This window comes from Bacillus sp. DC4300-2b2 (assembly GCF_049895685.1).
GTDB lineage: Bacteria > Bacillota > Bacilli > Bacillales > Bacillaceae > Bacillus > Bacillus safensis.
The window spans coordinates 56466-287151 of sequence record NZ_JAFCSW010000001.1 but is presented as its reverse complement, the minus strand read 5'-3'; the positions used below and the strand labels follow the sequence as shown (position 1 = coordinate 287151).

Annotated in this window: 241 protein-coding genes, 1 other RNA gene, 2 pseudogenes and 2 riboswitches (2 of these 246 only partly in view); of the genes and pseudogenes, 167 read left to right on the top strand and 77 right to left on the bottom strand. The window is 41.8% G+C overall.

Going from position 1 to position 230686, the window contains the following annotated elements; all coding sequences use genetic code 11:
* The 8 genes from tpiA to ACP69X_RS01545 all read left to right on the top strand — a co-directional run.
* Nucleotides 1-582, top strand: partial view of a triose-phosphate isomerase gene (gene tpiA / locus ACP69X_RS01580; RefSeq protein WP_017359213.1) — the 3' portion only. 180 nt of this gene lie to the left of the window's left edge; 582 of the gene's 762 nt are visible here — the last part of the coding sequence; the start codon falls outside the window, past its left edge; its stop codon occupies nucleotides 580-582.
* Nucleotides 575-2110, top strand: a complete 1536-nt coding sequence (gpmI, locus tag ACP69X_RS01575; RefSeq protein ID WP_073979002.1) for a 2,3-bisphosphoglycerate-independent phosphoglycerate mutase — start codon at nucleotides 575-577, stop codon at nucleotides 2108-2110. The genes tpiA and gpmI overlap by 8 nt, the downstream gene beginning before the upstream one ends.
* A gap of 30 nt (nucleotides 2111-2140) precedes the next feature.
* Nucleotides 2141-3433, top strand: a complete 1293-nt coding sequence (gene eno / locus ACP69X_RS01570) for a phosphopyruvate hydratase (protein WP_003212752.1) — start codon at nucleotides 2141-2143, stop codon at nucleotides 3431-3433.
* Between the two features lie 255 nt (nucleotides 3434-3688).
* Nucleotides 3689-3958 carry a hypothetical protein gene (locus ACP69X_RS01565; RefSeq protein ID WP_039181508.1) on the top strand — a complete coding sequence of 90 codons (270 nt, stop codon included), beginning with the start codon at nucleotides 3689-3691 and terminating at the stop codon, nucleotides 3956-3958.
* A 59-nt stretch (nucleotides 3959-4017) separates the two neighbouring features.
* Nucleotides 4018-4785, top strand: a complete 768-nt coding sequence (locus tag ACP69X_RS01560) for an ATP-binding cassette domain-containing protein (RefSeq protein ID WP_305960612.1) — start codon at nucleotides 4018-4020, stop codon at nucleotides 4783-4785.
* Nucleotides 4757-6154 carry a hypothetical protein gene (locus ACP69X_RS01555; RefSeq protein WP_426052356.1) on the top strand — a complete coding sequence of 466 codons (1398 nt, stop codon included), beginning with the start codon at nucleotides 4757-4759 and terminating at the stop codon, nucleotides 6152-6154. The genes ACP69X_RS01560 and ACP69X_RS01555 overlap by 29 nt, the downstream gene beginning before the upstream one ends.
* Nucleotides 6151-6519 carry a hypothetical protein gene (locus tag ACP69X_RS01550; protein WP_305960614.1) on the top strand — a complete coding sequence of 123 codons (369 nt, stop codon included), beginning with the start codon at nucleotides 6151-6153 and terminating at the stop codon, nucleotides 6517-6519. Before ACP69X_RS01555 ends, ACP69X_RS01550 begins: the two co-directional genes overlap by 4 nt.
* Nucleotides 6516-6797, top strand: a complete 282-nt coding sequence (locus tag ACP69X_RS01545; protein WP_048237467.1) for a hypothetical protein — start codon at nucleotides 6516-6518, stop codon at nucleotides 6795-6797. Before ACP69X_RS01550 ends, ACP69X_RS01545 begins: the two co-directional genes overlap by 4 nt.
* A gap of 22 nt (nucleotides 6798-6819) precedes the next feature.
* Here the strand turns inward: ACP69X_RS01545 and ACP69X_RS01540 are convergent, their stop codons facing one another.
* Both ACP69X_RS01540 and ACP69X_RS01535 read right to left on the bottom strand, forming a co-directional pair.
* Nucleotides 6820-7290, bottom strand: a complete 471-nt coding sequence (locus ACP69X_RS01540; protein WP_426052355.1) for a GNAT family N-acetyltransferase — start codon at nucleotides 7288-7290, stop codon at nucleotides 6820-6822.
* A gap of 14 nt (nucleotides 7291-7304) precedes the next feature.
* Complete coding sequence (locus ACP69X_RS01535) at nucleotides 7305-7769, bottom strand: hypothetical protein (RefSeq protein ID WP_426052354.1); 465 nt, start codon at nucleotides 7767-7769, stop codon at nucleotides 7305-7307.
* A 118-nt stretch (nucleotides 7770-7887) separates the two neighbouring features.
* On the opposite strand from ACP69X_RS01535, the gene ACP69X_RS01530 reads away from it, so the two are divergent.
* Entirely contained in the window at nucleotides 7888-8520 is a 633-nt protein-coding gene (locus ACP69X_RS01530; protein ID WP_047202979.1) for a MarC family protein, read from the top strand.
* Nucleotides 8521-8574: 54 nt separating this feature from the next.
* Here the strand turns inward: ACP69X_RS01530 and ACP69X_RS01525 are convergent, their stop codons facing one another.
* A complete protein-coding gene (locus tag ACP69X_RS01525; RefSeq protein ID WP_024426065.1) occupies nucleotides 8575-9111 on the bottom strand; it encodes a GbsR/MarR family transcriptional regulator in 537 nt (178 codons plus the stop codon).
* Nucleotides 9112-9380: 269 nt separating this feature from the next.
* On the opposite strand from ACP69X_RS01525, the gene ACP69X_RS01520 reads away from it, so the two are divergent.
* From ACP69X_RS01520 to ACP69X_RS01505, 4 genes are read left to right on the top strand one after another with little or no spacing between them, the layout of a single operon-like run.
* On the top strand, nucleotides 9381-10529 hold the full coding sequence (locus ACP69X_RS01520) for a betaine/proline/choline family ABC transporter ATP-binding protein (RefSeq protein WP_039181485.1): 1149 nt from the start codon (nucleotides 9381-9383) through the stop codon (nucleotides 10527-10529).
* Between the two features lie 13 nt (nucleotides 10530-10542).
* Nucleotides 10543-11196 carry an ABC transporter permease gene (locus ACP69X_RS01515; RefSeq protein ID WP_041088230.1) on the top strand — a complete coding sequence of 218 codons (654 nt, stop codon included), beginning with the start codon at nucleotides 10543-10545 and terminating at the stop codon, nucleotides 11194-11196.
* Nucleotides 11197-11209: 13 nt separating this feature from the next.
* On the top strand, nucleotides 11210-12127 hold the full coding sequence (locus ACP69X_RS01510; RefSeq protein WP_041088231.1) for an osmoprotectant ABC transporter substrate-binding protein: 918 nt from the start codon (nucleotides 11210-11212) through the stop codon (nucleotides 12125-12127).
* Between the two features lie 21 nt (nucleotides 12128-12148).
* On the top strand, nucleotides 12149-12838 hold the full coding sequence (locus tag ACP69X_RS01505) for an ABC transporter permease (RefSeq protein WP_034280931.1): 690 nt from the start codon (nucleotides 12149-12151) through the stop codon (nucleotides 12836-12838).
* A gap of 80 nt (nucleotides 12839-12918) precedes the next feature.
* Here ACP69X_RS01505 and ACP69X_RS01500 read toward each other — a convergent pair whose 3' ends face one another.
* The 3 genes from ACP69X_RS01500 to ACP69X_RS01490 form a co-directional block, all read right to left on the bottom strand.
* Nucleotides 12919-13239 carry a winged helix-turn-helix transcriptional regulator gene (locus ACP69X_RS01500; protein WP_024423485.1) on the bottom strand — a complete coding sequence of 107 codons (321 nt, stop codon included), beginning with the start codon at nucleotides 13237-13239 and terminating at the stop codon, nucleotides 12919-12921.
* Nucleotides 13240-13320: 81 nt separating this feature from the next.
* The gene (locus ACP69X_RS01495; protein ID WP_041088232.1) at nucleotides 13321-13722 is read right to left on the bottom strand and encodes a helix-turn-helix domain-containing protein; all 402 of its coding nucleotides are present in this window, start codon (nucleotides 13720-13722) and stop codon (nucleotides 13321-13323) included.
* Nucleotides 13723-13852: 130 nt separating this feature from the next.
* Entirely contained in the window at nucleotides 13853-14257 is a 405-nt protein-coding gene (locus ACP69X_RS01490; protein ID WP_034660010.1) for a helix-turn-helix domain-containing protein, read from the bottom strand.
* Nucleotides 14258-14410: 153 nt separating this feature from the next.
* On the opposite strand from ACP69X_RS01490, the gene ACP69X_RS01485 reads away from it, so the two are divergent.
* The 8 genes from ACP69X_RS01485 (at nucleotide 14411) to ACP69X_RS01450 (ending at nucleotide 21000) form a co-directional block, all read left to right on the top strand.
* Complete coding sequence (locus ACP69X_RS01485; RefSeq protein WP_024719830.1) at nucleotides 14411-14644, top strand: helix-turn-helix domain-containing protein; 234 nt, start codon at nucleotides 14411-14413, stop codon at nucleotides 14642-14644.
* Nucleotides 14645-14673: 29 nt separating this feature from the next.
* A complete protein-coding gene (locus ACP69X_RS01480; protein WP_039181465.1) occupies nucleotides 14674-14964 on the top strand; it encodes an AbrB/MazE/SpoVT family DNA-binding domain-containing protein in 291 nt (96 codons plus the stop codon).
* Nucleotides 14965-15150: 186 nt separating this feature from the next.
* Nucleotides 15151-15384: a preprotein translocase subunit SecG gene (gene secG, locus ACP69X_RS01475; protein WP_003212746.1), complete on the top strand. Its 234-nt coding sequence runs from the start codon at nucleotides 15151-15153 to the stop codon at nucleotides 15382-15384.
* A gap of 127 nt (nucleotides 15385-15511) precedes the next feature.
* On the top strand, nucleotides 15512-16258 hold the full coding sequence (locus tag ACP69X_RS01470; RefSeq protein ID WP_039181462.1) for an alpha/beta hydrolase: 747 nt from the start codon (nucleotides 15512-15514) through the stop codon (nucleotides 16256-16258).
* Nucleotides 16259-16277: 19 nt separating this feature from the next.
* Nucleotides 16278-18620, top strand: coding sequence for a ribonuclease R (gene rnr / locus ACP69X_RS01465; RefSeq protein ID WP_073979009.1), 2343 nt, complete (start codon nucleotides 16278-16280; stop codon nucleotides 18618-18620).
* 139 nt (nucleotides 18621-18759) lie between these two features.
* The gene (gene smpB / locus ACP69X_RS01460) at nucleotides 18760-19230 is read left to right on the top strand and encodes an SsrA-binding protein SmpB (protein WP_012011279.1); all 471 of its coding nucleotides are present in this window, start codon (nucleotides 18760-18762) and stop codon (nucleotides 19228-19230) included.
* A 175-nt stretch (nucleotides 19231-19405) separates the two neighbouring features.
* Nucleotides 19406-19769, top strand: a transfer-messenger RNA (tmRNA) gene (gene ssrA / locus ACP69X_RS01455).
* Nucleotides 19770-20517: 748 nt separating this feature from the next.
* Nucleotides 20518-21000 carry a hypothetical protein gene (locus ACP69X_RS01450; RefSeq protein ID WP_426052353.1) on the top strand — a complete coding sequence of 161 codons (483 nt, stop codon included), beginning with the start codon at nucleotides 20518-20520 and terminating at the stop codon, nucleotides 20998-21000.
* Between the two features lie 368 nt (nucleotides 21001-21368).
* On the opposite strand, the gene ACP69X_RS01445 is transcribed toward ACP69X_RS01450, so the two are convergent.
* Nucleotides 21369-21608 (bottom strand): hypothetical protein, encoded by a 240-nt coding sequence (locus tag ACP69X_RS01445; RefSeq protein ID WP_426052352.1) that lies wholly within the window; start codon nucleotides 21606-21608, stop codon nucleotides 21369-21371.
* 239 nt (nucleotides 21609-21847) lie between these two features.
* Between ACP69X_RS01445 and ACP69X_RS01440 the strand changes: the two genes are divergently transcribed.
* The 10 genes from ACP69X_RS01440 to ACP69X_RS01395 all read left to right on the top strand — a co-directional run bounded on the left by ACP69X_RS01440 (nucleotide 21848) and on the right by ACP69X_RS01395 (nucleotide 32971).
* Nucleotides 21848-23449: a histidine kinase N-terminal 7TM domain-containing diguanylate cyclase gene (locus ACP69X_RS01440; RefSeq protein ID WP_041088244.1), complete on the top strand. Its 1602-nt coding sequence runs from the start codon at nucleotides 21848-21850 to the stop codon at nucleotides 23447-23449.
* Between the two features lie 256 nt (nucleotides 23450-23705).
* Nucleotides 23706-24161 (top strand): DUF6376 family protein, encoded by a 456-nt coding sequence (locus tag ACP69X_RS01435; RefSeq protein WP_305960620.1) that lies wholly within the window; start codon nucleotides 23706-23708, stop codon nucleotides 24159-24161.
* Nucleotides 24162-24267: 106 nt separating this feature from the next.
* Nucleotides 24268-24573, top strand: a complete 306-nt coding sequence (locus ACP69X_RS01430) for a metal-sensing transcriptional repressor (RefSeq protein WP_012011272.1) — start codon at nucleotides 24268-24270, stop codon at nucleotides 24571-24573.
* A gap of 72 nt (nucleotides 24574-24645) precedes the next feature.
* On the top strand, nucleotides 24646-24852 hold the full coding sequence (gene copZ / locus ACP69X_RS01425; protein ID WP_024423475.1) for a copper chaperone CopZ: 207 nt from the start codon (nucleotides 24646-24648) through the stop codon (nucleotides 24850-24852).
* A gap of 274 nt (nucleotides 24853-25126) precedes the next feature.
* A complete protein-coding gene (locus ACP69X_RS01420) occupies nucleotides 25127-27562 on the top strand; it encodes a heavy metal translocating P-type ATPase (protein ID WP_305960621.1) in 2436 nt (811 codons plus the stop codon).
* Nucleotides 27559-27693, top strand: coding sequence for a hypothetical protein (locus ACP69X_RS01415; protein ID WP_269102503.1), 135 nt, complete (start codon nucleotides 27559-27561; stop codon nucleotides 27691-27693). The genes ACP69X_RS01420 and ACP69X_RS01415 overlap by 4 nt, the downstream gene beginning before the upstream one ends.
* A gap of 175 nt (nucleotides 27694-27868) precedes the next feature.
* Nucleotides 27869-29146 (top strand): cation:dicarboxylate symporter family transporter, encoded by a 1278-nt coding sequence (locus ACP69X_RS01410; RefSeq protein WP_024423473.1) that lies wholly within the window; start codon nucleotides 27869-27871, stop codon nucleotides 29144-29146.
* 17 nt (nucleotides 29147-29163) lie between these two features.
* Nucleotides 29164-30609: an aspartate ammonia-lyase gene (aspA, locus tag ACP69X_RS01405; RefSeq protein WP_041088250.1), complete on the top strand. Its 1446-nt coding sequence runs from the start codon at nucleotides 29164-29166 to the stop codon at nucleotides 30607-30609.
* A 116-nt stretch (nucleotides 30610-30725) separates the two neighbouring features.
* Nucleotides 30726-32042, top strand: a complete 1317-nt coding sequence (locus ACP69X_RS01400; RefSeq protein WP_269102502.1) for a sensor histidine kinase — start codon at nucleotides 30726-30728, stop codon at nucleotides 32040-32042.
* Nucleotides 32039-32971, top strand: coding sequence for a response regulator (locus ACP69X_RS01395; RefSeq protein ID WP_034280916.1), 933 nt, complete (start codon nucleotides 32039-32041; stop codon nucleotides 32969-32971). The genes ACP69X_RS01400 and ACP69X_RS01395 overlap by 4 nt, the downstream gene beginning before the upstream one ends.
* A gap of 18 nt (nucleotides 32972-32989) precedes the next feature.
* On the opposite strand, the gene ACP69X_RS01390 is transcribed toward ACP69X_RS01395, so the two are convergent.
* Entirely contained in the window at nucleotides 32990-33595 is a 606-nt protein-coding gene (locus tag ACP69X_RS01390) for a TetR/AcrR family transcriptional regulator (RefSeq protein ID WP_305960623.1), read from the bottom strand.
* Nucleotides 33596-33683: 88 nt separating this feature from the next.
* Between ACP69X_RS01390 and ACP69X_RS01385 the strand changes: the two genes are divergently transcribed.
* Nucleotides 33684-34232, top strand: coding sequence for a hypothetical protein (locus ACP69X_RS01385; protein WP_073979012.1), 549 nt, complete (start codon nucleotides 33684-33686; stop codon nucleotides 34230-34232).
* A 37-nt stretch (nucleotides 34233-34269) separates the two neighbouring features.
* On the opposite strand, the gene ACP69X_RS01380 is transcribed toward ACP69X_RS01385, so the two are convergent.
* From ACP69X_RS01380 to ACP69X_RS01370, 3 genes are read right to left on the bottom strand one after another with little or no spacing between them, the layout of a single operon-like run.
* On the bottom strand, nucleotides 34270-35208 hold the full coding sequence (locus tag ACP69X_RS01380) for a metal ABC transporter substrate-binding protein (RefSeq protein WP_039181414.1): 939 nt from the start codon (nucleotides 35206-35208) through the stop codon (nucleotides 34270-34272).
* Nucleotides 35209-35221: 13 nt separating this feature from the next.
* Complete coding sequence (locus tag ACP69X_RS01375) at nucleotides 35222-36094, bottom strand: metal ABC transporter permease (RefSeq protein WP_073979014.1); 873 nt, start codon at nucleotides 36092-36094, stop codon at nucleotides 35222-35224.
* Nucleotides 36094-36837 carry a metal ABC transporter ATP-binding protein gene (locus ACP69X_RS01370; protein ID WP_041088261.1) on the bottom strand — a complete coding sequence of 248 codons (744 nt, stop codon included), beginning with the start codon at nucleotides 36835-36837 and terminating at the stop codon, nucleotides 36094-36096. Before ACP69X_RS01370 ends, ACP69X_RS01375 begins: the two co-directional genes overlap by 1 nt.
* Nucleotides 36838-37250: 413 nt before the next feature.
* Between ACP69X_RS01370 and ACP69X_RS01365 the strand changes: the two genes are divergently transcribed.
* The 7 genes from ACP69X_RS01365 to ACP69X_RS01335 all read left to right on the top strand — a co-directional run bounded on the left by ACP69X_RS01365 (nucleotide 37251) and on the right by ACP69X_RS01335 (nucleotide 45526).
* A complete protein-coding gene (locus ACP69X_RS01365; RefSeq protein ID WP_073979015.1) occupies nucleotides 37251-39350 on the top strand; it encodes a heavy metal translocating P-type ATPase in 2100 nt (699 codons plus the stop codon).
* A 141-nt stretch (nucleotides 39351-39491) separates the two neighbouring features.
* Complete coding sequence (locus ACP69X_RS01360; RefSeq protein WP_025094107.1) at nucleotides 39492-40178, top strand: DsbA family protein; 687 nt, start codon at nucleotides 39492-39494, stop codon at nucleotides 40176-40178.
* The gene (locus tag ACP69X_RS01355) at nucleotides 40175-40588 is read left to right on the top strand and encodes a disulfide oxidoreductase (protein WP_426052351.1); all 414 of its coding nucleotides are present in this window, start codon (nucleotides 40175-40177) and stop codon (nucleotides 40586-40588) included. Before ACP69X_RS01360 ends, ACP69X_RS01355 begins: the two co-directional genes overlap by 4 nt.
* A gap of 148 nt (nucleotides 40589-40736) precedes the next feature.
* The gene (locus tag ACP69X_RS01350) at nucleotides 40737-41348 is read left to right on the top strand and encodes a trimeric intracellular cation channel family protein (RefSeq protein ID WP_024423463.1); all 612 of its coding nucleotides are present in this window, start codon (nucleotides 40737-40739) and stop codon (nucleotides 41346-41348) included.
* Between the two features lie 314 nt (nucleotides 41349-41662).
* Nucleotides 41663-43678 carry a Na+/H+ antiporter gene (locus tag ACP69X_RS01345; RefSeq protein WP_041088266.1) on the top strand — a complete coding sequence of 672 codons (2016 nt, stop codon included), beginning with the start codon at nucleotides 41663-41665 and terminating at the stop codon, nucleotides 43676-43678.
* Nucleotides 43679-43741: 63 nt separating this feature from the next.
* Entirely contained in the window at nucleotides 43742-44611 is an 870-nt protein-coding gene (locus tag ACP69X_RS01340; protein WP_041088649.1) for an ROK family protein, read from the top strand.
* Nucleotides 44612-44680: 69 nt separating this feature from the next.
* Nucleotides 44681-45526 carry an aldo/keto reductase gene (locus ACP69X_RS01335; protein WP_269102494.1) on the top strand — a complete coding sequence of 282 codons (846 nt, stop codon included), beginning with the start codon at nucleotides 44681-44683 and terminating at the stop codon, nucleotides 45524-45526.
* Between the two features lie 39 nt (nucleotides 45527-45565).
* On the opposite strand, the gene modB is transcribed toward ACP69X_RS01335, so the two are convergent.
* The 4 genes from modB to ACP69X_RS01315 all read right to left on the bottom strand — a co-directional run bounded on the left by modB (nucleotide 45566) and on the right by ACP69X_RS01315 (nucleotide 49583).
* Nucleotides 45566-46231: a molybdate ABC transporter permease subunit gene (modB, locus tag ACP69X_RS01330; RefSeq protein ID WP_426052350.1), complete on the bottom strand. Its 666-nt coding sequence runs from the start codon at nucleotides 46229-46231 to the stop codon at nucleotides 45566-45568.
* Nucleotides 46231-47007: a molybdate ABC transporter substrate-binding protein gene (gene modA / locus ACP69X_RS01325; RefSeq protein WP_041088270.1), complete on the bottom strand. Its 777-nt coding sequence runs from the start codon at nucleotides 47005-47007 to the stop codon at nucleotides 46231-46233. Before modA ends, modB begins: the two co-directional genes overlap by 1 nt.
* 116 nt (nucleotides 47008-47123) lie before the next feature.
* On the bottom strand, nucleotides 47124-48974 hold the full coding sequence (locus tag ACP69X_RS01320; RefSeq protein WP_426052349.1) for an LTA synthase family protein: 1851 nt from the start codon (nucleotides 48972-48974) through the stop codon (nucleotides 47124-47126).
* A gap of 123 nt (nucleotides 48975-49097) precedes the next feature.
* The gene (locus ACP69X_RS01315; protein WP_041088275.1) at nucleotides 49098-49583 is read right to left on the bottom strand and encodes a metal-dependent hydrolase; all 486 of its coding nucleotides are present in this window, start codon (nucleotides 49581-49583) and stop codon (nucleotides 49098-49100) included.
* Between the two features lie 171 nt (nucleotides 49584-49754).
* Between ACP69X_RS01315 and ACP69X_RS01310 the strand changes: the two genes are divergently transcribed.
* The 3 genes from ACP69X_RS01310 to ACP69X_RS01300 all read left to right on the top strand — a co-directional run bounded on the left by ACP69X_RS01310 (nucleotide 49755) and on the right by ACP69X_RS01300 (nucleotide 52508).
* Nucleotides 49755-50183: a MarR family winged helix-turn-helix transcriptional regulator gene (locus tag ACP69X_RS01310; RefSeq protein WP_269102491.1), complete on the top strand. Its 429-nt coding sequence runs from the start codon at nucleotides 49755-49757 to the stop codon at nucleotides 50181-50183.
* A gap of 81 nt (nucleotides 50184-50264) precedes the next feature.
* Entirely contained in the window at nucleotides 50265-50408 is a 144-nt protein-coding gene (sspJ, locus tag ACP69X_RS01305; RefSeq protein ID WP_034280900.1) for a small acid-soluble spore protein SspJ, read from the top strand.
* 323 nt (nucleotides 50409-50731) lie between these two features.
* Nucleotides 50732-50910: riboswitch (Lysine riboswitch) on the top strand.
* A gap of 191 nt (nucleotides 50911-51101) precedes the next feature.
* Entirely contained in the window at nucleotides 51102-52508 is a 1407-nt protein-coding gene (locus ACP69X_RS01300; protein ID WP_426052348.1) for an amino acid permease, read from the top strand.
* Nucleotides 52509-52543: 35 nt separating this feature from the next.
* Here the strand turns inward: ACP69X_RS01300 and ACP69X_RS01295 are convergent, their stop codons facing one another.
* A complete protein-coding gene (locus ACP69X_RS01295) occupies nucleotides 52544-53482 on the bottom strand; it encodes an iron-hydroxamate ABC transporter substrate-binding protein (RefSeq protein ID WP_041088281.1) in 939 nt (312 codons plus the stop codon).
* Nucleotides 53483-53740: 258 nt separating this feature from the next.
* Here ACP69X_RS01295 and ACP69X_RS01290 point away from each other — a divergent pair, with 258 nt between their 5' ends.
* From ACP69X_RS01290 to ACP69X_RS01225, 14 genes are all read left to right on the top strand, one after another.
* Complete coding sequence (locus ACP69X_RS01290) at nucleotides 53741-54793, top strand: FecCD family ABC transporter permease (RefSeq protein WP_073979023.1); 1053 nt, start codon at nucleotides 53741-53743, stop codon at nucleotides 54791-54793.
* Nucleotides 54794-55816, top strand: coding sequence for a FecCD family ABC transporter permease (locus tag ACP69X_RS01285; protein WP_064498048.1), 1023 nt, complete (start codon nucleotides 54794-54796; stop codon nucleotides 55814-55816).
* 20 nt (nucleotides 55817-55836) lie between these two features.
* Entirely contained in the window at nucleotides 55837-56652 is an 816-nt protein-coding gene (locus ACP69X_RS01280; protein WP_073979024.1) for an ABC transporter ATP-binding protein, read from the top strand.
* 175 nt (nucleotides 56653-56827) lie between these two features.
* The gene (locus ACP69X_RS01275) at nucleotides 56828-57550 is read left to right on the top strand and encodes a response regulator transcription factor (RefSeq protein WP_041088288.1); all 723 of its coding nucleotides are present in this window, start codon (nucleotides 56828-56830) and stop codon (nucleotides 57548-57550) included.
* Between the two features lie 3 nt (nucleotides 57551-57553).
* Complete coding sequence (locus ACP69X_RS01270) at nucleotides 57554-59308, top strand: HAMP domain-containing sensor histidine kinase (RefSeq protein ID WP_041088289.1); 1755 nt, start codon at nucleotides 57554-57556, stop codon at nucleotides 59306-59308.
* A gap of 135 nt (nucleotides 59309-59443) precedes the next feature.
* The gene (gene uxaC / locus ACP69X_RS01265; RefSeq protein ID WP_426052347.1) at nucleotides 59444-60880 is read left to right on the top strand and encodes a glucuronate isomerase; all 1437 of its coding nucleotides are present in this window, start codon (nucleotides 59444-59446) and stop codon (nucleotides 60878-60880) included.
* 57 nt (nucleotides 60881-60937) lie between these two features.
* Complete coding sequence (locus tag ACP69X_RS01260) at nucleotides 60938-61948, top strand: LacI family DNA-binding transcriptional regulator (protein ID WP_041088294.1); 1011 nt, start codon at nucleotides 60938-60940, stop codon at nucleotides 61946-61948.
* A gap of 58 nt (nucleotides 61949-62006) precedes the next feature.
* A complete protein-coding gene (locus ACP69X_RS01255; RefSeq protein ID WP_073979026.1) occupies nucleotides 62007-63458 on the top strand; it encodes a tagaturonate reductase in 1452 nt (483 codons plus the stop codon).
* Nucleotides 63455-64948: a UxaA family hydrolase gene (locus ACP69X_RS01250; protein ID WP_426052346.1), complete on the top strand. Its 1494-nt coding sequence runs from the start codon at nucleotides 63455-63457 to the stop codon at nucleotides 64946-64948. Before ACP69X_RS01255 ends, ACP69X_RS01250 begins: the two co-directional genes overlap by 4 nt.
* 20 nt (nucleotides 64949-64968) lie before the next feature.
* A complete protein-coding gene (locus tag ACP69X_RS01245) occupies nucleotides 64969-66360 on the top strand; it encodes a glycoside hydrolase family 28 protein (protein ID WP_426052345.1) in 1392 nt (463 codons plus the stop codon).
* Between the two features lie 172 nt (nucleotides 66361-66532).
* Nucleotides 66533-67483 (top strand): ABC transporter substrate-binding protein, encoded by a 951-nt coding sequence (locus ACP69X_RS01240; RefSeq protein WP_426052344.1) that lies wholly within the window; start codon nucleotides 66533-66535, stop codon nucleotides 67481-67483.
* Nucleotides 67449-68507, top strand: coding sequence for a FecCD family ABC transporter permease (locus tag ACP69X_RS01235; protein ID WP_426052343.1), 1059 nt, complete (start codon nucleotides 67449-67451; stop codon nucleotides 68505-68507). The genes ACP69X_RS01240 and ACP69X_RS01235 overlap by 35 nt, the downstream gene beginning before the upstream one ends.
* Nucleotides 68504-69790 carry a heme ABC transporter ATP-binding protein gene (locus ACP69X_RS01230; protein WP_426052342.1) on the top strand — a complete coding sequence of 429 codons (1287 nt, stop codon included), beginning with the start codon at nucleotides 68504-68506 and terminating at the stop codon, nucleotides 69788-69790. Before ACP69X_RS01235 ends, ACP69X_RS01230 begins: the two co-directional genes overlap by 4 nt.
* Nucleotides 69791-69914: 124 nt before the next feature.
* Nucleotides 69915-70484 (top strand): cob(I)yrinic acid a,c-diamide adenosyltransferase, encoded by a 570-nt coding sequence (locus ACP69X_RS01225; protein WP_041088303.1) that lies wholly within the window; start codon nucleotides 69915-69917, stop codon nucleotides 70482-70484.
* A gap of 90 nt (nucleotides 70485-70574) precedes the next feature.
* On the opposite strand, the gene ACP69X_RS01220 is transcribed toward ACP69X_RS01225, so the two are convergent.
* The 4 genes from ACP69X_RS01220 to ACP69X_RS01205 all read right to left on the bottom strand — a co-directional run bounded on the left by ACP69X_RS01220 (nucleotide 70575) and on the right by ACP69X_RS01205 (nucleotide 75054).
* Complete coding sequence (locus tag ACP69X_RS01220) at nucleotides 70575-71624, bottom strand: NAD(P)/FAD-dependent oxidoreductase (protein ID WP_041088305.1); 1050 nt, start codon at nucleotides 71622-71624, stop codon at nucleotides 70575-70577.
* A 27-nt stretch (nucleotides 71625-71651) separates the two neighbouring features.
* On the bottom strand, nucleotides 71652-72638 hold the full coding sequence (locus ACP69X_RS01215) for an ABC transporter substrate-binding protein (RefSeq protein ID WP_075611896.1): 987 nt from the start codon (nucleotides 72636-72638) through the stop codon (nucleotides 71652-71654).
* 41 nt (nucleotides 72639-72679) lie between these two features.
* Complete coding sequence (locus tag ACP69X_RS01210) at nucleotides 72680-73984, bottom strand: NtaA/DmoA family FMN-dependent monooxygenase (RefSeq protein WP_041088309.1); 1305 nt, start codon at nucleotides 73982-73984, stop codon at nucleotides 72680-72682.
* Nucleotides 73985-74259: 275 nt separating this feature from the next.
* Entirely contained in the window at nucleotides 74260-75054 is a 795-nt protein-coding gene (locus ACP69X_RS01205) for an AraC family transcriptional regulator (protein ID WP_041088656.1), read from the bottom strand.
* 225 nt (nucleotides 75055-75279) lie between these two features.
* Here ACP69X_RS01205 and ACP69X_RS01200 point away from each other — a divergent pair, with 225 nt between their 5' ends.
* The 6 genes from ACP69X_RS01200 (at nucleotide 75280) to ACP69X_RS01175 (ending at nucleotide 79818) form a co-directional block, all read left to right on the top strand.
* Nucleotides 75280-75672, top strand: a complete 393-nt coding sequence (locus ACP69X_RS01200) for a membrane protein (protein WP_041088311.1) — start codon at nucleotides 75280-75282, stop codon at nucleotides 75670-75672.
* Nucleotides 75673-75687: 15 nt separating this feature from the next.
* Nucleotides 75688-76356, top strand: coding sequence for a stress responsive protein LiaH (gene liaH / locus ACP69X_RS01195; RefSeq protein WP_024423427.1), 669 nt, complete (start codon nucleotides 75688-75690; stop codon nucleotides 76354-76356).
* Nucleotides 76357-76460: 104 nt separating this feature from the next.
* Entirely contained in the window at nucleotides 76461-77330 is an 870-nt protein-coding gene (gene liaG, locus ACP69X_RS01190) for a LiaG family protein (RefSeq protein ID WP_073979035.1), read from the top strand.
* 3 nt (nucleotides 77331-77333) lie between these two features.
* Nucleotides 77334-78125: a cell wall-active antibiotics response protein LiaF gene (gene liaF / locus ACP69X_RS01185; protein ID WP_175297124.1), complete on the top strand. Its 792-nt coding sequence runs from the start codon at nucleotides 77334-77336 to the stop codon at nucleotides 78123-78125.
* The gene (liaS, locus tag ACP69X_RS01180; RefSeq protein ID WP_041088315.1) at nucleotides 78122-79186 is read left to right on the top strand and encodes a two-component system sensor histidine kinase LiaS; all 1065 of its coding nucleotides are present in this window, start codon (nucleotides 78122-78124) and stop codon (nucleotides 79184-79186) included. The genes liaF and liaS overlap by 4 nt, the downstream gene beginning before the upstream one ends.
* Entirely contained in the window at nucleotides 79183-79818 is a 636-nt protein-coding gene (locus tag ACP69X_RS01175) for a response regulator (RefSeq protein ID WP_024426015.1), read from the top strand. The genes liaS and ACP69X_RS01175 overlap by 4 nt, the downstream gene beginning before the upstream one ends.
* A gap of 42 nt (nucleotides 79819-79860) precedes the next feature.
* On the opposite strand, the gene ACP69X_RS01170 is transcribed toward ACP69X_RS01175, so the two are convergent.
* The 4 genes from ACP69X_RS01170 to ACP69X_RS01155 are packed head-to-tail and all read right to left on the bottom strand — an operon-like array spanning nucleotide 79861 to nucleotide 83890.
* Complete coding sequence (locus ACP69X_RS01170; RefSeq protein ID WP_039181321.1) at nucleotides 79861-80229, bottom strand: hypothetical protein; 369 nt, start codon at nucleotides 80227-80229, stop codon at nucleotides 79861-79863.
* Between the two features lie 37 nt (nucleotides 80230-80266).
* Nucleotides 80267-81388: a Ger(x)C family spore germination protein gene (locus ACP69X_RS01165; protein ID WP_073979037.1), complete on the bottom strand. Its 1122-nt coding sequence runs from the start codon at nucleotides 81386-81388 to the stop codon at nucleotides 80267-80269.
* Complete coding sequence (locus tag ACP69X_RS01160; protein ID WP_041088320.1) at nucleotides 81385-82479, bottom strand: GerAB/ArcD/ProY family transporter; 1095 nt, start codon at nucleotides 82477-82479, stop codon at nucleotides 81385-81387. The genes ACP69X_RS01165 and ACP69X_RS01160 overlap by 4 nt, the downstream gene beginning before the upstream one ends.
* Nucleotides 82466-83890, bottom strand: coding sequence for a spore germination protein (locus ACP69X_RS01155; protein ID WP_269102478.1), 1425 nt, complete (start codon nucleotides 83888-83890; stop codon nucleotides 82466-82468). Before ACP69X_RS01155 ends, ACP69X_RS01160 begins: the two co-directional genes overlap by 14 nt.
* A 112-nt stretch (nucleotides 83891-84002) precedes the next feature.
* On the opposite strand from ACP69X_RS01155, the gene ACP69X_RS01150 reads away from it, so the two are divergent.
* The gene (locus ACP69X_RS01150) at nucleotides 84003-84170 is read left to right on the top strand and encodes a YvzF family protein (RefSeq protein WP_003213147.1); all 168 of its coding nucleotides are present in this window, start codon (nucleotides 84003-84005) and stop codon (nucleotides 84168-84170) included.
* Nucleotides 84171-84259: 89 nt separating this feature from the next.
* Nucleotides 84260-85654, top strand: coding sequence for a class II fumarate hydratase (gene fumC, locus ACP69X_RS01145; protein WP_024423418.1), 1395 nt, complete (start codon nucleotides 84260-84262; stop codon nucleotides 85652-85654).
* A 48-nt stretch (nucleotides 85655-85702) separates the two neighbouring features.
* On the opposite strand, the gene ACP69X_RS01140 is transcribed toward fumC, so the two are convergent.
* Nucleotides 85703-86581 carry a TetR/AcrR family transcriptional regulator gene (locus ACP69X_RS01140; RefSeq protein WP_041088324.1) on the bottom strand — a complete coding sequence of 293 codons (879 nt, stop codon included), beginning with the start codon at nucleotides 86579-86581 and terminating at the stop codon, nucleotides 85703-85705.
* A 192-nt stretch (nucleotides 86582-86773) separates the two neighbouring features.
* Here ACP69X_RS01140 and spxO point away from each other — a divergent pair, with 192 nt between their 5' ends.
* Nucleotides 86774-86938 carry an anti-adapter protein SpxO gene (spxO, locus tag ACP69X_RS01135; RefSeq protein WP_003212782.1) on the top strand — a complete coding sequence of 55 codons (165 nt, stop codon included), beginning with the start codon at nucleotides 86774-86776 and terminating at the stop codon, nucleotides 86936-86938.
* Between the two features lie 20 nt (nucleotides 86939-86958).
* Here spxO and ACP69X_RS01130 read toward each other — a convergent pair whose 3' ends face one another.
* Nucleotides 86959-88290, bottom strand: a complete 1332-nt coding sequence (locus ACP69X_RS01130; RefSeq protein WP_426052341.1) for a HAMP domain-containing sensor histidine kinase — start codon at nucleotides 88288-88290, stop codon at nucleotides 86959-86961.
* Nucleotides 88287-88964, bottom strand: a complete 678-nt coding sequence (locus ACP69X_RS01125) for a response regulator transcription factor (RefSeq protein WP_041088328.1) — start codon at nucleotides 88962-88964, stop codon at nucleotides 88287-88289. The genes ACP69X_RS01130 and ACP69X_RS01125 overlap by 4 nt, the downstream gene beginning before the upstream one ends.
* Nucleotides 88965-89290: 326 nt before the next feature.
* On the opposite strand from ACP69X_RS01125, the gene ACP69X_RS01120 reads away from it, so the two are divergent.
* Nucleotides 89291-90697, top strand: coding sequence for a S1C family serine protease (locus ACP69X_RS01120; RefSeq protein ID WP_426052340.1), 1407 nt, complete (start codon nucleotides 89291-89293; stop codon nucleotides 90695-90697).
* Nucleotides 90698-90744: 47 nt separating this feature from the next.
* Here ACP69X_RS01120 and ACP69X_RS01115 read toward each other — a convergent pair.
* Nucleotides 90745-91590, bottom strand: a pseudogene (locus ACP69X_RS01115) (oxidoreductase).
* 110 nt (nucleotides 91591-91700) lie between these two features.
* On the opposite strand from ACP69X_RS01115, the gene ACP69X_RS01110 reads away from it, so the two are divergent.
* The 3 genes from ACP69X_RS01110 to ACP69X_RS01100 all read left to right on the top strand — a co-directional run bounded on the left by ACP69X_RS01110 (nucleotide 91701) and on the right by ACP69X_RS01100 (nucleotide 93447).
* Nucleotides 91701-92147: a YusW family protein gene (locus ACP69X_RS01110; RefSeq protein WP_196770534.1), complete on the top strand. Its 447-nt coding sequence runs from the start codon at nucleotides 91701-91703 to the stop codon at nucleotides 92145-92147.
* Between the two features lie 146 nt (nucleotides 92148-92293).
* On the top strand, nucleotides 92294-93124 hold the full coding sequence (locus ACP69X_RS01105; RefSeq protein WP_008347057.1) for an ABC transporter ATP-binding protein: 831 nt from the start codon (nucleotides 92294-92296) through the stop codon (nucleotides 93122-93124).
* 71 nt (nucleotides 93125-93195) lie between these two features.
* A complete protein-coding gene (locus ACP69X_RS01100) occupies nucleotides 93196-93447 on the top strand; it encodes a YusU family protein (RefSeq protein ID WP_041088338.1) in 252 nt (83 codons plus the stop codon).
* Nucleotides 93448-93480: 33 nt separating this feature from the next.
* Here ACP69X_RS01100 and ACP69X_RS01095 read toward each other — a convergent pair whose 3' ends face one another.
* Genes ACP69X_RS01095 through ACP69X_RS01085 form a run of 3 tightly spaced genes read right to left on the bottom strand, consistent with a single transcriptional unit; the run spans nucleotide 93481 to nucleotide 94255 of the window.
* Nucleotides 93481-93828: a spore coat protein gene (locus ACP69X_RS01095; RefSeq protein WP_041088340.1), complete on the bottom strand. Its 348-nt coding sequence runs from the start codon at nucleotides 93826-93828 to the stop codon at nucleotides 93481-93483.
* Between the two features lie 11 nt (nucleotides 93829-93839).
* Nucleotides 93840-94073: a hypothetical protein gene (locus ACP69X_RS01090; protein ID WP_224426662.1), complete on the bottom strand. Its 234-nt coding sequence runs from the start codon at nucleotides 94071-94073 to the stop codon at nucleotides 93840-93842.
* A gap of 44 nt (nucleotides 94074-94117) precedes the next feature.
* Nucleotides 94118-94255: a YuzL family protein gene (locus ACP69X_RS01085; protein WP_003212904.1), complete on the bottom strand. Its 138-nt coding sequence runs from the start codon at nucleotides 94253-94255 to the stop codon at nucleotides 94118-94120.
* Between the two features lie 199 nt (nucleotides 94256-94454).
* Between ACP69X_RS01085 and ACP69X_RS01080 the strand changes: the two genes are divergently transcribed.
* The 19 genes from ACP69X_RS01080 (at nucleotide 94455) to sufB (ending at nucleotide 111388) form a co-directional block, all read left to right on the top strand.
* Nucleotides 94455-96842, top strand: coding sequence for a 3-hydroxyacyl-CoA dehydrogenase NAD-binding domain-containing protein (locus ACP69X_RS01080; protein ID WP_426052339.1), 2388 nt, complete (start codon nucleotides 94455-94457; stop codon nucleotides 96840-96842).
* Nucleotides 96843-96854: 12 nt separating this feature from the next.
* Nucleotides 96855-98030, top strand: a complete 1176-nt coding sequence (locus ACP69X_RS01075) for an acetyl-CoA C-acetyltransferase (protein WP_041088345.1) — start codon at nucleotides 96855-96857, stop codon at nucleotides 98028-98030.
* Between the two features lie 14 nt (nucleotides 98031-98044).
* A complete protein-coding gene (locus tag ACP69X_RS01070; RefSeq protein WP_047202430.1) occupies nucleotides 98045-99826 on the top strand; it encodes an acyl-CoA dehydrogenase family protein in 1782 nt (593 codons plus the stop codon).
* 111 nt (nucleotides 99827-99937) lie between these two features.
* Nucleotides 99938-100294 (top strand): arsenate reductase family protein, encoded by a 357-nt coding sequence (locus ACP69X_RS01065; RefSeq protein ID WP_024423406.1) that lies wholly within the window; start codon nucleotides 99938-99940, stop codon nucleotides 100292-100294.
* 66 nt (nucleotides 100295-100360) lie between these two features.
* Complete coding sequence (gcvH, locus tag ACP69X_RS01060) at nucleotides 100361-100744, top strand: glycine cleavage system protein GcvH (RefSeq protein WP_008347039.1); 384 nt, start codon at nucleotides 100361-100363, stop codon at nucleotides 100742-100744.
* Nucleotides 100745-100788: 44 nt separating this feature from the next.
* Nucleotides 100789-101025 carry a YusG family protein gene (locus ACP69X_RS01055; RefSeq protein WP_041088349.1) on the top strand — a complete coding sequence of 79 codons (237 nt, stop codon included), beginning with the start codon at nucleotides 100789-100791 and terminating at the stop codon, nucleotides 101023-101025.
* A gap of 128 nt (nucleotides 101026-101153) precedes the next feature.
* Nucleotides 101154-101498, top strand: a complete 345-nt coding sequence (locus ACP69X_RS01050) for a toprim domain-containing protein (protein WP_024423404.1) — start codon at nucleotides 101154-101156, stop codon at nucleotides 101496-101498.
* A 13-nt stretch (nucleotides 101499-101511) separates the two neighbouring features.
* Nucleotides 101512-101814: a thioredoxin family protein gene (locus ACP69X_RS01045; protein WP_073979046.1), complete on the top strand. Its 303-nt coding sequence runs from the start codon at nucleotides 101512-101514 to the stop codon at nucleotides 101812-101814.
* A gap of 120 nt (nucleotides 101815-101934) precedes the next feature.
* Entirely contained in the window at nucleotides 101935-102276 is a 342-nt protein-coding gene (locus ACP69X_RS01040; RefSeq protein ID WP_024423403.1) for an SCP2 sterol-binding domain-containing protein, read from the top strand.
* A gap of 102 nt (nucleotides 102277-102378) precedes the next feature.
* A riboswitch (SAM riboswitch) is annotated at nucleotides 102379-102487 on the top strand.
* Nucleotides 102488-102641: 154 nt separating this feature from the next.
* Entirely contained in the window at nucleotides 102642-103667 is a 1026-nt protein-coding gene (locus ACP69X_RS01035) for a methionine ABC transporter ATP-binding protein (protein WP_073979103.1), read from the top strand.
* Complete coding sequence (locus ACP69X_RS01030; protein ID WP_024423401.1) at nucleotides 103660-104328, top strand: methionine ABC transporter permease; 669 nt, start codon at nucleotides 103660-103662, stop codon at nucleotides 104326-104328. The genes ACP69X_RS01035 and ACP69X_RS01030 overlap by 8 nt, the downstream gene beginning before the upstream one ends.
* Nucleotides 104329-104342: 14 nt before the next feature.
* Complete coding sequence (gene metQ / locus ACP69X_RS01025; protein WP_024423400.1) at nucleotides 104343-105164, top strand: methionine ABC transporter substrate-binding lipoprotein MetQ; 822 nt, start codon at nucleotides 104343-104345, stop codon at nucleotides 105162-105164.
* Nucleotides 105165-105267: 103 nt separating this feature from the next.
* Nucleotides 105268-105636: a carboxymuconolactone decarboxylase family protein gene (locus tag ACP69X_RS01020; protein WP_426052338.1), complete on the top strand. Its 369-nt coding sequence runs from the start codon at nucleotides 105268-105270 to the stop codon at nucleotides 105634-105636.
* A 215-nt stretch (nucleotides 105637-105851) separates the two neighbouring features.
* Complete coding sequence (locus ACP69X_RS01015; protein ID WP_254965641.1) at nucleotides 105852-105986, top strand: hypothetical protein; 135 nt, start codon at nucleotides 105852-105854, stop codon at nucleotides 105984-105986.
* Between the two features lie 213 nt (nucleotides 105987-106199).
* Nucleotides 106200-106985, top strand: a complete 786-nt coding sequence (sufC, locus tag ACP69X_RS01010; protein WP_007500355.1) for a Fe-S cluster assembly ATPase SufC — start codon at nucleotides 106200-106202, stop codon at nucleotides 106983-106985.
* An 18-nt stretch (nucleotides 106986-107003) separates the two neighbouring features.
* Complete coding sequence (gene sufD / locus ACP69X_RS01005; protein ID WP_024423399.1) at nucleotides 107004-108317, top strand: Fe-S cluster assembly protein SufD; 1314 nt, start codon at nucleotides 107004-107006, stop codon at nucleotides 108315-108317.
* Nucleotides 108317-109537, top strand: a complete 1221-nt coding sequence (locus ACP69X_RS01000) for a cysteine desulfurase (RefSeq protein WP_073979048.1) — start codon at nucleotides 108317-108319, stop codon at nucleotides 109535-109537. The genes sufD and ACP69X_RS01000 overlap by 1 nt, the downstream gene beginning before the upstream one ends.
* Nucleotides 109527-109973 (top strand): Fe-S cluster assembly sulfur transfer protein SufU, encoded by a 447-nt coding sequence (gene sufU / locus ACP69X_RS00995; protein ID WP_039181277.1) that lies wholly within the window; start codon nucleotides 109527-109529, stop codon nucleotides 109971-109973. Before ACP69X_RS01000 ends, sufU begins: the two co-directional genes overlap by 11 nt.
* A gap of 17 nt (nucleotides 109974-109990) precedes the next feature.
* Nucleotides 109991-111388, top strand: coding sequence for a Fe-S cluster assembly protein SufB (gene sufB / locus ACP69X_RS00990; RefSeq protein WP_017368012.1), 1398 nt, complete (start codon nucleotides 109991-109993; stop codon nucleotides 111386-111388).
* Between the two features lie 523 nt (nucleotides 111389-111911).
* Here sufB and ACP69X_RS00985 read toward each other — a convergent pair.
* The 4 genes from ACP69X_RS00985 to ACP69X_RS00970 all read right to left on the bottom strand — a co-directional run bounded on the left by ACP69X_RS00985 (nucleotide 111912) and on the right by ACP69X_RS00970 (nucleotide 114877).
* A complete protein-coding gene (locus ACP69X_RS00985) occupies nucleotides 111912-112337 on the bottom strand; it encodes a S8 family serine peptidase (protein ID WP_426052337.1) in 426 nt (141 codons plus the stop codon).
* A gap of 102 nt (nucleotides 112338-112439) precedes the next feature.
* A complete protein-coding gene (locus ACP69X_RS00980) occupies nucleotides 112440-112736 on the bottom strand; it encodes a S8 family serine peptidase (protein WP_370333432.1) in 297 nt (98 codons plus the stop codon).
* Nucleotides 112737-112859: 123 nt separating this feature from the next.
* Entirely contained in the window at nucleotides 112860-113534 is a 675-nt protein-coding gene (locus tag ACP69X_RS00975; RefSeq protein WP_426052336.1) for an endonuclease I family protein, read from the bottom strand.
* A gap of 947 nt (nucleotides 113535-114481) precedes the next feature.
* Nucleotides 114482-114877: a hypothetical protein gene (locus ACP69X_RS00970; protein ID WP_305960643.1), complete on the bottom strand. Its 396-nt coding sequence runs from the start codon at nucleotides 114875-114877 to the stop codon at nucleotides 114482-114484.
* 474 nt (nucleotides 114878-115351) lie between these two features.
* Here ACP69X_RS00970 and ACP69X_RS00965 point away from each other — a divergent pair, with 474 nt between their 5' ends.
* Entirely contained in the window at nucleotides 115352-115918 is a 567-nt protein-coding gene (locus ACP69X_RS00965) for a TetR/AcrR family transcriptional regulator (protein ID WP_411242645.1), read from the top strand.
* Between the two features lie 56 nt (nucleotides 115919-115974).
* Nucleotides 115975-117831, top strand: a complete 1857-nt coding sequence (locus ACP69X_RS00960) for an alpha/beta fold hydrolase (RefSeq protein WP_426052335.1) — start codon at nucleotides 115975-115977, stop codon at nucleotides 117829-117831.
* A gap of 225 nt (nucleotides 117832-118056) precedes the next feature.
* On the opposite strand, the gene ACP69X_RS00955 is transcribed toward ACP69X_RS00960, so the two are convergent.
* Entirely contained in the window at nucleotides 118057-118755 is a 699-nt protein-coding gene (locus ACP69X_RS00955; RefSeq protein ID WP_172881537.1) for a UPF0489 family protein, read from the bottom strand.
* 324 nt (nucleotides 118756-119079) lie between these two features.
* Nucleotides 119080-120285, bottom strand: a complete 1206-nt coding sequence (locus ACP69X_RS00950) for a DUF418 domain-containing protein (protein ID WP_426052334.1) — start codon at nucleotides 120283-120285, stop codon at nucleotides 119080-119082.
* Between the two features lie 250 nt (nucleotides 120286-120535).
* Here ACP69X_RS00950 and ACP69X_RS00945 point away from each other — a divergent pair, with 250 nt between their 5' ends.
* Genes ACP69X_RS00945 through psiE form a run of 3 tightly spaced genes read left to right on the top strand, consistent with a single transcriptional unit; the run spans nucleotide 120536 to nucleotide 122991 of the window.
* Complete coding sequence (locus ACP69X_RS00945) at nucleotides 120536-121231, top strand: response regulator transcription factor (RefSeq protein WP_426052333.1); 696 nt, start codon at nucleotides 120536-120538, stop codon at nucleotides 121229-121231.
* Complete coding sequence (locus ACP69X_RS00940) at nucleotides 121218-122525, top strand: HAMP domain-containing sensor histidine kinase (protein ID WP_426052332.1); 1308 nt, start codon at nucleotides 121218-121220, stop codon at nucleotides 122523-122525. Before ACP69X_RS00945 ends, ACP69X_RS00940 begins: the two co-directional genes overlap by 14 nt.
* A 37-nt stretch (nucleotides 122526-122562) precedes the next feature.
* Complete coding sequence (psiE, locus tag ACP69X_RS00935) at nucleotides 122563-122991, top strand: phosphate-starvation-inducible protein PsiE (RefSeq protein WP_039181241.1); 429 nt, start codon at nucleotides 122563-122565, stop codon at nucleotides 122989-122991.
* A 253-nt stretch (nucleotides 122992-123244) separates the two neighbouring features.
* Here psiE and ACP69X_RS00930 read toward each other — a convergent pair whose 3' ends face one another.
* Entirely contained in the window at nucleotides 123245-123352 is a 108-nt protein-coding gene (locus ACP69X_RS00930) for an LCI fold-containing protein (RefSeq protein ID WP_117616635.1), read from the bottom strand.
* 67 nt (nucleotides 123353-123419) lie between these two features.
* Here ACP69X_RS00930 and ACP69X_RS00925 point away from each other — a divergent pair, with 67 nt between their 5' ends.
* The 5 genes from ACP69X_RS00925 (at nucleotide 123420) to ACP69X_RS00905 (ending at nucleotide 127632) form a co-directional block, all read left to right on the top strand.
* Nucleotides 123420-123599 (top strand): hypothetical protein, encoded by a 180-nt coding sequence (locus tag ACP69X_RS00925; protein WP_041088371.1) that lies wholly within the window; start codon nucleotides 123420-123422, stop codon nucleotides 123597-123599.
* Between the two features lie 194 nt (nucleotides 123600-123793).
* On the top strand, nucleotides 123794-124747 hold the full coding sequence (locus ACP69X_RS00920; RefSeq protein ID WP_269102444.1) for an ABC transporter substrate-binding protein: 954 nt from the start codon (nucleotides 123794-123796) through the stop codon (nucleotides 124745-124747).
* Nucleotides 124748-124820: 73 nt separating this feature from the next.
* Nucleotides 124821-125837: a FecCD family ABC transporter permease gene (locus ACP69X_RS00915; RefSeq protein WP_034623828.1), complete on the top strand. Its 1017-nt coding sequence runs from the start codon at nucleotides 124821-124823 to the stop codon at nucleotides 125835-125837.
* Nucleotides 125830-126867 (top strand): FecCD family ABC transporter permease, encoded by a 1038-nt coding sequence (locus ACP69X_RS00910; RefSeq protein ID WP_041088377.1) that lies wholly within the window; start codon nucleotides 125830-125832, stop codon nucleotides 126865-126867. The genes ACP69X_RS00915 and ACP69X_RS00910 overlap by 8 nt, the downstream gene beginning before the upstream one ends.
* A gap of 21 nt (nucleotides 126868-126888) precedes the next feature.
* Nucleotides 126889-127632, top strand: a complete 744-nt coding sequence (locus tag ACP69X_RS00905; protein ID WP_426052331.1) for an IucA/IucC family C-terminal-domain containing protein — start codon at nucleotides 126889-126891, stop codon at nucleotides 127630-127632.
* Between the two features lie 214 nt (nucleotides 127633-127846).
* On the opposite strand, the gene ACP69X_RS00900 is transcribed toward ACP69X_RS00905, so the two are convergent.
* Nucleotides 127847-128725, bottom strand: coding sequence for an endonuclease I family protein (locus tag ACP69X_RS00900; protein ID WP_041088381.1), 879 nt, complete (start codon nucleotides 128723-128725; stop codon nucleotides 127847-127849).
* Nucleotides 128726-128900: 175 nt separating this feature from the next.
* On the opposite strand from ACP69X_RS00900, the gene ACP69X_RS00895 reads away from it, so the two are divergent.
* The 3 genes from ACP69X_RS00895 to ACP69X_RS00885 all read left to right on the top strand — a co-directional run bounded on the left by ACP69X_RS00895 (nucleotide 128901) and on the right by ACP69X_RS00885 (nucleotide 132465).
* Nucleotides 128901-130136 carry a pyridoxal-phosphate-dependent aminotransferase family protein gene (locus tag ACP69X_RS00895; protein ID WP_073979063.1) on the top strand — a complete coding sequence of 412 codons (1236 nt, stop codon included), beginning with the start codon at nucleotides 128901-128903 and terminating at the stop codon, nucleotides 130134-130136.
* Nucleotides 130137-130277: 141 nt separating this feature from the next.
* A complete protein-coding gene (locus ACP69X_RS00890; protein ID WP_041088385.1) occupies nucleotides 130278-131477 on the top strand; it encodes a tetracycline resistance MFS efflux pump in 1200 nt (399 codons plus the stop codon).
* Nucleotides 131478-131736: 259 nt separating this feature from the next.
* On the top strand, nucleotides 131737-132465 hold the full coding sequence (locus ACP69X_RS00885; protein WP_073979064.1) for an NPP1 family protein: 729 nt from the start codon (nucleotides 131737-131739) through the stop codon (nucleotides 132463-132465).
* Nucleotides 132466-132732: 267 nt separating this feature from the next.
* On the opposite strand, the gene ACP69X_RS00880 is transcribed toward ACP69X_RS00885, so the two are convergent.
* Entirely contained in the window at nucleotides 132733-133890 is a 1158-nt protein-coding gene (locus tag ACP69X_RS00880) for an oxalate decarboxylase family bicupin (protein WP_426052330.1), read from the bottom strand.
* Between the two features lie 64 nt (nucleotides 133891-133954).
* A complete protein-coding gene (locus ACP69X_RS00875; protein ID WP_041088391.1) occupies nucleotides 133955-135124 on the bottom strand; it encodes a PucR family transcriptional regulator in 1170 nt (389 codons plus the stop codon).
* Nucleotides 135125-135429: 305 nt separating this feature from the next.
* Between ACP69X_RS00875 and ACP69X_RS00870 the strand changes: the two genes are divergently transcribed.
* The 4 genes from ACP69X_RS00870 (at nucleotide 135430) to yunB (ending at nucleotide 138925) form a co-directional block, all read left to right on the top strand.
* Nucleotides 135430-136281, top strand: coding sequence for a DUF72 domain-containing protein (locus ACP69X_RS00870; RefSeq protein ID WP_041088393.1), 852 nt, complete (start codon nucleotides 135430-135432; stop codon nucleotides 136279-136281).
* A 57-nt stretch (nucleotides 136282-136338) separates the two neighbouring features.
* Nucleotides 136339-137712 carry a bifunctional metallophosphatase/5'-nucleotidase gene (locus ACP69X_RS00865; protein ID WP_041088395.1) on the top strand — a complete coding sequence of 458 codons (1374 nt, stop codon included), beginning with the start codon at nucleotides 136339-136341 and terminating at the stop codon, nucleotides 137710-137712.
* A gap of 67 nt (nucleotides 137713-137779) precedes the next feature.
* Nucleotides 137780-138085: a YunC family protein gene (locus tag ACP69X_RS00860; protein WP_041088397.1), complete on the top strand. Its 306-nt coding sequence runs from the start codon at nucleotides 137780-137782 to the stop codon at nucleotides 138083-138085.
* Nucleotides 138086-138154: 69 nt separating this feature from the next.
* The gene (gene yunB / locus ACP69X_RS00855) at nucleotides 138155-138925 is read left to right on the top strand and encodes a sporulation protein YunB (RefSeq protein ID WP_024423371.1); all 771 of its coding nucleotides are present in this window, start codon (nucleotides 138155-138157) and stop codon (nucleotides 138923-138925) included.
* Between the two features lie 27 nt (nucleotides 138926-138952).
* Here yunB and ACP69X_RS00850 read toward each other — a convergent pair whose 3' ends face one another.
* Nucleotides 138953-139900 (bottom strand): M23 family metallopeptidase, encoded by a 948-nt coding sequence (locus ACP69X_RS00850; RefSeq protein WP_241768940.1) that lies wholly within the window; start codon nucleotides 139898-139900, stop codon nucleotides 138953-138955.
* Nucleotides 139901-140226: 326 nt separating this feature from the next.
* On the opposite strand from ACP69X_RS00850, the gene lipA reads away from it, so the two are divergent.
* Nucleotides 140227-141123 carry a lipoyl synthase gene (lipA, locus tag ACP69X_RS00845; protein ID WP_008360456.1) on the top strand — a complete coding sequence of 299 codons (897 nt, stop codon included), beginning with the start codon at nucleotides 140227-140229 and terminating at the stop codon, nucleotides 141121-141123.
* A 39-nt stretch (nucleotides 141124-141162) separates the two neighbouring features.
* Here the strand turns inward: lipA and ACP69X_RS00840 are convergent, their stop codons facing one another.
* Entirely contained in the window at nucleotides 141163-141798 is a 636-nt protein-coding gene (locus tag ACP69X_RS00840) for a YhcN/YlaJ family sporulation lipoprotein (RefSeq protein ID WP_034659879.1), read from the bottom strand.
* Between the two features lie 120 nt (nucleotides 141799-141918).
* On the opposite strand from ACP69X_RS00840, the gene ACP69X_RS00835 reads away from it, so the two are divergent.
* Genes ACP69X_RS00835 through ACP69X_RS00825 form a run of 3 tightly spaced genes read left to right on the top strand, consistent with a single transcriptional unit; the run spans nucleotide 141919 to nucleotide 143440 of the window.
* Nucleotides 141919-142194, top strand: a complete 276-nt coding sequence (locus ACP69X_RS00835) for a YutD family protein (protein WP_039181199.1) — start codon at nucleotides 141919-141921, stop codon at nucleotides 142192-142194.
* A gap of 19 nt (nucleotides 142195-142213) precedes the next feature.
* Nucleotides 142214-142648 (top strand): DUF86 domain-containing protein, encoded by a 435-nt coding sequence (locus tag ACP69X_RS00830; protein ID WP_041088402.1) that lies wholly within the window; start codon nucleotides 142214-142216, stop codon nucleotides 142646-142648.
* An 18-nt stretch (nucleotides 142649-142666) separates the two neighbouring features.
* Nucleotides 142667-143440, top strand: coding sequence for a TIGR01457 family HAD-type hydrolase (locus tag ACP69X_RS00825; RefSeq protein ID WP_117616636.1), 774 nt, complete (start codon nucleotides 142667-142669; stop codon nucleotides 143438-143440).
* 39 nt (nucleotides 143441-143479) lie between these two features.
* Here ACP69X_RS00825 and ACP69X_RS00820 read toward each other — a convergent pair whose 3' ends face one another.
* Complete coding sequence (locus ACP69X_RS00820; protein WP_041088406.1) at nucleotides 143480-143980, bottom strand: phosphatidylglycerophosphatase A family protein; 501 nt, start codon at nucleotides 143978-143980, stop codon at nucleotides 143480-143482.
* 132 nt (nucleotides 143981-144112) lie between these two features.
* On the opposite strand from ACP69X_RS00820, the gene yutH reads away from it, so the two are divergent.
* From yutH to ACP69X_RS00790, 6 genes are all read left to right on the top strand, one after another.
* Entirely contained in the window at nucleotides 144113-145135 is a 1023-nt protein-coding gene (gene yutH, locus ACP69X_RS00815) for a spore coat putative kinase YutH (RefSeq protein ID WP_041088408.1), read from the top strand.
* A 74-nt stretch (nucleotides 145136-145209) separates the two neighbouring features.
* The gene (locus ACP69X_RS00810) at nucleotides 145210-146178 is read left to right on the top strand and encodes a 2-hydroxyacid dehydrogenase (protein WP_041088410.1); all 969 of its coding nucleotides are present in this window, start codon (nucleotides 145210-145212) and stop codon (nucleotides 146176-146178) included.
* 223 nt (nucleotides 146179-146401) lie between these two features.
* Nucleotides 146402-147703, top strand: coding sequence for a homoserine dehydrogenase (locus tag ACP69X_RS00805; RefSeq protein ID WP_041088412.1), 1302 nt, complete (start codon nucleotides 146402-146404; stop codon nucleotides 147701-147703).
* The gene (gene thrC / locus ACP69X_RS00800; protein WP_041088414.1) at nucleotides 147703-148764 is read left to right on the top strand and encodes a threonine synthase; all 1062 of its coding nucleotides are present in this window, start codon (nucleotides 147703-147705) and stop codon (nucleotides 148762-148764) included. Before ACP69X_RS00805 ends, thrC begins: the two co-directional genes overlap by 1 nt.
* A complete protein-coding gene (gene thrB / locus ACP69X_RS00795; protein WP_041088416.1) occupies nucleotides 148761-149693 on the top strand; it encodes a homoserine kinase in 933 nt (310 codons plus the stop codon). The genes thrC and thrB overlap by 4 nt, the downstream gene beginning before the upstream one ends.
* A gap of 104 nt (nucleotides 149694-149797) precedes the next feature.
* Nucleotides 149798-151768, top strand: coding sequence for an alpha/beta hydrolase family protein (locus ACP69X_RS00790; protein ID WP_073979069.1), 1971 nt, complete (start codon nucleotides 149798-149800; stop codon nucleotides 151766-151768).
* Between the two features lie 215 nt (nucleotides 151769-151983).
* Here the strand turns inward: ACP69X_RS00790 and ACP69X_RS00785 are convergent.
* Nucleotides 151984-152283 (bottom strand): annotated as a pseudogene (locus tag ACP69X_RS00785) (NifU family protein).
* Nucleotides 152284-152404: 121 nt separating this feature from the next.
* Between ACP69X_RS00785 and ACP69X_RS00780 the strand changes: the two are divergent.
* Nucleotides 152405-152734: a YuzD family protein gene (locus ACP69X_RS00780; RefSeq protein ID WP_041088421.1), complete on the top strand. Its 330-nt coding sequence runs from the start codon at nucleotides 152405-152407 to the stop codon at nucleotides 152732-152734.
* 98 nt (nucleotides 152735-152832) lie between these two features.
* Nucleotides 152833-153063: a hypothetical protein gene (locus ACP69X_RS00775; RefSeq protein WP_039181181.1), complete on the top strand. Its 231-nt coding sequence runs from the start codon at nucleotides 152833-152835 to the stop codon at nucleotides 153061-153063.
* A 50-nt stretch (nucleotides 153064-153113) separates the two neighbouring features.
* On the opposite strand, the gene ACP69X_RS00770 is transcribed toward ACP69X_RS00775, so the two are convergent.
* Nucleotides 153114-154181 (bottom strand): NAD(P)/FAD-dependent oxidoreductase, encoded by a 1068-nt coding sequence (locus ACP69X_RS00770; RefSeq protein ID WP_034282611.1) that lies wholly within the window; start codon nucleotides 154179-154181, stop codon nucleotides 153114-153116.
* Between the two features lie 255 nt (nucleotides 154182-154436).
* Here ACP69X_RS00770 and ACP69X_RS00765 point away from each other — a divergent pair, with 255 nt between their 5' ends.
* From ACP69X_RS00765 to ACP69X_RS00755, 3 genes are all read left to right on the top strand, one after another.
* Nucleotides 154437-154673, top strand: coding sequence for a YuzB family protein (locus tag ACP69X_RS00765; RefSeq protein WP_008346813.1), 237 nt, complete (start codon nucleotides 154437-154439; stop codon nucleotides 154671-154673).
* Nucleotides 154674-154943: 270 nt separating this feature from the next.
* Nucleotides 154944-155798 (top strand): diaminopimelate epimerase, encoded by an 855-nt coding sequence (dapF, locus tag ACP69X_RS00760; protein ID WP_269102403.1) that lies wholly within the window; start codon nucleotides 154944-154946, stop codon nucleotides 155796-155798.
* Nucleotides 155799-155872: 74 nt separating this feature from the next.
* Nucleotides 155873-156235, top strand: a complete 363-nt coding sequence (locus tag ACP69X_RS00755) for a HesB/IscA family protein (protein WP_024423354.1) — start codon at nucleotides 155873-155875, stop codon at nucleotides 156233-156235.
* 298 nt (nucleotides 156236-156533) lie between these two features.
* On the opposite strand, the gene ACP69X_RS00750 is transcribed toward ACP69X_RS00755, so the two are convergent.
* Complete coding sequence (locus ACP69X_RS00750; RefSeq protein WP_196770525.1) at nucleotides 156534-157301, bottom strand: MerR family transcriptional regulator; 768 nt, start codon at nucleotides 157299-157301, stop codon at nucleotides 156534-156536.
* A gap of 238 nt (nucleotides 157302-157539) precedes the next feature.
* On the opposite strand from ACP69X_RS00750, the gene ACP69X_RS00745 reads away from it, so the two are divergent.
* A complete protein-coding gene (locus ACP69X_RS00745) occupies nucleotides 157540-157746 on the top strand; it encodes a hypothetical protein (protein ID WP_024423352.1) in 207 nt (68 codons plus the stop codon).
* A gap of 46 nt (nucleotides 157747-157792) precedes the next feature.
* On the opposite strand, the gene yumC is transcribed toward ACP69X_RS00745, so the two are convergent.
* Nucleotides 157793-158791, bottom strand: coding sequence for a ferredoxin--NADP reductase 2 (gene yumC, locus ACP69X_RS00740; RefSeq protein ID WP_426052329.1), 999 nt, complete (start codon nucleotides 158789-158791; stop codon nucleotides 157793-157795).
* A gap of 391 nt (nucleotides 158792-159182) precedes the next feature.
* Here yumC and ACP69X_RS00735 point away from each other — a divergent pair, with 391 nt between their 5' ends.
* The 4 genes from ACP69X_RS00735 (at nucleotide 159183) to ACP69X_RS00720 (ending at nucleotide 161808) form a co-directional block, all read left to right on the top strand.
* Nucleotides 159183-160400 carry an NAD(P)/FAD-dependent oxidoreductase gene (locus tag ACP69X_RS00735; RefSeq protein ID WP_024423350.1) on the top strand — a complete coding sequence of 406 codons (1218 nt, stop codon included), beginning with the start codon at nucleotides 159183-159185 and terminating at the stop codon, nucleotides 160398-160400.
* Nucleotides 160401-160536: 136 nt separating this feature from the next.
* Entirely contained in the window at nucleotides 160537-160662 is a 126-nt protein-coding gene (locus tag ACP69X_RS00730; protein WP_157840088.1) for a YuiA family protein, read from the top strand.
* An 81-nt stretch (nucleotides 160663-160743) separates the two neighbouring features.
* Nucleotides 160744-161064: a YuiB family protein gene (locus tag ACP69X_RS00725; protein WP_039181171.1), complete on the top strand. Its 321-nt coding sequence runs from the start codon at nucleotides 160744-160746 to the stop codon at nucleotides 161062-161064.
* Between the two features lie 99 nt (nucleotides 161065-161163).
* Complete coding sequence (locus ACP69X_RS00720) at nucleotides 161164-161808, top strand: 3D domain-containing protein (protein WP_041088431.1); 645 nt, start codon at nucleotides 161164-161166, stop codon at nucleotides 161806-161808.
* Nucleotides 161809-161848: 40 nt separating this feature from the next.
* On the opposite strand, the gene ACP69X_RS00715 is transcribed toward ACP69X_RS00720, so the two are convergent.
* On the bottom strand, nucleotides 161849-162325 hold the full coding sequence (locus tag ACP69X_RS00715) for a divergent PAP2 family protein (RefSeq protein WP_024423347.1): 477 nt from the start codon (nucleotides 162323-162325) through the stop codon (nucleotides 161849-161851).
* A gap of 324 nt (nucleotides 162326-162649) precedes the next feature.
* Here ACP69X_RS00715 and ACP69X_RS00710 point away from each other — a divergent pair, with 324 nt between their 5' ends.
* The 3 genes from ACP69X_RS00710 to ACP69X_RS00700 all read left to right on the top strand — a co-directional run bounded on the left by ACP69X_RS00710 (nucleotide 162650) and on the right by ACP69X_RS00700 (nucleotide 166545).
* Nucleotides 162650-164140, top strand: a complete 1491-nt coding sequence (locus ACP69X_RS00710; RefSeq protein ID WP_041088433.1) for a leucyl aminopeptidase — start codon at nucleotides 162650-162652, stop codon at nucleotides 164138-164140.
* A 141-nt stretch (nucleotides 164141-164281) separates the two neighbouring features.
* Complete coding sequence (locus ACP69X_RS00705; RefSeq protein ID WP_041088435.1) at nucleotides 164282-165610, top strand: Na+/H+ antiporter family protein; 1329 nt, start codon at nucleotides 164282-164284, stop codon at nucleotides 165608-165610.
* Nucleotides 165611-165768: 158 nt separating this feature from the next.
* Nucleotides 165769-166545, top strand: a complete 777-nt coding sequence (locus ACP69X_RS00700) for a sporulation protein (protein WP_041088437.1) — start codon at nucleotides 165769-165771, stop codon at nucleotides 166543-166545.
* A gap of 39 nt (nucleotides 166546-166584) precedes the next feature.
* Here the strand turns inward: ACP69X_RS00700 and ACP69X_RS00695 are convergent, their stop codons facing one another.
* The 3 genes from ACP69X_RS00695 to ACP69X_RS00685 form a co-directional block, all read right to left on the bottom strand.
* Complete coding sequence (locus tag ACP69X_RS00695) at nucleotides 166585-167181, bottom strand: biotin transporter BioY (RefSeq protein ID WP_426052328.1); 597 nt, start codon at nucleotides 167179-167181, stop codon at nucleotides 166585-166587.
* Between the two features lie 117 nt (nucleotides 167182-167298).
* The gene (gene ald / locus ACP69X_RS00690) at nucleotides 167299-168435 is read right to left on the bottom strand and encodes an alanine dehydrogenase (protein WP_426052327.1); all 1137 of its coding nucleotides are present in this window, start codon (nucleotides 168433-168435) and stop codon (nucleotides 167299-167301) included.
* Nucleotides 168436-168545: 110 nt separating this feature from the next.
* A complete protein-coding gene (locus tag ACP69X_RS00685) occupies nucleotides 168546-169775 on the bottom strand; it encodes a PucR family transcriptional regulator (RefSeq protein ID WP_024423341.1) in 1230 nt (409 codons plus the stop codon).
* A gap of 406 nt (nucleotides 169776-170181) precedes the next feature.
* Here ACP69X_RS00685 and ACP69X_RS00680 point away from each other — a divergent pair, with 406 nt between their 5' ends.
* From ACP69X_RS00680 to ACP69X_RS00645, 8 genes are all read left to right on the top strand, one after another.
* Nucleotides 170182-170475, top strand: coding sequence for a WXG100 family type VII secretion target (locus ACP69X_RS00680; RefSeq protein ID WP_003213769.1), 294 nt, complete (start codon nucleotides 170182-170184; stop codon nucleotides 170473-170475).
* Nucleotides 170476-170570: 95 nt separating this feature from the next.
* Entirely contained in the window at nucleotides 170571-170810 is a 240-nt protein-coding gene (locus ACP69X_RS00675) for an EsaB/YukD family protein (protein ID WP_003213579.1), read from the top strand.
* Nucleotides 170811-170824: 14 nt separating this feature from the next.
* Entirely contained in the window at nucleotides 170825-172138 is a 1314-nt protein-coding gene (gene essB, locus ACP69X_RS00670) for a type VII secretion protein EssB (protein WP_041088444.1), read from the top strand.
* A gap of 51 nt (nucleotides 172139-172189) precedes the next feature.
* Entirely contained in the window at nucleotides 172190-176665 is a 4476-nt protein-coding gene (gene essC / locus ACP69X_RS00665) for a type VII secretion protein EssC (protein ID WP_426052326.1), read from the top strand.
* A complete protein-coding gene (esaA, locus tag ACP69X_RS00660) occupies nucleotides 176662-179559 on the top strand; it encodes a type VII secretion protein EsaA (protein ID WP_338527344.1) in 2898 nt (965 codons plus the stop codon). The genes essC and esaA overlap by 4 nt, the downstream gene beginning before the upstream one ends.
* On the top strand, nucleotides 179549-180034 hold the full coding sequence (gene essA, locus ACP69X_RS00655; protein WP_426052325.1) for a type VII secretion protein EssA: 486 nt from the start codon (nucleotides 179549-179551) through the stop codon (nucleotides 180032-180034). The genes esaA and essA overlap by 11 nt, the downstream gene beginning before the upstream one ends.
* 99 nt (nucleotides 180035-180133) lie before the next feature.
* On the top strand, nucleotides 180134-180877 hold the full coding sequence (locus tag ACP69X_RS00650; RefSeq protein WP_041088661.1) for a (S)-benzoin forming benzil reductase: 744 nt from the start codon (nucleotides 180134-180136) through the stop codon (nucleotides 180875-180877).
* A gap of 144 nt (nucleotides 180878-181021) precedes the next feature.
* Nucleotides 181022-181555 carry an HD domain-containing protein gene (locus tag ACP69X_RS00645; protein ID WP_024423336.1) on the top strand — a complete coding sequence of 178 codons (534 nt, stop codon included), beginning with the start codon at nucleotides 181022-181024 and terminating at the stop codon, nucleotides 181553-181555.
* On the opposite strand, the gene ACP69X_RS00640 is transcribed toward ACP69X_RS00645, so the two are convergent.
* Nucleotides 181552-183039: an esterase/lipase family protein gene (locus ACP69X_RS00640; protein WP_426052324.1), complete on the bottom strand. Its 1488-nt coding sequence runs from the start codon at nucleotides 183037-183039 to the stop codon at nucleotides 181552-181554. The two genes, ACP69X_RS00645 and ACP69X_RS00640, sit on opposite strands and share 4 nt — an antisense overlap.
* Nucleotides 183040-183215: 176 nt before the next feature.
* Here ACP69X_RS00640 and ACP69X_RS00635 point away from each other — a divergent pair, with 176 nt between their 5' ends.
* From ACP69X_RS00635 to ACP69X_RS00595, 9 genes are all read left to right on the top strand, one after another.
* The gene (locus ACP69X_RS00635) at nucleotides 183216-183452 is read left to right on the top strand and encodes a YuzF family protein (protein ID WP_024423334.1); all 237 of its coding nucleotides are present in this window, start codon (nucleotides 183216-183218) and stop codon (nucleotides 183450-183452) included.
* A gap of 183 nt (nucleotides 183453-183635) precedes the next feature.
* Complete coding sequence (locus ACP69X_RS00630; RefSeq protein WP_041088455.1) at nucleotides 183636-184739, top strand: AI-2E family transporter; 1104 nt, start codon at nucleotides 183636-183638, stop codon at nucleotides 184737-184739.
* A gap of 66 nt (nucleotides 184740-184805) precedes the next feature.
* Entirely contained in the window at nucleotides 184806-185027 is a 222-nt protein-coding gene (locus ACP69X_RS00625; RefSeq protein ID WP_041088457.1) for a spore germination protein, read from the top strand.
* A 98-nt stretch (nucleotides 185028-185125) separates the two neighbouring features.
* Nucleotides 185126-185347, top strand: a complete 222-nt coding sequence (locus tag ACP69X_RS00620; RefSeq protein WP_041088663.1) for a spore germination protein — start codon at nucleotides 185126-185128, stop codon at nucleotides 185345-185347.
* A 96-nt stretch (nucleotides 185348-185443) separates the two neighbouring features.
* Nucleotides 185444-185692 carry a YueH family protein gene (locus tag ACP69X_RS00615; protein ID WP_041088665.1) on the top strand — a complete coding sequence of 83 codons (249 nt, stop codon included), beginning with the start codon at nucleotides 185444-185446 and terminating at the stop codon, nucleotides 185690-185692.
* 27 nt (nucleotides 185693-185719) lie between these two features.
* Nucleotides 185720-186127, top strand: coding sequence for a YueI family protein (locus ACP69X_RS00610; protein ID WP_041088459.1), 408 nt, complete (start codon nucleotides 185720-185722; stop codon nucleotides 186125-186127).
* A gap of 60 nt (nucleotides 186128-186187) precedes the next feature.
* Nucleotides 186188-186739, top strand: a complete 552-nt coding sequence (locus ACP69X_RS00605; protein WP_024425949.1) for a cysteine hydrolase family protein — start codon at nucleotides 186188-186190, stop codon at nucleotides 186737-186739.
* Nucleotides 186740-186756: 17 nt separating this feature from the next.
* Nucleotides 186757-188229, top strand: a complete 1473-nt coding sequence (locus ACP69X_RS00600; RefSeq protein ID WP_024423327.1) for a nicotinate phosphoribosyltransferase — start codon at nucleotides 186757-186759, stop codon at nucleotides 188227-188229.
* 137 nt (nucleotides 188230-188366) lie between these two features.
* Nucleotides 188367-189593 (top strand): EAL and HDOD domain-containing protein, encoded by a 1227-nt coding sequence (locus ACP69X_RS00595; RefSeq protein ID WP_041088461.1) that lies wholly within the window; start codon nucleotides 188367-188369, stop codon nucleotides 189591-189593.
* A gap of 34 nt (nucleotides 189594-189627) precedes the next feature.
* On the opposite strand, the gene ACP69X_RS00590 is transcribed toward ACP69X_RS00595, so the two are convergent.
* Entirely contained in the window at nucleotides 189628-189984 is a 357-nt protein-coding gene (locus tag ACP69X_RS00590) for a hypothetical protein (RefSeq protein ID WP_041088463.1), read from the bottom strand.
* Nucleotides 189985-190489: 505 nt separating this feature from the next.
* Here ACP69X_RS00590 and degQ point away from each other — a divergent pair.
* From degQ to ACP69X_RS00560, 6 genes are all read left to right on the top strand, one after another.
* Entirely contained in the window at nucleotides 190490-190630 is a 141-nt protein-coding gene (gene degQ / locus ACP69X_RS00585; protein ID WP_003213123.1) for a degradation enzyme regulation protein DegQ, read from the top strand.
* A gap of 151 nt (nucleotides 190631-190781) precedes the next feature.
* Nucleotides 190782-191696 (top strand): polyprenyl synthetase family protein, encoded by a 915-nt coding sequence (locus ACP69X_RS00580; RefSeq protein ID WP_041088465.1) that lies wholly within the window; start codon nucleotides 190782-190784, stop codon nucleotides 191694-191696.
* A complete protein-coding gene (gene comX / locus ACP69X_RS00575; RefSeq protein ID WP_073979080.1) occupies nucleotides 191693-191863 on the top strand; it encodes a competence pheromone ComX in 171 nt (56 codons plus the stop codon). The genes ACP69X_RS00580 and comX overlap by 4 nt, the downstream gene beginning before the upstream one ends.
* 54 nt (nucleotides 191864-191917) lie before the next feature.
* Nucleotides 191918-194230: an ATP-binding protein gene (locus tag ACP69X_RS00570; protein WP_041088467.1), complete on the top strand. Its 2313-nt coding sequence runs from the start codon at nucleotides 191918-191920 to the stop codon at nucleotides 194228-194230.
* 80 nt (nucleotides 194231-194310) lie between these two features.
* Nucleotides 194311-194952 carry a response regulator transcription factor gene (locus tag ACP69X_RS00565; RefSeq protein WP_024423322.1) on the top strand — a complete coding sequence of 214 codons (642 nt, stop codon included), beginning with the start codon at nucleotides 194311-194313 and terminating at the stop codon, nucleotides 194950-194952.
* A 23-nt stretch (nucleotides 194953-194975) separates the two neighbouring features.
* A complete protein-coding gene (locus tag ACP69X_RS00560; protein WP_041088470.1) occupies nucleotides 194976-195365 on the top strand; it encodes a hotdog fold thioesterase in 390 nt (129 codons plus the stop codon).
* A gap of 91 nt (nucleotides 195366-195456) precedes the next feature.
* On the opposite strand, the gene mnhG is transcribed toward ACP69X_RS00560, so the two are convergent.
* The 7 genes from mnhG to ACP69X_RS00525 are packed head-to-tail and all read right to left on the bottom strand — an operon-like array spanning nucleotide 195457 to nucleotide 201227.
* Entirely contained in the window at nucleotides 195457-195831 is a 375-nt protein-coding gene (gene mnhG, locus ACP69X_RS00555) for a monovalent cation/H(+) antiporter subunit G (protein WP_024423320.1), read from the bottom strand.
* Nucleotides 195815-196096 carry a Na(+)/H(+) antiporter subunit F1 gene (locus ACP69X_RS00550; protein WP_039181117.1) on the bottom strand — a complete coding sequence of 94 codons (282 nt, stop codon included), beginning with the start codon at nucleotides 196094-196096 and terminating at the stop codon, nucleotides 195815-195817. The genes mnhG and ACP69X_RS00550 overlap by 17 nt, the downstream gene beginning before the upstream one ends.
* The gene (locus ACP69X_RS00545; protein ID WP_024423318.1) at nucleotides 196096-196575 is read right to left on the bottom strand and encodes a Na+/H+ antiporter subunit E; all 480 of its coding nucleotides are present in this window, start codon (nucleotides 196573-196575) and stop codon (nucleotides 196096-196098) included. The genes ACP69X_RS00550 and ACP69X_RS00545 overlap by 1 nt, the downstream gene beginning before the upstream one ends.
* Nucleotides 196576-196581: 6 nt before the next feature.
* Entirely contained in the window at nucleotides 196582-198060 is a 1479-nt protein-coding gene (locus tag ACP69X_RS00540; RefSeq protein ID WP_073979081.1) for a Na+/H+ antiporter subunit D, read from the bottom strand.
* Complete coding sequence (locus ACP69X_RS00535; RefSeq protein WP_024423316.1) at nucleotides 198053-198394, bottom strand: Na(+)/H(+) antiporter subunit C; 342 nt, start codon at nucleotides 198392-198394, stop codon at nucleotides 198053-198055. Before ACP69X_RS00535 ends, ACP69X_RS00540 begins: the two co-directional genes overlap by 8 nt.
* Nucleotides 198394-198825 (bottom strand): Na(+)/H(+) antiporter subunit B, encoded by a 432-nt coding sequence (locus ACP69X_RS00530; protein ID WP_041088475.1) that lies wholly within the window; start codon nucleotides 198823-198825, stop codon nucleotides 198394-198396. Before ACP69X_RS00530 ends, ACP69X_RS00535 begins: the two co-directional genes overlap by 1 nt.
* Nucleotides 198822-201227 carry a Na+/H+ antiporter subunit A gene (locus ACP69X_RS00525; RefSeq protein ID WP_305960657.1) on the bottom strand — a complete coding sequence of 802 codons (2406 nt, stop codon included), beginning with the start codon at nucleotides 201225-201227 and terminating at the stop codon, nucleotides 198822-198824. Before ACP69X_RS00525 ends, ACP69X_RS00530 begins: the two co-directional genes overlap by 4 nt.
* 219 nt (nucleotides 201228-201446) lie before the next feature.
* On the opposite strand from ACP69X_RS00525, the gene ACP69X_RS00520 reads away from it, so the two are divergent.
* On the top strand, nucleotides 201447-201656 hold the full coding sequence (locus ACP69X_RS00520; protein ID WP_041088479.1) for a hypothetical protein: 210 nt from the start codon (nucleotides 201447-201449) through the stop codon (nucleotides 201654-201656).
* A 73-nt stretch (nucleotides 201657-201729) separates the two neighbouring features.
* Here ACP69X_RS00520 and ACP69X_RS00515 read toward each other — a convergent pair whose 3' ends face one another.
* The 7 genes from ACP69X_RS00515 to malK all read right to left on the bottom strand — a co-directional run bounded on the left by ACP69X_RS00515 (nucleotide 201730) and on the right by malK (nucleotide 210711).
* The gene (locus ACP69X_RS00515) at nucleotides 201730-203067 is read right to left on the bottom strand and encodes a 2-hydroxycarboxylate transporter family protein (protein WP_047203307.1); all 1338 of its coding nucleotides are present in this window, start codon (nucleotides 203065-203067) and stop codon (nucleotides 201730-201732) included.
* Between the two features lie 176 nt (nucleotides 203068-203243).
* On the bottom strand, nucleotides 203244-204203 hold the full coding sequence (locus tag ACP69X_RS00510; RefSeq protein WP_041088483.1) for an ABC transporter permease: 960 nt from the start codon (nucleotides 204201-204203) through the stop codon (nucleotides 203244-203246).
* A complete protein-coding gene (locus tag ACP69X_RS00505) occupies nucleotides 204204-205250 on the bottom strand; it encodes an ABC transporter permease (protein WP_039181102.1) in 1047 nt (348 codons plus the stop codon).
* On the bottom strand, nucleotides 205243-206778 hold the full coding sequence (locus ACP69X_RS00500; RefSeq protein WP_039181099.1) for an ABC transporter ATP-binding protein: 1536 nt from the start codon (nucleotides 206776-206778) through the stop codon (nucleotides 205243-205245). The genes ACP69X_RS00505 and ACP69X_RS00500 overlap by 8 nt, the downstream gene beginning before the upstream one ends.
* 159 nt (nucleotides 206779-206937) lie before the next feature.
* A complete protein-coding gene (locus tag ACP69X_RS00495; RefSeq protein ID WP_041088485.1) occupies nucleotides 206938-208020 on the bottom strand; it encodes a BMP family lipoprotein in 1083 nt (360 codons plus the stop codon).
* 392 nt (nucleotides 208021-208412) lie between these two features.
* On the bottom strand, nucleotides 208413-209120 hold the full coding sequence (locus ACP69X_RS00490; protein WP_024423307.1) for a response regulator: 708 nt from the start codon (nucleotides 209118-209120) through the stop codon (nucleotides 208413-208415).
* Nucleotides 209113-210711: a malate sensor histidine kinase MalK gene (gene malK, locus ACP69X_RS00485; protein ID WP_404527490.1), complete on the bottom strand. Its 1599-nt coding sequence runs from the start codon at nucleotides 210709-210711 to the stop codon at nucleotides 209113-209115. The genes ACP69X_RS00490 and malK overlap by 8 nt, the downstream gene beginning before the upstream one ends.
* A gap of 186 nt (nucleotides 210712-210897) precedes the next feature.
* Here malK and ACP69X_RS00480 point away from each other — a divergent pair, with 186 nt between their 5' ends.
* Entirely contained in the window at nucleotides 210898-211455 is a 558-nt protein-coding gene (locus tag ACP69X_RS00480; RefSeq protein WP_039181089.1) for a YufK family protein, read from the top strand.
* 44 nt (nucleotides 211456-211499) lie between these two features.
* Here the strand turns inward: ACP69X_RS00480 and ACP69X_RS00475 are convergent, their stop codons facing one another.
* From ACP69X_RS00475 to ACP69X_RS00465, 3 genes are all read right to left on the bottom strand, one after another.
* The gene (locus ACP69X_RS00475; RefSeq protein ID WP_268474728.1) at nucleotides 211500-211910 is read right to left on the bottom strand and encodes a thiol-disulfide oxidoreductase DCC family protein; all 411 of its coding nucleotides are present in this window, start codon (nucleotides 211908-211910) and stop codon (nucleotides 211500-211502) included.
* An 18-nt stretch (nucleotides 211911-211928) separates the two neighbouring features.
* A complete protein-coding gene (locus ACP69X_RS00470; protein ID WP_047203301.1) occupies nucleotides 211929-213830 on the bottom strand; it encodes a transglycosylase domain-containing protein in 1902 nt (633 codons plus the stop codon).
* 107 nt (nucleotides 213831-213937) lie between these two features.
* The gene (locus tag ACP69X_RS00465; RefSeq protein WP_221885112.1) at nucleotides 213938-215116 is read right to left on the bottom strand and encodes an MFS transporter; all 1179 of its coding nucleotides are present in this window, start codon (nucleotides 215114-215116) and stop codon (nucleotides 213938-213940) included.
* A gap of 217 nt (nucleotides 215117-215333) precedes the next feature.
* On the opposite strand from ACP69X_RS00465, the gene kapD reads away from it, so the two are divergent.
* Complete coding sequence (gene kapD / locus ACP69X_RS00460; protein ID WP_426052323.1) at nucleotides 215334-215951, top strand: 3'-5' exonuclease KapD; 618 nt, start codon at nucleotides 215334-215336, stop codon at nucleotides 215949-215951.
* On the opposite strand, the gene ACP69X_RS00455 is transcribed toward kapD, so the two are convergent.
* The gene (locus ACP69X_RS00455) at nucleotides 215948-216340 is read right to left on the bottom strand and encodes a kinase-associated lipoprotein B (RefSeq protein WP_426052322.1); all 393 of its coding nucleotides are present in this window, start codon (nucleotides 216338-216340) and stop codon (nucleotides 215948-215950) included. The two genes, kapD and ACP69X_RS00455, sit on opposite strands and share 4 nt — an antisense overlap.
* A 92-nt stretch (nucleotides 216341-216432) precedes the next feature.
* Here ACP69X_RS00455 and ACP69X_RS00450 point away from each other — a divergent pair, with 92 nt between their 5' ends.
* On the top strand, nucleotides 216433-216609 hold the full coding sequence (locus ACP69X_RS00450) for a hypothetical protein (RefSeq protein WP_162860193.1): 177 nt from the start codon (nucleotides 216433-216435) through the stop codon (nucleotides 216607-216609).
* Here ACP69X_RS00450 and ACP69X_RS00445 read toward each other — a convergent pair whose 3' ends face one another.
* Nucleotides 216610-217902, bottom strand: coding sequence for a sensor histidine kinase (locus ACP69X_RS00445; protein WP_073979087.1), 1293 nt, complete (start codon nucleotides 217900-217902; stop codon nucleotides 216610-216612).
* A gap of 133 nt (nucleotides 217903-218035) precedes the next feature.
* A complete protein-coding gene (locus ACP69X_RS00440; protein ID WP_426052321.1) occupies nucleotides 218036-219211 on the bottom strand; it encodes a MalY/PatB family protein in 1176 nt (391 codons plus the stop codon).
* A gap of 83 nt (nucleotides 219212-219294) precedes the next feature.
* Here ACP69X_RS00440 and ACP69X_RS00435 point away from each other — a divergent pair, with 83 nt between their 5' ends.
* Nucleotides 219295-219555 carry a DUF1871 family protein gene (locus ACP69X_RS00435; RefSeq protein ID WP_041088500.1) on the top strand — a complete coding sequence of 87 codons (261 nt, stop codon included), beginning with the start codon at nucleotides 219295-219297 and terminating at the stop codon, nucleotides 219553-219555.
* Here the strand turns inward: ACP69X_RS00435 and ACP69X_RS00430 are convergent.
* A complete protein-coding gene (locus ACP69X_RS00430) occupies nucleotides 219552-220376 on the bottom strand; it encodes an alpha/beta fold hydrolase (RefSeq protein WP_041088502.1) in 825 nt (274 codons plus the stop codon). The genes ACP69X_RS00435 and ACP69X_RS00430 overlap by 4 nt on opposite strands.
* A gap of 175 nt (nucleotides 220377-220551) precedes the next feature.
* Between ACP69X_RS00430 and ACP69X_RS00425 the strand changes: the two genes are divergently transcribed.
* The 3 genes from ACP69X_RS00425 to yugI all read left to right on the top strand — a co-directional run bounded on the left by ACP69X_RS00425 (nucleotide 220552) and on the right by yugI (nucleotide 222837).
* On the top strand, nucleotides 220552-221052 hold the full coding sequence (locus ACP69X_RS00425) for an Lrp/AsnC family transcriptional regulator (protein WP_003213765.1): 501 nt from the start codon (nucleotides 220552-220554) through the stop codon (nucleotides 221050-221052).
* Nucleotides 221053-222246, top strand: a complete 1194-nt coding sequence (locus tag ACP69X_RS00420; RefSeq protein WP_041088504.1) for an aminotransferase — start codon at nucleotides 221053-221055, stop codon at nucleotides 222244-222246.
* Nucleotides 222247-222444: 198 nt separating this feature from the next.
* A complete protein-coding gene (gene yugI / locus ACP69X_RS00415; RefSeq protein ID WP_008345795.1) occupies nucleotides 222445-222837 on the top strand; it encodes a S1 domain-containing post-transcriptional regulator GSP13 in 393 nt (130 codons plus the stop codon).
* Between the two features lie 244 nt (nucleotides 222838-223081).
* Here the strand turns inward: yugI and ACP69X_RS00410 are convergent, their stop codons facing one another.
* Nucleotides 223082-223318, bottom strand: coding sequence for a DUF378 domain-containing protein (locus ACP69X_RS00410; RefSeq protein ID WP_003212952.1), 237 nt, complete (start codon nucleotides 223316-223318; stop codon nucleotides 223082-223084).
* 144 nt (nucleotides 223319-223462) lie between these two features.
* Here ACP69X_RS00410 and ACP69X_RS00405 point away from each other — a divergent pair, with 144 nt between their 5' ends.
* The 5 genes from ACP69X_RS00405 (at nucleotide 223463) to ACP69X_RS00385 (ending at nucleotide 228161) form a co-directional block, all read left to right on the top strand.
* Nucleotides 223463-224626, top strand: a complete 1164-nt coding sequence (locus ACP69X_RS00405; protein ID WP_041088507.1) for an iron-containing alcohol dehydrogenase — start codon at nucleotides 223463-223465, stop codon at nucleotides 224624-224626.
* A 119-nt stretch (nucleotides 224627-224745) separates the two neighbouring features.
* Nucleotides 224746-225918, top strand: coding sequence for an iron-containing alcohol dehydrogenase (locus ACP69X_RS00400; protein WP_041088509.1), 1173 nt, complete (start codon nucleotides 224746-224748; stop codon nucleotides 225916-225918).
* A gap of 126 nt (nucleotides 225919-226044) precedes the next feature.
* Nucleotides 226045-227400 (top strand): glucose-6-phosphate isomerase, encoded by a 1356-nt coding sequence (locus tag ACP69X_RS00395; protein WP_426052320.1) that lies wholly within the window; start codon nucleotides 226045-226047, stop codon nucleotides 227398-227400.
* 111 nt (nucleotides 227401-227511) lie between these two features.
* Nucleotides 227512-227709, top strand: a complete 198-nt coding sequence (locus ACP69X_RS00390) for a spore germination protein (RefSeq protein WP_041088511.1) — start codon at nucleotides 227512-227514, stop codon at nucleotides 227707-227709.
* A 50-nt stretch (nucleotides 227710-227759) separates the two neighbouring features.
* Nucleotides 227760-228161 carry a YugN-like family protein gene (locus ACP69X_RS00385; protein WP_024423291.1) on the top strand — a complete coding sequence of 134 codons (402 nt, stop codon included), beginning with the start codon at nucleotides 227760-227762 and terminating at the stop codon, nucleotides 228159-228161.
* On the opposite strand, the gene ACP69X_RS00380 is transcribed toward ACP69X_RS00385, so the two are convergent.
* Complete coding sequence (locus ACP69X_RS00380) at nucleotides 228158-229144, bottom strand: potassium channel family protein (RefSeq protein WP_426052319.1); 987 nt, start codon at nucleotides 229142-229144, stop codon at nucleotides 228158-228160. The genes ACP69X_RS00385 and ACP69X_RS00380 overlap by 4 nt on opposite strands.
* Before the next feature lie 126 nt (nucleotides 229145-229270).
* Between ACP69X_RS00380 and ACP69X_RS00375 the strand changes: the two genes are divergently transcribed.
* The 3 genes from ACP69X_RS00375 to ACP69X_RS00365 all read left to right on the top strand — a co-directional run.
* Entirely contained in the window at nucleotides 229271-229495 is a 225-nt protein-coding gene (locus tag ACP69X_RS00375) for a hypothetical protein (protein ID WP_041088517.1), read from the top strand.
* 81 nt (nucleotides 229496-229576) lie between these two features.
* Nucleotides 229577-230251, top strand: coding sequence for a zinc metallopeptidase (locus ACP69X_RS00370; protein ID WP_024423288.1), 675 nt, complete (start codon nucleotides 229577-229579; stop codon nucleotides 230249-230251).
* Between the two features lie 48 nt (nucleotides 230252-230299).
* Nucleotides 230300-230686 carry the start of a hemolysin family protein gene (locus ACP69X_RS00365; protein WP_073979092.1) on the top strand. The gene runs 906 nt beyond the window's last position, so the window shows 387 of its 1293 coding nt (coding positions 1-387); the start codon lies at nucleotides 230300-230302; the stop codon falls past the right edge of the window.

Sequence of the window (230686 nt, the reverse complement as noted above, 5' to 3'; positions counted from 1 at the left end):
ATTGGTGCACAAAACATGCACTTTGAAGAAAATGGTGCATTCACTGGTGAAATCAGCCCTGCTGCTCTAAAAGATCTAGGCATCGGCTATTCAGTGATTGGGCATTCAGAGCGCCGTGAATTCTTTGCAGAAACAGACGAAACAGTGAACAAAAAAGCACATGCTGCATTCAAGCATGGCATCGTTCCAATTATTTGTGTAGGTGAAACGCTTGAAGAGCGTGAAGCTGGCAAAACAAATGAACTTGTCGCTGATCAAGTGAAGAAAGCACTAGCTGGTTTAACGAAGCAGCAAGTGGCTGAATCTGTGATTGCCTATGAGCCAATCTGGGCTATCGGTACAGGAAAATCTTCTACAGCGAAAGATGCAAACGATGTTTGCGCACACATCCGCCAAACCGTTGCAAGTGAATTTGGTCAAGAAGCGGCAGACAGCCTTCGCATTCAATATGGCGGAAGCGTGAAGCCGGCAAATATTAAAGAATATATGGCAGAATCCGATATTGACGGTGCTTTGGTAGGCGGCGCAAGCTTAGAACCTCAGTCTTTCGTTCAATTATTGGAGGAAGGTCAATATGAGTAAGAAACCAGCAGCATTAATCATCTTAGACGGGTTCGGTTTAAGAGGCGAAACAGTCGGTAACGCTGTCGCACAAGCAAAAAAACCGAACTTTGACCGCTACTGGAACGAATTTCCGCATCAAACCTTAACGGCTTCAGGTGAGGCAGTAGGTCTCCCAGAAGGTCAAATGGGGAACTCTGAAGTGGGGCATTTGAACATCGGTGCAGGACGCATTGTGTATCAAAGCTTAACAAGAGTGAATGTTGCCATTCGTGATGGGGAATTTGAGAAAAACGAAACGTTCCTAGAGGCAATGACTTATGCAAAAGAGAATGACAAGGCGCTTCATTTATTTGGTCTCTTGTCAGACGGCGGTGTGCACAGTCACATCCAGCATCTTTTTGCCCTGCTGAAGCTGGCGAAAAAAGAAGGCTTAACAAAGGTATACATTCATGGCTTCTTGGACGGACGTGACGTTGGTCAGAAGACAGCCAAAGTGTACTTAAAACAGCTGGAAGAACAAATCAAAGAAATCGGTGTCGGTGAAGTGGCAACACTTTCTGGACGCTATTACTCAATGGACCGTGACAAACGCTGGGATCGTGTGGAGAAAGCGTACCGCGCGATGGCGTATGGTGAAGGCCCAAGTTATCAAAACATCTATGATGTCGTTGATGACTCCTATGAAAATGGAATCTACGATGAATTCGTTATTCCATCTGTCATTACGAGAGAAAATGGTGAGCCGGTTGCCAAAGTAAACGACGGCGACTCTGTGATTTTCTATAACTTCCGTCCAGACCGTGCCATCCAAATCTCGAACACTTTCACAAATGCGGATTTCCGCTCGTTTGACCGCGGAGAAGCTCATCCGAAGAATTTACACTTCGTCTGCTTCACACACTTCAGTGAAACGGTTGACGGCTATGTTGCCTTCAAACCAGTGAATTTGGATAACACAGTAGGAGAAGTGCTTTCTCAAAACGGATTGAAACAGCTGCGGATTGCTGAAACAGAGAAATATCCTCACGTGACGTTCTTTATGAGCGGTGGCCGTGAAGAAGAATTTCCTGGTGAAGACCGCATCTTAATCAATTCACCAGATGTGGCAACCTATGATCTCAAGCCGGAAATGAGCGCTTATGAGGTAAAGGATGCACTTGTTGCAGACATCAATGCTGACAAGCATGATGCGATCATTCTGAACTTTGCTAACCCGGATATGGTTGGTCATTCAGGTATGCTTGAGCCAACAATCAAAGCTATTGAAGCAGTAGATGAGTGCTTAGGAGCTGTAGTCGACGCAATCCTGGCAAAAGGCGGACATGCCATCATCACGGCAGACCACGGTAACGCAGACGTGCTAATTACCGAAGAAGGAAAGCCGCATACTGCACATACAACGAATCCTGTGCCAGTCATCGTGACGAAAAAAGGTGCGACGCTTAGAGAAGGCGGCATTTTAGCCGATCTATCTCCAACGCTTTTAGACTTACTTGGTCTTGAAAAACCAAAAGAGATGACCGGAACATCATTGATTCAAAAATAACAAATTGATTCAAAAGGAGAGAAATTAAAAATGCCATACATTGTTGACGTATATGCACGCGAAGTATTAGACTCTCGCGGTAACCCAACAGTTGAAGTAGAAGTTTACACAGAATCTGGCGGCTTTGGCCGTGCGCTTGTTCCAAGTGGTGCTTCTACTGGTGAATATGAAGCAGTAGAACTACGTGACGGAGACAAAGACCGTTACCTTGGAAAAGGTGTTCTGACAGCTGTAAACAACGTAAACGAAATCATTGCACCAGAGCTTTTAGGCTTTGATGTAACAGAACAAGTAGCGATCGACAAAATGTTAATCGAACTTGACGGAACAGAAAACAAAGGGAAATTAGGTGCAAACGCAATCCTTGGCGTATCTATCGCTGTAGCACGTGCGGCTGCTGATTTCTTACAAATTCCACTTTATCAATACCTTGGTGGATTCAACTCCAAAACGCTTCCAGTACCGATGATGAACATCGTCAACGGTGGAGAGCATGCGGATAACAACGTAGACATTCAAGAATTCATGATTATGCCTGTAGGTGCTCCAAACTTCCGTGAAGCACTTCGCATGGGCGCTCAAATCTTCCATAGCCTGAAATCTGTATTAAGCGCAAAAGGCTTAAACACAGCTGTAGGTGACGAAGGTGGATTCGCTCCAAACCTTGGTTCTAACGAAGAAGCACTTCAAACAATCGTTGAAGCGATCGAAAAAGCTGGCTTCAAACCAGGTGAAGAAGTGAAACTTGCAATGGATGCTGCATCTTCTGAGTTCTACAACAAAGAAGACGGTAAATATCATTTATCAGGCGAAGGTGTTGTGAAAACATCTGCTGAAATGGTTGACTGGTATGAAGATATGGTATCGAAATACCCAATCATCTCTATCGAAGACGGCCTTGATGAAAACGACTGGGAAGGTCACAAACTATTAACTGAACGCCTTGGCAGCAAGGTTCAGTTAGTAGGAGACGACTTGTTCGTTACAAATACGAAGAAGCTTTCTGAAGGAATCAAAAACGGCGTTGGTAACTCAATCCTGATCAAAGTAAACCAAATCGGTACATTAACTGAAACATTTGATGCAATCGAAATGGCAAAACGCGCAGGATACACAGCTGTTATTTCTCACCGTTCTGGTGAAACTGAAGACAGCACAATTGCAGACATCGCTGTTGCAACAAACGCTGGACAAATCAAAACAGGTGCTCCGTCTCGTACGGACCGTGTGGCGAAATACAACCAATTACTTCGCATCGAAGATCAATTGGCTGAAACAGCACAATATCACGGCATTGCAACATTCTATAACTTGAATAAATAATGTCAGCTATGCGCTGCGTTCCACTCTTTTATGAGAGCGAGACGCAGCGTTTTTTTGTTGAGAAAAATCCGTTGGCTAATTCATTTGACTTATCCTATTTCTGTAAAACCTCCTCCTTCAGTTAGAGAAGAAGTCAAAACCCCCTCCATTTATAAGCACTAAATCATGAAAATTCGTCTAAAAATATGATCTGAAATGAACTTATGCTTTCTGTAAGGGGGTGGTATCATTTTACATATATTAGGGGGTGATGAGATGCTGAATCCTTTTAGCCTTCGTTTTCCAGTAGGTGTGTATATGTATGTCCTTCACCTGTTGGCGGCATATGATGAAAGGAAGCAACGAATTCTAACTTCTAAGAATGTACAGAAAAACGCATTTTGGATTTATGTCCTTGCCGCTATATTGGGCATTATTTCACTTGGGGCATTGATTTGGGCATGCAAGACCTTTGGACAGGGCTCGAAATTTTTAGGAGAGTTCAAATTACTAGGCATGTACGTTAAAATCCAGTGCGGTTTTTAAGCAGGGATGAGAACAGATGCAAGGTCATCTGTTCTATCTGAATCAAACGGAGGGATATGATGCTGACATTACAATTAAAAGAAAAAACATATAGCAGCACCTTCTCTCTCCGCAATATTCAAATAAGTGTCGAGAAAGGGCAGATGCTGCTGCTTTTGGGGCATAATGGTGCGGGAAAGACAACGATGATCCAATCCATGTTTGGGCTGACGCCATTTATAGGATGCGTCACTTTACATGGTAAACAGCTGAACCTTCAATCCTCAGAGCATATTTCCTTGTTGAAAAAACATGTTTCCTATATTCCTGATGACCATTCGTTGTTCGATTATTTATCGCCGAGGGAATACTTTCAATTACTTCAGCTGCCAAATGAGCAAGATGTCACACGGGAAGAGACGTTTATTGATCTGTTTGAGCTGGGGTCGTATATGGATCAGCCTATCGCTCAGCTGTCTCATGGCAATCAAAAGAAAACGCAGATCATTTCACAGCTCCTCAGGCCATGTGATTATTATGTGTTCGATGAGCCAACAAACGGACTTGATCCAGATATGATGATCATCTTAAAAAAGGTGCTCATGAAGCTGAGAGAGCAAGGCGCTGGCATTCTCATTTCAACCCATCATTTGAGTTTTGGTGATACGCTTTATGACCATCTCATGATCTTGAGAAATGGTGACGTCAAGCTGGATATGTCCCGCCAAGAATCGAATCAGACATTTCCTCATCAGGCACTTGAAGAGATTTATAAAGAAGTGAATCGAGATTACTATATGCAGGTGGAGAGGTTACTCAATGATCTGGACACGACACGTTCTTCATAAAATAGAATGGGGGATGCTGACAACGAAAGTTAAGCAGCTCGCAAAAAAGTACCCTATAGAGCTTCTCGCAGCAGCGGCTTTTTTCTTGCTCATGTATGCGATATACGTCGTTATCAGCCTGCGCTTTTTCATGCAGGCAGGAGAAAGCGAGCCGGCTGCTCTATACCTCCAATTGATGAAAATGACGCTTTTACTTTTAGGCGCAGGCATTGTGTTATCCCGCAATAAATTAAAGCGCCAGGAATATCAATTCTACTTTTTGAATAGTGCGATACAAAGTGTGCCATTTGTCCTTTGTGTATATTTCTTTCCGATGCTCTTTTGTTTCCTCGTGGTTGGACTGCTTTTTTTACCGATTGTATTAGGCCTTTTGATCAGCGGTGTTACGCCATCTCTGTATTGGATAACGGTTGTATGCATGACTTGCTGTGTACTGGCGCTGTTTGCGCTTGCTTCTTGGATGGTGATGCGGATTGCTGTGAGCTATTTCGTATCAAAAACAAAAGAGCATTTGCTGCTGCAAACGCTCGGCTTTGTGGTGCTGAATCTATTGGTATTTCTCCTTTTGCAAAAAGCAATGGAGATGATCCGCGTATGGCCATTCATCTATCTCATATTTCTCGTGATCCTCCTAAGCGCTGGCTGGCTATGGCTGAAGGGGTTAGCGGCTTCTTATGTTCATCAGATGTTTTTGCAGCTGAAAACAGAGGTGAAGTCGTTTTCTTATAAGAAAATCAGAACGCAATCTTCCTTTCTGACGCAACTGCGGCAGGAATTGGTTTATTTCAGCCGTTCAGCTATTTTTAAAGAACAGGGCATTTTGTTTCTATTTCTCGTTTGTTTGACGGCGGGGCTGCCTTTTGTTTTTACACCGGTAGAAACTGGATGGCTGTATGCATTTATTGTGCAGTATGCGTTAAAGGAAATATTGATCATGCTTCCGCTGATGATTGGCAGAGAATATCATATGAATCAAAGGGCTATTTTTATGTTAAATACATCAAAGGGCGCTTATTTATTGTCGAGAATTTTATTTTATTACGCTATTAATTTGTTGACATATTTTGTGTTTATTGGGCTTGTATCTATAGTGATAGGCATTGAAAGTGAAGGCCATGTCCTTGCAAGTTTGTCCATTTTGTTGATCACTGCCATGGCGTCCTGTACCGGATTTATCGTGAAGATCAGTGAGTTTAATAAACTGTTTGTCATCGTGATGATGATTGCTGTATTCAGCTTCATCGATATGCTTTTATTGAAGTGGCTTTCAACAGATGTGTATCTTCTCGCCACCGCCTATCTGCTAGGTTCACTTGCATTTTTTAGCTGTATATATGCGGTCATGTTAAAGAGGCCTGTCTTGCGATGATAGAGCTTGTGTGTAGTTTCCTAGCGGTTGTGCTGATACATGAACTCGGTCATATGCTGATGATCATGGTGTGTAACAAAATTGAAAAAAGGCCGCTCTTTGATTTTGTGATAACGATTGATTGGAAGCATGTGGCGGTCGTCCATGAGAAATTTATCCGGCCGAGCTTCAATATGATGGTGGCACTTGCAGGCCCGCTCTTTCCGGTGCTTTGTTCGATTGTGCTTTTTATGATATGGAAGCATCCGGTAAGTCATCAGCTGCTGTTTTTTTCTTTACTAAATACGGTGATGCTGCATCCAGCTTGCCCAGACGGGAAAAATATCACAGCCAGTTTAAAAGAGATGAAGGAGAGAAAGAGATGATTAAAGTATTTCATTCGTTTTCCAGCGGTTTAACACTTGCGATGCTGTATGTATTTGCTGTGTTTATGACCCCTGTTTTTTTACTGCTGCTAGAGGTCAATCATGTTGAATCAAGTCCAACAATGTTTGGCATGCCATTTTATATCATGAAAATTGAAGAGTATCAATTCAGTTCAGAGGCGACGCTTTTTGGATGTGTGGTCTGCTTTTTAGCTGGCGCCGTGCTCTATTTTTTTATTCAATATGTGAAGCATGTGGTGAAAAAGCGTAGAACATAAAAAAAGCAGACGGAACAAAACATCAGTCTGCTTGCAAAGTGAGTGAGAGCCGTACCATATCCATACACTGAATGCCATTTTCAAAAATCGGTTCATCATAATGCTTAAGAAAGAAATCGTGGTCAATAGATGTCATACGGAAGCCACATTTCTGATAAAGTGCGAGCTGCTGGATACTCGAGTTACCTGTGCCGATTTCAATCGTGTGAAAGCTGGCGGCTTTCGCTTCAGCAATGGCATGGCGGATCAGCTGCTTTCCAATTCCTTTTCCTTGCCATGATTCCTTCACGGCGATATTGATGATTTCGACTGTCTGCTGAGACAGAGATAAAAGCACATAGATACCAATCACGTCCTGTTCATGATACGCGGCATAACAAGAGCCGGATTGCACATAGTTAAGAACCTTTTCCTTTGAAGGATCAGCTAAGAGTAAAAGATCCATAGGGGCAGATTGATCACCTGACAATGACAATGGCCGAATTTGTATCATGTTTTTCATCCTTTCTATTCTTTAATATATCCTTGTTTCACACCCCAATCATATTGATCCTGTACCCATTGTGAGGGCGGATTGTGGGTGACATTTGGGTCTTTTTTGATAGTTGTTTTCCTTGGAGTCTGTGAAGTCTGCTTATTCGCTTGAGCAGTGGCTTTCGCTGCTGTCAGCTCTTTTTGAAGCTGGGCGATTTTTGCCTCAAGCGCTTTACGCTGTTTGACTTCTTTTTGATAGGCTTTCTTTTCTTTTTTGAGCTTTTTCGTGATGATAGACAGTTTCTTTTTTTGATCTTCGTTTTTATGCTTCATATCTGCTTGATTTGATTTTAACTTCGAAAGCTGCTCAGTGTTCGTTTTGCTTTCTTGCTGATGTTTTTCCTCTGATGCTTTGATGGACTGCTGCTGCCAAACAATCCAGCCGGCTGCTCCTAAAACCACAGCACATAAAAGGATGATGGTGATCGTTTTCTTCATGTGTCATTCCCCTTTCTTTAAACCTTTATTATCATCGGTTAAATATATACAGGTTTTAACATCACAAGGGAATATTCACATCATATTGGCAGACACTAAGAAAAAAGGAGGGTGTCTGTTGATTTCCTTTATGATTCATGTCGTGGTCTCATTATTTGCTGTATCAAACCCCATTGGAAACGTGCCTCTTTTTATCACCTTAACTGAAGGGTATACAGAGAAAGAACGCTCCCAAACAGCCAAAAAAGCCATTGTGGTCTCTTTCATTATTTTGGTTGCCTTTTTATTGGCAGGGAGGCTCATTTTCAAATTGTTTGGGATCGATATTCATGCACTCCGTATCGCCGGAGGTATTTTCATTTTTGGTATCGCTTACAATTTACTGAATGCAAAGGAGTCACATGTCCAAAACCCTCATTCTGAGGAAAAGGCAGAAAGCAAAGAAAAGGCGGATGTCTCGGTTACGCCGCTGGCGATTCCGATCATCGCTGGTCCCGGTACAATCGCTACAGTGATGAGCTTAACCCCGGGAAGTCAAGGGATGCTTCACATGTTTGCAATTTTAATCGGCATTGTCATCGTACTGGCGATGACCTTTTATGCCTTTCATTATTCAAGTTTCATTATGCGAAAAATGGGGAAAACAGAGATGAATGTCGTGACGCGCTTAATGGGATTAATTCTTGCTGTAGTGGCAGTTGAAATGATTGGTGCGGGCTTAAAAGGGATGTTTCCGATGTTTATGTCATAAGTGTATATAAAAAAGCTGTTTTTTCTACAATGATGTAAAATAAAACAGCTTTTTTTAAGGTTTCGGCACATGCTTAAATACTTCTTCACTCTCAAAGAATTCAATTAAGCGGCTAATCCAATCATAGTAATCAAGACTTTCCTTGATTTCTGAAAGAAGCAGATTGATTTTATCCTCTGTCTCTTCTGGCAGGTCGTCCTGTTCAAGCAATTCCAGCAATTCCTTGCACGTTTTCTTATGTGCTTTGCGGTTTTTGCTGACAACTCGGGACCAATTGGCTGCAAACAAGGAAATAAACGTTTGGTATTGATCTTGCTCAACGTCATAAAGATCTTTACGTATTCCTTTTTCATAAACCTTTTCCGCAATATTCAAATCGAGCATTTCTCGAACGACTTGACTCATTCTCGTTTTGCTCATGCCTGTCGCCTCTGATAGCTCTCCAAGCGTCATTGGTTTACGGTTCATGTGAATGATACCAAGCACTCTACCTACTGTAGAAGAAAGACCAAAGGCATTCATGTTCTCGGCAGCTTTTTCAATATAATGATCCTGTGCTTTTTGAATGGCGCCTAACGCTTGCTTGTCCACTCCCCGATTCATCCCTTCACGACTGACAATTTGTAACACAATATATCATATACCTGTTTGTTGATGAAAACAATAAATATTGAGTATTTGCTCGTAATTTGGAGGAAAAAGGAGAGATCTCTATCTAGCAGGACATTAACTGAAAATTTTAAATAAATGTTATGCAATACAAACACATCATAAACTTTTTATTTTATAAAGTTTGCACTATAATAAATAAGGTGTAAATTTTCTGAAAATATTGATCCGACTAATTGGAGGTGTCTCATTTGCTGAAACTAGAGAATGTATCTAAGACGTATAAAGGCGGAAAAAAAGCTGTCAAAAATATTGATTTAGAAATAGCAAAAGGAGAATTTATTTGTTTTATTGGACCGAGTGGCTGTGGTAAGACAACAACCATGAAGATGATCAACCGACTCATCGAACCTTCCTCAGGAAACATCTTCATCGAGGGAGAAAACATTATGAAAAAAGATCCAGTTCAATTAAGAAGAGAAATTGGCTATGTGATTCAGCAAATTGGACTGTTCCCCCATATGACCATCGCACAAAACATTTCACTTGTTCCAAAGCTGTTAAAATGGCCGGAAGAAAAACGAAAAGAACGGGCACGTGAACTGCTGAAGCTTGTCGACATGGGACCGGAATATTTAGAGCGCTACCCTCATGAACTCAGCGGAGGACAGCAGCAGCGCATCGGTGTTCTTCGCGCACTAGCAGCGGAACCCCCTCTGATCCTCATGGATGAACCATTCGGAGCACTTGATCCAATCACACGAGATTCATTGCAGGAAGAATTTAAGAAACTGCAAAAAACGTTAAATAAAACCATCGTATTCGTCACACATGACATGGACGAAGCCATTAAACTAGCTGATCGAATTGTGATTTTAAAAGATGGAGAGATTGTCCAAGTAGGTACGCCTGACGATATTCTGCGGAACCCTGCCAATGAATTCGTAGAAGAATTCATCGGCAAAGAACGACTGCTTCAATCGAACCCGAACATGGAACGTGTAGAACAAATGATGAACACGTCACCAGTCACCATTACAGTTGAAAAAACATTAACAGATGCCATCTACATCATGAGAGAAAAGCGGGTCGATTCCTTGCTTGTAGTAGATGAACATCATGTGCTAAAAGGCTATATCGACATTGAAACAATCGATGCGAACCGCAGAAAAGCAGCTTTCGTTGGTGATATTTTAAATACAGAGTTCTATACCGTACAAGAAGGCGCACTTCTAAGAGACACAGTCCGGAAAATCTTAATACGCGGCATTAAATATGTACCGGTTGTGGATGCAGAAGGGCACTTAAAAGGCATTGTGACACGTGCAAGTCTTGTAGATGTTGTGTACGACTCCATTTGGGGAGACGATACGCCAGCGGCTGTCACTGAAATGAATTGAGGGAGGTGTACACATGGATCAAATCATCGACTTTCTAGAGAAAAATGGTGGGGAACTCCTTACAAAAATGTGGGAGCATTTATATATTTCCTTAATTGCTGTTGTGCTCGGTATTCTTGTTGCCGTTCCTTTAGGTGTGGTTCTCACACGAATGAAACGAGGCGCAGGTTTTATCATCGGTATCGTGAATATCTTTCAAACACTCCCTAGTTTAGCGATTCTTGCCTTTTTTATTCCTATTTTGGGGGTTGGGAAAATACCTGCGATCGTTGCTCTCTTTTTCTATTCGGTTTTACCTATTTTAAGAAATACGTATGCCGGGGTCCAGGGTGTGAACAAAAACTTGATTGAATCCGGTAAAGGAATCGGGATGACAACATGGGAACAAATTCGTCTTGTTGAACTCCCGCTTGCTGTACCGGTCATTATGGCAGGTGTCAGAACGTCAACGATTTATTTGATTGGCTGGACAACACTAGCAGCCTTTATCGGTGGAGGCGGTCTAGGTGACTACATTTTGATTGGACTTCAGCTGTATCAGCCGGAATTTATTATTGCGGGTGCGATCCCAGTCACGATTTTAGCAGTCATTATCGACCTATCATTAATGAAGCTGGAGAAAAAAGTAACACCAGAAGGCTTAAAAGGATTGAAGGAAGTTTCATAAGGAGTTGGCTTATGTGAAGAATCGAAAAACAAAATGGATCAGTGCACTGCTTGCCGGATGCTTGCTATTGATAAGCGGCTGTTCACTTCCTGGACTAGCCGGCTCCTCAGGGGGCACGCTGCGAATTGGAGCACAAAACTTTACCGAATCAGAAATTATGGCCTATATGGTTGGCGATATGATCGAACATTACACAGATAAAAAGACGACCATTGTGAAAAATCTAGGTTCCAACACTGTACAGCAGAAAGCAATGGAAAACGGAGACGTCGACATCTCTGCCACAAGATATTCAGGCACGGATTTAACAAGTACGCTTGGAATGGATGCAGAAAAAGATCCGGAGCGTGCGATGGAGATCGTCCAAAAAGAATTTAAGAAACGCTATGATTACAAATGGTTTGATTCTTATGGATTTGATAATACGTATGCCTTTGCCGTGACGCAGAAGATGGCGAAGGAAAACAAGCTAGAAACGGTCTCTGATTTGAAAAAGAATGCGAACAATTACCGATTTGGTGTCGATAACGTATGGCTTAAAAAGAAAGGCGACGGCTATAACGGGTTTGTGAAAACATACGGAATTAAATTTGGCAGCACATATCCGATGCAAATTGGTTTAGTCTATGATGCATTAAAAAATGAAAAAATGGATATTGTGCTTGCCTATTCAACAGATGGACGAATCAAAGCCTATAACCTCAAAATTTTAAAAGATGATAAACGGTTCTTCCCGCCATATGATGCATCACCAGTAGTCCCGGAGAAAGTCTTAAAAGAAAATCCAGGGCTTGAAAAGGTGATCAACAGGCTGATCGGAAAAATCGATACAGAACAAATGCAAGAGCTGAACTATCAAGTCGACGGGGAGCTTCAAGAACCAGCAACCGTTGCAAAGAATTTCCTAAAAAAACACAATTATTTTGAGTAAGATGGGGAGGTGTGACGGCTGATGGACACACTGCAGCAATTATGGACGTATTATCAGCAGAATGGGTCATATGTGTTAGAAGAATTTTATCGGCATTTTCTCATGTCGGCGTATGGGGTGTTGTTTGCGGCGATTGTCGGGATTCCAGTAGGCATCTTTGTGGCGCATTACCGCAAGCTGAGCAATTGGGTCTTCGCCATTACCAACGTCATTCAAACGATACCGGCATTAGCGATGCTTTCCGTATTGATGCTTGTATTAGGTCTTGGCGCAAATACAGTCATTCTATCACTCTTTTTATATTCGCTTCTGCCGATCATCCGAAACACGTATACAGGCATTGTCAGCATTGAACATGCCTATTTAGAATCAGGTAAAGCGATGGGCATGACGAAATGGCAAGTGCTGAGAATGGTTGAATTACCGCTTGCTTTATCAGTCATTATGGCAGGTTTAAGAACCGCACTGGTCATCGCCATCGGTATTACAGCGATTGGAACATTTGTGGGCGCGGGAGGTCTTGGTGATATCATCATCAGAGGATCAAACGCCACAAACGGAACAGCCATCATTTTAGCAGGTGCGATCCCAACGGCACTCATGGCTATCATTGCTGACCTTGTCATGGGCTGGCTCGAACGCTATTTAAGCCCGACAAACAAGAAAAAAGAAAGAAAAGCGTTAGCTGAAAAAAACATCACATCTGCTTAAGCGGTTGAAAAGACAAAACCTCCCTTACATCTGTAAGGGAGGTTGTTTTATGATGATCAGGCAGTTCACATGCTTGTTTTTTATGATTCAAGCGTGATCCATTCAGAGGACCACTTCGCAATTTCTTCAAAAACGGGTGCAAGTGAACGCCCCATATCTGTTAAAGAATACTCTATGCGCACGGGTGTTTCAGCAAAAACCTCCCGTTTTACAATACCTGCTGCCTCCAGCTCTTTTAATCTCTCAGATAATACTCTACCGCTTAAATTTGTCAGGGCTGCCTCAATTTCACTAAAACGCTGCTGACCTGAGAGAAGCTGAAAAACAATCAGTGCCACCCAGCGTTTGCTCAATAACTCAACTGCTTTTTCAAACCGCGGGCACATGTCAGATTGATTCATCTTCCTTCACTCCAATCTGAACCCATTATACCGTAAATCTGTCATAAATCGGCGTAAAAAGCTTGTCAATGATGAAAACATTTATGAGGACGACCGGCTGTTTAACATAAATAACAAATAGCGGTTGAGGTCCTCTATTTCTTTTTTCGAAAGGGTCGACCATATGTCACCATCAAATATTTCGAGATCATCAAGTTCATATTGCGCTGCAGCTTCCTTTATTTTGGATAAAGCCAGATCCTCTTCCTTGATCTGATGGATAGGAGAGACTTCCTCAATATAGCCAGCAGCCTGCATCATGTCTTCATAAGGTACCTTTAACGCACCAGCTAGCTTTTTAATCGTAGGAGGTTTCGGAATGCCGCGTTTCCCGTTTTCAATACGAGAAATACCGGCAGCGCTGACCTCAGAATACATCGCTAATTGGTTTACTGACAGCTTCTTTTCTTCACGTAATGCTCTTAAATATGCACCAAAGTTCATCAAGGCAAAACCTCACATGGTTATAGATTCGATATGTCTATTTTACTTGATTTGTTGACTATTGGCAATAAGGATACCATGAAAATATTGACATTAGTTAATGGTGGATGTACATTAGGTTTATGCCCCGCTATTTGTTCGCCTTTTTTTGGTTGATGAGCGTGAGAAAGTATTCATTCAGCTGGCTGATGTCTTGTGCGGAGAGCCTTTCCCATTTGTCCCCGTCAAAAATGGGAAGATGTTCTACATCCTTTTGAAGCGCCGTTTGATAGATTTTTAACATGGACTCATATTTCGGTTTCATTTCATGAACTTGTTCCTGTTCAATATGACCGGCAAGCAGCATTAAATCCTCATAAGGCACCTTCAAGGCGTGTGCTAATTTTTTGATGGTTAAAGGCTTTGGCACACCGCGCTTTCCATTTTCAATACGAGAAATACCAGCAGCGCTTACACCTGAATACATGGCAAGTTGATTGACCGACATTTTTCTATTTTCTCTTAAAATGCGTAATTGTTCACCAAAGTGATTCATGACATCGAACCTCACATTTCAGTATATGACTTATTTTAGTATGATCATTGACCAAAGGAAATAGCAGAGGGGTAAAAGTGTTGACATAAGTTAATGAACTTCTTGATGTGAGAGCCTTACATGTTGTACATATTGATTCCATAGGAGGTTGTAATGATGGTCGAAAAGATTCAGATCAGGCGGGCTTTTGTCATGCAGTATATGATCGAGAACGATATGTCGTTAAATCAGCTCGCTGATGAAATTGGCATCTCTCCTGCCACACTTAGCAGGGTATTAAATGGTCATCGGAAACCAGGACAGCTTGTCATTGGCAAAATGATTCATTACTTTGATAAAAAATTTGAAGATCTATTTTACTATGAAAATGTTGACAAAAGTCAATAATTGATATCATCACCAAGGAGGAAATGTCATTGAAAAGGACTGGGATGGTCAGACACATTGATTCTCTCGGCAGAATTGTTCTGCCCTCAGAAATGCGCAAGGTACTCAATATTAAAGAAGAGCAGCTGTTAGAAATTTTCATTGAAGATCAAACCATTATGCTGAAAAAATATGATGCAGATAAGAGCTGCCTGCTAACGGGACAAGTGACGAAGTACAACAAAAGCTATGGAAATGGAAGCGTGATGCTGAGTCCTGAAGGAGCTGAACGTTTGTTAGAAGAATTAAAACAGCTATTGAAGGAAGAAGCAACTCATTAAAAATGAGTTTTTAACCGAAAAATTGCATAAAAAAATGCTGCAGCCAGCACTTTGGAACGAAATTGTATCAAAATAACGAATCAAGTCGACAATATATAGGAAATCTTTATTTTGATGTTTCGTGACATGCACCTTGTTTTCATGTAAAATAAAGTTATGTGTACCAGTTTGTCTGGAGGTGTTTTCATGCACGCATTTGTTATCACATTACTCGTAATTGTCAGTATCGCACTTATCATCGTTGTATTACTACAATCAAGTAAAAGTGCTGGACTGTCAGGCGCTATTTCAGGTGGAGCCGAGCAGCTTTTCGGTAAACAAAAAGCGAGAGGCCTTGACTTGATTCTTCACCGATTAACGGTTATTTTGTCAGTGCTTTTCTTCATCTTAACACTTGCATTGGCATATTTAGGCGTGTAAAGCGCGAGTAACAGAAGGTCTGATCTTTTTTCAGACCTTTTTTTATTATCAGCACTCTTTTGTGTTTGTTTCATACATACAAGTGGAAAATATAAACCATATCAGAAGGAAAGGAAGTCACATCATCATGAAAGTTGTTACACCAAAACCATTTACGTTTAAAGGTGGAGAAAAGGCGGTGCTTCTTCTTCACGGTTTTACTGGGAATACAGCCGATGTTCGAATGCTTGGCCGTTATTTGAACGAAAGAGGATATACATGTCATGCACCTCAATATAAAGGTCACGGTGTGCCGCCAGAAGAGCTTGTCCATACAGGCCCGGCTGACTGGTGGAAAGATGTAGAAGAAGGCTATCAATTCTTAAAAGATGAGGGCTATGAGGAGATTGCGGTTTGCGGACTATCCCTCGGAGGAGTTTTTTCATTGAAATTAGGTTACACTGTACCTGTAAAGGGAATTGTACCTATGTGTGCACCTATGTACATAAAAAGTGAAGAAGTCATGTACCAGGGTGTACTAGATTATGCCCGTAACTATAAGAAATTTGAGGGTAAGTCAGAGGACCAAATTGAACAAGAAATGGAAGCGTTCAAGAAAACACCAATGGATACTCTCAAGAGTTTGCAAGAACTGATTGCAGATGTCAGAAACAATGTAGACATGATCTATTCACCTACTTTTGTTGTGCAGGCACGTCATGATCATATGATTAATACAGACAGTGCAAATATCATTTATAACGAAGTAGAGACAGATGATAAGCATTTGAAATGGTATGAAGAATCAGGCCATGTCATCACGCTTGATAAAGAGCGGGAGAAGGTTCATCAGGATGTCTATGCATTCTTAGAATCACTTGATTGGTCAATTTAAATATATAGGGGGTTAGAGTGTGCAAAAAGAAGAATTTATGGATGAATTACTCGCTTTTATGAAAGAAGAAGCGTATAAACCGTTAACCGTTCAAGAGCTGGAAGTCATGATGGAGATTACCAATCCTGATGATTATAAAGAGCTCGTCAAAGCACTTGTGACGCTGGAAGATCAAGGACTCATTGTTCGCACGCGCAGCGACCGTTACGGTGTACCAGAAAAAATGAATTTAGTAAAAGGAAAGCTGTCTGCTCATGCAAAAGGATTTGCATTTGTAACGCCAGAAGAGTTTGGACAGGATGATATTTTCATTCCGCCAAATGAGTTAGGCACAGCGATGAATGGCGATACTGTCATGGTTCGTGTCAGCCACAAATCAAACGGCACGAAAAAAGAGGGAACTGTCATCCGCATTCTGGAGCGTAATACTCAGACGGTTGTCGGTACCTATACTGAAACGAAAAGCTTTGGCTTTGTCATTCCTGATGATAAAAAAATCACAAACGATATCTTCATTCCGAAATCCGCTAAAAACGGAGCTGTCGAAGGTCATAAAGTCGTTGTGACGCTCACAAGCTACCCTGAAGGAAGAATGAGTGCAGAGGGTGAAGTGACTGAAATTCTCGGTCATAAAAATGACCCTGGCATTGATATTTTGTCGATCATTCATAAGCACGGTCTGCCAGGTGAATTCCCAGAAGAAGCGCTTCAGCAGGCAGCGGACACACCGGAAACGATTGATGAAAAGGACCTTGAAGGCAGACGTGATCTGCGCAATGAAACGATCGTGACGATTGATGGTGCAGATGCGAAGGACTTAGATGATGCCGTAACTGTGCAAAAGCTAGATGATGGCAAATATAAGCTCGGCGTGCACATTGCAGACGTTTCTCATTATGTCACAGAGAATTCGCCGATTGATCAGGAAGCTTATGAACGTGGAACGAGTGTGTATCTCGTCGACCGCGTCATTCCGATGATTCCGCATCGTCTGTCAAACGGTATTTGTTCATTAAATCCCAAGGTCGACCGTCTCACCCTGTCTTGTGAAATGGTCATTGATCGAAACGGAAAAGTCGTCAAACACGAGATTTTCCAAAGTGTGATCAAAACGACAGAGAGAATGACCTATTCCGATGTGAATAAGATTTTAGTCGACCAAGACGAAGAGCTTCTAAACAAATATGAGCCGCTTGTTCCGATGTTTCAAGAGATGGAGAAGCTTGCAGAGATTCTACGTGACAAACGAATGGAGCGCGGAGCTGTAGACTTTGATTTCAAGGAAGCAAAAGTACTTGTAGATGATGAAGGCGCAGCGAAAGACGTTGTCATTCGTGAGCGTTCCGTTGCAGAGAAATTAATTGAAGAATTCATGCTTGTTGCAAACGAAACAGTTGCAGAGCATTTCCACTGGATGAATGTTCCGTTCATTTACCGAATTCACGAAGAACCAAATCCTGAGAAACTTCAGCGCTTTTTAGAGTTCGTGACGACGTTTGGTTACATTGTAAAAGGAACGTCAACGAATATTCACCCGCGCGCACTTCAAAGTGTCCTCGATGCTGTCAGGGATCAACCAGAAGAAGTCGTCATTCAAACTGTGATGCTTCGCTCTATGAAACAGGCGAAGTATGATCCAGAAAGCATTGGCCATTTTGGATTATCAACGGAATTCTATACACACTTCACATCACCGATCCGACGTTACCCGGATTTAATCGTGCATAGACTGATTAGAACCTATTTGATTCAGAAAAAGACAGATGAAGCGACCTTAGAAAAGTGGGGCCAGCTGCTGCCTGAAATCGCAGATCATGCGTCGACAATGGAGCGCCGCTCAGTCGATGCAGAGCGTGAAACAGATGATCTGAAGAAGGCAGAGTTTATGCTAGATAAAATCGGTGAAGAGTTTGATGGCATGATTAGTTCCGTGACGAATTTTGGACTATTCGTTGAATTGCCGAATACGATAGAAGGTCTTGTCCATGTCAGCTACATGACTGACGACTATTATCGCTTTGATGAGCAGCACTTTGCCATGATCGGTGAACGGACAGGAAATGTCTACCGAATCGGTGATGAAATCACTGTCAAAGTTGTGAATGTCAATAAAGATGAGCACTCGATTGATTTTGAAATCGTCGGTATGAAGGGCACTCGCCGTAAATCACCAAAAGATTTCAAGTTCAAAAAACGGACAGATCCACCAGCGAAAAAAGGGCGTGGAGGTCAAAAAGCCTCTGGGGAAAAAGGCAAAGAGGATAAAAACGGAAGTGACTGGTTCACAAGCCGTAAAAAGAAGAAAAAGAAAAAACGCGTATTTGAAAACGCACCGAAACAAAAGCGCAAAAAGAAAAAGTAACGTGCCAAAAAGCAAATAGGGCATCACGCTCTATTTGCTTTTTGACCACATGGCCTCAGCATTGTCGAAAGCTGGATTGTTTGATAAAATAATCCGTACGATTTGGACCGTGTTTGTGTCAAAAGGAGGGTGTACGCCAATGCCAAAGGGAGAGGGAAAGGTTGTTTCCCAAAACAAAAAAGCAAATCATGATTACTTTATAGAAGAAACCTACGAAGCCGGCCTAGTATTACAAGGAACTGAAATCAAATCGATTCGTGCAGGAAAAGTGAATTTAAAAGATTCCTTTGCCAAAATCGAGCGAGGAGAAGTGTTCCTTCATAACATGCATGTGAGCCCATACGAGCAGGGGAACCGTTATAACCATGATCCGCTAAGAACGAGAAAGCTGCTTCTTCATCGCAAGCAAATCAGCAAATTGATTGGTGCGACGAAGGAAGAAGGCTACTCTCTTGTGCCTCTGAAACTCTATTTGAAAAATGGCTTTGCTAAAGTGCTGATCGGAATCGGAAAAGGGAAGAAGAAATACGACAAGCGTGAAGATCTGAAGAAAAAAGATGCAAAACGTGAAATCGAACGTGCCTTCCGCGATCGTCAAAAGCAATTCTAGCCTGATGCAGATGGCTTGCTGAGAGCGGAAGCATTATGCTACAATATGTTATGCAGTAAACAATCAACGCTTTTTTGACAGAAACCACCAGTTGTTTCGAGCAGTGAGATTGTTATAATAGTTATATACGGAAGCAGTGAAGCTGAACTTCCATCCCGTATATCCCTTTTTACAAGGGGACGTTACGGATTCGACAGGGATGGTTCGAGCTTAGGCTGCGAGCCGAGAGGCGATCTCGTTAACACGCACTTAAATGTAACTGGCAAAACTAAAAGTTTTAACCAAAACTTAGCACTAGCTGCCTAATAAGCGCAGCGAGCTCTTCCTGACATCGCCTATGTGTCTGTGAGGAGCCCAATGAAGTAGGCTACGCTTACGTTTCCGTCTGAGGACGTAAGAAGAGATCCATCAGACTAGCTCTCCAAGCGCCCGTCAGCAGGCATGAGGATGAGTGAACATGTAAATATGTTGACTACGCTCGTAGACGCTTAAGTAATCGATGTCTCTGGACGTGGGTTCGACTCCCACCGTCTCCATCAAAACTTTTAGAATGCAGTCGCATCAAGGGTTTGAAAGTCCTTGATGCGGGTCTGGCAACATTTTAAAAAACTTCTTCTTTCATAAAAGCTACAACTTCCTTTTGTGTGGAAGGGTATATATGGCTATAATTGTTTAGTGTTTCTGAGAACTCCTCCATTTTTTTGGAGGGGTTTTTTGTTTTAATTCAGTTACTTCAAGTACACCTATCTATCATCCGTATTTTTGGAATATCAAAAAAACAAGTAGAGAAAGGAGGAATACATCTATCTTGTGTAATGCTTCTTATTACTTATTTTTACATAAATTTTGGAAGGTGAAAGGAAATTTGAGATAATGAATTGAAATTACCTTGGATAGAAAAGTAGATGTGTAGAATGTTTGATTTTTCTGTGATTTGGGAGGTGAACTATAATGAATGGAATAGATATATTAGAGAACGCTTCAAGACTTGGTCAATTAATTCTTTTCTTCTCTGGATACGCTCTTTATTGGAAACTAGTCAAAACAAAAAAAGAGCGACCTCTCACAAAGTACGAAAATTTCCTTAAATTTTTTGTAATGTTAGGTATGGTCATTTATTTTCTCTCGTTTTTATGTTTAAACTTGTGGGCGTAATATGTTGATGTATGTCTGATTATGTCTAATGGGTTTAACTCTCTCTTAAAACCCTTTATTTTACATAAATGTATGATAAGGTAATTTTGAGTTAAAAAAAGGAAAGTTAATATGAAAAGATTGGTTCTTTTAATGTTAGCATTAGTTCTGGCTGTGACTGCATTTGCTCCAGCTGCTGCTGCAAAGACACAAAGCACAAAGGGATTAGAAGGTTTGACAGAAGAGCAAATTGAGAAGTCTTTAAAAGAAATTGAATACATCTTCACAAAGATTATCATTTCTGATAAAGAAAAAGGCTACACCATTAATGAAGAAGAGCTTGCAAAATCACATTATACAGATGCAGAGAAAAATGGCATGATCGCTTTCGCAAAATTAATGAATCAAGAAGCGACTACGAAAAGTAACACGGTAACTCGCTGTGTCGAGGATGCAGTTGGTATCGCTAAAGGTACTTTAAAGCACTTGCAAAAAGCAATAGATAAGGGAGATTGGATGACAGTGGCAGTATACCTAGGCGGTATGGGCCTTGCAATTAAGCCGAGCGTGTTATTCGTATTCATGCTATTTTGTGGTGCGCCAGTAGCCAAAATTGCTCCTGCTCAATATGAATAAGAGTAATATGTAAAATTGGCCGTCCACCTGGGCGGCCTTTTTACATTACTTAAGCCACCATTCCTTCTTCTCTTTATCCCCATTCTAATTCATTTCTTGACACAAGATTTTTAACTCCTTTAGGATCGTCGGCTCATCTTTACCAGCTTTTCGTTTAAGTTCATCCATCGAAGGATTCTTGAGTATTAGAAGAAATGGACCATGCAAAAACAGAAAGTTAGTAAAATTGAAGATGAGAAAGCTAAAGATACACCAAAGGACAAATCAAAATCTTGATTTAGAAAAATAATGCTGGAACTTTTTAAGGGATGATTAACTGAACTTGTTTCACAGCAGAAAAAGAGATGTCAGATCTGGCATCTCTTTTATTATGTACGGTTTCTCAAAGAAGACACCACCAACCGAACAAACAAAGGAAAAACGACAACCGCCGCAATCATCATCAAAAATCCATCCGGCACAAGTTCCACAAACGTTGTCTGAATCACATAAACCGCAATCAGCAGCAAGTAACTGATCAAAAATAACAATCCAGAACTTCTCTTTTTAAACGGTTTTTCCAAAAGAATCAGCATAAACAGCCCCGTCATAATCATCCAAAAAGTCATATTCCTTTCGAGTCTCCTCTCCATTCATCCCCACATTGTACAGATATTTTTCTGGGTGCAACATACTTCTTCCTCAAATTAAGCAAAAAGTAGTGAAAATATAAGAGATCGAGAATAGATAACGCCCGAAATTTTACAAAAAACCTCCAACCAATTAAAAATCACATCTTCCCATTTGAGACGTCCTCATATATAGTAAGATTAGACTAGTTCTAAATAACTGAAATTGGGGCGTTTACATGGATTCGATTGTTTTACATTTTATTGTGATCATGAGTGTTTCTGGCATTCTGTCCGTGATATTATCAATCATTGCTCATGCAAACCGCCATCGGTATATTGGCTGTCAATTGTTTATGTACATGTCTGGAGCAACTGCGATTTATATCTTTGGGCATACGTTTGAATTATTGGCTCGTACCCCTGGAGAAATCATGTTCTGGGTTTGTTTTCAATACATAGGTCTACCGTTTATCGCACCGCTCAGTCTGCTGATTGTGCTGCAATTTACGGGATTCCACCAATATTTCACAAAGCGCCGCGTGCTTCTCATCTTATTGATTCCAACTCTCACAACCATTATGGTGTTCACCAACTCTTTACATTCACTATTTTATCGAGGCATCACGATGAATCCAGTAGATGGGTTTTTATTGGCTGATTTTACGATTGGCTATTGGTATATCATCCATGGCGTTTATACGTTTGGCTGTTCGATGCTTGCTATTTTTATGCTGCTTTGGTTTTTACGTGTCACAAAAAAAGAATATTTAAAGCAGATTCTGATACTGTTAGTGGGAATGTTATTACCAATTATGACTTCTTTTATTTATTTATTAGGCGTTACACCCCTACATATTGATCCGGTTCCTGTGGTAATGTTTATCACCAACGCACTCTATTTATGGGCAATTATGTCGTTCCAGCTGTTTAAGCTGTCTCCCATTGCAATGGAGCGTGTGTTTGAGCATATGTCTGAAGGGGTTCTGATTTTAGATCGATATCGGACACTCATTGACTACAATCCCGCTGCTGCATCGATTATTCCAGCACTTGCGAATAAAAAGGGAATTGGCTATAAAGTCGACGATATTTTCTCAGCAATCATCAAAGATTCAGCGTTCATTCAATGGCTGCGCTCTCCGCAGGATCATTCGCAATATGATTTAATGTGGAAAAAGGAAAAAGACCAGTCCTGCTATTATCATTTGACCGCTTCGTCTCTATTTAATAGAAGAGGAGAGATCGAGGGCAGGCAAATTGTGATCAGTGATGTAACAGAGCAGCGTTTGCTGCAGGAAGAGCTGGAGCGTCGTGCGTATATCGATGGTTTGACAAATATTTTCAATCGTTCCTCTTTCATTGAACGAACGCAGATGATCTTGGAAGAGGATGTACAGGATACGGCTATTATGCTGTTTGATATTGATTTCTTTAAACAAATCAATGACACACACGGACATCATATTGGAGATGAAGCGCTGCGTCATGTTGTCTCTATTTGTCAGGAGCACTTACAAATGGATGATTTATTTGGACGATATGGGGGAGAAGAGTTTGCCATTTGTCTGCCTCATCAGTCATTTAAAGAGGCATGTCATATCGCTGAACAAATCAGACATTCGTTTGAAGCGAGTTTCTTTACGAATGAAGAGGAAAAAGTTCGAGTGACAGCGAGCTTTGGAATTGCTCATACAGCCAATGATCCTTGTGTATTAGAAACACTTCTATTTGAAGCGGATCAGGCCTTGTATATGTCAAAACGCCAAGGACGGAACCGGATTTATGCATCAACTGGTAAGGGCCATGTGCTGTATCATGAGCAGGATCTTCTGAATTGACTGTTGTCCCGACATTCGATATGATAACTATAACATTTGAACGGTTTCCTAAAGGGGAGTAGCTTTTACGGTCTGGTCGTCATTACAGAAACATTCGTTGTTTCTCGGCCATTCCGGCATGAACAATGTTAGCCAGACCTTTGCCCATCACATATGAGGCAAAGGTCTGGCTATTTTTAAGGTCTTTTTGCATCTGTGTGATAGGGAAGCGGAACAAATGATGCTTTTAATCCTACAGATGAAAGGATGATCGATCTTGAAAAAATATGTGATGTCTTTCCTATTTTCCGGAACGCTTGTATTAAGCGGGTGCTCCGGCTTGCTTGATCAGGTCAACGATACAACGACATATGTCACTGAGGCAAATGACTATGTGACAGACATTCAGCAATTTACAGAGGACTTTCCAAAACTCGCTGAAGAAGCTGTGCAAAATGCCGCCAAAAAAGCAGAATTAACGCAGCAGCTTGAATCATTGAAGGCAGATATTCAAGATTTTAATGAAGTCACAGCGCCAAAAATGGCAGAAGACCTGCATGCACAAATCATTGAAAAAAATAAAGTGCTATCAGAGGAAATCCAAACGTATTTACAACAATTGAAAGCAGGCGATATCGATGCTGCCTCCATACTGGAGGATCAGCAGGAATTGATGAAACAGCTTCAGCAATCCGTCAATCTTTTGCAGGATATCGAACAATTAACAAATTAGGACAAACATAGCTTTATATGCGGTTCTTAGCATATCTTTGCCTTTTCCGGTGGAGATATGCTTTAATTTAGGTAAAGACAAGTCATAATGGAAAAAAGGTGATCACATGACAGAACATGAAGAAAGACATATGGCCTCGCCTAGAGCCGAGAAGGAAAAAGACCAATTGATCAATCGTTTGAAACGAGTGGAAGGACAAGTTCGCGGGATTCAGCAAATGATTGAAAACGATCGTTACTGTATAGATGTTGTGAATCAAATCTCCGCAGTCAATGCTGCTTTGAAAAAAGTCAGTCTTCATTTGATGGAAAAGCATACACATCATTGCGTAGCAGATGCTATCAAGAGCGGCAATGGGGATGAAGCTATTGAAGAGTTAATGACGGTCTTTACGAAACTGACAAAATCGTAGCATATATGTTTACATTGATACCCTACTAGGGTATAGTAAATTGTAGAAAATGATTGATGGAGGCGATGACAAGTGGAACAAGCAACACTTCAAGTGCAGGGCATGTCTTGTGGACATTGCGTGAAAGCAGTCGAAGGAAATGTAGGAGAATTAGCAGGTGTGGAATCTGTGAAAGTCCATTTAGACAAAGGACAGGTGGAGGTTTCATTTCACCCGGATCAAGTCACATTACACCGTATCTCTGATGTGATTGAAGAACAGGGGTATGATGTCGTATAAATGAACAGACGTGCTGTATTACAGCACGTCTCAGCGTGTAGACAAATCCTCGCATTCGCGCGCAGGTCTGTGCGCTGGTGCTCACGAATGTCAAATTCGCTCCGCGCCAGTGCTCGCCCTTCCTAGACTGCAAAGGTTTTCTATCACGATGATAAAGAAGGCAGATAAAGAGTTAAAATAAAGATCATTTTAACAATCTGATATGTGCTGCATGACAGCACGTATTTTTTTAAAAATATAATACCCCCATGGAGTATATGGAGAGGTGAGATCAATGAAAAAGAAAATTGACTTTCAAATTACGGGGATGACCTGTGCTGCCTGTGCAGGCCGCATCGAAAAGGGATTGAACAGGCTGGAAGGTGTGGAAGATGCTAGTGTGAATTTGGCGCTTGAAACTTCCCATATTGTCTACGAAACGGAGCAGCTAACACCAGATGATTTGAAGCGAAAAGTTCAATCTCTTGGCTATGATGTGGCGATGGAGCAAGCAGAATTTGATATAGAGGGAATGACGTGTGCGGCTTGTGCAAACCGAATCGAGAAAAAAATTAACCGAATGGACGGTGTCGAACAAGGGTCTGTAAACTTTGCGCTTGAGACACTTCAGGTCACATATCATCCGGGCCAAACGTCTACAAATGATATAAAAGATGCAGTGCAGTCTATAGGATATTCTTTAATTGAACCAGACGTAGATCAAGCAGAGGAAGGAAAAAAAGATCACCGCCAAGCAGCAATAGAGAAGCAGACGGCACGCTTTTTATTCTCAATGATTTTATCACTGCCGCTTCTTTGGGCAATGGTTAGCCATTTTTCTTTCACATCCTTTATATGGCTGCCTGAAGCGTTCATGAATCCATGGGTTCAGCTGGCGTTAGCAGCGCCTGTGCAGTTTATTGTCGGCTGGCCATTTTATGTAGGTGCGTATAAGGCTTTAAGAAATAAAAGTGCCAATATGGATGTTCTTGTCGCACTTGGGACATCTGCCGCGTTTTTCTATAGTTTATACGAAAGCATCCAGTCAGCGATTCGAGGCACACATGAGGCAGCCCTCTATTATGAAACAAGTGCTGTCCTCATTACGTTGATCGTGCTCGGAAAATTAATGGAAGCAAGAGCAAAAGGAAGATCATCAGAAGCGATTCAAAAACTGATGGGCTTACAAGCGAAAGAAGCGGTTATCGAGCGAGATGGCAAACAGATGACTGTGCCTATTTCTGACGTGAAAGTGAATGATCTTGTGTTTGTCAAACCGGGTGAAAAAGTGCCGGTAGATGGAGAGATCATAGAGGGGACAACCGCAATAGATGAGTCCATGATTACAGGAGAAAGCCTGCCAGTTGATAAAACCGCAGGAGATATGGTCATCGGAGCAACGATCAATAAAAATGGATTTATGAAAATAAAAGCGACAAAAGTCGGAAAAGAGACGGCACTTTCCCAGATTATCCGAGTCGTAGAACAAGCGCAGGGCTCAAAAGCACCGATTCAAAGAATGGCAGATCAAATATCAGGGATATTTGTTCCCATCGTTGTAGGAATTGCTGTGCTCACATTCCTCATATGGTTTTTCTTTGTTGACCCTGGAAATGTGACGTCAGCACTTGAAACCTTTATAGCCGTCATTGTTATCGCATGTCCATGTGCGCTCGGACTTGCTACACCTACCTCTATTATGGCTGGCAGCGGCCGTGCGGCTGAATCAGGCATTCTGTTTAAAGGCGGAGAGCATTTAGAAGTGACTCAATCACTCGACACGGTGGTGTTAGATAAAACAGGTACTGTGACAAAAGGAGAGCCTAGTCTGACAGATGTGCTGGCATATGCCAATTGGACAGAAGATACGCTGCTGCAGCTAGCAGGATCGGCAGAACAGCAGTCGGAACACCCGCTTGCCCGAGCGATCACAGACGGTATGAAGGAACAAGGTCTTGAAGCGGTCGAAGTTGAAGCCTTTCAAGCAGATCCAGGTCATGGAATTGAAGCAAAGGCAGCAGGACACAAGCTTTTGATTGGAACGCGTAAGCTATTACAGAAACATCATATCCTATATGATCAAGTCGAATCATCTGTCACAACGCTGGAGGAGCAAGGAAAAACGGCTATGCTTGTCGCGATTGACGGCGAAGTCGCTGGCATTGTCGCGGTCGCAGATACGATCAAATCATCTTCTCCTCAAGCCATCGCTCGTCTGAAAGAGCAGGGGATTCACATTGTGATGATGACAGGTGATAATAAACTAACAGCAGAGGCGATTGCGAAACAGGCAGGCATTGATCATGTCATTGCTGAAGTGCTGCCTGAAGAAAAAGCCGCTCACATTGCAGCGCTTCAGAAACAAGGAAAGAAAGTCGCCATGGTCGGAGACGGTATCAATGATGCCCCAGCTCTTGCAACAGCGAATATTGGGATGGCTGTGGGAACAGGGACAGACGTTGCCATGGAAGCAGCAGATATTACGCTCATGACGGGAGATCTCCATGCGATTGCAGATGCGCTGGAATTTAGTCAAAAAACAATGAGAAACATTAAGCAAAATCTATTTTGGGCGCTTGCCTATAACTGTATTGGGATACCGATCGCTGCATTTGGTTTCCTTGCGCCATGGCTTGCAGGAGCGGCAATGGCCTTTAGCTCCGTGTCCGTAGTGCTAAATGCGCTCAGATTGCAGCGATTGAAGCCAGTCAGAGAGGGAGTGGCAGAATGAAGCTGAATGTCAAATGGATTTGGACCATTAGTGCATTGTTCTATGTTGCTCTTGTACTCATTGGATATGCGATTTATGATGAATTTTTTCCAAATCAACATACACCAAGTGAACAGATGCAAAATCATTAAGACTTCGCCAAAAGCGAAGTCTTTTTTTAACAATATTGTGGAAAAACCCACCTTTTTAAAGATTTTTCATAAAAAATTCACTTCTTTTTGTTCCTTTTTGTCGTTTTTTGTAGGTTCGTCGTTAAGATGCGATTAAGCAACAAAGAAAGCGTTATCAAAAAAAGGGGGTTCACGTATGAAAAAGTTAGGGTTAGCTTCTCAAATACTCATTGCACTTGTTCTGGGTGTTGTCGTGGGAGCGCTGTTTTATCAAAATGAAACCGTTATTAATGTGTTAACGCCGATTGGCGATATATTCATCCATTTAATTAAAATGATCGTTCTTCCAATTGTTATTGCTGCATTGATTGTAGCAGTTGCAGGTGTAGGGGATATGAAAACGATCGGAAGACTCGGCGGAAAAACCATTCTTTACTTCGAGATTGTGACTACGATTGCTTTAGCAGTTGGACTGCTTGCAGCAAACGTCTTCCATCCTGGTACAGGAATTGATATGAGCAACATGGAGAAAGGCGATATTTCTAAATATGAAGAGACATCTAAGGCTTCTTCTGAAAAAGCGACTTTCTCTGAAACGTTGGTACATCTTGTACCGACAAACGTTTTCCAATCTATTGCTGAAGGTGATCTATTACCAACCATCTTCTTTACAGTCTTATTCGGATTAGGAATTGCCGCAGTTGGAGACAAAGGAAAACCAGTATTAGGATTCTTTGAGGGCATACTCGAAGCCATGTTCTGGGTGACAAATAAAGTGATGAAGTTTGCACCATTTGGTGTATTCGCGCTCATCAGTGTGACGGTGATCAAATTCGGGGTCGGAGCGCTTCTCCCGCTAGGTAAACTGGTACTTGTCGTTTACGGTACAATGGCATTCTTCGTCATTGTTGTACTTGGCATTATTGCTAAAATGGCTGGAACAAGCGTCTTTACACTATTCAAAGTATTAAAAGAAGAAATCATTCTTGCATTCTCAACAGCAAGTTCAGAAGCTGTACTGCCTAGATTAATGGACAAAATGGAGAAGTTCGGCTGCCCGAAAGCGATCACGTCGTTCGTTATTCCAACAGGCTACACCTTTAACCTAGATGGAAGTGCTATCTATCAATCCATTGCTGCGATATTTGTTGCACAAATGTACGGCATGCCGCTTTCCATCTATGAGCAAATTACGTTACTATTAATTTTAATGCTGACATCTAAAGGAATGGCTGGTGTACCAGGTGCATCAATCGTGGTTGTCATCACAACTCTTGGTGCTATGGGACTGCCGCTTGAAGGACTTGCCTTCATCGTTGGGATCGACCGACTTCTTGACATGGTTCGTACAACAGTGAACGTATTTGGTAACTCACTTGCAGCCATTGTCATGTCTAAGTGGGAAAAAGTATTTGATCAAGAGAAATCGAAGAAGTATATTGAGGAATTAAAACAACAAACAAAAGCAGCGTAAAAAGGAGATCTTTTCAAATGACGAAGCTACAGGACAAGCAAGTTCGAATCGAACGTGACTTTCTAGGTGAAAAGGAAGTAGACACTCAAGCATATTATGGAATTCAAACATTACGTGCAGTGGAGAACTTTCCAATTACAGGCTACCGTATTCATGAGGAACTCATCAAAGCATTAGGGATTGTCAAAAAGGCAGCCGCACTTGCAAATATGGATACACAGCGACTATATTCTGGCCTTGGAGAAAAAATTGTTGAAGCCGCAGATGAGGTCATCGAAGGAAAATGGAACAATCAATTTATTGTCGATCCAATTCAAGGCGGGGCTGGCACTTCAATGAATATGAATGCCAATGAAGTCATTGCAAACAGAGCGCTTGAACTACTAGGAAAGGAAAAAGGCGCTTATACTGAGCTAAGTCCAAACACGCATGTGAACATGTCGCAATCAACAAACGACGTTTTCCCAACAGCGATTCATATTTCAACATTGAATATGATTGAAAAACTACTTTATACGATGGAAAACATGCATCAAGTCATGACCGAAAAAGCGCAGGAATTCGATCATGTCATCAAAATGGGACGTACGCATCTTCAGGACGCTGTTCCAATCAGACTTGGACAAGAGTTTAGTGCGTATGCAAAAGTTCTTGCTCGTGATATTAAACGTATCAAGCAGTCTAGACAGCATTTATATGAAGTCAATATGGGTGCAACAGCAGTCGGAACTGGATTGAATGCAGATCCTAAATATATTCGCCAAGTGGTTAGCTATCTATCTGACATTAGCGGATTACCGTTAGTTGGTGCTGAAGACTTAGTCGATGCAACGCAAAATACAGATGCTTATACAGAAGTATCTGCTGCGCTTAAAGTATGTATGATGAACATGTCCAAAATGGCGAACGATATTCGTCTGATGGCTTCAGGTCCAAGAGCAGGCTTTGGTGAGCTGCACTTGCCGCCGAGACAGCCTGGTTCATCCATCATGCCAGGGAAAGTCAACCCAGTTATGCCTGAGGTCATGAACCAAGTGGCATTCCAAGTCATTGGGAACGATCACACAATCTGTCTTGCATCAGAGGCTGGCCAGCTTGAACTGAACGTTATGGAACCAGTGTTGGTGTTCAACCTGCTTCAATCTCTCAGCATGATGAAAAATGTATTCGAGTCCTTCGTGGACAACTGCTTGCGTGACCTAAAAGCAGATGAATCTAGATTAAAAGAATATGTAGAAAAGAGTGCCGGTGTCATGACGGCGGTGAACCCGCATATTGGTTATGAAGCGGCTGCACGAATTGCAAGAGAAGCCATCCTTACAGGCGCATCTGTACGTGAGCTTTGTCTGCAAAATGATGTGTTAACAGAGGAAGAGCTTGATGTCATCTTAAATCCTTTTGAAATGACAAAACCAGGTATTGCTGGCGCATCACTTTTAGAAAAGGATCGTTTAGAAGATTAAGCGGCATCATGAGAAGCGCACACCGGCAAAGTTCCGGTGTGCGCTTTTTCATGGAGGTTTGTTTTTCTTTAGCTCACATAGTATACTATCGTCAATTATTAGGGATGTGACTGCGTTTGAATCTACTGAAAAAATGGCTGAATACAGAGCCTTATTTAATTGTGCTGCTCATTGTACTGACGCCGATTGGCGGAGAGTTTAAATTTTATCCATTTGAGGACAGCTTTCGGGTCAGCTTTGGAACCGTTGTCTTTTTCTTTATCCTGCTTCAAATGAAAAGATTCCCTGCATGGGCAAGCGGCATCATCGCTGGGATATCTGTTTTTGCGTTTCGCGTGCTGCTTGATACAGCCGTGACAGGGCATCTTCCTCTGGAAGAGGCGGTTTCTTTAAGATTTCCTTCTCTGTTTTATTATGTCGTCTATGGTACACTCTTTTATTTATTGAAGGTCAGACGTTTCCGCGACCAGCCTTGGCTGATTGGAGCAACAGGCATCATCATGGAGCTGTGCGCAAGCATTGTTGAGATCATTGCACTTCGAGGCACCATGGATGAAATTTTAACGGTGCGGACGCTGTTTCAATTATTTGTTTTGGCGATTTTCAGAAGCTTTTTCGTGTTAGCTTGTTATACAATGATTCGCTTATATGAAGAGCAGGCGAGAGAGCGTCAGATGAAAAAGGAAAAGGAACATCTGCTGATGCTTCTGTCTAACCTTTACACGGAATCTACATATTTTCATAAAACACTCGCACATGCTGAGCACATTACGGCCACATCCTATCAATTGTATCAATCCCTTCACCACGCAAAGGATGCGGAATCATTGGATTTAAAAAAGCTCGGTAAAACCGCTTTGCAGATTGCAGGAGAGGTACATGAAATCAAAAAGGATAACCAGCGGATTTTTTCTGCCTTATCAAAGCTGATTCATGAGGAAAATTTCCAGGCTTATGAGAGTCCTTCTCATATTGCTGGGCTTGTCATTCGCATTCATGAAAATTATGCTGAATCTCTTAAAAAAAACATCGTCTTTCATTATGATGAAGATGGGCAGCACCCCGCCTATCACGTGTATACCATTCTATCTTTGTTAAATAACATCGTATCCAACGCTGTTGAAGCCATTCCTGTAGATGGAGAGGTGTCGCTCTCTATTTCACAGAAAGAGAACCAGGTGATTTTTCAAATCAGCGACAACGGGCCTGGCATTAAAGAACGTAATCATCATGTTATTTTTAAGCCAGGTTTCACTTTAAAATACGACCAGGTTGGGAATCCATCAAGCGGTATCGGGCTTGCGTATGTAAAGGATACAGCGGAGAAGCTTGGCGGAAGTGTTGAGATGAAGAGTATCCCAAATAAACAAACGATTTTCACATTAACGATACCAGTAGATCAAGTCAGTAGAAAAGAGGGGATTGGGAGATGAGATTTTTTATTGTTGATGATGATGAAGCCGTTCGTTCTTCACTGGCTCAGCTCATTGAAGATGAAGAGCTTGGCATTGTGGCTGGGGAAGCAGAGGATGGCGCAGAGTTAACAGCCAGCTACTTAAATGATTTGCACATTGATATTTTATGTATTGATCTATTGATGCCAGAAAGAGACGGGCTTGAAACGATTCGAGCAATCAAGGATGAGTTTCACGGGAAATATTTAATGCTGTCACAGGTTGAAACAAAGGAATTAATCGGACAGGCGTATACGCTTGGCGTTGAGTATTATGTGACAAAGCCGATCAATCGGGTAGAGGTCTTAAGCGTCCTCCATCTCATGATTGAACGTCTTCATTTAGAGCATTCAATTGAAAATATTCAGCACTCACTTAAATCGGTCATGCAATTTCAGCAGCGCGGTCAGACGAAAACGAAGCAGCGGGGGAAAAGTCTTGCAGAGGCAGGGCAGTTTTTGCTGGCGGAGCTTGGTATTGTTGGTGAGAAGGGGTCTAAAGATTTATTAGATATGATTCTGTTTACAGACCAGTATTTAGCGCTGCATGCTGATCATCATGATTCCTTTCCTTCTTTAAAGATCATTTTCACTGGGATTACGGAGGATAAATTAAGTGAGCCCTACACATCGGCAGACATCGCAAGAGAAGCAAAGGCAGCCGAGCAGCGGGTAAGGCGTGCGATCAACCAATCATTGAAACACATCGCATCACTTGGACTAACCGATTTTTCCCATCCAACGTTTGAAAATTACGCATCAAAATTTTTCGATTTCACCATCGTGCGAAAGAAAATGAGTGAATTGACGAAAGAGATGAGCGGAAGAGAAGAACACACCCGTATCAATGTGAAGAAATTTGTGCAGGTGCTTTACTACGAAGCAAAACGTATTTTTATGGAAGATTAAAAAAGACATGCTCTCCAATTAGGGAGACATGTCTTTTTTTGTGATGGATTGCAGGTGCATTTGCAGCACGGAGCGTATGAGCTGAGGCGGTATACGTTCGGGCTGCACGATTCCATTCAATGCAAGCCCATTGATGACCGCATAAAGCCGCTCAGTTTCTAATAAAAGATCGATATCATCTAGCAGCAGCCCATCCTCTTTCAATTTCATTAAACAATATTGGGCCGTTTGAAAAAGCTCGTCATACATCTTTGCATTAAGCGGCTGTAGATCTGGTTCAGTCAGTGCCTTGACTGTAAAAGCCTGCCACACCTCCATTTCAAATTTTCGTTCTTCATCAAGTGGAAGAACTTGCTCCAATAAATTGATGACATTTTCCTCCGTTGAACCGTTTAATGGAAGCCCTGTAATCCGCTCCTTGACTCTTTCCTGAATTAAATTCATGGAGAATAGAAACAACCCTTGTTGTGTGGAAAAATAATGACGCATAGAGCCGGCTGAAATTCCAGCTTCTTCTGCTATTTTTCGTACAGAAGCGCTTTCCAATCCCTCTTGTTTAATCACTCTCATTGCAGCTTGAGCGACCTTTTGTTTTTGTTTATGGTGATCGACGATTTTTGGCATACATTGATTTTAGCATAGCAGTTGTTTTTTTAACACACCTGTGTTATTTTTTATTTAATACAATCGTATTAAAAAGGATGTGGGGGAATTGGTCGGGTTATTGATTGTGGCATGTGAAATTGGTTTTTGGCTGTTTATTCTAATGGGTCTAACGCTTCGTTATGTGTTTAAACAGAAAAAGTGGGGTGCTTTCTTTCTTGTCTGTACGCCGGTGTTAGATCTCATCCTTCTTGCGGCTACTTTTATAGATTTAAGACAGGGTGCTGTGGCGACTTTCATCCACGGGCTTGCGGCTGTGTATATTGGTGTGAGTCTTGCCTTCGGACATCAAATGGTGAAATGGGCAGATGCTAGGTTTGCCTATCGATTTGCAGGAGGCCCAAAGCCAAAGGGAAAACCAAAGTATGGTAAAGAGCGTTCTATGTATGAAATGGTCGGCTGGGCGCGGCATGTCATTTCTTATGTCATCGGAGCGGGGCTGTTATATGGTTTGACCTATCTCATCCAAGCACCAGAGCGGACGGAAGCGCTGATGCAGCTTGTCAATACATGGGGAATGATCCTAGCCATTGATTTTGTCATTAGCATCAGCTACGTCATTTGGCCGAAAAAACACCCAGAAAATATAGCAGGCTGACAAATAAGACAGGCGGATTCACTCCACCTGTCTTTCCTTATGATGACAACCCTTTGTAAATGGTGTCAATATTCCATTTCATCATCTTATAGTAGCTGTCTCCATCTTCACCTTTTTTTCCAATAGAGTCAGTGAAGACTTTCCCTTTGATTGGAACCCCGGTTTCCTCAGAGAGGCTTTCAAGGCTTCGTTTATCAACGCTTGTTTCAAGAAAGAGAGCAGGAACTTGATGATCTTTGACAAAATGAATGATGCGCTTCATTTGTCCTGGTGTTCCTTCACTTTCTGTGTTGATCTCCCAAATGTAGCCGGCTTTCAGTCCATACGCCTCTGCAAAATACTTGAATGCTCCTTCACTTGTGACTAGGAGCTTTTTGTCTTTTGGCAGCTGATCAAACTTGTCTTTTGCTTCATCATGAAGAGCTTGAAGCTTTTTGATATAGGCTTCTGCATTTTTTTCGTAATCCTCTTTATGCTCAGGGTCCGCTTGAATGAGCGCATCTCGGGCATTTTGGGCATAAAGGATCCCATTTTCAACATTCAGCCATGCGTGGGGGTCCTGCTGGCTTTCGAGCCCTTTTGAAGACAAATGCTTCACTTTGACGCCTTTACTCAGCTCGGCTACAGGTGCATCATCCCCGTCCTTGCCGCTCGATTCGAGCAGTTTTTGAAACCAGCCGTTTCCTGTTTCAAGGTTCAAGCCATTATATAGAACAAGGTCTGCATCCGTCGTATATTGAACATCCTTTGGCAGTGGGTCAAATTCGTGTGGGTCTGTACCAATGGGAACAATGCTGTGAATAGAGACATGCTGCCCGCCTACTTCCTTCACAATGTCATAAAGAATGGAGTAGGTCGTGACAACTTTTAATGTGCCGTCATCTTTACCGGAATTACTTTGCTGGGTCGAACAGCCTGCGATGATCATAAGGGCAATGAATACTGCGGTCAAACGGATTGCGAATACCTTCTTCATATATGTCCTCCTTTTACATAGACGCTTCCTTTTTTAAGTGTGTTCGTTTTCGTTTAGATTTTATTGATCTCCATAGAATGCCTTGCTTTGGTGAAAAGATAAAGGCACTGCCGAATAAAATGGTGGCGACCAGCACGATGGAAGCACCAGACGATAAATTATACGTAAAGCTAAGCCCTAGCCCGATGACAGCAGAAACAGCACCGAAAAAAGCAGATAAATAAATCATGATCCAGAGCCGGTCTGTCAAGAGATAAGCGGTGGCTGCCGGCGTGATCAGCATGGCAACGACAAGAATAATCCCAACGGTTTGCAGTGATGCAACGGTTACAAGGGTCAATAAGGTCATGAGAAAATAATGAATCATACGATTCGGCAAACCGTAAACTGAAGAAATCACCGGATCAAATGAACTAATGAGCAGTTCCTTGTAGAAAACGATAACGGCTAGCAAAATAAAAATGCCGATGCCAAGTGTAATCCACATATCAGATGATCGAACAGCTAGTACGTTTCCAAATAGAATATGATATAGGTCACTTGAACTTTTCAAAAATGTGATCAAAATAATCCCGATTGAGAAAAAGGCTGTAAAGACAATGCCGATGGCTGAATCATTTTTTATGCGGCTGTTTTGACTCACGTAACCGATCCCAATCGCTGTTAATACGCCAGTTAAAACGGCACCGAAGAAAAAGTTAATTCCAAGCATATAAGAGATGGCGACACCTGGCAGTACGGCGTGTGAAATGGCGTCTCCCATCAGGGCCATGCCGCGTAAAATGATAAAGCAGCCGATAACGCCGCAAATGATGCCTACCATCACGGATGTAAATAGTGCTTTTTGTAAAAAAGCATATTCAAAGAGTCCGGTTAAAAATTCCATTACACGTCTCCTCCTGCTGATTTTAAGAATGGCAGCTGTGTTTCATATGCTTCCAGCATGATCTCTGGGCGAAGGATGTCGTGTACAGGCCCTGCTTTGATGAGTTTTTTATTTAACAGAACAAGATGGCTGAAATAATCATCCGCCTTACTCAAATCGTGATGGACAACCAAAATGGTTTTCCCTTCATCTCGTAATTCCTTCAAAATGCGCATCATCGTTTCTTCACTTGCCATATCAATCCCGACAAACGGTTCATCCAAACAGAAGAGCTGTGCGTTTTGAGCAAGAGCCCTTGCAAGGAAGACACGCTGCTGCTGCCCGCCGGATAACTCACCGATTTGTCTTTTGGCAAAGTCCTGCATTCCAACTTTTTCTAAACAGTGATACGCATATGCCCGGTCTTCTTTTTTTGGACGTTTCATTAGTCCGAGCTTCGGATATGTTCCAAGTAGTACGGTATCCAGTACATGAATGGGAAACGTCCAATCTAAATCATTTCTCTGCGGTACATAGGCGATCTGTTTTCTCACTTGTTTAAAGGGCTGTTCAAAAAAACGAATATCCCCTTGGTCTTTTTCAATTAAATCCAAACATGCCTTGAGTAACGTCGATTTACCAGCACCATTTGGACCGATGATTCCTGTCATTGTCCCTTCCTGTATGGAAAGAGAGACGTTCTCTAATGCATCCTGTCCGTGATATGAGACATGAAGACGGTCGATTGTTAAAGCATTTGACATCTCTTGCGGCCCCTTTCAATCATGATTGCACTTCCTAAAGATATATGCATAAAATAAATAATTTTGACTAAAGGATGAAATGATTCTCTAATGCTAATTTGTTTCCTTAGGGAAACTTTTATTTTATTCTAAGCGTCTGTCCTTCTTTTGTAAAGAGAAAAACTGAAAATGATCGTTTTTATGTTATGCGGGGAGCAGGGGACATGAGGCTTGATTTATTGAAAATCTGTATGACAGAATCGGACACAAAAAAACAATGATTTCTTCATAAATGATTGACAGAAGACAAGAACTCCTCATATAATAAAGGTAATCCAATATATGAATATATGCTCATATATAAAGTTTTTGATTTTTAATAGGTTTCATTGATCCAGGGAACGTTACTTATCATATAGAAAAAAGGTGAGAACATGAAAAAAATGAAGGATGAATACGTATTAAACGGTCTTGATTGTGGAAACTGTGCACGTAAAATTGAAACAGGTGTCAGCAAAATGGATGGCGTTGAAGCTTGTTCCGTTAATTTTGCGACAGGGACATTGACTGTCACACATGCAGATAAGCAAGAAACGATGTCAAAGCGTATTGAAAAAACGGTTCAATCCATCGAACCTCATGTGAGTGTATCACCAAAAGAAGAAGGCCATCATCACGATCATGATCATGGGACAAAGAATTTAAAAGCGATTGTGCTGAAATTAATTGGCGGTGCAGTCATTGGAACAGCAGCTTATTTTATACCAGAAGATGGCTTACTAAAATTCATTACGTTTTTCGCAGCCTATTTACTAGTCGGCGGTGATGTGGTTTTTAAAGCGCTGAAAAATATCGTGCGAGGCCAAGTATTTGATGAGAACTTCTTAATGACCATTGCAACAGCTGGCGCTTTTGTGATTCAGCAATATCCAGAGGCACTGGCAGTGATGCTGTTTTACCAAATTGGAGAGCTGTTCCAAGGGGCAGCAGTGAATCGTTCAAGACGATCCATTAGTGAATTAATGAATATTCGCCCTGAATATGCGAATCTCAAAGTAGGAAATGAAACGAAAAAAGTGAAGCCGGAAGAAGTAAAAGTCGGTGACCGTATCGTCGTGAAACCGGGCGAAAAAATTCCACTTGATGGCCTTGTCATTGAAGGCTTTTCACTCGTGGATACCTCCGCATTAACAGGGGAGTCTGTGCCGCGGGATGTAGAAGCAGGTAAGGAAGTTCTTGCAGGATTTGTGAATCAAAACGGGATTCTTGAAATTGAAGTACAAAAAGGGCTAAGCGAATCGGCAGTGACGAAAATTTTAGATTTGGTTGAGAATGCGAGTAGCCGAAAAGCGCAGACAGAAAACTTTATCACAAAGTTTGCAAAATACTACACACCGGCTGTTGTTGTATTGGCATTACTGCTTGCCTTTGTGCCGCCGCTTCTCATTCCATCAGCACAATTGTCTGACTGGGTTTACCGGGCACTCGTTTTCCTTGTTATTTCATGTCCGTGTGCGCTTGTCGTGTCCATCCCATTAGGATTCTTCGGGGGAATTGGGGCAGCTTCTAAACGAGGCATCCTTGTAAAAGGTAGTAACTATTTAGAAGCACTGAACTCTGTGAGCTATGCTGTATTTGATAAGACGGGCACACTCACAAAAGGAAACTTTACGGTGACCAATATCGTGACAACTAGCGAAAAGTGGTCAGAAGAGGAGCTGCTTTCTTTTGCAGCTTTAGCAGAAGCTCATTCTTCACATCCGATCGCTGAATCAATTAAAGCGGCATATGGTTCGCCGCTTGATGAAAGCCAGATTGAAGCATATGAGGATATTGCAGGACATGGAATTAAAGCGACCATCAGTGGTTCACAAGTCTTAGCGGGAAATCATCGCTTGATGGAACGAGAAGGCATTTCGTATGAAAAAGAAAAACGAAGCGGAACGGTTGTGTACATGGCGATTAACGGTGAGTTTGCCGGATCGATCTTGATTGCAGATGAATTAAAGGATGATGCAATTGAAGCCGTATCTGCTCTAAAAGCGTCTGGCATTCAAACTGTCATGCTGACTGGTGATGCCAAGCAAGTCGGAACAGCGGTCGCCCAACAAATTGGCATTGATGAAGTTCATGCAGAATTATTGCCGCAGGATAAAGTAACAAAATTAGAAGAAATTGATCAGAAAAAAGCGCCTCAAGAAAAATTATTATTTGTTGGGGATGGCATTAATGATACACCGGTATTAGCAAGAGCAGACATAGGTATTGCGATGGGCGGGCTTGGTTCAGATGCAGCGGTAGAAGCGGCTGATATCGTCATTATGACAGACCAGCCATCAAAAGTTGCAGAAGCCATCGCTGTCGCTAAACGAACAAGAAGAATTGTATGGCAGAACATTGCATTTGCTCTTGGAGTTAAAGGGGTTTTCCTATTACTCGGTGCATTTGGTATTGCAACCATGTGGGAAGCCGTCTTCTCGGATGTCGGTGTGACCGTACTCGCTGTTTTAAATGCCATGAGGGTGATGAAATAAAATTGTAAGGAAAAATTCATGAATACCATCTTTCATAATGAATCCCCTCTTGTTAAAATAGAAGAAGTTGGATAATGGCATTATTCTAAGCTATTATCCTTTTTCTTTTGAAGGAATGAAAAAGATAAGGTAGGTGCTTTTGTGAGTAAAAAAAATAATCAATCTTCATCCATTAAATTTGCTGTCATTTTAACCATTATCGCAGCTCTTCTCATCGGATTATTCGTCGTCATTGGGAACAACAACAGCAAAGAAGCACAAACGGTTGACAGTAAGCCTTCTATTAAAGGACAGCCTGTCATGGGAGATAAAAACGCAGCCGTGCAAATTGTCGAGTTTGGGGATTATAAATGTCCTTCATGTAAATCATTTGAAACAGACATTTTCCCAAAACTGAAAGCGGACTACATAGATAAAGGCGATGTATCATTTTCGTTTATTAACTTACCACTTCCTGTTCATGGAGATGGCGCTGTGCTTGCAGCACTAGCTTCTGAAGAAGTGTGGAAAGAAGATCCGAAAAACTTTTGGGCATTTCATGAAGCTGTCTATCAAGCACAGCCAGATAGTGAAGCAGAATGGGTTACGCCTGCTAAGCTGACGGAGCTAGCGAAGAAGACAACAAAAATAGATACGGACAAGCTTAAAGATAACCTATCGAAGAAAACATATCAGCCGCAGCTGAACACAGACGATCAGCTTGTGAACCAATATAAAGTGAATGCAACACCAACTCTTTTCATTAACAATAAACAAGTCCAAAACTTTTATGACTATGATGAAATCAAAGAATTAATTGATCAAGAGCTCAAAGGGAAAAAATCATGAAGAATAAGCTTGTTTACTTATACAGTGCTTGGATCGTCTCTATCGTTGCGACGATGAGCAGCCTGTATTTAAGTGAAGTAAAGAAGTTTATCCCATGCGATATGTGCTGGTTTCAGCGCATTTTCATGTACCCGCTCGTGCTTCTACTTGGAATTGCGACATTCAGAGGCGATGTGAAAGTGAAATATTACGTTCTGCCTTTGGCTGTGATTGGCGCTTGTTTTTCTATCTATCATTATTTGGAACAAAAGATACCTGGCTTTGCATCGATTCGCCCTTGCCTGAGCGGTATTCCTTGTTCCGTTGATTATTTGAACTGGTTTGGTTTTATTACCATTCCATTACTAGCCCTTATTGCATTTATTCTCATCATCATAAGTATGCTGCTGTTAAATGCAAAAGAAGATTGAATAATATAGCCTGCTCAAAGCGGGCTATTTTTTATTTTTGCAAAAAGATAAAATTTAAAGAAAATTTGTATTGCTTTTCACCTGTGTCAGATATACATTAAGGGAGTAGTGTTAGATGATCAGATAAAGGTAAGGAGATAAGCGGAAAATGGCATGGGAAGTCTTAAGTATCATTGGCATTGTCGCATTCGCCATCAGTGGAGCGATTGTGGCAATGGAGGAAGAGTACGATATTCTTGGTGTGTACATTTTAGGGATTGTGACAGCATTTGGCGGTGGGGCGATTCGGAATCTATTAATTGGTCTGCCGGTGTCTGCTTTATGGTCACAGGGCAAAATGTTTACGATTGCCCTTGTATCCATTACGATTGTGTTTCTTTTTCCAAAGCTTTTGCTCAAACACTGGAGCACATGGGGAAATTTCTCGGATGCGATCGGTTTAGCAGCGTTTGCGATTCAAGGCGCATTATTTGCTGTGCAAAGAGAACTCCCGCTCAGTGCAGTCATTGTGGCAGCCATTTTGACTGGAAGCGGCGGCGGAATTGTGCGTGATTTATTAGCAGGACGAAAGCCGCTTGTGCTAAAAGCAGAGATTTACGCCGTATGGGCAGCTCTTGGAGGCTTATTCGTCGGACTCGGCTTAGCGCAAGGAGAGCTTGCTTTATATTTGCTGTTTGTCATCCTCGTCGTATGCAGGGTTTGTTCCTACTTATTCAAATGGCGTCTTCCCGCCAGGTCTTATTTTTTAAATAAAGGGTAAAACGAAAAAAGGGCGATTCCGCTCTTTTTTTTGTGTTTAATAAGAGCTGAATATCAGCAGATGATGGAGTTTTCGTGTAAAATAAAAGCAGGGTATTTTGTTCATCATTTGAACAATACATATGATGAAAATTTTGTCAGCTGGCTGAATATCTAGATTCAGCCTTTTTTTGCCTAGATGGATTGTTATGTGTTGGTTTCACTTTTTGCGGAATACTAAAGAAGCACTTCTGATCGGACGGATGGATGAAATGAACACATCTTTGCATGTAAGCAAAACTTGACGAAAAATATACATAGGAGGGACATGTACTAGTGGAGATTTTTTTGGCAGTGCTCGTACTACTGGCACTCATTGCAGCATCTAATATTATCAATCGTTTTGTCCCCTTTATTCCCGTTCCGTTAATTCAAGTGGGTTTAGGAATATTGGTGGCAGCTTTTCCTTCAGGTTTACATATTTCTTTAAATCCTGAACTCTTCTTCGTTCTATTTATTGCGCCGCTGTTATTTAATGACGGGAAGCGTACCCCAAGGGACGAGCTATGGAAATTAAGAGCACCGATTCTCCTTTTAGCGCTTGGTTTAGTGTTTGCGACCGTCGTTGTAGCGGGATATACCATTCATTGGATGATTCCAAGCATACCGCTTCCAGCAGCATTTGCGCTTGCAGCGATTTTATCACCGACAGATGTGGTGGCAGTAAGTGCTTTATCCAGCCGTGTGAATATGCCAAAGGGCATCATGAGACTGCTGGAAGGCGAAGGGCTGATGAACGATGCCTCAGGACTTGTCGCCTTTAAATTTGCCATTGCCGCAACGGTGACGGGAGCCTTTTCAATTGCTCAGGCATCCTTTAGTTTTGTACTGATTGCAGCAGGCGGCTTATTGACTGGATTTATTCTATCCTTTTTTATCATTCGTTTTCGCTATTTTCTCCGCCGTTTAGGAATGGACGATGTCACAATGCATATCATCCTGCAAATCCTTACACCATTTGTGATTTATTTAGCAGCGGAAGAAATCGGTGTATCCGGAATTTTAGCCGTTGTGGCTGGCGGTGTGACACATGCCATTGAGCAAGACCGAATGGAAGCGAATTTAGCCAAACTGCAAATTGCTTCATCAAACACATGGAATATTATTTTATTTATTTTAAACGGACTTGTTTTCGTCTTACTTGGATTGCAGATTCCGGATGTTTCTACAGTCATTTTCCAAGATGAATCCTTTAACAACATGCAGGTGATTAGCTACATCTTAATTATTACGCTCTGTCTCATGGTGCTGCGGTTCTTATGGGTATGGCTGTTCTGGGCAGGAAAATGGAGTGCAACGAAAAAGCAAAATGTGAAAAAGCCGAAGTTTCGCGCCTCGATGCTCATGACATTCTCTGGTGTCCGCGGGGCTGTGACATTAGCCGGTGCCTTCTCTATCCCATTTACGCTCGCGGACGGATCACCATTTCCAGAGCGGCACTTGATTATTTTCCTCGCAGCAGGCGTGATCTTATGTACACTCATTTTAGCCAGTGTGTTACTGCCTCTTTTATCTGAGAAAAAAGATAAACAAGTCGATGTGGACTTGGATACAAAGATTCAGCATGCAAAACGAAAACTGCTGAGAAGTGCTATTAAAACGTTAAAAGAAGGGATGAATGAGGACAACAGGGAAGTATCCCTTGCACTTATCAATGATTACCGCATGAAGCTGAGAAATATCCAGCGTGAACCATACCAATTCGGGATGAGAAAACAAGAGCGAAAAATCAGATTGCATGGTATCAAAGCAGAGCAGATGAAACTTCAACAATTAATTGAGGAAGAGAAAATTGACAAGGAAGAAGCTTATGAGCTGCAAGAGAGATTTCATGAGCTGGAAATGCTGTATTCAAACTCATTCAAAATTCGTTTTTCAAAGGTGAAGTTTCTCCGCTTGCTTCAATGGCTGCAATTATGGCGGCCGAATCAGCACATTTCAAACGGTATTTTAGAAAAAGAGGACTCGTACAAACAAATCCGTAAGAAAACGGCTGAAGCTGCGGTAGACTCGATCAAACAGCATATGACAGATGAAAACCAGCAAACGTGTCACCAAGTTATTGGTTTTTACAACCAAGTGATTTACCGCTGTGAACACGGTCCAAGCTTCTTCCAGCAAAAAGACCGTTCATTTGACCGGAAGAAAAAAGAGCTTAACTTCCAAGCTGTACAGACGATTCGAAATGAAATACAAACCTTATATGAAGATGGTGAGATCAATCGTGATATTGCCCATCATTTAAGGGAATATATTAATGACATGGAAGCAGTTCTGCTCACCAATACGTGATGTTGTCATCTTCTCCCCCGTGTTTTATGATGAAGAAAGAGAACGAGCAGGGGGAGATCAATGATGACCTATTATGGAGCAATTGAAGCTGGGGGTACAAAATTTTGTTGTGCAATCGGTAATGAGCATGGAGACATCTTAGAGGAAATGACGATTCCGACAGAGCACCCGGATCAAACAATAGAAAAGCTCATTCCATTTTTCGAGGAGCATGACATTGCAGCATTAGGGGTTGGCTCCTTTGGACCCATTTGTGTTCAAAAGGACAATCCTTCATACGGTTATATCATGAACACACCGAAAGTGGAGTGGAAGCATTACCCGTTCATTCCTGAGCTTGAGAAGCAATTAGGTGTCCCCGTATCCTTTACAACCGATGTCAATGCCGCAGCACTAGGTGAATTAACAAAAGGGGCAGCCAAAGGGCTAAGCAGCTGTTTGTATATCACGGTCGGTACGGGCATTGGTGCGGGAGCTGTTGTGAAAAATGAGCTTCTACACGGTCATTCACATCCTGAGATGGGGCATATCCTTATCAGGCAGCATGAATCTGACCCATTTGCAGGTGTCTGCCCGTCACATGGAAATTGTTTAGAAGGACTGGCAGCTGGACCAGCGATTGAGAAAAGGTGGAGGAAACCTGCCAAAGAGCTGACGCAGAACGAAGCGGTTTGGGCACTTGAAGGCGATTATTTAGCGCAGGCGCTTATGCAATACTCGCTCATTTTAAGCCCAGAGCGCATCATCATGGGCGGAGGCGTCATGAAGCAAAAGCAGCTATTCCCACTCATTCGGGAGAAACTAGCTGCTTATGTCAATGATTATGTAGACCTGCCGCCGCTTGATACATACATTGTCTCCCCTAGACTTGAGGACAAGGCTGGCATGACTGGTGCGCTGCTCTTAGCCATCGAAGCGAAGAGAAACGCCTGATAATAGAGTTTTGAAGCACAACATGAGATAATGAAAGAGATGGAATCTATAAAAAAGGTGGTTGTTAAAATGGTCAAAAGCTTGAATGATACCGTAACACTGAATAACGGAGTGGAAATGCCTTGGTTTGGTTTAGGTGTATTCAAAGTGGAGGACGGCAATCAAGTGGTAGATGCCGTAAAAGCAGCCATACGGAACGGATATCGCAGCATTGATACGGCAGCTGTTTATAAAAATGAGACAGGCGTAGGAAAAGCAATTAAAGAATCTGGTGTGAAACGAGAAGACTTATTTATTACGTCTAAAGTATGGAACACAGATCAAGGCTATGATAAAGCACTTGAGGCGTTTGACGCAAGCTTAAACCGATTAGGTCTTGATTATTTAGACCTCTATTTGATTCATTGGCCTGGACCAAATGCAGATACATTTAAAGACACTTGGCGCGCACTTGAGAAGCTTTATAAAGATGGGAAAGTCAGAGCCATTGGAGTCAGCAACTTCTATATTCAGCATTTAGAAGAGCTGTTAAAAGATGCTGATGTTGTTCCAGCTGTGAACCAAGTGGAGTTTCACCCGAAACTGACACTTGTTGAACTGCGTCAATATGCAAAGGAAAAAGGGATTCAAATTGAGGCATGGTCTCCGCTGATGCAAGGGAAGCTATTAGATCATGACGTTTTGAAAGACATTGCTGCACGCTACAACAAATCTGTTGCTCAAGTCATCTTGCGCTGGGATCTGCAAAGCGGTGTCGTGACAATTCCTAAATCAATCAATGAAGAACGCATTAAACAAAATGCAGACATCTTTGACTTCGAGCTTTCTAAAGAAGACATGGAAAAAATCGATGCATTAAACAATAACGAGCGCGTCGGCTCGAATCCAGAGACGATGACGGTTGGGTTTGAATAAATAAAAAAATCCTCTTTCTCATGTGAGAAAGGGGATTTTTTATGTACTGCTTCGGCGCACAGCCAATAGCATGATAAAAGATAGGAGCACAATACAAATCGTCCAAGCCCAAGCAAGCTCCATTCGTCCAGAATCAATCGCCACATAGATAGCGGTTGGGAGTGTTTGCGTTTTTCCTGGGATGTTGCCGGCAAACATTAAGGTCGCCCCAAATTCTCCAAGGGCTCTGGCAAAGCTGAGGATGCTGCCTGATAAGAGGGAAGGCAGGGCAAGTGGTACTGTAATATAGGCGAAGACTTGGAATGAATGAGCACCATCTACTTTTGCAGCCCCTTCAATGTCTGACTCAATCGTAGAAAATCCAGCCTTTGCAGATTGATACATAAGCGGGAATGCCACAACTGTTGATGCAATAACTGCCGCCCACCAAGTGAAAATGACCGGCTGGTGAAAAATCCATTCAATCGCGCCCCCCATCATGCTATGCCTTCCGAATATGACGAGCAATAAAAAACCTACAACCGTTGGCGGAAGGACAAGCGGCATCATTAAAAGCGTTTCTACGATCATTTTCCCTTTAAATGTAGTTCGCGCCATCCAATAGCCAATCAATGTACCAAAAACAGTTGCCAGCAGCCCGCTTACAACGGCAACTTGCACGGACAGCCAAATGGGAGATAGGAATTCTTCAGTCACCATGGGCATTATGTCACTTGAAAGCCGTACTTTTTAAAAATTGATTTGGCTGTTTCTGATTGAAGAAATTGAAAAAAGGACTTGGCTTCCTCTACATGTTCTGTCCCTTTGACGATTCCTACTGGGTAAATGATCGGGGAATGCATGTCCTGATTGGCTTCAGCTGCAATCTTTACTTTTTTGGTAACGAGGGCGTCTGTCTTATACACAACACCTGCTTCCACATTTCCTGTTTCTACGTAGCTTAAAACCTGCCGCACATCCTTGCCGTACACAGCATTCTTTTTCACTTGATCCCAGATGTTCAGCTTTATGAAAATCTCTTTGCCGTATGTACCAGCAGGGACGGATTCAGGTGTGCCAAGAGCAATCTTCCCTTTTATGTGCTGGGCGTCTTGAAAGCTTTTAATAGAGGAAGAGTGATTTTTTGGCACAATGAGTACAAGCTCATTTTGGATGGCATCCTTGATAAAATGTTGATCGATGTCTCCAGATTGTACAAGCTCATCAAAGGGCGCTTCAGCAGCAGAGAAAAAGAGATCCGCTTTTGCCCCTTGCGCGATTTGCTGCTTCAATGCGCCAGATGACCCGAAGTTATTTGTTAATGTCACATTCGGATGCTCATCATTAAAGGCAGATTCAATTTCTTTTAGTGCATCCTGAAGACTTGCCGCAGCTGAAATCACAAGCTCTGTTTTTTTGCTTGTATCCGATGACTTCATCTCTGTTTGACACCCACTCAGGAGCAAGCAGATGGCGATGAAGGCGAAGAACGCATACTTCATGTTCACACCTCTTATTATTCAATATCATATGTATCCTTTATTATAAGCAAACTTATTTGACCATTCATAGGCTTTCAGTAAAAAGAGAAAAGAAAAAGCCGCCAGATGGCGACTTTTTAATGCTGATAAAAACGCAGCAAATTCCCATTGATCACTTTGTCTGATAAGGAAAGTTCTTTATTGGCTTTTTCGATATAAGGCTGACACACCTCATCCTGTTCAACAGGTTCTTTTGTTTTTTGATCATAGCAGGTGTTCTTTGTATAGAGATAATCATCTGTAATAAAGTTCCCGTTTCTCAAAACAGCAAAAGGCGTCCGTTCGTTTGAAAATAAGTCATTGCCAAATTGAATGGCATCCTTCGTTTCAATACCGAGTAAGTGCAGGAGTGTCGGTTTCACGTCGATTTGCCCAGCTGTTTCAGAAATTGTCTGCGGTGCTTGATCTGTGACCCCCGGAATGTAAATTAAAAAGGGCACCCGCTGCAATTTCACAGCATCAAACGGTGTAATCTCGTCTTTTTTGAGCAGCTCTGCCATTGCCTGATAATGTGCTTCGGAGATACCATAGTGATCCCCCATGAGGACAAACATTGTATTGTCATACAATCCTTCTTCTTTCATACGTTCAAAAAAATTCTTAATGGCTTCATCCTGATAGCGAACGGTCGTCACATAGCGGTTTAAAATGGCGCTGGACGAATCATATTCATCAATCAATTGATCCCTTGGATCGATTTCAAATGGAAAGTGATTGGTCAAGGTAATAAACGTGCTGTAATAAGGCGCCTTCAACTTTTTTAAATAATCAATGGATTGGTCAAAGAAGTCGATATCTTTTAAGCCCCAACCAGTTGAATTCTGTTCATTAACCTGATACGAATCGACATCATAAAAACGGTCAATCCCAAGTGATTCATACATCACATCTCGATTCCAAAACGTTTTATTATTCGCATGAAATTGGACGGATTGATAGTTCTCTTTTTTCAACTGCTTGTATAACGTGTCATATTCGTTGTCACTCGCTGTGAAAAAGACAGCGCCGCTGCTAGATGGGTAGAGGGAATTTGCGACAATAAACTCTGAATCTGACGTCTTTCCTTGCTCAGTCTGCTGATAAAATTCATCAAAATAAAAACTCTTTTTAGCGAGTTGATTTAAAAAGGGAGTGATGTATTGTCCATTCACCTTTTGATCAACGACAAATTGCTGTGTTGATTCGAGTGAAATGAACACAACGTTCTTGCCTTTAGCAAGTCCAAAGTACTCTTCGTTTGGTGCACTGTAATCAGCTTTTGTGTAGTTTGCTACGGTAGAAAGCGTATCTTCGTCTGCGAAGGCTTTTTGTCCAATACGCGCTGTTTGGGCAGCGCCGTCATACAGGTGGAACTGGAACAGCCCAAGGTTTCGTACAATCACTTCTCGATCATAAGAGCTTGTCAGAAAGCGAGGGTGATCCATCATGGCTGAACTGACATGAAACAATAGAAAGCTGCAGCACACAGCATAATATATTTTGATCGTCTTGAAGGAGGCTTTTGGCGCTAAAGGTTTGCGTTTTAACAGCCACGCCAGCACCACGAAGTCAATGAGCATCAGCAAAAACAGCGGGTGAAATAATTCTGTCATACTGCTGCCCATATCTCCCATGTTTTTCGCTTGGAATAATACAGGAATCGTAATGAAATCAATATAAAATCCATAAAAGATCGTATTTGAAATGAGTATCGCGGTCAAAATCAAATTTGCGGTCAATAAAAAAACCTTTTGCTTCGTTCCATTTAAAAAAAGAGCAATCCCAAACAAAGGGAGCAAAAAGCTAAGTGGATTGATCAAAAGCAGCCATTCATGAAACAGATTGGCCGTTCGTATGTGAAATCCGAATTGATAAATGATATATGTTTTCATCCACATGAAGAGGATGGAGTACACTAAAAACCAGTGATTTTTGAAGAACGCTTTCATTTATGTAGCTCCTCACCATTCTGTATTCAGCTGCAAGGCAAAAACACTTATCTTAAACCTACTAAAAAAATGAGGAATGATCAATTCATATCCTGTGTTTTTCGGAAAACTCTTTTTGATTCATTAGAATGGGATAGATATGCCGCAGATGACAGCGATGTAATAGCAGGTAACGACGGTGAGAGCAGCTAGTACGACTTGTTCTCCTGTGCTGCCTGTTTTGACATAGAAGGGAAGACGCACTTTAATGGAAGCTGGAAATAAAAATTTAATCCCGTTCACTGTCCCTGCATCCAAGATGAGATGGCTTGCCATCCCGACTAGTAAACCGATACTTAGGCTGTCATTTGGAATGTATGTTGTCGCTAGAAAATAAATGATCAGCAAAAATAATAAACTGTGTGTAAATGTGCGATGACCGAACACACTGCTGATCATTGTCGAGAGCAGCGGGAATCTTCTGCCGATTTTACTTTTTGTATGGCAAAGATCAGGGATCAGAGCACCTGCTGATCCAGCAGCAGCCATCGTCACTGGGTCGAATCCATAATAGTAGGCAACGGCTGTGGAGGCGGCTATTCCGCCCATGATGTGTGTTTTTCCTGTCATGATGCGTACTCCTGTTCTATCTTTAGTTCAAGTACTCACTATATCAAGGGTAGATTCATTCAGCAAGGCTTATTTCTAAAGAAAAAGAGGCCAAAAGGGTTGGCTGAATGGAAAAACATTCTATAATAAGGGGGAAGTCATGTTGATACTAACGATAAGGATGCGATTCGGATGGGTAATGCAGACATTTTAAAAGAAATTGTTCTTGTACATTATGAAGTCAGCCGTAAATTAAACCGCAAGTTACTCGAGTTAGAGAAAGACATCACGCCCCCACAGATATATGCTCTTTCTATTTTGATACAAGGCAAGGTATCACATGCCGAAGAGCTGAAGCAAAGACTCTCTTTAAACCCTGGTGCAGCCTCTATTGCACTCAATAAATTATGTGAGCAGGGTTATATTCAAAGAGAACGGGACAAAGACGATTCATCACTTGTCCGTTTAGAAGTCACGGAAAAAGGGGTGGCTATTTATGAAAAGCATACACGTCTTTTCGGAAAGGTGATTCAGCATATGATGTCAGACTTCACAAAGGATGATTTAAAATCCTTTCTGACGTACTTGCAAAAAATGAGACAGACCTTTCATGATGATTGAGCCTCTTCCCTTGTATAATGCTGATCGCTGTAGCACAAATTAAACAGGCAACCGCATTATATGAAAAGGGAGGAAACAGCGATGTCATTTTTCCAAAAGGATAAAAAAGCGAAAAGTGAGAAAGACCATCAGCAGGTAGATCAGCTGTTAGAGGAAGCAAGTAAAGAGCTAGCAGGCGATCCGCTTCAAGAAGCTGTACAAAAGAAGAAAAACAACCAACAATAAGCAGGTAAAGGGCAGAGAAAGGATTCTCTGCCTCAACGTGTAGACAAACCCTCGCATTCGCCCGCAGGTCTGCTCTCCGGTGCTCACGAATGTCAAATTCGCTCCGCTCCGGTACTCGTCCTTCCTAAGGCTACAAAGGTTTTCTATCATGCTGAAAGAAGGGAGACAAAGAACTAAAATAAAAATTATTTTAGCCCTTTGTCACAATCAGGGGCAGAGAAACAGTTCTCTGCCTTTTTTCTATGTTTTTCCCTTTGACAGATGTGAGAATGTTTGATAACCTTCGTGTAGTAAAAATGAATAGAAATCCTCACGCTATGTCTCAGTGAGGTAGAGGTTGCGCGGATGATGAGTCACTCATAGGAGAGATGGAATCGTAGATCATGAGAAAAAAGGCATCAGCGCCGAAGTGTAGAGAGAGCTCCAACTTTCTTTATGCTGGGTCTGCATTGAATAAATGCAGGACTGCCACGTCTTTGAAGCGTGGAGGGCTATCCGGAGATCAAGGTGTATGTTTTGAAAAGCATGGACTTTTGTTCAGGCTTTTTTTTATGTTCTGAGTCACAAAAATAAGGGTATGCTGTTAAAAAGTAATCCATTATGAACATAAAGAATGCAAGTCATTGCTTCACAAATATATCAATGAAGATACTGCCGGGTCTGGTCCAAAGTGAATAAAACGGAGGTACGGAAATGGAACAGACAAAAAAATGGGGTTTTTGGTTATTGACGGCTTTTGTCGTCGGAAATATGGTAGGTTCAGGCATCTTTATGCTGCCAAGTACGCTTGCCCAGCACGCAAGTCCTTTAGGTGTGACGATGGCATGGCTTGTCACAGGCGGCGGTGTGCTGATGATTGCGCTTGTATTTGGGCATTTGTCCATTCATAAGCCGCAGCTGACGGCTGGACCACAAAGTTATGCAAGGGCGCTTTTTAAAGATCCGAAAAAAGGGAAAGCGGCTGGATTTACAATGGTTTGGGGATATTGGGTGGCAAGCTGGATTAGTAATGTCGCAATTATTACAAGTCTTGCTGGTTATTTAACGACTTTTTTCCCTATTCTCACAGTGAAGACTGAAGTTTTTACCTTTGGAAAAGAAGCGGTCACGCTTGGTCAGCTCATGACGTTTATCGTATGTACCCTTCTTCTATGGGGAACACATACCATTTTAATTACAAGCTTAAGTGCTGCAAGTAAATTGAATTTTATTACGACCTTTTCAAAGGTGCTTGGATTCGTCCTTTTTATTGTTGCGGGATTATTTGCATTTCAAACGGCATTATTTGAACATTACTACTTCCCGGTTGAAACAGGCAGCGAAGGAGTGCTCGGACTTGGAGGCCAAATTCATCATGCGGCCATTTCCACACTATGGGCATTTATTGGAATTGAATCAGCTGTCATTTTATCAGGAAGAGCATCCTCACAGCGTGATGTGAAACGTGCGACGATTACAGGTCTTTTAATCGCACTTTCGATCTACATGATTATCACGTTGATTACGATGGGCGTTCTGCCGCACGATCAATTGCAAGGCTCTGACAAACCGTTCGTGGACGTGCTTCAGCTTATTATTGGGCCAGCTGGCGGAATTGTCATGGCACTGCTGGCGATTATTTGTTTATTTGGTTCGATGCTTGGCTGGATTTTACTCGGTTCAGAAGTACCGTATCAAGCAGCAAAGGCTGGTGATTTTCCAGCAGTATTTGCAAAAACAAACAAAAAAGGAAGCCCTGCTTTCGCTTTGACTGTTACAAATATTATGTCACAGTTGTTTATCTTCTCTGTAATGTCACGTACGATTAATGAAGCTTTCACCTTTTTAACTACATCAGCGACACTTGCGTATCTTATTCCGTATATTGTGTCTTCAATCTACAGCTTTAAGGTCATTATGCAAGGTGATACGTATGAGCTTCAAAAAGGAAATCGAACGAGAGACGGCATCGTTGCACTTGTTGCGATGGGGTATTCAGCTTGGGTCATTATTTCAGGAACAGCCGACTTGAAAACCTTTGGTCTTGGAATCGGTCTATTCTTAGTAGGTATTTTGCTTTATCCATTCATGTCAAAAGGATTTGCCAAAGAAACGGTATAAGAAAGACGTTTCTCCATTTCTGGAGAAACGTTTTTTTATGAGGCAGATGTCAATCGGTCCACAATAAACTCTAGCTGACCTTCTAGTGACACTGGGTCATTAAAGAAGAAACCAACTGGATCTATTTCGAATACATGTTTATTTTTGACGGCAGGAAGTGATGTCCAAATGCTGCTTTGATACACTTGGTCACCTTTACTTTTTGAGCCGCTCCATGGACCTGTGAAAATATAGTCGCCTGCGAATTCTGGCAGCTTCTCAAGAGAAATATTCGCATAGCCGACACCGCTGTCGATCGCTTCTTTTTTGACCGCCTTCGGTGCTTCTAATTTCAGTTCGTCATAAATGATTTCGCCCCCGCGGGCAAAGGTGTTTCCGAAGATATAAATGCCTTTATCAAATGGTGATACGATCGAGACTGTTTTGCTGCCGACAGCTTTGTTTACCTTTGGTTTCACCTCAGCAATTTTGGTATCCCATTTTGTGATCCATTCTGTTGCTTTTTTCGGTGTACCAGTCATTTTACCGAATTCTTTTAGTTGGTCTTTGAAAGAGTATTGGTTGTATTTTACCGCTACAGTTGGGGCGATTTTTTTGTATTGATCAAATTTCTCATCTTCTCCCCAAGCAATAATCATATCTGGCTTCAAAGCGGCTACCTTTTCGACAGATGGGGTCCTTCCAAGATTTTCGACTCCATCTGTTTTTCCTTTATAAAAAGGGTTTTTAAAGATGGGTGCAGTTGTAGCAATCGGCGTCTTGCCGAGTGTGACGAGGTCCCCGTAGTAGCTTTCTGCAAGAAGCACAATGCGTTTTGGATTTTTCGGAAGCTTCACTTCACCTTTGACATCCTGATATGTCATCATGTCATTTTTTTTCGCTGCAGATTGTTTATTTGAAGTGCTGCCGCAAGCGGCTGTAAAAAGCATAAGGATCGATAAAGAAATCAAAAAAAATCCAGTTCGTTTTTTCACAAAGATTCTCTCCTATTCATTTTTCGTTGATAATGATTCTCAATTTCATTTTTATCGTAACATGATAGGAACCAAAATGCATCGGCTAATTTAGACCTAAAGAAAAATGGTGAAATTCTCACAATTTTTTTGTGAAAATAAAGAAATTTATCAGAACAATGATTTCAAAAAGAAAAGAAAGTGATATACTAGACTTCGAGATTGATAATCATTATCACTAATAGAGAATAAACATGAACGGAAAGGAAGAGACTGGTTTTGGGCTCACAATCGAATAAACAGCTGCCAACCAGCGACGATACGATCGATATTGTCACGAAACCTTTTGGAACAGCAGCTGTTATCATCATAGGAATGATCGCTTTAGCATTTGGTCTTTTTTTATCAGTATCATTAGGAGCAGCAAACATTCATCTACAGACTGTATGGGAGGCCGTTTTTCATTTTGATCCACAACAAACTTCACATCAAATCATTCGGGAATTGAGGCTGCCGCGCACAGTTGGAGCCGCGCTCGTCGGTGCCTTTTTAGCCGTATCAGGTGCCATTATGCAAGGAATGACAAGAAATGCGCTGGCGTCACCTGAGATTATGGGTGTGACAAATGGCTCCGCATTTGCGATTGCCATTGCATTAGCATTTTTCCCTGGCCAATCTTCTATCACATTAATTCTTTGGTCATTTGTTGGAGCCGCACTCGGTGCCTCTATTGTATTTGGTGTCGGTACTATGTCAAAAGGGGGACTGACCCCGGTAAAGCTGGCACTAGCTGGTACGGCGGTTGGAGCACTTTTGAGCTCCATCTCCTCAGCCATTGCCATCCGTTTTGATGTCGCTCAAGATATGAGCTTTTGGTATGCTGGCGGGGTGGCAGGTGTGAATTGGAGCAACATTCGTATCATCATTCCAGTTGCCATTGCAGGACTAATCATTGCAATGATCCTTGCCCGTTCGATCACGGTTTTGAGCTTAGGTGAAGAATTGGCGAAAGGACTTGGACAGTATACAAAAACGGTCAAGGTGCTTGGCGTATTAGTTGTTATTCTTTTAACGGGTGCTGCCGTGTCGGTAGCAGGCTCTATTGGTTTTATCGGGCTTGTGATCCCTCATGTCACTCGATTCTTAGTTGGAGTGGACTATCGTTGGATTATCCCATGCTCCGCTATTTTAGGGGCCACTTTGTTAATTTATGCAGACATTGCTGCGAGGCTGGTCAACGCTCCGTTTGAAACGCCAGTCGGTGCCATTACGGCGATTATAGGCGTTCCTTTCTTCTTATATTTAGCTAGACGTGAAAGGAGCGGAATCTAAATGGAAATGGTGCAGCAAGCAAAGAAAAAGAAATATCAACGAACGATGCTCATGATCTTTTTCGCGATCGTAGCTGTGTTCCTTATTAGTTTAAATACCGGAGAAATTCGGATCTCTCCGATGGATACATTGAAAACACTTTTTGGATTCGGAAGTGAGATGGATGAGCTCGTATTATTCGAATTCCGACTTCCAAGAATGGTCATCGCTTTACTTGTCGGTGCTTCTATCGCTGTATCAGGAGCGATTTGGCAAGGTGTTTCTCAAAATGGTTTAGCTGACCCAGGTATTCTCGGTGTCAATGCCGGCGCTGGCTTTGCCGTTGTGCTATTTATCTTTGCATTTCAAGGCACGATGGCGAATTTAGGCGATTTTACGATTTTTGTACTGCCGCTTTTCGCGTTCGTAGGTGCAGGTTTTGCTGCATTTCTCATCTATGTGTTAGCGTGGAAAAAAGGCATCACACCCGTTCGATTGATTTTAACTGGTATTGGTGTGAATGCTGCGTTTTCAGCAGCGATTGTGGTCATCCAATTGAAAATGAGCCCAAATGATTTTAACCAAGCCATCGTGTGGTTATCTGGAAGTATTTATGGCTCGAGCTGGACGTATGTTCTGTCTGTTTTGCCATGGATGGTGATTTTCCTTATATTCGCGATTGTCAGATCACGCTATTTAAATATCATGAATTTGGGTGATCAGCTATCCTATGGATTGGGCATTTCAGTTCATAAAGAAAGAAGTTTGTTCATGCTGATTGCCGTTGCATTAGCAGGTGCGAGTGTTGCTGTTGCAGGAAGTATCTCTTTCCTAGGATTAGCCGCACCGCACTTGGCTAGAAAGCTTGTTGGGCCAAAGCACCAAGGAATGATACCGGCCTCCGCGTTGATTGGCGCGCTGTTATTATTACTGGCAGATACACTTGGCCGCGTCATACTTGCACCATCAGAAGTGCCAGTTGGCCTTGTCGTTTCTGCTTTAGGCGCACCTTACTTCATTTACTTATTGATGAAATCGAACTAATGAGGAAGGAGAGACAACATATGAAATCGCTCGAAACAGAAAAGCTTTGTATCGGTTATCAAGACCGTTTGATTGTAGAAGATTTGAATGTCAGTATCCCAAAAGGCAAGGTGACAACACTGATTGGACCGAATGGCTGCGGGAAATCAACCATTTTAAAAACGATGTCTCGTATTATGAAGGCCAATCGAGGAGCTGTTTATTTAAATGGCCAGGCTATCCATGATACGCCGACAAAAGAAATTTCAAAACAAATGGCGATCTTACCGCAAACGCCTGAAGCACCTAGTGGACTGACAGTGTATGAGCTTGTGTCATATGGACGTTTCCCGCATCAAAATGGGTTTGGCCGCTTATCAAATGAAGATAAACGAATCATCAGATGGGCACTTGAGGAAACGGGAATGATCGCTTTTCATGATCGGCCAATTGAAGCACTTTCCGGCGGGCAGCGTCAGCGTGTATGGATTGCGATGGCACTTGCCCAGGAAACAGAGCTGCTCCTATTGGATGAACCTACGACGTATTTGGATCTTGCACATCAGCTCGAGATTCTTCAGCTGTTAGAACGCTTAAATAGAGAGCAGGGCCGAACTGTGTTGATGGTCATCCATGATTTAAATCATGCGGCGCGTTTTTCACATTACATGATTGCCCTCAATCAAGGGAAAGTCATAAAAGACGGTACGCCTCATGAGGTCATGACCAAAGAGGTACTCAGTCAGGTATTCCATATTGATGCAGAAATTGTGCTTGATCCTAGAACGAACAAGCCGATTTGTTTAACATATGATTTAATGAATCATGAACGAAAGCTAGAAGCTGTAAATGGATAATAGATGTAAAGGAACTCGGTGCTGCTGCCGGGTTTTTTTGCGTGTTTGAAACTTCCTAGTGCTGCTATTTTCTCTAGTGCATATTTTTTCGCTTTTATGCAGAAAAGAGGTACTTTTTTACTTTAGACAATGGTAATATACGGTTAGAGATCATAGCTAGAAAGGAAAGAGATGCGTGGAAACAGCAAAAATATTGATTGCAGATGACGAAGAAGCAATTGTAAAAATGGTTGAACGCGTACTAAAAAAAGAAGGATTCAAGCATATATATAAAGCCTACCATGCAGATGAAGCATTAGATGTTGTCAAAAACGAGGACATCCACCTTTTACTTCTAGATGTGATGATGCCTGGTAAGTCTGGCTTTGATGTTCTTCCTGAAATGAGAAAATATACGAAAGCACCCATTTTCTATTTAACTGCAAGAACGTCTGATGTCGATAAACTGACGGGCTTTGCGCAGGGGGCAGACGATTACATCACAAAGCCATTTAACCCGCTTGAGCTAGTGGCTAGAATTAAGGCTCACCTAAACCGAACATATATCTCCTTACAGGAGGAGCAAGAAGACACTCAAAGCCAATATCATTATGCCCATTTCTCCTATCATCCTCATGCAGCCGAATTGAAAGTAAGAGGAGAGGTGACGGCATGCTCAGCTCAGCTTCTTTCTTTGCTGAAGTACTTTTGTGATCATCCGAATGTGGTTCTTTCAAAAGATCAAATCTATGAGAAAGTATGGGGCGTCCCATCATATGGTGATAACAACACTGTCATGGTTCATATTCGAAAGCTGAGAGAAAAGATCGAATTAGATCCGAGTCAGCCCGAATATATTGTGACGATCCGTGGTATGGGATATAAATTTATACCACACCCTGCAAAGGTCCTTCAATAATTTATGAATTTACGATCAAAACTTTTCTTTCACTTTGTCGGACAAATGTTTATTGTGATTGCCATTCTGATGATGGGGAATACGTTCTCTGAGAACTTATATTTAACAAAACACTACGAGAACATGGCCGAAACTGGTTTAACTAAAGCTGATGGAGATACACTCATGAGCTGGCTTTATTTTAACGAGGATGGAAAAATGGAAGCCGACGATCAGCTCAAGCAAGCAGTGAAAAAACGAGACGGCTGGCTGCAAGTGATTGATTCGAAAAAGAAAAACGTTTATAGCTATCACCGCCCTAAATCCATTCCAACATCCTATCAAAAGGATGAAATGATCAAGATCTTTGAAAAAAGAGAATTTAAAGATTACAAGATGTACTTCTGGCCAATTGAGATTGATCAAGAAAGCTTTATTGTGTTATATGGGTTCAAAACGAACAGTACAAAGGTAGCCAATTATCTGAAGCAACACGAGAAAAATTTGGCTGCATTATCTCAATATTCGGTTGAAACGAAAGAATTCTTGAAGAGAATGAACGGATCGGTTCATCTGTTCAATGAAGAAGGAAAATATTTAAAAGGCATTCGGACCAACACAAGTTTGAAGCATAACGTTACAGATATTGAATTGCTTAAGTATCAATCGAAGCCTTGGGAGTTTAGAAGTGACCTCACTTATATGAAGGTGAATAAAAACCTCTATATTATCGTTTCGGTTCCAAATAAAGTATACAGCCCAGACGAGCTTTACGATAAGGAGACAGACGCTTTAAATCAATATACAACCATCTTAATTGCAGGTCTTGCGCTCACTATTATCATTGTCATGACATTATGGTATTCGTATCGCTATGGGCTGCCAATTTATCACATTATTCGCTGGCTGATTTTCTTATCAAAAAATAAATTGCAGGAACCAACAAATAGAAAGGGAATTCCAGTCAGTAAAAATAAAAAAGGCCGTATTAAGCGGGAATACCGTTTATTTGAGGATATCCTAAAAACAATGGATCAGCTCACACATACGTTAAAAGAGAATGAAGCAAACCGAAGAAAAATTCAAACCACAAGAGAAGAATGGATTGCAGGATTGTCTCATGATTTGAAAACGCCTTTAAGTACGATTTACGGCTATGGACTCATGCTTGAGTCCGATCAATATCAATGGTCCAAGGAAGAAGTCATGGAAATGGGACAGGTGATTCGTGAGAAATCAGAATACATGTCGACACTGATTGAGGATTTAAACCTCACGTACCGATTGAAGAATGGTGCCCTGCCTATTAATCGGAAACCGGTTGAACTCAGTGAATTTTTAGCTTCCATTATGGACGAGTTCTCAAGAAGCTCCTCATCTGAGGATTATCCATCCTCCTTTGAAGATCAAACAGATGGTGTCATATTTGAGATCGATAAAGCCTGGTTCAGACGAGTGATTGAGAACCTGCTGGCGAATGCAGTGAAGCATAACGAAAAAGGCACTCATATTACAGCTGTTTTATCTGAAACAGATGAAGAAGTTCGGATCGAAATGAAAGACAATGGCCGCGGAATGGCACAGGAAACGGTGGATCACCTATTTAACCGCTACTACAGAGGGACAAATACAAATGATCCAACGAACGGAACTGGTCTCGGGCTTGCCATAGCAAAAGAGCTAGTCTTGCTGCATGACGGTGATATTCAAGTTGAAAGTGAACTAGGCACTGGAACAACTATTGCGATTATCCTAAAAAAATCATCACCTGTAAAATAGCCAAAAAACGATTTTCTTTTCTAAAGGAGATCGTTTTTTCCTGTTTTAGGATTGAAATCAATTTTGTAAACGATTACAATAAAATTATTAACGTGAACAAATCATTTTTATTTATAAGAGAGATGGGGGAGTTTGATGAAAGCCTTTTTAGATGATCAGTTTTTACTCAACAGTCAAACGGCTGAAAAGCTATACCATGAGTTTGCTAAGGACCTTCCAATTATAGATTACCATTGTCATTTAAGCCCCAAAGAAATCTATGAAAATAAAACCTTCCATAATATCACCGAAGCATGGCTTTACGGAGATCATTACAAATGGCGTGCCATGAGAGCAAACGGAATACCAGAATCACACGTCACAGGGGATGCCTCAGACTATGAGAAATTTCTGGCGTGGACGAAGACTGTTCCCATGACCCTTGGAAACCCGCTCTATCACTGGACTCATTTAGAATTGAAACGATATTTTGGAGTTGAGGAACTTTTAAACGAAAAAAACGCACACATCATCTGGCAAAAAGTAAATGAAAAGCTGCAAGGAGAGGGTTTTGGTGCAAGAGACTTCATTGTGAAATCGAACGTTGAAACAGTCGTGACGACAGATGATCCAGTCGATTCGCTTTGCTATCATCAAAAACTGCGGGAAGAAGGATTCACTGTGCAAGTGCTGCCCGGATTTCGGCCTGATAAGGCTCTTGATATAACGAATCACCTATTTACAGCGTATGTTCACGAACTGGCAGAGGCTTCATCTACTCCAATCCAATCCTATCAAGACTTTTTAACAGCACTCCGTGCAAGAATTGATTTTTTCCATGAACAGGGCTGCCTGATCTCAGATCATGCCATTAACGAAATGACGTTTGAAGAAACGACGGAAGAAGAAGTGGAAGCCATCTTTCGTAAAAGAATGTCTGGGCATTCATTGACGGAAAAAGAGAAGATCAAATTTAAAACTCAAACATTCATTAAGCTAGGTCAGGCTTACTATGAGCGGGGCTGGGCGATGCAGCTTCATATCAATGCGCTTAGGAACAACAATACGAAAATGTTTGAGCGGCTTGGGCCAGATACAGGGTATGATGCGATGAATGATGAAGACATTGCCAAGCCGCTTTGCCGAATATTGGATCGTTTAGAACAAGAACAGGCACTGCCAAAAACCATTCTATATTCCTTGAATCCTAGGGATAATGTTGTGATTTCCACATTGGCTGGAAGCTTTCAAGACGGGACGGCACCTGGGAAGATCCAGCATGGTACAGCTTGGTGGTTTAATGATACGAAACAAGGGATGACAGAGCAGATGATGGCTCTATCCAGTATTGGTCTGATCAGCCGTTTCATTGGGATGCTGACAGATTCACGAAGCTTTTTGTCGTATACAAGGCATGAATATTTTCGAAGACTGCTTTGCGATATCATCGGAGATTGGGTAGAAAAAGGGGAAGCTCCATATGATTTTGATCTGTTAGGGGGAATCGTGAAAGGAATCAGCTATGAAAATGCCAGACAGTATTTCCAATTTGACCGGGCGAAGCAGCTCCAGCATCCGAATAAAATTACATGAAGAAAATGAAAGCGGTTTTATGATAAGATGGTAAAAAATCATAAAAGGCGGAATAGCATGACAGTCACAATTAAAGACATAGCAAAATTGGCAAACGTCTCTCATACCACGGTATCAAGGGCTTTGAATAACAGTCCTTTTATTAAAGAGAAGACAAAACAAAAGATTTTGTCGATTGCAAAACAGCTGAATTATTCACCGAATGTCCATGCGAGAGGCCTTGTATCACAAAAATCATTTACAATCGGTCTGTTTTTTACGAGTTTAACAGAGGGCACATCTTCAAGCTTCTTTGTGGATGCGTTAAAAGGTGTCAATAGCGTCATGACAGAGTATTATAATCTCTTTGTAAGAGGAATTGACGACTTTCACGATTACACAACCATTCATAAACAACGCTATGATGGCATTTTGCTCATGAGTCAAAGCGAGCACGATGAAGCGTTTATCCATCATGTGAAGAAACAGGGCATTCCCATCATTGTGCTGAATCGCCGTGTAGAAAGTCATGAAGTCATGAATATATTAGCAGATGATAGTCAAGGAGCTTACCAGGCTGCACACCATTTCATTCAGCAAGGTCATGAACAAATCGCCATCATTGAAGGGAAAGAAGGCTTTAAATCAACTCAAGAAAGAAAAGCTGGTTTCCTGCAAGCGTTAATTGATCACCAAATACCTATGAAGAAAGAATATATGATGAAAGGCGATTATCACATGAAAAGCGGCTATGAATCAATGGAATCGCTGCTGGCCCTTGATGAACCGCCAACAGCGCTCTTTTGCTCAAATGATGACATGGCGATCGGTGCAATGAATGCTTTATTTGCAAAAGGAAAAACGTGTCCAAATGATATTTCTATTATTGGTTTTGATGATATTGCATTTTCATCCTATACCACACCTGCATTGACAACGGTGAAAAAGCCGATTGAAAAAATGTGTGCACTTGGAGCAGAAGCTATCCTTTCAGTAATAAACGGTGAAGAGCAGGAAGAAGATCATATGGAAAAAGTGTATGTTCACACAGAGCTGATGATCAGAGATTCAGTTAAAAAGGTGCAGTAATCAGCACCTTTTTAGAAAAATGTTCACGTGTGCATATCGCGCGGAGAGGGGAATCCATTTGAAACGATTATCAAAAGCCATATACCCGGCACCTGAGTATCCGGAAACGATTTTGCAGATTGGTGAAGGAAATTTTATGCGAGGATTTATCAATTGGCACATCCAGAAGCTGAACGACTGCACAGATTTTAAAGGAAGAGCGGTTGTTGTCCCTCCTCGAAAAGGATCAGTGGCAGCTTTAAATGAACAAGATGGCTTGTACACATTATGTATTCAGGGATATCATGCCGAGCAAGAAATGAATGAACGTATGGTCATCCAATCGATTAGCAGAGGAATTAGTACGTATACGGATTACGAGGAGTTTTTACACGTAGCGGAAAACCTCGATCTCCGCTTTGTCTTCTCAAACACGACGGAGGCAGGACTTGTGCTCAAAAAGGAGGACCGTTTGGAGGATCGGCCGCAAGCCAGTTTTCCAGGAAAGCTGACAGCGTTCTTGTATCACCGGTTTAAAGCATTTGCTGGAGATGAGCAGAAAGGACTGATCATTCTGCCTTGTGAATTGGTTGAACAAAATGGTGATCGATTGAAGGAATATGTGATCAGTATGGCAGCTGAGTGGGAACTGCCGCCTGCGTTTATGACATGGATTAAAGAGGCCAACACGTTTTGTAATACGCTTGTGGACCGGATTGTCCCTGGATTCTCTAAGGAAGCGGCTGAAATCGTAGAAAAGGAAGAAGGGTATATTGACGAATTGCTTGTCACGGCAGAATATTATCATCTTTTTGTCATTGAAGCACCTGCCTTCGTACAAAAGGAGCTCCCCTTTCAAGAAGCAGGGTTAAATGTTCTTTTTGTAGAGGATATTGCGCCTTATCGTATGAGTAAGGTACGAATTTTAAATGGTGCACATACAGCTATGGCGCCGATTGCTTACTCATGCGGTATAGAAACTGTAAAAGAAGCTGTGGATGATGAGCATGTTGGTCCGTTCATCCGGCGTATGCTGGAGGAGGAAGTACTGCCAGGACTTGAAATTCCTAAAGATGAGCTTCTTCTTTATACACAATCCGTTTGGGATCGTTTTTGCAATCCATTTGTAAAGCATCAATTGCTGGATATTGCACTGAATGGGGTATCCAAATTCCGAACCCGTAATCTTCCGTCATTGTTTGATTATGTCGAGCAAAAGAAACAGCTGCCAATGAAACTTGTGTTTTCACTTAGCAGTCTCATTTATTTCTACAGAGCACATGCAGGAAGGGTAAAGGATGATGAAACTGTGCTCACGCTCATGAAGGAAGCATGGGAAAATCGTTCCAATGAAACGGTTGCAGCGAGGATCCTTTCATGCAAATCATTATGGGGCAGAGATTTAACGGATGTAAATGGATTGAGTCAAGCTGTAGCTGATCAGCTTACCCTCATACAGAAGCACGGGATGAGAGCGGCTGTTCACCGAATGATGCTTCATCAATATGAAAATCAGGGGGAGAAGGCATGAGAGACTTTATTGTAATCCACCCTTCAGATAATGTCGGTATTGCTTTAAAAGGATTGGAGCAAGGGGAAGAGCTACAGCATCAAGGACATACGATTATCTTAAAAGAGACCGTTGGCAAAGGTCATAAGTTTGCATTGGCTGATATCAAGCAAAGAGAGAATATTATCAAATATGGCTATCCCATTGGTCATGCAGTGACTGCCATTTCTGCTGGAGAATGGGTGCATACGCATAATATTAAAACCAATCTATCTGGCAAGCTAGAATACGAATACCAGCCTTCATTATCAGAAAACCCCTATGAAAAAACGAATCTTACATTTAAAGGATATAAACGAAAAAATGGCGAAAGCGGAATCCGCAATGAGCTTTGGATTGTTCCCACCGTTGGATGCGTGAATGGCATCGCCGATCAAATGATCCAAATATTCACCGCTGAAATGGGTGGAAACATCCATCCTTTTGAAACAGCCCTCGTATTAAAGCACAATTATGGATGCTCACAGCTTGGGGACGATCATGAAAATACCAAAACCATTTTACAAAATGCGGTGAAGCATCCTAACGCTGGAGGAGTACTTGTTCTTGGGCTTGGGTGTGAAAACAATGACATTGAGGATTTTCAGTCCACATTAGGTGAATATGACCGTACGAGAGTGAAATTTTTAAGAAGCCAAGAAGTAGGAGATGAGATAGAAACGGGAGTCGCTTTACTCAAGGAAATTTATGATGCGGCGAAAGAAGATCATCGTGAAGACATTCCGTTATCTGAGCTGAAAATTGGCTTGAAGTGCGGAGGATCAGATGGATTTTCCGGTATTACTGCAAATCCGCTTTTAGGCAGACTATCCGATTTTATTGTCGCACAAGGCGGAACGACGGTGCTGACAGAAGTGCCCGAAATGTTTGGTGCTGAAATGATTTTAATGGAGAGAGCAGCATCAGAAACGACTTTCGACAATATTGTGCAAATGATCAATGACTTTAAACAATACTTCATGGATCATCGACAGCCAGTATATGAAAATCCTTCCCCGGGAAATAAAGCAGGTGGAATTTCGACATTAGAGGATAAGTCTCTTGGCTGTACACAAAAAGCAGGTACTTCTGATATTAAAGATGTATTGAAATATGGAGAGCTGCTGAAACAAAAGGGATTGAACTTATTAAGTGCACCTGGTAATGATTTGGTTGCTTCATCCGCTCTTGCTGCTTCCGGTTGTCAAATGGTCCTATTTACAACAGGCAGGGGGACACCATTTGGTACGTTTGTGCCGACAATGAAGATCTCGACAAACACAGCTTTATATGAAACAAAAAAGCACTGGATTGACTTTAATGCCGGAGAACTGCTTGAAGATGTACCGGAAGATGTTGTGTTAGAAAAATTCATTTCAACGGTTATTGATGTGGCGAGTGGGAAGCTGTTAAATCATGAGAAAAACAATTTTAGAGAGCTGGCTATTTTCAAAACAGGTGTCACACTTTAAGGCGACTGGGGGATGAGAAAGTGTCTAAAAAACGGGATTTGATGTATCTCACAGCAGGAACGGTACTAACTGGAGTCGGAATTGCTCGTTTAGCAAAGCGAGGGAAGAAAGATAAAAAAGCAAACGGAATTGATCAAGTGCTAAAGCAGATAAAAGCGCCGCAGTTCCCAGATCGTGAATTGAATGTGGTTCATTATGGAGCAGATGCTGAAGGGAAAGAGCTATCTACAAATGCCATTCAGTCTGCCATTGATGATGCACATCTGTTGAAAGGGGGAAGGGTGCTGATCCCAGAAGGGACGTTTGTGACAGGTGCTTTAGAATTGAAAAGCAATGTAGAACTTCATCTGCATGAGAAAGCCTATGTGACATTCAGTCAAGACCCAAAGGATTATCTGCCTCTTGTACTGACAAGATATGAAGGGGTTGAGCTTTATAATTATTCACCTCTCATTTATGCACACCATGCAGAAAATATCGCTATTACTGGGGCCGGAACACTTGATGGCAGAGGGGATGAGCATCATTGGTGGCCTTGGAAGTATGGGACAAATGGCCAGCCCTCTCAAGATCAGGATCGTCAGCTTTTGTTTGAAATGGCGGAAAAGAGAATACCGGTAGAAGAAAGGGAGTTTGGAGAAGGCCATTATTTAAGATCGAGCTTTATTCAGCCATACCAATGTCATCATGTTCTAATCGAGGGAGTGACAGTGAAGGATTCACCAATGTGGCAAATTCATCCTGTATTAAGTAGTAACGTCATCGTCCGCGGCGTTAAAATTATTGGGCATGGACCAAACACAGATGGTGTCAATCCGGAGTCTTGCCGGAATGTGCTCATTGAAGATTGTTATTTTGATAACGGAGATGATTGTATTGCCATCAAATCGGGCAGAAACGAGGATGGACGGCGACTGGGGGTTCCATCTGAAAACATCGTCATTCGTAGAAATGAGATGCGGGATGGACACGGCGGTGTGACGATCGGGAGCGAGATTTCTGGCGGGGTAAAGTATGTTTATGCAGAAAATAATGTAATGGATAGTCCGAACCTTGACCGGGCACTGCGTATTAAAACTAACTCTGTCAGAGGCGGTACGATTGAACATATTTATTTTAAAAACAATACAGTCAAAAGTCTAAAGCATGAAGTGATCTGTATCGACATGATGTATGAGGAAGGAGATGCTGGTCCGCATCGTCCTGTTGTACGTCATATTGAAGTAGAAGGACTCAAAAGCAGCGGCGGACGATATGGTGTGAAAATAGCCGCATACGCACATTCTCCTGTTACTCATTTTAAAATGAAAGATTGTGTCATAGATGATGTGGCGTACCCCTTATCTTTAGAGCATGCAGTTTCTCCTGCTTTTCTGAAAGTCGTCATCAATGGAGAACAAATCAATCAATAGAAGAGTGAAAAACAGTCTTTTTAGAGGCTGTTTTTTTGTTTTATGAACAGAAAAGACGCTTTTAGAAATCACATATACAACCTATCTGCACTGTAGTATAATATTCCCGAAATTAGAAAAGAATTGACGAAAGAGATTTCGTTAAGCAGTACATAAACCAGGGGGTTCACTCATGAAAAAGTTAACAGCTATTTGGCTATCGTTATTGCTAGTGATGGGTGTTTTAGCAGGTTGTGCAGGCGCTGAGACAGATCACAAAGCAACAGGGTCACAAAATAAAGAAACGGCCACTGCGGCATTTCCAGTATCGATTAAAGATGCAGCTGGCAAAACGGTCGAAATCAAAGAACAGCCTAAACGAATTGTTTCGTTAATTCCAAGTAATACGGAAGTTGCCTATGCACTCGGTCTTGGAGATAAAATGGTTGGACGATCAGACTTTGACAATTATCCAAAGGAAGTCGAAAAGGTAGAGAAGATTGGCGGACTTGAATTTAATGTCGAGAAGGTCATTTCCTTAAAGCCAGATCTTGTATTAGCACATGCATCTCAAATGGGATCAAAAGAAGGATTTAAACAGTTTGAAGATGCAGGGATCCAAGTGCTGACTGTAAATGATGCGACCTCCTTTAAGGATGTGTACAAATCAATCAATATGATCGGTGAAGCAGCTGGCGTGAAAGAAGCATCAACAAAACTTATAGACGAGATGAAAACAAAACTGAATGACATCAAGAAACAAGCAGAGGGGATTTCGAAAGACAAACAAAAAACAGTCTTTGTCGAAGTCTCAGGTGCTCCTGAAATCTATACAACTGGTAAAAATACATTTATGGATGAAATGCTTTCTGTTATTCATGCCAAAAATGCTGCTGGTGATCAAACTGGCTGGGTGCAAATGACAGAAGAATCGATCATCAAACGAAATCCTGATGTCATCGTGACAATTGATGGTTCCAGCTTAGCTGATTTGAAAAAAAGAGACGGCTGGAATGCAATGAAAGCAGTGAAAGAAAAACAAGTCTTTCAATTGAATACGGATCTCGCATCAAGACCGGGACCGCGATTGGTTGAAGGAGTCGAGGCTCTTGCGAAAAGCGTCTATCCTGACACGTTCAAATAAATTGATCATCGCATATACACTAAGTGTTTTACTTCTAGTGATGAGCATTGGAATGGGAATCTCCTTAGGAAGCTTAGGGATTCCCATTCCTTCTATTCTTCGCATATTTGTTCATGAACTATTCGGAGTACAGTTTGGAACCATTGATTCCATCGATCGCAATATTATGATGAACATTCGGCTGCCAAGAGTCATATTAGCGGCATTAGTCGGAGCAGCACTGGCGTTATCTGGTGCAGCTTTTCAAGGTTTATTAAAAAATCCTCTCGCTGACCCTTATACGCTGGGAGTGTCTCAAGGAGCATCAGTTGGAGCCGTAGCGACCCTGTTTTTCAGCTTGCAGCTCCCGCTTTTTGGCAGTTTCACACTGCCATTATTCAGTATGACAACAGCGCTTGTGACCCTCTGTCTCGTTCTCTTTTTTGCGCGTCTTGTTCATCGGGGGATGAGCATTTCTTCTTTAATTTTGACTGGAGTGATTTTCAGCTCTTTTTTGGGTGCGCTCATTTCATTGATGATTGCTTTAACAGGTGATGATCTAAAAGAGATCATTCATTGGCTGCTTGGCAGTGTGTCTATGAGGGGCTGGCGTTATATTGTGCTTTTTCTTCCTTTCTTTTTTATTGGGACCTTTGCGTTAATGTTGATGGGGCGAGATTTGAATGTCATGACGTATGGCGAGGAGAAGGCAAAGCTATTAGGTGTACATGTGAAAAGGAGCAAATATATTGTGCTGCTGGCGGGCTCGATCCTGACCGGAAGTGCAGTAGCGGTATCAGGGACGATCGGTTTTGTAGGACTTGTGATTCCGCATTTTATCCGCCTCTTAACTATCACGGATCATCGGCATCTGCTGCCTTTGTCTATTTTGAACGGTGCTTCCTTTCTTGTATTAGCAGATGTGTTATCCCGTACCATTATTGAGCCGACTGAATTACCGATTGGCATCATTACTGCGTTAATTGGTGCACCTGTATTTGGCATCATCCTCATTCGTAAATATAAAGGGGGGGCGCACGTATGATTCAAGTCAAGGAAATCAGAGGTGGATATGGGGAGAAAGAGATCATTCGTGGCATTAGCCTTGAAGTAAAGAAAGGAGAATTTCTCGGTATACTCGGCCCAAACGGGAGCGGTAAGACGACCCTGCTTAAAATGATGGCAGGAATTTTAGCCCCTGAGAGCGGTGAAGTACGTCTCGGCGGTCAGCTTGTTCAATTCTATCAGCCAAAGGCGCTTGCGCAAAAGATGGCAGTTCTGCCGCAGAAAACGGAACAAGCTTTTTCATTTACGGTGGAAGAAACCGTCCAATTCGGTCGTTATCCATATCAAAAAGGGTGGCTGCAATCTGTCACGCAAGAAGATGTGCAGGTCGTCAGCAAAGTAATGGAACAAACGGGTGTTGCACAGTTTAAGAATCAATCCATTCATGAGCTAAGCGGAGGAGAACAGCAGCGTGTGTATTTGGCACAGGCATTGGCGCAGCAGCCTGAATATTTATTGCTGGATGAACCAACCAGCTTTCTTGATTTAGCCTATCAAAAAGATTTGCTTGATTTAATTAAAGAAGAGACGGCTTCTTCTAGGTTAACGGTCATTGGTGTATTTCACGATGTGAACATCGCTAGTTTGTATTGTGATCGACTGCTACTCCTTCATGAAGGAAAGACTGACATGTTAGGACTGCCGCATCACGTCTTGACCACCGAACGAATCAACCGTGTGTATGAAACAAATGTGACACCGCTCCAGCATCCATTTAGGGCAAACCCTCAGCTGATGGTTGAGCCTTCAGCCCCTTCTAAAGCATCAATTGTAAACATAGCGGATGGCTGGAGGACATATGGCTCAGAAGGAATGACGATTTCCATTAATCAGCCTCTTCGCATCCTTTCCTCACATAAGAAAAACGGCGGGTTCTTTTGGAAAAGGTCGATTGGAACGGGAACGGAGTCGCTTCATAAGCAGCTAGAATCAGCTGAAGATATGCTGTTTTTCGAGAAAGCTAACGGATTAGCGGAATATGCCGCCGAAGACGGCGAAGACGATATGATCCTTTACGGAATGCTTCAGCAGGAAGAGTTGACTATTTGGCTTATCCTGAAACGATCTTTATCAGACGGCGCAGCTGTTCAGCTCATGGGGCAGCTTATGCACATCATGAAGCAAAGAACAAGCATTCCAATCCATCACCTTTGTATTGCTGCACCCAATACGCAAGAAACGGAAGATGCTGACCTTTTACACGAAAGATTAGGAAAAAAGGTGCAAAGGCTTCTTCAAAGGTTGAATGCCATTCAAAAGTGAACCATTTGGTTCACTTTTCTGTTTCATTGATGACATTCATTCAACATGTTTTAGTAAAACAACTGCTTCTTATTCAGTTCAGGTTATACTAAAAGGACAAAGCAGTAAAAAAGGGGGAATACCATTGAAACTTTATACGAAAACCGGGGATCAGGGACAAACAGGCTTGATCGGAGGAAGAGCTGATAAAGATGATGTGAGAGTAGAGGCATATGGTACGTTAGATGAGGCGAATAGCTTTATTGGACTCGCGCATGCAAAATTACGGCAGCATGGCGAATTGTTTCAGGACCTTTTGTCAGAGCTGATCATTATACAGCATGAGCTGTTTGACTGCGGCGGTGATTTGGCAGCAGTGAAACGCCCTAAAGAGGGCAAATTAACAGAAGCCTCTGTGACAGTCCTCGAGCAAAGAATGGATGTCTATGTAGAAGAAGCTGCGCCGCTCACTAAGTTTATTTTACCGGGCGGTCAGGAAGGCGCTGCTCTCTTACATGTGGCGCGGACAGTCGTTAGAAGAGCAGAGCGGCATATTGTGACGCTTGCGAAACAGGAGGAGATTCCAGCCGTTGCGCTCACATACATAAACCGTCTATCCGATTATTTATTTGCTGCCGCCCGAATCGTGAATCATCGGCTTGGTGAAGCTGATGTTGAATATGAACGAAGTGCCGACGTGTTTCGATCTAAATAAGGAAAAGCACTCTTCGAATGAGAAGAGTGCTAAACGTCTTCCTTCTGTAAGCACATAAGGGATTCCAAGTCTGCTTGTTCAATGAACACGTTATTTCGTATACAAATGCTTCATCAGCTCTTTGTTTTTTTGAATAAATATGTCATTGTGCGAAGAAACCATTCCACGAGCACTTGCATCAGGCATTACGTATTGCTTGGCTTGGTTTACTGCATTCGCAGCATCCTGGAAAGCCCCAGCAATCAAATGCAATTTTCCTTTATGATGCAAAATATCGCCTGCTGCATAAATGCCCCGGACTGACGTCTCACTCAGTGGAGTTCCTGAAATCCAGTAATCCTTCTGCTCTAGTTTAATGGAGCTATTCGCAAGTAGCTCTTTGTCTCGTTCGTATCCATGATTGATTATGACTTCATCTATGGATAGCTCAAATAAGGCATCGTCCTGATTATTTTTGAGGACAACTGTTTCAATCCGCTCATGATTGTCTGCTGCGATGAGCTTTTCAATCGAGGTATGAAGCAGGCATTCGACAGAGCTGTTATTAAGTCGTGATATTTCGGCTTCATGTCCTTTTAAAGCATCTTTCCGGTAGGTTAAATACACTTGCTTGGCAATCGGCTCCAGCTCATTCGCCCAGTCAATGGCTGAATTACCACCTCCTGAAATCAACACGGTTTTATCTTTAAAGCGTGCAAGGGATTTGACCGTATAATGCAAATTTTGAACCTCAAATCGTTCTGCACCCTCAATATCCAATTTAATCGGCTTGAGAATACCTCCTCCAACAGCTAAAATGACGGTTTTGGAGTAATGTTTTTGATTGGACGCGGTGTGGAGAACAAAGTGACCTGTTTCGTCTTGAGAAATAGAGGTGACCTTTTCTTCAAGTACGACCTTTGGTTCAAAGGTCAGTCCTTGAGCAACAATTTGTTCGATTAGCTGAGAGCCTGAAACAGGCGTTAATCCTCCTATATCCCAGATCATCTTTTCTGGATAAACATGAACCTTTCCTCCAAGGAAAGGCTGGAATTCAATCAGTTTCGTTTTCATTTCACGCAACCCGCTATAAAAGGCGGAAAATAATCCAGCAGGTCCGCCGCCAATAATTGTTACATCATATACTTCCATATCCTGCATCGTACAATTCTCCCCACTTCTTTTTCTTCATTTATTTTCTAATTGCTGCTGCAAGGCTTCTAAAAACTGGATGCGGCTATAAGCAGGTCCTCCTTCAAGGAGTGGATGTACCACATTGATATAAACCTGATCCTTTTTAAAGGCTGTCATGTTTCGAATAACAGGATTCTTTTTCATGTCATCAAATGCATGCCTTGCCTCTTGATTTTCATCCGTAGAAAATTGTACAAATAGATAATCTGGATTCATTTCCCCGAGCTGCTCGACAGAGATTGCTTCTTGTGTCTTTGCCAAACTAATCGGCTGAGGAACGGCGAGACCCAATTCGTTATACAAGACAGGATTGAAGTACACATCTTCTGGATATACGAAGGCTTGTGCTCCCCGAATGCGAATGATGGCTACTTTTTTATCCTTGAGCTTTTCCTTTAACGAAGCTTTTGCGTCTTTGACATCTGTTTTGTATTGAGTGAGGATTTTCTCTGCTTTCGTTTGTTTTCCTGTTAATTCGGCCATTAGCTCTAAATTAGCCTCCCAATTTGTCGCGATATGGGAGATTGGAATGGTCGGCGCAATTTTCTCTAACTTGTTCAGTACGACTTGTTGAAATTTAGAGGAGCCTAAAATAACATCAGGCTTCAAACTTAATATTTTCTCAAAATTTGGCTGCTGTTTTTCACCGATTGATTCGGAATCGCTTGTGATAGAAGCAAATATTTTCGGAAACTTTCCTCCTACTGATATTGCCCCTGCCGGATGAACATCAAGTACAACGGCATCTTCCATCGCTTCCATTGCCCCAGTAATGACGATTTTTTCGGCTTTTTTCGGGATGGTATACTTTTTCCCAAGATACTCTATTGTTTTCGTAGCAGCATCACCTGAATTTTCAATTCCGGCATTTTTGCTTCCGGAGGCTGTAGTTGATTGCTTAGGCTTGTCTCCTCCGCCGCATGCCGCCATGATCAGCATCAATAAGGAAATGAAGCCGATGATCATTAATTTCTTATTCATCTTTTCAAAACTCCTCTCAAACTGTCTATTGTAGTCGTGCTTTATTTCATCCCCAGATGCTCACGTAAGGTGGATCCTATATATTCACTTCTAAATAAGCCATGTTGGACGAGTAAGGGGACCAATTCGTCAAAAAATAATTCTAGTGATTGTACTGAACCCGGAAGAGCAATGAAACCGTCTAAAGCGCCTGCTTCAAACCATCTGGTTATTTCTCTCTGTGCATCCTCAGCTGTTCCCAGGATGACCCAGTGTGCCGATCCAATGACCTCTGGTCTGGAGAGTAGTTCTCTTACGGTAGGCTGCGTTTGTACAATCAACCTGCGTAGCAAATCAGCATGAGTCTGACTGCGTACCTGCTCATCCAATCCTTGCAGCATATCGGCAGGAACGGGTTGATCTAAGGGAAGGTGACGAATATCGAGACCTAGAATCGATTGTATCGCTGCATAACCTTGTGCAGTGCTTAAATGGGAATGCGCCTCTCGATACATTTCATGCGCCTCGTCACGTGTTTTTCCTATAAAAAAGTACAAGCCAGGCAGCACACGGATCTCATCCGGCTGGCGGCCATGCTTGCATGCTCTTCTCCTCATGTCTTTCCGTAATTCAATGGCTGAGGCCAGATCAGGGGTTGCTGCAAACATCGCATCTGCAGTTGAAGCGGCAAAATCCCGCCCCGTTTCCGAAGCACCTGCCTGAAACAAAGGAATAGTTCCTGACGGATGAGCCGGCACATTAAGCGGCCCCTTAATTTGAAAGAAATGACCCTCATGTTGAATAGAAGAAATTCTCTCCTTGTCAGCAAACTGTCCTGTCGCTCGATTGATGAGCAGCGCCTCATTTGGATAGCTCTCCCAAAGCTTGCGTACAACATCCGTAAATTCCATCGCCTTCTTATATCTTTCTTCTGAGGTTGGCATGGGTGAATGACTAAAATTATCAGCCCCGTCGATCGAAGTGACAATATTCCACCCGGCACGCCCATTGCTGATCGAGTGCAAGGACTGGAGCTGTCTCGCCACTACATAGGGAGGATTGAACGTAGTCGAGGCAGTTGAAACAAGTCCGATTCGATCCGTCTCATGAGCAATCGAAGCAAGCAAAACCGTTGGATCAAGACCGCCAAAGCCAGGGGAGTGATCCAATGACTCTATGTGGAGTGTCAGTGCATCCGGCTTAAAAAGAAAGTCAAGCTTGGCCATCTCTGCTCTCTTTGCAAGCTCAACGTAAAAGTTGGTTGAAAATAAGTGTTCTACCATGCTGCTCGGATGCTGCCAGCCTTTTCCCTTCAACCAGGTCGCTGACAAGGACAATCCGATACAAAGCTGCCTTTTTTTGTTCACATCATCTGCCTCCCTGTCGTTGCTGATTATTAGTCAGTAATAATCGATATTGATAATCATTATCATTGAATAGTATAGCAAGGACCTCGTGAAATGCGAATACACAAATAGCGAATATCATATGCATTATTATCTAATCTGGACTGACAGAAGAGCGATGATCTTGATCGACTTCAACTTATGAGGCAGTTAGGCTGGTTATTTCATAGAGAGCTGTGGAATTCCTTTAAGGAATGAGGCTGGCGTCTATCGTTTTGAGAAGAAATACGACAGAGTTATTTAGCGATATATGCGCTAGGCGGCACTCCGAATTTCTTTTTAAATAGTCTGCTAAAATATAGCGGATTGGGATAGCCGACAGTCATAGCAACGTCACGAATCGAAATATTACCTGCCTTTAGTATTTCAAGCGCTCTTTCCATACGATACTGGATGACATAGTCAATTGGGTGAAGTCCGGTATATTTATTGAAAAAATATGAGAAGCTTTTAGGGTTCATATCGAACAGTTCAGCGAGATCCTGAAGTGTTAATGGAATCATATATTGTCCTCTAATATAAGCGATGGCTTCCTCAATGACCCTTTCATGAGGAGAGCTCTCTTCCTGCTTACAGCCCATTAGTATTTGATATAGGATGCGTAAAAATAATTCTTTGACTCGAAGTTTCCCCATTCCGCCAGGTGTATGGACATTCTGATGGAGCATGGTGAGTATTTCAATGATTCTCGGATTTGCTCCCGTTTCCAGCTTGAAAACAGTGTCACAGTCAGATTCCTTATCACAATTCAAATGATAGAAAAGTGAATGATACTCGTATTCTGATTGACTGATCACCTGCAGGGCAAGCTGGCATCCTGGTGTTACATGGATGACGGACCCTGGCTGCAAATCGTAGCTCTTTCCATTAACATTCAGTCTAGCTTCCCCGCGAATACTGAAAAGAAAGCCAGCACTTTCTGTCTTAAACTCCCTTAATGTACTATGGGGCTGGATGACTAAACGATAGATTTCTTGTATGTGAAAAGAATGACTAGCAAATAGATCAGCTAGTTGATCTTTATTTATCAATATACGACACCTGCCTCTTACTTGATTTAGATACAACTTATTCTGTGATTCTACCATACGTTTAACATCACTCTTCTTTTCGAAGAGTGTTTTTTGTTTGATTCAACCGTTCAGTCTGAGCATTGTTACGACTCTAGTCGCAATCAAAGATCAATCTGTGACACGTTTTGCCGGCTTTCTTTTTTGACTATAGTTAAAGCAAGGAGCAAGAAAGGAGGCATGAAGATGAAAATAACAAGTAAAACCATTATCGGTTCAATTTTATTGTTTGTCGGTTTATCCATCTTCTTTGGTGGTTCATTAGGTGGACTGATTCCGGTTTTGATTGGGGCATGGCTCATCTATGTAGGTGTTAAAAAATATGAAAAAGGCAGTAAAACTTTAGGGATCATTCTAGCAGTCATTGGTGTACTGATCGTCGTGCAATTCCTGCCGTTTTTACTCGGCATCGCATTTGCAGGGGTACTTCTTTATTTTGGCTGGTCGATGATTAGCGGTGAATCTACCAAAAAAACATCAAGCAGAGCTTATATGGAGCCAAACACGGCACCTAATACGGAAGAACCGATTCACACGTCATTTGATCAAGAATGGGAAGACTTTTTAAAGAAAAAATAAAAGGAGGAACATCAAATGGTATTAAGAAGAGTAAGAGATATGTTTGTTGCAACTGTCAATGAAGGGTTAGATAAATTGGAGAATCCGCGTGTCATGCTGAATCAATACGTACGTGATATGGAGGATGATGTTGCGAAAGCGAAACATGCCATCATCAAACAGCAAACGATTCAGCAAGGCTTCCTGCGAAAAGCAGAAGAGACGGAAGCATTTGCTGAAAAGCGAAAGAAGCAGGCAGAGCTGGCATATCATGCGGGAGAAGAGGAGCTTGCACGAAAAGCGCTCACAGAAATGAAGTATTTTGAAGAAAAGCACAACGAATATCAGGAAGCGTACCAGCAATCTGTGAAACAACTAAAAGAACTGAAAGAGCAATTGCAGCACTTAGAAACGAAGCTGCGTGATATTAAAGACAAGAAGCAGGCATTGATTGCAAGAGCCAATGCCGCACAGGCAAAGCAGCATATGAATGATTCCATCAATAAAGTAGACAGTGAAAGTGCATATAAAGAGTTTCTTCGAATGGAGAACCGTATTGAAGAAATGGAAACAAAAGCAGGCAGCTATGCACAATTTGCGGATCAAGGGGCATATGCTCATTTAGACTATGCCGATGAGGTTGAAAAAGAATGGCAGAAGCTGAAGCTCGAGAAAAAGCCTGAACAGCAGCAAGCAAACGTATAGAGATCACATCGGAAGAAAAGCAGGCTTTTTCTTCCGATATTTGATTTCTTTCTGTTTCGCTTTTCCTTATAATGAAAAGGTCAGAAGATAAAGGGATGGTATGAATGAAGCGATTAATCGGTCTAATTTGTATACTTGTAGGTATCTTTTTAATGATTGGCATGCTTTTCAAAAATGAAGGTCTCTTTCATTTAAGTTTTTCCCGTGAAAAACCAGTGACAACAGCTTCAGCAAAGACAGAGGAGATTGATCAATTAGATATTTCTCTTTCTGGGTTTCGCGTGAAGGTAAAACCTGAAAATCGTTCCGATATTTCCGTGACTGCTGTCAATGGAAAAGGGAAAATGTATGCGGAGCAAACAGGTGGTACCTTCAAAATTCGTGCTGAAAATAAAAGCTTCTTGTTTTTCACTCAATTTGAAAAAGGAGAGCTTTTAGTTAAAATTCCAACAGATTATCATAAAAATGTGAAGATTACGGGTGGAAGCGGCGTCAGTGAGATGGACGGAGGAGGAAAGCTGTCCCTTCAAGATGTCATACTCAAATCAACGAGTGGAAACCTCACAGCCGAGAATTTCTCAGCAAAAAATGTAGAAATCAAAGCAACATCTGGCAGGATGGCAGTGTCGCACATCGATGCGAAGGATAGTGATATTGGGGCAACTTCAGGGCGTGCCGATATTAGTGATGTCAAAGGCGAGCTGCAATTGGGCATGACAAGCGGCCGATTGACGGCAAGTTTTGATACAATTGAGTCACCTGTCTCCTTTCATATGACATCAGGGAGCGCGAAATTTAATTTGCCAGATGACGGAGATTTCAACGTTCAGGTGAAAAAAACAAGTGGAAGCGTCGATCACTCGTATGACTTTGATCAAGTGGATAGTGAAGGTCGAGGCTTTACAGGCACGCGGGGAAAAGGGACACATTTAGTCGATATTGAAATGACAAGTGGTAACCTCAAGCTGCGGTAATGAATGAAAGAAAGGAAGGAGGCGAGTCAACTGCGTTTTACAAGGAATCAAATTTTAGGCATTATTGTTGTGATTTTTGGTATTAATTTATTTCTCAAAATTATCGGGATCGGTGCAGATTTGTTTTGGCCTGTGTTTTTTGCGCTCGCAGGTTATTGGCTGCACTCACGATCCAAACGTTGGCTCGGTTCAGTTTCCTATATTTTTGCCGGCTTTCTCTTCTTAAAATTTCTGCTCAATATTACATTTAGTTTAACAGGTTACTTATTTGCGGCCTTTTTGATTTATGCCGGCTATCGCTTATTGAAAAATAAACCTGTTTTTGATGTCGATAAAAAGGAAACATCAGACGATGGGAAGCCTTCACTGAAAGTCAATCTTGAAAAAGAGGGCGATCAGAAGAAAACAAAAAGGCAGACAAAGCCGCGTAAAGAGCATGACTTTTTTATTGGTGAAGTCAGGCTCATGAAAAAGCCGTTTCAATTAAGTGATTTGACGATTTCAGGTTTTATTGGCGATGTTAAAATTGATTTATCAAAGGCGATCATCGCAGAAGAAGAGAGTACGATCGTGATTAGCGGGCTGATCGGAGATGTGGATATTTACGTACCGCAGGATATTGAAGTATGTGTGAGTGCTTCCGCCGCGATTGGTGATATGAAAATCATAGATGAAAAAAGAAGCGGATTCGGCAGTAAAGTGTATGTGATGACCAACGATTACGATGAGAGCAAACGAAAAGTGAAAATCTCCATCTCGCTACTGATCGGAGATGTGGATGTGAGATACTTATGAGGAAATTGCATTTAGGAATCCAGTGGCAATCTGTTCGTCTTGGAATCGGCATCTCGCTAGGTGTTGTGGCGATGACGACATTGCCGATGTTTTTTTATTATCAGCTTGATCCAATGATCCTGCTTTCTACCCGCTGGTTTGGCATACCGTTTTTTTGTATTTTACTCATCGTTAGTCTTGCGATTGGGATTTTTGCCGGGAGTGTATTTGGCTATCAGCATAAGAAGCGCCTCGATCAGCTTGTAGAGTCGATTTTGAAGTTTGAAAATGGAAACTTTGCATACAGGCTGCCGTCTCTTGGCGATGATGAAATTGGCTTAGCCGCCGATCAATTAAATGAAATGGCGAAGCGGGTGGAAGGGCAAGTAGCCTCTTTGCAAAAGCTTTCAAATGAACGGGCTGAATGGCAGGTTCAAATGAAGAAATCGGTGGTCTCAGAAGAGCGCCAGCGGCTGGCAAGAGAGCTTCATGATGCGGTCAGCCAGCAGTTATTTGCGATTTCGATGATGACCTCAGCTATTCTTGAAGGCATGAAGGAAAAGGACGAAAAGATTTTAAAACAAATGCAGCTTGTCGAACGAATGTCTGGCGATGCACAAAATGAGATGCGTGCTCTTCTGCTTCATTTGAGACCGATCACTCTAGAAGGAAAAGACTTGAAAAAAGGCTTAATTGAGCTGCTAAATGAATTCCAAGCAAAGCAGCCGATTGATATTGATTGGGAAATCGAAGATGATGTTCCGTTATCTAAAGGAGTAGAGGACCACCTCTTCCGAATTGTGCAAGAAGCACTGTCGAATGTGTTTAGGCATGCAAAGGCGACAAAAGTGACAGTGCGTCTGCTCATCAGAAACCGGCAAGTGCAGCTAAAGATTATTGATAATGGTATTGGCTTTCAAACAGACCATGTGAAGACGGCCTCCTACGGACTGGAATCGATTCGAGAAAGAACAAGTGAGGTAGGCGGTGTCGCAGAGATTATGTCATTTGAGGGAAAAGGCACACAAATTGATGTGAAGGTTCCCATTTTTGATGAAGGAAAAGGAGAGAACGTTCGATGATTCGAGTGCTTTTAATAGACGATCACGAAATGGTGAGAATGGGGCTTGCGGCCTTTTTAGAGGCGCAGGCTGATATTGAAGTCATTGGTGAAGCGTCAGATGGACAAAAAGGTGTAGAGCTAGCCGTTGAATTAAGGCCAGATGTGATTTTAATGGATCTTGTCATGGAAGGGATGGATGGCATAGAAGCAACGAAAAGAATTTGTCAGGAAATTGAAGATGCCAAGATCATCGTTCTGACGAGCTTTATTGACGATGATAAAGTCTATCCTGTGATTGAGGCGGGTGCTTTAAGCTATTTATTAAAAACATCCAAGGCAGGAGAAATTGCTGATGCCATCAGATCGGCAAGTATCGGCGAACCAAGACTTGAATCGAAAGTGGCTGGAAAGGTCATGAATAAACTCCGTCATTCTTCAAATGGGTCCATCCTTCATGATTCATTAACAGCAAGAGAAATGGAGATCTTGAAGCTGATTGCGGATGGGAAATCGAATAAGGTCATTGCCGAGGAATTATTTATTACAATTAAAACGGTGAAGACCCATATTACCAACATTCTTTCCAAACTTGATGTGGAAGATCGAACGCAAGCGGCTGTGTATGCGCACCGCCATAAGCTGATTCAATAAAAAAACAGCTTTCAAGTGAAAGCTGCTAGAACATGCGTAAAATTAGTCCTTCTGTCCTGTGATCGGACGTTCGGATAGTTGATGGAGCTCAGGAACTGGAAAAGCCTCCTGCTCCTTGGCCGATTTTTCCTCCAGGGTTTTCTTCATTTCGGATAAAAGCTTTACGCTCTCCTTTGCTGCTGCCGCTTTTTTTTCCTGCAAATCAATGATCTGTGAAAGTCCGACGAATAATCCGCCTCCCAACAGAAGGAGCGCAGGGGTTTGTCCATAATAAACCACGATCAAAAATGTGCTTGAAAAGCTGTCGGCTTCAATGAAGAAATCTTCTTTTGATTGCATGAATACAACGATTAACAGAAGTATCCCTAGAATCAAAAATAGAATACCGGCCGAAAGTAAAGCTCGTTTCATGATTGACACCCTTTTTTTCTTACCATTTTAACATACTCTATAAAGATTGTGTTGCGCCCTTAGTCCCGAAGTCACGGATTTTCACATTTGCCTTGTAACGAATGTCCGATTCACTAAAAATCTCATCCCAATGCTTCGCTTCTTTTCGAAAGTCCTTTGGATACGCAATACTCGCTTTTTGAGAAAACCCACAAATATCTGCTTTGATCTCATGTTGTAATTCCCCAATGAAATCTTTTACGTTTTTCTCTAATCGACGCTCCACTACACCTTCAATCTCTTGAAGATACTTTTCATTAAATGCATTTTCCCGCTCATTCCAATCCTCTGATAATCTTCCATCAAGCTCCACTGACACATTAAACTGATATTTTCCGCTGGCTGTTTTATTCGTTTCAATGTTGTGTTTCAGTTTAAAAATCTCAAACGAATAGATGCTGTGATCATATTCAAATTCAATGACTCCGCCTTTTCCTTCTCCGGTCAACAGGTTGTATGACTGCACTGCTAACGGAGAGATGTTGGTGAGAAATCGTCTATTCTTTATAATAGAGGCTCCGTCTAGCATTAATTTCCCTTGATCTACACCAACTTTCGGAACAGCAAAAGATACGTTGTTTTGCATAGCAGAAGAAATATCTCCTAATGAAACGGGCTTGAGCATACGTATAGTCGATTTAGTATTCGTAGAAATATCATATAATGTAGAAGAAGCTGGCTGCCCATCGTCATTGATTTTCAGCAAGTCTCCAGGCTTCTCAGAGGTCATAAAGACGAGGCTTCCTCTCCGCGTTTCATTGTCACGAATGAATTGATTAATGACGAGGTCGAAATTATTCTCATTGATGAGCTCTTCAGAAAATAAATACACTCTCAGCTGCTGGGCGAAAATCCGATGACTTTTGAGAGTCGTTGTTCGGAATATTTGATGTACGGAATCACCACTAGTTTCAATAATTTTTGTTGGGTCTTTTACGCTGGATTCTTGTTCAATTTTTTGAGGAACAAGGACTTGCATAGATATTTTAAGCTTATGACCGTTATCTCCTTTATCTAAGCCATAACCAATCGCCATGTTGAGCTCCTCAATATTGGTACTATCCCAGCATCCACTTAATAGAACAAGGGCCAGTAATGCAAAGACCGTTTTCTTTTTCATGCTGCTTTCCGCCTCCTTTTCAAAAACACGATGATAAATAAGAGAAACGGGAGGATACCGAATAAAAGGAAAAATAAATGGTTCACATAAGTTAAATAATCACGTACTGTATCAACATCCTTTGGGAAAATGGCGGCAAAGTAGATGACAATTCCCATCAGCGTGAGCACGATCTTTTTGGGGAATTTTGTGAGTTTGGATATCCCCATTGCAGCAAAAAACGTATATCCTACGAAGCTCGTATAAAGCTGAACAAGCCAAACGATGAGCAAAAAGGATTCGATTCGCTCAATAAAGATTCCTTGTATATCAAACGATTGAAATAAGGCAATCGTCGGCCAAGTCAAAGTCGCCGTTTCTTTCACCGTGAACGCACCAACGACAAGAATATAGGTGAAAATATAGATGATCGCAGGAATCAAAAAGCCGACTGCGCCATAAGCAAAGGTGTGTTTTTGCGTGTTCATATAGGCAGGCATAAACAATATCATTTCAATGCCGACAAACGAAATGGCTGATGCGTTAAGGGATTTGAAGACAGGGGAGAAGCCCTCTCCTAAAACAGGCCGGAGGTTATCTAACTTAAACTCTTGAACACTGAGTCCGTAAGCAATAAATAAGATAATCAGGGTCACAATGAGAAAAAAAGGGCACAGTCTGGCAAAATCACCAATCCCGCCGACTACAAGATAAAGACCAACCAAAATAAAGCTGATTATGGTCACCGCTACAGGTGTGTTTTGAAGCAAAAAGAACTTCACCATTTCCGACATAGCCCGTACTTCATAGCTAGCAACGCCAAGAAAATAAATAATAATGAGCAGGTTAGTAAGAGCACCAATCCACTTTCCAAGCCCCTCATTTGTATAATCATAGTAAGAGGAGAAGGGGACTTTTTTCATCATAAGGACATTCACAAAAATAAACACAATGTAAATGGCACTCATGAGTAAGAGCGCAATCCAGCCGTCAGGTGTAGCTGCAGCCTGAGCCATTGCTCGTGGCAGAATCATCATACTTGCACCTAATGTTGTATTGGCAATTATGGCACTTGCCTGATAGCTTGTGATCGACTCTTTATGATTGACCATATCGTTCTCCTTTCTTTTGATTTTTTAAAGGCAATCGAATGATGGAATTGTCTTTGTTTTTATAGCTGAACACAAAATCTGGTGAGAAATAAGGTGTACCAAAACTTTTTTGCCGTGTTAAATGAGTAAGGAGAACGAGCATGAACAGCACAATCCCATATAAACCAAAGGTAGCTGCTGTAAACATGGACACAAACCGGAGCACTCGGAACGACATCCCCATCCCATATTGAGGGACAGTGAATGATGCAAGGGCAATCACACTAACGATAATCACCATGATTGAGCTCACAATATGGGCCTGAACCGCCGCCTGTCCGATGACAACTCCGCCTACAAGTCCAATCGTTTGACCGAGCGGATTTGGCAGCCTTAAACCAGCTTCCCGCAGCAGTTCAATCGTAATCTCCATGATGAGTGCCTCCACAATAGGCGGAAAGGGGACATTTTCTCTAGTACTTGAGATCGAAATAGCCAGAGGTGTAGGTAAAAGCCCTTGATGGAAGGACACAAGCGCAATATAAATGGCTGATAAAAATAATGTCAGAAAGATAGAGGTAAACCGCAGCATCCGAATGAGAGAGGCAGCGATCCACCTTTCATAATAATCATCAGGTGATTGCATAATCGTCGCAAGAGAAGCAGGTACAATTAACACAAAAGGTGAATGATCGACAAAAATGGCGACACGTCCATTATTTAAAGCGGATGCCACTTTATCCGGCCGTTCTGTGTTTTGGATTTGCGGAAAAGGAGAGTACACATTGTCCTCAATCAGTTCCTCAAGAACCCCAGAGTCTTGTATATCATCAATGGTGACTTGCTTGAGTCGTTTTTTCACTTCTTTTAAAACAGACGATTGAGCGATACCATCTATGTACATGATGGTCACTTGGGTGTATTTCTTTTGTCCAATCTTCATGTTAACCGTTTTGAGATCGGGGTTTTTCAAGCGCTGTCTTACAAGAGCTAAGTTCGTATCTAAATCCTCAATAAAGCCAATTTTCGGTCCTCTCACAACTGTTTCAGAGGTAGCATCCCCTATACTGCGTTTCTGAGTTCCATGCGTTTCTAAAATATACGCATGCTGAAATCCGTTAATCAGTACCACGCAATGCCCATCAAATATCGCAGCGACCAATTCCTCAGAGGTCTTCACCGAACGGGTGGTCATCATCGATAAATTGGATTCCAGCTTCTCTTTTGTGAGAGACGTATGATCTTGGAGAAGCAGCTTTAAAAAGGTTTGAATCTCCATCGTTTCGTTCATTTCTTTTATGTATAAATAGTAAACAACCTGTCCGTGAGGCAGCGTTTTTTTCTCATGGACCAAATCGTCCATTTCCTTTAATTGTGGAAGGATGACGGAGAGATTATCGTATAAGTGCTCTTTTAATGGAGTTTGATTCATTAGGATCACCCGCCTCAAATCTTTTTCTTAGCATTACCTGCTTGAAAAAACAATATTCTGTGTTACATTATTTTGTGGTAAAAGAAAGAATGAGGGTTTTGGAGGAAACAAGATGGCACAGATTCGTTTAGCAGGAACAAAAGAGGAGATCGACCGTATTCTACAGTCGTTTGACAAGCATTATGAGGTGACATATACATCAAAGGATTACGGAAAAACGAACCCAAAATACAAATATTCGAAGGATGTTCGCGTTTATATTGAACTAAAATTAAAATAAAGATAAAATTTTAATTGAAAACGCTTAAAGGATTTTCGTTTTTTGTATAGAATAGAGTTGAGTGATGAGAAGCTATGGAGGGATACATAATGACGGAATTTAGAATCGAAAAAGATACAATGGGCGAAATCAAAGTGCCGAAGGACAAGTTCTGGGGTGCACAAACACAACGAAGCAAAGAAAATTTCAAAATCGGTTCTGAGAAAATGCCAAAGGAAGTTGTGAATGCGTTTGCAATTTTGAAACGTAGCACAGCGATTGCCAACGAACGTCTTGGCAACCTTGAAAGCGAAAAAGCAGAAGCAATTGCTGCTGTATGTGATGACATCATCAGCGGAAAATATGACGAGCATTTCCCGCTTGTTGTTTGGCAGACAGGCAGTGGAACACAAAGTAATATGAACATGAACGAAGTCGTTGCAAATAGAGCAACTGCTTATTTGAAAGATAAAAATAGTGAGTTCAGCATTCACCCGAATGATGACGTTAACCGCAGCCAAAGCTCAAACGATACATTCCCAACTGCTATGCACGTGGCAGCTGTTTTAGCTGTGTACAAAAAGTTGCTGCCTGCTATTGACCAGTTAAGAACAACTCTTGATGAGAAAGCAAAAGCGTATCAAGAGATTGTGAAAATCGGCCGTACGCACCTGCAGGATGCAACACCGCTGACAGTAGGCCAAGAAATTAGCGGCTGGGTATACATGCTGGACCGTTCAAAAGAAATGATTCTAGAATCAACTGAAAAAATGAGAGAACTGGCAATTGGCGGAACTGCTGTTGGTACAGGCATTAACGCACACCCTGAGTTCGGTCAATATGTTGCTGAGGAAATCAGCCAGCTGACAGGTCAAACATTCAATTCTTCACCAAACAAATTCCATGCGCTGACAAGCCATGATGAAATTACGTATGCACACGGTGCTTTAAAAGCACTTGCAGCTGATTTAATGAAAATTGCCAATGATGTGAGATGGCTTGCAAGTGGCCCACGCTGTGGAATCGGCGAATTGATCATTCCTGAAAATGAGCCGGGAAGCTCTATTATGCCAGGAAAAGTCAACCCAACCCAAAGTGAAGCTTTAACTATGATTGCAGCACAAATCATGGGGAATGATGCAACAATCGGTTTTGCCGCCAGCCAAGGAAACTTTGAGCTGAACGTCTTTAAGCCGGTCATCATTTATAACTTCCTGCAATCCGTTGAATTACTTGCTGACGGCATGAACTCATTCCATGACAAGTGTGCAGTAGGAATCGAACCAAACCTAGAAACAATTGAGAAAAACTTGAACAATTCATTGATGCTTGTGACGGCACTTAACCCGCACATCGGATATGAAAATGCAGCGAAAATTGCGAAGCTTGCTCACAAAGAAGGATTAACACTAAAAGAAGCAGCACTTCAATTAGAACTGCTAACAGAGGAGCAGTTCGAGCAATTTGTGAAACCAGAAGAAATGGTGACACCGAAAGCAAAATAAGAAACCAGGGGCGGCTGCCCCTGGTTTTTTTCATTAAAAGTGATGTGTTTACAAATGATCCTCTTTCAAAATACGCAAAAGTGACTCAGAGTTGGTTTGAAGCGGTGCGTATAATTTTAATTGGTACAGCATGCCTTTCACGATGACTTGTCTTGGTTTTTGTTTGTTTAATTCATTTTCTAGAATGCCAAGCGCTTCAAATAATTCAGGTTCGTTCATCACTTCATAGTGTGATTCAGCAATCTCTCTTAATTCCTTTAAAAGAGATTCTGTGAGCGGATCGAATGACCGTTCATAAATCGGGCCAAACCAATCGCTCGCTTGATCTACAGAAATGAGAGGAAGGTCATTTCGCTTCATCATACCGCCCATCAAATCATCGATACGATGAATCATGGTTGTGGCAAGTTCTTCTGCTTCCAGCTGAAAATCATATAAAATCGCCAGCTCGAAATAAACGTGGCTCATGCCCTCAATCGTCAAACATAAATCAGCCATATAAGGAATAGCAGCATCTCCATATACTTGTTTAATGTTATCAATGTGAAGCTGGACGGTCGCAAGCCTAATTTGTTTTGCGAGCTGCTGCGTTTCTTCATTCAGTGGAAGCGCCCTGTCGCTCAGCTGCATTTTAATAAAATCCTTTTGCTGCAAAATATTATCATAATAGACAGTGAGCTGTTTTCGGTAGGCTTCTTTTGGTGTGCCGCCCTCTGTTTGAACCTCATGAATCCGGGTAAATACCTTATCGTAATAGTAATGAAGGATCGAAATGAGCAGTGCTTCCTTTGATTTAAAATAAAGATAAAAAGCACCCTTTGACATGTGGCATTCATCCGCAATTTCCTGAACAGACGTTGTGTTGTAGCCTTTGCTGGCAAATAATTTCATGCCAGCCTCAATGATCATTTTTTCTTTCTTTTTCAATATGAATGTCATCCTTTCTTACCGAGAGACAAATGTCTTAGGAAACGTGCGCAAAGAGATGTGACTTATCGGTCATAAACGACGAAAGTTTTCAAAAATTAATCAGATTGTAACTTGTTTTTTACAGTGTAATTCTTTATATTATAAAGTAAGGTGACCAACTGGTCAAAATATGTGAAAGGATGATGTTCCATGAGAGAAATCGATGATATGATTAGACGCTTGCGAACAAAAGGGATTCAAGTAGAAAAAGTCAAAATGCCGAAAGAGACAACCATTGAAAAGAAATGGATGTATCAAGCTGGCAAAAAGATCAAAGCCACATACCGTGATTTCAATGGGTATTCATTCATCTAAAAAAGACTGCGGTCAAAAACCTACAGTCTCTTCTTTGGAACTATGATTGTATAACGTACACCTAGATCATCATTTTCAATAGATATGGACGCTTGATGCATTGAAAGGATTCTTTTGACAATGCTTAATCCAATACCGAATTCGCCCTTTTTTCCCTTACTAAAAGGTTCGTATAGGTTGGACAGCATATGTTCTTCAATTGGAGGACCGTCATTTCGAATAACAATGCGGATTCGATCCTCTTCCTGTTTCATCTGAATATCAATCTTACTTTTTGCGTAGCGAAGTTGATTTTCTAGTACATTCTCAAATAATTTGCTCCATTGTTCTGGATCGCCTTCAAGAGCAGCCTCATCATCTAAGTCCACGTTCCACTGCAATTCATTTTTCGACCAGCGTATTCGGTCGACCACTTCCAGCATCGTATTACTGATTAGGAAGGAAGAATGTGCGGGATGTTGTTTTGATAAATAATCAAGCTTTGTTAAGTACAGCAGATCCTTTATTTTCTTCTCAAGCTTTTCCGCTTCACCTTCAATGACTTCCACCGTTTGTTCAAGATCTCCCTTAGGAAAAATACCATCTTTAATGGACTGCGTGTAGCCGCGGATGACCATGACAGGTGTTTTTAAGTCATGTGAAATATTCTGCAAAAGTGTCCGTTCTGTTTCATCCTTTTGAATGAGTTTTTGTCTCATTTCTTCAATGGTATGACCAAGCTTGCCAATTTCATCTTGCCGGTCAACGATAACAGGATCGTCCCAGTCTTCTTGTGCAATCCGTTTGACGTGCTTTTCAAACGCAACGATTGGTCGGGATAAATAGCGGGCAAGCCAAATCGATGGAATCCAGCTTAATAAAATAACGGTGCCTAAGATAAAGATCAGCTGTTTAAACAGCGTAAAGGACAGGTCGTCTCGATAAGAATCTGGTGCATAGGACAGAAGAATATATGGTGTATTGCCTGATGATACCTTTTTGATGACAAAAAAGATATGCTGACCGTTCACCTCTTCAGAATACCGTTTCGTTGCGCTTTTTTGTTTTTTCACAAACGATTGGATTTTCTCAATAAAGGCATGTGGAAAAAACTGCGCCATTTGATCTAATTCATCTGACGGAATCAAAATGTGCTGCACGGAGCGGTTCTCCGGTGTCGACTTTGGCGAACCGTCTCGGTTTAATGGATATTCTGTCAGCACTTGCTGTTCATTTTCGATATTTTTATAAATTTCATTTGTGAAGAAATCTCGTAATGTATTAGAAAATAGAATGATCAGGACAATGGAAATAGTGAGCAAAATGCCAGAGATCACAACCCAAATTTGAAAAGCGAGCGGTTTGTTCTTCATCCTTTCAGCATCCTATAGCCAAATCCATAGATGGTCTCGACCTTTAAGTCGGGCATTTTTTTGCGCAGCCGTCTAACAAGGTCATCGACTACACGATCTGTCCCGAAGTAATCGTGTCCCCAAATTTTGACGAGGATATCTTCACGAGAAAAAGCATGTCCTTGGTGATGTGTAAATAAAAGCAGCAAGTCAAATTCCTTAGAAGTTAAGTTAATGAGCTGATCCTCTTCATACACCTCTCTCACATCCTCATGAATGACATAAGAAGAAACGGTTGTGACACTTTGCTGCTGCGGGGTATCACTGTTTTTATACACAAGCTCCAGCAGCTTTTGTACCCGAATGATCAGTTCACGCGGAAGAAACGGTTTCGCAATATAATCACTGCTTCCGAGTTCTAAGCCGAGGACACGGTCGATATCTGCATCACGTGCTGAAATGAAAATGACCGGTACGTCAGGTGATGCGGCTTTGATTTCTTTAATGAGGGTGTAGCCGTCTGTATCAGGCAGCATGATATCTAAAATCCATAGATGCGGCGGCTTGTTCATTGCCTCGCGTGCCGCTTCTCCGGTTAAAAAAGAGGAGACATTCCAATCTTCACTCTCTAAATATTTGGTTAACAGTTCATTTAAGTTTTGTTCATCTTCAACTAAATATATGGTGTACGACAAAGTCTTCCACATCCTCTCAACGTCATTATAACGGGATACGAAGGCGGCATGTCAACAATCACACGCTTTTTTCACAATTTCACATATTCTTCTCATCATTATCCCATAATGTTTGATTATGATAAGGTCAAGGGAAAAAAGGGCATAGACAAAAGGCGGATGAATAGGTGCTTTTCATCAATGTGCGCACCTTGCTTTTTTTCTATGAATAAGTATTATATAATTTGACATATTGCCATAAAGTATTTTTCAATGATCTTTCCATTAAGAGGACCTGAGTCCTATCTAGACATATGAATGAAACATGATGTAAAGGAGTGCAAGCGATGGATTTCCGAAGAGAAGATGAAGAGAATAAGATGAATCATCCAGAAAATGCGAATCAAGAAAATGAAATGAATCAGCAAAAAGATACCCATCAAGAGAATGAGAAACAAATAGACGCACCAGAAAAAGAGAAGGAACTCGTTTTACACCAGCATGAAAACGAAGCATCTGCCGCGCAGGAGAGTGTGACGAATCATTCTCCTCAAATGGTGGATGACCGTGCGTCGAAAAAGGAGAAAAAGCGGAAGGCGGCATGGCTCAGCCCGATTCTTGGAGGAATTATTGGCGGGGGTCTTGTACTTGGCATTACACCGCTTTTGCCGCAGTCACAGGATACAGCTGCCAACACGCAAACACAGACAGCATCAAGTGAGCCGGCAGCCTCAGATAATTTCTCGACAAAACAAATCACCAATGCCACAAATGTTGCTGATATGGTAGAAGATTTAGAGCCCACCATTGTAGGTGTCTCAAACTATCAATCTACACAAAATTCGTTTGGCTTGAGCGGTGATCAAACAGAAGCTGAAGCTGGAACAGGCTCTGGTGTCATCTTCAAAAAAGATGGCAAAAAAGCGTACATTATTACAAATAACCACGTTGTCGAAGGTGCCAATAAATTAAAGGTCACACTATATGATGGAAAAACAAAAGACGCAAAGCTTGTCGGCAGTGATGTCATGACAGATTTAGCCGTTGTTGAAATAAATGCAGACGGCATTGATAAAGTGGCGAGCTTTGGTGATTCTTCTAAGCTTCGTGTTGGAGATAAAGTCATTGCCATTGGGAATCCGCTCGGTGCACAGTTTTCAGGTACTGTGACAGAAGGAATCATTAGTGGTCTTGATCGTACTGTTGAAGCAAATACGTCATCTGGTACAGTGGAGATGAATGTACTGCAAACTGATGCAGCCATTAACCCAGGAAACAGCGGGGGGCCACTGATCAATACTGATGGTCAAGTCATTGGCATTAACAGCTTGAAAATCAGCGAAAGCGGTGTGGAATCACTCGGATTTGCGATCCCAAGTAACGATGTCAAACCGATTGTAGATGAGCTGTTGAAAAATGGAAAAGTTGAACGTCCATACCTTGGCGTACAAATGATTGACCTTGAGCAAGTGCCTGAGACGTATCAGGAAAATACGCTCGGCTTATTTGATAAACAAATCGGCAAAGGCATTTACGTAAAGGATGTTTCAAAAGGTTCACCTGCTCAAAAAGCAGGCTTGAAATCTGGGGATGTCATCATCAAGTTCAAAGGGAAAGATGTAGTGAACAGCTCTCAGTTGAAAGAAATTCTTTACAAAGAAACAAAAGTCGGCGATAAAACCACAATGACTGTCATCCGTGAAGGAAAGAACAAAAATCTAGATATTACCCTTGGACAGTCAGAGAGCGAATAAATGAAAAAAACAGGTGGAGGTCAACATATCCACCTGTTTTTTTGTGCTTATTTTTTTGAAGAGAGTGTACGCAGTATGAGGTGTTCCCACATGTTCCACGGCAGAAGCTGTTTGGCTGTGAACGAAAGTCGTACGCCTTTTCCAACAAGATATCTCAGCCGTTTCAGCCGCTTCTTCTCTGCTAACCGAACAACAAGCTCTGCCACTTCACAAGGATCTCCATAGTTTGATTTCTGGGTATCAATATGGGCCATCATCTTTTGGTAGAGTTTTGTGTATTTTGATCCTTCTGCTGGCTGAATCATTTGCTCATTCATGGAGGTATTCCAAATATTTGTTTGGAAAGAGCCCGGCTCAATTAAGGCTGCCTGGATACCCAACGAAGCTAGTTCAATCCGTAAGCTTTCTGTATAGCCTTCCAACGCAAACTTAGAGGATACATATGGAGAAAGTGCAGGCATTCCCATTAATCCGCTGATACTGCTCATATTGAAAATCTTTGCGCCGCTCGTCATAAACGGCAGCACCGCTTGGGTCATTTCCATCACACCGAAGACATTCACTTAAAATTGCTGGCGGTACGTGTCAACAGGAACCTCCTCCGCAAAACCAGCAAAGGCTGTTCCCGCATTGTTCACAAGCAGTGTAATAGGTGCATAGGCATGAAGTTTCTTCTGAAATGCTTGAATCGACTGCGTATCAGTCACATCTAATGCTTCAATATGTATCATGCCGGATAAAGAGGCATGCTCGATTTCTTCAGCGAGCTTTTTTGCATTGGCTTCCTGTCTGACGCCTGCAATCACTGTATAGCCCCGCTTGGCGAGACGCATCGTGATGAGCTTACCGAAGCCGCTATTGGCACCAGTTACAATGGCTGTTTTTTTCATCATCCGGTTCTCCTTTTTGTTTAAATTTATCATAGTGAGCTGTTTTATTGAATAACAAAAAGGAGCCTGGAGAAGAATAAAAAGCGATGCTGTGAAATAGGAGGAAACACATGATGTGTTGGAAGAAGGCGGGACGAATAGGAGTGCTGCTCTTTATGCTGTCCGGCTGTCAATCAATTGAACCGTTACAACAAACACATGAAGCAGAAGCAGAAAGTCTGTCAGCTGTTCAAATGAAGGAACTGCCATTTCAGCATATGCATCTGCATGTACAATATGGACAGAAAAACGAATTATACGAAGCGACCTACCGTCAGGCAAGAGGCAAAGAGGAGGCAATCATTCGTGATCATATGAATGGGGTCCGCTATGAAGGGGAAGAAGCCTTGCGCGAGATGAAGATGAAGCTGAATGATATGCCGATTCCTAGTGCAAAGATCAATGAAGCGTATGTAAATGAACTATTAGCTGCTTTTAATTTAGATGATGATTATCAGCGGATTCAGATCGATCTGAAGCTCGAGGATGGGACCAAACGTACATTCCAAAGGAAGAAATAAACGATACTTTCTCATTTTTTAATTGAAAATGATTTTCAAGATCACTTAAATCTGATACACTAAATTGAGATAAGTGATCTTTTACGTCTGTACATAGACGATATTTACTATAAAAATTTGGATGAGAAAAGGAGCGTTTGAGCGGAATGAGTGCCATTTCTACTGAAGGTTTAAGCTTAGGCTACGGAGAAACAATGATCATCGATGAACTAAATGTATCAATCCCTAAGGGTGAAATCACAGTATTTATTGGCAGTAATGGATGCGGTAAATCCACGCTACTTCGCTCTTTGGCCCGTCTCATGAAGCCAATGGGTGGTTCTGTCCTGCTTGAAGGTCATTCCATTGCAAAATTACCAACAAAAGAAGTAGCGAAACAGCTCGCTATTCTTCCACAAGGACCAGAAGCGCCAGAAGGATTAACCGTGCATCAGCTAGTGAAGCAAGGCAGATATCCTTATCAAAATTGGCTGAAGCAGTGGTCGAAGCAAGATGAAGAAGCTGTGAACCGCGCATTGAAGTCAACAAAGATGGAAGACCTTGCTGATCGGACCGTTGATTCATTATCAGGTGGACAAAGGCAGCGTGCATGGATTGCGATGACGCTGGCCCAAGAGACCGATATTATTTTGTTAGATGAGCCGACGACATATTTAGACATGACGCATCAAATCGAAATTTTGGATCTTCTGTTTGATTTAAATGAGAAAGAGCAGCGCACGATTGTGATGGTTCTTCATGATCTCAATCTCGCATGCAGATATGCTCATCATCTTGTGGCGATTAAAGACAAGTCAATCTATGCAGAAGGCAGACCAGAAACAGTGATTAATTGTGATCTCGTGAAAAATGTTTTTGATATGAATTGCCAAGTGACAACAGATCCTCTATTCGGAACACCATTATGTATTCCGCACGGTAGAGGACGCTGTATTGTGCAGCAAGCGCAAGCTGAAACATTTCTTGCTGCAAGATAATCGTATGTCAAAAGCCTGACATCTGTATCTCACAGAGTCAGGCTTTTTTCTGAAAAAGGAGCGGAACGTCAATGGGAAAAGAATTAGATGAAAAGCTGGAAGGCTTGCTTGATAAATATACAGAGCTGCTGCTCGGTGAATCAACAGACGAGCTGAAACAAGATGTGAAACAATGGGTGATCTACTCTCATATTGCCAAAAGCATGCCGCCGCTAGCAAAGCATTTCAATGAAACGTATCCAGAAGCAAAAGAAGAAATCAAACACACGATTCAACGAATCAAACAGTTGAACGAAGCTCATCGCGCCAATAAAGACCGTTAAAAAACTGCCAGCATCAGACTGGCAGTTTTTTTCTTATGACATTTGTGATGATCCGTACGGAGATTGATCTGTCAGTGTTTGCTGGAATTTCTGGTGTGCCTGCTGGAGCTTTTGCTGATCAGCCGCTTCAACAGAATACCAGCCATATCGGAACATGACATCATATAAATGTCTTTGTGTTTTCTGTGTTTCGAGCGCAATTCGCTGAATATCCTGGTAAAGAGATTCATGACTGAATTCATTGAGCGCTGTGTTGTATCCGTTTGTCATATATTTTTCAGTCGACAACAGATCTGTAACGAAATCACGATCGTTCATGTTTGTTGTTGTGGGAACCGGAGTTTGTGGATTCCCGATTTTTTGTTGGTTTTGCTGTTCCATGTTTTTTCCTCCTATTGCATAAAGCCAGTAGACTGGCCTTGCCCTGAGCTGCCTAAATGCTGAAGAATTTGTGTATAATGCTGATGATGCATTTGGCCAACTTGATTTAATTCTTGTTTCAATGTTTGGTCCTGGCAATGCTCGGCCATAAAATGAGCCTTTTTCATGGCGATCAAGTTCCAGTTGAGCATATCCTCTAAGTACAAGGAATCCTTCACTGAAATGACTTCTGGGGGCATATTCATTGGCTGATTGTTCAACTTGTGTTCCTCCTTACGATTTTGTTTCCTTACTGATTCTTTTTATATTGCTGATTTTGACTGGTTTTTTTCCCGCCTAGGTCTGCTTCCTGTGATGGACCTGCGTTTCCTTTTACACTTGCAGCACTTACGCCTGCTTTCGATGGGTTTTTCTTCAAACGAGACATGTGGACATCACCTCCATTCTTACAATTCCCTCTGATCTTTAATTCATACGCCGCAAAATAAGGCACATGAGAATGTGTAAATTTTTGAAATCCGCTATTGAACTGTTTCGGAAAATCTTTTAAGATAAAGAAAGAGGCATTGCTTTTTTTTGGACAAAAAATGAATGACTGTTCATTCAAAATGTTTAGGGGGATATTTATGGGCAAACATATTCGCAAGGCGGCTGTCATTGGTTCAGGTGTCATGGGCTCAGGCATTGCTGCGCATCTAGCCAATATCGGGATACCAGTAACACTGCTAGATATTGTGCCAAATGAACTGACAAAAGAAGAAACGGCGAAAAAGCGAACGCTTGATCACCCTAGTGTTCGGAATCGATTAAGTCAAGAAGCGATGAAAAAATTGTTAAAGCAAAAGCCAGCACCTCTTACTTCAGCAAAAAACCTATCATACATCACACCGGGAAATCTCACAGACCACCTTTCCTTATTACACGATGCGGACTGGATCATTGAAGTCGTCACTGAAAAGCTCAGCATCAAACAACACGTATTTTCTCTCATCGACGAACACCGCAAAGAAGGAAGCATCGTTTCAAGCAATACATCTGGTATTTCGGTTGAAAAAATGGCAGAAGGCCGATCAGATGATTTTAAACGCCACTTTTTAGGCACACATTTTTTTAACCCAGCTCGTTATTTAAAGCTCTTAGAAATCATTCCTATTCAGGAAACAGATCCAGAAGTACTGTCATTTATGAAAACGTTTGGCGAGGATGTACTCGGCAAAGGTGTGGTTGAAGCAAAAGACACACCGAACTTTATTGCAAACCGCATTGGCACTTATGGGCTTCTTGTCACAGTGCGTGAAATGCTTGAGAACAAATACACCATCGGAGAAGTGGATTCTGTCACAGGACCCCTCATTGGAAGACCGAAAAGTGCGACCTTCCGTACACTTGATGTAGTGGGACTTGACACGTTTTCTCATGTGGCACGAAACGTATATGAACAGGTAGAAGGAAAGGAAAAAGAGATTTTCCAGCTGCCTGAGTTTATTGAAAGAATGCTCGAAAAAGGATGGATTGGCAGCAAGGCAGGACAAGGATTTTATCAAAAAAATGGGAAGGTCATTTTAGAGCTTGATCCAGTGACGCTCACATATGGAGAGCGCACAAAGCTAAAAGATCCAGGCATTGAGATGGCGAAACAGCAAAAGGGTGCAAAAGCAAAGTTGAAAGCGCTTATTTATCAGGATGGCCGTGCAGGGCAATTGCTTTGGAATATGACAGCGCCAGTACTTCTATATTCAGCTCGTCTAAAAGGTGAAATTGCGGATGATATTCAGTCTATCGATAACGCAATGAAATGGGGATTTGGCTGGCAGCATGGCCCATTTGAGCTGTGGGATGCAATAGGTGTCAAAAAAGCCGCCGAGCGCATGGAAGCAGAAGGCCACAGCATCCCATCATGGGTGCAAGACATGCTGTCAAAAGGACACGACACATTCTATCAAGAGAATGCTGATGGAGAGCGTGCGTTTTATCAGGAAGGGGCTTACGTACAGGAAAAAGGGAACGACAAACATATTTCTTTAGCTAGATTGAAAAAGAAACACGACGTCATCTTCAAAAATTCTGGTGCGAGCCTGATAGATATTGGTGATGATGTCGCTTTGCTCGAATTTCACTCTAAAAGCAATGCCATTGGACTAGATGTCATTGATATGATCAATCGCGCTGTTGATGAGACGGAAAAGAATTACAAAGGGCTTGTCATCGGAAACCAAGGGAAGAACTTCTGTGTTGGCGCAAACCTTGCCTTGATTTTAATGGAAGCACAGGACGACAATTTTTTTGAAATTGACTTTGTGATCAGGCGCTTCCAGCAGGCGATGATGAAGGTGAAATATAGCGACCGCCCTGTTGTAGCCGCACCGTTTGGCATGACATTAGGAGGCGGAACGGAGGTTTGCCTTCCGGCGGCGGCTATCCAGGCGTCCAGCGAAACTTACATGGGACTTGTGGAAGCGGGAGTTGGACTGATTCCAGGAGGCGGCGGAAATAAAGAGTTATATCTTCGTCACCTGCAAGGATCAGCGAAGCCGTCGCAGACCGCTATACAGGATGCAACGCTGAAAACATTTGAAACAATTGCAATGGCAAAAGTATCAACTTCAGCTGAGGAAGCGCGGGATATGAACATGCTTCGCGTGAGGGACCGGATTAGTATGAACGGGGATCACCTGATTTATGATGCAAAACAACTGGTGCTCTCTCTTGATGAAGCCGGTTATCGTGCGCCGCTCAAGCAAAAGGTGCCGGTCATGGGAGAAACAGGCTATGCAGCGATGATTTTGGCTGCTGAAAATATGAGACTGTCTGGATACATTTCAGAGCATGACATGACCATCGTAAAAAAATTAGCTCATGTCATTTCCGGCGGGAAACTGCCATTTGGAACAGAGGTAGAGGAGCAATACTTATTAGAGCTTGAAAGAGAAGCCTTTTTAAGTCTTGTAGGAGAAGTGAAATCACAGGCACGTATGCAGCACATGCTCGTCAAAGGAAAACCTTTACGTAACTAAGGGGGAGTCAAAATGAGAGAAGCAGTCATTGTCGCTGGCGCAAGAACACCAGTAGGGAAGGCGAAAAAGGGATCGTTAAAACATGTTCGGCCTGATGATATGGGCGCATTATGTGTAAAAGAAACGTTAAAGCGTGCCGGTGAATACGACGGTCAAATAGATGATTTGATCATTGGCTGTGCAACGCCAGAAGCAGAGCAGGGGTTAAATGTAGCACGAAATATTGGAGCACTAGCGGGACTGCCTTATACGGTACCCGCCATCACCATAAACCGCTACTGCTCGTCTGGTCTTCAGTCTATCGCTTATGCGGGTGAACGTATTATGCTCGGGCAGGCAGAGACGATTTTAGCCGGAGGAGTCGAATCAATGTCGCAGGTGCCGATGATGGGGCATTCCATTCGGCCGAATGCTCTCTTGGCAGAGCAAGCACCTGAATACTACATGAGCATGGGGCACACGGCAGAGCAAGTGGCGCAAAAATATCAGGTCACACGTCAAGATCAGGACGCCTTTGCGGTGAGGAGTCATCAAAAGGCAGCAAAGGCACTTCAAGAAGGGAAGTTTTCAGATGAAATTGTGCCCGTTGATGTAACAGAGCGACGGGTAGGAGAGCAATATCAATTAGAAGAGCATCAATTCACATTCTCACAGGATGAAGGTGTGAGAGCAGGCACAACGGAGGAGATTCTTTCTACTTTGCGTCCAGCCTTCTCAACAAAAGGCACGGTGACCGCAGGGAACTCGTCTCAAACAAGTGACGGGGCTGCGTGTGTGATGATGATGGACCGCGAGAAAGCATCCTCACTTTCTCTTCAGCCGCTCGCTAAATTCAGAGCATTTGCTGTTGGCGGTGTACCGCCCGAGGTGATGGGGATCGGTCCGGTTGAAGCCATTCCGCGTGCGCTGAAAATTGCTGGACTTGAGCTGAAGGATATTGGACTGTTTGAATTAAACGAAGCGTTTGCCTCTCAGGCAATTCAAGTCATTCGCCATTTAGGGATTGATGAAGAAAAAGTGAATGTCAACGGCGGCGCAATTGCGCTTGGACATCCGCTCGGCTGTACAGGAACGAAACTAACGCTGTCACTTATTCATGAAATGAAACGGCGAAACGAGCAATTTGGTATTGTCACAATGTGTATCGGCGGGGGCATGGGAGCAGCAGGTATTTTTGAATTGATCTAAAGGGGGAAATCAGGATGAAAGCATTGGAAGATGTAAAAAAGGGTGGAAGCTTTTTAATTGATGAGACGAATTATGAGCATATCTTTACACCGGAGGATTTCTCTGATGAACATCAAATGATTGGAAAGACAACAGAGGATTATATTTTACAAGATGTGGTTCCGCATATAGATCAAATTGAAAATCATGAGTTCGAGCATTCAGTCAGGCTTCTCAAAAAGGCTGGTGAGCTTGGACTTTTAGGAGCCGATGTACCTGAAGAATTCGGCGGGCTTGGATTGGATAAAATCAGTTCAGCAATCATTACTGAAAAATTCGCTAGAGCAGGAAGCTTCTCACTTTCCTATGGTGCTCATGTCGGTATTGGTTCTCTACCGATCGTGCTCTTCGGAAATCAAGCGCAAAAGGAAACGTACCTGCCAGGACTCGCCTCTGGGGAAACCATTGCGGCGTACGCACTCACTGAGCCAGGATCAGGCTCTGACGCTCTTGGAGCAAAAACAACTGCGGTTCTGAATGAAGCAGGTACCCATTATGTCCTCAATGGAGAAAAGCAGTGGATCACAAACTCCGCATTTGCCGATGTCTTTGTTGTGTATGCGAAGATTGATGGTGAACACTTCTCTGCTTTTATTGTCGAAAAGGATTTTCCAGGTGTCAAAACGGGACCTGAAGAGAAAAAGATGGGCATTAAAGGATCATCGACAAGAACATTAATTCTTGAAGATGCCCAAGTGCCGAAGGAGAATTTGCTCGGTGAAGCCGGCAGAGGACATGTGATTGCCTTTAACATTTTAAATATTGGACGCTATAAGCTGGCAGTCGGCACAATCGGTGCATCAAAGCGCGTCATTCAATTGTCGGCAGAATATGCGAACCAGCGTAAGCAGTTCAAAACACCAATTTCTCAATTCAGCTTAATTGGTGAAAAAGCAGCCAATATGTCAGCAAAGCTCTATGCGATGGAAAGTGCTGTTTACCGCACGGTTGGATTATTTGAACAGCGGATGGGCCTATTAAGTGACGAAGAGCAAAAAGACGGCAAACAAATTGCTCAATCCATTGCGGAATATGCGATTGAATGTTCTCTCTGTAAAGTCCTTGGCTCTGAAACGTTAGATTATATTGTGGATGAAGGCGTGCAGATTCACGGCGGATATGGATTCATGCAAGAATACGAGGTCGAAAGAGCCTATCGCGACTCACGAATTAACCGGATCTTTGAAGGGACAAACGAAATCAACCGTTTGCTTGTACCAGGTACATTCTTGAAGAAAGCGATGAAGGGAGAGCTTCCGCTGCTTCAAAAAGCGCAAACCTTACAGGAAGAGCTGATGATGATGATGCCGGAAGAGCCAGGCGATCAGCCGCTTGATCAAGAAAAATATTTGCTCGCCCATGCGAAAAAGGTTGCTTTAATGGTGGCTGGTATGGCAGCCATGAAATACGGGAAATCCTTAGACAAAGAGCAAGAAATTCTTGTGAACATAGCCGATATCGTCAATGAAATTTTTGCTGCTGAATCAGCGATTCTGCGTACGGAAAAGGCAATCGCTGCATCAGGCGCAGAAAAGAACGCTCAAAAGCTGGCTTATACACAAATTTTCACGCAGGAGGCTTTCTTAAAGATTGAAGCCCATGCAAAAGAATCCTTGATTGCGATGGAGGAAGGAGATTCACTCCGCATGAGTCTGTCAGCCCTTCGTAAGCTGACAAGATTTACTCCGATCAATGTCATCGCTAAAAAGCGCGAAGTGGCGAAACGAATCTTTGAAGCAGAGAAATATATCGTATAAGGACGGCTTAAAAGGTGCGGAAATCACTCCGCACCTTTTTGTAAGCATACATTTAGGTTTTTAAAATATTTTGTGATAAAATGTTGTCACAATTTGCAGGAGGTGAAAATGGTGGCTTTAGATTTTTACGAATACCCATCTTGCGGTACATGCCGAAAAGCAAAAAAGTGGCTGGAAGCACACAATAAAGACATCAACAGCATACATATCGTCGAAGAGACGCCTGATAAAGAAACATTAAAAGCCCTTTACGAAAAAAGCGGTTTAGAGCTGAAGAAATTCTTTAATACAAGCGGACAAAAATACCGGGAGCTGCAGCTGAAAGATCAACTTCCTGCAATGTCAGAGGACGAGCAGCTAGAATTACTCGCGTCTAACGGAATGCTGATCAAGCGCCCGATTACAACAGACGGTAAACGAGTGACAGTTGGATTTAACGAAGATACATTTAAAAGCGTCTGGAAATGATGTAACTTTCATTCAGATTGTGGTATCTTCAATATAGATTGTAAGAAAAGACTGGAGGGGTATTGAATGAGCACACCAAAAGATTTACGTTATTCAGAAGAACATGAATGGGTCAAAGTAGAAGGAGATAAGGTGCGTATCGGTATTACGCATTTTGCTCAATCTGAGCTGGGCGATATCGTGTTCGTTGAGCTTCCTGAAGTAGGAGACAAAATCACAGCGGACGAGCCTTTCGGAAGTGTAGAATCAGTAAAAACAGTTTCTGAACTTTATGCACCGATCAATGGCACAATCGTCGAAGTGAACGATGAGCTGGATGACAGCCCAGAATTCGTCAACGACTCTCCATATGAAAAAGCATGGATGATCGTTGTAGAACCAGCTGATGCATCTGAAATCGAGAACTTAATGACTGCTGAGCAATATGAAGAAATGACAAAAGAAGACTAATTCATGTAAAATTGGACACTCTACCTTTATGGGGGGTGTCCAATTTGTCTTTTCAAAAAGAACAGGTGGATATAACAGAGCATGTCACTGGACGATTCAAAGAAAGCGGCATGGTGCTTTATCATCAAAATGAAGAGATTGGCACAATGATTAGTGAAAATCAATATGAGCTGAAATCGGGATATTCCTATGATCAAAATCGTTTTTATCGTCTAACGGATACATTGACTCACGGGACAGAAAAATATGTAGACTGTGACGATGAAAATGGCTGGTGCTAATCACAGAGGAGACTGCAGTGAACAAAAACTGCAGTCTTTTTGATGAGGCGCTCAATCTTTACAACCTGAATGAAAGATTGTAATCTAAGAAAGAAGTGAATCAACGTCAAAAGGGCCGGGTGATCGTGATGAATGTCGAGATTGAAAAGGTCATCATTGTAGAAGGTAAAACAGACAAACAAAAGCTAAAAGAAGTCATAAGTGAACCTGTTACCATCATTTGCACCAATGGCACGATCAGTACATCGAAGCTGGACCAGCTTGTGGACGATTTAGTGGGGAAAGACGTTTACATATTAGCAGACAGTGACGATGCAGGCGACAAACTGCGGAAGCAATTTCGAAAAGAATTCCCTGAAGCACTTCATCTTTTTGTCGACAGAACGTACCGCGAAGTGGCCGCTTCACCGTCAGCCCACATTGCATCTATCCTATTAGCTGCAAATATTGATGTTCATTCGAAATATTTATGAGGGTGGACGTATTATGAAAGAGATTGAAGAACACGAATTCAAAGAGATAGAGGACGATTTATTTCTTTTATACTTATATACACCGTTTTGCGGAACATGCCAGCTGGCAAAGAAAATGCTGGCAGTCGTAGACGCCATGCAGCCGAATGTACCATTTTACGAAAACAATTTAAACTATTCACCAGGCTTTGCAAAAGCATTTGAGATCGAGAGTGTTCCTTGCTTTCTAATGTTTAAAAAAGGAGAATTGGTGCAAAAAGGCTATGCCTTTCACTCAGTTCCATATCTTCATGAAATGATTGAAACCGCTAAATAAAGCGGTTTTTTGTCATATTTCAAGAAATTCATCTGAAAATTTGTCGAGTTATTTATAAAGGACAAGAAGATGTTTGTAGAGAAATGTTATGTATAACCAAATGACAGGGAGGTTATACATGTGGAAAATGTGAAAGCCCATGGTAACACAGGGCAGCGTTTACTATTAAAACCGCTGCTCTCATCATCATCCTTGAAGATTACATTTGAGGCGGAAACTGACTCTTGTACATTGATTGTGGATGAACGTGGTGAAGTGAAGAAACTACCTGCAATTGAGTTATCGGATCTCATCTTTTATGGTGAGAGGAAAGAGATTCTACAATTATTAGATGGAGATATGTCCTTACAGCAGTTAATCAGCAGGGGACAAGTCAAAGTCAAAGGGTCATTCCGTGCGCTCCTTAGACTAGAGGCAGTGCTTTGGCTGACGAACGGTTTTTTTCGAAAAATGATAACGTAGTTGTTTACTTGGAAATTAGCGATTTACAGCGTTGACATATCTCAGATAGCATGATATTCTACGTTAGTAAAAACATGAACATCACATAAAACAACATATTTTCTCTTATTAAGAGAGGTGGAGGGACGTGCCCTATGAAACCCGGCAACCGTCAGCATAGCTGAAATTGGTGCCAATTCACTCAAAGCCGCAGCGCTTTGAAAGATGAGAGAAAGGCGTAATTGACATAAAAGGCCTTTCTGCTTGCGTTGCAGTTAGGTCTTTTTTACTGACCTGGCGTCAGGCTAGAGTCATGACAGCAGGAAGAATAAATAACGTATGTGATGGCAACCTATAGATTCAGCAAGAAAGCAGGTGATCAGACTGTGATCCATTTACAGAATGTATCAAAAACGTATTATTCAAAAAGCGGAAATGTTGATGCCGTGAAAGACGTCAACTTGGATATTGATAAAGGTGAAATATTCGGAATTATCGGGTATAGCGGTGCGGGAAAAAGCTCGCTTATTCGCCTATTAAACGGTCTGGAGCTGCCAACAGAAGGAATTGTTGAAGTGGCAGGCAACCGGATCAATGAAGTATCGAATGCGAAACTTCGGAAAGCAAGACAAGAAATCAGCATGATCTTCCAGCACTTTAACCTACTTTGGTCAAGAACGGTGAGACAAAATATTATGTTCCCGCTTGAGATCGCAGGGGTACCGACATCAAAACGGAGAGAACGTGCGAATGAACTGATTAAATTGGTCGGTTTAGAAGGAAAAGAAAATGCATATCCGTCTCAGCTTAGCGGCGGGCAAAAACAGCGTGTCGGCATTGCGAGAGCATTAGCGAATGATCCAAAGGTTCTTCTATGTGACGAAGCGACATCTGCGCTAGATCCGCAAACGACCGATTCTATCCTTGAGCTTTTGGCCGATATTAATAAACGACTAGGGCTCACGATTGTGCTCATTACACACGAAATGCACGTCATTCGCAAAATTTGTCATCGCGTCGCGGTCATGGAAAATGGACGTATTGTCGAAGAAGGCGAAGTATTGCGCGTCTTCCGACAGCCGAAGGAAGAAATGACGAAGCGATTTGTAAAACAGCTTGCGGAACCAGAGGAAGCGAAAGAAACAATCGAGCACGTCCTAGAGCGAGTAAAAGAAGGTCAGGTCGTACGGTTGTCCTTTATCGGTGATTCTGCCGAGCAGCCGCTGATCACAGAAATCATTCGATCCTTTCATGTCGATGTGAACATCCTTCAAGGAAAGATTTCTCAAACGCAGGAAGGCGCGTTTGGAACACTCTTTATCCACATTAATGGAGAAGAGACCGAGGTAGAAAAAGCCATCGCCTATATCCAAAGCAAACAGGTTGAAATCGAGGTGATGACACATGTTTGAGAAATGGTTTCCGAACGTTGATTTAGACGTCATCTGGAGTGCAACAGGTGAAACGGTATATATGACACTGATTTCATTGGCATTTGCCTTTGCAATCGGGATTATCCTGGGACTCCTGCTCTTCCTTACAGGAAAAGGCGGTCTTTGGGAAAATAAACCGATTAATGCTGTCATCGGCGCTGTCGTCAACATTTTCAGATCGATTCCTTTTATTATTTTAATTATTCTTTTACTAGGGTTCACGAAATTCTTAATGCATACGATTCTAGGCCCAAATGCAGCACTCCCTGCCCTTGTCATAGGGTCAGCTCCATTCTATGCACGTCTTGTCGAAATTGCACTGCGTGAGGTAGACAAAGGAGTCATTGAAGCAGCACGATCAATGGGAGCAAAAACGTCGACAATCATTTTCAAAGTATTACTGCCAGAATCATTACCAGCCCTTATTTCAGGTATTACCGTAACAGCAATTGCTCTGATTGGCTCTACTGCGATTGCAGGTGCAATTGGAGCAGGCGGACTTGGTGACCTCGCCTATGTGGAAGGGTACCAATCTGGTAATACAGATGTCACACTTGTAGCCACTGTGTTTATTCTCATCATCGTCTTTATTATTCAAATAATCGGTGATTTGATTACAAATAAAATTGATAAACGTTAAGGGAGGATTTATTCATGAAGAAATTGATTCTAAGTGCACTATTTCTAGCATTTGCAGGTATTTTAGCTGCGTGCGGTTCATCTAATAACGCAAGTGAAAGCAAAACCATTACGGTTGCCGCATCAAAAACGCCGCATGCCGAAATCCTTGAAGAAGCAAAACCACTTCTAAAAGAAAAAGGCTACGATTTAAAAGTGAAAGTGCTTAGCGATTATAAAATGTACAACAAAGCGTTAGCTGAAAAAGAAGTGGATGCGAACTTTTTCCAACATATCCCTTACTTAAACGAAGAAAATAAATCAAATAAAGATTATAACCTAGTGAGTGCTGGTGCGGTTCACCTTGAGCCTTTCGGTATCTACTCTAAGAAATACAAATCAGTAAAAGATATTCCAAACGGCGGCACAATCATCATGACAAACAACGTAGCTGAACAAGGTCGTATGCTTGCCCTTCTGCAAAATGCTGGTGTCATCAAGCTTGATCCAAAGGTTGATACAATCAACGCAACAGTAAAGAACATTAAAGAAAACCCAAAGAACCTAAAATTCAAAAAAATCGCGCCTGAATTAACTGCGAAAGCTTATGAAAACAGTGAAGGCGATGCTGTATTTATCAACGTCAACTATGCGATCCAAAATAAATTGAATCCGAAAAAAGATTCAATCGAACTTGAGCAAACAAAGAACAACCCATATGCAAACATCGTTGCGGTTCGCAAAGGTGACGAAAAATCAGATAAGATCAAGGCATTAATGGAAGTTCTTCACTCTGATAAAATCAAAGAATTCATCGACAAAAAATATGACGGTGCAGTCTTGCCTGTATCTGAATAACAACATTTCAACCTCGCTTCTATCAAAGCGAGGTTTTTTGTGTATTTTTTCAAATCTCGCTCATAATAAAAACGTACAAAAGACCTGAAGGGATGGAATCAAGATGAATGAACAGCATATGAGCGGATCCATGCAGCAATCACTGACTGATTATAAAACCGCAATGGGTGAATTCCAGAAGAAAGTGCCGGTGTTTGGGAAGAAATTCAATGAATTTACGGAGCAGTGCTTCCAAAGCGATTCATTAACTCAAAAGGAAAAACAAATGATTGCCCTCGGCATCAGTATTCATGCGCAGGATGAATACTGCATGATTTATCATACAAAGGGAGCGCTCGATCAAGGGGCGACAGAAGAGAATTTACTGGAGGTTGTCAGCGTGGCAGCAGCTTTTGGTGGCGGGGCAGCACTAAGCCAAGGAATCACAGTCGTTCAGCAATGTATTGATGAATTTGGAGGACAGACGCATTAAAAGAAGGAAAACACGGTATTTTTCCATATCACGGAGTTGAGTACTTCTCATCCGAATGTGTGAGAAAATATGCCGTCATAGAGCGTCATATCCCTTTTGAGTGAAGCCGCATACGTTTGCTACAATAAAGCTACACTCAAGGAAGGGAATGGTTTATTATTTGTTCGGACCATAGTACACTGGGATTGGATTATACCGCCGAGATGGAAAAGGCCATGCATCAAGCTCATGGCATGAGCTATGCAGAGTACGAAAGAGACCATGACTTAAGGATGAAAGTGGAATATAAACGAGAGCAGTCCTATCGAGATGAGAAAAGACAGCTCGCAAAAATGAATATAAGAGGCTAATAATAGCTGAGGGGCGGGGAGAACAGTTTCCCGCCCTTTCTTTATGAAAACAGTCTTTTCGACATAAATCCTTTTATCTACCTGCTTTTTTTGTTAGAATTTTGAGAGCATCCTCTCACGCTTATCGTGAATGTGTTGTATTCAGTTTTAATTTGTTATAAAATTAGAATGAGAATAAATTGAGAATAATGATTATTTTGGAGGTATCGATATATGACTGCTTCGACATTAACAATTAAGGACTTGCACGTTGAGATTGAAGGGAAAGAAATCTTAAAGGGTGTAAACCTCGAGATAAAAGGTGGAGAATTCCACGCAGTAATGGGACCAAACGGAACAGGTAAATCTACTTTATCTGCTGCAATTATGGGTCACCCTAAATATGAAGTAACAAAAGGCAGCATCTTGCTTGATGGCGAAGATGTCCTTGAAATGGAAGTAGATGAGCGCGCTCAAGCTGGTCTTTTCCTTGCAATGCAATACCCATCTGAAATCAGTGGTGTCACAAATGCTGACTTCCTTCGTTCTGCTATTAACGCACGCAGAGAAGAAGGCGATGAAATCTCTCTTATGAAGTTCATCCGCAAAATGGACGAAAACATGGAGTTCCTTGAAATGGATCCAGATATGGCACAGCGCTACCTAAACGAAGGTTTCTCAGGCGGGGAGAAAAAACGCAACGAAATTCTTCAATTAATGATGATTGAACCAAAGATCGCCATCCTTGACGAAATCGATTCTGGTCTTGATATCGATGCCCTGAAAGTTGTTTCTAAAGGAATTAACAAAATGCGCGGCGAAAGCTTCGGCTGCTTAATGATCACTCACTATCAGCGTCTACTGAACTACATCACACCAGATCACGTTCATGTCATGATGCAAGGTCGTATTGTGAAATCTGGCGGACCAGAACTCGCGCAGCGTCTAGAAGCAGAAGGCTATGATTGGATTAAAAAAGAGTTAGGAATTGAAGACGAAACTGTTGGTCAAGAAGCGTAAGCGTTAGGAGGATTATTGATGACATTAGAAACGAAATTATCAGTAGATCAAGATTATGTCAAAAGCTTCTCCGAGAAGCATCAGGAACCGGCATGGATGAGCTCCCTTCGCTTACAGGCTCTTGAAAAAGCAGAAGACCTCCCAATGCCAAAGCCTGACAAAACGAATATTTCAAAATGGAATTTAACGAATTTCAAACAGCATACAGTCGAAAGTGCACCATTTGGATCATTAGAAGAGCTTCCAGAAGAAGTGAAATCTCTTATTGATTTAGAGGACACAGATAAGACAGTCTACATTCAGCGTGATCAAACGCCAGCCTATTTGTCTCTTTCAGCTGAAGCAAAAGACAAAGGTGTGATCTTCACTGATCTTCATACAGCGATCCGTGAGCATGGAGATTTAGTGAAACAATACTTCATGACAGATGCAGTGAAAGTGGATGAGCATAAACTTACAGCTTTACATGCTGCTTTAGTCAATGGCGGAGCTTTCCTCTATGTTCCGAAAAACGTAGAGCTTGAAGCACCAATTCAAGCTGTTTATCTTCATGAAAATGACGAAACGACGTTGTTCAACCATGTCATCGTTGTAGCAGACGATCATAGTGCTGTGACATATGTAGAAAACTACATCAGTACAGCAAAACCAGAAGAAGCAATCTTCAATATCGTTTCTGAAGTATTCACAGGCGCAAACGCCCGCGTCACATACGGTGCTGTAGATAACCTTGCAGAAGGTGTCACAGTATATGTAAACAGACGCGGTATGGCTAATGGCCGTGACAGTAAAATCGAATGGGCGCTTGGCCTGATGAATGATGGAGACGTCGTGTCTGAAAACATCACAAAGCTTATGGGCGATGGTACATTCGGTGATACGAAATCAGTTGTTGTCGGCCGAGGGAATCAAACAGAAAACTTCACAACAAGCATCATCCACTTCGGTAAAAATTCTGAAGGGTATATCTTGAAGCATGGTGTGATGAAGGATCAAGCATCCTCTATCTTTAACGGAATTGGTAAAATTGAGCATGGCGCAACAAAGTCAAATGCAGAGCAGGAATCACGTGTCCTCATGCTGAGTGAGAAAGCACGCGGTGACGCAAACCCAATTCTATTAATTGATGAAGATGATGTGACAGCAGGGCACGCCGCTTCTGTTGGACGTGTTGATCCAATTCAATTGTACTACCTCATGAGCCGCGGAATTTCCAAAGAAGATGCAGAAAGACTTGTGATTTACGGCTTCTTAAATCCAGTTGTGAAAGAACTGCCGATCGAAGGAGTTAAAAAGCAGCTGATTTCTGTAATTGAAAGGAAAGTAAAATAATGAATATCAAAGACGTTCGTGAGCAATTTCCAATCCTTCATCAGCAAGTGAACGGACATGATTTGGTGTATTTGGACAGTGCAGCGACTTCTCAAAAACCAAGAGTGGTCATTGATGCAATGAATGAGTATTACCGGTCTTACAACTCGAACGTCCACCGGGGTGTTCATACCCTTGGCACAAGAGCAACGGACGCATACGAGGGTGCGAGAGAGAAAGTTCGTGCATTCATCCGTGCTTCATCTGTCCAGGAAATTATTTTTACTAGAGGTACAACGACTGCACTAAACACAGTGGCGATCAGCTATGCTAGAGCCAACCTCAAAGAAGGCGATGAGATTGTCATTACGCATATGGAGCATCATGCGAATATCATCCCTTGGCAGCAAGCAGCGAAAGCAACTGGCGCCACATTGAAATACATTCCGTTACAGGAAGACGGCACGCTATCGCTTGAAGATGTGAAGCAAACGGTCACACATCAAACGAAAATCGTCGCTGTCACACATGTCTCAAACGTATTAGGAACCATCAACCCAATTAAAGAGATCGCAAAAATTGCCCACGATCATGGGGCAATCATTGTCGTCGACGGTGCGCAAAGCACTCCGCATATGCAAATTGATGTTCAGGATCTAGATTGTGACTTTTTCGCATTCTCTGGGCATAAAATGTGTGGACCGACTGGCATCGGTGTGCTTTACGGGAAGAAGGACCTTTTGAATAATATGGAGCCTGCTGAGTTTGGCGGTGAAATGATCGACTTTGTGGATCTGTATGATTCCACATGGAAAGAGCTGCCGTGGAAATTTGAAGCGGGAACACCGATTATTGCTGGAGCAGTTGGACTAGGAAAAGCAATTGACTTCTTAAATGACATCGGTATGGAGGAAGTCAGCCGTTACGAGCATCAGCTTGCCACTTACGCGCTTGAGCGCTTTAAGGAGCTTGACGGTGCGACTGTTTATGGACCGCAGCACCGAGCTGGGCTTGTGACGTTTAACTTAGACGACGTCCATCCGCATGATGCGTCAACTGTTCTGGATACGGAAGGTGTCGCCATTCGTGCTGGACACCACTGTGCACAGCCGCTCATGAAATGGCTTGGTGTATCAGCGACTGCAAGAGCAAGCTTCTATCTGTATAATACAGAAGAAGAGATCGACAAACTGATTGCAGCGCTCCGTAAGACAAAGGAGTATTTTACGAATGTCTTTTAATGTAAACTTAGACACACTGTACAGACAAGTGATTATGGATCATTATAAAAATCCGAGAAACAAAGGTGTGCTAAACGACAGCATTGTCGTCGATATGAACAACCCAACGTGTGGTGACCGTATTCGTCTTACGATGAAAATCGAAGACGAAAAAGTCACTGATGCGAAATTTGAAGGAGAAGGATGCTCGATTTCGATGGCATCTGCCTCAATGATGACGCAGGCGATTAAAGGGAAAGATATTGAAACTGCTTTGAAAATGTCTCGGATTTTCTCCGATATGATGCAAGGAAAAGAATACGACGATTCCATTGATCTTGGTGACATTGAAGCGCTGCAGGGAGTGGCAAAATTCCCAGCTCGCATCAAGTGTGCAACATTATCCTGGAAGGCGCTTGAAAAAGGCGCATCTGCCGAAGATAACGGCAAATCATAAGATTGGAGTGAAAATGGATGGCTAAAAAAATGCCAGATGTTGGTGAATATAAATACGGCTTTTCTGATAAAGACGTTTCCATTTTCCGTTCAGAGCGCGGACTGACAAAAGAGATCGTTGAAGAAATTTCTCGTATGAAAGAAGAGCCTCAGTGGATGCTCGACTTCCGTTTGAAATCTCTTGAGCACTTTTACAACATGCCGATGCCACAATGGGGCGGAGATTTAAATGCATTAAACTTTGATGAAATTACGTACTACGTAAAGCCATCTGAGCGCTCTGAGCGTTCTTGGGATGAAGTACCAGAAGAAATCAAACAAACCTTTGATAAGCTTGGTATCCCAGAAGCAGAGCAAAAATATTTAGCAGGTGTATCTGCTCAGTATGAATCTGAAGTTGTGTATCACAACATGAAGCAAGATCTTGAAGATCTAGGAATTGTGTTTAAAGATACAGACAGCGCATTAAAAGAGAACGAAGACATCTTCCGTGAGCACTGGGCAAAAGTCATTCCTCCGACTGACAACAAATTTGCTGCGCTTAACTCGGCTGTATGGTCTGGTGGTTCATTTATCTACGTACCAAAAGGCGTAAAAGTAGATACTCCACTTCAAGCATACTTCCGTATCAACTCTGAAAACATGGGTCAGTTCGAGCGTACACTGATCATCGTTGACGAAGGCGCGCATGTGCATTACGTAGAAGGCTGTACAGCTCCAGTTTACACAACAAACTCACTTCACAGTGCGGTAGTTGAAATCATCGTCAAAAAAGGCGGCTACTGCCGTTATACAACGATTCAAAACTGGGCAAACAACGTCTTCAACCTTGTGACAAAACGTACGATTTGTGAAGAGAATGCAACAATGGAATGGATTGATGGAAACATCGGTTCTAAGCTGACAATGAAATACCCAGCGGTCATCCTAAAAGGTGAAGGCGCTCGTGGTATGACATTAAGTATTGCCCTAGCAGGTAAAGGTCAGCACCAAGATGCAGGTGCGAAAATGATTCACCTTGCACCAAACACATCTTCAACGATCGTATCGAAATCAATTTCGAAACAAGGCGGTAAAGTAACGTACCGTGGAATCGTTCACTTCGGACGCAAAGCAGAGGGTGCACGCTCAAACATCGAGTGTGATACACTCATCATGGATAACAAATCAACATCTGATACAATTCCTTACAATGAAATCTTAAACGACAACATTTCATTAGAGCACGAAGCGAAGGTATCGAAAGTATCAGAAGAGCAGCTATTCTACTTGATGAGCCGCGGAATTTCTGAAGAAGAAGCAACAGAAATGATCGTCATGGGCTTCATCGAGCCATTCACAAAAGAACTGCCAATGGAATACGCCGTTGAAATGAACCGCTTGATTAAGTTTGAAATGGAAGGTTCTATTGGTTAATAAAGAAACCTTTGTAAATATAGTTTTTTAAATTGTAGACGTGCCGATTTGATTTTATCTTTTAGTGTAGAAGACGAACTTTTGAAGTTCGTCTTCTTTTATTTTTTTCAATAATATAAAGATAATATCCGCTGTTGTTTTGATGGTTTTATGACACAAGCGATCTGATACATATTTAATGCTTGCACCTGATTCAAGCAGCAGGACAGCGTGTGTATGTCTGAAACCGTTAGTACCTTTATATTCAATACCTGCTTTTTTGCATTATTTTTGAATCATTTCCGAACAATTGAAGGTTTTATTTTGGGGAATGATACCATCATCATTTTTATGAATCTTTCATTTTGCTTCAATTTAAACTTTTTCAAAATCACGAATCAAATCACTATCAATTTTGCTTGTCCGTTATGATGAAGAATTTTTCAATGTTGTTAATTTCACATTATTGTTATAATCACGGCTGGTTTGCTTTTTGATGATTATCCTATCACCATTGATATCTTACCAAGTTAATGCCAATACTTCAGATATCCTTAATCATGTTTACAAGTAGGGGATTAAATCTGGCGGATGCTGCTTCCAATACTCCGCAAGCAATTCGGGGGGCCGTAAGGAACAGCAATCCGTTTCCTTCTACCGATTTGTCTGTACCTAAGGGAATGGTGGGGTTGACAAGTTGTGCATACAGCTCATTCTCTGTCAGCTGTCGGTTGAATTGACCGGAGGCTTGGAAGTAATTCAGTAGCAGTGCCAAGGCCCCGGCCACATGAGGTGTAGCCATCGAGGTACTGGATAACACCTTGTACGGATTGCTCGGATCCGAAACCAAATCGAGTGGGTATGCTGAAAGAATGTCCACCCCCGGAGCTGTCAGATCCACTTCGTTGTTGCTCGATAGGAAATCGGCCGCTTTGCCGGTAAAATCCACCGCACCGATCGTTCGGGCCATATATCATGTCAGCAGAACGTCCCATCATTACCATGTCGTTATCTACTGCCAAATATGAGCTGGAAATTCACAAAGCAATTCAGCAGGCTGTGGGACAAGGCATCATTGTTGTCTGTGCGGCCGGCAACGGCGGTCGTCCTGAATTCCGATACCCATCAGGACTCCTACAACGCCGCTATCATTCTTGGAAGCGGCAATGGTTCCCCCTATATGTGTTCCATGACCGTTATAGTCTTTATAGTTGTCAACAGCTCCGTTGTCATCGTCAGTGAAATTTCTCCCGCCGACAATTCTGTCTCGCAGGTCGGGATGTTTGGCATCACAGCCGGTATCGAGAATGGCGATGGTCACACCGCGGCCATAGCTACCATTTTCCCAAAACTGCGGGGCTTGGATCATCTGAACACCTTTGGGGATTTCCTTGATCGGCCGGCTCCTCTTCCGCTTGGAACGGTAGCAGTTTGACTGCCCCCTCAACCCAATTCGCTACTGACATATAGAATCACAACCTTTCCTTCAGTGTCATTGGTGAAACACTCTAAAATCGATTGTCTCCGCAAGCTCGGGAAGATCGATTAAAGGATTACGGTTTCCTTGGATGTCGAAAATCGCTTGGTTGCGATGCTTTTCGTACGAATGTTCAGGGGGGTCCTGTTTATGCCATTGAAGCAACATGTTCGTATCGATCTTGCCGCGAATATCCACATCGATGGCATAGGGATAACGCAGGAAGAAGTACAGCATCGCTCTGGCTACGAAACCCTTGCCATATTCCGGTTCGAAGACACCATTCTGCTCGCCGCTTCCGCCCTCGCCCTTTCCACATTCATTGCGAACCCATTCCGTACGGAATTCCTCCGGGTTGTAATCGGCGAAATCCTTATACACCTTGTTTCCTCTTCGGCTATTGCATGCTCTTTCACAGTAAAATAAGTGATGCATATCTCCTCTCATGGGCTCTTTCTCATGAAACCAAGACTGCGGAACCACGTGCTCGATGTCTGCAATATGCCCCGTAATTGTAGTTGCATCCGCTGTCAACTGCGTAAGACTCTCCTCAATAACAACTCTGGGCTCCGCCTCTTTTCCGGAATAAATGCTTCGCAAGGAGCCATCTGCATGCAAATCGACCCACGTTTTTAAATAATCATCGCTACTGGAATAGCGCACCTGTTTGCTGTGTGTGTTCTTCAACAACTCGGAGAGTTGCTGGAATAAGGCTTTGCCGTCCGTTTCATGGGGGGGATTCCTGCATAATAATTCTTGATGTCCTCTTCATCCCGTGCAGTATCATAATACGCTCGTTCCTCGGATCGGATTCGTCCCAAATTAGTTTCGAGCGTGGCGATCAGCGGCTCCCTAGTATGCACTATGCTTTCCTGCTCTTGCTGTGTGGTGGTTTCCACTCTGTTCTGACCTCCTTTGATGTGATTCTTGCTTAGTATCTTTACATAAATATAAATAAATTACTGGGAAAATGAGGGCTAGCTTTGATAGATAATACAATTGTTTACATATATCTTGTCGGGACTTTTGGCTGAAACTGATTATGTGCTTCCTAGAGGATGGAAAATAAACGGAGTTAATGGAGGAGAATATGGATGTCAAAACTAAACTATTACGGGAAGCACTCGAGGAATGAGGCTTTTGCTGTTTTCTTCGTGGTGCTTTTTTGAATTTTGGAAAGGGGAGTTAACATAGAAAAACAGGTATTTCGTAAAAGTAATCACATTGAAGCGAAACTTCAGGATCGGACATTCCATTTGGGGAAAATAAGTTGCGACTCGAGCTCTATTATTTGCCGAAAATAGCGAATTAATGAAATATTTACTGGCTCAAATTAAGGGGATAACATTGAGTTCCTAAGTTATAAAGCTCTGAACGCTTTTAATAATGTTTTAGGACGCTATAGGGCCCCCTTTATTGAAGGCAACCTGTTTTTTTCTATATTGCTGTCTATATTGGTTGTGCAAAAATGACAGTACTGTTTGGACTGGTGATAGAGTCACTGCACCTACAATAGCAACAATGCATAGAGCCTGTCGAACAACCAGTGAATTACAGCTACGGCTGATATTTGTTAAGATAAGGAGTAAAGGATAACCCGTAACATTGCTTGTATGGTTATCCTTTTCCTTAATTTTTTACTGTAAAGGAATAACTCTAAAATCACCATGCATTCCAGGTTGAGCGATGTTAATCGCAAATCCTCTACCTCTTGCAGGTCCGTCAAATCGAATGTGTATTTGCATACCATTCATTCCAGCATGTCTAGTTGCTTTTGCATAGAAATCTAAAACCGAAGGGAACCCGTTATTATCTGCTAAAGTTACTATAGGTGCTTCTGTGGAATTGGTTTCTATAAAAAATAACAAAGTGTTTCCCGATGCCCCAGAGGAATCCAGAGTAATTCGACGTGTTGTGAAAGTAGCCTGTCTCATCCAAGTTTCTTGCATTGTCGATTGTGGAGTTACTGCCGGACCAAATTGTGGAGCAAAAGTCTGGTCATAGAATCTATAACCAGGGGAGTAGTAATTCATTACATAACCTCTTTTCATAATTTGAGTATTTCTTGCAATATAAATATATGCCCGGATGTTTTCTAGGGTTACAGGTAAATGATACACAATTCGACGGAGAACCTGTCAATGATGTTACAGAAGTCAATGCTGATTCTGCTGATCTAAGAATTGCTGATGGTGTATCATTTAATCAAGATGAACCTAATTATGATGATCTAAATTGGTCATAGAACTCTGGTTGTCGCATCTTATCTTCTGTACTACTATATTGTGAATTTTTGAACTAAACGGGTGCGTTCATTGAAACAAGTATGGGTAATTTCCATCCCTCCAATAACATCATAATTATCATAAAAGCCATCATATTTTTCTTTGGACTCATTTTTCATTTGAGAGAGAATTCTTTAATCAAATTTTTTTCCAAACGAACATAAATACTTGCCACATTCAAATTAGTACTGTATAGTTCTAATTATGACAAAGGCTAAATTAATGAATCAAAAACGTGTGCTTGAAGTAGCTGCAACATTATTTTTGGAAAAAGGGTTTGCTTATACAAGTATGGATGAATTAGTTCGTGTAAGCAAAGTATCAAAGTCGAATGTGTATTATCACTTTTCTAATAAGGAGGAATTATTAGCAGGGGTCGTTGATTATTGGATTGACATGTATCAAGCTGCAATAGACGACGTAATTTCTCAGACCCAATTTTCAGTTGAAGATCGTATCCAATTGTTTTTAAAGCAATTATCAGAAGGAGTTCAGTCGAGAGAGTATAAGGGCGGCTGTCCATTTATTACTCTTTATATTCAAAGTCCTGCACAGGCCACGCAAATAAAAGAAAAAATAGGTCTTTTTTTCACAGGATTACAAAAGAAAGTTTCTCTATTGCTGAAACAAGGGGTAGAGAATGGAGAATTCAGAAATACGATTCATATTGATGAGGTGGCGTCACTTTTTATTACAAATCTTGAAGGAGCGTTATTTATTTCAGAAACATTGAAGGATGCTACTGTCATCTCGAAAACAGCAGATCATTTATTTAACTTGCTTCGATAAAGAAGCATTTTTTTTACATCAAATTAGTACTAATTAGTACTAAGAGGAGACTTTATATGAAAACAGTATTTTTAACAGGTGGAACAGGCTTTATTGGAAAGCAATTAGTCGAAGAATTAGCCAAAGAGGATGTGAACATTCTTCTTTTAGTGAGGTCGAAAAGTAAAGCAACACGTATTTTTCAAGAAAGAGGCATTTTAAAACAGGAAGTGATGCACTTTATTGAAGGTGATTTAACGAAAATAGATTTAGGTCTAAGTGCTAAAGATATGAAGATGGTGTTGAAAACAGATGTGCTGATTCACGCAGGAGGCCCCATGGATATTCAAGCGACAAGTAAAGAGGCAGCTTCTGTCTTTTTAAATGGCGCCAAATATATTGGTGAATTAGCTAAAAATATTCATCAATTGAAGGGCTTGCAGCAATTTATTCATGTTGTCGGTTATATGAGTCCCTTTGATGATGAAAATAGCAAAATTGCCATTGATGTGTTTAAAGAAGGAAACAATTATTTGAAAATCAAAAATCCATATGAGAGAACAAAATTTTTAGCAGACCTTTATATCCGTCAACAGGCGTCAGCACTAGGTTATCCGCTGTCTGTCATTAATCCGCCAACTGTCGTCGGCAGTAGTAAAACAGGGAGTACAGAGCAGATAGCAGGATTAGGTTTGCTTGTGAGTAGTATGCGAAGAGGGCTCATGCCGGTGATTCCTGGAGGTAAGGGATATAGGCTGCCACTGATTTCGAATGATGAGTTTGTGAAGTTTATTGTGCAGGTTTTCAGGATCGAGCAGCCGGCTATTCAAACATATACACTTGTTGAAGACAAAGAGAACGATCCGAACATTGCTGAATTATTAAGTGTGATGTCGGAAAGTATGAATATGAGAGCACCAAAAATCTCTGTCCCATTGCCGCTTATGAGAACAATAATGAAAAGTGGAGTAAGTAAAATAACAAACATTCCTTCTGATGGACTCAATTTTATGACAAAACGAACATTTTCAAATGCTTCAGTGAAAAAAATGATGGGAGAAGATTGGTTTAAGAAGACGAGTGTCATGAACTTTTTCCCTGCCGTAGTAGCTGATCTGGATTATCGCATGATGAATCAACATGGTGAGCATTATCATGTATTTGAGCGAACATTATGCGATAACAACACCCTTTACCAATTACAAGGAGAAGGGGAACCGTTTATTTTATTACATGGTTTATTGAGTGATGGAGAGGATTTATTTCCTTTAGCGCAAGAGCTTCATGAAAAAACGGGTCAATCTGTATGGATCTTGGATCTTCCTGGCTTGGGACGATCTCCTTTTAAACGAGAGAAAAACCTTCTAGATATCTACTTGAATGTAGTGAAAAAGTTATTGGAGAAAGCGACAAATGGTGCACATCTCATTGGTCATTCTTTCGGTGCGTTTATCTTACTAGAAGCATTGGGACAAGGGTACATAGGTAAGAAGTATTCAATCACTTTACTTCAGCCGCCTGTTGCTAAAAAAAATGCTAAATCGCTAAATGTTCCACAATGGATGAACAAATGGACATTAAAATTGGCAACTTCTAAAATGATAGAGCGTTATTTATTAAGTAATGGTTTGTTTGAAAGCACGGAGAGCATCCCGGAACATTATATTGAAAAAATTAGAAACAGCTTTACGTCTCCTAGAATTTTAAATACGACGGTTCAGCTTAACCAGTTACTATTGAAAAACGATCACGGTGATTTCAATGAAGCAACAAAGCATAATCTTCACATGATTTGGGGGGAGTATGACAAAGGCTATTCTGCTCCATCGCATCTTGGTAAGGTTGATTTAGTTCCGTATGGCCATCATTTTCCTCTTAGCCATCCGAGTGAAACGGCAGTATTGGTTATAAAAAATAATCTTACTAGCAGATGAGAGTGTGGGGGGAAGTAAAAAGTATGTAGTCAGATCGTTGTGTCTTCCAAATATAATAGTACTGTTTGGGGGTAGTTGTTTTATCTTAGCTTGATGGTGATGTGGGAACACCTACAAAACACCAACAAACTTATGACGGCTTATCATTTTATATGATTTATAGTGGAAAATGGAGTTTGAATCAAAAAAATAGAAACAAAAAAACGCATAGGAGCTTATGCGTTTTTATTTGTTCCATAGTATACCGTCATTTAAATCGAGCTCAAATACTTTCAGGAATAGTTTTAACAAGTGATCACATTCTTCTTTGCCACCACAATACTCAGGAGAAAGTGCAACTGTTATCAAATCCCATTTATACAAATTTTTCAGGTAGGTTAACGATTCCATCACTTCTTGATCCGACTTTATTTTTGGGTCACGATCGTAAAATTCTTCTTCATTAAAGAAGTCCAAATCGAGATTGAGTATTAGTGAATTGTTGTGGACATATGGTTCTACTTCCCCAAGTAAGATTGAATCTTTTAATTCCTTAATAGAGTGAACTCTAATACCTTCGTAAATGCGTCCCGCTACATTTTCTCTGGTCCACTCCTCGAAAGGGTCACTACGTGAAAAATCAGAAACGTAGATAATATTGTTGATTGTTTCACGCCCAAATGCGGGCCAGATGAACGTAAAATTTTGTATAGATTTATCAGTAAAGGATTTTATATTTTCTAGGCCTTCAATATCTATGTATTCGGGATTATCTTGTAAAACAGAAGGCACATCATCTAAATGGGCATCCACATGAAAAAGGGTCGCATTAGGCATAATTAAACCTTCTTCTTTTGCTAATTCCCAAATATAAAATGCCCATTTGTGCTGATCCATTAAAAAAATTTTCTTTTCCGGAAAGTATATCTTATTCAAGTCTCTCACTGGCTATCACCTCGTAATAGAGAGCTTCTACCTCAGCCCTTTTTTGATTCAAAAAACAGTTTAGGTTGTTCTAGGTAGAGAGTTACAACAACTGTACCTCTGTTATGGTAGCACGATTTATTATATTTTTCTTTATTTTTAAATGTTGAATTTATTTTAAGAATCTCTTAGGTTTTTATTTATACCAACATCTAAAAATTCCGAAGTGCTAACTTTATCTTTATATATCAATTAGTATTAATATATGATTTGTTAAATCAATATTAAAAAGGCGAACCACTAAAGTTCGCCTTTTCTCACTCTTTTTAACTACTATGATGTCAGTTACTTCGCCATATGCATTGTGCTTGTTTTCGATTTATCATCAACCTTCCCATATGTCAGCTGACGCCAAATAAACTCCATCGGACCATATTTAAACCGCTTTAACCATAGCGTACTGAAGAGCACTAGGAAGACATAAACCCCTAGCCCAATCATGAACGTGCCAGCTGGCTGAAGATGATCGACAAGCCCCGCTCCATATTTTAGAAATAGCATTGTGCCAATGATGGAGTGAAGCAAATAACAGGTCAGTGACATGCGTCCGACTTTGGTAAAGACCATCAAAGCACCTCGCAGCTGAGGGACGTGAAGAAACAGCATCGCAAGTGTACTCATATAGAACATACTGCCTGTTAATCCGCCGTTTTGTTCAAGGGCAGAGGCTATATTCATCCAGAGCGTATTTTCAAAAGGATTGACCGCTGCTATGATCGTGCTGCTCTGTGTAATCAGAAATGCAATTGTGAAAATGATCCAAATGCGATTCCAAATCGCTTTTTTCGCCTCCATGTTTTTGAAAAACTTCATTTTCACAAAATACACACCAAGTAAAAACATGAAGAACATAGAATAGACGGTGGAAAAAGAACTGGAAGCCATTGTGACCATATCTGTCCACCGATCACTAATTGATGTTAAATAAGTCAGACTGTTGTGGCTGGTCAACTCGAAATCAGTAAAATCCAGCTTGCCTGATGATGTTGTGTCCATGGTATTGAACAGCATCGTGAAAATAGGTGTGAGCAATTGAATCACAAAGAGTGTGATGAGCCAGTATAGGATGGTTTTGGCTGTGCGTTTGTAAAAGAAAAGCAAAAAAAAGCCAGCGACTGCATAATAGGCCAAAATGTCACCAATCCAAACAAAGGTCAAATGCAGAAGGCCAAATCCTAAGAGAATGGTTAATCTGCGGGCAAACAGCTTGTTCGGACTGTCTACCTTCTGAGCAGCTCGGTCCATAAAAATCATAAAACCAACCCCGAATAGAAAGGAAAACAGTGTAATGAATTTCCCCGAGGCAAACCAATTCACCACATTGTGAAAGACATCATTTGACTGTATGTCAAATCCCTTGGCCGAATCCACGATCAAAAAGTAATTGACTAGAATAATCCCCATTAAGGCGAATCCTCGTACGATGTCCAAGAAATGAACCCTTTCTCGCAGACTCATCGGTTGTCCGTGTGCTACTTTGTTTGCATTCATATCCATGCTCCTTTTCTTGTTATGATAAATGTCATTCGGATCAATTCATTGATCCTTACAATGAATCAATATACGGCCCAATTCTTAACAATTTATGAAGATCCAATTTTTTGAAAATAAATGTGACAAATTGATGGCGTATGCTCAAATTCATAAACTGTTAAGGTTTATGCTGTATCTTTTCACATAGCTAGATGATATATAGTAAAGACATAAAAGAAAGAGCAACACATTACATGAGGTGAGAGACATGACCCATCGAATATTAGTCGTAGAAGATGATCAGGATATTGGTGACCTTCTGCAGGAATCCCTTTCACGTGCAGGATATGAGGTGCTAAGAGCGATGAATGGCGAGCAAGCATTGAAGCTTGTGGAGGATTCACTCGATTTGGTGATTTTAGATGTGATGATGCCAGGGCTTTCAGGCATCGAAACGTGCCAGCACATAAGAGCCTCATCAAACGTCCCAATTCTATTTCTGACAGCCAAGTCGAGCACATTCGATAAAACTGAAGGATTACTTGCCGGTGGGGATGATTATATGACAAAGCCCTTCTCAGAAGAGGAGCTTCATGCTAGAGTCATTGCACAATTACGCAGGTATACCGTCTATCAGGAAAAAAAGGAGCAGGAAGAGACCTTTCTTGTTGGGGGCAAGCTAAGGGTGAGCGAAGAATTTAATGAAGTGTGGAAAGAAAATCAACAACTCAAGCTGTCTGATTTAGAATATCGTATGTTGAAGCTGCTTATGAGCAGACGAAACAAAATCTTTTCAGCACAAAATATTTATGAGAGTGTATGGGGGCAGCCCTATTTCTATTGTTCCAATAATACGGTGATGGTGCATATTCGAAAGCTTCGTGCCAAAATTGAAGATGATCCTGCGCGCCCTGTATATATCAAAACTGAATGGGGAAGAGGATATCGATTTGGCACATCGTAAATATACACTGGCCAAAAAGCTGGCGCTGTTGATTTTAGCTGCTGCAATCGTAAGTGGTATTGTCTTTTTGACGCTGCAAAAGATCACCAATGATTTAATTGATGGATATTTGAGTTCGGACGAGTATTACGAGCAGGAGTCAGCCAAGTATATTCAAAAATTCAGCCGCTACGTGTCTGAGAATGAGCTGTATTCAACGGATCGAATAGCGTTTGGCGAGTGGGTGAAAAAAGAGAATTACATTAATTTGACTATCTTCAAGGATGAGGTGCTACAATATGACTCCATCTATTCGGCTGCCGATGAATCGGCGTACGGAAAAGAAAGAATGACCCAGTACGCTAAGCATCATTCGTATCCGGTTCAGTTTAGCGACGGTAAAGGCCGCGTCATGGTGGACGGATTCTATTCATCTCGCTACCACGATCTTGCCTTTACACTCGAGCTGCTCGGGGCAACGCTTATATTTCTCCTCATTGTTCTTCTCGGCATTCGCAAAAGTCTGCGCTACCTGCAAATGATTCATCAAGAGATTCATATTCTTGAAGGCGGAGAGCTGGACTATGAGATGACGGTAAAAGGGCATGATGAATTAGCGATGATTGCCAAAAGTATTGAGGATCTGCGAAAAGCCTTTTTGGACAAGCTTCAAGCCATTGATGAGCTGCAAGAAGAGAGCCGCAGCTTGGTCACTGAAATGTCCCATGATATGAGAACACCGCTGACGTCGCTGATGATGAATCTGGAGTTTGCGAAAAAAGAGGAGACTGGAGCGGATAGCCGTAAAGATCAATATATAGCGAGTGCCTACGGGAAAGCACTGCAATTAAAAAATCTGTCTGACAATCTGTTTGCCTATTTTTTGCTGGATAAAGAACATGAATCTGAGCTTGAGACCGTTGCAGTCAAAGAGGTGGTTTACGATCTCCTGTCAGATCAGGTGGCCATCCTGCATCAAGAGAACTTTAAGGTTCATCTTTTAGGAGAGCTGCCTGACAGCTATATCAATGTGAATGTTGAGCTGCTTGGCCGAGTATTTGATAATGTGATGTCCAATATACGGAAATACGCAGATCCTAAAAAGGATATCAATCTCACGTTTTTATCCGATCAAGAAATCTTTGAGATCCATGTCAGCAATGTGATAAAAGAGACAAAGGTCACGCCGGAAAGCAATGGACTTGGTGAACGAAGCATCAAACGAATGATGACCCGCATGAACGGGCAGTTTGAAAGTATAGAAAGGAACGGTGTTTACTACATCGTGCTGCGATTTTGGAACATCAAAATGTAGAAAACAAATGAATATACTGGAATGGAGAGACAACTCAATGAAACGATTCAACAACTTCCAAAAGATACCTGATCTCTTACAAGGCCTTCTCAATATCTGTCTGTTCTTTTTGGCCATCGCTTTAAGCGTTCTCTTAATCAGTGAAACATGGTACATTGTTCAATTTGTTTATAAGACACTATTCAACAAAGGAGAAAGCTATTATGGAATGCTTGGGGAACTGCTGATCTTCTTTATGTACTTTGAGTTTATTGCCTTAATTATTAAATACTTTAAATCCAACTTTCATTTTCCGCTTCGCTATTTTATTTATATAGGGATCACAGCTGTCATCCGTTTGATTATTATTGATCATGAAGAGGCGGTATCGACGTTCTGGTGGGCGCTGGCCATACTTGCTATGACCTGTGCACTCTTTATCGCGAGCAAAAGAGATGCTGCTCAAGAGCATGAGGAAGTGAAATGAGGAAAGAAGGCGAACGGTGGACGTTCGTCTTTTTCGTTAGATAATTGATCATGGTCTATCTGTATTTGATCAGTCCGATATATGGAGTGAGCAAATCATGAATTCTTTCTCCTACACACCTTTGTCTGCAAATTCAAAGAGATAACAGAGAAGCCAGGTTTTGTAGGATAATAATTCCTATAAAAAAACACCAATAAATGAAATGCTGCTAAAGATCACAACATTCACTTATCGGTGTTTTTTACTTTATGGATTATATAGCACCCTCATAATAAGCATAGAGTCCAGAGCTTCCTTTAAAATACCATTTCATTCCGTATGCTGTGAAAGAGTTTGCAAAAATAGCTGTGTCGGAATACATACATAAGTAAGGCTTGTTTGAGTTGCGAAATTTCCGTAAGATATCTGCGGGACAGGGCGTCTCGAAATTGCTTGTACGAGCAACGCCATCTGAACTTTTTGCTGGTGAAGATGAAGTAGCATTTGCTGCTGGAACATACGAAGAAAGAAGTAACCCAAAAGAAAGAGCGACACCTGTCATTGTTTTTTTCCAATTCATTATGATCATTCCCCTTCCAAAATTTGTATTTGTTACAATTCCATTATAGGAAAATAGATGTCGGCAAAAAAGAGACGAAAGAATTATATTTTCCACAATATGTCATTTAGTGGTTAGGAGATTATCATCTGTTATTTTTATATTTTACATTGACACCATCTTTTTCTATGATAAAATCAAATTGTGATAATGAGAATCGTTATCAAACGAAATGACTACATATAGAATGGATAGGTGAGGTACATGTTCAAAAAATCTTTCTGGTCATTGCTAGTTGTGCTCTCCATCGTTTTACTTGCAGCTTGCGGCAGCAATAGCAGTAACGGTAAGTCAGATAGTAAAGAGAAAACAAGAACCGTTGAAAGCGCTATCGGTTCAACTGAAATTAAAGGATCGCCTAAACGTGTGGTGACACTGTACCAAGGAGCAACGGATGCAGCAGTCGCTATGGGCATTAAACCAGTGGGTGTTGTTGAATCATGGCTTGAAGCACCTACGTATAAATATTTAAGAGATGACTTAAAGGATGTTAAAATTGTTGGGCAGGAAACACAGCCAAATTTAGAGGAAATTGAAAAGCTCAATCCTGATTTGATCATTGCATCGAAAATCCGCCACGAGCAAATTTTTGATCAGCTGAAAGAAATCGCTCCAACTGTTGCAACAGAAACAGTGTTCACTTTTAAAGACACAGTGAAATTAATGGGTGAAGCATTAAACAAGCAAGACAAATCAAAAGAATTACTGACGAAGTGGGATGACCGCGTCGCTGACTTCAAAGAAAAAGCGAAAAAAGACATCAAAAACTGGCCAATGAGTGTGTCTGTGGTGAACTTCCGTGCAGACCATGCTAGAATCTATCAAACTGGTTTCGCAGGGTCGATTTTAACAGAGCTAGGCTTTCAAGGACCTAAGAATGTCAAAGATAAAAAGCAAGACATTATTACACTTACAGACAAAGAGAGCATTCCGCAAATGGATGCAGATGTGATCTATTACTTCATGGATGATCAAGATAAGGCGGTTGAGAAAGCATATAAAGAGTGGACGAGTCATCCTTTATGGAAGCAGCTTGACGCAGTGAAAGCGAAACAAGTGCATAAAGTAGATGAAATCACTTGGAACATGGGCGGCGGTATTATCGCTGCAAACATGATGCTTGATGATATTTACGATCGTCTAGGAATTGATAAATAAGTCATAACAGAGGAGAAAATGTGAACATACCATTTTCTCCTTTTTTCCATAACAGATTGAAAGCGGGAATCAGATGAGAAGTTTATTAAAAAAGGATTCAAGCAAGGCACTGCTTTTTGCTGGATTCATTGTGTTGATGTTGGTCTTTTTTATGCTCAGTATTTCCCTTGGGCAAACCTCAATTTCCCTCAAAGCCACCATCCATGCTTTTCTTCAATTTGATGAATCGGATCCAAACAGTGTCATTGTCATGACATCCAGATTATCAAGAGCTTTAATCGCAACGGTCGTTGGATCTAGTCTGGCGATTTCAGGTGCACTCATGCAGGCATTGACAAGAAATCCGCTTGCGGCGCCTGATTTATTAGGAATTAATGCAGGTGGACTATTTTTTATCGTGATATCGATTGTCTTCTTTTCAACAGAGTCGTTAACAAGCTATATGTGGACAGCCTTTCTAGGCGCAGCGATTGCAGGGATGCTCGTTTTTCTATTGGGTTCCATTGGAAGAGATGGATTGACCCCGGTCAAAATTGTCCTTGCAGGAGCGGCGATATCTGCCCTGTTTGCGTCTTTTACACAAGGTCTTTTAATCGTGAATGAACAGTCAATTCAAAGTATTTTGTTCTGGATGGCTGGTTCAGTGTCTGGAAGAAGCATTGATATGTTAATCCCTGTGTTACCTTATATTCTCGGTGCGACTATTGTGGCGCTGCTTCTAGGACGTTCTATTAATGTTCTTTTGTCGGGAGATGATATTGCCAAAGGACTTGGCCAGCGTACATTGCTGCTGAAAATCACGATGGGTGTACTCGTCGTCTTTTTAGCAGGTGGTTCGGTCGCTGTTGCCGGTTCAATTGGTTTTGTTGGTTTTCTTGTGCCGCATATTGTGAAAAAGCTTGTCGGGCCTGACCATCGCTGGGTACTGCCGTATTGTGCCGTTGTGGGGGCGTCGCTTTTACTTGCCGCGGATCTGGCGGCTCGTTTTCTGATCATGCCGCAGGAAGTGCCGATTGGTGTCATGACGGCGGTAGCAGGAGCGCCTCTATTTGTTTATCTCGTGCGCAAGGGGTTGAAGACAGGTGGCTAAAACATATACAGTGCGTTCTAAAGGCGGGCGCATTTCATTTCAATTTTCAAAGCGGACGTTTTTGATTTTACTTTTATTGACGGCCATTGCCTTTTGTTTATTTATTCTTAGTCTCAGTATGGGAAGCAGGTTCATTCAGCCGGTGGATGTGCTGCTTCATTTAATCGGTCAGGGGGAGGGAAATTCCTTTGTGTTAAATACGCTGAGGATTCCACGAACGCTGCTGGCTGTCTTAGTCGGAGCTGCGCTTGCAGTATCAGGGCTTATTTTGCAAGGATTGATCCGCAACCCGCTGGCATCACCTGACATCATTGGGATTACGAGTGGTGCTTCGTTTGGTGCGATTATGTTCATCGTCTTTTGGATGGGTACTGTGCCCATTGCTTATCAATCCTTATGGGCGATTGCCGGTGCTTTTGCGGTATCGTGCCTGATCTATTTGCTTTCATGGAAAAAAGGGGTCAAACCGATCACACTTGTTCTAATGGGGATTGGGATTTCTGCCATTATGAAGGCATGTGTGACATTTACTCTTGTTCTTAGTGATACGATGACAACGACAAAGTCATATATCTGGCTGACGGGCAGTTTATATGGTACTACGATGAAAGACGTCACTGCGATGCTTCCTTGGGTGATGATTATTTTACCGATTGTCATGGTGTTAGCAAGAACGATGAATGTAAAAGAACTTGGAGATGATCTGGCAACAGGTCTCGGGGTAAAAGTGCAGGCGAAACGATTATTCTTTCTCCTGATGAGTGTGACATTGGCTGGTGTTGCAGTCGCATTTGCAGGCGGCATTGAATTTGTTGGACTCATGGCGCCGCACGTCGCACGGATGATCATTGGACGTTCATTCATAGCGCTTGTCCCAGCATCTGCGCTTGTTGGGAGTATTCTCGTGATGCTGGCTGATCTTGTGGCTAGAACAGCATTTCTACCGTTAGATGTCCCAGCAGGTGTATTTACGGCGGCCATTGGTGCACCGTTCTTTATTTATTTGTTATATCAACAGCGCAATCGATAAACAGAAGATGGGGGTTTTGAAATGAGGCCAGAGTGGGTTGAGAGAGAATTACTTGATTTCGGGGTACACATCACAAATGGACCAATGACATCTGATCGCACACTTGCTGCGCTTTTTTCAGAAGCAGCCGTCATACGTTTATTAGAAGCTGAAAAGGAAGCGATGCATGCACCCAATCTTGCGGTAGCAGCATCTATGTTTTCAAAGCGGTATGCCTATTTAGCCGTCAGTTCCTCTTTATATTTGATGACGCTGTATGACGGTGTCTATCAGTTTCCACCAGCAGCATGTGCATTTAGAAAGGATCGAAAAATTGAAATTGATGAGGCGGCGTGTTCGTTTGTTCCACTAGAAGGAGATCGGCATGAGTGGAGAGAGAAGGTAGTGCGTGTGCTGTTCACGGAGTGTGTCACGCCTCTTTTAGACGTGCTGAACCGCACATCAAAACTCTCTTATCGTATTTTATGGGAAAATGTAGCGGTTCGAATCAACTCTCTTTATCGAAGCATGATGCGGGAAGCGGAAGAACCTGCGGTGAAGCAGCGCGTGCGGGAGGATTATCTGTACCTGAAGCAGGCGGCTGGGGATGTATTTGGAGCTCAGCAAAATCCATTTCAGCACAGTTTAAACCTAGACGACAGCTTACTTGAAACATCCAACCGGAAAACCTGCTGTATGTATTATAAGCTTGAGAAAAAATCAGAGAGTCTTGATTATTGTCTTGTTTGTCCTCTTGAAAAAAAGAAAGGCACTGCTTGCTCGTAGCAGTGCCTCAGCGTGTAGGAAAACCCTCGCATTCTTTGTCAGGTCTGTGCTCCGATGCTCACGAATGTCAAATTCGCTCCGCTTCGGTGCTCGCCCTTCCTAGACTGCAAAGGTTTTCTATCACACTGAAAAGAAGACAAAGGGATAAAACCAAGATCATTTTATCCCTTTGTCAACAATATGTGGCACTGCTTGTTTATAGCAGTGCCTTTTTTTATTCCCAAATCTCACTTGCCCATTCAGGATGATCGATAAAAGGGTTGCGGTTGTGCTGATACGTTTGATATATGATCTCATTGCGGTTCCGTTCGAGTTGATCGACTGGATCCTGCTTGTGCCATTTGAGAAGCACAGACATTTTGCCGTGAAGAGGGGAGCTTCCATTATTCACTTTGTCGTTTAATTCTAAATCTGGAAAGCGGTCATCACCCTCGTAGCGAACCGCCATATAAAAGAGCATTCTCGCAACATCTCCTTTGACCCTGCTGTGAGGTTCGAATGAGTCGCTGTCGTAGAAATTGCCCGGCGCCCCTTTGTATTCATTACCGCCTGTATCAAAATCTAAATTTCCACGTGTGCTGTTCGTTTGCACATCTGTCGCACGAAGGTGGTGAATATCTGTCCCAGGCCCTTGGCTTGTCCCAAAATTGCCATGAGACTTGGCCCAGACATGCTCTCTGTTCCACTGGCCGACATTTCCACCATTCGCTTGCTTTGAGCGGGAGGCACCACTATAAAGCAGCAGCACATTGTTTGGGTTATTGGGGTCTTCATCTGTTTTCTTTAATGCATCCCAAACCTGGCTGTAGGATAGCTGCGTATGATCATCAATGATATCGTGTAAAGCCTTTTTAAGAGCGGGTCCTGATTTGCCAGCAGCAGATTGGTAATAGGAATCGATTTGACTTGTGGCGGCAGTTTGCGTTTGTTGAGCAGATGTTTCGTTTTGAAGCTGGAACGGGGAAAAGGTGATCGTTTGACTTGGTTCATTCAGCGTGAAGGCTTGAGCATTTGCAGCTGGAGGCAGTGGGGCGGCGAATGTGCCGAATATCATGATTCCGGCGGCCACAGTTCCAAATAAAGTTCTTTTCATTCGATTTCCTCCTTGATAGGGAATGTATTCTCTTTATTTCTATCATATTGTTATGAAGAAATAAATGGATTTATCGTAAATTTTATGTAATAAGTTCGTAGGAAAAGAGATTGCTATTTTAGGAGCATTCCTGTATAAGTGGGCTTATAAGGATGGACAGCAAGGGAGAGAGAGGATGGATAACGTGAAAGAACTGCAAACACCTTCAAGAACGATAATGACACCGGGGCCCGTAGAAGTAGACCCGAGAGTGCTCCGTGTGATGAGCACCCCTATTCTCGGTCAATTTGATCCAGCATTTACACACATAATGAACGAAACAATGACCTTATTGCGGTCACTTTTTCAAACAGAAAACAAATGGGCTTATCCAATTGACGGTACGTCCCGTTCAGGGCTTGAAGCTGTGCTCGCCAGTGTGATTGAGCCGGGAGATTCGATGCTTGTGCCTGTCTTTGGACGCTTCGGTCACCTGCTCATTGAAATAGGGCAGCGCTACGGTGCTGAGGTACATACTATGGAATGTGAATGGGGGACGGTTTTTGATCCTGCCGACATCATCCAAGAAATAAAGCAGGTCAAGCCTAAAATCGTTGCCATGGTTCATGGTGAAACATCCACCGGACGATTGCAGCCGCTCAAGCAAATCGGTGAAGCATGCCGAGCTCTTGATGCGCTGTTCATTGTAGACGCTGTGGCAACCATTGGCGGTGTCGAGGTAAAAGTGGACGAATGGAAAATTGATGCGGCGATTGGCGGCACGCAGAAATGTTTATCTGTTCCATCAGGCATGTCACCTATTACATATAATGACCGAGTCGCAGCTGTCATTGAATCGAGAAAGAAAGTAGAAAAAGGGATAGCGACACAGGATGAATTACAAAAACAGATCGATATTTCTCCAATCAAAAGCAATTATTTTGATTTAAGCCAGCTTCAGGATTATTGGAGCCCAAGACGATTAAATCATCATACAGAAGCGACAACGATGCTCTATGCACTGCGAGAAGGGGTTCGTCTTGTGCTGGAAGAAGGGCTGTCTGAACGTTTTCAAAGACACGCGTATCATGAAAAAGCCTTGATGAAAGGTCTTGAAGCGATGGGGCTTGAATTGTTTGGTGATCCAGATTGTAAAATGCCGGTTGTGACCTGTGTTGTCATTCCAAGCGGTATTGACGGAGAAGCGGTCCGTGCCGACCTGCTTCATCATTTTGGAATTGAGATTGCAAGCTCCTTTGGACCGCTTGCTGGCCGTATATGGAGAATTGGGACAATGGGCTACAGCTGCCGAAAGGAAAATGTGCTGTTTGTTTTAGCGGGGCTGGAAGCGATCCTCATCAAACACGGTGCGTCTATCCATTGCGGAGCAGGGCTTCAGGCGGCTCTTTCTATCTATGAACAAGCTGAATAGATACATCATACTCGCCATTGGCGGGTATTTTTTATTTGGAAAAGAACACTATTTTTTGAAAAACTAGACTTATAGACGGAGATATCGCTATACTGAAGTAGTTCTCATCATTTTTTTATTTTGCAGAAAGAGGTTTTTTGTATGAAGAAGATGGGCAGATTATACATTTTGATGCTCAATATTTTTATTGCCATGCTTGGCTTTGGCCTCATTGTACCTGTTATGCCGAGTTACATCGAAGCCTTTGGCGCAACAGGAAAAACACTCGGTTTTCTTGTCGCTGCAACAGGTTTTACACAATTTGCGTTATCGCCGGTTGCCGGGGCACTGACCGATCGATTTGGACGAAGAAAATTGATCATTGCTGGGATTGCGGGTTTTACGATTGCTCAGTTTATTTTTGCTTTTGCTGATCAGCTTTGGATGCTGTTTGTGTCTCGATTTTTAGGCGGTGCTGCCGGGGCTTTACTCATGCCGGCCATGTTTGCATACATCGCTGATATCACAAGTGAAAAGGACCGAGGGAAAGGAATGGGTCTATTCAGTGCAGCGATGACACTAGGTTTTGTCATTGGGCCGGGCGTAGGCGGTTATTTGGTTGAGTACGGGATCGCTTTTCCATTTCTCATTGCCGGTTCCTTTGCTGCTCTTTCTACTTTGTTATCCATCCTTTTCTTACCTGAAACATTAACAAAGGAAAAGCAGGAAGAGGCGCGGCTCAACAAGAATATTCATTTCAATCCTTTTGTGCAAATGATCGAGGCCCTAAGGACATCGTACGGCTTTTTGTTTATATTGGCCTTTGTCCTCAATTTCGGAATCATTCATTTTGAATCGATTTTTGGCTTATATGTAGACCAAAAACACGGATTTTCACCGAAGGATATTGCCTTTGTGATTACGGTTGCGGGTCTTGCTGGAGTCCTTGTCCAAGGTGCGTTAGTGAATGCCTGTGTGAAACGATTTGGGGAGATGAGAGTCGTGCGTTATGCGCTGTTAGGTGCGGCTTTCATGCTGATCGCCTGTCGTTTTGCGCCGTCCTTTTGGTTGATTTTTACAGGTTCGATTTTATTTTTATCGGCTACGTCATTTGTCCGTCCAGCGCTCAATACATTGCTGTCCAAGATGGCAGGCAATCAGCAAGGGGTAGCAGGCGGCCTCAATACATCCTTTATGAGCCTTGCCAACATCGTCGGACCGAGTCTTGCGGGTATATTATTTGATGTGAATATTGAGTTTCCTTTTATGTTTGGAACACTGGTGCTTTGCGTAAGTTTCGCTGCATCCATCGTGTGGGGGAAAAAAGTGCAGCATGCTTATGCAGCGCAAGGAAGATTGTAGTTGATCTACAATCTTTTTTATTGAATGAAATGCATTTAGAAAAATTCCAATTAAAAATAGTAGATGTTTTATAGTTTATGTAAATGAATAGTATAGTTTATCAATATTTAAACCTTTTACTGAGAAAGAATCCATCTATTTAGGTCTTTGAGAATATACATTTTGTGTAAAAATTGATTGATTGGTTTTTTCTGCAATGTTAACATCAATCTCGACAGCATGAGGTAACTGAGATAATCAAGAAAAAAGGGGATAGGAAATGAAGAAGTTTATGTTTTTTGTTATATTTTTTATCGTCACCATGTTTAGTACAGCGGTGCCATCAGCAGTTCATGCGGCAGAAATTGATCATGACAAGGTAGTTGGTTTTAGAGAAGTCAATCCAACAACTGTTACACAAAAAGCGGCGAAAAAATTTCAGCCTTATTTGAAAGTATGGCATGGATGTGTACCATTCCCAGCTGTAGATGCTGCTGGAAACACAAGCAGGGGGTTAAAAACGAGCGGTTCACATAATGGGGGATGCAGCAGTAATATCGGTCAAGTATATTCACGTTCAGATTGGTACAATGGCAGCTGGGCGATTATGTATGCTTGGTATTTCCCAAAAGATAATCCTTCACCGGGCTTTGGTCATCGTCATGACTGGGAATCCATTGTCGTTTGGATTGACAACCCAGCTGTAGCCAACCCGCGTGTTCAATCGATTGCTTACTCAGGTCATGGTCAATATAAGAAAGCAGCACCGAGTGCCGCAAGTATTTTAGGAACAAATCCTTTGGTTGGTTATGATAGCAACTGGCCATTGAACCACGAGCTGGATGTAAGCGGCAATGTGAGCGGGAAAGGAATGCAGCCTTTAATTGGCTGGGATGATCTAACGCCGGCAGCAAGACATGCATTGAATACAACAGACTTTGGAAGTGCAAACGTACCTTTCAAAGATAGTAATTTTAAAAACAATTTAGCAAAAGCGTGGTATCGATAAGGGTTAACCATGATAAAAAATCGATCATCTAAAAAATGATCGGTCCAGCGTGTAGACAAACCCTCGCATTCTTTGTCAGGTCTAGGCTCCGATGCTCACGAATGTCAAATTCGCTCCGCAAAGGTAGCCGTCCTTCCTAGACTGCAAAGGTTTTCTATCACGCTGAAAAGAAGACAAAGTGCTAAAATCAAGATCATTTTAGCACTTTGTCAACAATCTGAACCGATCATCTAAAAAATGATCGGTTTTTTTATAAACAAAATCGCATCATCTCTCATTTTTCACGACAGGTGATTTTTCTTTATGAAGCGCACGAATCATCGCATCATCTACGTGTAAATGCTCTTTCACTAATTGAGGCGGGGTTAAAGCCATCCACTGATTCAACGAAATATCTGCAAACCGGTCACTTTTAAAAATTTCTAAAAACCAAAGGCTCGTTTGGCCGATATTTTGGATGTAATGCCCCATACCAAAAGGAACATATCCAACATCACCTGCTCTGTAATTAAAGGTGCGGGCAGTACCTCCTGCTCCAAAGACCGTCATTTTGGCCGTACCGGTTAAATAGTATTGCCACTCATCATTATTAGGGTGCCAGTGCATTTCTCTCATGCCGCCAGGTTTTACTTCGACAAGTGCAGCCGCAATCGTTTTTGAAATCGGGAAATTCTGTGAGTCGACAATGCGGACGGTTCCGCCTGAGGTCGTTAGCGGCTTTTGACGAAGAAGCTGGTGCGTAAATGGCGGCTTAATGCTCCCGTATGGATCAGATACCGTTTGGCTTTCTAAAGATGCCGGCGGTGAGCCTTGAAACATATAGCGCTGCTTATTCGGAATACGGTCAAACAATTTCTTAGGAACACCAAAATTGGCGGATAGAATCTCTTTTGGTGTATGGGCAAACCAGTCTGTGATCGTGAATGTATCAAATTCAGAAAAATCGCCATCATCAAATACAAGAAGGAACTCACATCCATCCTCAAGTCCTTGGATGGAGTGCGGGATACCAGGTGGAAAATACCACAAATCGCCTTCTTCTATATCAGCGATCATATTTCGCCCTTCTGCATCTACAGATGTGATGCGGGCTTTGCCTAAAATCATATACGCCCATTCCGCCTGTTTATGCCAATGAAGCTCACGAACACCTCCGCCTGTGAGCCGCATGTTGACACCTGCAATCGTTGTTGAAACAGGCAGCTCCCGCTTCGTAATTTCCCTCGACCAGCCGCCGTGATTCAAATGCATGTGTGTATCAGAAAATGAAAATTTTAAATTAGGAATTGTTCCGGCATCGGTTTTAGGGGGAACGAGCATATCTGGGTTCTCTATATCTCGAAGGACATCACGCGGGCCTAAGTCGGTGGCACCCGCGCCATCCTTTCGAATGGGCTGCGGGATGTGACGGAGCTCATCATCCATTTGTCATCCCTCCTTGAGACTCATTTTTCTCTTCCAAACTATATGAAGCTTCGGAAGAAAAAATTCAATCAGGATGGGATGTGAGAAACCTTTGAATACGGAAGGCTAAGCGCAGCCGCAATGTTGCATCAGGATCTTTTAAGCTGATTCGAAGCAATTCTTCACACTTCTCAAGGCGATAAATGACCGTGTTGCGATGAATAGACAATCGTTTGGCTGTTTCTGAAATGTGGCAATGGGTTTCTAAATAGACAGACAAGGTGTGAAGAAGACTTTGATCGACTTGTGATGGTTCAGATAACGGGTGTAGGTGCAGCTGGTGAAACGTGATCATATCCTTTCTTGGAATGAGCCTTAGTAAATCTGGTACATCCTTCGTCTGATAAAATTGAATATATTCAGTCCGCGATGAGAGATATCCGGTTTGAAGAGCCTCTAATGCTTCATTGTAGCCCTCAGACAGATGGGGGATTAGGCAGGCTGTCAAACTCACCCCAAAAGAAATGGTGTGATTCACTTGCAGTTTAACAAGCTTCTGCAACTGTTTTAAAAAAGAGATGAGACTGCCGCTAACCTCCGGCCAACTGCCAGTCTCCTCCATCAATACAACACCCATATCACCTTTGACAAACAGAAAGGCAGGAAATGGGCAGCTTAGGAGTGCACTTTCGAGCAGATCAATCACATGATCTAAAACCATTTGCTGCTTCATAAAACATGTGGTATCACTGCGCTGATCAAGTTGACAGATCATACATAGATAGCGGCATTCGGCCTTTAATCCAAACGCCTGAGCGAAATGTAAATGATCTTGCTGGGAAAACGACGCCCTCTCTATCCATCTGCGAAAACCCTCATTTCTAGCACGCTTGGCCGTTTGCAGGGCGGCATATTGTCTCATGCGCGCAATCGACATTTCGTTCACTGCATTTGCAATCATCCCATGCAATGCTTTATTCTGCGGGTGAATGAAAGAAAGGATGACCAGATAATCGCATGTTTGTTCGTTTAAATCGATCGGAAAGATGGAAAAGGTTTGTTTTGCATGTATCATCGAAAAAGAATGAGTTGTCCTACTTTGAAAAAAGGGGAGAATGTGCATCCATTCTGGGCTCGTCATCATGGGGTGCGAGGTATAGAGAATACGTCCATGCTGGTTAAATAAATAAACGGGCTTGTGAATATTTCTGGCCATTTTTTGTAATATGTCAAACTGGTTATCGGCTATGTTCATATCCACTCAATCTCCTTTATTGGTGAAGATGAATAAAAAAATGGACAATTGCTGTCAACATCTCTGATATGCATTTTATGTTATCAGCTAAAATCATTTTAGATAGAAAGTTGTTAATTAATATGACAAAAAAACAGAGCGTCAGGACAAAATCACGTGCCGCCAGTCATCTTCATTCAGAATTACGAGCAAATATGATATGTTGTAGACAGAAGAATTTCTTTCAGAAATATGGGTATCACAAGGAACAAAGGCTTTGATGTGAGGAAGCCGTTTATACATGAGAGTGGCAAGAGGTGAGAAACATGATTTATATCGGATTAACTGGCTGGGGAGATCATGACAGTCTTTATCCGCCGAAAATTGGCAGCGCGCAAAAGCTGTTTCACTACGCATCAACGTTTCCCATTGTGGAACTAGATGCCAGCTTTTATGCGGTTCAGCCTGAGCGTAATCATGAAAAGTGGATAAAGGATACTCCGGATGACTTTCAATTTGTTGTGAAAGCATACCAAGGAATGACTGGACATCAAAGGGGTGAGATTCCGTTTGCTTCGAAGGAGGACATGTTTGATGCATTTATTCTTTCGCTGACTCCGCTCATTCGTGAAGGGAAACTGGCCATGGTGCTCTTCCAATTTCCACCTTGGTTTGATTGCAAAAAAGAGCACGTCCATTATTTAAGATGGTGTAAGGAGAGGATGGGTGATATTCCTTGTGCTCTCGAATTCCGAAACCGTACATGGTTTTCAGAGGAATTTTATGAGCAGACTTTGTCCTTTATGGAAAAGGAAGGATGGATTCATTCCGTCTGTGATGAACCGCAAGTAGGAGAAGGCTCCATTCCGCCAGTCATACAAGCTACACACCGTGATAAAACATTGGTCCGATTTCACGGAAGGAATAAACAGGGCTGGCTTCACCCGGCAGACCATGAGAATTGGCGTGAAGTGAGATACTTATATTTATATAATGAAGCTGAATTAAAAGAGTGGAAAAAGAATCTCGACATCCTGCATCAGCAATCGAAAGATGTCTATGTCGTGTTTAATAATAACTCCGGCGGAGATGCAGCGGCAAATGGACAGCAGATGATTGATTTGCTGGATATCACGTATTCAAGCCTGTCTCCGAAGCAGTTAGATTTATTTAGTTAACCGAGAGCTGACAAACCTGAATGAGACGGTCAGTGACAACTTGAGGGAGAGATCAACATGCTGCAGAAGCTATGGTTATATCATACAAACGACTTGCACAGCCACTTTGAGAACTGGCCAAAAATTGCAGCTTATATTGAAGAAAAGCGTCAAGTTCACGATCAGATGCTCTTGTTTGATATTGGCGACCATATGGATCGAGTAAACCTCGTATCCGAAGCTGATTATGGAAAGGTAAACGTCAAGCTCCTCAATCAGCTTGGCTATGATGGAGTCACGATCGGGAATAATGAAGGCATTACGCTGCCTCATGATCAGCTTGATCACTTGTATGAGAATGCACAATTTCCTGTGGTCCTGTCTAATCTATTTGAGAAAGGCAAAAGGCCATCATGGGCAAAGCCCTATCATATGATCACAATGGAAAACGGACTGAAGCTCTGTCTCTTAGGCGTGACCATTGCGTATACACCTGTTTATGAAAAGCTGGGCTGGAACATTACTGATCCGTTTGACAGCATACGGGACATGCTGCAGGAAGTGAAGGGACAGGCAGATGTCATTGTGCTCTTATCCCATCTCGGTATTATCCATGATCGAGAGGTCGCCCGTGACTTCCCTGAAATCGACATCATCCTAGGCTCGCACACGCATCATCTGTTAGAACAAGGTGAAATGGACAATGGGGTGCTTCTTGCATGCGCTGAAAAGTATGGGCATTATATTGGCTGTGTCGAGCTGACAATCGATACAGCGCGCAAAGAGCTGATAGAGAAAAAAGCGACAGTGCAGTCAGTGGATCAGCTTATCAGTGAATCAGATGAAGCCATCACCACCTTACAGCAGGCGGAGAGAAGAGCAAAAGCACTGATGCAGGAAAAAGTAACAATAATTGAGACGAAGCTAGAAACGAAGTGGTTCGACGAATCTCCGCTACCGCAGCTCTTAACAGATGCCATTAAAGATTGGTGCGGAGCGGATATTGGCATGATGAATGCAGGTATGGTGCTTGATTCATTAGAGGCAGGGATCGTCACAAGAGAAGAAATCCACCGGATATGTCCGCATCCCATTAATCCCATTCGGGTGACGCTTACCGGTCAACAGCTCATCGAAACGGTTCAGCGGGGCTGTGAACAAAAAATGGAACAGCTGCGCATCAAAGGCTTCGGCTTTAGAGGTGAGCTGATGGGGAAAATGCTATATAGCGGCCTCAGCTATACATTAGAAGAAGGCGAGGCCAAACGGGTGAAGGATGTCTTTGTACATGGTCAATTGATCAAAAAAGACGCCTCCTATACTGTTGGCACAGTCGATATGTATACATTAGGCTCTCTTTTTCCTCATATCCGTGATCACGAACACATTGAATATTTTATGCCTGAATTTTTACGTGATGTTCTGACATGGCGCTTGAAGGAAGCAACATGAAATCCGCTTCAGCCTAACAACACGCGCGCTCTTTTCACATAGATTGTGATGAGAGGAGTGAAGGGATTTGGTGAATTTAACACCTATTACAATTGATGGCCATTCCTTTACAGCGGTCACCGTCAAGCTGCCGAAGACAAATTTCATGGCAGTAACAAATGAACATGGGTATATCATGTGCGGTGCACTGGATGTCGGGCTCTTGAATGAAAAGCTTGCAGATAGAGGCATTATCGCAGGGAGAGCAGTTGGAGTGAGAACTATTGATCAATTGCTTGATGCCCCATTAGAATCTGTGACATACGCCGCAGAAGCGCTAGGCATTTCAGCTGGAACCATTGGAAGAGACGCGTTATTGAAAATGGTGAAATAAAATGAACAGATGATTCCTATCCCCCCGCCTGTCTGCATACACTTGTAATGGAGAAGGGGGGATTTTTTATTGAGAATGAACCGCCGTTATCGCCCCTATAAAAAGGGCCCTTTGCCATTCCGATACGTCATGCTGCTTGCGATCTTATTCTTTGTGCTCTCAACCGTGATTAGTTTATTTTTTATCAACCGATCAATTAAACCAACCCTTATTCACATTGCTGAACTAGAAACAGAGCGCATCGCCAATCACCTCATACAATATTCAGTTCAAGACTTTGCAGACGATCAGGAGAATATGAAGGATATGGTGGTCATGAATACAAGTGAGAACGGAAAAGTGACGACCATCGATTTTAATGCGCAAGCAACATCGAAAGCAATGGCTGACCTGTCGCGTCATCTTCAGAAAAATTTAGAGGACATTGAAAAGGGGAACTTTCAAAAAGAGGCAAAAGAAGCGCTAAAGGATCAAACAGATGGACATGACGGCATTATATATAACATTCCGCTCGGGCAAGCATCCGGAAATGCACTCATCGCCAACCTCGGACCAAAAGTACCTGTACGCTTTAGTGTGATTGGTGATCCGCATACGGACGTTGAAAAAAACATTAAGCCTTATGGTATCAACAATGCCTTGATTGATATTAGTGTTCTGATCGAGGTCAAGGTAAGAGTCATTATCCCATTTGCTTCTGAAACAATCGTAGTTAAAAACTCTGTTCCTGTCTCCATACAAGCCGTTCAAGGAGACGTACCAGATTATTATAATGGCAGCGGAACAAACTCAGGGGCTCCATCAATTGTTCTTCCAGAGAAAAAGAAGAAAAAGGAATAACAGCCCAACAATGATTGGGCTGTTTTTTTACGATTTTCGTTTCCGTTCAGCTCTTTCCCACGCCCTCAAATGAGGGTATGGATCAAATGACCATTCGGTTCTGCCATTGTCTTTGTACATGCCATAGTGAAGATGCGGCGGAAACTTTCCTGCGGTGCCAGGAGGCCCGTAACCGGAGCTTCCGACAGATCCAATTACCTGGCCAGGTTCAACAATTTGACCGGTCTTGAGTCCTTTTGCAAAGCCATTTAAGTGAGCGAAGTAATGATAATGATTATGAATATCTCGAATGCCTATCCGCCAGCCGCCAAAGCGGTTCCATCCTTTCATTTCAATTACACCATATGATGTCGCACGAACGGGAAGTCCATAATGGGCAAATAAATCGGTTCCCTCATGAATTCTTCTTCCTCCAAACCCTCTCGCATCTCCCCATGTACTTCGGTAGCTGTAGTCAGCTCCAACCGGAAGAGGAAAAGCATGCTTTCCAAGATCAAGATGGCCGTAGTGCTTATATAGCTTCATAAAAGATGAAATGATTCCAACGGTTTGGTCCCGTCCATAATAATCCCATAAGCCAATTTTTAATTGCTCAATGCTGCTGCCGTAGTGAAGCAAGTATTGAGCAAACGTGAATAATACATCCTCATCGTCATCGCTGTCCGCTTTGCCATCCCCATTCCCATCAAGACCAATTCCGTCAAACACTTTAATGCTTAAAGGAGAGGTATCTTGTTTATTTGGGTTTTCTGGTCCAATCCACATTTCCCGGGGAATGTAGATGCCAATGACGCCTTTTTGTTTCGGTAAATCTCTTCTACTTTTTCGAATATTGTGTTCATACTGATCAACTGCAGCAAGTACATACCATGGAACCTGTGTTATGATGGAGACTTTTTCATATAGGGCCATTCTCTGCTTCAATTCATCTGGCTGTTTGCCGGTCCCTTCTGCATGAACAGGTAAAGGGAGCATTGAAAGAGCAATCATGATGGCTAAAACCACTTTCACAAACGTCCATCTCCTTTCATCGAGCATCGTCTTCTACCGTTTAGTGTGGTTAGATCACTCTATTTCATAAGAAGAAAATGTTAGTAATTTTCTTCTGTTTTTTTAGGAGGCTTTTGGGTATTTTTGCAGCTCATTCCCTTGTTGTTCAATCTGTACTATGTTAAAGTGTCTAAAGAAAAGGCTTTAGGCCGAAGATTCAATTTTTTGCAGCTTCTTAGCTGCATCCATCGTATATAGCAGGAAGATTTTTGTAGATGCACCTTTAACGAATTCATATGGAGATGATGGAATTGGCAAAGAAGGAAGAGCACGTAAGAAAACCGGACTGGCTTAAAATTAAGCTGAATACGAATGAAAACTATACCGGTTTGAAGAAAATGATGCGGGAAAACAACCTGCATACCGTTTGTGAGGAAGCAAAATGTCCGAATATTCATGAATGCTGGGCAGTGAGAAGAACCGCTACATTTATGATCCTTGGATCTGTTTGTACGCGCGCATGCCGTTTCTGTGCGGTGAAAACTGGACTTCCAACTGAGCTTGACCTGCAAGAGCCAGAACGCGTGGCAGATTCAGTAGCCTTAATGAACTTAAAGCACGCTGTCATCACAGCGGTTGCAAGGGATGATCAAAAGGATGGCGGAGCAGGTGTGTTCGCTGAAACCGTTCGTGCGATTAGAAGAAAAAGCCCATTTACGACCATTGAAGTTCTCCCTTCCGACATGGGCGGTAATTATGATAACTTGAAGACGTTAATGGACACTCGTCCTGACATTTTAAATCACAACATTGAAACAGTTCGCAGATTAACGCCAAGAGTTCGTGCGCGTGCTACATATGATCGTTCATTAGAATTCTTGCGTCGTGCAAAAGAAATGCAGCCTGACATTCCAACAAAATCAAGCATTATGATTGGACTCGGTGAAACGAAGGAAGAAATCATTGAAGTCATGGATGATCTTCTTGCCAATAACGTGGATATTATGGCGATTGGTCAGTACCTACAGCCTTCGAAAAAGCATTTGAAAGTTCAAAAATACTACCATCCGGATGAGTTTGCAGAGCTGAAGGAAATTGCGATGTCAAAAGGCTTTAGCCACTGTGAAGCTGGACCGCTTGTGCGCTCTTCCTACCATGCAGATGAACAAGTAAACGAAGCGTCTAAAAAGCGTCAGGCGCAAGCATAACAAAGAAAACGCCAGAGCTCTCTGGCGTTTTTTCTCATATTAATTTTGGCCATAAGGGGCGTTTCTTCTCATCGTACGGTCGGAATTCGTCATCCCATTTGCATCTTCTTTCGTTGAAATATCTCCACCTTGAGGGGAATACTTCATTTGCTGAATTGTTTTGGTTAAAATCTGGTCAAAATCACGTGAATTGGTTTGAAGACGTGAAAAATTGGCAATGGATTGAAAGTGCTCTGGATTATCAGAGACGTATACATGATAATAACGAGGGAGAACAGAAACCGCCGTTTTCTTTACTTGATCGGCAGATTCATCACGGTTTTTGTTTCCTGTTCGATACACGATGAGTGCATCCTCATCTGTCACAAGTGTGGCTGCATCTTTGATGTTTGGCAGCTGCACCGTTAAACTTGTAATCACGTGGGCAAGATGCTCACGATTTAAAGCAGGGGTTCTTTCTTTCTGATCCGTTACTTGCTGGCGCTGATAACGAACATATCCTGCTCTGTTTGTGTCTGCTTCTGGCATGTTGGAATTATTTCCTTCATGACGATCCGACAGACGGATGGTTTTACTTGAAGAATCTTCATCCACTTGCCGGTTCATACCTGATTGAAAGCCGCACCCGCCTAAAAGCATGCTGAGGAGAATCGCGGCTGTCAGTTGTTTCTTCATAAATGTGACCTCCTTTTTCCTTTAGCTTCGGCTAAAACGGAAAAAACATGCTTTAGCAATTGATGGAGTTCTTCCAATGAATTATCATTAAAGATGGATCGTTTAAAAAGAGGTGAGAAGATGATCGTCATTCAGAATGCTACCTTTGATCTTGTAAGAGATATCAAAGACGGCTTTAATGAAGAAGCGTTTAAAGCAAGGTACTCAGATATTTTAAATAAGTATGATTATATTGTGGGGGACTGGGGCTATAATCAGCTCAGGCTGAAAGGGTTCTTTGATGACCAAAACCAAAAGGCCACATTTGATACTAAAATCAGCACACTCGATGAATACATTTATGAATACTGTAATTTTGGCTGTGCCTATTTTGTCTTAAAACGAATCAGAAAATAACGCAAAGGGGAGCGTCATAATGTATTTCGTAGACAGAAAAAAGATTGAAGAGACATTACGTTTTTTCGAGGAGCAATATGAGTTGATGCAGAGTCATCAAACATGGACAAGTCCTCTAGAAAAAAAAGCGCTGGAACGAATTGTTCATTTGCTCGTCGAATGTATTCTTGATACTGGAAATGACATGATTGATGGCTTTATTATGCGTGACCCAGGAAGCTATGATGACATCATGGATATCCTTGTTGATGAAAAGGTCGTACCAGAAGGAGAAGGCAGTCAGCTGAAAAAGCTTGTCTCATCCCGCAAAACACTTGTGCAGCAATATCAGGAAGTGGATCATCATGACTTATTGCAGGTGATCAGCGAAGTAGAGCAGGCGCTAAAGGTTTTTCCAAGCCGCATCCGAACCTACTTGGAGCAGGAGCTTGGCCCAGTATCAGCGTTTAAATAAACCATTGGAGTTGTGAGCATCATGAAATACAAAGGCTATTTAATTGATTTAGACGGTACAATGTATAAAGGAACAGAAAAGATCGAAGAAGCAGGTCGATTTGTTCAAAAGTTAAATGAGTTGAACATCCCTTACTTATTTGTCACGAATAACTCATCACGAACGCCAAAGCAGGTAGCGGAAAAACTCGTTTCATTTGATATCCCAGCAACAGAAGAACAAGTTTTTACAACAAGTATGGCGACGGCCAATTATATTGCTGAGCAAAAGAAAGATGCGTCAGTTTACGTGATCGGTGAAGAAGGAATCAAGCAGGCCATTGAAGAAAAAGGGCTGACGTTTGGTCAGGAAAACGCAGATTTTGTTGTTGTTGGAATTGACCGGGGCATTACATATGAAAAATTAGCAGTAGGTGCGATTGCTATTCGTCAAGGTGCACAATTTGTCTCAACAAATGGAGATATTGCCATCCCAACAGAAAGAGGGCTTTTGCCAGGGAACGGCTCGTTAACATCTGTACTGACCGTGACGACAACAGTTCAGCCGACATTTATCGGAAAGCCAGAATCAATTATTATGGAACAAGCGATGCGTGTGCTTGGGACAGATGTGTCTGAGACGCTCATGGTGGGTGATAACTATGATACGGATATTATGGCAGGAATGAATGCAGGCATGGACACATTACTCGTCCATACAGGTGTGACAACAAAAGAGCTGCTCCAGAAGTATGAAAAGCAGCCAACCTATGTCATTGATTCATTATCCGAGTGGATTAAACGATTATCATAAAAAAAGAGGACAAGCGTTACGCGCGCGTCCTCTTTTTCTTTATTCTGCATTTCTCGCACTATGTGCCAGCCTGCTTGATGCGGCAGCAGCAATAGCGCCGACGATGTCATCTAAAAAGGTGTGGCATTCGCCTGTGGATTTATCGTTGAGTTTCCCGAGAATTCCTGGTTTTTCTTTATCGATATATCCGTAATTCGTAAAGCCGATCGAACCATAAATATTGACGATAGCAAAGGATAAAATTTCATCAACGCCATACAGGCTTTCGTCCGTTTCAAGTATTGATTGAAGCGGCTCAGTCAGCTTCTTTTGCTCGGCGAGTACGTCTAGTTCGACGCCCGTTAAAATCGCATTTTGGACTTCACGTTTTGCGATGACACGCTCCACATTGTGGAGGCACTCTGTCATGTCTAAGCCAGGATGATATTTTTCCTGTAAAAAGTAGACAAGGTCTGCTATATCTTGAATGGTTACGCCTCGTTCTTGTAAACGACGTCTTGCTGTTTTTTCTACTTCGTTCATCTCATGATGATGCGGCATTTATTCCTCACCCAATCCTCTTAATTTGTCCACAATGTGTAAAAAGCTTCGGATAGTAAATAGTATTCATAAATCCCTTAACCTGCGACTACGATATGATAAGAGATTGATCATAGGAATGCAGGTGAAAACATGAAAGAAACCATTTATCACACATTTGGTATTGATGTTCGTCAATTTATGCCATACGGCAGTTATCAGAGCTTTCAAACGGCGGAGGCTCTCTTCCTCATTGTTCCTGTGTCTCATTTGCGAGAAGAAGAACTCTCAGAGTTGTATCATATCAGTCAGTATTTACTGAATGCTGGAGACCCATACGTCGCTGTGTTTGAATTAACAAATGAAGAAAAGCCCACCTTTACTCATGGGAAGGAGCAGTACGCTTTATTAAAAGCAGCGCCTCCGATCTCAAGCCGTTCGTTTCAGCATGCGTCAGAGCTGGCATCCTTTCATGTTAGAGGAAGAGGATTTCCATATGAAGTATCGGAAACAAAACGTGTCGGTGCCTGGAAGGAATTATGGGCAAAACGATTAGATCAGCTTGAAGGCTTTTGGATGCAGCAAATGCACCAAAAACCGCTGGAACGGTTTGAACAAAAATTCATTGAATCGTTTCCGTATTATCTTGGATTAACGGAGAATGCCATTCAATATTTAGTCGATACTGAGCTCGATGATGAACCGAAAGAAGGTGACTCAGGCACTGTCTGTCATCAGCGCTTTTCACGTATGACATGGCCGCATGAGCAGCCGCTTCGTTTACCTGTGGATTGGGTATTTGATCATCCAACCCGTGATATTGCCGAATACTTAAGAGAGACCTTTGTACAGCATAAGGAAGATTTAATTGAAGAAGGCTTTTCCTTTCTTCAGCAATACGAGCAGGTGACACCTCTTTCCTCCTTTTCAAAGCGTTTGTTATACAGCCGTCTGCTGTTCCCGCTTCATTATTTTGAAATTGTGGAAGGCTACTACATGTCTGGAGAAAATGAAAAAGCATATTATGAAGAGCGGTTAGATTACGTCTTAAATGATGCGAGCCGCTATGAATACTTTTTGAAGGTCTTTCAAGAAATGAGTGCCATGCGAAGCGGCGGGAGCCCCATTCCGGCTATTGGCTGGATTCAGCCTGCAGCTGATTTGAAGTTTCAGTGAACAGACGAAACGTCTCTTTTCTCTTGAGGCGTTTTTCGTTATGCTTAAAGAAATCGATTAAAGGAGTGTCCTTCTTGACGAAACCTTATGTCTATATCACAAGAAAGCTTGATGAAGCATCACTTACACCATTAAAAGAAGTCGCTCATGTTGAGATGTGGCCGAGCGAGGATGAGCCGTGTCCAAGAGAAGAGCTAGAAACACAAGCAGCTAAAGCGGATGCGCTTCTCACCATGCTGTCAGATCAAATAGATGAGCCCCTCTTATCAAAGGCTCCGAATATCAAGGTGGTCGCAAACCTTGCTGTTGGCTATGACAATATTGATGTTGAAGCAGCCAAAAAGCGCGGAATCACTGTATGTCATACACCAGACGTCTTAACAGAATCGACGGCTGATTTAGCCTTTGCCCTTCTGATGGCGTCAGCTAGACGCATTGTTGAGGCGAGTGATTGGATTAAGGATGGAAATTGGACAGGCTGGGGCCCGCTTCTTCTTGCTGGTGCGGATGTTCATCACAAAACGCTCGGGATTGTCGGAATGGGCAGCATTGGAACAGCACTTGCCAAGCGGGCCAAAGGCTTTAATATGAATGTCCTTTATCATAATCGTTCAAGAAAACCCGAGGCAGAAGCGCAGCTTGGAGTGACCTATGCGGGTTTTGAGGAACTGCTCAAACAGTCTGATTTCATCGTCTGTCTGACGCCGTTAACTTCGGAAACGAAAGACATGTTTAATGAACAAGCATTTGATCTGATGAAGAACTCTGCTTATTTCATTAACGTATCAAGAGGACAGACGGTGGATGAGGACGCTTTATACGAGGCTGTCACGACAGGAAAAATTGCGGGCGCAGGTCTAGATGTATTTAGACAAGAGCCTGTCAGTCCATCTCATCCATTAACGACATTACGTAACGTCACAGTCCTCCCTCATATTGGAAGTGCTAGTGTCGAAACGAGAAAAACGATGATGCGTTTATGTGCTGAAAATATAGCGCTTGTCTTACAAGACGAGCCAGCCAAAACGCCGGTTCGTTCATAATATAAAGCTTCCCGGTGTTCGGGAGCTTTTCTGACAAAAATATTTTGAAAATATAGAATCTTGATGTAAATAGCTGTTAAGCGGTTTCATTCTGACAATCTCTTATTTTATTACCTTGTCAAAATGAGGATACCCCTTTATAATGTGTGTACATTGAATGTCTGTGTAAGGTTAACAAATGTCTTTTTAGAGAGGACATTTACGGAGAAAGGTGGAATTTCAGGTGAAGGCAATTCGAGTTGGGCTATTAGGATTAGGAACAGTGGGAAGTGGTGTCGTAAAAATTATCCAAGACCATCAGGATAAATTAATGCACCAAATCGGCTGTCCGGTATTAATACAAAAAGTGCTTGTGAGCAATCCCGATAAAAAAAGAGATGTGGATGTCGCAAGAGAGGTCTTCACAACTGAAGTATATGATGTGATTAGAGATCCAGAGGTCGACGTCATCATTGAAGTGATGGGCGGCATTGAAGAGACAAAACAATATTTAATAGATGCGTTGAATGAGAAGAAGCATGTCATTACGGCCAATAAAGATTTAATGGCGCTTTACGGTACGGAGCTTTTACATGTAGCGAAAGAAAATGGCTGTGATCTTTATTATGAAGCAAGTGTCGCCGGAGGAATTCCGATTTTGCGAACACTGGAGGAAGGGCTCGCCTCTGACCGAATCACCAAGATGATGGGGATTGTGAACGGTACAACGAATTTTATTTTAACGAAAATGAATGTCGATAAAAGCGCATATGAGGATGTCTTAAAAGAAGCACAGGATCTTGGCTTTGCAGAAGCAGACCCGACAGCTGATGTAGAAGGACTGGATGCAGCAAGGAAAATGGCGATTCTTGCAAGGCTCGGCTTTTCCATGAATGTAGATTTAGACGACGTCAAGGTGAAAGGTATTTCTGAAATCTCTGATGAGGATATTAATTTCAGTAAGCGGTTTGGCTATACAATGAAGCTGATCGGAATTGCTCAGCGGGATGGAGAGAAAGTGGAGGTCAGCGTTCAGCCAACCTTACTTCCTGATCATCATCCATTATCATCCGTCAACAATGAATTTAATGCGGTGTATGTCTACGGAAGTGCTGTAGGAGAAACGATGTTTTACGGACCTGGAGCAGGAAGTCTGCCAACAGCAACAGCTGTTGTATCAGACTTAGTCGCAGTAATGAAAAACATGCGCCTTGGCGTGAACGGAAGCGGATTTATCGCACCGCAGTTTGAGAAGAAGATCAAATCGTCATCAGAAGTATTTGCTCAGCAGTTTTTAAGAATTCATGTCAGAGATCAAGTCGGGGCATTCTCTCGCATTACATCTATTTTTTCTGAAAGAGGCATCAGCTTTGAAAAAATCCTTCAGCTTCCTGTAAAAGGACATGATGAGCTGGCTGAAATTGTGATTATTACACATCAGACCTCAGAAGAAGATTTCTCAAATATTCTGCAAAAATTAAACGACCTCGATGTGGTGGTTCAAGTGAAGAGCACGTACCGAGTAGAAGGGAACGGTTTAAGCTGATGAAATGGAATGGACTCATTGAAGAATTTCAAGAATTCTTACCAGTAAACGAATCTACACCTAAACTAACATTAAATGAAGGGAATACACCGCTGATCCATCTCGCCAAGCTTTCAGAAAAGCTGGGGATCGAGCTTCATGTGAAAACAGAAGGCGTCAATCCAACAGGTTCTTTCAAGGATCGAGGAATGGTCATGGCCGTTGCAAAGGCAAAAGAAGAAGGCAATGATACAATCATGTGCGCTTCAACAGGGAATACCTCTGCAGCAGCAGCAGCTTATGCAGCCCGTGCTGATATGAAATGTATTGTCATCATTCCAGACGGGAAAATTGCCTTCGGTAAGCTTGCACAGGCTGTCATGTACGGAGCAGAGATCATTGCCATTGACGGCAACTTTGATGATGCATTGAAAATCGTCCGCAGTATCTGTGAAAAAGCGCCGATCGCCCTTGTGAACTCCGTCAATCCTTATCGAATTGAAGGACAAAAGACAGCAGCATTTGAAATCTGTGAGCAGCTAGGCTCTGCCCCGGACGTACTGGCGATTCCTGTTGGAAATGCCGGGAACATCACAGCCTACTGGAAAGGCTTCAAGGAATATCACGAGAACAAAGGAACTGGACTGCCTGTCATGCGTGGTTTTGAAGCAGAAGGCGCAGCGGCAATCGTTCGAAATGAAGTGATTGAGCAGCCAGAAACAGTGGCAACGGCTATCCGTATCGGAAATCCAGCGAGCTGGCAACAAGCTGTGGCAGCCGCAGATGAATCAAACGGAAAGATTGATGAAGTGACTGATGAGGAAATTCTTCATGCGTATCAATTGATTGCACGTGAAGAAGGTGTGTTTGCAGAGCCGGGCTCATGTGCGTCGATTGCCGGCGTGTTAAAGCAGGTGAAAACTGGTGAAATCAAGCCAGGCAGTAAAGTTGTTGCGGTACTAACAGGCAACGGACTGAAAGATCCAAATACGGCTATCGATATTTCACAAATCAAGCCGGTCACACTCGATGCAGATGAAGATCAAATTCTTGAACACCTAGAAAAGGCCGCACGCGTATGAGTGAAGCCTCCATGCTTTTTTCAATCACAGTACCGGGAAGCACTGCCAATTTAGGACCAGGCTTTGATTCAGTTGGAATGGCACTCAGCCGCTATTTAAAGCTATCGGTCTATGACCATGATAGCTGGCTGTTTGAAGCAGAAACAGATGTCGTAGCTGGAATTCCATCAGGCACCGACAACCTAATTTATCAAACAGCCAAAAAGGTCGCAGATGACTTTGGAAAAACACTCCCGCCTGTTCATGTCAAAGTGTGGAGTGATATTCCATTGGCACGAGGGCTTGGCAGCAGCGCTGCTGCCATCGTGGCCGCCATTGAACTCGCCAATCAGCTTCTTGAATTAAACATGACAGATGATCAGAAGCTCTTTTATGCAAGTGAGATAGAAGGTCATCCAGATAATGCGGGTGCCTCTTTATTCGGTGGTTTACTAATTGGTCTTCATGAAGAAGACAAAACCCATGCCGTTAAAGTACAGCATGTGGATGTAGATGTTGTCGTGGTCATTCCTTTTTATGAAGTGCTCACAAAGGATGCCCGTGATGTCCTGCCAGAGGATTTTTCCTATAAGCATGCTGTCAGTGCGAGTGCTGTGAGCAACGTCCTTGTTGCCGCATTAATGACGCAAAACTGGCCGCTTGTTGGAGAAATGATGAATAAGGATTTATTTCATCAGCCTTACCGCACAATGCTCGTTCCAGAGCTGTCGAAGGTAGAGCATGTCGCTTCGCTCAAAGGAGCGTATGGAACAGCTTTGAGCGGTGCTGGGCCGACGATCCTCACCTTAGTGGAAAAAGGGAAGGGTGAAGCACTGAAAGAGCAGCTTGCCCAAAACTTCCCGCATTGCGAAGTCGATTTGCTGACGGTGCCTGTAGAAGGTGTTGTCGTGCAGCATCATCCTGTTAATCAAGTAAAGAACGTGCTGTAAAATCTGCACGTTCTTTTTTTATGCTTGTTTTTTATGGGAAGAAGCAGGGATTATTATTTAGAGGATCGAACTATTTTTTATGCATATAAGGGGGAGATACATTCATGAAGAAATTGATGACGGCAGAAGATTTAACGAAGATTGTTTCTGTTTCTCATCCGGTTTATTCACCAGATGGAAAAAAGGCAGTCTTTACAAAAGTCACTGTGAATGAGAAAAAGGACGACTACAACATCCACTTATGGGTACGAGATGAAGAGACAGAGGAGCTGGCACAATGGACATTTGAGGATGGAAAGCATCATCAGCCAGTTTGGTCAAAGGACGGCAGGCAGCTTGCTTTTATTTTGCAAAAGCCAAAGGAAGCCCCTCAGCTCGCACTCATAAAGAGCGAAGGAGGCGGCGTGCGTACTTTAACAAAGATTCCATACGGAGTATCTCACCCTGTCTTTTCTCCCGACGGAGCATTCATTTATGCGGCTGTGTCATTGAAACAATCAGAATCTGTTCATGATGAAAAAAAGGAAGAGCAAGATGAATTTGCTCCAGCGGTATATGATGATTTGACCTATAAAGCAGATGGAAGAGGCTTTCTAGATGGGCGTGTCACACAGATCGTGAAAGTGGATATCCGTTCAGGAGAGGTAGAGCCTATCACGAGCGAGCAGGTTCATCATATGAATCATACCGTTTCCCCGTGTGGAAAATGGCTTGCCTTTATTCAATTAAATCCACAGATACCTTACATAAGTGACGTGTGTCTTCTGTCATTAGAAGATGGTCAGACAAAAAAGATCACACAAGCAAACGGCGCTTATTCCACCGTATCTTTTTCTCCAAATGGAGAGAGTCTTTTGTATATTGGACATGAGCGCGAATTTCAAAATGCCACCTTCCCATCAATATGGCTGTATGATCTGAAAGAAGACAAGGTGGTTCAGCTGTCAGAAATGCTCGATATGTATGTTGGAAACTGTATGGCAGGAGATAGCGTGATGGGAGAGGCCTATCAGGTTCCACAGTGGACAAAGGACAGCCAAGGATTTTATGCGCTTGTTTCTGATCAAGGCAGTACAGGGATTTATTATTTCTCTATTGAAGGATTAGCCTATCCAGTTCGACTAGAGGCGGAACATATCACCAATTTCAGCCTTCATCCAGATGAAACCAAACTACTGCTCAGCCGGCTTTCACCTGTCTCACCAAGTGAGCTGTATGAGATGACATTAGGGGAGACAGAACTAAAGCAAATCACATTTGAGCATCATGATTTTCTAAAGGAGCATATCGTATCGGAACCTGAACCATTTTCTTTTCAGTCAAAAGATGGTGACGAGGTGCATGGCTGGTTTATGAAGCCTTCCCAGATGGAAGAGGGAAAGAAATATCCGCTCATTCTAGAGGTTCATGGCGGACCGCATGCGATGTATGGTTATACGTATTTTCATGAATTTCAAATGCTCGCTTCAGAAGGCTATGCCATCGTGTATATCAATCCGCACGGAAGTCATGGATACGGACAGATGTTTACCGACCGTGTAAGAGGAAGCTATGGTGACGTTGATTATGACGATGTCATGCAGGCTGTTGATCATGTGCTCAAAGCCTATGATTTCCTTGATGAAACAAGGCTTGGCGTGACAGGCGGCAGCTATGGCGGTTTTATGACCAACTGGATTGTCGGTCAGACCGACCGCTTCCGTGCAGCTGTCACACAGCGCTCCATTTCAAACTGGATTAGCTTTTATGGCATCAGTGATATCGGTTATTTCTTTACAAGGTGGCAGATTGATGGGGATATTTATGATTCTGTCGATAAGCTATGGGATCGTTCTCCGCTAAAATATGTGAAGCAGATGAACACGCCGCTTCTCATCCTGCACAGCGATGAAGATTATCGCTGCCCAGTTGATCAAGCAGAACAGCTTTTTGTGGCATTAAAGGAGCTTGGGAAAGACACAAGATTGGTCAAATTCCCGAAGGCATCTCATGATTTATCCAGAAGCGGTCACCCGGGGCAGCGTATTCAAAGACTGACCTTTATAAAGGAATGGTTTAGAGAAAAGCTAGCCTAATAAAAAACGACCCTTCAGCGTGCTGACAAACCCTCGCATTCGGTGTCAGTCCTGCGTGCTGGTGCTCACGAATAGAAAATTCGCTCCGCGCCAGTATTCGTCCTTCCTAGACTTCAAGGGTTTTCTTATCACGCTGAAAAGAAGACAAAGGGCTAAAGCCTTTGCAATCATGAAAAAAACGACCCGATTAGGGTCGTTTTCATGTCATATATGAATTAGAAAACCTGTTCAACTTCTACAACGCCAGGCACTTCTTCTAATAATGCGCGCTCAATACCGGCTTTCAATGTAATGGTTGAACTTGGGCAGCTGCCGCATGCACCAAGAAGACGTAATTTCACAATGCCATCTTCAATGTCTACAAGCTCACAGTCTCCACCATCACGTAATAGAAATGGACGAAGTTTGTCCAGTACTTCCTGTACTTGGTCTTTCATTTCGACTTCAGTCATTAGATATAATCGCTCCTTTCACAACATATCACCATTATATTCATCTGGACGATAAAAATCTATTGATTGGTTTCAAAGTTTCCTTCTCATTATAGCACAATCTCATCTTGAAACAAAAAGTGATTTTGACTTTTTTCATCCAGAAAATTCAGCTAAAATGAAGAAAGAATAGGGGGCTTGTCAAATGCACAAAACTGTCGATCTTTATGTATATGGAAGAGATGTACTGTGCGCTAGCTGCGTGAATCTGCCTTCTTCAAAAGATACATTTGAATGGTTAGATGCAGCATTAAAACGAAAATATCCGAATCAGCCATTTCGCATCACATATATTGATATAGAGCACCCGCCAGAAAACGAACAACAAAAGGAATTGTCTGAACGAATTCTTGATGATGAATTCTTTTATCCACTTGTCTTAGTAGAGGATCAAATCGTTGGAGAGGGCAATCCGAAATTAAAAGACATTTATCAAGAAATGGAGAGATACGGGTACAAGGAGAGCAGTGAATAAGCTGTTCTTTTTTTGAGGAATAAACGAACAAACGTTCCTTTTTGCATTGAAAAAGAACGTTTGTTCGTTTATAATGAAATGAAAGGAGCGTGAGCATCATGAATTATTTACTGAAACAATCTCTTCATCAGCAAGTGCCGATTGAGATGATTTATATGAAGAAAAACGGAGAGTGCACGAAGAGAAAAATCATTGTACACCGTCAAACGGATCAGCTTATCCAAGCGTATTGTTTATCGAAGAAGACAATGAGAACCTTTCGTAAAGACTGCATTCTTGCCCTTGCTCCGATCAAATGGACCAACTCATCGGCACATGCCGTTTCATAGAAAAAAGCTCCCTCGTCACGAAGGAGCTTTGAGAAAAAATTCACATGATTTTAGCCATTGTGATGCTTGTACATCCAAAGGAGTCCAGATTTCAGGAGTCTTGGCACCCGGCCAACAAGTGGACGATCAGCGACTAAGCCAAAGCCGGCTTTTTTCCCTAAAGAACCTAAAACACCTTTTAGCTTAAACTGTGGATAAGCCTCAGGAAGCGGCTCATTTTTCCAGCGTTTTTGCAGAGATTGGACAATTTGTTCTGCCTGCGCCTCAGCAAGCTGTGCACTTGGGGCATGCGGTAGACTTGCGCAGTCACCTACGACATATACATGCTCATCCCCTGGAAGATTATGATGAGGAGTTAATACGACGCGGCCTTGTGCGTCTTTTTCAACATCCATCTCTCGTACCACTTTGCTTGGCTGTATTCCTGCTGTCCACACGATGACATCTGCTTCAATCGCGTCATCATGGTTGTAAACGACACCTTCTTCAACCTTTGTAATATTGGCACAGTTAATGATCTTTACGTCATTTTCTTCAAACCACTTTTGCACATACAAACTTAATCTTTTTGGGAAGCTTGATAGTATCAACTCTCCGCGGTCAAAAAGAATAATGTTTAAATCAGCACGGCTTTCTCTTAGTTCACTGGCCAGCTCTACCCCGCTAAGTCCAGCACCGACGATGCCAACCGTTGCACCTGCGCTCAAATTGTTTAATTTGTTATACGCATGTCTTGACTGATCAATGGTTTGAATGCTGTATGTATGTTCTTTCGCACCAGGGACATTATGATACTTGTCCTCACAGCCGAGTCCAATCACCGTATCATCATACGGAATCGGTTCACGGTCACTGAATAAGATCTGTTTGTTTTCAATATCAATTTTTTCTACTTCCCCGTATTGAATATCCAGCTTCGGATGCTCTGGAAAAGATACTCGAATGTGATGATCAGAGATCGTTCCAGCAGCAAGTGCATAATATTCTGTTTTTAAACAGTGGTAAGGATTTCGATCAATTAATGTGATAGTGACATCATCAGGTAATTGATTTGGCAATAAGCGGTGGAGAACCCGCATATTCCCGTAACCTCCGCCGATCAAGACTAAATTTTTCATGACGATTCTCCTTTTCCCCGTAGACATTGAAAAACACTTATACTAAAAAACTTTAAGTTAAAATACCAAATAAAATTATATCGAATTTACTGTGAAACCACAATAATTGTTTCAAAATAACCTACATATTCATCAGTTAGTCCTAAATAGTAAAACATTTTATGAAGAATAGGCGTAACGATACAGATGAAGCTCATATTTTGACTAATTCAAGGAATTTCGGTAGGATGGTAAGGCAATGTGAGGTGAAGCACAGTGTTTCCACTGATCGAATTTTGTGTAAGTAATCTTGCACAAGGGTCTCAAGAGGCAAAAGAGAAGCTTGAAAAAGACCCAAACCTAGACGTAATGGAATACGGCTGTTTAAGCTATTGCGGCAAATGTATGGACTCCCCATTTGCACTTGTGAATGGAGAATTTGTTTCAGGAGAAAATGCAGAGCAGCTAGTCGAGCGTATTTATGCTTTTATAGAGGAAAACGACATGTTTTAAATGCACCACATGGGTCATGAGGTGCATTTTTTTCACATTTTCAGCTTCCATTTTTAAGGAGAATGAATAGAAAGCGCATCCAATATGTTATGCTAATAAAATATCATCAATATGAAGCATCACACGAGAGAAAAAGAGGCATATGCATAATAAAAGCCCTTTGCCATGGCAGCAAAGAGCTTTTATGTATGAAAAACGGGGGATGATAAGATTGTCTCCTGAATCGACTCCTTTTATACTATAAAGAAACAACATTTTTGGAGGAAGCTCATGACATCATTTCAATTCACGAAAATGCACGGATTAGGAAATAATTATATTTACGTTAATCAGATGAAGGAACAGCTTCCAGAAGAGCAGCTATCAGAAATAGCGATTCGCGTTTCTTCTGTTTATACAGGAATCGGTTCTGACGGGATGATCCTTATTTGCCCATCAGATGTTGCACCTGTGAAGATGCGCATTTTCAACAATGATGGATCAGAGGGCAAAAACTGCGGTAACGGGCTGCGCTGCGTTGCAAAGTATGTGTATGAGCATCAAATTGTGACGGACACAACGTTCCAGATTGAGACATTGTCAGGACTTGTTGAAGCGACCGTTCACGCTCAGGATGGTCATGTTCAGCTAGTCACAGTAGATATGGGAAAACCGCGTTTTGAAAAAGAAGCGATGCCGATGCTTGGTGAACCGGCCAGCACAACAATTAATGAGCCGCTTGATTTTGGCACTGCGAATTTAAATGGAACAGCCGTTTCAATGGGAAATCCGCACATCGTTTTTTATTTAGAGGACATTGAAAAAGCACCTCTTCATATACTTGGGCCGATCATTGAAAAACACGATATGTTTCCAGAAGGCGTCAATGTAGAATTTGTTGAAGTTGTCAGTGAAACCGAACTGCATTTTCGTGTGTGGGAAAGAGGCTCAGGCATTACACAGGCCTGCGGAACAGGGGCTTGTGCTGCGGCTGTATCCACAATTGTGAATGGGCAGGCGAAAAAAGAAACAGACATGACCGTTCATTTAGCAGGCGGAGACCTCATCATTCGCTGGAAAGACAATGACCACGTGCTTATGACAGGACCTGCGGAGACCATTTGTGACGGGACATTTTATCTCTAAACCATTTATTTGAGAAAAGGCATCATCACGTTTATAATTGAAAAAGAAACATCCAGTCAAAAGGAGGGATGATCATGAGTACACCAGTAACCATTACAGAAGCTGCTGCACTGCAGATTAAAGATATGATGAAAGAGCATGAAGAAGAAAATGCGTTCCTGCGCGTGGGCGTAAAAGGCGGCGGCTGCAGCGGTCTTTCGTACGGCATGGGCTTTGACCATGAAGTCTCAGAGAAAGACACGCAGTTCGAGCAGCACGGCATCAATGTCCTTGTCGACTCCGAAAGCCTTGATATCATGAACGGAACCATCATTGATTTCAAACAATCACTCATGGGCGGCGGTTTCACGATTGACAATCCAAACGCCATCGCATCATGCGGATGTGGTTCTTCTTTCAGAACAGCGACGAATACCGGTACGCCGGAAGAGTGTTAAGGGTTAAAACAATTCATTCTGTAAAACCATTTGTATAATGAAGACCTCCTCATATTAATCATTTTCTTGAGGAGGTTTTTTGTGTTGTTTTTAAAGATGCAAAAAAAAGGACATGACTTCAATCACTCAGCACGTCCTCTTTATAAAGATATTTAATTAGAAAAAAGCTCGCAGTTTCTTAGTATTTCCTCTGTTCACCTTCCACATCTTTTCAAAAGGTTTCATCATGGTGTGTCGGAAAAAATGTTCTTTGTTGTGTTTCGTTGAGAATAACGTTTCGTATTAATCGATTGTATTCTCAATCATCATTTTCAAAGCTGTTCCCTCTTTTATGAAGAGTAGTAAAGACTTTCATCGCTTCGCTCATAAATGATGCCAAGCCATCACCATAACGATCTATATTCTTTTTGAAACGTTCATCTTGAATATAGAGTTGGCCTAAACCGTAAAAAGCATCAAGAGAGTAATAACGAAAGTTTTCGTTTAAAAAGTCGTACCATTGTTTGATGACGATTTGCACCTCTTTGGATTTAGGGGAATGGCTGCGAAGAGAGGCTAGTTTATTCAGTATGCTATCCCAGCTATCAGATAATTCAATTTGTTCATCTTTAGACAAATGATTTAGTTTTGAGCTGACTTCATCAACAGCTTGATTTCCCCAACGGTGACGAGCTTCTTCTTCATATTGACTAAATTTCATATTCATATTCTCAAACCTCTCTTTATAGGTGTATTGAGTTTCTCCCGTTAAATGTTGTAGCGTCTTATCAATATTTCCGATCATTTTATTGAGATTATCTCGTTTCTCAATTAACATTTTTCTTTGTAGCATAAATGCTTCTTTCTTATTAAATGAAGGATTGTGCATCATCTTTTGGATTTCCTTCAATGGAAATCCAAGTTCCCTGAAAAATAATATTTGCTGTAATGTTTCAAGGTTTTCTTCTGAATAGAGCCGATAACGATTATCTGTGACTTCACTTGGAGTCAATAAACCAATCTTGTCGTAATGATGAAGTGTACGAATGCTAATACCAAATAATTCAGCTACTTCTTTTACTTTCATTTCAATTCACCTCTCTTGATATCCACTATAAAATATGACGTTGCGTTAGGGTCAATCATCTTTTTAAAAATTTATATCATTGTTGATCTTGTTTGAAGTAGTGAATTCAAGGAGTTATGTTTTTCTCGCAAATCGCTCAATTTTGTTACAGCTTACCCGAACAACTGGCTATTTCCCCTCGAAAAGAGTATCATGAAAACCAAACATAAACTGTAGTGAGAAAAGAGGTTGCTGAGGTTTGAGTGAACAAATCAATTGCAGGAACTGTCATGAATTGATTCCGTATCGTTCCAAAACGTGTCCATCTTGCGGGATTGAGAAGCCGCTTCCGAAAAAGGAACGTGTGAAGGATCGGGTGATTTTGGTTGTGGCAGGGATTGTTGTGGTGCTGCTTGCTGCAATGGTACTAGGAATGGCAAATGCCTATATTGGGGTTTTTAAATAAACGAAAAAGGAGTTCCTTGAGTGGGAACTCCTTTTTTGATCCGTTCTTATTTATTTTCAAATAAGCTTGTGGAATGGAGAGGCTGTACACGGGCTTTCGGGTCCATGTAGGCTTTCGCATTGTTGACAGCAGTTGGTGCTTCACCAAATCCGCTTGCAATCAATTTGACTTTTCCTTCATACGTACAGATATCTCCTGCTGCATAGAAGCCTTCAATGTTTGTTTCCATTGTAGATTTCACCACGATGGAGTTCTTTTCGATTTCAAGGCCCCATTGTTTGATTGGTCCAAGGGAGGAAACGAAACCGAAGTTGACGATCACATCGTCCACATCAAGTACTTGTTTTTTGTCGCCTTTGACTTCTTCGAGCACGATCTGTTCAATGCGGTCTTCACCAATGAGCTCAGTTGGCACAAATGGAGTCAGCACATTGACCTTCGAGTTGTGCAGGTTTTCTACACTGTGCTCATGTGCGCGGAATTTATCGCGGCGGTGAATGATGGATACTTCTTTTGCGATTGGTTCAAGCATGAGTGCCCAATCCACCGCAGAGTCTCCGCCTCCAAGAACGGCCACGCATCTGCCGGCAAATTGGTTCAGGTCATTAATGAAGTAGTGCAGATTGCTTCCTTCAAATGATTCTGCAGTATCCAATTCAAGCTTTCTCGGTTGGAATGCACCGTTACCAGCTGTGATGATAATTGTTTTAGAATAATGAATCTCTTGATTTGTGACAAGTTTAAAGATCCCATCTGCTTGCTTTTCAACCGTTTCAACAGCCTGCTCTAAGCAAATGGTTTGATCAAATTTATCCATTTGTTCCTTTAAGTTATCAACTAATTCTTGTGCGCGGATTTTTGGAAAACCAGCCACATCATAAATATATTTTTCAGGGTAAAGAGCGGATAGTTGACCGCCGAGCTGAGGAAGGCTTTCAATGATTTTCACACTTGCCTGTCTCATGCCTCCGTAAAACGCAGTAAACAATCCAACTGGGCCGCCCCCGATAACGGTAATGTCATATACCTTAGAATCTTCTTGCATTCCTTTAATCCTCCCAAATGAAAATTGTTATCACTATATCATATCATACCACATATCGTCGTTTGACTTGTTTTGAAAAACTTGTCGTTTTTTGATGCTGAAGCTTTGAAAAGGAGGAAAAAGTGAGAAAGACCGTTTATCATAAGGATTTTCAGTTTAAAGCCTTGAAAATTGGAGCAGAACTCGCTATTATTGTTAAGGGAACTAAATATTAATTTTTTATGAATTTTTGTCGGATACGGTCAAATGCTTTCGTTTTATGTAGGTGAAAGTTCAGATTTTCACATACTTATTTTTTTGTTTAAATTTCATAAAATGCCGCAAAGCGGTTGAGAATAACGATATGTAATTCTTTATCCGTTTTACAGCAAATTTAAAAAAGGTGGATGTGATTCCAGTGAATAAACCGAAAATCGTTGTATTAGGTGCAGGTTATGGCGGATTAATGACTGTAACAAGATTAACAAAACAGCTTGGCACAAATGATGCGGACATTACTCTTGTGAACAAGCATAATTATCATTACGAAACAACATGGTTACATGAAGCAAGTGCAGGTACTCTTCATCATGACCGCTGTCGTTATCAAATCAAAGATGTGATTAACAGTTCCCGTGTCAACTTTGTACAAGCAACAGTTGAAAGCATCGATAAGGAAGCGAAGAAAGTTGTGACATCAGATGGCGAACTTTCTTATGACTACCTTGTTGTTGCACTTGGTGCTGTTCCTGAAACATTTGGTATTGCAGGACTGAAAGAATATGCATTCTCAATCTCTAACATCAACTCTGCTCGTCAGCTTCGTGAGCACATCGAGCTTCAATTTGCTACGTATAATACGGATGCTGAAAAACGTCCAGAGCGTTTGACGATCGTTGTCGGCGGCGCAGGATTCACAGGTATTGAGTTCCTAGGTGAGCTTGGAAACCGTGTGCCTGAGCTTTGCAAAGAGTATGACATTGATCAAAAAGACGTGCGTATCATCTGTGTAGAAGCTGCACCAACAGCTCTTCCTGGATTCGATCCAGAATTGATCGACTATGCGATGAACTACCTTCAAGGTAAAGGTGTTGAGTTCAAAATCGGTACAGCGATCAAGGAATGTACGCCTGAAGGTATCATTGTTGGAAAAGACGATGATACAGAAGAAATCAAAGCTGCAACTGTTGTTTGGGCTGCAGGTGTACGCGGTAACCCAATCGTTGAAGAAGCTGGTTTTGAAAACATGCGCGGCCGCGTAAAAGTTTCTCCAGATCTTCGTGTACCAGAAAATGATGATGTCTTCATCATTGGTGACTGTTCATTGATTATCAATGAAGAAATCAACCGTCCATACCCACCAACTGCACAAATCGCTATGCAGCAAGGTGAAACAGTAGCGAAAAACCTTGCAGCACTAGTAAAAGGCGGTTCTCTTGAAAGCTTTAAGCCAGACATCAAAGGAACAGTTGCTTCTCTTGGTGAACACGACGCTGTAGGTGTTGCGTTTGGTAAAAAACTTCAAGGAACAAAAGCTTCTGCAATGAAGAAAATCATCGACAACCGTTCTTTATTCATGGTTGGCGGACCAGGACTTGTTCTGAAAAAAGGAAAATTCAAGTTCTTCTAAACCGTCATAGACAAAAACGTGTATCCTCGTGATACACGTTTTTTTTATGAGATGTGGTATATTTTCTCACTTGGTCATGGACAGTAAAATATGTTATGATAAATTATCAGAAAATTTAGATTAAGGAGTGAGCAATATGAATGCACAAACAAAGGAAAAAACATCAACCTGTCAATATTGTTCAGGAAAAGGGTATTTTCAGCTATTGCTCGGCGGATCTGAAACGTGTGAGGAATGTAAAGGGACAGGAAAGAAGCGTTAAGCGATCTGCTTTTTCCATTGATTGACTTCATCTCTATTTCCAAGTTAAACTAATGATGGGATATTTGGGGGTGGAGATGAAGTGATCAGTTTACCAGTCGTTATCATTTCAGTTATTTTATTTTTCGTGTTATTCTTCGGCATTGGTTTTTTGCTCAATATGCTGCTGAGAATGTCATGGATTATGGCTATTTTATATCCAATTGTATGCCTTTTCATTATTAACAATCAAAAGATGATCGCTTATGTAAGAGAGCCTGGCACTGCTTTTTCAGGAATAGGAGACCGGATCGTCTCACTCGCTGCGGCAGATATCATCATCTTATTAAGCGGCCTGATCGGTGCGATCGCATCAGGTTTTGTCATTAATGCACTTCGAAAAAGAGGGTATCAAATGTTTTAACTCACTTGTGGACACGCAAGTGGGTTTTTTTGTTTCTCCTTTGCATAGTTTCCATTTTGTTTGGAAACAAATAGATGGGTAGAGGAGTGACAAATAGAGATGAAAACATGGATGAAACGATTGTTCATGACAGCCCTATTCATGATTGCACTTTTGACAAGCTTTACGGGCATATCTGGAGTCGAACCAAGTGATTTAGCTGCGTGGGTGAAAGAGACCGATGCGGGCAAGCAAGTATCTTCTTTTTTTCAGCAGCCAAAAAGGGAAACGATGGCACTTAAAAGTGAAGACATGCGGGCTGTTTCTCTCGAAGAAGCGTTTAATTGGAACGATTACCCGAAGCAGAAGGTTGTGGCAACCGGCTATACAGCAGGTGTGGAATCAACAGGCAAAACGAAGGAACATCATGCATATGGCATTACATATTCAGGCGTCAAAGTGAAACGTGATTTATATTCAACAGTGGCAGCCGACCCATCCGTTTTTCCGATTGGAACGGTGCTGTTTATCCCAAACTATGGCTACGGCGTCGTTGCAGATACCGGGAAAGCCATTAAAGGTCATAAGCTTGATTTATACTATGAAACCGTTGATGATGTGTATAGAGAATGGGGTAAAAAAGTGCTCGATGTGTATATCATCAAAAAAGGTGAAGGGACGTTAACGGAAAAAGACTTAAATCAACTCAATGAAGCAGAATCGATGCAAGTATTCCGTCAGCAGTTTCAAGCCAATAAAGAATAAAAAAGCTTTGGGCCATTTAAGGTCCAAAGCTTTTTCACTTCTACATGAAGTAATAATCTAAGATGAGTGTCAGCAAGATCCCTGTTAAGCCGCCGAAGAAGACTTCAATCGGCTTATGACCAAGAAGCTCTTTTAATTTCTTTTGCTTTTCTTTTTCTTCCGCATTTGGGAAATTCTTTGCTTCGGAAACAAATCGGTTAAAATCTGTTACGAGCTTGTTGAGAACAGTCGCCTGTTCTCCTGCCTGTCTGCGAACGCCTGTCGCATCAAACATGGTAATAATGGCAAAGATAGCGGAAATGGCAAAGATAGATGTATCTAGCCCGTGCTCTAAAGCCACTGCTGTGGAGAGTGCTGTTACTGCTGCGGAGTGTGAACTTGGCATTCCGCCTGTGCTTGTAATGAGCGACCAATCTAGTCGTCTAGAAATAATAAATTGAATCGGTACTTTTACAAATTGTGCAAAAAAGATGGCTGCTAGGCTGGCAAGCAGCGGAAAATTCGTCAGTACGCTCATGAACAAGAAACATCCTCTCTTTAAGAAAAAATATCGTGCGAAATGATGGACTAAAAATCCTAGTATGATAAAAAAATGATAGCAGTAAAAAATGCTGCCAAGTCCATGTTCATTATAACATTAAAGAAACTAGATGTGGAACGAGGAGAACACGGACAGGCTGCTTAGGTTTTCACCGCTTTTTCATGATGCCCTTCCACGTGTGAAAATATAAATGTTCAACAAGTAAAGACAGACTGGCAATGATCGTATAGGCACGCAAATTTTGATATAATAGAAGTTCCAATGTGAAAAATGGAGTTCATTAAGGAGCGTGTGATAAATATGTTTTTCTCGACAAATGAATTGCAGCATAAAGATACACTGGCGATCGGACTTTTTCAAAAGAGCCAATTATCAGGAAAAGCAAAAGAAATGGATGAATTACTTGAAGGAAGAATCACTGAATTATTAAAAGAAGGCGACATTTCATCCAAACGAAATCAGCTTTCGAAGTTTTTCCCATCCCCTGAAACAGGCATCAAACGCATTTATTTTGTCGGGCTTGGGAAGGAATCAGATTACACGTTTGAAGAGGCAAAAGAAGTGTTTGCCCATTTATTTAAAAAGCTTCATCAAGATAAAAAGCAAGCGGTTTCTGTCTTGCTGGATACGTTTGTTGGAAAGGATCTGCCTGCCCAAGATGCAGCCCATGCCCTTTCTGAAAGCTGCCTTTTAGCTACATATGAATTGCAGGATTTTAAACATAAAACAAATGAACCAGATCGCTTTATCGAGTTTGTTTATGCAACGACGGAGCATGATCAAGCTGAAATTCAGGCGAGTCTGAAAGTCGGTGAAGTGTACGGACAGTCAGTCAATTCGGCCCGTACCCTTGTGAATATGCCGCCGAACATGCTCACATCCTCTGATCTGGCTTCGTATGCGGCAGAGCTTGCATATAAATATGAATTTGAAATTGAAATTTTAGATAAAGAACAAATGGAAGAGCTCGGAATGGGCGGTATTTTAGCCGTCAATAGAGGCTCAACAGAACCGCCAAAACTCATCGTGCTGAAATATCAAGGCAAGGAAGAATGGACAGACGTCATTGGTCTTGTCGGTAAAGGCATCACGTATGATACCGGTGGCTACTCTTTAAAGCCAAGAGCGAGTATGGTTGGCATGAAAACAGATATGGGCGGCTCAGCCTCTGTTTTAGGTGCAATGGAAATCATCGGGGAACTTCGCCCAGAGCAAAATGTCATTGCGGTCATCGCCTCAACGGATAATATGATTTCCGCAGACGCTATGAAGCCGGACGACGTCATTGTGTCACTAAGCGGTAAAACAATCGAAGTGCTCAATACAGATGCAGAAGGCCGTCTTGTTTTAGCAGATGGGGTGACATATGCGAAGCAGCACGGTGCCTCTGTCCTTGTAGATGTGGCCACATTAACAGGCGGTGTCATTGTGGCGCTTGGAAATGAGACAACAGGCGCGATGACCAATAACGATGAGCTGTACGCTCAGTTTAAAGAGGCATCAGAAGAATGCGGTGAAATGATCTGGCAGCTGCCAATCACGGAAAAAGATAAGAAACGAGTACGAAACAGCAAAATGGCGGATCTCAATAACTCACCAGGCCGTGATGGTCATGCGATCATGGCAGGTGCTTTCATTGGCGAATTTGCAGAGGAAACGCCTTGGGTTCACTTAGATATTGCAGGCACTGCAACAACAGAAAAACCTTCATGCTTTGGACCAACAGGGGCAACAGGTGTGATGGTGAGATCACTCGCAACATTTGTGGAACGATTTGAAGCAACAAAATAAAGGAGAAGGCTCTGCCAAGTGGCAGGGCTTTTTTTATGTAGGACATACGCCATTTGACGAAGTTTTTTTTCTATGGTAACATACGTTGGTACTTTAATTATCTACTACATTAGTAAACTAAAGGATTTCGGAGGTTTCACCATGAATGCAGTTGTTTTAGCGGTTGTTTTAATGTTGATATTAAGCTTGCTGCGGGTCAATGTCGTGATTGCGCTGGCAATAGGCGCTTTAGCTGGCGGACTTGCAGGTGGATTAGGCTTGGGAGGAACAGTGGACGCCTTTACGGATGGACTCGGAGGAAATGCAACCGTGGCGATTAGTTATGCGTTATTAGGGGCATTTGCTGCGGCGCTGACGAAAACAGGTCTTCCAGATGCCATGGTTGAAGGAGCAGTGAAGCTTCTAGGAAAAGAAGGCGATTCAAGACGGAAAACACTATCAAAAGTGCTTATCGTTCTTGTCATTTTGATCGTGTCTTGTTTTTCACAGAACGTCGTTCCTGTTCATATTGCCTTTATCCCAGTCTTAATTCCGCCGTTATTAAAGGTGTTTAACGAACTTCAAATTGACCGCAGACTGCTAGCCTGTGTCATGACCTTCGGACTCACTGCACCATATATATTACTTCCAGTCGGTTTTGGACAGATTTTCCACGGAATGCTTCGTGACAATATGAAGGAAGCGGGTCTGACTGTAGACTTAGCAGATATTCCATATGCAATGCTGATTCCTGTTGCGGGTATGGTTCTTGGATTGATCGTTTCCATTTTTGTATATCGAAAGCCGAAGGTATATGAGGATCGTGAAATTACAGACGTAGAAAAATCGGCTTATACGAAAAAAAGCTTATTCTTTGCCGGTCTTGCTATTCTCGTTTCGTTGATTGTCCAGCTTTATCTATCGCAAAGCCTTGGCGTAGAAGGAATGATCTTCGGTGCACTCTCAGGACTGCTTGTCTTGTTTGTGACTGGAATGATGAAACGCGGTGAAGCAGATGAACTGATTACATCTGGAATGAATATGATGGCTTTTATCGGTTTTGTCATGCTTGTTGCCGCTGGATTTGCGAACGTTTTAACAAAAACAGGAGACATTGAATCTCTTGTCAAAGCATCTTCCCAATTTATCGGCAACAACCAGAGCCTTGCAGCGATTTTAATGCTGCTCGTTGGCCTGCTTGTGACAATGGGGATCGGATCATCATTTGCAACGATTCCGATTATTACAACCATCTTTGTTCCACTTTGCTTACACTTAGGATTTAGTCCAATGGCTACCATTGCTATTATTGGTTCTGCTGCGGCTGTTGGGGACGCAGGTTCACCTGCAAGTGACAGTACGCTTGGACCAACATCTGGATTGAATATGGATGGACAGCATCACCACATTTGGGGAACTTGTGTCCCGACTTTTATCTATTATAATATTCCGCTTGTACTGTTCGGCTGGCTGGCAACGATTATTCTGTAAAATGCAAAGCTTGTAGAGAAAACGATGATGTTTTTTCTATAAGCTTTTTTGTTGTTCGTAGATGAAAAATAATTAGGACAAAAGTATGAATTAAATGAATCTTTCTTCCTCTATATTACGTATATATGCTGATAAAAATGAAAAGGGGAAGATGGGATATGTCATTTTTTAAAAAGCTAGCGGCAAGTGCTGGGATTGGTGCAGCAAAAGTAGATACCATTTTAGAGAAAAACGCTTATTATCCAGGACAAGAAGTAAAGGGAACTGTCCATGTAAAGGGCGGAAAAATTGCTCAGGACATCCGCTATATCAATGTCAAGATTCAAACACAGTATGTGATTGTGAAAGATGATGAAGAGCATAGAAAATATGTGAATATCTTTACTTTACGGGTGACGGATTCTTTTACCATTCAGCCTGGAGAAAAGCATGAATTTCCGTTTTCATTTATTCTTCCTATCGATACCCCGATGACGATCGGAAAAGTAGAAATTGCAGTAATGACAGACCTTGATATCCAAGGCGGAATCGATAAATCTGACTATGACCGCATTTTCGTTGAAGCACATCCTTGGGTGAGAAATGTACTGGAGGCCACTAGAAATCTTGGCTTCCACCTGAACGAAGCAGACTGTGAGCAAGCACCTTACTTTCAGCGGCGCCTGCCATTCGTCCAAGAATTCGAGTTCATTCCGACATCAGACTACTATCGCTATATGCTTGATGAGCTAGAGCTGATTTTTCTGATAGATGAAGGCGGCTTAGACATTGTTTTTGAAGTCGACCGCAGAGCAAGAGGCCTGAGAGGATGGCTCGAAGAGATGTATAATGAAGGAGAACAGCTTGCGCGCTACCGCTTCAGTCCATCAGATCTTGAAAATGTAGAAGTACTTGAAGGAATGCTAGAACAAATCATAGATCAATACGCTGAGTAATGATGAAAAAAGAGCCTGAATGATAACAGGCTCTTTTTTCTATGAAACAGCTTCTTGTTTTCGAAAGGATGTGGCTTTGGATACAGAGCGATAAATTTTAGGTGCCAGCATCGCAAGTAATATAGTCAATGCGTAATCTTTTACCATAAACCAGATCATAAAGAACCATGTGGTTTGATAGGAAATCGGTGCATTTAGCCATACATTTAATGCGAGGTATGTATAGGTCGTTCCAATCACATACATCACGGTCGTACCAGCAATGGCTGCAAGCAAAAAGCGGCCAAAGCCAGGATTATTTCTTTTTTCTAGAATGAATCCGGCAAGCCAGGCAGCAGGGAGGTATGATAATACAAAGCCGCCGCTTTTGCCTAAAATGACCCCAAAGCCCGCAGAGAACTGAGCGAATACTGGTGCACCAGCAATTCCAACCAAGGCATAGACAATCATAGCTAATGCCCCGAGCCGTCTGCCGAGTAAGAGACCGGCAAGCACACAAAAAAACGGCTGCATCGTAAGTGGAATTCCGCCGACCTGTAAAAACGGCACAATAGATGTGATATTGGCCCCGATAGCCATGAGTGCAGCAAACATTCCGACTAGCACAAAGTCAGCAGTTCGTGTCTTCTTTTGCATGATGTTTCCCCCTGTCTTATCTGTACAAATAGATTAAGGGGAAGAAGAAATTTTGTCAACTTGTTTTTATTTTGGGTTAACAATAAAAACCCGCCCATCAAGAGGGCGGGTAGTTGATTAAGCTTCGGTCATAAAAGTGGCATCGATGGCTTTGCTGACAGGTACGTAATCATAGCCGAGATCACGAGCGACCGCTTCGTACGTGATATGTCCGTTCATGACATTGACACCTTCTGCGATGGCGTTGTTTTCTCTAATGGCTTTTGCAGCGCCTTTATTCGCAATTTGCAGTGCATATGGAACAGTGACATTCGTTAACGCAACAGTTGATGTCCGCGGAACCGCACCTGGCATGTTGGCGACAGCATAATGCAATATGCCGTGTTTTTCATAAGTAGGCTGGTCATGGGTTGTGATATGATCAATGGTTTCGACAATGCCGCCTTGATCAATCGCTACATCCACAATGACAGAACCAGGCTTCATTTGTTTCACCATTTCTTCTGTCACAAGCGTTGGTGCTTTGGCACCAGGAATCAGCACAGCACAAATGAGAAGATCTGCCTCACTGACTGAATCTGCAATGTTGACAGGATTGGACATTAACGTTTTCATTTGATGGCCAAATTGGTCGTCCAGCTGACGCAGGCGTTCTGCGTTTACATCAATCAGGGTGACATCTGCGCCAAGTCCGATCGCCATTTTCGCTGCATTTGTTCCAACAACACCGCCGCCAATAATGGTGACCTTTCCCCTTGATACCCCTGGTACACCTGCAAGTAAAATACCCTTTCCGCCTTTTGGCTTTTCTAAAAATTGTGCACCAATTTGAGCAGCCATTCTGCCTGCTACTTCAGACATAGGTGTGAGAAGAGGGAGGGATCTTCCGTCCGTTACGGTTTCATAAGCAATGGCTGTAACGCCTTTTTGTTTTAATGCTTCAGCCAAGGAGGGCTCTGCGGCTAGATGCAGGTACGTAAATAAGATGAGTCCTTCTCTGAAATAAGGATATTCCTCACGTAATGGTTCTTTTACTTTCATGATCATATCAGAAGATGCCCATACATCTTTCGCCTGATCAAGAATCTCTGCACCAACAGATACATAATCGTCATCAGTGAATCCGCTTCCAAAACCAGCGTTTGTTTCAATTAAAATCTGATGTCCAGCTGAAAGCAATTGAGAAGCTGCTCCTGGTGTTAATGCCACTCGGTTTTCATTGTTCTTAATTTCTTTCGGAATGCCGATGATCATGTTTATTCCTCCTATACTTATCTATTGATATTGTATGTCTAGTGTATCCTGAAAGTTTAGAAAATTCTTCGGTTGAAATAAAAAATAAAAAAACGCCTCTTTGTGAAATTTCACAAATGGACGTTTTTTAGCTTCATATCAAGGTATATGGTCATTTTCTCATTCATGTTTTTTAAATCAATTTCTGCGATGTCTGTAATCCGTTTTAATCGATAATTTAAGGTATTGATGTGGATATTTAATTGCTTTGCGGCAATATTGGCATTGCTGTCACAGTCAATAAACCGTTCAAGTGTTTCGACAAGGTTGGAATGATGCCTCAGGTCGTAATCCTCCAGCTTCGATAAAGAGTAACTGGAGTAAGAAGAGCCCTTTCGCTTCTCAGCAAGCACATCAAGGTATTGATAAATGCCTAGTTCAGAAAAGCTGTTTAAACGTTCTGTTTCAACTGGAAAGCGTTCTTTCGTTTTTAATACAGCCAGTGCCTCTTTATAGGAAGGCTGAATTTGAGAGATGTTATCGTAAATTCCTCCAATTGCTGCCTGAACATGCTGAATATGATACCGGTCCGCAAGCTGCTGCAGCATGCCGCTTGTGAATTGTTTAATATCTTGAAGCGGATGTTCTGTTTTTGGGGAGACAAGAATAATGAATTCGTGAAAATCAACAGTCGTTAACAATACCTGTACTTGCTGTGTTGTTTCAAGCAGATAGGACAGCTTTTTTTCTGTCTCCTCTGTGAGTTCGTCACGAAGACGGAAGATGATGATGGCATATGTGTCTGGACATCTGATGCCAAGTCTTAAAAAAAGGTCAAGCATCTCATCCTTTTCATGAATATGACCCGTGAGCATTTTCCAGAAAAGCTCCTGATTGCGTTCCTCTGTTTTCGTTTTTCGAATTTGTAAATTGAGTAATTTGTTTTTCACGGCATGTGCTGCCATTTTGAGAAGGTCCATTTCTTCTTCTGAAAATGGCTGTGCGGATTCAATCGCCCAAATAAATCCGAGCACTTCTTTGTCCTTCCAGATGGAAATGGCGACCCTGCTAGATAAACCCACCTCTGCAATTTGAGGGACACGAAGCGGTTCGTCTGTTTTAAGGAGTGTAGGAATGATGCCGTCCTTCCAAAGCCGATTGATGACTTTTTCCGGTACCCGGCGGGAGATAATGGTTGAAGTTCTGGCAGGATCAGTAAAATCATTGTGTGTGCTATATGCCAATAATCGATGATGAGTATCTTCTATAGTAATAGGGCAATTGAGCACATCACTAATTTGGTCTGCCACATCCTCTAAACGATCAAGACTATACTTAAACGGATCTGTCTTTTTTGTCATAAAAAACCCCTGCTTTTTCGAATATTTCACGTACTTACATTATGAAGAGAATGAGGTACGTAAATCAACAAAAAACTGCCATAAACTTAAAAAAACAAAAAGTGTGAGAAGCAAGCAAATGGATGCTGAAGCACGATGAAAAAGAAATAGTACAATAATAACGTAGTAAAAAATCAATAGGCGGAAAGGTTCATCGAAGTGAGCGGATACTTATTAAGAATATATGACCAAAAAATTGTTAAATACTAGATAAAGAGCGAAAAAACAGTAATTCTATAGACTCATTTTGTAAAATAAAAACAGATTTGTTTGACTGTGTATCATTTCTGTTTTTATAATAATAACGTCAAAAAATAAGTGGATTAGCCCATTATATGGCGGCTATGCACGGGAGGTAATGAGGAATATGTCAGGAATTATTCGCGTAACCCCAGAAGAACTAAGAGCGACCGCTAAGCAATATGGTGTTGAAAGTCAAGAAGTGTTAAACCAAGTTGATCGTCTAAATAGAATGATCTCTGATTTAAAAGGAATGTGGGAAGGTGCTTCTAGTGAAGCATTTGCTGATCAATACGAACAGCTTAAGCCTTCATTTATCAAAATGTCTGATCTATTAACAGATGTCAGCAATCAGCTTGATCAAACGGCAAATACACTTGAAAGCACTGACCAAGACATCGCAAGCCAAATCCGCGGCTAATCAAGGGGATTTCCTTTCTAAGTGTGAAAAGCAGAAACAGCGCCGAGTCTGTCAATGGATGCCGGCGCTCTTTCTATTTTGTGAGGTGGAAATTTGTGTATATCGATATTACCATCGACTTAAAAAATTATGATGGCAGTGTGTTTGATTTGAGACTATCAAATTATTTACATATTAAACAAGTCATCCATATCGCCTGGCAGGCAAAACAAATCTCGCTTCCAAAGCGGGAAGGCGGATGGGTGCGAGTAGTCAATAAGAAAGCTGTGTTTTCAGGCGAATATAAGCTGTCAGACTGTGGAATTACCACAGGAGACAGGCTGGAAATACTATGAAAGGACTTTTGTAAATGGCAGATAAAAAGAGTTCCTATTTAGAAGAACAATTAGAAGCAGTCATGAAAAAAGAGGGAGGCACCTATACCTTTATTTTTCAAAAAGAGACAATTAAACTCTTAGACGGTTTAGAAGCGGCACCGATCAAAGACATCAACCCTTCATTTCAGAAAGAGATTCAATTAACCGAAGATGAGGTCATCATTTCTATACAACCGCCTCCTGCCTATCAGGAATTTCGTTTCATCCATGCAAAGGATGAAAAAAGTAAATGGATTTTTTCATACCAGCTTGTCGATGCAGTTCTTAAACACGATGTGAAGCGGCTGCATCCTATTGTTTCTCCTGAAAACATTGTTTTTCATCAAGGCTTAGCTCCTGCATTTTTGCATTATGGAGTCAAAGAAAGCCTCCCGCCATATGAAACTGATGAACATCGCCTGTTAAAAGAGGTCAAGGCCGTCGTTCTTCGAGTGGTTGACCATGAATATCAATTTCAAGAATATGTGGCTTACAATGAAACGTTGAAATTATCTGAGCTGGCAAAAGAAATTAGTGAAACGAAGTCGCTGGAAGAGTTGTCAGCTTTGATTGAGCAAAAGATCAAAGCAATCGATACGAAAGAAAAAACGCTCTTAACCATCCCTAAAAAGAAATGGAAGATTGAGCGATACATCGGACTAGGTCTACTTGTCCTATTAATCCCTGCATTGGTGTACACCATTTATACCTTCTTTTTTGCCATGCCAAAACAAGAAGCATACGTCGAGGCAAACAAATATTATCTCAACAAGCAGTACAGTCAAGTGGTGGATACGTTAGAGAAGTATCCAGCCAATAAAATGCCAGTCTCTCTTCAATATGAACTGGCCATTTCGTATGTACAAACGAATCAAGGCAGCCTCTTACTTGATCAGCATAAAAAAGAAATCACAGAAACGTACACATTGCAGACAGATCCGCAATACTTCCTATTCTGGATTCATATTGGACAAGGCAATAGCAAGGAAGCACTTGATATTGCACGGGTGCTTGGAGACGACAGGTACATATTCACGGCACTCGTCGCCTACCGCAATGAAATTCAAAACGATGACAGTCTTTCTGCTGAAGAAAAACAAAAACAGCTAGATCCAATCATTAAAGAAATGGCGAAATATGAAGAAAAAGAAACAACTGAGACAAGCACAAGTGACTCATCGGGCGAAAGCCAAGCAGATGAAACAGCTGAACAAAAAGAGCAGTCAAAAGCCGATCAAGAGAAAAAAGAGAAAGAATCTGAAGCGAAAAAGAAAACCTCTCAGACAAAAAAAGATGAGAAAAAATAATTCTTTCGATACAACTGACAGTTGGTGCTGTCCGATGAGGAGGTGGAGCGTTTGAGTCTTCTTTGGGTTTTTTATGAGGAGGATTATCAAACCGTCCGTTTAGATGAGCAGTTCAATCGAGAAGCTCTGATTGGACCAGAAATAGAGCATACGGTGACAATCCCTTCACTTTCATTTGATGAAGGGACAATTCGTTTATCTCCTGATGAACCGAATGATGGTTTTACTATTTATCAGGGAGATGAGAAGAAAGGCAAATTACTTCCACATGAACCATATCAGCTTGGTTCACTCACATTTATTTTAATGGATGCACATCATGATCAGCATATTTATTACCTAGGAAATAGAGTTGAGCTGTCTTTTTCACGTGAAGAGAAAGATGAGATCGATGTGTGGAAAGAACAAGCTCATTCCATGTTTCAAGATGCCAGCCAGTTCACTTTAGAGAAAATCGAAGGAACATGGTATGTCATGCCTCAGGACGAGACGATTTACGTGAACGGAAAGAAAATCAACGGTCCAGAGAAGGTTTATGCCGGAGATGAGCTGTTCTGGAACTTTCTGACGGTGACATTTATAGATGATGATTTATTAAAGGTGACAGCTTACGAACCCTTTCAAACACGCTTGGAAAAAACAAGACCGCCAAGCACCGAAACAAAACAAAAATACCCTTCATACAGACGTACACCGCGTTTGATTTATGATTTACCAGATGACCGGGTATCCTTTAGTTTTCCTTCGCAGGAGAGTGAAAATAACAGCAGAGGGCTTTGGCTTGTTGTCCTTCCGCCGCTTGTCATGCTCCTTGTGATGGGGATTGTCGCCCTTATCCAGCCGCGCGGAATCTTTATTGTCGTGTCGATGGCGATGTTTATCATGACGTTAATTACATCGTCCGTTCAATACTTTAAAGAAAAATCACAGCGCAAAAGACGAGAAGAGAAGCGGCAGCGAGTCTATTCTCTTTATTTAGAAAATAAGCGGAAAGAGCTGCAGGAGCTGTATGACCGCCAGCAATATATTTTGACATATCATTATCCGTCATTTGAACAAATGAAGTATTTAACATCAGAAATCAGCGGCCGCATTTGGGAAAAGACACTTGTGAGTGACGACTTCTTGCATCTGCGTCTTGGAACGGGAGCAGTCCCATCAAGCTATGAATTATCGATGAGCGGCGGCGATATGGCCAATCGAGATGTTGATGACTTAATGGAACAAACGCAGCACATGCAAAAAGTATATCGTGAAGTGAAGAATGTCCCGATTACATTCGGCCTTGCGGATGGTCCAACAGGATTAATTGGGAAGCCTGCGATTGTGAAAAATGAGCTTCATCAGCTTGTCGGACAGCTTGCTTTCTCGCACAGCTATCACGATTTGAGATTTGTCTTTATCTTTCATGAGCAGGAGTATGAGAATTGGGAATGGATGAAATGGCTTCCGCACCTCCAGCTGCCTCATACATATGGCAAAGGGTTTATTTACAACGAACAAACACGCGATCAGCTGTTGTCCTCGATTTATGAAATTTTACGTGAGCGTGATTTAGAAGAAGAAAAAGAGAAGAAAATCTTTACGCCTCATTTTGTGTTCATCGTGACAAATCATGAGCTCATTGCCGAGCATGTGATTTTAGAATACTTAGAAGGCAGCCGGACAGATCTTGGTATCTCCATCATCTTTGCAGCAGAAACAAAGGAAAGCTTAGCTGAAAATATTTCGACGCTTGTCCGTTATATTAACGAAGAAGAAGGAGATATTCTCATTCAGCACAAGAAGGCAGTACGAATTCCGTTTCAACTTGATACACATCAGCGCGGGGACAATGAACTGTTTGCCAGAACCTTGAGAACATTAGATCATCAAGTTGGCATGACCAATTCGATTCCTGAGACGGTCTCATTCCTTGATCTTTTCCATGCCAAACATGTAGATGACATTGGCATTCGTGAAAAATGGCTGACTTCAGAAACGGCCAAATCATTATCAGTGCCAATCGGTTATAAAGGGAAAAACGACATTGTCGATCTGAACCTGCATGAAAAAGCACACGGCCCGCACGGACTATTGGCGGGAACAACGGGATCAGGGAAAAGTGAATTTTTACAGACATATATTTTATCGCTCGCTGTACATTTTCACCCGCACGAAGTTGCTTTCCTGTTGATTGACTACAAAGGAGGCGGAATGGCACAGCCGTTCCGAAATATTCCTCATTTACTTGGAACGATCACCAATATTGAAGGCAGCAAGAACTTTAGTGAAAGAGCGCTTGCCTCAATTAAAAGTGAATTGAAGAAAAGACAGCGGCTGTTTGATCAGTATCATGTGAATCACATCAATGATTATACGAAGCTCTACAAGGAGAAAAAGGCTGAGCAGGCAATGCCTCACTTGTTCTTAATCTCTGATGAGTTTGCTGAATTAAAAAGTGAAGAGCCAGACTTTATTAGAGAGCTTGTCAGTGCTGCACGTATCGGCCGAAGCCTCGGGGTCCATCTGATCTTAGCTACCCAAAAGCCAGGCGGGGTCATTGATGATCAGATTTGGAGTAACTCCCGTTTTAAGGTCGCACTAAAAGTGCAAGATGCGTCAGACAGTAAAGAAATTTTGAAAAATAGTGATGCAGCGTCCATTACCGTCACAGGCCGCGGTTATTTACAAGTGGGCAACAATGAAATTTATGAATTGTTCCAATCGGCTTGGAGCGGTGCACCATATATGGAGGATGGCTACGGCTCAGAAGATGACATTGCCATTGTGACTGATACAGGTCTTATTCCGTTATCAGGAGTAAGCACAGAGCCAGCAGTGAAAAAAGAGACAGTGACGGAAATTTCTGCTGTTGTGGATGAAATTGAACGTATGCAGCAAGAGCTTGGAATTGAGAAGCTGCCAAGTCCATGGCTTCCACCGCTTGAGGAACGTATTCCAAAAACACGTTATGCGTCGAGTGAAGAGCATGTCTTCCATTTTGCGCTTGTCGATGAACCAGATCAGCAAAGCCAGCATCCACTTTCTTATCAAATGATGGAAGATGGGAACATTGGCATCTTTGGTTCCTCCGGCTATGGCAAATCACTTGCTGCTACAACACTATTGATGAGCTTTGCGGAGAGGTATTCACCTGAAGAATGGCACGCATATATTTATGACTTCGGAAACGGAACATTGCTTCCGTTAGCCAAACTGCCGCATACGGCGGATTATTTCTTAATGGATCAGATGAGAAAAATTCAAAAATCAATGAAGCGTCTGCGGGAAGAGGTTGAATATCGCAAGCGATTATTCAGACAGCAAGAAATGAGTCATATCAAAATGTACAATGCCTTAAATGAGAAAAAGCTTCCGTTCATTTTTATCGTGATTGACAACTTTGACATTGTCAAAGACGAAATGCATGATCTCGAATCTGAATTTATTCAGCTGAGCCGTGACGGACAATCACTAGGTATATACTTCTTGATTACGGCGACCCGGGTAAATGCAGTGCGTCAATCGCTGATGAACAATCTGAAAACTAAGATTGTCCATTACTTAATGGATCAAGGAGAGGCGTACTCGATTATTGGCAGACCGAAATTCAGTTTAGAGCCGATCCCAGGACGAGTGATTATCAACAAAGAGGAGCTTTATTTTGCGCAAATGTTTTTGCCAGTTGAAGGAGAGAATGATCTCGAATTGTTTGAGCATCTGAAACAAGAGATACAGCTTCTTCATGACCGCTTTGAAGCAGCCGAAAAACCAAAGCCTGTGCCAATGCTTCCTGATAAGCTGACAGTTTGGGAGCTTGAGAGTCGTTTAGATGAACAAAAACCGCCTTATAACATTCCAGTCGGATTAGATGAGGAATCTGTGGCACCTGTTTATTTTGACTTGAAAAAGAATAAACATTGCCTCATCATCGGTCAAACGCAGCGCGGGAAAACAAATGTGACAAAACTGATGCTTGAGCAGCTTTTAGTAGCAAAGCCTGAAAAACTGGCTGTCTTTGATTCAATTGATCGAGGTCTATCCCATTATGCAAAAGAAGAGAACATTGATTACCTTGAAACAAAGGATGATATCACGGAATGGGCAGAAGAAATGGACCGCTTATTCAAGGTGCGGGAAGAGATGTATGTCGAAGCTGTACGCCGAGGAGAGACCGATCAGCTGTCATTTCCTCAAATTGTGCTTGTGATTGATGGCATTACGCGTTTTCAGCAGACGATCGATCCGCGTCTTCAAGATCAATTGGCTGATTTCATGAAGTCATATGCACACTTAGGCTTCAGCCTGATTGCATCAGGGAATCATACCGAGTTCAGTAAGGGCTATGATGCACTCACAAACGAAATCAAACAAGTTCGTCATGCCATGTTACTCATGAAAAAATCAGAGCAAAACATCATGCCGCTTCCGTATGCAAGACAAGAACCGGAAATTCAGCCCGGCTTCGGCTATTTGGTTGAAAACGGGAAAGAGAAGAAAATCCAGGTTCCTTTATGTGCGGTAGAAAGGAAGAGTGTTCAATGACAGAGCAGCAAAAAAGCTCCATCAAAATCATATCCACCATGATATTAATTCTTGTGCTGCCGGTTTTATTTTTCCACCTGATTGGAGATGATCCGGCAAAGCAGAAGAAGAATGCCACACGTAATATTGCGGTGGTCAATGAGGATATGGGAGCGAGTGAAAGTGAAAACACGGCTCGTTTCGGACAGGATGTTGTGGCAGCATTGTCAGAGCGTCCTGATTATACATGGACTGTAGTGAATCGCAGTGCGGCGGAAAATGGACTGAAAAACAGAAAGTATGACGCTGTCCTCTATATTCCGTCTGACTTCTCTAAAAATGTGCTGAGCTATGATAAAGACCATCCTGAAAAGGCGTCCATTCAATTTTCGATTCAAGATCAGCTCAATGCAGTCAATAAAGAGAAAGTGCAAAGAGAGCTAGAAAATGCGCAAAAGAAAATGAATGAACAGATGTCGACGTTATACTGGAGTTTTGTATCACAGGAGATTGGCAATGTAAGAGAAGAGTTTGAGCATATTGTCGGCAAAGAAGTCGAATTCCAAAACACGATGTACAATTTCTATAAGCCGAACTCGAACAAACTATCAGATGCCGTACAGCAGCAGAAGAAACAAATAGAAGAATTAAAGAATGCAATGGCCGATTCACAGAAACAATATAAAGACGGCTTGAGTACAACAGAAGAAGCAAATAACCAGTTAAAGGACTTTGTGAAAGTAGTCGATCAATACCAGCAGTATCAAGACAAACAAAAGGATCTCTTGATCAAAGCGCAATCAACAAACCAAAAGCAAATCCAGCAAGGGCTCAAACAGCTCGCTGACATTCAAAACCAAAATGTCCGCAGCTTTAGTGATCAAATGGGTGGACTCAAAACAGACATCAACGGGGTACAAAGTCAGCTGAAAACAACTGACAGCGCCATCCAATCTGTTCAAAAGTCGAGAGAAGAGGCTATTCCTAAGCAATCAACGGGATTAACGGAACTTGTGAAGACGTCTCAGGAAGAACTGATTAAAAAGTATGAAGAGCGTTACTTAGAAGATTATCGAAATAAAATATCAGCCCTGCAGACAAAGCTATTAGCAAAAAGGCAAGAGTTAATGGACGAGCCGGAACCGCCAGTTGATTCTGATGATGACGGGCCATCAGACCAAGATAATGAAAACCCAGAAGAGATTGGGATTAACTTAGATGAAGAAACAAATGAACTCTCACAAATTTCAATAGAGATGAACGAGCTTGCGGATCAATTAGGAGAACAGGAAACACCGCCTACGACTGAAGATGGGGAACAAGGTGAAAGCGGTGAAAATCCTGCTCAGCCAGATACCAGCAGTAAGAATTCATCGCAGGATGACCTAAAAGCACTCTCAACTCGCTTAGATGAAGTGAAAAAGAAAATTCAAGAAAAAGCTGCTGCTCATAATGACGAATTGAAAGACAAAGTGAGTCAAATGAGTAAAGAGCTTGAGAGTCTGACGAAAAAAGTAGATAAACTTGAAAAGATGATTCTATGGTTACAAGATCGATATAATGTCATTCCAAATGAAATCAAAAATCAGGAATCATCCATTGTAAGCAAAGTAAAAGAGCTGAAGCGCAGGAACTCACCGATTAGTAATGTCTTTAGCGATAATCTTTTTGAGAAAAAATTCGAAACGAAATCAACAAGAACTAAAAAATTAATGGACTATTCAAATCAACTCTCTCAGCTAGAGCTAATGATCACAAATGTCTATCAACCATCTAATAACTCTTCTCTATATGACACTAAAGGAGAAGAAATCCAATCCATCCTCTCTATCAAAAAAGAAGAAACAGAAAACTGGGATAAGCTCAAAAACCAGATGCTGACATCAAACGATGATGTGTCTACTTTTATTGATGAGATGCAGAAGTTCTCAGATGGCTATGCAGAGTACATCACGACTCAGCAGGCAAGCATGGAACAGGAATTACAGACAATTGCTGAAAGTGCGGACAATGTAGCTGAGCAAATGGCTGATCAAGGAGATGCGGTATATACAGCAGACCTTGCAGGCAGTTCAATTGTTGTCAGTGCACAGGATTCAATTGGTCAGGAAGTACTTCGTCTTTCTGAAAATATGAGTTCGTTAACCGACCGCCAAAAAGGGGTGGCGGATTATACGAATAACATTGAAGAGAGTGTGACAACGGTTCAAGAAAAAGCAGATACGCTGAATGAAAACTGGAGCAAGAATGTCGACTCTACAAAACTTGTTCAGCAAGATTTAAAAGGTATTTTAGGAAATACATTAAGTGATCAAGGCAACAGCAACTATGTGTATAACCATTTAGCCAATCCACTGAAAATCAGCGGCGATGTGCCGGAAGAAAAAACGCAGACTGTACCACCGGTGGTCATTTTGGTCATTGTGATGATCAGCAGTTTGTTAATTGGCTTTTTCAGCTCGTATTATGCGTCAGCTCCGATGCTGGTCAAAGGTGCACTGTTTGGCATCTTGAATCTATTAGTCGGACTTATGATCAGCTTGTTTGGACTGAACATTTACAAGCTTGCAGATGATCAAGCCATTCAATGGTCGATCTTCACCATTTTGTTATTGGTGGCGTGCTCTGCCTTTATTCGCACGGCCTTCCTTTTCGGTTCCATTGCCGGATGGATGGCAGCAACGGCGCTTATTTTCTTCTTTGTCGCACCGTTAATTGATTTGGTAATGCCGAATTTCCACTTTACCAATCCAGTGACAGACGTGTACTTGTCGATCCAATATGGAAATGGAGACACCTTTGGAATGGGCGTCACAGGGTTAGTGATTTTAACTGTCCTTTTCATGGTCGTACCGCTTGTGAAAAAGCTATGGAAAGATAAAACAGAGGAACGTGATGTGACTCATGAAGCTTAATCTATTCGTGAAAGGGGCGGCACTCGCTGCCGTTTCCCTTTTTCTCCTCATCCCTGCCGCTTTTGCTGCTGGTGAAGATACGGATACGAATGTCAAGCCGAATGAATATCAGGAAAAGGAACTTAATATTAACTCGAGTATGTTGAGGGATCAAACGAAATACGAACAAAGCAAAACGACGTCAAAAATCAAAACAGACATTCATTTTGCTGAACCGCCTAAAGCCCCGGGCGGATCTCTTTCTCCGCAGCTTTTCAGTGATCTAAAAGAGAACCCGCCCAAAACACCAGCTCGTATGATGAATGAGATGAATATCTCTTTTAGTGATTCGGCTGTATCAGCACCTTCTGAGGATGAACATGAGAAGCAGACATCAGCACTGCTTCCGATTATCTTTGGTTTCTTGATAGCCCTTGGTCTCGTCGTGATGATTATCCTGATTCCAAAGGTGAATGCGAAGGCTGAAAAGAAATAGTTTGTCTCTTTTAAAAGAGGCAGGCTTTTCTTTATGCAGATTGCTTGATGTCATACCGTTTCACTACGTAAAATAGTGATATCAAGGGAGGAGATTGTCATTCGAATTTCAATCGTTACAGGCGGATCAAAAGGTTTTGGCCTAGCACTTGTGAACAGGCTGCTTTCACGTGGGGATCATGTGTACACAGCAGCAAGAAGTGCATCGCCGATATCCCATCCAAAGCTCACACATACTCAGGTTGATTTGACAAATGAAGAAGCAGCGGCCAAATGGCTTCAACATAGTCTCACGCCGCAAACTCTGGCAGATGCTGATGATATCTTATTCGTCAATAACGCAGGAATGGTTACACCTATCAAACGCGTTGGACAAGGCGGACAGGATACGCTTCATCAGCATTACAAGTTGAATCTTGTCATTCCTGTTTTGCTGAGCCATGTGTTTGCCAAGCAGACTCAATCATTTAACGGAAAGAAAACGATCGTTCATCTCTCTTCTGGAGCGGCGAAAAACCCATACAAAGGCTGGAGTGCGTATTGCAGTTCAAAGGCAGGACTCGATATGTTTATGAGGACTTTTCATGAGGAACAGCAGGACGAGGCGCATCCGATCAACACGTTTTCCTTTTCACCCGGCACGATCGATACAGATATGCAGGGAGAAATTCGGAAGTCATCAAAACAAGACTTTGAACAAATAGACCGTTTTCAGCAATTATATGAAACAGGCACACTGAAGAGTCCAGATGAAGTCGCAGGGATTTTGCTCGATCTTTTAGGTGATGATCCAGCTGGAGGATGTGTCTACGATGCACGTGAGTATGTGAAAAAGCAGTCATAACGACTGCTTTTTTCGTATTGTACAAGCAAAAACAGCTCATTTGACATAAGCTATTTTTGAGACTCATAGAAAATATAACAGAACATTTGAGTTTCTTTTCAGAATATGTTAGGATGCTAAAAATATAGATAAGGAGGGGTTTCCATGAGAAAGGTTACATTAATGGATGTTTACACCCATCCAGTCGCTCAAAAATATTTAAATCGTTCAGGTAAAGCCCATGCGATTGCTTGTGCTTATCACGCATTCAAACTGGCGGTGCAGGCTGGGATTAATCCAGATCTCGCTGTGAAAGCAGCCCTCTTGCATGACATCGGCCACTATGAATGGTATACAGCTGGCGGAGAATGGGATTACGAGACATATAGACGGAATGATATTCATGCCATTAAAGGCGCAGAGCGTGCTCACAAACTGCTCATACGCCTCGGTGAGGAACCAAAGGCAGCCAAAGATATTGCGCTTGCAATTCTGCTTCATACGGATTCATATTTGCCAGAGGGCGACCTTCATAAGGACACACTCCAGCAAATCGTTAAGAAAGCAGATGAAATGGATGAAGAGCCTGGCGGGCATCACCATTACAGACAAATAGACGAATCACTTGCGATGAAAAAAATCACGGAATTGGATCAGAAAGTGCAGCAGGCACTTCAGCCCATGAAACGTTCTGTTTAGTATGGATTGTCACCATGAATATTTCCATGCTGATCGACATACAATGTGCGAATAACGGTACGGTTAAATGCTGATGTACCTGATGCAGTGAGTCCAGTGTAATGAACCGTGACAGAATAAGCACCTTCTTTTTTCAATTGAACAGCTGATGAAGCAGTTGTTTTGAGTGGATGATCTTTTTGGGCATCCTTAAAGTAAAAGGTTTCTACTTTCTTGCTTAATCGTTTAATCAGACCGCTTGAATGGGTTGATGCCTCATCCCCTGATTTCGCTGCCTCTGCTTTGATTTCTTCATTTAATGGTGAATCAAAGGATACGAGCAGCAAATAAGGAGTCTTTTTTCCTGAATTTGATCGAATTGTCCATTTTCCAGGAACGGGTTTATTGATTTGCACATGGTGCGAAAATGCGCCTTCATATGGGAATGATGCTTCCGATGTCTTCAGATTTGTTAAGACGTCTCCATTTGGGGCGATGATTTCCGGCCGCGCCTCCTGCCTTTCATTTAACCACTGAATCGATAAGCCATTCGTTCCTTCCTCTACATAGAACGCTTCTGTTTTATCCTTTTCACTTTCTCCGCCTTTCACATAAACATCTGTATTCAGCTCAGTAGAGTTCGGGCTCTCTATATTTTCACTTCCAGTGCTTGCGGCATTTGCCAGCAGCTGATGCTGGAATACAGGGAACATGCTTGTGCCGTTTTTAATGGAGTTGTGATCCCATTTCCCTGTTAAAATATTGTTTGCATATGATAGTCTTGTGCTGCTTACCGTGACGGCGCCATCGTTTGCACCAAAGCTCTTTAAATACATGCCGCCTAAGTACAGCACCCCGCCAAATGTTCCCCATTCCGATCCCGAATAAGTGATGTATTTTTGAGGAAACTTCTCCAGCTTGTCGGTTTCACTTCGAAAAGCCGCCATGAGCCCCGTTTGCAAAGAATAGAGCGCATCGCTTTTTTGTCCAAGAATTTCCGCGAGCCAGCTTCCGCCCTTGCTATACGCTAAATCTGCCAGCGGCGTCCCGTAATGAGGGGAGCCAAGAGTGATGACCTTCTCTACATATGGATGGGCATTGTGATACACGAGTGCGGACTGTGTATCCACCCCGCCTTTACTATGACCAATCACAATGAGTTTTCGACCGAACACATCATAGATTTCTTTTAGCTTTTCTGCTAATAGTTTGCCATTCTTTTTCGTATCCTGGTCTGGATACAAATCTATGAATGCGCTTTCGTATCCGTTCAGAACAGCTTGCTTTGCCATGTCGTTTCGGTCGAACCATGTGGAGGAGGAGCTGTTAATGCCGTGAACAAAAACAAGTGGCGGTTTTGACTCGTCTTTTTGAACTGGCGCTTCTCCTTTAAACCACTTCCCCGGTGTCCCAGGTTCATCTCCAATTGATCCTGCATACGCATAACTTGCAAAGGAAAAAAAGAGCATGACAGCAGCGAGACAGATGAGTTTTTTCAAGATCATTCACCTCTTCAAATGATTTAAGTTGTTGGCAGCACCAATCTATTATACTTCCAAAAGATGTAAAATTATATAAAATGTTAAAATATGGTATTTGTGTTGTGGGTTTGCCTTGAGTGACATTCACATGGGTCATTGCATACGCTGTGGGTAAATACACAAGTAAAGGGGCAGGTAGGATGGCACAACAAGGAAGTCCGCAGCTTGTTTCATTAGTTGATCCATATGTTTATCAAACATTGCAGAAAGTAATCGGTATGAGATTAATTGTTCAAACAGTGAAAGATACGGTGCGCGGAAAATTGAAGGAAGTCATGCCGGATCATATTGTCATTGAGGCGGGGGCAAAATCAGTTTTTTATGTGCGGATCCAGCAAATTGTATCGGTGATGCCTGATCACAGTGAAAGAGTGTAACAAGCAGACGCAAAGGTGTCTGCTTTTTTCATGCTTATAGAATGTATATCTGGAAAAAGTGCATGATATACCAATTGTTCTTTTTTTTACAAAAAATAAGGTTCTAAAACAAGAAGCAGTTGACAGAAGGTGGGTTGAATAGTAGTTTTTTAATAAGATCAATACGTAACAGGAGGAGCATCTTTGTTAAAATCTAAAGTTCATTTCTGGACATTCCAAATATTACTTGTTTTACTCATTGTTTATGTATCAACAAAGGTTTCGTTTTTATTTCAGCCGATTATTTTATTTGCTTCAACCTTGTTTGTTCCCATCTTGCTGGCGGGAATTCTCTTTTTCATCTTTAATCCAATTGTTCGATTTTTGTCCAAGAAAATTCCTAGGACACTGGCTATCCTGATCATTTATCTTTTGTTCATCGGACTCATCACGTTCATTGTGAATGCTGCGGGGCCGATTATTGTCACGCAGGTCGGTGGACTTGTCAAAAGCTTCCCTGGTTATGTGACGGATATGCAGAAATTTATGAATGACTTCTCGCATTCTAAAACGTTTACTTGGATGATGAACCAAGATTATGTCTCCGTCTCGAAGTTTGAACAGACAATTGTTTCGACATTAAAAGATTTGCCGGAAAATATTGCTTCAAGTATGTCTGCTGTATTTGGCGTGATTGCCAATATTGCTTTAGCTGTGATCACAGTTCCGTTCATTTTGTTTTATATGTTGAAAGACGGACATAAGTTTCCGGACAAGCTCGTTCAATTTTTGCCAATGCCTTATCGTAAAGAAGGATTGAAAATCTTTAAAGAATTAAACGATACGCTTGCGGCTTACATACAAGGGCAGATTGTTGTCTGTTTATTTGTTGGAGTGGCTTGTTTTATCGGGTACTTATTAATTGGTGTGAAATATGCGCTCATTCTTGGTATTATCATTGCGGTCACAAATGTGATTCCATACCTTGGGCCATATCTTGGCGCGGCACCAGCTGTGCTTATTGCGTTTCTTGATTCGCCTGGAAAAGCGGTGGTGACAGTCATTGTCATTCTTGTCGTTCAGCAAATTGATGGAAATGTCATTTCACCTTTGATTATTGGGAAACGCCTCAACACACATCCTTTGACCATTATCTTGTTATTAATTGGGGCAGGAAGCTTTGGCGGAATCCTTGGCATGATCTTTGCGGTTCCTGTTTATGCACTGCTCAAAGCCATCACCTTGAATATTGTCAGATTGGTGCAGCTGCGTCAGCGCTCTCGCAAGGAACAGCATTTAAACGTCTAGGACAGATGCACATCTTTTCCCTTCTTGCATAAGATGATTGAGATAAGCAGATAGGGGGAGATTCTGATGCCTGCAATCGTTGGACCTATTCATATCGAGTCGTTAGGAGGAAACGGTGCAGCTACTTTCGGTGATGTCCTGGCCATTGCTCCTTTGGCTGTAGACCACTCTTCTGGCGGTGCGGGAGCCTTTAATTCCGGTGATTATATGTCACTTACAAGTGATCCAAATGCCACGATGCTTTGGGACTTTACATTGTTTGGCCAGCCTCAATCATTTAATGCATAGAAAGACAGCTGATGATCACAGGTCAGCTGTCTTTTTTATTTTTCATACACGTATTTTTGAGCTGGGCATATGATATGGGTAGAAAAGGTGGTGGAAAGATGCCAGCGATTGTTGGACCTATTCATATTGACCGTGTGAGTGGAAATGGTTCTGCACATTTCGGTGATGTTTTTGCCATTTCGCCAAAAAGTGTCGATCACTCCGCCGGTGGTTCAGGTACCTATAATGCAGGAGACTTTGTCCAATTTTTTAGCAGTCCAAACGTTACGTTTATGTGGGATATAGACCTAATCAGCCAGCAAAAGAGCTTTAATGCGTAGCCAGCTTTGAAAGGGAATTCCTTTTCAGAAGCTGTCTTTTTTTATGGTACAATGGATATGGATGTAAGAAGAAAAAAGAGGTGTGAACTGAGTCAAATGAAAATTAGAAAAGCACACATCACAAGCGGACAGCCAAAGAACTACAATGTATATTTACATGAAAATAAAAAAGAATATAAAACGCTTGTAGCCGTACCTGACATTGAATGGAGTATTTCCATTGCGTATGAGGACGAAAAGAAGCAGCTCATCCATACGCTTGAACAATCATTAATGGAAAGAGTAGACACAGACGAAGCCCGTGACCTCGCACTCAAGATTGTGCACTGGGTCACAGAAATGTAAATTTAGAAACCAGGAGTGAAAACAGCGATGAAAGAAGAATCCGTAGACTTTTATTTGCAGCAAGGGATATTTGGACATGCTGAAACAAAACCCGATGAACGAAGGATGTTTCTTGGTTCATTAAGGGAACGAGCGCTTCTCGCCCTGACAAAGGGACAGGTATCAAGAAATAAACCGTATCAAGAGGTAGAACAAGTATTGAAGTCCAATCGACAGGCCTCACTTCTTTTAAATGGTGAACTGTCCTATGCTTCTTATTCTCAATATGTGAAAATGGCAAATGCCGCTGGATGTTCCTTTAAAGTGGTGAATCATCACGAAGCGCACTCTCCTTTTGGCCTTGTCATAGAGATGCCAATTGCGGTGAATCAGGAGCACATTTATATAGAGGATGAACTGTTTCAAAAAGCTTTTTCTCATGAATCTGTTGAATAGGTTTCCCTAGTGAAATGAATAAGATATAATGATTCAAAAGAGCATATGGGAGAGATGCGGATGGGCAAAGCGTTGATTTGTATTGATTATACAGTTGATTTTGTTGCAGACGATGGAAAACTGACATGCGGAAAGCCTGGACAGGCGATTGAGTCTAAGATCACAGAGATCACTTCTTCATTTATTGATGAAGGCCACTTTGTCGTCTTTGCTGTCGATCATCATGAAGAAGAGGACCCTTATCATCCAGAGACAAAGTTATTTCCGCCCCATAATATTCGCGGAACAGAGGGTATTGAACTTTATGGACAACTAAGTTCACTATTTCACACGTCAAAACATTTAAAACATGTCTACTATATGGAAAAAACAAGATACTCTGCTTTTGCAGGCACTCAATTAGAAATGAAACTGCGCGAGCGCGGCATCACGGAACTTCACTTAGCCGGCGTATGTACCGATATTTGTGTACTTCATACAGCTGTTGATGCGTACAATAAAGGCTTTGAGCTTGTGATTCACCAAAATGCTGTGGCGAGTTTTAATGAAGCGGGGCACGAGTGGGCACTTTCTCACTTTGAGCAGTCGCTTGGTGCGAAAGTGGTTAAGTAAGGGAAGGAGAATGGAAGTTGGAGCATCGGTTTAATGACGACAGTTTATCACTACATACAGATCTTTATCAAATTAACATGGCAGAAACGTATTGGAGAGACGGCATTCATGAGAAGAAGGCAGTCTTTGAACTCTTCTTTAGAAAGCTTCCATTTGACAATGGCTTCGCTGTATTTGCTGGCTTAGAGAAAGCGATTGAATATTTATCGGACTTTTCCTTCACTGAAAGCGATCTCGCGTATTTAAAAGATGAACTTGGTTATAAAAGCGATTTCATAGACTATTTAAGCGGATTGTCCTTTACAGGTACACTTCATTCAATGCGAGAAGGAGAAATTGTCTTTGCGAATGAACCGATTATGCGCATCGAGGCAACGCTTGTTGAAGCTCAGTTAATCGAAACGGCATTGCTCAATATCGTGAATTTCCAGACGCTGATTGCAACAAAAGCGGCTCGGATTAAAGGAATCATTGAAGATGAGACAGCATTAGAATTCGGAACAAGACGGGCACATGAAATGGATGCGGCGATGTGGGGAGCAAGAGCCGCACTCATCGGCGGCTTCCAGGCAACAAGTAATGTTCGTGCTGGGAAACGCTTTAACATCCCCGTATCAGGAACACATGCTCACGCACTTGTACAAGCATACCGTGATGAATATACAGCATTTAAAAAATATGCTGAAACACATACAGACTGCGTCTTTTTAGTCGATACGTATGATACTGTCAGATCAGGTATTCCGAATGCGATTAAGGTAGCGAAAGAATTTGGAGACAAAATCAACTTCATTGGTGTCAGACTTGATAGCGGAGACCTTGCATACTTGTCTAAAAAAGCTAGAACAATGCTGGATGAAGCAGGATTCCATGATGCAAAAGTCATTGCATCAAGCGATCTTGATGAACACACCATTATGAATTTAAAGGCACAGGGCGCCAAAATTGATGTGTGGGGTGTTGGGACAAAACTGATCACAGCATTCGATCAGCCAGCCCTCGGTGCAGTGTATAAACTGGTTTCCATTGAAGAAAACGGTAAAATGAATGATACCATCAAAATTTCATCCAACCCAGAGAAAGTGACAACACCAGGCCGTAAACGTGTGTACCGCATTATCAATCAATTGAATCATCATTCTGAAGGTGACTATATTGCGCTTGAAGAGGAAGATGTTCATAGTGAGGATAAACTAAAAATGTTCCATCCTGTGCATACATTTATTAGTAAATTCGTGACGAACTTTGTGGCGAAAGATCTTCACGTTCCGATTTTTGAACAAGGAAAACTTGTCTATGACAATCCAGATATTCAAACGATTCAAGCTTACGTGCAGGACAGTCTTGGACTCTTCTGGGAGGAATACAAACGAATCAGCAAACCAGAAGAATATCCAGTCGATTTGAGTCAAAAATGCTGGGATAATAAAATGCAGTTTATCCATGATGTGAAAAATAAAATCAAAAAAGAGCTATATGAAAGCGAATGATTTGAAGAAAGGGAGATCATCAAGCCAGATGGTCTCTTTTTTTTATTTTGACCGATTGAAAATGAACTAAAATCGCAATCATTTGGTATACTGAAAGCACATCTTGTTTGTCATGGCATAAAGGAGGATTGGAGCAGTTGAGGGTGTTTGTTGCGAGACAGCCTATTTTTAACAGAAAAGAACAAGTCGTATCATATGAGCTGCTTTATAGAGATAGTGAAACCAATACATATAGCGCTGAAGACGGTGATCAAGCGACAACGGACCTCATTATCAATAGTTTTCTAAATATCGGCATCGAAACACTGACAGAAGGAAAACGATGCTACATTAATTTCACCGAAAGCTTGCTTTCATCTGATCTGCTCACCTATTTTGATCCGCATCAGCTTGTGATCGAGATATTAGAAAATGTACCAATTACCCCGGCACTTATTATGAGATGTAAGCAGTTAAAAAAATGGGGATATACGATTGCACTCGATGATTTCTTCCTAAACGGAACACATTATAGTGACAAGCTGCTTGAGGAACTCCTCTACTGCATTGATATTTTAAAAATTGACTTTCTGAAAACGACAACGCAAGAACGAAGAGATATTCTGAATACGTATAAAAAGTATCGCCTTCGATTCCTAGCAGAAAAGGTAGAAACGAGAAGAGAATATGAAGAAGCGCTAAAAGCGGGCTTCCACTTGTTTCAAGGTTATTTCTTTAGTGAGCCGCATGTGATATCGGGACGAGCATTATCGACCAGCTTCCATGCGTACCATCAGCTTTTAAATGAGTTAAGCAAGGACCAGCCGAATATCCAAACCGTGACCCATTTTATTGAAAGTGACCTTTCGCTATCATATCAATTATTAAAAATGCTGAATTCAGGCGGCATGAGACGTCTATATCAAATTAAGAGTATCCGGCAGGCGATTATCCTGCTTGGGTTTAATGAAATTCGGCGCTGGATCTTTATCCTTTCATTTAAAGAACTGAATGTCCAAGCTAACTCAAGCCAAAAAGAAATTATCAAAATGTCATTCATTCGTGCCAAAACGTGTGAACTGATTGCCTCTCGGACTGAACGAAAGCACCCTGCCTCTTATATGCTGACAGGTATGTTTTCTCTCATTGATACACTTGTCAGGGCAGATATCACAGAACTTGTGAAGGAGCTGCCGCTTTCTGATGAAGTTGGCGAGGCACTGCTTGGCTATGAAAATGATTATTCTTTTGTGTTAGGTGTGGCCAAACGTATTGAACGAAATGAATGGGATGATGAGATGTTAGTTGGAAATCTCCCGAAACAGGAAGCCTATGGCTGTTATATTGAAGCCATTGAATGGTGCCATAAAATGTTTGAATCTTAAGAAAAGCCGCTCGCGTGAGAGCGGCTTTTCTTTGTCATGCCCACTGTAAAAGAAGGAAAAGTCTGCTGGAGGCAAGAGACAAGTAGATTCGAATGCCTTCTGGACTAAAGCGGATATCGATGCCGCTTTTCACACCGATTTGCTTCAGCATTCGGATGACACTTGTCGAATCAGAGCGTTCAGCAGCCTCCATGATGCGCTGCGCAAACGGAAGGGAGCTTGAAATTTGCTGTGTAATGAGTGAAGCATCAGCAACGAGACGGGCTGATTCTTTTGCGGCTCGTTGAAATGAGTGGGCATCAACTGGAGGAAAAGTCATTGGCGTGCGCGGCGGGTATGCGCGGCTCATTGCGGGAACCTGCAAAGCATGATAAGGAACATAGTAAAACACATGGTCACCTCTTCTCTCATTGACGTGAAATTGGACGGATATCTGTTCTAAATGTATGTAGAAAATCAGAATAAAGAATCAAAATGATCTTTCTATCTATGTAATTCCAGCATAAAAATAGGTACTTTTGCGGTCAATTTCGGTGAATGTCGCCAAAAAATTGCGGTGTCCACAATAGCGTCTGTCGTCTGACCTATGACACGCAAAACCGAAGATACAGAGGGGATCGTACGTTCTATTGGGAGAGAAGTGTGACGAATGATGCCTATTCCTGTCGCAAAAATGACGCAATTCCTTTGAAATTGAGATAAAAGTATGATTTGAAAAGTCAGAAAATGATGAAAAAAGACCTATTGAATTTTGCGGTATCACGCACACGTTTTGTGCATACTTTTCGGTGAAAAAATACTCAATTACATTTACACTGTTAGTAACAGATCAAATACTTATGACCCAATCACCATACACAAATACATTGATCTTCCAAAAAAGGAGAGTGGAATCGATGGAAAAGTATGAAATCGAAGAACTTAAACAATTATTATGGAAACTTGAAAACGAAATCAGAGAAACAACGGCTTCTCTTCATAACATTAACAAAAGCATTGATCAATACGACAAATATGAATATGTGAAAATTTCTTAAAGACTTGATAATCATCAAGTCTTTTTTTTATCCAAATACATACAAAAAAAGGATATATTATTATATAATTGTTAAATAGTGATGTCAGTGGACATTTGCTTATGTCTTTTTAGTAAAATAAAAGACGAAAGGGTGAGGTACAAGATCGAGTATGCTAAACTATCTAGAGAATACAAAAATCAAGCAGAATATGTCTGATTTTATTCAACATGCAGTCAGGCAGAATGATTTACAAAAGCTGCTTCTGAAATTTACAGATAGAAAAGAAGAATTTCCTCTTGGTCAATTGGCTTACCAGCATTATGAGGCATTTGGCGGACAAGACAAGCAAGCGATTTCAAAACTGGCAGCAGGGATTGAACTTCTCATTTTATCTGCCGATATATTAGATGATATTGAAGATCAGGACAATGATTCGTATCCTTGGATGAACGTCGACCAAGGAGTGGCCATCAATGCATCTACGTATTTGTATACGGTGAGTATCCAATTCATCACATCCATATGTGAAAATAATCCACAACTAATAGAGAAATTGTTCCATTTCATCAAAATGTCAATGGAAGGGCAGCACGAGGATTTGCGTCATTTGCATGGAACAGAAGAAGAGTGTGTAGAGGTTTTAAGGAAAAAATCAGGATCTTTAACAGCTCTTTCTAGCGTACTGGGTGTTTATTTAGCGACAGGAAAAATAAACGCCACTGTGGAATCTTATTCGATATATTATGGTGTTGCTGAACAGATCAGTAACGATTTTTTTGCGTTATTTTCAAAATCAAACGGAGATTTTCAAAAAAAACAAACGCTGGCATTCAGTTATTTACAAAGACGTTTTAACGATGCCAGTCAAGATCTTCTTTCCTTCTTTTCTAACCGGCTGGATGAGTCTGAGCAAAAGCCGTTTCAACTGAAGCAGAAGTTACTTGAAGCTGGTTTGACTCAGTACATGGTATCGATGAGAGAGATTATGCTGTTAAAAATGAAGCGAGGAATGGAACAACTTGATTTACCTGGGACGAAGAAGGAACAATTATGTGCATTTATGACAAAGGAGGGCAATGGTTGAACATTCAAAATGTTATTGCATATTTAGTGAAAAATCCTGGTGTTGTGAATGAATTGGAGTTAGGGAATGCAAATTTAATTCACACAGATGAGCAAACCATGAAAGTAATTATTCAAGGCATTAAAAAAGGGCAAATGTCTGCAGATTATATATGGTACTATAAATGATACTATTCATTTAAAAAATGATTTAAAAGTTCTCCAGTTAAGGATGTTTTATACATGAAGATAACTTATACGAAACTATCTGCTTTTTTGGTTTTTCTGTCTTTTTTATTTGTGATCTATGTTTCATATATTTATGTATTTGATATTTTTAATGGAGCACGTGTAGCGGAGAACAAGAACGGTCAAGCAGAAGTTGTCAAAGTTGAATATCTTTCTTTAGCCTACACATCAGGATTAGAAGAAGGAGATATTATACTTAAAATCAATGGGGAACCTGCTAACAACAAAGATCATTTGATCAATGGTGAGCTTAGGAATGTGCAAAGAATTGATATTCAAAGAGGCAACCAAATGATCACCCTAAAAAATAAGACATTGATTGGTCAAGAAAGTTTATTTGTCTATTTAATTCCTCTTATCCTGTATTCAATTTGTTTATTTTGTATCTTCTTTATCATTCGAATTAACAAAGAGGCCCAACGAAAATCAGCATTCCTTTTAATTTTATTTTTATTAACGATTTGTATCGGATATCTTAGTGCAGGTACTTCAGGTATTGGTGATAGATTTAGCCATTATGTCATCACATTTTGTTTATCAAGTGTATTTATCTTTTATATTCATTTCATTTATCAATATTTCAAAGAGTTTGACCTACATTTAACGACTCAAAAAACGATTCGCTTTTTATATAGTCTTCCTATAATTAATCTAGTAATAGAGTTAATTGTTCCAATTGATTCGGTGATAGCCAGATACATGCCAAGTTTAAATCTTTTATTCTTTTTCGCTTCTATTATCATGTCATTCAAAGTGATTATCAATGGAATGCGGAAATATAAAGAGACAGAGCAGGGGTCTGTTTTAAAGTTTTTTGTCATGATAAATATCATAGCATTTTGTCCATTTATCTTTTTATTTGCAATTCCATATGTTTTGTTTCGTATTTATGTCGTAGATCCCTTTTTCTTAACTTCTTTTGTCTTGCTCATTCCTTTTTCACTGGTGTATCAATTCATGACGAACAAACTTTACAATATGGATTTTTTGATTAGTAGACTGAAATACTATGGATTTCTTGCCATTACACCGACCATTTTTGTTGTTGTCACGTTTTATATTCTGCAAAAACCAGAAGATTTGAAGTACACACTGAAGCTCGCAATAATTACCTATACACTCATGCTGGCTGTTTTCTATTTCAAAGAAATTCTAGATTTCCGTTTTCGTCTGAAGCGTTTTTCAGAGAAGCATAATTACCAGGACAGCGTGTTTAAATTCACGCAGCTTATTCGTGAGGCATCATCACTTCATCAAGTGCTGTATCATTTGAAATACACCATTTTAGAAGTGCTTGTTGTGAATAAAGCCTTTGTGCTTGAGGTGAAGGCTGACGGACAAATTATTGAAATTGATGAATCAACAAATGATAGTAAGCTATGGAAAGAATACGTGGATCAATTTCAAGATATTTTAGGTGAAGTTGGTAAAATCATCGAGCTTGATAAAGGGTTTATGATGAAAATTGGCGAGCGGGGCGGTCACTCGTTTATGATTTGCTGCTTATCCAATATACAGACACCGAAATTGACGCGTGATGAGATTTCTTGGTTGAAAACATTGGCATTTTACACCAGTGTCAGTTTAGAAAATGTCGTCAAGATCGAAGAGTTGATGGAGCATCTTGACGATTTGAAACAGCGCGAGGCCAATCCTGCCTGGCTGAAGAAAATCATGTTTGCCATGGAAGAAAAGCAGCGCTCAGATTTAGCAAGGGATCTTCATGATTCCGTGCTGCAGGACTTGATATCACTAAAAAGACAGTCGGAGATGTTTTTAACGAATTTCCAAAACAATCAATGCCCGACATCTATTGAAAATTCGCTTATCTCATGGAACGATCAAATGTCTAAGGTGATTCAAACGACGAGAGAAACATGTCATGAGCTTCGGCCGCAGCTGCTGTATGATTTAGGTTTAGTAAAGGCGATATCCAAGCTGACTTCTCAAATTCAGGAGGAAGCACCGTTTCATATTAGGCTGAATACGACACGCTTTGATAAAGAATTGGACATTGATATTGATTCACAGCTGAATATTTACCGAATTGTTCAGGAGCTGTTATCCAATGCCCTGAAGCACTCTAAAGCCACTCAAGTGTTAGTGATGCTGATTTGTATTAAAGATCAGGTTGTTCTTCACTATGAGGATGATGGAGTCGGTTTTGATGCAAGTCATCTTGATCAGCACACAATGAGCATGGGGCTTTCGGGAATTAGAGAACGAGTCAAAGCATTAAATGGAAAGCTTCAAATTCACACAGCCCCTGAAAGAGGGCTCAAGGTGAAAATTGAAATGGAATTGTAACGATTTATTAAGGATTAAGACTTGGCATCAGCCAAGTCTTTTATATAAAATGGAAGTGAGTGATTTAAAGGGAGGAAGACATGAAGAAGATATTGGTCATTGATGATCATCCGGCTGTCATGGAAGGGACAAAAAGCATATTAGAATCAGACCAGCAGCTATCAGTCGATTGTTTAAGTCCTGATGCAGAAGCCGCCTTTTTAAAGACGCATGACTTTTCCATCTATGATGTGATTTTAATGGATTTAAATCTCGGGGATATCAATGGAATGGACATTGCGAAACAAATTTTAGAAACCAACCATCAAGTGAAAATTATCATTTATACAGGGTATGAAGTAGATGATTATTTTGAAGAGGCTATTCGGGCTGGATTACACGGTGCAATTAGCAAAACAGAGACGAAAGACAAAATTATTGAATACATACACCGGACATTGCAAGGGGAAGTTGTCATTCAGCTGTCCTATTTAAAGAAATTAATTTCACAGCAGCAAGAAAAGCCAGAACAGGCGCAGCAGACTGATCACGATCTCTTAACCGAACGGGAGTGTTTGATCCTTAGAGAAGTAGAAAAAGGATACACGAACCAAGAGATTGCCGATGTGCTTCATTTGAGCAAACGGTCAATTGAGTACAGTTTGACATCCATCTTTAATAAGCTGAATGTTGGATCTCGTACAGAAGCGGTGTTAATTGCCAAGTCTGAAAGTGTGCTGTAAACGTGTGAAGGGAGAGGGCCTTAATGGATGTGAGCGGATCAAATACACTGCTTGAGGCACTAGGCATTGAGATTGTAGAGTGCAATGTGTCACGATGCGTTGCAACGATGCCAGTCGATCACAGAACAAAACAGCCATTTGGGCTGCTGCACGGAGGAGCATCTGCTGCTCTAGCAGAAACAGTGGCGAGCATGGGGGCTGCGGCTCATTTAGACTTAACGCAGCAAGTTTGCTCAGGTATTGAAATCAATGCCAATCATTTAAAATCTGTACGCGATGGAGTTGTGACAGCGACAGCTGTTCCTGTACATGTAGGACGGCGTACAATGGTATTTCAAATCGATATAAAAGATGATCGAGACCGGCATATCTGTACGTCAAGATGCACACTTGCTGTCATTGATCGCATATAAAAAAGCTCCCGGTGCAGCGGAAGCTTTTTTTATATGAGGTTGAGCGAAAAAAAAGAATGGCCCAACATGGCAGGCCATTCTTTTTCGCTTTTTATAAATAAGAATCTTCTTTTCGCTTAATCACAAAGTTACGGAAACCGCCATAATCATCTTGGACACTGCGTTTGTCGAGCTTAACACCAGTATTGTAGGCGGCTCTTCCGATTAAGTGTGCGCCGACTGGTGCTGTCAGGAAGATGAATACGATGCCGAGAAGGATTTTTGCAGAAATAACGCCTGCAAGAAACCATTCGTGAAAAAACACACCTACTAAAATCAGAACAACGCCAAGGGTCGATGCTTTTGATGCAGCATGCATTCGTGTGTAAACATCCGGCAGGCGAAGGACACCAATGGCTGAAATCAAACAGAGGATAGCGCCTAGCAGGATAAAGAAAATCACGATGGCTTTAGCGATGACGATCATTTTCAATCACTTCCCCTTTCTCAAGGAATTTGGAAAAAGCGACAGTACCGATAAAGGCAAGGATGCCGAGCAGTAAAATAATCTCAAAGAATGCAGTGGTTTTCAGTAAAATTGAAACGATGGCTGTCATCCCAATTAAATTGATTCCTATCGCATCAAGCGCACTCACACGATCAGGAATAGAGGGACCTTTGATCACTCGTATCACAAAAAGCAAGGTAGACAGCGCAAGAATGCCAAGTGAAATTTGCAAAATGAGTTCCATTACTTACCGCTCACCTCCTGAATCGCTTTTTCAAATGAAACCCGGATATCATGAATGGCTTTTTCAGCATCTTCAATATCCATCGCATGAATGTATAAAATGGAACGATCATCGGAAATATCAATCACTAGTGTACCTGGTGTCAATGTAATCATATTGGACAGTATGGTGATTTCCCAATCTGTTTTCAAATCCGTGCGAAAGGCGAAAATACCGGGCTTAATCTTGAGCTTTGGAGATAATACAGTCTTTAATACACTTAAATTGGCAAGAAGCAGCTCGCGAATAAAAATGATGATAAGTTTGAAAATCGCATAAAGGGCATAGCCGTAAAAACGCTGCGGGAAAAATCGACGCAGCATAAAAATGGCGATCATCCCTAATGCAAAACCTGATACAAAGTCTGCGGCTCTGTATGTATCATTCATAAACATCCATGTAAAGGCGAGGAGAGCGTTTAGTAATATTTGAAAGGCCATGTTCATCTACTCCTTCAGCACAGCTTGAATATATTTTTCTGGTGTAGAGAGCATTTCCGCTGCTTGATTGATATAAGGGGCAATGAACTCTGTCCCTAACCCAATGGCAAGCGATAAGACGACAAGCAGTACGCCAGGGTACACCATTCCTTTAATTGACGGCTTTCTTCTTCGCATATCCTGTTCCTCACCCCAAAATGCGGACATGAAAATCTTCATAATAGAGTAGAGGACAAGGAGACTGGACAGTAAGACCAGGATAGAAAACGTCATGTGTCCAGCAGAAAATCCACCTTCCACAATTTTTAGTTTTCCAACAAAGCCACTCAGCGGCGGAATTCCTGCCAGCGATAAAGCCGAAATGAAAAACATCCATCCTAATAGAGGCTGGGATTGAATCAGTCCGCCCATTTTTTTTAGTTGATTTGTACCAGCATACACAAAGAGGGCACCTGCCAGCATAAATAAAGCACCTTTGATCACCATGTCGTGAATGAGATAATAAATGGCACCTTGGAGTGATGCAGGTGTGTTGGCTGCAAATCCAAACAAAATGACCCCAACAGCTGTGACAATGTTATAAATCACGATCTTCTGCACGTCAGAATAGGCGATCGAGCCTATCACACCGAATATCACTGTCAGTGCGGCAAGCCACGCCATGAGTGTATGGGTAAAGCCTATATCGTGTATAAAAATTAATGTAAAGACTCTGGCAATCGCATATAAGCCAACCTTTGTGAGCAAAGCCCCAAATAGAGCTGAAATCGCTGCTGGCGGCGCGTGATAAGATCCTGGCAGCCAGAAATAAAGCGGGAAGATCCCAGCTTTTAAGCCGAATACAATGAGGAACAGAATGGAAATAACAGTGATTAACCCTGTTTGCCCTGATTCAGCTATTTTCACACTTAAATCAGCCATATTGAGCGTACCCGTCACTGCATATAAACAGGCGACTCCGACAATAAATAATGCCGACGAGATGATATTAAACACAATATATTTGAGTGATTCACGAAGCTGAGGCTTTGATCCGCCTAATACAATGAGCATATAAGATGCCATCAGCAGTAATTCAAAGAATACAAATAGGTTGAAAATATCTCCCGTTAAAAAGGCTCCGCTCACGCCAGCTAATAAAAACTGTACGCCAGAATAATAGAAGAGCCGCTCTCTTTCTTTCCCAATCGTTTGAAAGGAGAAGAGGACTGTCACAAGCCCGACAACGGAAGCGGTCAGCACAAGGAGTGCAGCAAATTGATCGGCCACAAGGGCAATCCCAAATGGCGCTTTCCATCCGCCTAAATAAAGGGTTTGTATCCCATTTGTGAAAATCGTTTGAACCAAATATGCATTACATATAATGGCTGAAAGAGATGCTAAGACACTAAAGACTCTTGACAGCATGATGTTTTTATTCATAAAGATCAATAGTGTAGCAGCTAGTAATGGAATTAAAATAGGCAGGATCACGAGATTATTCATGCTGATCATTTCCTCTCATTTGATCCATGTCATCTGTTCGCAGCTCTTGGAAGGCACGGAAGGCCATGACAAGTAATAAGGATGTCACACCAAAAGCAATGACAATGGCTGTTAAAATTAATGCTTGTGGCAATGGATCCACATAGGATGTGAGCCCCTCTTTTAGAACTGGAGGTGCTCCCTTTTTTAAGCCGCCCATTGTTAAAAGAAGCAAGTGGACGCCGTGACTCAAAACAGCAGTACCGACGATGACCCGCAGAAGGCTCTTTGACAGCATCAAATAGGTCGCCGCCATAAAAATAATTCCGACGATAATAGACATTAGAAATTCCATTATTCCTTCTCTCCAATCATTTGAATAATGGTCATGGTGACACCGACAACAACCAAATACACACCGATATCAAACAGGACGGCTGTCGCCAGTTCTGTTTTCCCTAAAAACGGTAATTGGAAATAATCAAATGCATGGGATAGAAAAGGTGCACCGAATAGAAAGGATCCCATACCTGTCAGGATCGCAACGAGCAAACCGGCTCCAGTTACATATATAAAGTCAAATGGCAAAATGCGTCTTACTGTCTTCAGATCATAGGCTAAAAGAAGAAGAACGAAAGCCGCAGCACTCATCAGGCCGCCTATGAATCCGCCGCCAGGATTGTTATGTCCCGCAAGAAATAGGTGAAGGGAGAAAAGCAAGATGATGAATGCTGTTATTTTTGTTGTGACTTGCAAAAGCATATCATTCGTATCAACCTTTCTCATCGCCTCACACCTCTCTTCCGTTTTGCTTGTGTTTTTAATAACCCATAAATACCAAGTGCTGCAATGGCGAGCACGGTAATTTCAAAGAGGGTATCAAAGCCCCTGAAATCTACAAGAATGACATTGACAATATTGTCACCGCCAGCAAGTTTGTAGCTGTTCTCAATAAAGTAAGTTGAGATAGTGTCAATTGACTGCTGACTTGTGGAAGCAAAAGCTAGACAAGTGACAACAACCCCAACACCTAATGAAATGATGAAATTGGTCATTTTGAATCTTCTCGTTTTTTGCTTTAAGCTCAGCTTCGGCAAATGATAGAAGCAAAGCAAAAACAGTGCGACAGAAATAGTTTCAATAATCAGCTGCGTCAGCGCAAGGTCAGGTGCTCTGAAAATCACGAAGAATAATGACAGCGTGTAACCCATGACACCTAGAGCAATAATAGCTGTTAATCGTGAGCTTGCGAATACAGTTGCAATCGTCGCCGCCACCATTACAAGTGAAAGAATCACCTCATACGTGCCAATTGAGGCAGCCTGATCTGTTTGGAATGAAAAGGCCTGCTGATAAAACATCACGCCGCCAATGACGATAATCATGAACCCAAACACATAGACAAGATAGTCACGAAGAAAACCAGTCATATAACTGTTTGTCAGGCGGTATGAACCTTTTTCCAAACCGATAAGAGAGCGGTCGTATAAAGCGTTAAATGACCACTTTTCCTTAAAGATGTTGTACATTGGACGCCATTTTGAAAGCGTCAAGTAACCGATTGTGCCGAGTACAACAACACCTATTGTCATATAGAGCTCTGGCTGGAAGCCGTGCCATGCTTTAATTTTCACAGAAAAACGGCTTCCTGTTTCAATCGCTTCAGGAATGATCGCCGCAATTGCGGGTTCGATGACAGAATAGGCAAGGATATTAGGGAAAAAGAAGAAGGTGACCACAAGTGCAGCCAGAATGATTGGCGGAATGAGCATGCCGATCGGTGCTTCATGCGGTTTTTTCTCCAATTGGTCTATATTTAGACGGCCTCTAAAAGTTTTAAAGAGGAGCATCATACTATAAATGAACGTAAAGACGCTAGCGAGCCAAGCGAGTGTCGGGAAGATGGCACCCCATGTTGAAACGTCCGTAAAACTGATTTTAGAAATTCGTATCATACTTGTGAAAAATAGCTCTTTACTTAAGAAACCGTTAAATGGCGGTAATCCGGCCATTGAAAATGTACCGATTAACGTAATGGTGAAGGTAATCGGCATGATCGTCATTAATCCGCCTAATTTCCGAATGTCACGAGTTCCTGTTTCATGATCGATAATACCAGCTGCCATAAAGAGACTGCCTTTAAACGTAGCATGGTTAATGAGATGAAAAATAGCTGCAAGAACGGCTGCGCCAAAAAAGGCAGGATTGTTTTCATGAATTGCAGCTGCGCCGACGCCAAGCATGAGCATAATCATGCCGAGCTGACTCACTGTCGAATAGGCCAGAATGGCTTTCAAATCGTTTTGCCGGACGGCGTGGAATGATCCCCAGAATAATGTGACAAGTCCCACGATGGAAATGGTCCAGAACCATACCTCTGATATAGCAAAGATTGGACTGAAGCGGGCAACAAGATAAATACCGGCTTTCACCATCGTAGCAGAATGCAGATAACTGCTCACAGGGGTCGGTGCTTCCATTGCATCAGGCAGCCAGATATAGAATGGAAACTGCGCTGATTTCGTAAACGCACCTAGTAAGATTAGGATCATGGCAGGGATAAAGTAAGGTGATGCCATAATGAGCTGAAGCTGATTGACTGCTTCTCGAATACTGAATGAATCAGTAATCAGGTAAATGAGGATGAAGCCACCAAGCATAGCTAATCCGCCAAAAACAGTAATAAGCAGTGATTTCGTTGCTCCATACCTAGAGCGCTCCCGCTTATACCAATACCCAATTAAGAGGAAGGAAGAGATACTCGTTAACTCCCAAAACAAGTATAAAACCACCATGTTGTCAGAAAGAACGACACCCAGCATCGCGGTCATAAACATGAGCAAATACGTGTAGAAAGAGCCAAGCTGTTCTTTTTCCTTTGATAAGTAGAAAATACTGTACAGCACCACAAGTGAGCCGATACCTGTAATTAATAAAGCAAATAACAGGCTGAGACCATCGACATACACAGTGAAATTCATCCCTAAAGATGGAATCCATTCAGCCTGTGAGAAAAGCGTTCGTCCATTCGAAGTGATGTGTAACATTTGGATGAAATAGGTAAATAAAAGAATCGGCAAGATGAGAACAAACCATCCTGTATGTATACGTCTCACATATTTGTAAAGGAAAGGTACAACAAAAGCGAGTAAAAAAGGTGATAGGATGGCGAAGTGAATAAGCTGCAAAAAAATGAACCTCCTTTGATCAATATAAATTCACGTTCTAAAGAACTGGTAATTAAAATTATAGCGTAAATACAGCCATAGTGCATTGGTTTGAAACGATTTCAAGCAAACTGTATTTGTTTTAAGTTCTTTTGACCACAAAAATAATTTTATCAAAAATGATACTCATTGTATATTGTTTTGTTTTTCGTACATGCTTTTCTTAAAGGAGCTGATCAAATGAAACGAAAGATCGCCATCAGCTTAAGCCTATTCTGCACGATTTTAGGAGGAGCATTCTTGATTGACCGAAATGATCAAAAAAGGTGGCAGGCCGGGAGTGAATGGCCGCTGTTTTCTGAGCATCTTCTTCACATGAGCTATCAAGAAACCAAGCTGTATCCTTTTCAGCCAAGGGAATATATACGAATTGTATTAGCTGATGAATAAGATCCTATAGGAGAAAAGAAATATAAAAAAAGCATGGGCTCATGTGAATGCCCATGCTTTTTTGTGTGAATGTTTAACTAAACATTCTGAGTAAGATCGTTGCACAGATGACAGTTGCTGCTCCGCCAAGTCGTGTAGATACTTGGGCGAAAGGCATAAGACCCATTCTTCCAGAAGCTGAAAGAATTGCAACGTCACCAGTACCGCCAAGTCCGCTGTGACAGCCAGTGACAATAGCAGATTCTACTGGATACATGTTCATTAGTTTTCCAACGAAGTAACCAGAACCAACCATTGCGAGTACAACAGCGATACATACGCATACGAAAGGAATTGAGATGACAGTTGCTACATCATCAAGTGGAATGTATAGAATACCAAGACCAACCATTAGCGGCCATGTAAAGCTTCTAGATACAAACTTGTAGAACTGCTGTGAGCCGTTTTGAAGATGCTGAGGCATCACGTTTAAGTATTTGATTAAAGCAGCAAGAACAATCATTAAGATTGGACCAGGAATATGAACAAAGCTTTCTAACAAACCACCAAAGATGAAGGTTGTACAAGCAACGAGTACACCAGCACCCATTAAACCGAAATCAACTTTTGCATCCATATCTGGTTGCTCGAAAATTTCGTTTGCTTCTTTAGATTTCACAAGACGGCCATTCCCGTTCAGTTCAGGACGTTTCTCACCAAGCTTCTTCATTGCGCCAGCACAGATAATGGCAATGACGTTCCCAATGACAGCCGCAGGAATTAATTGAGAAATTAATGACTCTGCTGATACACCAAGAATTTGTGAATAAGCGATAGATAATGGCAAAATCCCTTCTCCAACACCACCGGCAATAATCGGTACAATAATAAAGAAGAATGAATGATGCGGTGTGTAACCAACTAAAAGGCCAACAAGGATACCAGCACTCACAGCTGCAATTGTACCTGCAACTAGAGGGACAAACATACGAATAAGGCCTTGTACTAAAACAGTCCGCTGCATCCCAAGAATACTACCTACTACAAGAGCAGAAATATAGAAGTAAAGGAAGTTCGACGTTTTCATAAGAGACGTAACCGCTTCCAATGAGTTCGGATTCAGAACATTAAAAAAGACCAGGAACGATGGTACGAATAAAGAAAGAATCGCCGGTCCACCAATATCTTTTAAGATTGGAATACGTTGTCCTACATCTCCAAGGAAAATCCCCAAAATCATAATAACAGCGAAACCACCAAGCATATTTGCTGGAATTTTATTAAAATAAGCGGCAGTTAAAATAATCGCTGCAAGTACTAAATACACAGGTAGATCAATAACACCAATTTTCCAAGACATGATCTTACGGAAAACGCTTTTATTATTGTCAGAATCGTCTGTAATCGATTTCAATTGTTGTGCATTAGCCACATAAACACCCCCAAATGCTATTTGTCTCAATTGTAGAAGATTCTGTGACACTCATCTATTTATTAAACTAAAATAAGTGTAATAAAAGTAAAATAAACAGGAGTTTTTGAGTTTTTTATCATACAAAAATCCCCTGAAGGTAGTTTGTCCTTCAGGGGATTGATCATACATCGTATTTATCGTTTTCCTTTTAAATAAGGTGTACCAAGTGCTTTTGGTGCATCAGCACGTCCGATGAAGCCAGTAAGTGCTAAGATGGTGAGCACATATGGTGCTATAAGCATATATACATTCGGTATATCTTGGAACAGCGGCAGGAGAGAACCAATGATGCTTAAGCTTTGAGCAAATCCAAAGAATAAAGCAGCTCCCATTGCGCCAAATGGATGCCATTTACCGAATACAAGCGCAGCTAGTGCGATGAAGCCTTGTCCAGTAATGGTGGCATGGGAGAAATCAAGGGCGATCGTTGAGGCATAAACAGCTCCGCCAAGACCGCCAAACAGTCCACTAATGAAGACAGCGATATAACGCATTCGGTACACTTTGATTCCCATTGTATCTGCTGCCATTGGATGCTCTCCGACTGCACGAAGACGAAGACCAAATGGCATTTTAAATAAAACAAACCATGCAACAACCGCAAGGGCTAAAGCAAGTATGGACGTATAATAAACATCTTTAAAGAAAATATCACCAATGATCGGAATGTCACTTAAAAGGGGAATATCTCCTTTATAGAAAGGCTCTGTAATTTTATCAGTTTGTGCTTTTCCGTAAATCAGTTTTACGACAAATAATGTAGCGCCAAGAGCTAGCATGTTAATGGCCACACCACTGACCGTTTGATCAGCTCGGAAGGTAATGGTCGCAACTGCATGAATCAGTGAGAACAATCCGCCAACGGCCATTCCGACGAGAAGCCCAATCCACGGGGTCAAGGCTCCAAACGTATCAGCAAAAAATAAGTTAAAGATAATACTGGAAAATGCTCCGACGACCATCAAACCTTCAAGACCGATATTGACAACACCTGATCTTTCTGAAAAGACGCCTCCAAGAGCGGTTAAAATAAGTGGTGCAGCATAAACAAGTGTAGCTGGGACGATGATTTCAAGTATTTGCAGAAATCCCACTTATTTTCCCCCCTTTTTCTTCATTTGTTGAATCACAAGACGAATAATATAGCTTGAGGCGACGAAAAGAATGATGATCGCAATGACAATATCAACAACCTCAGTCGGTACGCCTGATTCAAGCGGCATATTTAATGCACCGACCTTCAATCCACCAAGCAATAATGCAGCAAGGACAACACCAACAGCCGTATTTCCACCTAATAAAGCGACGGCAATTCCATCAAAACCTACGCCTGTAAACGAGCCTTTAATAGAGGCATATTCAAATGTACCAAGGCCTTCCATAGCGCCTGCAAGACCTGCAAAAGCACCTGAAATGAGCATCGCATAAATGATATTGCGGCGAACGTTCATGCCAGCATACTGTGATGCCTGCTGATTCATTCCAACAGCCCGTAACTCAAACCCTTTAGAAGTTTTTTGAATAATGACCCACATCACGACGGCCGCAATAATGGCAACAAAAATACCGTTATGCATCCGGGAGAAATCAGTGATCTGCTCAAAAAATCCAGAGCGAAGAGATGCAGTGGCATCGATTTTATCTGTTTTATCTTTATTATCTGTTAAGACATTTGAGATTAAATAGTTTGTGACATGAAGGGCAATGTAGTTCATCATAATGGTGACGATGACCTCATGCACATAAAAACGAGCTTTTAAAAATCCAGGAATAAAGCCCCATAAAGCACCTGCAGCAGCTGCGGTAATGAGTGCAAGAGGCAGATGAATATACATAGGTGCATGGACAGTTGTTCCAATCCATACAGCAGCTACCCAGCCAACAAGCATTTGACCTTCGACACCGATATTAAACAGGCCTGTCCGAAATGCAAAGGCAACAGCAAGACCTGATAAAATATAAGGTGTCACTTGCCTGATGGTTTCTCCCATATAATAGGTTTCACCGAAAACGCCATTCCAAAGGGCGCCATAGCCTTCGATGACACTATAACCGCTTGCCAGCATAATAATGGCCCCAACCAAAAGACCAAGTACAATGGCTATAAGCGGAATCAGCAGATTTGTTAAGCGATTAGACATTTGCTTCTTTCCCCACTTCCTGTTGCGTACTTCCAGCCATTAATAGGCCAAGCTCTTGCTCTGTTGTTTCTTTTGGATCAACAATGGCCACAATGCTGCCTTCGAAAATGACAGCGATCTTATCACTGACATTGATAATTTCATCAAGCTCAAAGGAGATGAGCAAAACGGCTTTGCCAGAGTCTCTTTGCTCAATGAGACGTTTATGAACAAATTCAATCGCACCAACATCAAGTCCTCGTGTTGGCTGAGCGGCAATTAATAAATCAGGATTGCGGTCAACTTCACGGCCGATAATAGCTTTTTGCTGGTTACCGCCTGATAGGGCGCGCGCTTCTGTATATTCACTCGGTGTTCTAACGTCATATTCCGCAATGATTCGTTTTGCCTTTTGATAAATATTCTTCATATTCAATAAGCCGAATTTTGAATAAGGACGCTGATAATACGTTTGTAAGGAAATGTTTTCTCCAATTGAAAAATCGAGTACAAGTCCATGTTTATGACGATCCTGAGGAATATGCCCAATCCCAGATTCGGTCACTTTACGAGGCGGGAGATTTTGAATGGCTTTCCCGTTTAGCATGATCGTGCCAGATTCTGATTTTTTTAGCCCTGTAATGGCTTCAATTAATTCAGACTGGCCATTGCCGTCTACCCCAGCAATTCCAACAATTTCGCCAGCCTTCACTGAGAGGTTCAATTGTTTGACCGCTTCAATTCCTCTGGCGTCTTTTACTGTGAGGTCTTGAATTTGAAGAACTTCCTCAGCAGGAGAAGCAGCTTTTTTGTCTGTTTTAAATGACACTTCACGGCCAACCATGAGGCTTGCAAGTTCGTCTTTATTTGTGCTTTCCACATCAAGTGTACGAATGCCTTGGCCTTTTCGGATAATGGTCACGCGATGACAGGCATCCATAATTTCTTTCAGCTTATGGGTGATTAAAATAATGGATTTGCCTTCATTGATTAAGTTTTTCATGATTTGTATGAGTTCTTTGATTTCTTGAGGTGTTAAAACGGCCGTTGGTTCGTCGAAGATCAAAATGTCAGCGCCGCGGTAAAGTGTTTTTAAGATTTCTGCACGCTGCTGCATACCGACAGAGATGTCAGATACTTTTGCGGCAGGATCTATTTTCAAACCATAGCGGTCAGAAAGCTCCTGTACTTGCTGTATGGCTTGTTCTTTGTCAATCTTTCCAAACTTCTTTGGCTCTTTACCTAAAATGATGTTTTCAGCGACAGTAAAGGTATCGACAAGCATAAAGTGCTGATGCACCATTCCGATGCCTAAATCACTAGCATCGTTTGGACTAGAGATGGTCACAGGTTTTCCGTGTACCTTGATTTCACCTTTTTCAGGCTGGTACAGTCCGAAAAGCACGTTCATGAGCGTTGATTTTCCAGCGCCGTTTTCACCAAGCAGCGCATGAATTTCGCCCTTTTTTAGCTGCAGCGTAATGTTGTCGTTTGCTACAATGCCAGGGAATTCTTTGCGTATATTCAACATTTCAATGACATAATCCACAGGTTTAACCGCTCCTTTTTTAGGGTGCTGATGAAGATAAAAACTAGCAAAAGAAAAGCTGCAAAACGAGGCTGCAGCTTTTCTTTTACCACCTTTTACGAATAAAGAGGAGGTAAAGGAGAGGCAAGGGGATAAGGCGCGCTTATCCCGATGCTCAAATTAAGCTTTAAAATCTTTTAATTCATCACGTGTTGCAGGGATTTTGATTTCGCCCTTGATGATTTTTTGTTTCCATTCTTCCACTTTCTTTAATACATCTTTATCAAGGTTTTCCTTAGATGGAGAGATGTCAAGAGCGCCTTCTTTCAGACCGTATGTGATCACTTCGCCGCCAGGGAACTTACCATCTTTTGCTTTCGTTGTTAAGTCTTGTACCGCTGTGTCTACTTTCTTAACCATAGAAGTAAGAGTGACACTTTGTTTTGTTCCAGGTACTTTTCCTTCGTCATACTGGTCTTTATCTACACCGATGACCCAAACTTTACGGTTAGGATCTGCTTTTTTCAGGTTTTTCGCTTCTGTGAAGACACCAGTTCCAGTGCCGCCAGCTGCATGATAGATGATGTCGACGCCAGATTTGTACATGCTTTCAGCTGTTGCTTTACCGATGTCAGCCTTATCGAATGCACCAGCATATTTCACTTCAACTTTTGCTTTTGGGTTCGCTGCTTCAACACCTGCGCGGAAACCGACTTCGAATTTTCTGACTAATTCAGAATCAACGCCGCCGACAAAACCAATTTTGTTTGATTTTGTAGAAAGAGCAGCCGCAACACCCACAAGGAATGATCCTTCGTTTTCGTTAAACACGATGCTGGCTACGTTGTCTTTCTTCACGACTGCATCAACGATAGCAAAGTGGTTTTTCTTACGTTGATCCGCAATTTCAGATATAGCATCTTCCATTAAGAAACCAATTCCGTAAATCAGGTCGAATTTCTCACGAGCAAGTGTGTTTAAGTTTGTTGTATAGTCAGCATCTGATTTAGATTGTAAGTAATCAAAGCCGTTTTTACCTTTTTTTAGATTGTTGTCTTTCCCAAATGCTTGTAAACCTTCCCAAGCTGATTGGTTAAACGATTTGTCATCGACACCACCGACATCAGTTACCATTGCAACAGTGAATTGATCTTTATCTTTTTTGCTTTCACCGCTGTTTGAGCCAGAGTTGCCGCATGCTCCAAGGATGGTTCCTGCTGCTACGACTAAGGACAATGCTAGTCCAATTTTGCGCTTCTTCAAAACATAACCCCCTATAAAATTTAAAAGTTTCAGAAAAGTCTCGCGAAAAAAGACCGATCTATCTTCTTCTCACCCTAAAGAGGGTATTTTATCCTGCTTTCTCATGAAACTTATGGAGGGCAGGAGAGAAGATGTAAGACATCAGACTTATATCTCGTTGAACTAATCAATCATAATTTATCATTTCCTATCGAATAAATAAATAGAAATTTGTTTTATTTTTAAAAAAATGTTAAATGGCTTTATTTGATGTCTTTTTATCTGCCGAAATATGATATAATGCCGCTTTTGTGATGTGCTCTATTACAGTAGAACCACTGATATCAAGGGGTTTGTTACATCGTATGCCATAAAAAAACATCTGGCCTTTCGTGAAGGTCAGATGTAACAGTTTAAAGATATTGCTGAATCAAATTCATATTGCTCGTGTTCAGTTTATATTGGAAAACAGGACGTCCAATTGTCCCATAAGCCATTTCAACATCCACCACTTCGATGTCCTCAAGGAATTTCAAATATTTTCTAATGGAGACTTGAGAGATTTCTGTATGATTGGCTAGGTCTTCGGTCGTGAAAGCCTGCTGACCAAATGATTGAATGCTTGTCCATATGAGTTTGAGTGTGCTTTTGGTCAAGCCTTTTGGCAGGAGGACTTTTTCCGCCTCTGCTTTTTTATGAAAAAGCTTCGCATCTAAATCATTTTGCGAAATGCTGTTCATGGATTGATACAGGGCGTGTTTCCGTTTATACTCTGCCAGTGCTGATTGGAATCGTTCGAACTCAAAAGGTTTGATTAAATAATCAACCGCTCCGTTTCGCATCGTTTGCTGGACAACGTCCACTTCATTTGCAGCCGAAATGACAATGACATCAACTGCATGATTTTGCTGGCGAATTTCTGTTAGTAATGCCAGCCCATTTTGACCTGGCATATAAATATCGAGCAGTACGAGGTGAATGACTTCTGTTTTTAACACTTCAAGCGCTTGCTGAAAAGAGGTGGCAATCCCCTTTAGCTCAAAGCCATCGATTTGGGTCAGGTAGCGTTTGTTCAGCTCCCCAACCATTGGATCATCTTCTACTATTAACACATTAATCATGTGAATCCTCCTTTTGTTTATACGGAATGCGGAGACTAAAGGTCGTTCCTTCTCCTTTTTCACTCGTGACAATCATATGTCCATTCAATTTCTTGATGCTTTGGTCAACGAAGTAGAGTCCGAAACCTCGGTCTTCTCCTTTAGTTGAAAAGCCTTGATCAAACATGATGTCTTGTTCTTCTTTTGTGAGACCAACACCTGTGTCCGTGATTTCAATGTGAAGCTGCTCCTGAACGTATCTGAAGGAGATCGAGATGTTTTTCGTCTCAGTATGTGAAACCGCATCGAGTGCATTATTTAACAGGTTGCCAATCACGGTAATGAGGTCATGCGTCACTGCCGGGTCCTCCGTATTTGGCACTTGTGTGCTGCAAATAACCTCCAAGGAAGCGCCTTGTTCCCTGATATAGCTTTGTTTTCCTAGTAAAAATCCTGCTAAAACAGAGTTTTTCACATGGTTGATGATTTCATTTGTTTCCGTTTGCTGATAAATGGCAATATCTTTGATGTAGGTGCCAAGGTCATCGTAGTTTTTGAGCTGGACCAAACCTAAAATGACATGAAGCTTGTTCATAAATTCATGTGACTGGGCACGGAGGGCATTCGCATACATTTTGACCCCGCTAAGCTGCTCAGCCAGGTGTTTGACTTCTGTTTTGTCACGGAAGGTGGCGATGGCCCCGACAATCTCATCATTTACTGTAATTGGTACTTCATTAAAAACGAGCTCCAGTCCATTCATTCTCACGTCACGATCAAGCAGCGGCTTGCGTGTTTCAATGACCTGTTTTAAGCCGCTTGAAGGGAGGAGAGTTTGAACATCTTTTTCTCTAGGATCAACCATAATGCCCATATTATGAAAGAGTCGTTTTGCCTCTGCATTGGCCAGCTTGATTTTACCGTGCTGATCGACGGCAAGAATCCCTTCTTTTGTTGATTCTAGCATGGCACTTCGTTCTTTTAGCAAAGTGGCAATCTCATCCGGCTCAAGTCCAAACATAATCTTCTTCACTTTTCTTGCCACAATGAGTGCCCCGATGATGCCAGATAGGAGGCTGAGTGATGTGACGAAGTAGAGTGGAAGTAAGCTTTGATGAATAATCAAGTCAATTTCCTTTAACGTAATCCCTACGGCCACAGCCCCGAGCTGCTTACCATTTTGATCATAAACAGGAACAAAAGCACGCATGGATCTGCCGAGTGTTCCAGAAGCCGTACTAATATGTTCTTTTCCCTGTAAAGCTGCTTTTTCATCACCGCCGGCAAACCGTTTCCCAATCTTCTGCGGATTCGGGTGTGTTTTGCGGATACCTTTCATATCCATGACGACAACGAATTCGGTTTTGGTGATTTGCTGAACATTTGTTGTATATTTTCGTAATGCTGAATATGAATGATCTTCTAATGATTGTGCTGTGATCGGTGCCTCTGCGACCATTTTGGCAGTAGAGAGAGCAATGTCACGCTCCTGCTGATGAATGTTCTTGGCTGTTTCCGACCATATCGTAAAGAATGTGATACAAAGGGAGATCAGGACAACGATACACACAAAGATCGTCAGCCGTGTTTGCAGTCTTAAAGTTTTTTTCACGAGTATACCCCTAACGCGCGATTTTTTTCGTAACAGTAATACTTTAACGGGAAAATGTAAGTTTGTGAAGGAATGTACGTGCAAAATCATAAATTTGATTTTGCTGTCAGTTTACTTTGAAAGCATCTTGTCAATCCGTTTTAAGTGAGCCATAATAAATGTGAGCTTATGAGAAAGGAACTATTTATGAAAAATACATATTTGACTGGATATTTTCCGCTGATTTCAATCTTACTATTCAGCTCTGCTTTTTCGATTTTTACAGTAGGTATCACAACTGATTTCTTGACTCAAGCAGGTATTTTAAAAGGAATGCTGGAATTTTTCTCAGAACAGGGCATCCGTCTTGCTCTTTTTGCCGCTTTTGCACTTGTTTATTTTATGATCTTATCTGCCTTAAAACTGATTGCAGATACGGTATTAGAGCTGGCGTTACTCTTTTTCGCTAAGGACCCTGAAGGGGAGAACTTAAAGAAAATTCGGATTGCATCCGTTGTTTATTTATTTGCCAGCTTGCTTGCATTTCTGTTGACGCAGCAGCTCATTCTGCTAGTCGGACTTTTTGCATTAGCAAGTCTTGTCTATTTTATCTGGGTTGTGGTTCGCATTTATCAATCGCTTAATATGCTGAATTTGATTGGATTTATGATGTTTATTCTGCTGTTTTGGGCGACGTTTTTGATCGGTATTTTGTACTTATTTATTAAGCTTTATAACAGTGTGATGGCAAGTCTGCCTTCGTAAGCAGACAAAGAAAGCATCCTCCTATCATTGGAGGATGCTTTTTTTTATGAAAGAAACCGCTTTTGAATATCTGGTGTAGGCATCATACAAGATGTTTTTTGACCAAACCATTTGTAGCGATTTTTTGCAATCAGCTCATAAAACCAATCACGGATTGGGCGAGGTATGGCAAGGAGTAAAAAGCTCCATCTGTAGATCCCTTTTAAATGCCGCGCGGCTTTTAAGATGCCTGTTGACTTCGTATAAAGGGTCCCTTTTTCAATATAAATGAATGAATTGAACTCTTCTAAAGGCAAACCGTTTTCCTTTAAGATACGTTGTCCTGTATCTGATTGTAATGAAGCGAACATCATCCGTTCTTTCGGATCGCGCTTAATCACAAATTGAACAGCGCCGCTGCACACGTTGCAGACACCGTCAAATAAAATTAAATGGGATGGATGTGTTGAATGCATCGCAATCAAACCTCCTGTTTATCTGGCGTATTGCATCGTATTTTTCCAAATACGTAAGTGCGGGCTTGAACGATAAATCGATTCAACCGTTCCTCTATCTCTTCCGACCCAGACACCCATTGTGTACTGATCTGTCAGTCCCACAAACCAAATATCTTTGTAGTCATTGGATGTCCCTGTTTTACCACCGATATAAGGGGCATTGAAATTCGCTTTTTTCCCTGTTCCACTTTTTACAACGGAGGAAAGCAGCTTACGCATCGTTTCATTTGTCCGCTGAGAATATACTTGCTTTGGCGACTCTTTCCACTTGTAAAGGGTCTTGCCGTTTAAGTCTGTCACTTTTGTGATCGAATGACTTTGTGTGTAGGCTCCTTGGTTGCCAAAAACGGTGTACGCATCTGTTATTTCTAGCGGTGAGAAGCCTTTCGTAAATCCGCCAAGTGCAGAAGGAAGGCGGTAATCATCTGCTACGATATGCTCGAATGAGAACTTCTCTAAATAGCTGAAGCCTTTTTTGACACCTACTGTATCCAGCATTCGGATCGCAGGGGTATTGTAAGAATTTTTAAAGGCTGTTTCAAGTGTGACTGTTCCATACGTTTTATGATTATAGTTCTGCGGGCAGTATCCGCTGCTGCAAAACTTGCCGGCACTGATAGTGCTTGAAGCCGTTGCACCGGTTTGATCAATATAAGGCGCATAGTCTAAAAGCGGCTTAATCGCAGAACCAGGCTGTCTTTGCGCTTGATAAGCATAGTTAAAATCAAATTTCTTATAATTTTTCCCGCCAGCAAGTGCAACAATTTGATGCGTTTCATGATTAATGACGGCTGATCCACCTTCGACCCCTTGGTAAGGCAATTGAGCATTGAGCTGATAGACAGCTCTTTGCTGTAAGGAAGGGTCAAGCGCCGTATAAATCTTCACGCCATCCTGGAGCAGAGCACTGACCTTTTCAGATAATTCTTTTTGAATTGCCTTTTTTGCTTCAGCCGTTTTGGCCTTCTTCAATCGTTTTGTAAAGCCCTCCTGATCAGACACAAGATCGGTAAACTCTTCATTGGCATATGTCACATAGTCAGGGTAAAGGTTTTTCTTTTCACTTAAGGATAGACTGATTTTTTCTTTGACGGCTTTTTTGTATTGCTTTTTGGTGATGACGCCATCTTTCTTCAAAATACCAAGCAGTCGTTCTTGGCGTTTCTTTGTGTGCTTGAACTGTTTTAATGGGTCATACAGTGTTGGGTTGTTTGGAATAGCAGAGATAAATGCCATTTGTGCGAGTGTTAAAGAACTAAGCGGCTTATCAAAATAGTAATTAGCCGCAGAACCGACACCGTAAACACCATTACTGAAATAAATCGTATTTAAATAGCTTTCGAGAATTTCATCTTTCGAGAATTTCCGCTCAAGTTCATAGGAATAGAGCAGCTCTGTAAACTTTCGGCTGAACGAACGTTCATGGCTTAAATATAAGTTACGGGACAGCTGCTGTGTGATCGTACTCGCTCCTTGGCTGATGCCATGGTTTTTGACGTTTGCAGCAAGGGCACGAACCACCCCCATAAAGTCAATGCCTTTATGGTCATAGAAGTTGCGGTCCTCTGATCGGAGGAACAGCTCCTTCACAGGTTCAGGAATTTTATCGTATTTCACGAACACTCGGTTCTCATCGTTTGAGACGATCTCGGAGATGAGAGAACCATCCCGGTCATACATATAACTGTTTTGGGAAAAATCTATCTTTTCCAGCTTGATTTTTTGATCAAGCACTTCGTTAACAGGCTTTACACTTGCAGCTTCTTCCTTTGATAGATAAAAAGTCAGAGCAAATAATGGGATGAGGGCAGCAAGTAATAACCAACCAATGATTGCACGAAACATGAGGTCACTCACTTTCTTCAATTTTCTAGCCATATCGTACCATTCTTTTGCGAATACGAGAAGGTTATTTTTAGAAAAGAATGGGCGTGAAGTCTAGTGAATAAGGCTTTTCCGCAAGAAAAAGGAGTATCTGAAGATGATCAGACACTCCTTTCCTTTGTCTTCGCATGCGAGCGGACCGCCCATAAAAATAACGCGCCAAACAGAAAAATGCCGGCAGTGACATAAAAGACAGCTGGAATCCCGTAATGACTCGCCACAATGCCCCCGATCACCGGACCAACGACATTCCCAAGAAAGCGGAAGCTGACATTGTATCCGAGCACTTCCCCTTGCATAGAAGCAGGTGCTTTGATCCGAATATACGCCGTCGTACACGGAATAATCCCACCAAGTGCCATCCCGTATAGAAAACGGAAAATGACTAACATCACGTACGAATCCGCCATTGCTTGCGGGATGAATAAAATAGAGGAGAGGATGAGAAGGGCAAGCAGCACCTTGTCGTGACCAATTCGATCTCCGAGATCTCCCCATTTTCGAGTAAACAGCAAATTGCCAAGTCCAGTTGCAGAAAATGCAAGCCCCGCATAAAAAGCGAGATTGACAGGACCATGTAAATCATGAATGTATAAAGCCAAAAGCGGCTGAATGCTAAAGTTTCCTACTTGTGTAATAAACGTTAAAAGCATCGTGACTATAAGTAAAGGCTGTTTGAAAATGTGAAAGAGTACATCCTTCCGTGAGTAAGAAACACGCTTTGCTTCTTTTGACCGGATCGGCTGTTCTTTCACTCCGAAGATAATCACAATAGCTGACACATAAATGACAGCCGCTGTGAGGAAAAACGTATAAATAAATCCGACGCTGTCTGCCATGAATCCGCCCATTAATGGACCAAACAATCCTCCGGCGACATTACTCATCTGCATCGTTCCAAGGGTTTTACCGGCAGTTGCCTTTTCGGTCTGTGCAGAAATCAGTGCCATGGAAGTCGAGATAAAGCCTGTGACAAGCCCCATGAAGAGCCTTAGTGCGAATAGCTGATACACGGTGTGCACAAGCCCCATTAATAGAATACTTGTGGCGATGCCAATTCCATTAATTAGTAAAATTTTTTTATAGCCATGCCGGTCGCCAATCCGCCCCCAGATCGGAGAGATCAGGAAGGCCGTTAAAAACGTGACTCCAAAGACATAGCCGCTCCATCTTTGAACAAATTCATTTGAATAGCTGCTATCAAGAGATTCTATGTAAAGTGATAAAAAAGGGACGATCATTGTAATGCTCGCAGATACAAAAAAGTTCACAAACCACATGATGTACAAGTTTTTTTTCCTGTTTGTGATAGAGACCACCTTCTTTATTTATTTCGTGTTCCTGAATAATTATAAAGGAAAATAAGCGATCTTTCATCAGATGAATAGGTTGGGCGTAGTGAATCTGCATTATTTTCACGAAAATGAAGTGATTTCAAGGTCCACCTTAATATAATGGTATGAGAATGAAAACTGACGAAAAAGAGAGGTGAGACTGGTGGAACAGAAGACGGTGCTTGTGGTCGATTTTGAATTTACGATGCCTGATGGAAAATATCATCCACAAAACTTTTTTCCTGAAATTATTGAAGCTGGGGTAGTGAAAGCAGCAGATGAAACGATCATAGACACATTCTCCAGCTACGTCAAACCGAAAAAGTTCCCGAAGCTGACGAAGCGCTGTAAATCTTTCCTCGGAATTACGCAGCAGGATGTAGAGAGCGGGATTTCTTTTGAGGCGTTTATCGAGAAGCTCTTATCACTTGATGGGGGAGAGAATTGTGAGATTATTACGTGGGGCAACATGGACATGAAGGTATTGAAGCAAAATTGTATGCTCAATCACATTGGCTTTCCTTTTAAGGGGAAGCTGAGGGATCTTGCCTTTGAATATAAAACCTTTTTTGGTGACCGCACACTGACAGGGCTTCGAAAAGCGGCAAAGGAATACGGCAGTGAAGGAGCTGGTAAGCATCATAAAGCACTCGATGATGCCATGACGACTTATCAGCTGTTAACCCTTTTTGAAAAAGACAGAGCCTATGTGGAAAATCCGCAAACAACCAAAATTGGTGAGCTGATCGATTTCTCACATTTTTTTGATTCGGCTGATTAGCGGACGTCTTCTGGAAAATAATCTTTCTCAAGAGAGGATAGGCACGCTCTTGATTTTTCAGCCCATTTGGAATCATCCGCACGGAGTGCTTGTTTCATTTTTTCTACAGCTTCTTCCAGTGACACTTCATAATCAGGTATATCGCCATCATAAGGCTTCACCATATGATGAGGGATATTTGTCTGTTCTCTATAGGCCAAAGCCCGCCTCTCCTGAAAAAAAGGCACGTCTGCTTCTTTCGGATGATGCAGGTCGCCTTGAGTGGGATGTGTCAGAACAGCTTTTACTTGAACGAGATAGGTCGATGGTTTCACTGCTGTCACTTCCCCAACGTATACACCTGTTTTATAAAAACCTTTCACAACTTGTCCAATTTGAATGTCTGTCATGTGAAATTCCTCCATTTCCTTCTCAATAGGAAGGTATTTCATTTCTTTTAGCCAATATAGTGAAGTAAACGAGCAAAAGGGGGAACGGCGAGATGTCATTCATCGTACTTTTTCTACTATATTTTCCTGAAGATAAAAGGGAGTACATCCCGGCGGCTATCACCACGGTGATTTTCTTTATTGCTGCGTTTATTTGTTTTCGTCTCATCGTGCGTGCGTCTAAGAAGCAGGAGCGGATAGATGAAAAAAGAACAAAAAAAATGGATTAATTATTTTCTTCTTGTATCTTCAGGAAATTTTACGGTGACGGTTGTTCCAGACTGCAGCGAGCTTTTGAAACGAATGGTTCCATGGTGATTTTCAATAATTGAAAATGTCACTGTCAGCCCAAGCCCAGTCCCTTTATTTTTCAAGGTGTAATACGGTTCGCCAAGCTTTTTCATTTGGCTTTCTGTCATACCTACACCGTTATCAACGAAATAAAGGCAGATTTTATGATTTTCTTTCGAAGCAAAAAGTTCAATTTTCCCTTCATGTTCGGGAGCTGCTTCTATCGCATTTTTGATTAAATTAATCATGACTTGCTTGATCTTCGTTACGTCACCTTGAATGTATAAGTCAGGTTCAATGGATTGATGAATCGTGACCGATTTAAAATTCGCATAGGATGTCATCAGTGATGCACATTCCTCAAGTAATTTAGATAGATTGAGTGATTCAATTTGATAATAGTTTTGTTTTGCTATGTCAAGATAACTCGTGATAATGTCCTGCGCCCGGTCTAATTCGGACAGAACGAGATTTTTATAATCTTTATTGGCAGGCGGCTCTTTTGTATGATCACTCGAAAAGAGCAATTGAATAAACCCTCTCACAACTGTCAGCGGATTGCGTACTTCATGGGCGACACTTGCAGCAAGTTCACTTACAATGGTCAGTTTTTCTGATTGGACAAGCTGTGTTCTCATTTCCGCATTTTCTTTAACGAATTCAATGGAATAGATACTGAGCACAAGAAAGAATATGTAGTAAAGAGTTGAGAAAAATAACTCAAGGAGCTTTTGCTGCATAATAAAAGCTGGGCTGTATGCCATTAAGCTGACCGCAAGCAGTCCAATGTAAATAAAGAATCCCTTAGATAAACCGATTAGCACTCCGTAAAAAAGCTTATTTGGCTTCGAATATTGATGCCATTTTCGGTAGAACAGGAACGGGATGAAAAAGTAAATTGGGACAACAATGAGTCCAATCCATAAGAAAGAGCCATACATCACGAATTTAACAATGATGCTTATCAAGATGGCAACGCTCCCCGCCATGTATCCTCCGTATAAAATAGCAAGTACAAGGGGAATGGATTGAAGCCCAGTCTGCAAATCTAAAATCGAACCAACTGGATACATAATACATAGTGCTGAAGAGATGGATGCGAATACTGTGATGAGCAGTTTATTCGTTTTTGGGAAATGAGCAGGGGTCCGGCTTAGCCATAGCGCATGATATAAAAAGATTGGAAATAGAATAAAAGATACATGGAGCAGAAAATCCTTGAACATTTCCATTTAAATGCTCTCCTCGTAAATAATAGTAATTCCTCTCATTATATCATTTCATGTACAAAGTAGATATGATAAAAGGAGGGTTTTTTTCTTTAAAAAGAACACCCGTTAGGATGTTCTTTCTACCGTATAGGTCTTATTCAGCTGATAGGGTGAACGCTTGATGAAGACGTTTCAGTCCTTCTTTGACTGTTGAAGCCGGACAGCCGAGATTCATCCGAATAAAGCCGTCTCCTTCGTGTCCGTACACGTGTCCAAGCTCTAGGATCACTTTCCCTTTCTTCAGCAGATTCCGCTTTAATTCCGCTTGACTGAATTGATAATCCCGAATGTCCAGCCACAATAAATAAGAAGCATCTGGTTTCATATAACGCATATTCGGAAGATATTCCTCAATATAGTCCATCGCCATCTTCATGTTGCCTTCGAGATAAAGAACAAGGGCATCAAGCCACTCATCCCCGTGGCGGTATGCTGCTTCCATCGCTGGAATCGCAAATGCATTCAGTTTGGACAGTCCGTTTCTTTGCAATTCATTGGTGAAAAGGGTTCTTTTTTCTTCATCTGAAATGATAATAGCAGATGCCTGGAGCCCCGCTAGATTAAAGGTTTTACTCGGCGCAATACACGTTACCGTGATATGTGCAATGTCGTCAGAAAGGCTGGCGAAGGGCACATGCTGCTTCCCGTAAAGCATCAAATCCGAGTGAATCTCATCTGAAACAACTGTGACTCCATGCTTCACACATAGGTCTCCAACTCGCTTTAATTCCTCTTTTGACCAGGCTCTTCCGGACGGATTATGAGGATGGCAAAGGAACATGAGTTTTGCTTGTGGTCTGCTCAGTTTTTTCTCTAAATCATCAAAATCCATCATATAACGGTTGTTTTCTATTTTTAAAGGATTGGTTGAGACTGTACGTCCATTTCGCTCAATCATTTGATAAAAAGGTGTATACACTGGTGACTGTATAACTACTTCGTCATGCGGTGCTGTAAAGGCTTGAACAGCAAAACTAAGTGCCGTTACGATGCCTGGTGTAAAAGTGACCGCTTCTGTCTGAATGGTCCATCCGTGTCTTCTTTTGAGCCATCCAGCTACTGCCTGCTGCGTATCCTGATCTTGAAATGCATAGCCAAATACACCATGGTCTAATCGCTCTTTCAATGCATCAAGGACGACCTGCGGCGCTTTAAAATCCATATCGGCCACCCACATCGGGAGGGCATCCGTTGTTAGGAACAAAGACTCTGCTTGATCCCATTTCACTGATTTTGAACCTTTACGTATGATCTGTTCGTCGAAATTCATGAAACCCACCTCTAGCTGTTTTTCAACCATTCTTGGTTGTGCTAAAATAAACATCACAAAATTTATTATAAGCGGTGATACCGATGAAAGATAGTCAAGCTGTAGAAGAGATGATTCAATTTATTAAGGCATGGGACCCTTTTCATTATGGAGAGGATTTTTATGAAACGGAGCCTGTTGACGTCATCAGTGCATTATACGACGCAGAAGACCCGTTATCTTTAGCAAAAGAGATTCAAGCCATTTACCATCTCTCATTTGAACAGCTTCTTCCGATAGAAAGCTGTCAGCATATAGCGAATAAGCTTTTTGTCTTGCGAGACAGCAGCTCCTGTTCACGCTAAGACAGGCTGAAATGTCCGATTTGATCAGACACAAAGACCGGATTTTCCTCAGGAATGAGGTGGCCGGTTTTTTTTAATGCATGTAAGGTCGAATTTGGCAGATCTTTGTGCAGTCTTTCGCCTATTTGAATGGGAACGATTCGATCTTCCTCGCCCCAAATGAGCAGCACAGGTGTTTCCATTTTCTTTAAAACGTCCGAGGTTAAATCTCCTTCCCGGTGCCGAATCAAACGAAAGATTCCCCGAAAGATTTGATCATCTGAAAATGGCTTTAAATAGCCGTCCACCATCTCTTGATCAATGATGGAATGATCATGAACAACAGCTGTTAAATTTTTCATAATGCCCTGTTTTAAAAGCTTTCTTTTTAGATACAGATAAAAATAAGGAATATATGTGCTGTAAACAAGTGATCTTTTTGACTTATTCAAATATCCAGAGCTGCACAAAAGAACCGCCTTTTCAAATAGGTCTGGCCGTTCGGAAGCAGCGTATAAGGCGATCTGTCCGCCCATTGAATGACCCACGAGAATCGCATGCTGAATCTGTAAATAACCAGCTAGCTCAATAATAATTTTACCCATGTTGCGATAGCTGTAAATAAACGTATTCGACTTCTCGGACTGTCCAAATGGGGGCAGATCAATCGCAATTAAATTGAAGTCCTGTTTCAGAAGCGGGATGAGCTTTCGATAGCTGAAGGTAGAAGAGAAGAGACCATGAATTAAGATCAATGTCTTCTTGCCCTCATTTGGATAGTACTCGTAATAGATATCTAAACCGAATGTACTTTTCATATAAGCTGGCTGAACAATGTCCACATTCTTCACTCCGATACTTGATACTCTCTCTGTTAGGTGACTGTATTGTACCCTAAAAAGTGGATTTTAAGCTATTATTAGAATCTTTTCCCTGCTTAGCATAATGGGAAAAACGTGCTATAATGTTCAGAAGATTTTTTAAAACTAGCTTTTATAATCTGAGGTGTGAAATCAAATGAAACTAACAGAAAAAGAAACTGAAATATTAGAGATTTTAGATGAAAACAGCCGCGCCGATTTAAATACAATTGCAAAAATGGCAGGCGTGACAACAGAAGAAGCCGAAGCCATCATTCAAAAGCTTGAAGATCAAAAAGTCATTATTGATTATTCAACCATGATTGACTGGCGAAAAGTGGATGGTCATGAAGGCGTTACAGCAATGATTGATGTAAAAGTGACACCAAAAAGAGGCGTCGGATTTGATGAAATTGCTGAACGAATTTATCGGTTTCAGGAAGTGGAGTCTGTCTACCTCATGTCAGGTGTTTATGATCTTTCCGTTGTGATCCGCGGAAGATCAATGTCTGATATTGCCCGCTTCGTATCTGAAAAATTATCGACACTTGATTCCGTTGTTTCAACAACTACCCACTTTATTTTGAAAAGATATAAACATGATGGGAAAGTGTTTGAAACAGGAGACGATGACAAAAGAATCGTGGTGTCTCCTTAAATGAAAAAGTCTTATTTATCTGAAACGGTACAAAGCATTCAGCCGTCAGGTATTCGGAAATTCTTTGATTTGGCTGCCACAATGGAGGGGGTTATCTCCCTTGGTGTCGGCGAGCCAGATTTCGTGACAGCTTGGAATGTCAGAGAAGCAAGTATTATGTCATTAGAACAAGGACTGACCTCCTATACGGCGAATGCAGGTTTAATTTCTTTGCGAAAAGAACTGAGCCACTATTTATATAAGCGGTTTCACATTGACTACAGTCCAGAAGAAGAACTCATTATCACAGTTGGCGGAAGCCAGGCACTTGATTTGGCCTTTCGTGCGATTTTAAACAGCGGGGATGAAGTGATCATTCCAGAGCCTTGTTTCGTAGCATACGGGGCACTTACGACACTTGCAGGCGGAGTGCCTGTCTATTTAAGTACATCCGCTGAAAAAGATTTCAAAGCAGATTCTGCTGATCTTCGCACGAAACTGACACCGAAGACAAAAGCCATTTTGCTTTGCTCGCCATCAAATCCGACTGGGTCTGTTTATTCAAAGGAAGAGCTTGAAGATATTGCTCAATTTGCGAAAGAGCATGACCTGCTCATTATTACAGATGAGATTTATGCAGAGCTAACATACGATGAAGCTTTTACAAGCGTGGCGGCTATTCAGGATATGAAGGAAAGAACAATCTTGATTTCGGGCTTTTCTAAAGGGTTTGCCATGACGGGCTGGCGCTTAGGGTATGTGGCAGCACCACCTGTACTGCGCGATGCCATGCTGAAAATACATCAATATTCTATGATGTGCGCGCCGGCGATGGCACAATATGCGGCAGAAGAAGCATTAAAAAATGGGCTTGAAGATGTAGAGAAAATGAAGAAAAGCTATAGAAGGCGCCGTAATTTGTTTGTCGGTTCCCTTAATGAACTAGGACTCACATGCCACCAGCCAAACGGAGCATTTTACGCGTTCCCATCGATTAAAAGCACAGGCATGACATCAGAACAATTTGCTGAGGAGCTGCTCCTAAGTGAAAAAGTCGCTGTTGTTCCTGGGAATGTATTCGGACCGAGCGGTGAGGGTCATATTCGCTGTTCATATGCTTCGTCACTTGATCATCTTCAGGAATCACTTTCAAGAATTCAGCGCTTTTTGCAGGCTCGACAAGTGAAGGAAGCAGCATCAGCCATTTTAAAATAAAAAAAGGCATCAATCCAAATGGACTCATGCCTCACAAATTAGGGGGGAATACTAGAAAGCATTCTTGTTTTCAGGTATTCCCCCTTTTGATCTGATCTAAACCCATTTAAAAAATATTTTGCGTAACTGCCCGTTCTGTGATATAGTTTTTAATTGCGTATAAACGAATATTAAAACATTTATTTAGGAGTTGTTATCATGGCGACAAAGTTTGAAGTAGGCAGTGTTTACACTGGTAAAGTAACAGGATTACAAGCGTATGGTGCGTTTGTTGCATTAGATGAAGAAACTCAAGGACTTGTGCATATTTCTGAAGTAACACATGGCTTTGTAAAAGACATCAACGAGCACCTTTCAATTGGTGACGAAGTACAAGTAAAAGTTCTTTCTGTTGATGAAAATGCAGGTAAAATCAGCCTTTCTATCCGTGCGACACAAGAAGCACCTGAAAGAAAAGAAAGCAAGCCAAAGAAACAAAGACCACAGCAAGTAAAAGAAGAAGCTGCTGCACCACAAGGTTTCAATACGCTTAAAGATAAACTTGAAGAGTGGATTGAGCAATCAAACCGTAAAGATCTTATCAAGAAATAATAAAAAAGCACCGCTTCAAACGGTGCCTTAGATTGTTGACAAAGGGCTAAAATGATCTTTATTTTAGCCCTTTGTCTTCTTTTTCAGTGTGATAGAAAACCTTTGAAATCTAGGAAGGGCGAGCACTGGAGCGGAGCGAATTTAGAATTCGTGAGCACCAGCGCGCAGACCTGACAAAGAATGCGAGGGTTTGTCTACACGCTGAGGCTGCCTCATGTAGGCAGCCTTTTTTATGTCCTTCTATTTAACGAACTTCTGGATTCGGCTCGTCACGGCGAACAGCTTCTTCGCTTGGCTTGAACAACAGACCAAGGTTGACAAGACCTGCAATTCCAACAAGACCATAAATAATACGTGATAATGCAGAACCTTGTCCGCCAAAGATCGCTGCTACTAAGTCAAATTGAAAAAAGCCGATTAGTCCCCAGTTAATAGCACCGATAATCGTGAGCACGAGGGCAATACGCTGAATAGCACTCATCGTGATTCCTCCTTTCGCTACAGCATCAATACATTTATATTTTGCAGATTTTTAGCCAAACTATGCGTAAGAAAATGGATGAAAGCAAATTACTTTACTTTTGGAATGAATGAGGCGCATAATGTAGCGCGAGGAGGAGATCACATGGATCGATTTACTTATTGGAACCCAACGAAATTAATTTTTGGAAAGGGAGAAGTATCAGCCCTTTCAGATGAACTCAAACACTACGGAAAAAACGTATTACTTGTATATGGTGGAGGCAGTATTAAACGAAACGGCCTTTATGACCAAGTTGTCAGCATCCTAAAAGAATCAGGGGCTGCCATCACTGAACTTGCTGGTGTGGAGCCAAACCCGCGCTTAACAACAGTAAGAAAAGGGGTCGAGCTTTGCAAAGAGAACGATATTGATTTTATTTTGGCAGTTGGCGGCGGCAGTGTCATTGATGCGACAAAAGCAATCGCAGCTGGTGCGAAGTACGATGGAGATGCTTGGGATATCGTGACACGTAAGCACGTTCCTATGGAAGCTATTCCGTTCGGGACTGTGTTGACACTTGCCGCAACAGGCTCTGAAATGAACTCTGGATCAGTTATCACAAACTGGGAAACAAATGAGAAGTATGGCTGGGGAAGTCCAGCAGTTTTCCCGAAATTCTCTATTTTGGATCCAGTCAACACATTCACTGTGCCTAAAAACCATACGATTTATGGCATGGTTGACATGATGTCACATGTGTTCGAACAATATTTCCATCACACGGAAAATACGCCTTATCAAGATCGTATGTGTGAAGGACTTCTTCGCACTGTCATTGAAACGGCACCGAAGTTGATCAACGATCTAGAGAACTACGAGCTGCGTGAAACCATTTTATTCACTGGCACAATTGCGCTCAATGGAATGCTTTCAATGGGGGCACGTGGTGACTGGGCATCTCATAACATTGAGCATGCAGTATCTGCTGTCTATGATATTCCTCATGCAGGCGGACTTGCAATCTTGTTCCCGAACTGGATGAAGCATGTGATTCAAGAAAACCCAGGCCGCTTTAAACAACTAGCGGTGCGTGTATTTGATGTAGATCCTACGGGCAAAACAGATGAAGAAGTCGGCTTAGAAGGAATCGACAGGCTGTCTGCTTTCTGGACAAGCCTAGGAGCACCAAGTCGTTTAGCGGATTATGACATCAGCGATGAGAAAATTGACTTGATTGCAGACCGTGCAATGGCACGTGGTGAATTTGGTCAATTTAAAAAGCTAAACAAAGAAGATGTTCTAGCTATTCTAAACGCTTCTTTATAATCGAACATCCAAAAGATAGCTGCTTTTAGCAGCTATCTTTTTTGAGTTCATCGTGTACATATGTTACAGTAGTCTTTCATGTTTTTGGATATATTCGTTGTAAGGAGATGTTTCAACAGATGGAGAATTTTATTTACTACAATCCAACAAAATTAATGTTTGGAAAAGGACAACTAGAAGGACTCAAAAGCGAACTCGCTCGTTATGGAAAACGAGTGTTACTTGTATATGGCGGAGGCAGCATTAAGAAAAATGGTCTTTATGACAATGTCATCAGTGCGTTAAATGAAGCAGGTGCTGAAGTGTTTGAGCTGTCTGGCGTTGAACCAAACCCGCGCCTCACAACAGTAAAAAAGGGAATCGATATCTGCCAGAAGGAGAACATTGATTTCTTATTAGCTGTTGGCGGAGGCAGTGTCATCGACTGTACAAAAGCGATTGCAGCTGGAGCAGAGTATGACGGTGATGTGTGGGATATTATTTCAAAGAAAACAACTGCTCAAAAAGCACTGCCGTTTGGCACAGTGCTGACACTTGCAGCAACTGGTTCAGAAATGAACCCAGACTCTGTTATCACAAACTGGGAAACGAATGAAAAATATGTGTGGGGCAGCTCAGTCACTCACCCTGCTTTTTCGATTCTAGACCCTGAGCATACGTATTCTGTGCCAGAAAACCAGACAGTGTATGGTATGGTCGATATGATGAGCCACGTTTTTGAGCAATACTTCCATAATGTAAAAAACACGCCTTTACAGGATCGGATGTGTTTTGCTGTTCTTCAAACGGTCATCGAGACAGCACCAAAACTGCTGGAGGACTTACAAAACTATGAGCATCGTGAAACGATTCTCTATGCAGGAACGATTGCCCTAAATGGCACGCTACAAATGGGTTACTTTGGCGACTGGGCGTCCCATACGATTGAGCATGCTGTATCGGCTGTCTATGACATTCCGCATGCAGGCGGGCTTGCTATCCTCTTCCCAAACTGGATGCGCCACACGCTTGATCATAATGTGGAACGTTTTAAAAACCTTATGCTGAACATGTTTGACATCGAAACAGAAGGAAAGTCAGATCGTGACATCGCATTAGAAGGAATCGACAAACTGTCAGCGTTCTGGACAAGTCTTGGTGCACCAAGCCGTTTAGCTGATTATGACATTGGTGAGGATCAGCTGGACAAAATTGCCGACATTGCAGCAAAAGAAATGGAATATGGTGGTTTTGGAAACTTTATGAAACTTAACCGTGATGACATTCTATCGATTTTGAAAGCTTCTTTATAATCCAGATTGCCGCTTCTCCGAATGAGAGGCGGCTTTTTGCTTTGCCAGTGACGATCACTTGATTTCAAAAGCTAGTTCCGCTAAAGTGAAAGGGACAGAACTAACGTAATGGAGGGCTTACAAGCGATGACACATATTCAATTTGACTACTCGAAAGCGTTACCTTTCTTTCAAGAACATGAGCTTACATATTTAAAAGATTTTGTGAAGGTGGCCCATCATAATATTCATGAACAAACGGGTGCAGGTAGTGATTATTTAGGCTGGGTCGACTTGCCGAAGCAATATGACCGCGAAGAATTTGCCCGCATTAAAAAAAGTGCAGATAAAATTAAGTCTGACTCTGACGTCCTGCTTGTTGTCGGAATCGGCGGCTCTTATCTAGGCGCACGTGCGGCGATTGAGTTTTTGAACCATTCTTTCTATAACACTTTGCCAAAAGGCAAGCGCAAGACACCGCAAATCATTTTTATTGGAAACAACATTAGTTCTTCTTATTTAACAGATGTGATGGATCTATTGGAAGATGCAGATTTCTCCATTAACGTGATTTCAAAATCTGGTACAACAACAGAGCCAGCCATTGCGTTCCGCATCTTTAAAAAGCTTCTCATTGAAAAATACGGTGCTGAAGAAGCGAAAAAACGTATTTATGCGACAACTGACAAGGCACGCGGTGCACTGAAAACATTAGCAACTGAAGAAGGCTATGAATCATTTATCATCCCTGATGATGTAGGCGGACGCTATTCTGTATTAACAGCAGTCGGTCTTTTGCCAATCGCTGTGAGCGGTGCAGACATTGATCAGATGATGGAAGGTGCGGCAAAAGCAAGCGAAGACTTCGCTTCATCTGAGCTTTCTGAAAATGCGGCTTACCAATATGCTGTCGTCCGCAATGTCCTTTACAATAAAGGCAGAACGATTGAAATGCTGATTAACTATGAGCCAGGCCTGCAATATTTCGCAGAATGGTGGAAGCAATTATTCGGTGAAAGTGAAGGCAAAGATGAAAAAGGAATCTATCCTTCATCTGCTAACTTCTCAACAGATCTTCATTCACTTGGTCAATATGTTCAAGAAGGAAGAAGAGACTTGTTCGAAACAATCGTCAATGTAGACAAGCCTCGACATAAGCTTGTGATTGAAGCAGAAGAACAAGACCTTGATGGCTTGAACTATCTGGCAGGAAAAACGGTTGATTTCGTCAATAAAAAAGCATTTGAAGGAACGATGCTTGCCCATACAGATGGAAAAGTACCGAACCTTATCGTGACAATTCCTGAGATGAATGCTTATACATTTGGATACCTTGTGTACTTCTTTGAGAAAGCATGTGCGATGTCTGGATATTTACTAGGCGTCAATCCATTCGATCAGCCTGGAGTAGAAGCTTATAAAGTGAATATGTTTGCTTTACTAGGCAAACCGGGCTTCGAAGAGAAAAAAGCAGAGCTTGAAAGCCGTTTAAAACAATCATAAGACGAAAAAGCACACCTTTTCAAAAGGGTGTGCCTTTTTTGTTTTCTTCAGGTTCCTGTGCAAGCTTTCCTGTGTACTGTACATAGAATAATGAATGGAGGAGGGTGAAAAATGAGGACGAATCATATTTATATCCATGATATTTCTGGACAGGCGATCGTTAACTTTGGCAATGTCAGACGCATTTGTTCTATGAGTGCTACGAAGGAAACAGCAGGTTCTGGCAGCGATAACGAGACGAATCAATTATCCAATCAAAGCCTATTTGATGCGGCGTTTACAAACAATGCACAAATCACGAAGGGCTAATGTATGAATTCCTCTCTTTAACGAACCCTATACAAAAAGGAGGGTTTCGTATGATTCATGTACCATCCAGACTGCCTGGTGAAAGCTTTTCACTTTACCATTTAGAAGAAACAATGAAGCCGCTCGGTTATGTCATTAATGGGAACTGGGATTATGATCACGGGTATTTTGATTATAAAATTGATAACCGTGATGGCTATACCTTTCTCAGAGTTCCTTTTACAGCCGAGAAAGGCCAGCTGGATCAGCCAGGTGTTGTGGTGAAAATGGGACATCCATTTCTCTTAAAGCATGTATATCAAGACAAGTTAGATGATCATGCGATGGTTGGAAATGTGGGCGCATCTTTTAACCAATTCCAAGAACCAAAAGAGAAAGATGGAGATGTATCAAAGGCTTATGCTGAGATTGGCTTTTCGCTCGTCAAGGAATTAGAAGACGCACTGCTTTAAAGGCTGATCAGTTCATCCTCTGGATGAAGCTCATAGCCAAAGGGAGGATTCATCATGGGTCCTTCTTTTTTTTGTACGCCAACGATGATCACATGATGCTCTAAAAAGTGATGGAGCGCTGTTAAGAATGTTTCTCCGGCTAATGAAGCTGGTACAGGTATGATCGTGACGTGTTTATGCAACGTCATATGTCGTTTTTTCTTAAACGCCGTAAGTTGTTCCTTTATCAGAAAATGTTCAACCATTAAATGATTGACAGCATCAGAGGTATGAATGACTTGGTTGGCGCCAGCACGCTCGGCATTTTTCACGTAACGATCTGTTAAGATTTCAATCAGACAATATAGGGAAGGATTTAATCCTTTTGCAGCAAGTAAAGTTAAAACACTCTGCATATCGGCTGTCACTTCATTTTCATGCTGATCTGCCGTAATCATCAGTGCATCTGCACCGGTAATATTGGCTTTACGGAGTGTGCTGTCTTCGGTCCCATGTCCTTTAATAAAATGAACATTCTCTAAAAGAGGCCCCTCTTTCAGGGAGTCATCAATCAGCACAATCGGCATGGCTGGATTAATCGTTTGAAACGACTGAAGCAGTTTGTTCGTCTTCTCATTCCAGCCGACGATAATCAGGTGTCCTTTCCCCTTAAAGGCTACCTTGCCTTCAACATAATGGTGCTGTTTGCTGAACACAGCGGCGGCAAGTGTGGCGAAATAAGCGGTGACAAAGCTGGCTCCGATAAAAATGAGCACCATACCTGCCACCTGCCCTGGCATGGTTTGCGGCACAAAATCACCGTAGCCAACCGTAGAGACTGTAATGAGCGCCCACCAGATCCCATCAAAGATCGTATGATACTGCTTCGGTTCAAGCAAAACGATTAATTGTCCAAAAAAGAGAAGCAAAAAACAGATAATGATGGCAATTCGAAGATAAAGCGGCCACCTTAGCCAAGCGATAAAGATACGGGTTGATTTCATCGGACTCTTCCTTTCAGGAGACTGCTAATATCAGTATGCCCGATTGAGAACACATTTTTTCATCTTTGTCATGTATTGAAATAGAACCCATATCTTAAAATAAGGGAGAAGAAGGAGGAAATTCGAATGTCGTTCGTTCAAAAGACCGTACTTCTTTTTATTGGTGTGCACTTTTTATCATCAGCTGTCATCTTACTCGTGTTTGATTTAAATGCTGTGAATCATTTTATGAATGATTTTTCATGGCTGCACTTTTTTCAAGACCTTTATGGTACAGTGACCTTTTATACAGCATGCTTAGGTGTGTTCTTCTTTCTCATTGGTGCGATTTTTCCCCTAAAAAAGACCTAGTGCTTTTTGCTGTACATGGTACATAAAAGTCATTAAAATTGTAAATAAATATATAAAATAAAAAGGAAGCTGATGAGCATGCTGTTTTTTTATTTTTTAACATTTGCCGCATTGGGATTATCATTTTGGGCACAATTTAAAGTGAAGAATAATTTTGAAAAGTATTCAAAGGTGGAAGCATCCAGTATGAAAACAGGTGCTGAAACCGCTCGATATATTTTAGATCGCAACGGGTTATACGATGTGCCCGTTGAACCGGTAAGAGGAACTTTGACTGATCATTACGACCCGACACAGCGTGTGGTTCGTTTATCTGAACCTGTGTACTACGGCCACTCCATTTCGGCCATTTCAGTTGCATCACACGAGGTTGGACATGCCTTGCAGCATCAGGAATCCTATGGTGCGCTTGTTTTGAGACATAAGATCTTTCCTGTCGTGAACTTTGCATCTGGTGTTGCTCCGCTTCTTTTCCTTGGTGGAATTTTGCTCAGCAGCCTTAACTTAATCGGGCTTGGGATCATTTTATTCTCAGCAGCTGTATTCTTTCAGCTTGTGACATTGCCTGTCGAGTTTAATGCAAGTTCTCGTGCAAAAGATATCATTGTTTCAGAAGGAATCATTAGAAGCAGTGAAGAAAGAGGCGTGAACAAGGTGTTAAATGCTGCAGCTCTGACATACGTAGCAGCGGCCCTTGTCTCTCTGTTTGAATTGCTCCGTTTTGTAATGATCTTCCTAAATGGCCGTAATGATTAATTGATGCCAGAGGAGGTGAGCCCTTACCAGTGATAGGTAAGGGTTTTTTTGTATATTTTAAACGTATTTTTAGTCATTTTACTCATTGCTGCAACAGCTTTTTTTGTTGTCACTGAATTTGCGATTGTGAAAATTAGAGGCTCTAAAATCAACCAGCTGATTGAGAGCGGTGATAAGAGAGCCATCCATGTTCAAAAGCTGATATCAAATCTCGACGAATATTTATCGGCCTGCCAACTTGGCATTACCATCACAGCTTTAGGCCTAGGGTGGCTGGGTGAGCCGACGGTGGAGCATTTTCTGCATCCGCTTTTTGAAAAAATCGGGCTTCATTCCGCATTAACTGACATCCTTTCGTTTATCATCGCGTTTGTGATCATTACATTTTTACATGTTGTTGTTGGAGAACTGGCGCCTAAAACGATTGCCATTCAA

What these genes read in the sequence shown, in the direction of transcription:
- aspA (WP_041088250.1), top strand. Translation starts at nt 29,164, where the DNA reads ATGACGAAGCTACAGGACAAGCAAGTTCGAATCGAACGTGACTTTCTA.
- ACP69X_RS01075 (WP_041088345.1), top strand. Translation starts at nt 96,855, where the DNA reads ATGAGAGAAGCAGTCATTGTCGCTGGCGCAAGAACACCAGTAGGGAAG.
- ACP69X_RS01490 (WP_034660010.1), bottom strand. Translation starts at nt 14,257, where the DNA reads ATGAATCACTTTGGTGAACAATTACGCATTTTAAGAGAAAATAGAAAA.
- ACP69X_RS00840 (WP_034659879.1), bottom strand. Translation starts at nt 141,798, where the DNA reads ATGAAGAAACAACTGACAGCCGCGATTCTCCTCAGCATGCTTTTAGGC.
- ACP69X_RS00680 (WP_003213769.1), top strand. Translation starts at nt 170,182, where the DNA reads ATGTCAGGAATTATTCGCGTAACCCCAGAAGAACTAAGAGCGACCGCT.
- psiE (WP_039181241.1), top strand. Translation starts at nt 122,563, where the DNA reads ATGAAACGATTCAACAACTTCCAAAAGATACCTGATCTCTTACAAGGC.
- ACP69X_RS01370 (WP_041088261.1), bottom strand. Translation starts at nt 36,837, where the DNA reads ATGTCAAATGCTTTAACAATCGACCGTCTTCATGTCTCATATCACGGA.
- ACP69X_RS00695 (WP_426052328.1), bottom strand. Translation starts at nt 167,181, where the DNA reads ATGCAAAAGAAGACACGAACTGCTGACTTTGTGCTAGTCGGAATGTTT.
- ACP69X_RS00865 (WP_041088395.1), top strand. Translation starts at nt 136,339, where the DNA reads ATGCTGCAGAAGCTATGGTTATATCATACAAACGACTTGCACAGCCAC.
- ACP69X_RS01120 (WP_426052340.1), top strand. Translation starts at nt 89,291, where the DNA reads ATGGATTTCCGAAGAGAAGATGAAGAGAATAAGATGAATCATCCAGAA.
- ACP69X_RS01155 (WP_269102478.1), bottom strand. Translation starts at nt 83,890, where the DNA reads ATGAATCAAACTCCATTAAAAGAGCACTTATACGATAATCTCTCCGTC.
- ACP69X_RS00390 (WP_041088511.1), top strand. Translation starts at nt 227,512, where the DNA reads ATGAGGACGAATCATATTTATATCCATGATATTTCTGGACAGGCGATC.
- ACP69X_RS00445 (WP_073979087.1), bottom strand. Translation starts at nt 217,902, where the DNA reads ATGGAAATGTTCAAGGATTTTCTGCTCCATGTATCTTTTATTCTATTT.
- ACP69X_RS01350 (WP_024423463.1), top strand. Translation starts at nt 40,737, where the DNA reads ATGGCATGGGAAGTCTTAAGTATCATTGGCATTGTCGCATTCGCCATC.
- sufD (WP_024423399.1), top strand. Translation starts at nt 107,004, where the DNA reads ATGACATTAGAAACGAAATTATCAGTAGATCAAGATTATGTCAAAAGC.
- ACP69X_RS01565 (WP_039181508.1), top strand. Translation starts at nt 3,689, where the DNA reads ATGCTGAATCCTTTTAGCCTTCGTTTTCCAGTAGGTGTGTATATGTAT.
- ACP69X_RS01160 (WP_041088320.1), bottom strand. Translation starts at nt 82,479, where the DNA reads ATGGTCAATCATAAAGAGTCGATCACAAGCTATCAGGCAAGTGCCATA.
- ACP69X_RS00790 (WP_073979069.1), top strand. Translation starts at nt 149,798, where the DNA reads ATGAAGAAATTGATGACGGCAGAAGATTTAACGAAGATTGTTTCTGTT.
- ACP69X_RS00620 (WP_041088663.1), top strand. Translation starts at nt 185,126, where the DNA reads ATGCCAGCGATTGTTGGACCTATTCATATTGACCGTGTGAGTGGAAAT.
- ACP69X_RS01110 (WP_196770534.1), top strand. Translation starts at nt 91,701, where the DNA reads ATGTGTTGGAAGAAGGCGGGACGAATAGGAGTGCTGCTCTTTATGCTG.
- ACP69X_RS00420 (WP_041088504.1), top strand. Translation starts at nt 221,053, where the DNA reads ATGAAAAAGTCTTATTTATCTGAAACGGTACAAAGCATTCAGCCGTCA.
- ACP69X_RS00710 (WP_041088433.1), top strand. Translation starts at nt 162,650, where the DNA reads ATGTTTTTCTCGACAAATGAATTGCAGCATAAAGATACACTGGCGATC.
- ACP69X_RS00405 (WP_041088507.1), top strand. Translation starts at nt 223,463, where the DNA reads ATGGATCGATTTACTTATTGGAACCCAACGAAATTAATTTTTGGAAAG.
- ACP69X_RS01285 (WP_064498048.1), top strand. Translation starts at nt 54,794, where the DNA reads ATGGAAATGGTGCAGCAAGCAAAGAAAAAGAAATATCAACGAACGATG.
- ACP69X_RS00835 (WP_039181199.1), top strand. Translation starts at nt 141,919, where the DNA reads ATGATCGTCATTCAGAATGCTACCTTTGATCTTGTAAGAGATATCAAA.
- ACP69X_RS00920 (WP_269102444.1), top strand. Translation starts at nt 123,794, where the DNA reads ATGTTCAAAAAATCTTTCTGGTCATTGCTAGTTGTGCTCTCCATCGTT.
- ACP69X_RS00875 (WP_041088391.1), bottom strand. Translation starts at nt 135,124, where the DNA reads ATGAACATAGCCGATAACCAGTTTGACATATTACAAAAAATGGCCAGA.
- degQ (WP_003213123.1), top strand. Translation starts at nt 190,490, where the DNA reads ATGGAAAAGTATGAAATCGAAGAACTTAAACAATTATTATGGAAACTT.
- ACP69X_RS00435 (WP_041088500.1), top strand. Translation starts at nt 219,295, where the DNA reads ATGAAAGATAGTCAAGCTGTAGAAGAGATGATTCAATTTATTAAGGCA.
- ACP69X_RS00985 (WP_426052337.1), bottom strand. Translation starts at nt 112,337, where the DNA reads ATGGCCCGAACGATCGGTGCGGTGGATTTTACCGGCAAAGCGGCCGAT.
- ACP69X_RS00615 (WP_041088665.1), top strand. Translation starts at nt 185,444, where the DNA reads ATGAAAATTAGAAAAGCACACATCACAAGCGGACAGCCAAAGAACTAC.
- ACP69X_RS00900 (WP_041088381.1), bottom strand. Translation starts at nt 128,725, where the DNA reads ATGAAAAGAACTTTATTTGGAACTGTGGCCGCCGGAATCATGATATTC.
- modA (WP_041088270.1), bottom strand. Translation starts at nt 47,007, where the DNA reads ATGAAGTATGCGTTCTTCGCCTTCATCGCCATCTGCTTGCTCCTGAGT.
- ACP69X_RS00930 (WP_117616635.1), bottom strand. Translation starts at nt 123,352, where the DNA reads ATGTATTCCGACACAGCTATTTTTGCAAACTCTTTCACAGCATACGGA.
- ACP69X_RS00880 (WP_426052330.1), bottom strand. Translation starts at nt 133,890, where the DNA reads ATGGATGATGAGCTCCGTCACATCCCGCAGCCCATTCGAAAGGATGGC.
- ACP69X_RS00440 (WP_426052321.1), bottom strand. Translation starts at nt 219,211, where the DNA reads ATGAATTTCGACGAACAGATCATACGTAAAGGTTCAAAATCAGTGAAA.
- essB (WP_041088444.1), top strand. Translation starts at nt 170,825, where the DNA reads ATGGCAGATAAAAAGAGTTCCTATTTAGAAGAACAATTAGAAGCAGTC.
- ACP69X_RS01230 (WP_426052342.1), top strand. Translation starts at nt 68,504, where the DNA reads ATGATTCAAGTCAAGGAAATCAGAGGTGGATATGGGGAGAAAGAGATC.
- ACP69X_RS01280 (WP_073979024.1), top strand. Translation starts at nt 55,837, where the DNA reads ATGAAATCGCTCGAAACAGAAAAGCTTTGTATCGGTTATCAAGACCGT.
- ACP69X_RS00545 (WP_024423318.1), bottom strand. Translation starts at nt 196,575, where the DNA reads ATGGCCTTTCAAATATTACTAAACGCTCTCCTCGCCTTTACATGGATG.
- ACP69X_RS01250 (WP_426052346.1), top strand. Translation starts at nt 63,455, where the DNA reads ATGAGAGACTTTATTGTAATCCACCCTTCAGATAATGTCGGTATTGCT.
- gcvH (WP_008347039.1), top strand. Translation starts at nt 100,361, where the DNA reads ATGAGCACACCAAAAGATTTACGTTATTCAGAAGAACATGAATGGGTC.
- ACP69X_RS01105 (WP_008347057.1), top strand. Translation starts at nt 92,294, where the DNA reads ATGAGTGCCATTTCTACTGAAGGTTTAAGCTTAGGCTACGGAGAAACA.
- ACP69X_RS00480 (WP_039181089.1), top strand. Translation starts at nt 210,898, where the DNA reads ATGAAAAATACATATTTGACTGGATATTTTCCGCTGATTTCAATCTTA.
- ACP69X_RS00605 (WP_024425949.1), top strand. Translation starts at nt 186,188, where the DNA reads ATGGGCAAAGCGTTGATTTGTATTGATTATACAGTTGATTTTGTTGCA.
- ACP69X_RS01390 (WP_305960623.1), bottom strand. Translation starts at nt 33,595, where the DNA reads ATGCCAAAAATCGTCGATCACCATAAACAAAAACAAAAGGTCGCTCAA.
- ACP69X_RS00685 (WP_024423341.1), bottom strand. Translation starts at nt 169,775, where the DNA reads ATGACAAAAAAGACAGATCCGTTTAAGTATAGTCTTGATCGTTTAGAG.
- ACP69X_RS01050 (WP_024423404.1), top strand. Translation starts at nt 101,154, where the DNA reads ATGAATGTCGAGATTGAAAAGGTCATCATTGTAGAAGGTAAAACAGAC.
- ACP69X_RS00945 (WP_426052333.1), top strand. Translation starts at nt 120,536, where the DNA reads ATGACCCATCGAATATTAGTCGTAGAAGATGATCAGGATATTGGTGAC.
- ACP69X_RS00950 (WP_426052334.1), bottom strand. Translation starts at nt 120,285, where the DNA reads ATGAATGCAAACAAAGTAGCACACGGACAACCGATGAGTCTGCGAGAA.
- ACP69X_RS01395 (WP_034280916.1), top strand. Translation starts at nt 32,039, where the DNA reads ATGAGATTTTTTATTGTTGATGATGATGAAGCCGTTCGTTCTTCACTG.
- ACP69X_RS01260 (WP_041088294.1), top strand. Translation starts at nt 60,938, where the DNA reads ATGACAGTCACAATTAAAGACATAGCAAAATTGGCAAACGTCTCTCAT.
- ACP69X_RS01020 (WP_426052338.1), top strand. Translation starts at nt 105,268, where the DNA reads ATGAATGAACAGCATATGAGCGGATCCATGCAGCAATCACTGACTGAT.
- ACP69X_RS00410 (WP_003212952.1), bottom strand. Translation starts at nt 223,318, where the DNA reads ATGAGTGCTATTCAGCGTATTGCCCTCGTGCTCACGATTATCGGTGCT.
- ACP69X_RS01270 (WP_041088289.1), top strand. Translation starts at nt 57,554, where the DNA reads ATGAATTTACGATCAAAACTTTTCTTTCACTTTGTCGGACAAATGTTT.
- ACP69X_RS00635 (WP_024423334.1), top strand. Translation starts at nt 183,216, where the DNA reads ATGGCACAACAAGGAAGTCCGCAGCTTGTTTCATTAGTTGATCCATAT.
- ACP69X_RS00470 (WP_047203301.1), bottom strand. Translation starts at nt 213,830, where the DNA reads ATGGCTAGAAAATTGAAGAAAGTGAGTGACCTCATGTTTCGTGCAATC.
- ACP69X_RS00915 (WP_034623828.1), top strand. Translation starts at nt 124,821, where the DNA reads ATGAGAAGTTTATTAAAAAAGGATTCAAGCAAGGCACTGCTTTTTGCT.
- ACP69X_RS01450 (WP_426052353.1), top strand. Translation starts at nt 20,518, where the DNA reads ATGTTAGCATTAGTTCTGGCTGTGACTGCATTTGCTCCAGCTGCTGCT.
- yumC (WP_426052329.1), bottom strand. Translation starts at nt 158,791, where the DNA reads ATGCAAGAAGATTCTAAGGTATATGACATTACCGTTATCGGGGGCGGC.
- ACP69X_RS01100 (WP_041088338.1), top strand. Translation starts at nt 93,196, where the DNA reads ATGGGAAAAGAATTAGATGAAAAGCTGGAAGGCTTGCTTGATAAATAT.
- ACP69X_RS00560 (WP_041088470.1), top strand. Translation starts at nt 194,976, where the DNA reads ATGGATGTGAGCGGATCAAATACACTGCTTGAGGCACTAGGCATTGAG.
- ACP69X_RS00640 (WP_426052324.1), bottom strand. Translation starts at nt 183,039, where the DNA reads ATGATCTTGAAAAAACTCATCTGTCTCGCTGCTGTCATGCTCTTTTTT.
- ACP69X_RS00885 (WP_073979064.1), top strand. Translation starts at nt 131,737, where the DNA reads ATGAAGAAGTTTATGTTTTTTGTTATATTTTTTATCGTCACCATGTTT.
- ACP69X_RS00980 (WP_370333432.1), bottom strand. Translation starts at nt 112,736, where the DNA reads ATGATCCAAGCCCCGCAGTTTTGGGAAAATGGTAGCTATGGCCGCGGT.
- ACP69X_RS00540 (WP_073979081.1), bottom strand. Translation starts at nt 198,060, where the DNA reads ATGAATAATCTCGTGATCCTGCCTATTTTAATTCCATTACTAGCTGCT.
- ACP69X_RS00475 (WP_268474728.1), bottom strand. Translation starts at nt 211,910, where the DNA reads ATGCATTCAACACATCCATCCCATTTAATTTTATTTGACGGTGTCTGC.
- ACP69X_RS01090 (WP_224426662.1), bottom strand. Translation starts at nt 94,073, where the DNA reads ATGAATATGCCCCCAGAAGTCATTTCAGTGAAGGATTCCTTGTACTTA.
- ACP69X_RS01150 (WP_003213147.1), top strand. Translation starts at nt 84,003, where the DNA reads ATGGCACAGATTCGTTTAGCAGGAACAAAAGAGGAGATCGACCGTATT.
- dapF (WP_269102403.1), top strand. Translation starts at nt 154,944, where the DNA reads ATGACATCATTTCAATTCACGAAAATGCACGGATTAGGAAATAATTAT.
- ACP69X_RS01355 (WP_426052351.1), top strand. Translation starts at nt 40,175, where the DNA reads ATGAAGAATAAGCTTGTTTACTTATACAGTGCTTGGATCGTCTCTATC.
- smpB (WP_012011279.1), top strand. Translation starts at nt 18,760, where the DNA reads ATGCCAAAGGGAGAGGGAAAGGTTGTTTCCCAAAACAAAAAAGCAAAT.
- ACP69X_RS00720 (WP_041088431.1), top strand. Translation starts at nt 161,164, where the DNA reads ATGAAAACATGGATGAAACGATTGTTCATGACAGCCCTATTCATGATT.
- ACP69X_RS00610 (WP_041088459.1), top strand. Translation starts at nt 185,720, where the DNA reads ATGAAAGAAGAATCCGTAGACTTTTATTTGCAGCAAGGGATATTTGGA.
- ACP69X_RS00625 (WP_041088457.1), top strand. Translation starts at nt 184,806, where the DNA reads ATGCCTGCAATCGTTGGACCTATTCATATCGAGTCGTTAGGAGGAAAC.
- ACP69X_RS01315 (WP_041088275.1), bottom strand. Translation starts at nt 49,583, where the DNA reads ATGACAGGAAAAACACACATCATGGGCGGAATAGCCGCCTCCACAGCC.
- spxO (WP_003212782.1), top strand. Translation starts at nt 86,774, where the DNA reads ATGAGAGAAATCGATGATATGATTAGACGCTTGCGAACAAAAGGGATT.
- ACP69X_RS00715 (WP_024423347.1), bottom strand. Translation starts at nt 162,325, where the DNA reads ATGAGCGTACTGACGAATTTTCCGCTGCTTGCCAGCCTAGCAGCCATC.
- ACP69X_RS00780 (WP_041088421.1), top strand. Translation starts at nt 152,405, where the DNA reads ATGCACAAAACTGTCGATCTTTATGTATATGGAAGAGATGTACTGTGC.
- secG (WP_003212746.1), top strand. Translation starts at nt 15,151, where the DNA reads ATGCACGCATTTGTTATCACATTACTCGTAATTGTCAGTATCGCACTT.
- sufB (WP_017368012.1), top strand. Translation starts at nt 109,991, where the DNA reads ATGGCTAAAAAAATGCCAGATGTTGGTGAATATAAATACGGCTTTTCT.
- ACP69X_RS01085 (WP_003212904.1), bottom strand. Translation starts at nt 94,255, where the DNA reads ATGTCTCGTTTGAAGAAAAACCCATCGAAAGCAGGCGTAAGTGCTGCA.
- ACP69X_RS01485 (WP_024719830.1), top strand. Translation starts at nt 14,411, where the DNA reads ATGATGGTCGAAAAGATTCAGATCAGGCGGGCTTTTGTCATGCAGTAT.
- ACP69X_RS00580 (WP_041088465.1), top strand. Translation starts at nt 190,782, where the DNA reads ATGCTAAACTATCTAGAGAATACAAAAATCAAGCAGAATATGTCTGAT.
- ACP69X_RS01555 (WP_426052356.1), top strand. Translation starts at nt 4,757, where the DNA reads ATGATCTGGACACGACACGTTCTTCATAAAATAGAATGGGGGATGCTG.
- mnhG (WP_024423320.1), bottom strand. Translation starts at nt 195,831, where the DNA reads ATGATCGTCATCGCTAAAGCCATCGTGATTTTCTTTATCCTGCTAGGC.
- ACP69X_RS01095 (WP_041088340.1), bottom strand. Translation starts at nt 93,828, where the DNA reads ATGGAACAGCAAAACCAACAAAAAATCGGGAATCCACAAACTCCGGTT.
- ACP69X_RS00830 (WP_041088402.1), top strand. Translation starts at nt 142,214, where the DNA reads ATGTATTTCGTAGACAGAAAAAAGATTGAAGAGACATTACGTTTTTTC.
- yugI (WP_008345795.1), top strand. Translation starts at nt 222,445, where the DNA reads ATGGCGACAAAGTTTGAAGTAGGCAGTGTTTACACTGGTAAAGTAACA.
- thrC (WP_041088414.1), top strand. Translation starts at nt 147,703, where the DNA reads ATGAAATGGAATGGACTCATTGAAGAATTTCAAGAATTCTTACCAGTA.
- metQ (WP_024423400.1), top strand. Translation starts at nt 104,343, where the DNA reads ATGAAGAAATTGATTCTAAGTGCACTATTTCTAGCATTTGCAGGTATT.
- ACP69X_RS01215 (WP_075611896.1), bottom strand. Translation starts at nt 72,638, where the DNA reads ATGAATAAGAAATTAATGATCATCGGCTTCATTTCCTTATTGATGCTG.
- ACP69X_RS01310 (WP_269102491.1), top strand. Translation starts at nt 49,755, where the DNA reads ATGGGTAATGCAGACATTTTAAAAGAAATTGTTCTTGTACATTATGAA.
- ACP69X_RS00890 (WP_041088385.1), top strand. Translation starts at nt 130,278, where the DNA reads ATGAAGAAGATGGGCAGATTATACATTTTGATGCTCAATATTTTTATT.
- ACP69X_RS00380 (WP_426052319.1), bottom strand. Translation starts at nt 229,144, where the DNA reads ATGAAATCAACCCGTATCTTTATCGCTTGGCTAAGGTGGCCGCTTTAT.
- ACP69X_RS01000 (WP_073979048.1), top strand. Translation starts at nt 108,317, where the DNA reads ATGAATATCAAAGACGTTCGTGAGCAATTTCCAATCCTTCATCAGCAA.
- liaG (WP_073979035.1), top strand. Translation starts at nt 76,461, where the DNA reads ATGAAGCGATTAATCGGTCTAATTTGTATACTTGTAGGTATCTTTTTA.
- ACP69X_RS00775 (WP_039181181.1), top strand. Translation starts at nt 152,833, where the DNA reads ATGAATTATTTACTGAAACAATCTCTTCATCAGCAAGTGCCGATTGAG.
- ACP69X_RS00870 (WP_041088393.1), top strand. Translation starts at nt 135,430, where the DNA reads ATGATTTATATCGGATTAACTGGCTGGGGAGATCATGACAGTCTTTAT.
- ACP69X_RS01540 (WP_426052355.1), bottom strand. Translation starts at nt 7,290, where the DNA reads ATGATACAAATTCGGCCATTGTCATTGTCAGGTGATCAATCTGCCCCT.
- ACP69X_RS00770 (WP_034282611.1), bottom strand. Translation starts at nt 154,181, where the DNA reads ATGAAAAATTTAGTCTTGATCGGCGGAGGTTACGGGAATATGCGGGTT.
- ACP69X_RS00960 (WP_426052335.1), top strand. Translation starts at nt 115,975, where the DNA reads ATGAAAACAGTATTTTTAACAGGTGGAACAGGCTTTATTGGAAAGCAA.
- sspJ (WP_034280900.1), top strand. Translation starts at nt 50,265, where the DNA reads ATGTCATTTTTCCAAAAGGATAAAAAAGCGAAAAGTGAGAAAGACCAT.
- ACP69X_RS01365 (WP_073979015.1), top strand. Translation starts at nt 37,251, where the DNA reads ATGAAAAAAATGAAGGATGAATACGTATTAAACGGTCTTGATTGTGGA.
- ACP69X_RS00905 (WP_426052331.1), top strand. Translation starts at nt 126,889, where the DNA reads ATGAGGCCAGAGTGGGTTGAGAGAGAATTACTTGATTTCGGGGTACAC.
- uxaC (WP_426052347.1), top strand. Translation starts at nt 59,444, where the DNA reads ATGAAAGCCTTTTTAGATGATCAGTTTTTACTCAACAGTCAAACGGCT.
- eno (WP_003212752.1), top strand. Translation starts at nt 2,141, where the DNA reads ATGCCATACATTGTTGACGTATATGCACGCGAAGTATTAGACTCTCGC.
- ACP69X_RS01415 (WP_269102503.1), top strand. Translation starts at nt 27,559, where the DNA reads ATGAAGCTGAATGTCAAATGGATTTGGACCATTAGTGCATTGTTCTAT.
- ACP69X_RS00700 (WP_041088437.1), top strand. Translation starts at nt 165,769, where the DNA reads ATGTCATTTTTTAAAAAGCTAGCGGCAAGTGCTGGGATTGGTGCAGCA.
- ACP69X_RS01380 (WP_039181414.1), bottom strand. Translation starts at nt 35,208, where the DNA reads ATGAAGAAGGTATTCGCAATCCGTTTGACCGCAGTATTCATTGCCCTT.
- ACP69X_RS01130 (WP_426052341.1), bottom strand. Translation starts at nt 88,290, where the DNA reads ATGAAGAACAAACCGCTCGCTTTTCAAATTTGGGTTGTGATCTCTGGC.
- ACP69X_RS01535 (WP_426052354.1), bottom strand. Translation starts at nt 7,769, where the DNA reads ATGAAGAAAACGATCACCATCATCCTTTTATGTGCTGTGGTTTTAGGA.
- ACP69X_RS01200 (WP_041088311.1), top strand. Translation starts at nt 75,280, where the DNA reads ATGAAAATAACAAGTAAAACCATTATCGGTTCAATTTTATTGTTTGTC.
- ACP69X_RS01170 (WP_039181321.1), bottom strand. Translation starts at nt 80,229, where the DNA reads ATGAAACGAGCTTTACTTTCGGCCGGTATTCTATTTTTGATTCTAGGG.
- ACP69X_RS00395 (WP_426052320.1), top strand. Translation starts at nt 226,045, where the DNA reads ATGACACATATTCAATTTGACTACTCGAAAGCGTTACCTTTCTTTCAA.
- ACP69X_RS01375 (WP_073979014.1), bottom strand. Translation starts at nt 36,094, where the DNA reads ATGGAATTTTTAACCGGACTCTTTGAATATGCTTTTTTACAAAAAGCA.
- ACP69X_RS00570 (WP_041088467.1), top strand. Translation starts at nt 191,918, where the DNA reads ATGAAGATAACTTATACGAAACTATCTGCTTTTTTGGTTTTTCTGTCT.
- ACP69X_RS01070 (WP_047202430.1), top strand. Translation starts at nt 98,045, where the DNA reads ATGAAAGCATTGGAAGATGTAAAAAAGGGTGGAAGCTTTTTAATTGAT.
- ACP69X_RS00965 (WP_411242645.1), top strand. Translation starts at nt 115,352, where the DNA reads ATGAATCAAAAACGTGTGCTTGAAGTAGCTGCAACATTATTTTTGGAA.
- ACP69X_RS00400 (WP_041088509.1), top strand. Translation starts at nt 224,746, where the DNA reads ATGGAGAATTTTATTTACTACAATCCAACAAAATTAATGTTTGGAAAA.
- ACP69X_RS01240 (WP_426052344.1), top strand. Translation starts at nt 66,533, where the DNA reads ATGAAAAAGTTAACAGCTATTTGGCTATCGTTATTGCTAGTGATGGGT.
- ACP69X_RS01470 (WP_039181462.1), top strand. Translation starts at nt 15,512, where the DNA reads ATGAAAGTTGTTACACCAAAACCATTTACGTTTAAAGGTGGAGAAAAG.
- ACP69X_RS01030 (WP_024423401.1), top strand. Translation starts at nt 103,660, where the DNA reads ATGTTTGAGAAATGGTTTCCGAACGTTGATTTAGACGTCATCTGGAGT.
- sufU (WP_039181277.1), top strand. Translation starts at nt 109,527, where the DNA reads ATGTCTTTTAATGTAAACTTAGACACACTGTACAGACAAGTGATTATG.
- ACP69X_RS00465 (WP_221885112.1), bottom strand. Translation starts at nt 215,116, where the DNA reads ATGTGGTTTGTGAACTTTTTTGTATCTGCGAGCATTACAATGATCGTC.
- ACP69X_RS00490 (WP_024423307.1), bottom strand. Translation starts at nt 209,120, where the DNA reads ATGATTAATGTGTTAATAGTAGAAGATGATCCAATGGTTGGGGAGCTG.
- liaH (WP_024423427.1), top strand. Translation starts at nt 75,688, where the DNA reads ATGGTATTAAGAAGAGTAAGAGATATGTTTGTTGCAACTGTCAATGAA.
- ACP69X_RS00895 (WP_073979063.1), top strand. Translation starts at nt 128,901, where the DNA reads ATGGATAACGTGAAAGAACTGCAAACACCTTCAAGAACGATAATGACA.
- thrB (WP_041088416.1), top strand. Translation starts at nt 148,761, where the DNA reads ATGAGTGAAGCCTCCATGCTTTTTTCAATCACAGTACCGGGAAGCACT.
- ACP69X_RS00750 (WP_196770525.1), bottom strand. Translation starts at nt 157,301, where the DNA reads ATGAAAGTAAAAGAAGTAGCTGAATTATTTGGTATTAGCATTCGTACA.
- esaA (WP_338527344.1), top strand. Translation starts at nt 176,662, where the DNA reads ATGACAGAGCAGCAAAAAAGCTCCATCAAAATCATATCCACCATGATA.
- fumC (WP_024423418.1), top strand. Translation starts at nt 84,260, where the DNA reads ATGACGGAATTTAGAATCGAAAAAGATACAATGGGCGAAATCAAAGTG.
- ACP69X_RS01080 (WP_426052339.1), top strand. Translation starts at nt 94,455, where the DNA reads ATGGGCAAACATATTCGCAAGGCGGCTGTCATTGGTTCAGGTGTCATG.
- ACP69X_RS01550 (WP_305960614.1), top strand. Translation starts at nt 6,151, where the DNA reads ATGATAGAGCTTGTGTGTAGTTTCCTAGCGGTTGTGCTGATACATGAA.
- ACP69X_RS01410 (WP_024423473.1), top strand. Translation starts at nt 27,869, where the DNA reads ATGAAAAAGTTAGGGTTAGCTTCTCAAATACTCATTGCACTTGTTCTG.
- gpmI (WP_073979002.1), top strand. Translation starts at nt 575, where the DNA reads ATGAGTAAGAAACCAGCAGCATTAATCATCTTAGACGGGTTCGGTTTA.
- ACP69X_RS00755 (WP_024423354.1), top strand. Translation starts at nt 155,873, where the DNA reads ATGAGTACACCAGTAACCATTACAGAAGCTGCTGCACTGCAGATTAAA.
- ACP69X_RS01445 (WP_426052352.1), bottom strand. Translation starts at nt 21,608, where the DNA reads ATGACTTTTTGGATGATTATGACGGGGCTGTTTATGCTGATTCTTTTG.
- ACP69X_RS01015 (WP_254965641.1), top strand. Translation starts at nt 105,852, where the DNA reads ATGCATCAAGCTCATGGCATGAGCTATGCAGAGTACGAAAGAGACCAT.
- ACP69X_RS01045 (WP_073979046.1), top strand. Translation starts at nt 101,512, where the DNA reads ATGAAAGAGATTGAAGAACACGAATTCAAAGAGATAGAGGACGATTTA.
- ACP69X_RS01220 (WP_041088305.1), bottom strand. Translation starts at nt 71,624, where the DNA reads ATGCAGGATATGGAAGTATATGATGTAACAATTATTGGCGGCGGACCT.
- ACP69X_RS01440 (WP_041088244.1), top strand. Translation starts at nt 21,848, where the DNA reads ATGGATTCGATTGTTTTACATTTTATTGTGATCATGAGTGTTTCTGGC.
- ACP69X_RS01430 (WP_012011272.1), top strand. Translation starts at nt 24,268, where the DNA reads ATGACAGAACATGAAGAAAGACATATGGCCTCGCCTAGAGCCGAGAAG.
- ACP69X_RS01320 (WP_426052349.1), bottom strand. Translation starts at nt 48,974, where the DNA reads ATGAAAGCGTTCTTCAAAAATCACTGGTTTTTAGTGTACTCCATCCTC.
- ACP69X_RS01420 (WP_305960621.1), top strand. Translation starts at nt 25,127, where the DNA reads ATGAAAAAGAAAATTGACTTTCAAATTACGGGGATGACCTGTGCTGCC.
- ACP69X_RS00450 (WP_162860193.1), top strand. Translation starts at nt 216,433, where the DNA reads ATGTCATTCATCGTACTTTTTCTACTATATTTTCCTGAAGATAAAAGG.
- ACP69X_RS01335 (WP_269102494.1), top strand. Translation starts at nt 44,681, where the DNA reads ATGGTCAAAAGCTTGAATGATACCGTAACACTGAATAACGGAGTGGAA.
- ACP69X_RS00530 (WP_041088475.1), bottom strand. Translation starts at nt 198,825, where the DNA reads ATGAGAAAGGTTGATACGAATGATATGCTTTTGCAAGTCACAACAAAA.
- ACP69X_RS00535 (WP_024423316.1), bottom strand. Translation starts at nt 198,394, where the DNA reads ATGGAATTTCTAATGTCTATTATCGTCGGAATTATTTTTATGGCGGCG.
- yutH (WP_041088408.1), top strand. Translation starts at nt 144,113, where the DNA reads ATGAAAGAAACCATTTATCACACATTTGGTATTGATGTTCGTCAATTT.
- liaF (WP_175297124.1), top strand. Translation starts at nt 77,334, where the DNA reads ATGAAAGAAAGGAAGGAGGCGAGTCAACTGCGTTTTACAAGGAATCAA.
- ACP69X_RS01495 (WP_041088232.1), bottom strand. Translation starts at nt 13,722, where the DNA reads ATGAACTTTGGTGCATATTTAAGAGCATTACGTGAAGAAAAGAAGCTG.
- ACP69X_RS01300 (WP_426052348.1), top strand. Translation starts at nt 51,102, where the DNA reads ATGGAACAGACAAAAAAATGGGGTTTTTGGTTATTGACGGCTTTTGTC.
- ACP69X_RS00550 (WP_039181117.1), bottom strand. Translation starts at nt 196,096, where the DNA reads ATGGAACTCATTTTGCAAATTTCACTTGGCATTCTTGCGCTGTCTACC.
- modB (WP_426052350.1), bottom strand. Translation starts at nt 46,231, where the DNA reads ATGCCCATGGTGACTGAAGAATTCCTATCTCCCATTTGGCTGTCCGTG.
- ACP69X_RS00455 (WP_426052322.1), bottom strand. Translation starts at nt 216,340, where the DNA reads ATGACAGACATTCAAATTGGACAAGTTGTGAAAGGTTTTTATAAAACA.
- ACP69X_RS00520 (WP_041088479.1), top strand. Translation starts at nt 201,447, where the DNA reads ATGAAACGAAAGATCGCCATCAGCTTAAGCCTATTCTGCACGATTTTA.
- ACP69X_RS00645 (WP_024423336.1), top strand. Translation starts at nt 181,022, where the DNA reads ATGAGAAAGGTTACATTAATGGATGTTTACACCCATCCAGTCGCTCAA.
- ACP69X_RS00730 (WP_157840088.1), top strand. Translation starts at nt 160,537, where the DNA reads ATGAATGCACAAACAAAGGAAAAAACATCAACCTGTCAATATTGTTCA.
- ald (WP_426052327.1), bottom strand. Translation starts at nt 168,435, where the DNA reads ATGATCATCGGCATTCCGAAAGAAATTAAGAACAATGAAAACCGAGTG.
- ACP69X_RS01340 (WP_041088649.1), top strand. Translation starts at nt 43,742, where the DNA reads ATGACCTATTATGGAGCAATTGAAGCTGGGGGTACAAAATTTTGTTGT.
- ACP69X_RS00385 (WP_024423291.1), top strand. Translation starts at nt 227,760, where the DNA reads ATGATTCATGTACCATCCAGACTGCCTGGTGAAAGCTTTTCACTTTAC.
- ACP69X_RS01175 (WP_024426015.1), top strand. Translation starts at nt 79,183, where the DNA reads ATGATTCGAGTGCTTTTAATAGACGATCACGAAATGGTGAGAATGGGG.
- ACP69X_RS00705 (WP_041088435.1), top strand. Translation starts at nt 164,282, where the DNA reads ATGAATGCAGTTGTTTTAGCGGTTGTTTTAATGTTGATATTAAGCTTG.
- ACP69X_RS01500 (WP_024423485.1), bottom strand. Translation starts at nt 13,239, where the DNA reads ATGAATCAATCTGACATGTGCCCGCGGTTTGAAAAAGCAGTTGAGTTA.
- ACP69X_RS00820 (WP_041088406.1), bottom strand. Translation starts at nt 143,980, where the DNA reads ATGCCGCATCATCATGAGATGAACGAAGTAGAAAAAACAGCAAGACGT.
- ACP69X_RS01165 (WP_073979037.1), bottom strand. Translation starts at nt 81,388, where the DNA reads ATGAAAAAGAAAACGGTCTTTGCATTACTGGCCCTTGTTCTATTAAGT.
- ACP69X_RS00425 (WP_003213765.1), top strand. Translation starts at nt 220,552, where the DNA reads ATGAAACTAACAGAAAAAGAAACTGAAATATTAGAGATTTTAGATGAA.
- ACP69X_RS01560 (WP_305960612.1), top strand. Translation starts at nt 4,018, where the DNA reads ATGCTGACATTACAATTAAAAGAAAAAACATATAGCAGCACCTTCTCT.
- ACP69X_RS00505 (WP_039181102.1), bottom strand. Translation starts at nt 205,250, where the DNA reads ATGTCTAATCGCTTAACAAATCTGCTGATTCCGCTTATAGCCATTGTA.
- ACP69X_RS01515 (WP_041088230.1), top strand. Translation starts at nt 10,543, where the DNA reads ATGGATCAAATCATCGACTTTCTAGAGAAAAATGGTGGGGAACTCCTT.
- ACP69X_RS00970 (WP_305960643.1), bottom strand. Translation starts at nt 114,877, where the DNA reads ATGAATTACTACTCCCCTGGTTATAGATTCTATGACCAGACTTTTGCT.
- ACP69X_RS00565 (WP_024423322.1), top strand. Translation starts at nt 194,311, where the DNA reads ATGAAGAAGATATTGGTCATTGATGATCATCCGGCTGTCATGGAAGGG.
- sufC (WP_007500355.1), top strand. Translation starts at nt 106,200, where the DNA reads ATGACTGCTTCGACATTAACAATTAAGGACTTGCACGTTGAGATTGAA.
- ACP69X_RS01505 (WP_034280931.1), top strand. Translation starts at nt 12,149, where the DNA reads ATGGACACACTGCAGCAATTATGGACGTATTATCAGCAGAATGGGTCA.
- liaS (WP_041088315.1), top strand. Translation starts at nt 78,122, where the DNA reads ATGAGGAAATTGCATTTAGGAATCCAGTGGCAATCTGTTCGTCTTGGA.
- ACP69X_RS00850 (WP_241768940.1), bottom strand. Translation starts at nt 139,900, where the DNA reads ATGCTCCCTTTACCTGTTCATGCAGAAGGGACCGGCAAACAGCCAGAT.
- ACP69X_RS00375 (WP_041088517.1), top strand. Translation starts at nt 229,271, where the DNA reads ATGTCGTTCGTTCAAAAGACCGTACTTCTTTTTATTGGTGTGCACTTT.
- ACP69X_RS01545 (WP_048237467.1), top strand. Translation starts at nt 6,516, where the DNA reads ATGATTAAAGTATTTCATTCGTTTTCCAGCGGTTTAACACTTGCGATG.
- essA (WP_426052325.1), top strand. Translation starts at nt 179,549, where the DNA reads ATGAAGCTTAATCTATTCGTGAAAGGGGCGGCACTCGCTGCCGTTTCC.